The sequence below is a fragment of the Flavobacterium sp. FG19 genome, assembly GCF_057809475.1.
In genome coordinates this window covers 1-215,542 of the sequence record NZ_JBMDKA010000009.1, presented here as the reverse complement: position 1 = coordinate 215,542, position 215,542 = coordinate 1, and the positions used below count along the sequence as shown (strand labels likewise).

Annotated in this window: 218 protein-coding genes and 2 tRNA genes; 64 read left to right on the top strand and 156 right to left on the bottom strand. The window is 34.7% G+C overall.

Features of this window, described 5'->3' with window-relative positions; all coding sequences use genetic code 11:
* Window positions 1–129: 129 nt before the first annotated feature.
* The 5 genes from ACODST_RS11740 to idi all read right to left on the bottom strand — a co-directional run bounded on the left by ACODST_RS11740 (window position 130) and on the right by idi (window position 2,907).
* Window positions 130–396 carry a hypothetical protein gene (locus tag ACODST_RS11740; RefSeq protein WP_488932286.1) on the bottom strand — a complete coding sequence of 89 codons (267 nt, stop codon included), beginning with the start codon at window positions 394–396 and terminating at the stop codon, window positions 130–132.
* Between the two features lie 56 nt (window positions 397–452).
* Entirely contained in the window at window positions 453–1,421 is a 969-nt protein-coding gene (locus ACODST_RS11735) for a type I phosphomannose isomerase catalytic subunit (RefSeq protein ID WP_488932285.1), read from the bottom strand.
* A gap of 63 nt (window positions 1,422–1,484) precedes the next feature.
* Window positions 1,485–1,943 (bottom strand): peroxiredoxin, encoded by a 459-nt coding sequence (locus tag ACODST_RS11730; protein ID WP_488932284.1) that lies wholly within the window; start codon window positions 1,941–1,943, stop codon window positions 1,485–1,487.
* A gap of 3 nt (window positions 1,944–1,946) precedes the next feature.
* Window positions 1,947–2,357: a 6-carboxytetrahydropterin synthase gene (locus tag ACODST_RS11725; protein WP_488932283.1), complete on the bottom strand. Its 411-nt coding sequence runs from the start codon at window positions 2,355–2,357 to the stop codon at window positions 1,947–1,949.
* A gap of 22 nt (window positions 2,358–2,379) precedes the next feature.
* Entirely contained in the window at window positions 2,380–2,907 is a 528-nt protein-coding gene (gene idi, locus ACODST_RS11720; protein ID WP_488932282.1) for an isopentenyl-diphosphate Delta-isomerase, read from the bottom strand.
* A gap of 292 nt (window positions 2,908–3,199) precedes the next feature.
* Between idi and msrB the strand changes: the two genes are divergently transcribed.
* The gene (gene msrB / locus ACODST_RS11715) at window positions 3,200–3,754 is read left to right on the top strand and encodes a peptide-methionine (R)-S-oxide reductase MsrB (protein ID WP_488932281.1); all 555 of its coding nucleotides are present in this window, start codon (window positions 3,200–3,202) and stop codon (window positions 3,752–3,754) included.
* 8 nt (window positions 3,755–3,762) lie between these two features.
* On the top strand, window positions 3,763–4,371 hold the full coding sequence (gene msrA, locus ACODST_RS11710; protein ID WP_488932280.1) for a peptide-methionine (S)-S-oxide reductase MsrA: 609 nt from the start codon (window positions 3,763–3,765) through the stop codon (window positions 4,369–4,371).
* A gap of 66 nt (window positions 4,372–4,437) precedes the next feature.
* Here the strand turns inward: msrA and ACODST_RS11705 are convergent, their stop codons facing one another.
* The gene (locus tag ACODST_RS11705; RefSeq protein ID WP_488932279.1) at window positions 4,438–4,872 is read right to left on the bottom strand and encodes an META domain-containing protein; all 435 of its coding nucleotides are present in this window, start codon (window positions 4,870–4,872) and stop codon (window positions 4,438–4,440) included.
* A 259-nt stretch (window positions 4,873–5,131) separates the two neighbouring features.
* Here ACODST_RS11705 and ACODST_RS11700 point away from each other — a divergent pair, with 259 nt between their 5' ends.
* Complete coding sequence (locus ACODST_RS11700; protein WP_488932278.1) at window positions 5,132–6,535, top strand: aminopeptidase P N-terminal domain-containing protein; 1,404 nt, start codon at window positions 5,132–5,134, stop codon at window positions 6,533–6,535.
* 218 nt (window positions 6,536–6,753) lie between these two features.
* Entirely contained in the window at window positions 6,754–7,713 is a 960-nt protein-coding gene (locus tag ACODST_RS11695; protein WP_488932277.1) for a quinone oxidoreductase family protein, read from the top strand.
* A gap of 87 nt (window positions 7,714–7,800) precedes the next feature.
* On the opposite strand, the gene ACODST_RS11690 is transcribed toward ACODST_RS11695, so the two are convergent.
* The 3 genes from ACODST_RS11690 to ACODST_RS11680 all read right to left on the bottom strand — a co-directional run bounded on the left by ACODST_RS11690 (window position 7,801) and on the right by ACODST_RS11680 (window position 11,258).
* Window positions 7,801–8,886, bottom strand: a complete 1,086-nt coding sequence (locus tag ACODST_RS11690) for a DUF6630 family protein (RefSeq protein ID WP_488932276.1) — start codon at window positions 8,884–8,886, stop codon at window positions 7,801–7,803.
* 38 nt (window positions 8,887–8,924) lie between these two features.
* A complete protein-coding gene (locus ACODST_RS11685) occupies window positions 8,925–9,623 on the bottom strand; it encodes an SMI1/KNR4 family protein (protein WP_488932275.1) in 699 nt (232 codons plus the stop codon).
* Window positions 9,624–9,698: 75 nt separating this feature from the next.
* Window positions 9,699–11,258 (bottom strand): NAD(P)/FAD-dependent oxidoreductase, encoded by a 1,560-nt coding sequence (locus ACODST_RS11680; RefSeq protein WP_488932274.1) that lies wholly within the window; start codon window positions 11,256–11,258, stop codon window positions 9,699–9,701.
* Window positions 11,259–11,606: 348 nt separating this feature from the next.
* Between ACODST_RS11680 and ACODST_RS11675 the strand changes: the two genes are divergently transcribed.
* Window positions 11,607–11,846 carry a hypothetical protein gene (locus tag ACODST_RS11675; protein WP_488932273.1) on the top strand — a complete coding sequence of 80 codons (240 nt, stop codon included), beginning with the start codon at window positions 11,607–11,609 and terminating at the stop codon, window positions 11,844–11,846.
* A 58-nt stretch (window positions 11,847–11,904) separates the two neighbouring features.
* Here the strand turns inward: ACODST_RS11675 and recQ are convergent, their stop codons facing one another.
* A complete protein-coding gene (gene recQ / locus ACODST_RS11670; RefSeq protein ID WP_488932272.1) occupies window positions 11,905–14,100 on the bottom strand; it encodes a DNA helicase RecQ in 2,196 nt (731 codons plus the stop codon).
* Between the two features lie 88 nt (window positions 14,101–14,188).
* Between recQ and ACODST_RS11665 the strand changes: the two genes are divergently transcribed.
* The 4 genes from ACODST_RS11665 to lptB all read left to right on the top strand — a co-directional run bounded on the left by ACODST_RS11665 (window position 14,189) and on the right by lptB (window position 17,280).
* Entirely contained in the window at window positions 14,189–15,154 is a 966-nt protein-coding gene (locus ACODST_RS11665; RefSeq protein WP_488932271.1) for a KpsF/GutQ family sugar-phosphate isomerase, read from the top strand.
* A complete protein-coding gene (tatC, locus tag ACODST_RS11660; protein ID WP_488932270.1) occupies window positions 15,154–15,969 on the top strand; it encodes a twin-arginine translocase subunit TatC in 816 nt (271 codons plus the stop codon). Before ACODST_RS11665 ends, tatC begins: the two co-directional genes overlap by 1 nt.
* Window positions 15,962–16,312, top strand: a complete 351-nt coding sequence (locus tag ACODST_RS11655; protein ID WP_488932269.1) for a carboxymuconolactone decarboxylase family protein — start codon at window positions 15,962–15,964, stop codon at window positions 16,310–16,312. Before tatC ends, ACODST_RS11655 begins: the two co-directional genes overlap by 8 nt.
* A 227-nt stretch (window positions 16,313–16,539) precedes the next feature.
* Window positions 16,540–17,280 carry an LPS export ABC transporter ATP-binding protein gene (lptB, locus tag ACODST_RS11650; RefSeq protein WP_194140932.1) on the top strand — a complete coding sequence of 247 codons (741 nt, stop codon included), beginning with the start codon at window positions 16,540–16,542 and terminating at the stop codon, window positions 17,278–17,280.
* A gap of 187 nt (window positions 17,281–17,467) precedes the next feature.
* On the opposite strand, the gene ACODST_RS11645 is transcribed toward lptB, so the two are convergent.
* Together ACODST_RS11645 and ACODST_RS11640 are read right to left on the bottom strand one after the other, a co-directional pair.
* A complete protein-coding gene (locus tag ACODST_RS11645; protein ID WP_488932268.1) occupies window positions 17,468–18,307 on the bottom strand; it encodes a glycoside hydrolase family 25 protein in 840 nt (279 codons plus the stop codon).
* 4 nt (window positions 18,308–18,311) lie between these two features.
* A complete protein-coding gene (locus ACODST_RS11640; RefSeq protein WP_488932267.1) occupies window positions 18,312–19,034 on the bottom strand; it encodes a CDP-alcohol phosphatidyltransferase family protein in 723 nt (240 codons plus the stop codon).
* A gap of 238 nt (window positions 19,035–19,272) precedes the next feature.
* On the opposite strand from ACODST_RS11640, the gene ACODST_RS11635 reads away from it, so the two are divergent.
* Together ACODST_RS11635 and ACODST_RS11630 are read left to right on the top strand one after the other, a co-directional pair.
* Window positions 19,273–20,340 (top strand): putative type IX sorting system protein PorV2, encoded by a 1,068-nt coding sequence (locus ACODST_RS11635; RefSeq protein ID WP_488932266.1) that lies wholly within the window; start codon window positions 19,273–19,275, stop codon window positions 20,338–20,340.
* 34 nt (window positions 20,341–20,374) lie between these two features.
* A complete protein-coding gene (locus tag ACODST_RS11630; protein WP_488932265.1) occupies window positions 20,375–21,514 on the top strand; it encodes a lipoprotein N-acyltransferase Lnb domain-containing protein in 1,140 nt (379 codons plus the stop codon).
* A gap of 3 nt (window positions 21,515–21,517) precedes the next feature.
* Here the strand turns inward: ACODST_RS11630 and ACODST_RS11625 are convergent, their stop codons facing one another.
* The 66 genes from ACODST_RS11625 to ACODST_RS11300 form a co-directional block, all read right to left on the bottom strand.
* The gene (locus tag ACODST_RS11625; protein WP_488932264.1) at window positions 21,518–22,912 is read right to left on the bottom strand and encodes an exopolysaccharide biosynthesis polyprenyl glycosylphosphotransferase; all 1,395 of its coding nucleotides are present in this window, start codon (window positions 22,910–22,912) and stop codon (window positions 21,518–21,520) included.
* Between the two features lie 63 nt (window positions 22,913–22,975).
* Entirely contained in the window at window positions 22,976–24,319 is a 1,344-nt protein-coding gene (locus tag ACODST_RS11620; protein WP_488932263.1) for an O-antigen ligase family protein, read from the bottom strand.
* Between the two features lie 22 nt (window positions 24,320–24,341).
* Window positions 24,342–25,448 (bottom strand): glycosyltransferase, encoded by a 1,107-nt coding sequence (locus ACODST_RS11615; RefSeq protein WP_488932262.1) that lies wholly within the window; start codon window positions 25,446–25,448, stop codon window positions 24,342–24,344.
* A 28-nt stretch (window positions 25,449–25,476) separates the two neighbouring features.
* Complete coding sequence (locus tag ACODST_RS11610) at window positions 25,477–26,589, bottom strand: glycosyltransferase (RefSeq protein ID WP_488932261.1); 1,113 nt, start codon at window positions 26,587–26,589, stop codon at window positions 25,477–25,479.
* Window positions 26,589–26,936 (bottom strand): serine O-acetyltransferase, encoded by a 348-nt coding sequence (locus ACODST_RS11605; RefSeq protein ID WP_488932260.1) that lies wholly within the window; start codon window positions 26,934–26,936, stop codon window positions 26,589–26,591. The genes ACODST_RS11610 and ACODST_RS11605 overlap by 1 nt, the downstream gene beginning before the upstream one ends.
* Before the next feature lie 209 nt (window positions 26,937–27,145).
* The gene (locus ACODST_RS11600) at window positions 27,146–28,312 is read right to left on the bottom strand and encodes a glycosyltransferase family 4 protein (RefSeq protein ID WP_488932259.1); all 1,167 of its coding nucleotides are present in this window, start codon (window positions 28,310–28,312) and stop codon (window positions 27,146–27,148) included.
* On the bottom strand, window positions 28,294–29,706 hold the full coding sequence (locus ACODST_RS11595; RefSeq protein ID WP_488932258.1) for a hypothetical protein: 1,413 nt from the start codon (window positions 29,704–29,706) through the stop codon (window positions 28,294–28,296). The genes ACODST_RS11600 and ACODST_RS11595 overlap by 19 nt, the downstream gene beginning before the upstream one ends.
* Window positions 29,707–29,714: 8 nt before the next feature.
* The gene (locus tag ACODST_RS11590; RefSeq protein ID WP_488932257.1) at window positions 29,715–30,548 is read right to left on the bottom strand and encodes a GNAT family N-acetyltransferase; all 834 of its coding nucleotides are present in this window, start codon (window positions 30,546–30,548) and stop codon (window positions 29,715–29,717) included.
* Window positions 30,545–31,459, bottom strand: a complete 915-nt coding sequence (locus tag ACODST_RS11585; protein WP_488932256.1) for a polysaccharide deacetylase family protein — start codon at window positions 31,457–31,459, stop codon at window positions 30,545–30,547. The genes ACODST_RS11590 and ACODST_RS11585 overlap by 4 nt, the downstream gene beginning before the upstream one ends.
* A gap of 3 nt (window positions 31,460–31,462) precedes the next feature.
* Window positions 31,463–32,347: a hypothetical protein gene (locus ACODST_RS11580; protein WP_488932255.1), complete on the bottom strand. Its 885-nt coding sequence runs from the start codon at window positions 32,345–32,347 to the stop codon at window positions 31,463–31,465.
* Window positions 32,347–33,780: an MBOAT family O-acyltransferase gene (locus tag ACODST_RS11575; RefSeq protein WP_488932254.1), complete on the bottom strand. Its 1,434-nt coding sequence runs from the start codon at window positions 33,778–33,780 to the stop codon at window positions 32,347–32,349. Before ACODST_RS11575 ends, ACODST_RS11580 begins: the two co-directional genes overlap by 1 nt.
* 31 nt (window positions 33,781–33,811) lie before the next feature.
* Window positions 33,812–34,945: a UDP-N-acetylglucosamine 2-epimerase gene (neuC, locus tag ACODST_RS11570; protein WP_488932253.1), complete on the bottom strand. Its 1,134-nt coding sequence runs from the start codon at window positions 34,943–34,945 to the stop codon at window positions 33,812–33,814.
* Entirely contained in the window at window positions 34,938–35,978 is a 1,041-nt protein-coding gene (gene neuB, locus ACODST_RS11565) for an N-acetylneuraminate synthase (RefSeq protein ID WP_488932252.1), read from the bottom strand. The genes neuC and neuB overlap by 8 nt, the downstream gene beginning before the upstream one ends.
* A 20-nt stretch (window positions 35,979–35,998) precedes the next feature.
* A complete protein-coding gene (locus ACODST_RS11560) occupies window positions 35,999–36,661 on the bottom strand; it encodes an acylneuraminate cytidylyltransferase family protein (RefSeq protein WP_488932251.1) in 663 nt (220 codons plus the stop codon).
* A 1-nt stretch (window position 36,662) separates the two neighbouring features.
* Window positions 36,663–37,745 carry an acyltransferase family protein gene (locus ACODST_RS11555; RefSeq protein ID WP_488932250.1) on the bottom strand — a complete coding sequence of 361 codons (1,083 nt, stop codon included), beginning with the start codon at window positions 37,743–37,745 and terminating at the stop codon, window positions 36,663–36,665.
* Window positions 37,745–38,848, bottom strand: a complete 1,104-nt coding sequence (locus tag ACODST_RS11550) for a glycosyltransferase family 4 protein (RefSeq protein WP_488932249.1) — start codon at window positions 38,846–38,848, stop codon at window positions 37,745–37,747. Before ACODST_RS11550 ends, ACODST_RS11555 begins: the two co-directional genes overlap by 1 nt.
* On the bottom strand, window positions 38,841–39,875 hold the full coding sequence (locus ACODST_RS11545) for a glycosyltransferase family A protein (protein ID WP_488932248.1): 1,035 nt from the start codon (window positions 39,873–39,875) through the stop codon (window positions 38,841–38,843). The genes ACODST_RS11550 and ACODST_RS11545 overlap by 8 nt, the downstream gene beginning before the upstream one ends.
* Window positions 39,876–39,886: 11 nt before the next feature.
* A complete protein-coding gene (locus ACODST_RS11540) occupies window positions 39,887–40,783 on the bottom strand; it encodes a glycosyltransferase family 2 protein (RefSeq protein WP_488932247.1) in 897 nt (298 codons plus the stop codon).
* Between the two features lie 21 nt (window positions 40,784–40,804).
* A complete protein-coding gene (locus ACODST_RS11535; RefSeq protein WP_488932246.1) occupies window positions 40,805–41,728 on the bottom strand; it encodes a glycosyltransferase family 2 protein in 924 nt (307 codons plus the stop codon).
* Entirely contained in the window at window positions 41,728–42,798 is a 1,071-nt protein-coding gene (locus tag ACODST_RS11530; protein ID WP_488932245.1) for a glycosyltransferase, read from the bottom strand. The genes ACODST_RS11535 and ACODST_RS11530 overlap by 1 nt, the downstream gene beginning before the upstream one ends.
* 1 nt (window position 42,799) lies before the next feature.
* Entirely contained in the window at window positions 42,800–43,810 is a 1,011-nt protein-coding gene (locus ACODST_RS11525) for a glycosyltransferase family 2 protein (RefSeq protein ID WP_488932244.1), read from the bottom strand.
* Window positions 43,795–44,577 (bottom strand): glycosyltransferase, encoded by a 783-nt coding sequence (locus ACODST_RS11520; protein ID WP_488932243.1) that lies wholly within the window; start codon window positions 44,575–44,577, stop codon window positions 43,795–43,797. Before ACODST_RS11520 ends, ACODST_RS11525 begins: the two co-directional genes overlap by 16 nt.
* Window positions 44,574–45,509 carry a glycosyltransferase family 2 protein gene (locus ACODST_RS11515; protein WP_488932242.1) on the bottom strand — a complete coding sequence of 312 codons (936 nt, stop codon included), beginning with the start codon at window positions 45,507–45,509 and terminating at the stop codon, window positions 44,574–44,576. The genes ACODST_RS11520 and ACODST_RS11515 overlap by 4 nt, the downstream gene beginning before the upstream one ends.
* 60 nt (window positions 45,510–45,569) lie before the next feature.
* On the bottom strand, window positions 45,570–46,466 hold the full coding sequence (locus ACODST_RS11510; protein ID WP_488932241.1) for a glycosyltransferase family 2 protein: 897 nt from the start codon (window positions 46,464–46,466) through the stop codon (window positions 45,570–45,572).
* A gap of 8 nt (window positions 46,467–46,474) precedes the next feature.
* On the bottom strand, window positions 46,475–47,374 hold the full coding sequence (locus ACODST_RS11505) for a glycosyltransferase family 2 protein (RefSeq protein ID WP_488932240.1): 900 nt from the start codon (window positions 47,372–47,374) through the stop codon (window positions 46,475–46,477).
* Window positions 47,367–48,524, bottom strand: a complete 1,158-nt coding sequence (locus ACODST_RS11500; protein WP_488932239.1) for a TDP-N-acetylfucosamine:lipid II N-acetylfucosaminyltransferase family protein — start codon at window positions 48,522–48,524, stop codon at window positions 47,367–47,369. The genes ACODST_RS11505 and ACODST_RS11500 overlap by 8 nt, the downstream gene beginning before the upstream one ends.
* On the bottom strand, window positions 48,517–49,662 hold the full coding sequence (rffA, locus tag ACODST_RS11495; RefSeq protein WP_488932238.1) for a dTDP-4-amino-4,6-dideoxygalactose transaminase: 1,146 nt from the start codon (window positions 49,660–49,662) through the stop codon (window positions 48,517–48,519). The genes ACODST_RS11500 and rffA overlap by 8 nt, the downstream gene beginning before the upstream one ends.
* Window positions 49,662–50,291, bottom strand: coding sequence for an acetyltransferase (locus ACODST_RS11490; RefSeq protein ID WP_488932237.1), 630 nt, complete (start codon window positions 50,289–50,291; stop codon window positions 49,662–49,664). The genes rffA and ACODST_RS11490 overlap by 1 nt, the downstream gene beginning before the upstream one ends.
* 1 nt (window position 50,292) lies before the next feature.
* A complete protein-coding gene (locus ACODST_RS11485) occupies window positions 50,293–50,931 on the bottom strand; it encodes an HAD family hydrolase (protein WP_488932236.1) in 639 nt (212 codons plus the stop codon).
* On the bottom strand, window positions 50,931–51,908 hold the full coding sequence (locus ACODST_RS11480; RefSeq protein ID WP_488932235.1) for an ATP-grasp domain-containing protein: 978 nt from the start codon (window positions 51,906–51,908) through the stop codon (window positions 50,931–50,933). The genes ACODST_RS11485 and ACODST_RS11480 overlap by 1 nt, the downstream gene beginning before the upstream one ends.
* Complete coding sequence (locus tag ACODST_RS11475; RefSeq protein ID WP_488932234.1) at window positions 51,893–52,729, bottom strand: NAD-dependent epimerase/dehydratase family protein; 837 nt, start codon at window positions 52,727–52,729, stop codon at window positions 51,893–51,895. Before ACODST_RS11475 ends, ACODST_RS11480 begins: the two co-directional genes overlap by 16 nt.
* A complete protein-coding gene (locus tag ACODST_RS11470) occupies window positions 52,726–53,847 on the bottom strand; it encodes an acyltransferase family protein (protein WP_488932233.1) in 1,122 nt (373 codons plus the stop codon). The genes ACODST_RS11475 and ACODST_RS11470 overlap by 4 nt, the downstream gene beginning before the upstream one ends.
* Window positions 53,837–55,738, bottom strand: coding sequence for a DCC1-like thiol-disulfide oxidoreductase family protein (locus tag ACODST_RS11465; protein ID WP_488932232.1), 1,902 nt, complete (start codon window positions 55,736–55,738; stop codon window positions 53,837–53,839). Before ACODST_RS11465 ends, ACODST_RS11470 begins: the two co-directional genes overlap by 11 nt.
* Window positions 55,723–56,991 (bottom strand): ABC transporter ATP-binding protein, encoded by a 1,269-nt coding sequence (locus tag ACODST_RS11460; RefSeq protein ID WP_488932231.1) that lies wholly within the window; start codon window positions 56,989–56,991, stop codon window positions 55,723–55,725. Before ACODST_RS11460 ends, ACODST_RS11465 begins: the two co-directional genes overlap by 16 nt.
* A gap of 51 nt (window positions 56,992–57,042) precedes the next feature.
* A complete protein-coding gene (locus ACODST_RS11455) occupies window positions 57,043–57,906 on the bottom strand; it encodes an ABC transporter permease (RefSeq protein WP_488932230.1) in 864 nt (287 codons plus the stop codon).
* Between the two features lie 154 nt (window positions 57,907–58,060).
* Window positions 58,061–60,028 (bottom strand): polysaccharide biosynthesis protein, encoded by a 1,968-nt coding sequence (locus ACODST_RS11450; protein WP_488932229.1) that lies wholly within the window; start codon window positions 60,026–60,028, stop codon window positions 58,061–58,063.
* An 88-nt stretch (window positions 60,029–60,116) separates the two neighbouring features.
* The gene (rfbA, locus tag ACODST_RS11445; RefSeq protein WP_488932228.1) at window positions 60,117–61,001 is read right to left on the bottom strand and encodes a glucose-1-phosphate thymidylyltransferase RfbA; all 885 of its coding nucleotides are present in this window, start codon (window positions 60,999–61,001) and stop codon (window positions 60,117–60,119) included.
* A 63-nt stretch (window positions 61,002–61,064) separates the two neighbouring features.
* On the bottom strand, window positions 61,065–61,916 hold the full coding sequence (rfbD, locus tag ACODST_RS11440) for a dTDP-4-dehydrorhamnose reductase (protein ID WP_488932227.1): 852 nt from the start codon (window positions 61,914–61,916) through the stop codon (window positions 61,065–61,067).
* Window positions 61,916–62,464, bottom strand: a complete 549-nt coding sequence (gene rfbC, locus ACODST_RS11435; RefSeq protein WP_488932226.1) for a dTDP-4-dehydrorhamnose 3,5-epimerase — start codon at window positions 62,462–62,464, stop codon at window positions 61,916–61,918. The genes rfbD and rfbC overlap by 1 nt, the downstream gene beginning before the upstream one ends.
* A gap of 13 nt (window positions 62,465–62,477) precedes the next feature.
* The gene (locus ACODST_RS11430) at window positions 62,478–63,623 is read right to left on the bottom strand and encodes a DegT/DnrJ/EryC1/StrS family aminotransferase (RefSeq protein WP_488932290.1); all 1,146 of its coding nucleotides are present in this window, start codon (window positions 63,621–63,623) and stop codon (window positions 62,478–62,480) included.
* Window positions 63,616–64,041, bottom strand: a complete 426-nt coding sequence (locus ACODST_RS11425; RefSeq protein ID WP_488932225.1) for a WxcM-like domain-containing protein — start codon at window positions 64,039–64,041, stop codon at window positions 63,616–63,618. Before ACODST_RS11425 ends, ACODST_RS11430 begins: the two co-directional genes overlap by 8 nt.
* Before the next feature lie 5 nt (window positions 64,042–64,046).
* Window positions 64,047–64,964, bottom strand: coding sequence for an MraY family glycosyltransferase (locus tag ACODST_RS11420; RefSeq protein WP_488932224.1), 918 nt, complete (start codon window positions 64,962–64,964; stop codon window positions 64,047–64,049).
* Window positions 64,965–65,002: 38 nt separating this feature from the next.
* Window positions 65,003–65,902 (bottom strand): NAD-dependent epimerase/dehydratase family protein, encoded by a 900-nt coding sequence (locus ACODST_RS11415; RefSeq protein WP_488932223.1) that lies wholly within the window; start codon window positions 65,900–65,902, stop codon window positions 65,003–65,005.
* Entirely contained in the window at window positions 65,899–66,747 is an 849-nt protein-coding gene (locus ACODST_RS11410) for a glycosyltransferase (RefSeq protein WP_488932222.1), read from the bottom strand. Before ACODST_RS11410 ends, ACODST_RS11415 begins: the two co-directional genes overlap by 4 nt.
* The gene (locus tag ACODST_RS11405) at window positions 66,747–68,138 is read right to left on the bottom strand and encodes a right-handed parallel beta-helix repeat-containing protein (protein ID WP_488932221.1); all 1,392 of its coding nucleotides are present in this window, start codon (window positions 68,136–68,138) and stop codon (window positions 66,747–66,749) included. Before ACODST_RS11405 ends, ACODST_RS11410 begins: the two co-directional genes overlap by 1 nt.
* A gap of 192 nt (window positions 68,139–68,330) precedes the next feature.
* Window positions 68,331–69,197: a glycosyltransferase family 2 protein gene (locus tag ACODST_RS11400; protein WP_488932220.1), complete on the bottom strand. Its 867-nt coding sequence runs from the start codon at window positions 69,195–69,197 to the stop codon at window positions 68,331–68,333.
* 386 nt (window positions 69,198–69,583) lie between these two features.
* Complete coding sequence (locus tag ACODST_RS11395; RefSeq protein ID WP_488932219.1) at window positions 69,584–70,741, bottom strand: glycosyltransferase family 4 protein; 1,158 nt, start codon at window positions 70,739–70,741, stop codon at window positions 69,584–69,586.
* On the bottom strand, window positions 70,738–71,322 hold the full coding sequence (locus ACODST_RS11390; RefSeq protein ID WP_488932218.1) for a serine O-acetyltransferase: 585 nt from the start codon (window positions 71,320–71,322) through the stop codon (window positions 70,738–70,740). The genes ACODST_RS11395 and ACODST_RS11390 overlap by 4 nt, the downstream gene beginning before the upstream one ends.
* The gene (locus ACODST_RS11385; protein ID WP_488932217.1) at window positions 71,319–72,344 is read right to left on the bottom strand and encodes a polysaccharide pyruvyl transferase family protein; all 1,026 of its coding nucleotides are present in this window, start codon (window positions 72,342–72,344) and stop codon (window positions 71,319–71,321) included. Before ACODST_RS11385 ends, ACODST_RS11390 begins: the two co-directional genes overlap by 4 nt.
* On the bottom strand, window positions 72,344–72,919 hold the full coding sequence (locus ACODST_RS11380; RefSeq protein ID WP_488932216.1) for an acyltransferase: 576 nt from the start codon (window positions 72,917–72,919) through the stop codon (window positions 72,344–72,346). Before ACODST_RS11380 ends, ACODST_RS11385 begins: the two co-directional genes overlap by 1 nt.
* A complete protein-coding gene (locus ACODST_RS11375; protein WP_488932215.1) occupies window positions 72,894–74,201 on the bottom strand; it encodes a lipopolysaccharide biosynthesis protein in 1,308 nt (435 codons plus the stop codon). Before ACODST_RS11375 ends, ACODST_RS11380 begins: the two co-directional genes overlap by 26 nt.
* Window positions 74,202–74,205: 4 nt before the next feature.
* Window positions 74,206–75,207 carry an NAD-dependent epimerase gene (locus ACODST_RS11370; protein ID WP_488932214.1) on the bottom strand — a complete coding sequence of 334 codons (1,002 nt, stop codon included), beginning with the start codon at window positions 75,205–75,207 and terminating at the stop codon, window positions 74,206–74,208.
* Between the two features lie 376 nt (window positions 75,208–75,583).
* A complete protein-coding gene (locus tag ACODST_RS11365) occupies window positions 75,584–76,738 on the bottom strand; it encodes an O-antigen ligase family protein (protein ID WP_488932213.1) in 1,155 nt (384 codons plus the stop codon).
* 121 nt (window positions 76,739–76,859) lie between these two features.
* Window positions 76,860–77,924, bottom strand: coding sequence for a Wzz/FepE/Etk N-terminal domain-containing protein (locus ACODST_RS11360; RefSeq protein ID WP_488932212.1), 1,065 nt, complete (start codon window positions 77,922–77,924; stop codon window positions 76,860–76,862).
* A gap of 14 nt (window positions 77,925–77,938) precedes the next feature.
* Entirely contained in the window at window positions 77,939–80,347 is a 2,409-nt protein-coding gene (locus tag ACODST_RS11355) for an SLBB domain-containing protein (protein ID WP_488932211.1), read from the bottom strand.
* A 374-nt stretch (window positions 80,348–80,721) separates the two neighbouring features.
* Window positions 80,722–81,771: a dTDP-glucose 4,6-dehydratase gene (gene rfbB / locus ACODST_RS11350; RefSeq protein ID WP_488932210.1), complete on the bottom strand. Its 1,050-nt coding sequence runs from the start codon at window positions 81,769–81,771 to the stop codon at window positions 80,722–80,724.
* 13 nt (window positions 81,772–81,784) lie between these two features.
* Window positions 81,785–82,786, bottom strand: coding sequence for a mannose-1-phosphate guanylyltransferase (locus ACODST_RS11345; protein ID WP_488932209.1), 1,002 nt, complete (start codon window positions 82,784–82,786; stop codon window positions 81,785–81,787).
* A complete protein-coding gene (locus ACODST_RS11340; protein ID WP_488932208.1) occupies window positions 82,787–83,209 on the bottom strand; it encodes an adenylyltransferase/cytidyltransferase family protein in 423 nt (140 codons plus the stop codon).
* A gap of 15 nt (window positions 83,210–83,224) precedes the next feature.
* On the bottom strand, window positions 83,225–84,508 hold the full coding sequence (locus ACODST_RS11335) for a nucleotide sugar dehydrogenase (RefSeq protein ID WP_488932207.1): 1,284 nt from the start codon (window positions 84,506–84,508) through the stop codon (window positions 83,225–83,227).
* Window positions 84,509–84,781: 273 nt separating this feature from the next.
* The gene (locus ACODST_RS11330; RefSeq protein WP_488932206.1) at window positions 84,782–85,246 is read right to left on the bottom strand and encodes a UpxY family transcription antiterminator; all 465 of its coding nucleotides are present in this window, start codon (window positions 85,244–85,246) and stop codon (window positions 84,782–84,784) included.
* A 74-nt stretch (window positions 85,247–85,320) separates the two neighbouring features.
* Entirely contained in the window at window positions 85,321–86,712 is a 1,392-nt protein-coding gene (locus tag ACODST_RS11325; protein WP_488932205.1) for a UDP-glucose 6-dehydrogenase, read from the bottom strand.
* A 26-nt stretch (window positions 86,713–86,738) separates the two neighbouring features.
* Entirely contained in the window at window positions 86,739–87,728 is a 990-nt protein-coding gene (locus tag ACODST_RS11320) for an SDR family oxidoreductase (protein ID WP_488932204.1), read from the bottom strand.
* A gap of 9 nt (window positions 87,729–87,737) precedes the next feature.
* Window positions 87,738–90,188 (bottom strand): polysaccharide biosynthesis tyrosine autokinase, encoded by a 2,451-nt coding sequence (locus ACODST_RS11315; protein ID WP_488932203.1) that lies wholly within the window; start codon window positions 90,186–90,188, stop codon window positions 87,738–87,740.
* A 15-nt stretch (window positions 90,189–90,203) separates the two neighbouring features.
* Entirely contained in the window at window positions 90,204–90,998 is a 795-nt protein-coding gene (locus ACODST_RS11310; protein ID WP_488932202.1) for a polysaccharide biosynthesis/export family protein, read from the bottom strand.
* Between the two features lie 71 nt (window positions 90,999–91,069).
* The gene (gene recR / locus ACODST_RS11305; RefSeq protein WP_488932201.1) at window positions 91,070–91,690 is read right to left on the bottom strand and encodes a recombination mediator RecR; all 621 of its coding nucleotides are present in this window, start codon (window positions 91,688–91,690) and stop codon (window positions 91,070–91,072) included.
* A gap of 141 nt (window positions 91,691–91,831) precedes the next feature.
* Window positions 91,832–92,197, bottom strand: coding sequence for a CoA-binding protein (locus ACODST_RS11300; RefSeq protein WP_488932289.1), 366 nt, complete (start codon window positions 92,195–92,197; stop codon window positions 91,832–91,834).
* A 152-nt stretch (window positions 92,198–92,349) separates the two neighbouring features.
* Here ACODST_RS11300 and ACODST_RS11295 point away from each other — a divergent pair, with 152 nt between their 5' ends.
* On the top strand, window positions 92,350–92,979 hold the full coding sequence (locus ACODST_RS11295; protein ID WP_488932200.1) for a MarC family NAAT transporter: 630 nt from the start codon (window positions 92,350–92,352) through the stop codon (window positions 92,977–92,979).
* A gap of 71 nt (window positions 92,980–93,050) precedes the next feature.
* Here ACODST_RS11295 and ctlX read toward each other — a convergent pair whose 3' ends face one another.
* The 37 genes from ctlX to rpsL form a co-directional block, all read right to left on the bottom strand.
* Window positions 93,051–93,986 carry a citrulline utilization hydrolase CtlX gene (ctlX, locus tag ACODST_RS11290; protein ID WP_488932199.1) on the bottom strand — a complete coding sequence of 312 codons (936 nt, stop codon included), beginning with the start codon at window positions 93,984–93,986 and terminating at the stop codon, window positions 93,051–93,053.
* 67 nt (window positions 93,987–94,053) lie between these two features.
* Window positions 94,054–94,968, bottom strand: a complete 915-nt coding sequence (locus tag ACODST_RS11285) for a dimethylarginine dimethylaminohydrolase family protein (RefSeq protein ID WP_488932198.1) — start codon at window positions 94,966–94,968, stop codon at window positions 94,054–94,056.
* A 62-nt stretch (window positions 94,969–95,030) separates the two neighbouring features.
* Window positions 95,031–96,308: a citrate synthase gene (locus ACODST_RS11280; RefSeq protein ID WP_488932197.1), complete on the bottom strand. Its 1,278-nt coding sequence runs from the start codon at window positions 96,306–96,308 to the stop codon at window positions 95,031–95,033.
* Window positions 96,309–96,463: 155 nt separating this feature from the next.
* Complete coding sequence (gene eno, locus ACODST_RS11275; protein WP_278011141.1) at window positions 96,464–97,756, bottom strand: phosphopyruvate hydratase; 1,293 nt, start codon at window positions 97,754–97,756, stop codon at window positions 96,464–96,466.
* Between the two features lie 102 nt (window positions 97,757–97,858).
* The gene (gene carA / locus ACODST_RS11270) at window positions 97,859–98,977 is read right to left on the bottom strand and encodes a glutamine-hydrolyzing carbamoyl-phosphate synthase small subunit (protein ID WP_488932196.1); all 1,119 of its coding nucleotides are present in this window, start codon (window positions 98,975–98,977) and stop codon (window positions 97,859–97,861) included.
* Between the two features lie 241 nt (window positions 98,978–99,218).
* Window positions 99,219–99,710, bottom strand: coding sequence for a 50S ribosomal protein L17 (rplQ, locus tag ACODST_RS11265; RefSeq protein ID WP_488932195.1), 492 nt, complete (start codon window positions 99,708–99,710; stop codon window positions 99,219–99,221).
* 36 nt (window positions 99,711–99,746) lie between these two features.
* Window positions 99,747–100,739: a DNA-directed RNA polymerase subunit alpha gene (locus ACODST_RS11260; protein ID WP_008464329.1), complete on the bottom strand. Its 993-nt coding sequence runs from the start codon at window positions 100,737–100,739 to the stop codon at window positions 99,747–99,749.
* A 21-nt stretch (window positions 100,740–100,760) separates the two neighbouring features.
* The gene (gene rpsD / locus ACODST_RS11255; protein ID WP_008464326.1) at window positions 100,761–101,366 is read right to left on the bottom strand and encodes a 30S ribosomal protein S4; all 606 of its coding nucleotides are present in this window, start codon (window positions 101,364–101,366) and stop codon (window positions 100,761–100,763) included.
* A gap of 92 nt (window positions 101,367–101,458) precedes the next feature.
* Window positions 101,459–101,842, bottom strand: a complete 384-nt coding sequence (gene rpsK / locus ACODST_RS11250) for a 30S ribosomal protein S11 (protein ID WP_012022477.1) — start codon at window positions 101,840–101,842, stop codon at window positions 101,459–101,461.
* Between the two features lie 8 nt (window positions 101,843–101,850).
* Complete coding sequence (gene rpsM / locus ACODST_RS11245) at window positions 101,851–102,225, bottom strand: 30S ribosomal protein S13 (RefSeq protein ID WP_012022478.1); 375 nt, start codon at window positions 102,223–102,225, stop codon at window positions 101,851–101,853.
* A 2-nt stretch (window positions 102,226–102,227) separates the two neighbouring features.
* The gene (ykgO, locus tag ACODST_RS11240) at window positions 102,228–102,344 is read right to left on the bottom strand and encodes a type B 50S ribosomal protein L36 (RefSeq protein ID WP_002987490.1); all 117 of its coding nucleotides are present in this window, start codon (window positions 102,342–102,344) and stop codon (window positions 102,228–102,230) included.
* A gap of 12 nt (window positions 102,345–102,356) precedes the next feature.
* Window positions 102,357–102,572, bottom strand: coding sequence for a translation initiation factor IF-1 (infA, locus tag ACODST_RS11235; protein ID WP_007136545.1), 216 nt, complete (start codon window positions 102,570–102,572; stop codon window positions 102,357–102,359).
* A 7-nt stretch (window positions 102,573–102,579) separates the two neighbouring features.
* Window positions 102,580–103,926 (bottom strand): preprotein translocase subunit SecY, encoded by a 1,347-nt coding sequence (secY, locus tag ACODST_RS11230; RefSeq protein ID WP_012022479.1) that lies wholly within the window; start codon window positions 103,924–103,926, stop codon window positions 102,580–102,582.
* A 13-nt stretch (window positions 103,927–103,939) separates the two neighbouring features.
* Window positions 103,940–104,392, bottom strand: coding sequence for a 50S ribosomal protein L15 (gene rplO / locus ACODST_RS11225; protein ID WP_488932194.1), 453 nt, complete (start codon window positions 104,390–104,392; stop codon window positions 103,940–103,942).
* A gap of 11 nt (window positions 104,393–104,403) precedes the next feature.
* Window positions 104,404–104,586, bottom strand: a complete 183-nt coding sequence (rpmD, locus tag ACODST_RS11220; RefSeq protein ID WP_012022481.1) for a 50S ribosomal protein L30 — start codon at window positions 104,584–104,586, stop codon at window positions 104,404–104,406.
* Window positions 104,587–104,597: 11 nt separating this feature from the next.
* Window positions 104,598–105,122, bottom strand: coding sequence for a 30S ribosomal protein S5 (rpsE, locus tag ACODST_RS11215; RefSeq protein WP_085949269.1), 525 nt, complete (start codon window positions 105,120–105,122; stop codon window positions 104,598–104,600).
* 3 nt (window positions 105,123–105,125) lie between these two features.
* Window positions 105,126–105,476: a 50S ribosomal protein L18 gene (rplR, locus tag ACODST_RS11210; protein WP_008464310.1), complete on the bottom strand. Its 351-nt coding sequence runs from the start codon at window positions 105,474–105,476 to the stop codon at window positions 105,126–105,128.
* A gap of 11 nt (window positions 105,477–105,487) precedes the next feature.
* Window positions 105,488–106,030 (bottom strand): 50S ribosomal protein L6, encoded by a 543-nt coding sequence (gene rplF / locus ACODST_RS11205; protein WP_488932193.1) that lies wholly within the window; start codon window positions 106,028–106,030, stop codon window positions 105,488–105,490.
* Between the two features lie 18 nt (window positions 106,031–106,048).
* Entirely contained in the window at window positions 106,049–106,447 is a 399-nt protein-coding gene (gene rpsH / locus ACODST_RS11200; protein WP_008464306.1) for a 30S ribosomal protein S8, read from the bottom strand.
* 77 nt (window positions 106,448–106,524) lie between these two features.
* Window positions 106,525–106,794 carry a 30S ribosomal protein S14 gene (rpsN, locus tag ACODST_RS11195; protein WP_008464305.1) on the bottom strand — a complete coding sequence of 90 codons (270 nt, stop codon included), beginning with the start codon at window positions 106,792–106,794 and terminating at the stop codon, window positions 106,525–106,527.
* A 3-nt stretch (window positions 106,795–106,797) separates the two neighbouring features.
* Window positions 106,798–107,349 carry a 50S ribosomal protein L5 gene (gene rplE / locus ACODST_RS11190; RefSeq protein ID WP_488932192.1) on the bottom strand — a complete coding sequence of 184 codons (552 nt, stop codon included), beginning with the start codon at window positions 107,347–107,349 and terminating at the stop codon, window positions 106,798–106,800.
* A gap of 2 nt (window positions 107,350–107,351) precedes the next feature.
* Window positions 107,352–107,666 carry a 50S ribosomal protein L24 gene (rplX, locus tag ACODST_RS11185; RefSeq protein ID WP_008464300.1) on the bottom strand — a complete coding sequence of 105 codons (315 nt, stop codon included), beginning with the start codon at window positions 107,664–107,666 and terminating at the stop codon, window positions 107,352–107,354.
* A gap of 11 nt (window positions 107,667–107,677) precedes the next feature.
* Window positions 107,678–108,046, bottom strand: a complete 369-nt coding sequence (gene rplN / locus ACODST_RS11180) for a 50S ribosomal protein L14 (protein WP_007803649.1) — start codon at window positions 108,044–108,046, stop codon at window positions 107,678–107,680.
* 2 nt (window positions 108,047–108,048) lie between these two features.
* Window positions 108,049–108,309, bottom strand: coding sequence for a 30S ribosomal protein S17 (rpsQ, locus tag ACODST_RS11175; protein WP_008464298.1), 261 nt, complete (start codon window positions 108,307–108,309; stop codon window positions 108,049–108,051).
* A gap of 17 nt (window positions 108,310–108,326) precedes the next feature.
* A complete protein-coding gene (rpmC, locus tag ACODST_RS11170) occupies window positions 108,327–108,518 on the bottom strand; it encodes a 50S ribosomal protein L29 (protein ID WP_073418350.1) in 192 nt (63 codons plus the stop codon).
* Between the two features lie 12 nt (window positions 108,519–108,530).
* Window positions 108,531–108,956, bottom strand: coding sequence for a 50S ribosomal protein L16 (rplP, locus tag ACODST_RS11165; protein WP_008464295.1), 426 nt, complete (start codon window positions 108,954–108,956; stop codon window positions 108,531–108,533).
* 19 nt (window positions 108,957–108,975) lie between these two features.
* Window positions 108,976–109,737, bottom strand: a complete 762-nt coding sequence (rpsC, locus tag ACODST_RS11160; RefSeq protein ID WP_007803635.1) for a 30S ribosomal protein S3 — start codon at window positions 109,735–109,737, stop codon at window positions 108,976–108,978.
* Window positions 109,738–109,742: 5 nt separating this feature from the next.
* The gene (gene rplV / locus ACODST_RS11155) at window positions 109,743–110,156 is read right to left on the bottom strand and encodes a 50S ribosomal protein L22 (RefSeq protein ID WP_007803631.1); all 414 of its coding nucleotides are present in this window, start codon (window positions 110,154–110,156) and stop codon (window positions 109,743–109,745) included.
* Window positions 110,157–110,162: 6 nt separating this feature from the next.
* A complete protein-coding gene (gene rpsS, locus ACODST_RS11150) occupies window positions 110,163–110,441 on the bottom strand; it encodes a 30S ribosomal protein S19 (protein ID WP_012022488.1) in 279 nt (92 codons plus the stop codon).
* A 6-nt stretch (window positions 110,442–110,447) separates the two neighbouring features.
* A complete protein-coding gene (gene rplB, locus ACODST_RS11145) occupies window positions 110,448–111,272 on the bottom strand; it encodes a 50S ribosomal protein L2 (protein WP_091496650.1) in 825 nt (274 codons plus the stop codon).
* Window positions 111,273–111,281: 9 nt separating this feature from the next.
* Window positions 111,282–111,572: a 50S ribosomal protein L23 gene (gene rplW / locus ACODST_RS11140; protein WP_488932191.1), complete on the bottom strand. Its 291-nt coding sequence runs from the start codon at window positions 111,570–111,572 to the stop codon at window positions 111,282–111,284.
* Between the two features lie 7 nt (window positions 111,573–111,579).
* Window positions 111,580–112,209 (bottom strand): 50S ribosomal protein L4, encoded by a 630-nt coding sequence (gene rplD, locus ACODST_RS11135; protein WP_488932190.1) that lies wholly within the window; start codon window positions 112,207–112,209, stop codon window positions 111,580–111,582.
* On the bottom strand, window positions 112,209–112,826 hold the full coding sequence (rplC, locus tag ACODST_RS11130) for a 50S ribosomal protein L3 (RefSeq protein WP_012022491.1): 618 nt from the start codon (window positions 112,824–112,826) through the stop codon (window positions 112,209–112,211). The genes rplD and rplC overlap by 1 nt, the downstream gene beginning before the upstream one ends.
* 395 nt (window positions 112,827–113,221) lie before the next feature.
* Window positions 113,222–113,527 (bottom strand): 30S ribosomal protein S10, encoded by a 306-nt coding sequence (gene rpsJ / locus ACODST_RS11125; RefSeq protein WP_007803605.1) that lies wholly within the window; start codon window positions 113,525–113,527, stop codon window positions 113,222–113,224.
* An 11-nt stretch (window positions 113,528–113,538) separates the two neighbouring features.
* Window positions 113,539–115,695 (bottom strand): elongation factor G, encoded by a 2,157-nt coding sequence (gene fusA / locus ACODST_RS11120; RefSeq protein ID WP_488932189.1) that lies wholly within the window; start codon window positions 115,693–115,695, stop codon window positions 113,539–113,541.
* Window positions 115,696–115,706: 11 nt separating this feature from the next.
* Window positions 115,707–116,183, bottom strand: a complete 477-nt coding sequence (rpsG, locus tag ACODST_RS11115) for a 30S ribosomal protein S7 (protein WP_012022493.1) — start codon at window positions 116,181–116,183, stop codon at window positions 115,707–115,709.
* Between the two features lie 24 nt (window positions 116,184–116,207).
* On the bottom strand, window positions 116,208–116,591 hold the full coding sequence (rpsL, locus tag ACODST_RS11110) for a 30S ribosomal protein S12 (RefSeq protein ID WP_007136570.1): 384 nt from the start codon (window positions 116,589–116,591) through the stop codon (window positions 116,208–116,210).
* A 183-nt stretch (window positions 116,592–116,774) separates the two neighbouring features.
* Here rpsL and ACODST_RS11105 point away from each other — a divergent pair, with 183 nt between their 5' ends.
* From ACODST_RS11105 to ACODST_RS11085, 5 genes are all read left to right on the top strand, one after another.
* Entirely contained in the window at window positions 116,775–118,478 is a 1,704-nt protein-coding gene (locus tag ACODST_RS11105; protein WP_488932188.1) for a BamA/TamA family outer membrane protein, read from the top strand.
* A gap of 84 nt (window positions 118,479–118,562) precedes the next feature.
* Window positions 118,563–121,802, top strand: coding sequence for a SusC/RagA family TonB-linked outer membrane protein (locus tag ACODST_RS11100; RefSeq protein WP_488932187.1), 3,240 nt, complete (start codon window positions 118,563–118,565; stop codon window positions 121,800–121,802).
* Window position 121,803: 1 nt separating this feature from the next.
* Window positions 121,804–123,246 (top strand): SusD/RagB family nutrient-binding outer membrane lipoprotein, encoded by a 1,443-nt coding sequence (locus ACODST_RS11095; protein WP_488932186.1) that lies wholly within the window; start codon window positions 121,804–121,806, stop codon window positions 123,244–123,246.
* 85 nt (window positions 123,247–123,331) lie between these two features.
* The gene (gene rlmB / locus ACODST_RS11090; protein WP_488932185.1) at window positions 123,332–124,066 is read left to right on the top strand and encodes a 23S rRNA (guanosine(2251)-2'-O)-methyltransferase RlmB; all 735 of its coding nucleotides are present in this window, start codon (window positions 123,332–123,334) and stop codon (window positions 124,064–124,066) included.
* Between the two features lie 42 nt (window positions 124,067–124,108).
* Complete coding sequence (locus ACODST_RS11085) at window positions 124,109–124,909, top strand: DUF2490 domain-containing protein (RefSeq protein WP_488932184.1); 801 nt, start codon at window positions 124,109–124,111, stop codon at window positions 124,907–124,909.
* Between the two features lie 3 nt (window positions 124,910–124,912).
* Here the strand turns inward: ACODST_RS11085 and ACODST_RS11080 are convergent, their stop codons facing one another.
* Together ACODST_RS11080 and ACODST_RS11075 are read right to left on the bottom strand one after the other, a co-directional pair.
* On the bottom strand, window positions 124,913–125,413 hold the full coding sequence (locus tag ACODST_RS11080; RefSeq protein ID WP_488932183.1) for a hypothetical protein: 501 nt from the start codon (window positions 125,411–125,413) through the stop codon (window positions 124,913–124,915).
* Between the two features lie 69 nt (window positions 125,414–125,482).
* Complete coding sequence (locus ACODST_RS11075; protein WP_488932182.1) at window positions 125,483–126,244, bottom strand: rhomboid family intramembrane serine protease; 762 nt, start codon at window positions 126,242–126,244, stop codon at window positions 125,483–125,485.
* 162 nt (window positions 126,245–126,406) lie between these two features.
* Between ACODST_RS11075 and ACODST_RS11070 the strand changes: the two genes are divergently transcribed.
* The gene (locus ACODST_RS11070; protein WP_488932181.1) at window positions 126,407–127,684 is read left to right on the top strand and encodes a replication-associated recombination protein A; all 1,278 of its coding nucleotides are present in this window, start codon (window positions 126,407–126,409) and stop codon (window positions 127,682–127,684) included.
* A 15-nt stretch (window positions 127,685–127,699) separates the two neighbouring features.
* Here the strand turns inward: ACODST_RS11070 and ACODST_RS11065 are convergent, their stop codons facing one another.
* Genes ACODST_RS11065 through radC form a run of 3 tightly spaced genes read right to left on the bottom strand, consistent with a single transcriptional unit; the run spans window position 127,700 to window position 129,826 of the window.
* On the bottom strand, window positions 127,700–128,443 hold the full coding sequence (locus tag ACODST_RS11065; protein WP_488932180.1) for a hypothetical protein: 744 nt from the start codon (window positions 128,441–128,443) through the stop codon (window positions 127,700–127,702).
* Between the two features lie 3 nt (window positions 128,444–128,446).
* Window positions 128,447–129,133, bottom strand: coding sequence for a YjjG family noncanonical pyrimidine nucleotidase (locus tag ACODST_RS11060; RefSeq protein ID WP_488932179.1), 687 nt, complete (start codon window positions 129,131–129,133; stop codon window positions 128,447–128,449).
* Between the two features lie 3 nt (window positions 129,134–129,136).
* Window positions 129,137–129,826, bottom strand: a complete 690-nt coding sequence (gene radC, locus ACODST_RS11055) for a RadC family protein (RefSeq protein WP_488932178.1) — start codon at window positions 129,824–129,826, stop codon at window positions 129,137–129,139.
* A gap of 148 nt (window positions 129,827–129,974) precedes the next feature.
* Here radC and ACODST_RS11050 point away from each other — a divergent pair, with 148 nt between their 5' ends.
* Complete coding sequence (locus ACODST_RS11050; RefSeq protein ID WP_488932177.1) at window positions 129,975–130,601, top strand: DUF1287 domain-containing protein; 627 nt, start codon at window positions 129,975–129,977, stop codon at window positions 130,599–130,601.
* A gap of 106 nt (window positions 130,602–130,707) precedes the next feature.
* On the opposite strand, the gene ACODST_RS11045 is transcribed toward ACODST_RS11050, so the two are convergent.
* Together ACODST_RS11045 and ACODST_RS11040 are read right to left on the bottom strand one after the other, a co-directional pair.
* Window positions 130,708–132,063 (bottom strand): UDP-N-acetylmuramate--L-alanine ligase, encoded by a 1,356-nt coding sequence (locus tag ACODST_RS11045; RefSeq protein ID WP_488932176.1) that lies wholly within the window; start codon window positions 132,061–132,063, stop codon window positions 130,708–130,710.
* 14 nt (window positions 132,064–132,077) lie between these two features.
* Complete coding sequence (locus tag ACODST_RS11040; RefSeq protein ID WP_488932175.1) at window positions 132,078–132,764, bottom strand: tetratricopeptide repeat protein; 687 nt, start codon at window positions 132,762–132,764, stop codon at window positions 132,078–132,080.
* 130 nt (window positions 132,765–132,894) lie between these two features.
* On the opposite strand from ACODST_RS11040, the gene ACODST_RS11035 reads away from it, so the two are divergent.
* Both ACODST_RS11035 and ACODST_RS11030 read left to right on the top strand, forming a co-directional pair.
* On the top strand, window positions 132,895–139,431 hold the full coding sequence (locus ACODST_RS11035; RefSeq protein WP_488932174.1) for an alpha-2-macroglobulin family protein: 6,537 nt from the start codon (window positions 132,895–132,897) through the stop codon (window positions 139,429–139,431).
* Between the two features lie 269 nt (window positions 139,432–139,700).
* Window positions 139,701–146,036, top strand: a complete 6,336-nt coding sequence (locus tag ACODST_RS11030; RefSeq protein ID WP_488932173.1) for an alpha-2-macroglobulin family protein — start codon at window positions 139,701–139,703, stop codon at window positions 146,034–146,036.
* 201 nt (window positions 146,037–146,237) lie between these two features.
* Here ACODST_RS11030 and ACODST_RS11025 read toward each other — a convergent pair whose 3' ends face one another.
* From ACODST_RS11025 to hpt, 5 genes are all read right to left on the bottom strand, one after another.
* On the bottom strand, window positions 146,238–148,382 hold the full coding sequence (locus ACODST_RS11025) for a S46 family peptidase (RefSeq protein ID WP_488932172.1): 2,145 nt from the start codon (window positions 148,380–148,382) through the stop codon (window positions 146,238–146,240).
* Window positions 148,383–148,694: 312 nt separating this feature from the next.
* Window positions 148,695–149,696, bottom strand: a complete 1,002-nt coding sequence (gene obgE / locus ACODST_RS11020; RefSeq protein ID WP_488932171.1) for a GTPase ObgE — start codon at window positions 149,694–149,696, stop codon at window positions 148,695–148,697.
* A gap of 102 nt (window positions 149,697–149,798) precedes the next feature.
* Window positions 149,799–151,073: a hemolysin family protein gene (locus ACODST_RS11015; RefSeq protein WP_488932170.1), complete on the bottom strand. Its 1,275-nt coding sequence runs from the start codon at window positions 151,071–151,073 to the stop codon at window positions 149,799–149,801.
* 201 nt (window positions 151,074–151,274) lie between these two features.
* Entirely contained in the window at window positions 151,275–151,847 is a 573-nt protein-coding gene (locus ACODST_RS11010) for an adenylate kinase (RefSeq protein WP_488932169.1), read from the bottom strand.
* Window positions 151,848–151,913: 66 nt separating this feature from the next.
* The gene (hpt, locus tag ACODST_RS11005) at window positions 151,914–152,444 is read right to left on the bottom strand and encodes a hypoxanthine phosphoribosyltransferase (protein ID WP_488932168.1); all 531 of its coding nucleotides are present in this window, start codon (window positions 152,442–152,444) and stop codon (window positions 151,914–151,916) included.
* 187 nt (window positions 152,445–152,631) lie between these two features.
* Between hpt and ACODST_RS11000 the strand changes: the two genes are divergently transcribed.
* The 11 genes from ACODST_RS11000 to ACODST_RS10950 all read left to right on the top strand — a co-directional run bounded on the left by ACODST_RS11000 (window position 152,632) and on the right by ACODST_RS10950 (window position 163,033).
* Entirely contained in the window at window positions 152,632–153,912 is a 1,281-nt protein-coding gene (locus tag ACODST_RS11000; RefSeq protein WP_488932167.1) for a PQQ-dependent sugar dehydrogenase, read from the top strand.
* Between the two features lie 272 nt (window positions 153,913–154,184).
* Entirely contained in the window at window positions 154,185–156,287 is a 2,103-nt protein-coding gene (locus ACODST_RS10995) for a TonB-dependent receptor (protein ID WP_488932166.1), read from the top strand.
* Window positions 156,288–156,311: 24 nt separating this feature from the next.
* Entirely contained in the window at window positions 156,312–156,863 is a 552-nt protein-coding gene (locus tag ACODST_RS10990) for a hypothetical protein (RefSeq protein WP_488932165.1), read from the top strand.
* Window positions 156,864–157,097: 234 nt separating this feature from the next.
* Window positions 157,098–158,249, top strand: coding sequence for a 5-(carboxyamino)imidazole ribonucleotide synthase (locus ACODST_RS10985; RefSeq protein ID WP_488932164.1), 1,152 nt, complete (start codon window positions 157,098–157,100; stop codon window positions 158,247–158,249).
* Between the two features lie 119 nt (window positions 158,250–158,368).
* Window positions 158,369–158,854 (top strand): 5-(carboxyamino)imidazole ribonucleotide mutase, encoded by a 486-nt coding sequence (gene purE, locus ACODST_RS10980; RefSeq protein WP_488932163.1) that lies wholly within the window; start codon window positions 158,369–158,371, stop codon window positions 158,852–158,854.
* Window positions 158,855–159,013: 159 nt separating this feature from the next.
* Window positions 159,014–159,241: a hypothetical protein gene (locus tag ACODST_RS10975; RefSeq protein WP_488932162.1), complete on the top strand. Its 228-nt coding sequence runs from the start codon at window positions 159,014–159,016 to the stop codon at window positions 159,239–159,241.
* On the top strand, window positions 159,241–159,408 hold the full coding sequence (locus tag ACODST_RS10970) for a type II toxin-antitoxin system RelE/ParE family toxin (protein WP_488932161.1): 168 nt from the start codon (window positions 159,241–159,243) through the stop codon (window positions 159,406–159,408). Before ACODST_RS10975 ends, ACODST_RS10970 begins: the two co-directional genes overlap by 1 nt.
* Before the next feature lie 157 nt (window positions 159,409–159,565).
* Entirely contained in the window at window positions 159,566–161,593 is a 2,028-nt protein-coding gene (locus tag ACODST_RS10965; RefSeq protein ID WP_488932160.1) for a M3 family metallopeptidase, read from the top strand.
* Between the two features lie 30 nt (window positions 161,594–161,623).
* Window positions 161,624–162,211 carry an ATPase gene (locus tag ACODST_RS10960; protein WP_488932159.1) on the top strand — a complete coding sequence of 196 codons (588 nt, stop codon included), beginning with the start codon at window positions 161,624–161,626 and terminating at the stop codon, window positions 162,209–162,211.
* A complete protein-coding gene (locus ACODST_RS10955) occupies window positions 162,198–162,359 on the top strand; it encodes a DUF8506 family protein (RefSeq protein WP_289663271.1) in 162 nt (53 codons plus the stop codon). The genes ACODST_RS10960 and ACODST_RS10955 overlap by 14 nt, the downstream gene beginning before the upstream one ends.
* 14 nt (window positions 162,360–162,373) lie before the next feature.
* On the top strand, window positions 162,374–163,033 hold the full coding sequence (locus ACODST_RS10950) for a SanA/YdcF family protein (protein ID WP_488932158.1): 660 nt from the start codon (window positions 162,374–162,376) through the stop codon (window positions 163,031–163,033).
* Between the two features lie 188 nt (window positions 163,034–163,221).
* Here ACODST_RS10950 and ACODST_RS10945 read toward each other — a convergent pair whose 3' ends face one another.
* The 12 genes from ACODST_RS10945 to ACODST_RS10890 form a co-directional block, all read right to left on the bottom strand.
* On the bottom strand, window positions 163,222–164,484 hold the full coding sequence (locus ACODST_RS10945; RefSeq protein WP_488932157.1) for a cation:proton antiporter: 1,263 nt from the start codon (window positions 164,482–164,484) through the stop codon (window positions 163,222–163,224).
* A gap of 170 nt (window positions 164,485–164,654) precedes the next feature.
* A complete protein-coding gene (locus ACODST_RS10940) occupies window positions 164,655–165,842 on the bottom strand; it encodes a phenylacetate--CoA ligase family protein (RefSeq protein WP_488932156.1) in 1,188 nt (395 codons plus the stop codon).
* Window positions 165,843–165,860: 18 nt separating this feature from the next.
* Window positions 165,861–166,772: a glycosyltransferase family 2 protein gene (locus tag ACODST_RS10935; RefSeq protein ID WP_488932155.1), complete on the bottom strand. Its 912-nt coding sequence runs from the start codon at window positions 166,770–166,772 to the stop codon at window positions 165,861–165,863.
* A gap of 4 nt (window positions 166,773–166,776) precedes the next feature.
* The gene (locus ACODST_RS10930; RefSeq protein ID WP_488932154.1) at window positions 166,777–168,039 is read right to left on the bottom strand and encodes a hypothetical protein; all 1,263 of its coding nucleotides are present in this window, start codon (window positions 168,037–168,039) and stop codon (window positions 166,777–166,779) included.
* 15 nt (window positions 168,040–168,054) lie between these two features.
* On the bottom strand, window positions 168,055–168,867 hold the full coding sequence (locus tag ACODST_RS10925) for a hypothetical protein (protein WP_488932153.1): 813 nt from the start codon (window positions 168,865–168,867) through the stop codon (window positions 168,055–168,057).
* Window positions 168,868–169,152: 285 nt separating this feature from the next.
* Window positions 169,153–169,728: a hypothetical protein gene (locus tag ACODST_RS10920; RefSeq protein ID WP_488932152.1), complete on the bottom strand. Its 576-nt coding sequence runs from the start codon at window positions 169,726–169,728 to the stop codon at window positions 169,153–169,155.
* A gap of 1 nt (window position 169,729) precedes the next feature.
* Window positions 169,730–171,157: a radical SAM protein gene (locus ACODST_RS10915; protein ID WP_488932151.1), complete on the bottom strand. Its 1,428-nt coding sequence runs from the start codon at window positions 171,155–171,157 to the stop codon at window positions 169,730–169,732.
* A 73-nt stretch (window positions 171,158–171,230) separates the two neighbouring features.
* On the bottom strand, window positions 171,231–171,401 hold the full coding sequence (locus tag ACODST_RS10910; protein ID WP_488932150.1) for a DUF1843 domain-containing protein: 171 nt from the start codon (window positions 171,399–171,401) through the stop codon (window positions 171,231–171,233).
* Between the two features lie 97 nt (window positions 171,402–171,498).
* The gene (locus ACODST_RS10905; RefSeq protein ID WP_488932149.1) at window positions 171,499–171,675 is read right to left on the bottom strand and encodes a DUF1843 domain-containing protein; all 177 of its coding nucleotides are present in this window, start codon (window positions 171,673–171,675) and stop codon (window positions 171,499–171,501) included.
* A gap of 86 nt (window positions 171,676–171,761) precedes the next feature.
* The gene (locus tag ACODST_RS10900) at window positions 171,762–172,421 is read right to left on the bottom strand and encodes a hypothetical protein (RefSeq protein WP_488932148.1); all 660 of its coding nucleotides are present in this window, start codon (window positions 172,419–172,421) and stop codon (window positions 171,762–171,764) included.
* 640 nt (window positions 172,422–173,061) lie between these two features.
* Window positions 173,062–174,528 carry a hypothetical protein gene (locus ACODST_RS10895; RefSeq protein ID WP_488932147.1) on the bottom strand — a complete coding sequence of 489 codons (1,467 nt, stop codon included), beginning with the start codon at window positions 174,526–174,528 and terminating at the stop codon, window positions 173,062–173,064.
* A 145-nt stretch (window positions 174,529–174,673) separates the two neighbouring features.
* The gene (locus ACODST_RS10890; RefSeq protein WP_488932146.1) at window positions 174,674–175,087 is read right to left on the bottom strand and encodes a DUF1842 domain-containing protein; all 414 of its coding nucleotides are present in this window, start codon (window positions 175,085–175,087) and stop codon (window positions 174,674–174,676) included.
* Window positions 175,088–175,509: 422 nt separating this feature from the next.
* On the opposite strand from ACODST_RS10890, the gene ACODST_RS10885 reads away from it, so the two are divergent.
* From ACODST_RS10885 to ACODST_RS10840, 10 genes are all read left to right on the top strand, one after another.
* Entirely contained in the window at window positions 175,510–176,013 is a 504-nt protein-coding gene (locus ACODST_RS10885; protein WP_488932145.1) for a GbsR/MarR family transcriptional regulator, read from the top strand.
* A 67-nt stretch (window positions 176,014–176,080) separates the two neighbouring features.
* Window positions 176,081–176,416 (top strand): hypothetical protein, encoded by a 336-nt coding sequence (locus ACODST_RS10880; RefSeq protein ID WP_488932144.1) that lies wholly within the window; start codon window positions 176,081–176,083, stop codon window positions 176,414–176,416.
* On the top strand, window positions 176,413–177,144 hold the full coding sequence (locus ACODST_RS10875) for a YqjF family protein (RefSeq protein WP_488932143.1): 732 nt from the start codon (window positions 176,413–176,415) through the stop codon (window positions 177,142–177,144). The genes ACODST_RS10880 and ACODST_RS10875 overlap by 4 nt, the downstream gene beginning before the upstream one ends.
* Before the next feature lie 4 nt (window positions 177,145–177,148).
* The gene (locus tag ACODST_RS10870) at window positions 177,149–177,496 is read left to right on the top strand and encodes a hypothetical protein (RefSeq protein ID WP_488932142.1); all 348 of its coding nucleotides are present in this window, start codon (window positions 177,149–177,151) and stop codon (window positions 177,494–177,496) included.
* Window positions 177,486–177,845, top strand: coding sequence for a hypothetical protein (locus ACODST_RS10865; protein WP_488932141.1), 360 nt, complete (start codon window positions 177,486–177,488; stop codon window positions 177,843–177,845). Before ACODST_RS10870 ends, ACODST_RS10865 begins: the two co-directional genes overlap by 11 nt.
* A 5-nt stretch (window positions 177,846–177,850) precedes the next feature.
* Window positions 177,851–178,237, top strand: coding sequence for a hypothetical protein (locus ACODST_RS10860; protein ID WP_488932140.1), 387 nt, complete (start codon window positions 177,851–177,853; stop codon window positions 178,235–178,237).
* A 10-nt stretch (window positions 178,238–178,247) separates the two neighbouring features.
* Window positions 178,248–179,066 (top strand): thiol-disulfide oxidoreductase DCC family protein, encoded by an 819-nt coding sequence (locus ACODST_RS10855; protein WP_488932139.1) that lies wholly within the window; start codon window positions 178,248–178,250, stop codon window positions 179,064–179,066.
* A gap of 71 nt (window positions 179,067–179,137) precedes the next feature.
* Window positions 179,138–180,049: a TIGR01777 family oxidoreductase gene (locus tag ACODST_RS10850; RefSeq protein ID WP_488932138.1), complete on the top strand. Its 912-nt coding sequence runs from the start codon at window positions 179,138–179,140 to the stop codon at window positions 180,047–180,049.
* Window positions 180,046–180,447, top strand: a complete 402-nt coding sequence (locus tag ACODST_RS10845) for a hypothetical protein (RefSeq protein ID WP_488932137.1) — start codon at window positions 180,046–180,048, stop codon at window positions 180,445–180,447. The genes ACODST_RS10850 and ACODST_RS10845 overlap by 4 nt, the downstream gene beginning before the upstream one ends.
* A complete protein-coding gene (locus ACODST_RS10840) occupies window positions 180,444–180,920 on the top strand; it encodes an SRPBCC family protein (protein ID WP_488932136.1) in 477 nt (158 codons plus the stop codon). Before ACODST_RS10845 ends, ACODST_RS10840 begins: the two co-directional genes overlap by 4 nt.
* Before the next feature lie 55 nt (window positions 180,921–180,975).
* Here ACODST_RS10840 and ACODST_RS10835 read toward each other — a convergent pair whose 3' ends face one another.
* The 3 genes from ACODST_RS10835 to ACODST_RS10825 all read right to left on the bottom strand — a co-directional run bounded on the left by ACODST_RS10835 (window position 180,976) and on the right by ACODST_RS10825 (window position 182,967).
* On the bottom strand, window positions 180,976–181,521 hold the full coding sequence (locus tag ACODST_RS10835) for an inclusion body family protein (RefSeq protein ID WP_488932135.1): 546 nt from the start codon (window positions 181,519–181,521) through the stop codon (window positions 180,976–180,978).
* A gap of 158 nt (window positions 181,522–181,679) precedes the next feature.
* A complete protein-coding gene (locus ACODST_RS10830) occupies window positions 181,680–182,117 on the bottom strand; it encodes a hypothetical protein (protein ID WP_488932134.1) in 438 nt (145 codons plus the stop codon).
* 37 nt (window positions 182,118–182,154) lie between these two features.
* Window positions 182,155–182,967, bottom strand: a complete 813-nt coding sequence (locus ACODST_RS10825) for a UbiA prenyltransferase family protein (protein ID WP_488932133.1) — start codon at window positions 182,965–182,967, stop codon at window positions 182,155–182,157.
* Window positions 182,968–183,180: 213 nt separating this feature from the next.
* Here ACODST_RS10825 and gcvP point away from each other — a divergent pair, with 213 nt between their 5' ends.
* The 6 genes from gcvP (at window position 183,181) to ACODST_RS10795 (ending at window position 190,993) form a co-directional block, all read left to right on the top strand.
* Window positions 183,181–186,030, top strand: a complete 2,850-nt coding sequence (gene gcvP / locus ACODST_RS10820) for an aminomethyl-transferring glycine dehydrogenase (RefSeq protein WP_488932132.1) — start codon at window positions 183,181–183,183, stop codon at window positions 186,028–186,030.
* 553 nt (window positions 186,031–186,583) lie between these two features.
* Entirely contained in the window at window positions 186,584–187,642 is a 1,059-nt protein-coding gene (locus ACODST_RS10815; protein WP_488932131.1) for a 3-oxoacyl-ACP synthase III family protein, read from the top strand.
* A gap of 296 nt (window positions 187,643–187,938) precedes the next feature.
* Window positions 187,939–188,463: a methyltransferase gene (locus ACODST_RS10810; RefSeq protein ID WP_488932288.1), complete on the top strand. Its 525-nt coding sequence runs from the start codon at window positions 187,939–187,941 to the stop codon at window positions 188,461–188,463.
* Between the two features lie 94 nt (window positions 188,464–188,557).
* Window positions 188,558–189,406 (top strand): glycosyltransferase family 2 protein, encoded by an 849-nt coding sequence (locus ACODST_RS10805; RefSeq protein ID WP_488932130.1) that lies wholly within the window; start codon window positions 188,558–188,560, stop codon window positions 189,404–189,406.
* A gap of 79 nt (window positions 189,407–189,485) precedes the next feature.
* Complete coding sequence (locus ACODST_RS10800) at window positions 189,486–190,232, top strand: MlaE family ABC transporter permease (protein ID WP_179002120.1); 747 nt, start codon at window positions 189,486–189,488, stop codon at window positions 190,230–190,232.
* Complete coding sequence (locus ACODST_RS10795; protein WP_488932129.1) at window positions 190,232–190,993, top strand: ABC transporter ATP-binding protein; 762 nt, start codon at window positions 190,232–190,234, stop codon at window positions 190,991–190,993. The genes ACODST_RS10800 and ACODST_RS10795 overlap by 1 nt, the downstream gene beginning before the upstream one ends.
* A gap of 122 nt (window positions 190,994–191,115) precedes the next feature.
* Here the strand turns inward: ACODST_RS10795 and ACODST_RS10790 are convergent, their stop codons facing one another.
* The 6 genes from ACODST_RS10790 to ACODST_RS10765 form a co-directional block, all read right to left on the bottom strand.
* Entirely contained in the window at window positions 191,116–191,757 is a 642-nt protein-coding gene (locus ACODST_RS10790; protein ID WP_488932128.1) for a hypothetical protein, read from the bottom strand.
* A gap of 123 nt (window positions 191,758–191,880) precedes the next feature.
* The gene (locus ACODST_RS10785; protein ID WP_488932127.1) at window positions 191,881–192,477 is read right to left on the bottom strand and encodes a SprT-like domain-containing protein; all 597 of its coding nucleotides are present in this window, start codon (window positions 192,475–192,477) and stop codon (window positions 191,881–191,883) included.
* 109 nt (window positions 192,478–192,586) lie between these two features.
* A complete protein-coding gene (locus ACODST_RS10780) occupies window positions 192,587–192,859 on the bottom strand; it encodes a four helix bundle protein (protein WP_488932126.1) in 273 nt (90 codons plus the stop codon).
* A 27-nt stretch (window positions 192,860–192,886) separates the two neighbouring features.
* Window positions 192,887–193,564 (bottom strand): SDR family NAD(P)-dependent oxidoreductase, encoded by a 678-nt coding sequence (locus ACODST_RS10775; RefSeq protein WP_488932125.1) that lies wholly within the window; start codon window positions 193,562–193,564, stop codon window positions 192,887–192,889.
* A 35-nt stretch (window positions 193,565–193,599) separates the two neighbouring features.
* Window positions 193,600–194,577, bottom strand: coding sequence for a M20/M25/M40 family metallo-hydrolase (locus ACODST_RS10770; protein ID WP_488932124.1), 978 nt, complete (start codon window positions 194,575–194,577; stop codon window positions 193,600–193,602).
* 144 nt (window positions 194,578–194,721) lie between these two features.
* Window positions 194,722–195,864: an acyl-CoA dehydrogenase gene (locus ACODST_RS10765; protein ID WP_488932123.1), complete on the bottom strand. Its 1,143-nt coding sequence runs from the start codon at window positions 195,862–195,864 to the stop codon at window positions 194,722–194,724.
* Between the two features lie 476 nt (window positions 195,865–196,340).
* Between ACODST_RS10765 and ACODST_RS10760 the strand changes: the two genes are divergently transcribed.
* From ACODST_RS10760 to ACODST_RS10750, 3 genes are all read left to right on the top strand, one after another.
* Window positions 196,341–196,916 (top strand): chalcone isomerase family protein, encoded by a 576-nt coding sequence (locus ACODST_RS10760; protein WP_488932122.1) that lies wholly within the window; start codon window positions 196,341–196,343, stop codon window positions 196,914–196,916.
* A 151-nt stretch (window positions 196,917–197,067) separates the two neighbouring features.
* On the top strand, window positions 197,068–198,294 hold the full coding sequence (locus ACODST_RS10755) for a Glu/Leu/Phe/Val dehydrogenase dimerization domain-containing protein (RefSeq protein ID WP_488932121.1): 1,227 nt from the start codon (window positions 197,068–197,070) through the stop codon (window positions 198,292–198,294).
* Window positions 198,295–198,637: 343 nt separating this feature from the next.
* Window positions 198,638–199,501, top strand: coding sequence for an energy transducer TonB (locus ACODST_RS10750; protein ID WP_488932287.1), 864 nt, complete (start codon window positions 198,638–198,640; stop codon window positions 199,499–199,501).
* A gap of 297 nt (window positions 199,502–199,798) precedes the next feature.
* On the opposite strand, the gene ACODST_RS10745 is transcribed toward ACODST_RS10750, so the two are convergent.
* Complete coding sequence (locus tag ACODST_RS10745) at window positions 199,799–200,194, bottom strand: ExbD/TolR family protein (RefSeq protein WP_488932120.1); 396 nt, start codon at window positions 200,192–200,194, stop codon at window positions 199,799–199,801.
* 3 nt (window positions 200,195–200,197) lie between these two features.
* Window positions 200,198–200,893, bottom strand: coding sequence for a MotA/TolQ/ExbB proton channel family protein (locus ACODST_RS10740; RefSeq protein WP_488932119.1), 696 nt, complete (start codon window positions 200,891–200,893; stop codon window positions 200,198–200,200).
* Window positions 200,894–201,024: 131 nt separating this feature from the next.
* On the opposite strand from ACODST_RS10740, the gene ACODST_RS10735 reads away from it, so the two are divergent.
* The 9 genes from ACODST_RS10735 (at window position 201,025) to ACODST_RS10695 (ending at window position 207,110) form a co-directional block, all read left to right on the top strand.
* On the top strand, window positions 201,025–202,251 hold the full coding sequence (locus ACODST_RS10735) for a bifunctional folylpolyglutamate synthase/dihydrofolate synthase (RefSeq protein WP_488932118.1): 1,227 nt from the start codon (window positions 201,025–201,027) through the stop codon (window positions 202,249–202,251).
* Window positions 202,252–202,429: 178 nt separating this feature from the next.
* Window positions 202,430–202,507: transfer RNA gene (locus ACODST_RS10730), tRNA-Val, on the top strand.
* An 81-nt stretch (window positions 202,508–202,588) separates the two neighbouring features.
* A tRNA-Tyr gene (locus ACODST_RS10725) sits at window positions 202,589–202,669 on the top strand.
* A gap of 265 nt (window positions 202,670–202,934) precedes the next feature.
* Window positions 202,935–204,206: an MFS transporter gene (locus tag ACODST_RS10720; RefSeq protein ID WP_488932117.1), complete on the top strand. Its 1,272-nt coding sequence runs from the start codon at window positions 202,935–202,937 to the stop codon at window positions 204,204–204,206.
* Between the two features lie 141 nt (window positions 204,207–204,347).
* On the top strand, window positions 204,348–204,755 hold the full coding sequence (locus ACODST_RS10715; RefSeq protein WP_488932116.1) for a helix-turn-helix domain-containing protein: 408 nt from the start codon (window positions 204,348–204,350) through the stop codon (window positions 204,753–204,755).
* Between the two features lie 272 nt (window positions 204,756–205,027).
* Entirely contained in the window at window positions 205,028–205,762 is a 735-nt protein-coding gene (locus tag ACODST_RS10710) for a hypothetical protein (RefSeq protein WP_488932115.1), read from the top strand.
* A 109-nt stretch (window positions 205,763–205,871) separates the two neighbouring features.
* A complete protein-coding gene (locus ACODST_RS10705) occupies window positions 205,872–206,249 on the top strand; it encodes a hypothetical protein (RefSeq protein WP_488932114.1) in 378 nt (125 codons plus the stop codon).
* Window positions 206,224–206,355, top strand: coding sequence for a hypothetical protein (locus ACODST_RS10700; RefSeq protein WP_488932113.1), 132 nt, complete (start codon window positions 206,224–206,226; stop codon window positions 206,353–206,355). The genes ACODST_RS10705 and ACODST_RS10700 overlap by 26 nt, the downstream gene beginning before the upstream one ends.
* Before the next feature lie 56 nt (window positions 206,356–206,411).
* Window positions 206,412–207,110, top strand: a complete 699-nt coding sequence (locus tag ACODST_RS10695; RefSeq protein ID WP_488932112.1) for a hypothetical protein — start codon at window positions 206,412–206,414, stop codon at window positions 207,108–207,110.
* A gap of 74 nt (window positions 207,111–207,184) precedes the next feature.
* Here ACODST_RS10695 and ACODST_RS10690 read toward each other — a convergent pair whose 3' ends face one another.
* The 4 genes from ACODST_RS10690 to ACODST_RS10675 all read right to left on the bottom strand — a co-directional run bounded on the left by ACODST_RS10690 (window position 207,185) and on the right by ACODST_RS10675 (window position 210,514).
* Window positions 207,185–207,805: a hypothetical protein gene (locus ACODST_RS10690; protein ID WP_488932111.1), complete on the bottom strand. Its 621-nt coding sequence runs from the start codon at window positions 207,803–207,805 to the stop codon at window positions 207,185–207,187.
* A 57-nt stretch (window positions 207,806–207,862) separates the two neighbouring features.
* Window positions 207,863–208,648 (bottom strand): hypothetical protein, encoded by a 786-nt coding sequence (locus ACODST_RS10685; protein ID WP_488932110.1) that lies wholly within the window; start codon window positions 208,646–208,648, stop codon window positions 207,863–207,865.
* A gap of 265 nt (window positions 208,649–208,913) precedes the next feature.
* Window positions 208,914–209,915: a serine hydrolase domain-containing protein gene (locus ACODST_RS10680; protein WP_488932109.1), complete on the bottom strand. Its 1,002-nt coding sequence runs from the start codon at window positions 209,913–209,915 to the stop codon at window positions 208,914–208,916.
* A 254-nt stretch (window positions 209,916–210,169) separates the two neighbouring features.
* Window positions 210,170–210,514: a VOC family protein gene (locus tag ACODST_RS10675; protein ID WP_488932108.1), complete on the bottom strand. Its 345-nt coding sequence runs from the start codon at window positions 210,512–210,514 to the stop codon at window positions 210,170–210,172.
* Between the two features lie 180 nt (window positions 210,515–210,694).
* On the opposite strand from ACODST_RS10675, the gene ACODST_RS10670 reads away from it, so the two are divergent.
* From ACODST_RS10670 to ACODST_RS10660, 3 genes are all read left to right on the top strand, one after another.
* Window positions 210,695–211,600, top strand: a complete 906-nt coding sequence (locus ACODST_RS10670; protein ID WP_488932107.1) for a hypothetical protein — start codon at window positions 210,695–210,697, stop codon at window positions 211,598–211,600.
* A 25-nt stretch (window positions 211,601–211,625) separates the two neighbouring features.
* Entirely contained in the window at window positions 211,626–212,105 is a 480-nt protein-coding gene (locus tag ACODST_RS10665) for a hypothetical protein (protein WP_488932106.1), read from the top strand.
* A 149-nt stretch (window positions 212,106–212,254) separates the two neighbouring features.
* Window positions 212,255–212,818, top strand: coding sequence for an adenylate kinase family protein (locus tag ACODST_RS10660; RefSeq protein WP_488932105.1), 564 nt, complete (start codon window positions 212,255–212,257; stop codon window positions 212,816–212,818).
* 96 nt (window positions 212,819–212,914) lie between these two features.
* On the opposite strand, the gene ACODST_RS10655 is transcribed toward ACODST_RS10660, so the two are convergent.
* Complete coding sequence (locus ACODST_RS10655; RefSeq protein ID WP_488932104.1) at window positions 212,915–214,042, bottom strand: hypothetical protein; 1,128 nt, start codon at window positions 214,040–214,042, stop codon at window positions 212,915–212,917.
* A gap of 159 nt (window positions 214,043–214,201) precedes the next feature.
* Window positions 214,202–214,801: a hypothetical protein gene (locus tag ACODST_RS10650; RefSeq protein ID WP_488932103.1), complete on the bottom strand. Its 600-nt coding sequence runs from the start codon at window positions 214,799–214,801 to the stop codon at window positions 214,202–214,204.
* 212 nt (window positions 214,802–215,013) lie between these two features.
* Here ACODST_RS10650 and ACODST_RS10645 point away from each other — a divergent pair, with 212 nt between their 5' ends.
* Window positions 215,014–215,427: a helix-turn-helix domain-containing protein gene (locus tag ACODST_RS10645; RefSeq protein WP_488932102.1), complete on the top strand. Its 414-nt coding sequence runs from the start codon at window positions 215,014–215,016 to the stop codon at window positions 215,425–215,427.
* The last annotated feature ends 115 nt before the right edge of the window (window positions 215,428–215,542 follow it).

The following is a 215,542-nucleotide window of genomic DNA, read 5'->3' as shown; positions in this document are numbered from 1 at the left end:
CCACGACCTGCTGATTACAAATCAGCTGCTCTAGCCAGCTGAGCTACATCGGCGTCATTACGGGTGCAAATATAAAGCGGTTTTTCGTTTTCCCAAAATAAATTTGCACTTTTTTACACTTTTTTTTGCTTATAGTGCGTTGATTTTTTCAATCAATTGATTAGCAGTTTGTTCTAATTCAATATTGATTTGCTTAAAGTGTGCTTTTTTATTTTCAACGTTTTTAGCGTTCACTTTTGTAATCAAAGTATCAAATGCAGCGATAGCTTCATCGATTAAAGCATTCGTTTCCGGAGTAGGATTTCCTGATGTAGACATCTCAAACAAATAAACTGCCTCAATAATATCTCCTAATACGAAATTGATGTCTTTCTTTAAATTTTTAACGTTTGCCATTTTATTATAATTTTAATTTGCGTCTGCAAAAGTACAGATTATCTTTCGATTATGTGTTAAGAAATGTAAATTTCTAAAATTGAAGCATTTCCGTCCAGAATAAAATTATTTACACTTGCCGGAACCAAAACTGTATCTCCTTTCACATAAGTACCGCTAAACCCAGCATATTCGATTTCAAAACTTCCTTCGATACACATATAAACCGTAAAAGTTTCTCCAGATTTTGAAACCCCCACTTTATCTTCCAGCGGAATAAAATTGGTTGTAAAATAAGGACAGTTTACCACTACATTTGAAGTATTAGTTTTAGAATCATACTTTTTCTGAGTATCGACTTTATTGTAGTTTATAGCATCCAGCGCTAAATCTACGTGCAGTTCTCTTTTATTTCCCTGAGCATCTGTACGGTCAAAATCGTATAAGCGATAGGTAATATCCGATGTCTGCTGAATTTCGGCAACCACTAATCCGGCACCAATAGCATGAACTGTTCCGGTTTCTAAAAAGAAAACATCTCCGGCTTTTGCTTTTACATCGTCTAAAATAGAAACTAAGGTATTATCATTTAAATGTTTTACGTATTCCTCTTTACTTGAATCTTCTTTAAAACCTACAATAATTCTGGAATCAGTATCGGCCTGCATAACATACCACATTTCGGTTTTACCAAATGAATTATGACGTTCTTTTGCCAGTTTATCATTAGGATGCACCTGGATAGAAAGATCTTCACGGGCATCTAAATATTTAAAAAGCAATGGAAACTGTTTTCCAAAACGCTCATAAACTCTTGTTCCCAAAATTTCATCTGGCGTTTCATTAATAAGCTCCATTAATGATTTTCCTTTTAAGTCTCCGTTAGCAACAGTGCTTACATCTCCTTCAACGGTCGACAATTCCCAGCTTTCACCGGTAATTTTAGAAGTGATCGGTTTGTTTAATAATGTTTTTAATTTCTCGCCTCCCCAGATTCTTTCTTTAAGGATTGGCTCAAATTGTAAAGGGTACAAAGTTGGTTTCATATTTTAATTTTAAGGGCAAATATCTATATTAATTAAACAACGATCTAATACTATTTTTCAAATCTACAATACTAATTCTTTTATTATTTCGAGGGCTTTCGGAATATGTCTGGCAGCATTCATACTGTCAAAAATATAAATCACGACTCCGTTCCTGTCGATAATAAAAGTGACTCTTCCGGGTATAAGTCCAAACAAATTATTTTTCACACCAAAAAGATGCCTTAATCGTTTGTCTTCATCTGAAAGTAAAATAAAAGGCAGCTGATGTTTATTGGCAAATTTATGGTGCGATTTTACACTATCAGCACTAATACCAATTACTTCTGCTCCTAAATCTTTAAAATCTTCATATTGGTCCCTAAAGCTGCAGGCTTCTGTAGTACAGCCCGGAGTATTATCTTTAGGGTAAAAATAAATCACTAAAGGTTTGCGTCCTAAAACACTTTTGCTTTCAAAAACTTCTCCGTGACTATCTTTGGCAGTAAAATTCGGAACTATATCTCCTATTTTTAATGACATTTATTATCCTCCTTTATAAGTTACAAAATTGCGGTCTGTTTCATAAAGCACGACTTCTAAATCAAAATCGGGCTGAATTCTTTTTCTGATTTTATTCCATATCACAACGGCGATATTTTCGGCTGTTGGATTCAAATCCTGAAATTCCGGAACATCCAGATTCAGGTTTTTGTGATCAAACGGAATTTCTACTTCTTCCAGTATGATATCCGCTAATACTTTCACATCTAAAACAAAACCAGTTTCCGGGTCAATTTTTCCTGTAACACTTACTGTTAAACCATAATTATGACCATGAAAATTGGGATTGTTACACTTTCCAAAAACGGCATTGTTTTTTTCTAATGACCAGTCCTTCCTATGCAGTCGATGTGCAGCATTAAAATGTGCTTTTCTTGATATGGTTACTCTCATTTAGGTCTTTGGTTGGTTTGGTTTATAATTTATGGTCTTCGAGATAATGATCAAATTCGTCAAAAATGATCTTAAACCATACGGTGTAAATTTCGGGCTGTTTTTCAATATCTGCTTTTACGTCTTCAATACTCATCCATTTCCAGTTTTCTACCTCATCCGGGTTTATATTGGGCTCTTCATTATAATACCCAATCATTACATGATCGAGTTCATGCTCAGTTAAACCATTATCAAAAGGTGCTTTGTAAATAAAATGAAAAAGCTCTTTTAATTCGGCTTTAAACCCCATTTCCTCAAACAACCTGCGGCTTCCGGCTTCTATATTGGTCTCGCCTTCACGCTGGTGGCTGCAGCAGGTATTGGTCCAGAGTAAAGGAGAATGGTATTTATGATGCGCTCGCTGCTGAAGCATAATTTCATTCTTACTGTTTAAAATAAAAACCGAAAAAGCACGGTGCAAAAGCGCTTTTTCATGTGCTTCCAATTTTGGCATCAGACCAATTTGTTCATCGTTCTGATTAACTAATATTACGTTTTCTTCTGTCATAAGGCTTCTTAAGCAAACAAAAATACGAAAAAAGAAATGGCTTAAAAATGCTGTTACAAGTTTGTCAAAAGCTTAATCTGAACGCAATTCCTATTTTACTGATTTACAATATACTATTTCAAACTAAAATTAAAAGCCGTTAAAATTAAGACATAAAAACTACAATGCCTTGTTTTACGTAACTAATAAAAAGTTAAAACACACTTAAAAAAATCTCAATTCTCACCAAGAGCGTATTTTGAGCCTAAATCTCAGCGTATCTTTGAAGTACCTTTAAAGCATCCAAGAACATATGAAATCTAAAAACCTAATTTTCAGCCTTTGTTTCCTCATTCCGCTTTTTATACTGCAGGCCTGCGGACAAAATACCAAAAATAAATCTTCGGACTATGTTACGGTTAAAAACAAAATCAGTAAACCCGGAAATCCCTATTACTCCAATACCGACACCACAAAACTGAACGTAAGCAATGCCGAATGGAAAAAAGTACTTCCTGAGGATGTTTATGCGGTAATGCGTGAAGCCGATACCGAAAGGCCTTTTACCGGAAAATACTGGAATACCGATGAAAAAGGGACTTATTACTGTGCTTCCTGCGGGAACCTGCTTTTCAGATCGACCGCTAAATTTTCGAGCAGCTGCGGCTGGCCGAGTTTCTTTGAACAGGAAAACAAAAAAAGCATTGTTTTTAAAGAAGATAATTCACTGGGAATGGAAAGAATCGAAACACTATGCGGCCGCTGCGGCGGTCATTTAGGACATATATTTGACGACGGTCCCGAACCCACCGGAAAACGTTACTGCATGAACTCGATTGCCCTTGATTTTATTCCCGACTCTAAATAAATCTCCCAATGAAAAATATACTTTTAGTCTGTCTTTTTGCTTTGTCAATCAGCGGATTTTCTCAAAATAAAAAATCGGCCAATTTAGAAACCATTACACTTGGCGGCGGCTGTTACTGGTGTGTCGAAGCCGTTTATGAAAACCTTGACGGAGTCAAATCTGTAGTTTCGGGCTTTTCAGGAGGTAAAACTTCAAATCCGAGTTATGAAGAAGTCTGTACCGGAACAACAGGCCACGCCGAAGTAGTTCAGATTACATACGACAAAAACATAACAGATATTAACGAGATTTTTAAAGTCTTTTTTACCGTTCACGATCCTACCACTTTAAACCGCCAGGGCGCCGATGTCGGGACACAATACCGCTCTGTTATTTTCTATAAAAACGAAGAACAGAAAAAAGCAGCCCAAAGCATTATTGCCGAACTAAATAAAGCAAAAGTGTACAATAGTCCTATAGTAACCAAAGTCGAAGCTTTTAAAGTTTTTTACAAAGCCGAAGATTACCATCAGAATTATTATGCCAACAACAAAAACCAGCCGTACTGCAAAATGGTAATCCAGCCTAAATTGGAAAAATTTGAAAAAGTCTTCAAAGACAAACTCAAAAAGAAATAAAACCAAAAAAGGGAAATGAATCCAGACAGACTCATTTCCCTTTCTTTTTACTATAAATTTTAAAAATTATTTAGTGACTTTTTTAAATCGCATTACCGACACATCACCCTGGATTAAATTCAGCTTTCCGTCTTTATCAATAGCATAACTGGTAATTTTTTTCATCTGCTGTAAAAACTGCTGTTCACCTCCCCCTTCACAAAACATCATCGTAGCGGGTCCCGGCTCTCCAAAAGTTATTTTTTTACCGCTCAAGTTATAAGGCGCACTATAGCCGTTGCATCCATTATTGCCATACACTTTTGTTTCTTTCTGATCAAAAGTAATTTGCGGTTTCTTATTTGGATACAATCCCTCAAAAGCAATTCTGGGCCCGGAAATATATTCCAGTTCCCAGGTAGTATCATAAATGCCGGCTGTTGCTGCAGTATCTTTCGATGCTTTACAGGAAGCCAATAATACGGTTAAAACTGAAACGACTGCAATGGTATATTTTTTCATAAAACACACTTTTAAAAGATTAATACAATTTGTTTTTGAAAACTAAAAAAGCTTCCGGACTTCCGTTCTCAATATTCGTGCCCGAATACTGTATTTTCGCAATCAGAATTTATTTTAAAACAGAATTTTCCTATACTAAATTAATGAATTTTATTCAAAACACTAATAACCAACACTTTATTTAAAGTCTTATGATTGCATTTTTTTTGTACTTTGCAACGATCAAAAAACCAAAAGTCATTTATAAAAAATCAGAAAAATGAAACCGTTATTAGTACTATTTGCCTTTTTATTCAGTGTATGGCAGACACATTCACAGGAAAACCTTCCAACGGACTATTTAACAAAGGAGTTTCATAAAGGGCGTCGTGAGGCTTTTAGAAATTTAATGCCTGCTAATTCTGCAGCCATTGTTTTTTCGTATCCGGAAAGGGTATTCTCAAAAGACGTTAATTACCTCTATCACGCAAATCCTGATATGTATTATTTAACCGGTTATAAAGAACCAGACGCTGTTTTACTAATTTTTAAAGAACCGCAGGGAACCGAAAAATACAATGAGATTCTTTTTGTAAGAGAAAGAAATGCTAACAGGGAAATGTGGACAGGAAGACGTTTAGGCATTGAAGGTGCGAAATCGAAGTTAGGCTTTACAACAGTTTACAACGGCAAAGAGTTTAAAGATTTTGCTGTCGATTTTAAAAAATTTGACAAAATCATCTATGATAAAATCCCCACAGATGTTGAAATAAATAACAATCCGGACAATCTGTATTCGTTATTACAATCCTTTAAAGCAAAAGCCGGAATCACAAAAGAAGACGTAACTTCACTGGAATATTTCAGAACCATAACCAATTCACTCCGCGAGATCAAAACTCCCGAAGAATTAGTGTTAATGCGTAAAACTGTTAAACTTTCCTGTATTGCCCACAACGAGGTAATGAAAGCAGTGGGACCGGACATGAGCGAGAATGAAGCCGACGGAATCCATGCGTATGTTCACAGGCATTATGGTGCCGAAGGTGAAGGATATCCTCCCATTGTAGGCGCCGGAGCAAATGGCTGTATTTTACATTACAATGACAACAACGCCACTAAAATTGACAATCAATTACTATTAATGGATGTAGGGTCTGAATATCACGGCTATTCTGCCGATGTTACCCGAACCGTTCCGGCAGACGGAAAATTTACGGAAGAACAAAAAGCCATCTACCAGATTGTATACGAAGCACAGGAAGAAGTTTTTAAAATCTGCAAAGAAGGAACTCCTGTTCAGGATTTAAACAAAAAATCGAAAGAAGTTGTTGCCGCCGGATTAATAAAACTCGGAATCATTACAGATCCTCAGGATGTCCGCATTTATTATCCGCATGGCTGTTCACACTTTCTTGGTCTGGACGTTCATGATAAAGGGAATTATATGGGGAACTTAAAAGAAAATATGATCCTGACGGTTGAACCCGGCATTTATATCCCGGCCGGCAGTAAGTGTGATAAAAAATGGTGGAATATTGGGGTTCGTATTGAAGACGATATCCTGATCAAAAAAGATTCATATGAAAACCTTTCGGCAGAATCTCCAAGAAAATGGCAGGATATTGAAGCGCTGGCCAAACAAAAAAGTGGTTTTAATGACATGAAATTTCCTAAAATCTAATTTCAAAATTTTTCTTAACACATAGAAACATAGTTTTTTTTTATCTATAAAAGGATAAAATAAGAAGCTGGCTTCTACACATAGCTATGTGAATTTATGCAAGTGAAATGGCCTTTCACCACAAAGCTAAACTATGCTTCTATGTGTTAAAACCATAAATTCAGAACACAGCAACTACTAATTTTTCCCGTACTTTGTATTCCTAAACAAATTAAAAAATGAAAGCACTTACCTTCTCTTCTTTTGGGAATTCAGATGTTTTAGAATATATAGAAATTCCGGATCCCCAATTGCGAAACGACGAAATTTTAGTTGAAATGAAAGCCATCGGATTAAATTTTGCCGATGTTTACCGTCGAAAGGGAAATTACCATTTAAAAGGAAATCCGCCTTTTATTGCCGGTTACGAAGGCGCCGGAATCGTTGTCGACGCTAATAATCATCCGGAATACAAAGTCGGCGACCGTGTAGCCTTTGCTGATGTCCCTTTTGCGAATGCAGAATTGACTGCAGTTAATGTGAATCATGTTTTACCATTGCCTGAAAATATTTCGTTTGAAACCGCGGCAGCTGTTTTATTACAGGGATTAACAGCTCATTATCTGGCTGCAGACAGCCATAAAACAGTAGAAGGAGAAATTGTATTAATTCATGCCGTTGCCGGAGGAGTCGGCCAGATCTTAACACAGATCAGTAAACTTTTAGGTGCAGTAGTTATTGGTTTAACCTCATCTGCTGAAAAAGCAAAAATTGGTTTTGAACAGGGCGCGGATCATGTTTTTCTTTATAATGAGGACTGGAAAACTGAAGTTTTCAAAATTGCTCCAAAAGGCGTTGATGCTGTTTATGACAGCATTGGAAGTACCCTTATGGAAAGTTTTGAAGTTACCAAAGAATGCGGACAAGTTGTTTTCTTCGGAATGGCCGGCGGAGATCCTGCACCAGTCGATCCAAGAATGTTGATGGACGGTTCCAAAACGCTAACCGGAGGTGATTTATGGAGTTATCTAAATTCTAAAGAAGAAAGAATTAAAAGGTCCAGTCAGTTATTCAGCTGGATTACCGAAGGAAAAATCAAACTTTCTGAACCGACTTCTTTTAAATTATCAGAAGGAAAACTGGCACATGATTTTCTGGAAAGCCGAAAAAGCACCGGAAAAATCATTTTGATACCGTAAATTTTTCTGCCACGAATTCACGAATTTTATTTTTAAAATCTATGCGCAAATTTTTTAAATAAATTCGTGAATTCGTGGCTATTTCTCTTAAAGCTGGCTAACTTCAATCTTTGTCAATTCAGACAATTCTAAAATTCTTTCCACTTCGTTTTTATTGGCTATAAAAAACAGATAATTATCTCCAAAAGTTTCATACGTCAATAGTTCTAAATTAGACTTTCCTAATTCTGACTGGATATAAGGAAACAAATCGTGGCTGTAGGTTTCTTCAGGATAATCAAATTTGAAATCTTCACCAAGCATTTCAGAAATGAAATATTCGGCATCTTCAGGATCAAATTTCCAGTCGCTGTTCCAGGCATCAATACTTTCAAAAAAAGTAAAATGTTCTTCTGTACTTTCGTAATCTTCTTTAGTATCATCATTGAAATTTTCAAAAAGATTTTCAGCATAATTGTCCAGTTCCTTTTTTTCAATAGTATTTCTGGAAACCAATTTCACAAACTCTTTAAAATCTTCGATAGTTGCATTTTCATCCAACAATACACTTTCAGAAGAAGGAAGTTCTATCGTTTTTGGAATTTCTAGATTTAGATATTCGCAGATTCCCTGCAAAACCAATTTAAAATCTTTGATTCCAATTTCCTGGCTTTCATTTTTTGGATTGTTTATATCCAGATATTCTGCATCTAAAAGCCCTTTGGTATAATTTGTAAAATGAATATTAGAATGTACCATTCTGAAATCGTTTATTTCTAAACTATTCGTACAGCAGAAGAAAATAACAAAATTATTGATGACACGTTTGAAATGCTTTTTCATTTCAGGACCTGGCTGCGAATAAAACTGAATGTGGATAAAATCATATTCCTGGCCTTCCTGCATCATTTCTTCGGAAAGCCCGCCAACATTGATTTTTTTATACACCTCGTTTAAAACCTCATAGGCATTGGCAAATCCGGCTTTCTTAATTTCCGCTTTTCCCTCTTCATGATCCAGAGAATACGGAATTGAATATAAATTGACTAATACAGGATCATGAATTCCTTTCATTTTAAATTCAAGAGTATTGCATTCCTCATACAAATACCCGTAAATTGGATTTATAATATCAAATGAAACAATAGATTTCGGGTCATTATTTCTGCCAAATAAATTGGAAAAGAAGCTCATTATACAGGTTATTAAAAAATTAAACGAAAGTTTTATTACTATTCATTAGAATACGCAAAACTCTGATCCATTTTATCAAAAGGAATTATGTCACTGAGCAGTTTCTCAAGCTCCTGATCTGTCAGCAAACCTCTTGCAGGTTCCTTTCTTTTAGGATAAATAATTTCATAATCAATAATGTCCCGTTTCAGTATTTGCTCCAAAATCTGATTCTGCTCTTCTGTCAGATACTTTTTATGTGATTTAAAAACGGTTTCAATATCGTTCCGAAATTCTTCATCCGTTACTTCATTATAAATATCCTGATTCGCCATATCCGTCAGCAGCATTTTAAATATAAAATCCTGAAGGTTTTTGGCCAGATAATTTGCTTCATTACTATCATGCCATACAAAAACAACCGGAATATCACCGTTATTTTCTTCATTTAAGAAAAAACAATAATGATCGCCGCCGCCGCTTTTAGCAAAAGGAATAAATTTAAATTCCGGATTTATATTTCGATAATCTTCCGGATCCCTAAGTTCTTCGATTTCCTCAGCAACCGATTTTAAATTGAGAGATTCAAAATCATAAGAGTGCAAAAGTAAAGGCGGATTATCTTTTAAGGCAGGATAAACTTGTGTAAACCAATCTGGACCGTATTCTCCAACATCCAGCATACCATCGGCATCTAGTTGTTTGTATAAAAGCGGGAATTCGAATTCGTATTTTATTTCAATGTCTTTTATAGTCATCTTTCGGGCAATTTCTATTAGAATCAAACTACTAAGATAACAATCTCTTTATGAGATGAAAAATGTTGAGGTCAATTATTTCAAGGACTCCGCAATCATCAAGGCACATTTTTCGCCGTCAATAGCTGCTGAGATAATTCCTCCGGCATAACCAGCTCCTTCTCCACACGGATATAATCCTTTAATTTGTAAATGCTCTAAAGTCTGCGGATCTCTTGGAATTCTTACCGGAGATGAAGTTCGGCTTTCCGGTGCGTGCAAAATCGCTTCATTGGTCAAATACCCTCGCATCGATTTTCCAAATTCCTGAAATCCCTGACGCATAATCTGGGTTAAGAAGCCCGGAAAAACCTGTCCAAGCTCAACCGGTGTTGTTCCCGGAACATAAGAAGTTTTTGGGATATCGGCTGAAACTTTGCTCTGAGTAAAATCGATCATTCTCTGAGCAGGTGCTTTTTGAGTTCTTCCCGCCAGATGCCACGCTTTTTGTTCGATGCTTTTCTGAAATTCCATTCCGGCCAAAGCACCAAATTTAGCAAAAGGTTTAAAATCTTCTAATTTCAACTCAACTACAATTCCTGAATTGGCTGTAGCCTGATCACGTTTAGATGGCGACCAGCCATTGGTTACCACTTCTCCCGGACTTGTAGCACAAGGTGCAATTACCCCTCCCGGGCACATACAAAACGAATACATACCGCGTCCGTTTACCTGTTTCACGATCGAGTACGGTGCCGGTGGTAAATGTTCACCACGATAATCGCAGCTGTACTGAATACTGTCGATTAACTCCTGCGAATGTTCTGCACGAACTCCTAAAGCAAAAGGTTTTGCTTCAATTAAAATTTTCTTTTTATCCAGTAATTCAAAAATATCCCGTGCCGAATGTCCGGTTGCCAGAATCAATTTCCCAGCGTGGATTTTATCTCCGTTCTGGGTTACTATGCCTTCGATTTCGTTATTCTTTACCAAAATATCAGTAACGCGGGTATCAAATAAAACCTGACCGCCAAATTCAATGATTTTTTTACGTATATCTTCAATGATTTTTGGCAGTTTATTGGTCCCGATATGTGGATGTGCTTCGATCAATATATCTTCTGAAGCCCCAAAAGCTACCAAAAGTTCCAAAATTCGGGTTACATCGCCCCTTTTTTTAGATCGCGTATATAATTTACCGTCTGAATAAGTTCCGGCTCCGCCTTCACCAAAACAGTAATTAGAATCTTCGTTTACGATATGTTCGCGGTTGATTGCTTTTAAGTCACGTCGGCGGCCTTTTACATCTTTTCCCCGTTCGATCACTATGGGTTTTAATCCCAGTTCGATTAACTGCAATGCTGCAAAAAGTCCGGCCGGACCCGCGCCCACTACAATAACTTCCTGCGCATTTGAAACATCTTTATAATCCGGAAGAGCAATTTTTGTTTCCTGAAAAGGTTCTCCATTGAGATAAATAAGAACTTTCAAGTTGATTTTAATCGCTTTCTGACGTGCATCAATAGAGCGTTTTAAAATAGAAACATGCTGAATTTCTTTTGGAGAAACTTTAATCTGCTTAGACAAATGGTCTTTCAGCAATGATTCGTTTGCAGCAATTTCGGGTGTAACTTGAAGTAAAAGTTCTTTAGGCATTTTTTCGTTTTTATTCTATTAGCTTTTCTTTCTATGAAAAGAACATGCAAAAGTACTATTTTGAAATGAGATTTTATATTTACTGTAAAATTTGCACGCAGATTTAAGCAGGTTTCTATAATTATTTTTCTAATAAAATCTTTGCTTTTTTGCCACAGCTTGTTTGGACTAAAAGGATTTTACCAAAAAATCTGCATTGCAATCAGACGCAACGAATATCTGCAATAGGTTAGACGCACTGCGGTGCGTCTCAACAGAAAAAACTCAGAACCTAAGCATCTCAGAACCTTAGAACCTTTAAAAAAGACTTTGTACCTTTGTCACTTTAAACCTTTGCACCTTAAAAAAATGTCCAGAAAAATAAAACTAATTTGGGATTTCCGCGGACCGGCTTCTGCAAAAACAGCAGAGCATCACGAAATTCATTTAAAAGAATATATTGTAATCGAAAAATTACCTTTGAATATTACAGGATTCAAAATCGTAAACGACATGCATGCTACAGCTTTTATGGTCGTTACCGATGAAAATATGATTCCCGTAAGAGATGCTTTGAAACCGCATCGGGGAGAGCTTTACAGTGAATAGTCTCAGTTTTCAGTCTCAGTAAAAAACTGTAAACCATAAACTGAGACTGTAAACTTTTTTAATTAGCGACCTCGCTAATAAACTTAATACGCATTAAGCGCAGTTCATCGATATCGTAATCGCCGTCAAATTCTTTTAGGGCATCTTCGATTTTATCAGATTCTGATTCCATGAAGTAATCGTGGATTTCTTCCTGCTGATCGTCGTCTAAAATATCATCCAGCCAGTACTTAATATTTAATTTGGTTCCCGAATATACGATCTGTTCCATTTCTTTGATCAGAGCGTCCATCGTTAAACCTTTTGCCGAAGCAATATCGTTTAAAGGCAGCTTTCGGTCAATATTCTGGATAATGTATAATTTATTGGCAGAGTTTACTCCTGTAGATTTTACTACTAAATCATCCGGACGGATAATGTCATTGTCTTCCACGTAACGACTGATAAGGGCAGCAAACTCACTTCCATATTTTTTTGCTTTTCCTTCACCAACCCCATGAATATTATACAATTCCTGTATGGTTATAGGATATTTTAAAGCCATGTCTTCGAGAGAAGGATCCTGGAAAACCACAAATGGAGGCACTCCTAGTTTTTTGGCTACTTTTTTACGCAGTTCGCGCAGCATTCCGGTTAAAACCTCATCGGCAGTACCAGATGATTTCCCTCCTGCTACAATGGTTTCATCATCAGCTTCGGTGTATTCATGATCTTCAGACATCATAAAAGAAACCGGGTTTTTAATAAAATCCAAACCTTGCTGTGTGATTTTTATGACCCCGTACGTTTCGATATCTTTAGAAAGATAGCCCGAAACTAATACTTGTCGTAACAACGCCATCCAGTATTTTTCGTCATGGCCGGAACCTGATCCAAAATAAGACTGGGTATCGGTTTTATGTGCTTTAATAACAGCATTAATACGGCCAATTAAAGTAAATACAATTTCTTTTGATTTATAAATGTGTTTGGTATCCCGGACAATTTCCAGAAGTTTAACTACCTCTTCTTTGGCTTCTATTTTATGTTTTGGGTTGCGAACGTTATCGTCCATATCGGCACCTTCGCCTGTTTCGCTGTCAAATTCTTCTCCGAAATAATGCAGCAGGAACTTTCTTCTTGACATAGATGTTTCGGCATACGCTACCACTTCCTGTAAAAGGGCAAAGCCAATTTCCTGCTCGGCAACGGGTTTACCGGACATAAATTTCTCTAGTTTTTCTACATCTTTATAAGAGTAATAAGCCAGACAGTGTCCTTCGCCTCCATCACGTCCGGCACGTCCGGTTTCCTGATAGTAACTTTCTAATGACTTTGGAATATCATGATGAATTACAAAACGAACATCCGGCTTGTCGATTCCCATTCCAAAAGCGATTGTAGCGACTACCACATCTACATCTTCCATCAGAAACATATCCTGATGTTTGGCACGGGTTTTAGCATCAAGTCCTGCGTGGTAAGGCACAGCGCTTATTCCGTTTACCTGTAAAACTTCGGCGATCGATTCTACTTTTTTACGGCTCAGGCAGTAAATAATTCCTGACTTGCCTTTATGTTGTTTGATGAACCGGATAATATCTGATTCTATACTTTTTGTTTTAGTACGTACTTCGTAATATAAATTAGGCCTGTTGAAAGAGGCTTTAAAAGTACTGGCATTGGTCATGTCCAGGTTTTTAAGAATATCTTCCTGAACTTTTGGGGTTGCGGTTGCGGTAAGACCTATAATAGGCACTTTACCTAACTGTTTAATTATACTTCTCAGGTTTCTGTATTCCGGTCTGAAATCATGCCCCCATTCTGAAATACAGTGTGCTTCATCGATCGCGACAAAAGAAATAGGCACGCTTTGCAGAAAAACAACATACTCTTCTTTTGTTAAAGATTCGGGTGCAACATATAAAAGCTTCGTTACACCTGAAGTAATATCTTTTTTAACCTGTGCTATTTCAGTTTTGGTAAGAGAGGAATTCAACACATGTGCAATTCCGTTTTCGGAAGAAAGGCTTCGAATGGCATCCACCTGGTTTTTCATCAAAGCAATCAAAGGAGAAACAACGATGGCTGTTCCATCCTGAATTAAAGCGGGTAATTGATAACAAAGAGACTTCCCGCCGCCAGTAGGCATAATTACGAAAGTATTCTTTTTATCTAAAATACTCGTAATGACTTGCTCTTGCAAGCCCTTAAATTGGCTAAAGCCGAAATACTTCTTTAATTCCTTGTGTATTTCAATTTCGTTTGAATTCATTCTTTATTTAAATGGATATTTTTGTATAAATTTGCAACACATAAAGATACAACTTTCTTTTATACATACAAATTTTAAATATTCTGTTTTGATTACAAAAGAAAATATACTGGCAATAGCCAAAAAAACAATACTCTCTGAAAGTGAAGCAATTACAAAATTAATTGATTTTCTGGATGAAAATTTCTTCGAAGCGGTACAGCGTATTTATGAAACCAAAGGCCGGTTAATCGTTACTGGAATTGGAAAAAGTGCCATCATTGCCCAAAAAATGACTGCCACTTTCAACTCTACAGGAACTCCGTCTATGTTTCTTCATGCTGCAGAAGCTATTCACGGTGATTTAGGAATGATACAAAATGACGATATTATAATCTGCATTTCAAAAAGCGGCAACAGTCCCGAAATTAAAGCACTGGTGCCTTTGTTAAAACGTTTTGGAAATACTTTAATCGCCATTACCGGAAACATCACTTCCTCACTGGCAAAAGGTTCTGACTTTGTTTTAAATACAACTGTTGACACTGAAGCCTGCCCTATCAATTTAGCCCCTACAAACAGTACCACAGCACAGCTTGTTATGGGAGATGCCCTGGCAGTCTGCCTGATGGAAATGCGTGATTTTAAACCGGAAGATTTTGCGGTTTATCATCCGGGAGGTGCTTTAGGAAAAAAATTACTGCTCAAAGTAAAAGATATGATCGAACATTCTTTAAAACCAGCCGTAAGCCCGGATACTTCTATCAAAAAGGCAATTTTTGAAATATCCGAAAAAAGACTGGGCGTAACCGCCGTAATCGAAAATGATAAAATCGTAGGTATTATTACTGACGGAGACATCCGAAGAATGCTGAACGATCGTGATACTATTGCTGATCTAACAGCAAAAGACATTATGTCTAAAAATCCAAAAGTAGTTTCATCTGAAACAATGGCAGTTGATGCCTTAAATATTTTGGAAGATTTCTCTATAACGCAGCTGATTGTTGCAGACAACGGAGAATACAAAGGAGTTTTACATTTACATGACATTTTAAAAGAAGGAATCATATAATGGCAAAGAAAAATCTTGGCGAGATGTCATTTTTAGATCATCTTGAAGAATTAAGATGGTTATTAGTTAGAAGTACAATTGCAATATGCATTATGGCATTTGTGACTTATTTTGTTAGTGATTATTTATTTGATCAAATTATTTTAGGCCCCACAAGACCTGGTTTTTTTACTTACGTCTGGTTTTGTGATTTATCGCACCAATTAGGTTTTGCAGACAGCATTTGTATTACCGAACTTAATTTCATTATTCAAAATACAGAAATGGAGGGTCAGGTCAATATTTTTGTCTGGATGTGCCTTCTGGCTGGTTTCATTTTGAGTTTCCCTTATATTTTGTGGGAACTCTGGAAATTTATTAGTCCGGCTCTTTATGAAAAAGAAAGAAAACATGCTAAGATTTTCATCTTTACATCTTCTTTACTTTTCTTTTTAGGCGTAATATTTGGCTATTATGTAGTAATACCAATGTCTGTAAATTTCGTCGCTACTTTCTCTATCAGTGATATTGTTATAAATCAATTTACTTTAGATTCTTATATGGGAATGGTAAAAACGAGTGTTCTGGCAAGCGGACTGTTTTTTGAACTGCCTATCATCATTTATTTCTTAACTAAATTAGGGTTAGTAACTCCTGAATTCTTAAGGAAATATTGGAAATACGCTGTTGTAATCATCTTAATTGTTGCCGCAATCGTAACGCCTCCTGATGTTGTGAGCCAGACTATTGTAGCAATTCCAATGTTAATTATCTACGAAATCAGCATCTGGATCTCGAAGGTTGTGTATAAAAATAAACTAAAAGAAAATGTCTGATTTAATTCAAGAATTTAACGACTATCGTTCTAAAATGAACGAAAAATTATTAGCTGACAATAATAAAATTGTAAAGCGAATTTTTAATCTTGACACCAATGCTTACGCTCCGGGAGCTCTTGATGTAAAAACAAAAGAGCTTTTAGGTTTAGTGGCATCGGCTGTTTTGCGCTGTGACGACTGTGTAAAATATCATTTGGAAACAAGCTATAAAGAGGGGGTTTCTAAAGAAGAAATGATGGAAGCAATGGGAATCGCAACCCTTGTTGGAGGAACAATTGTAATTCCGCATTTAAGAAGAGCTTACGAATTCTGGGAAGCTCTGGAAGAAGCCGGGAAGTAATTAGAAAATGTGTCAATTTGATAATTAGACAATTTCCTGAAATGCTCTGATTATTTAATCCTGAAATACAAAATCTAAATTTTGAAAATGCAATAATTTGTTAATTGATTCATCCTATTGAATATTTTACATTTATTTTGCCTTTCAAATCAAATTATAAAATTGATTATGATTTAGTTTTAAAAAATTATCTCATTTTCAAATTATCTAATTTTCACATTAAACAAATGAAGCTAAGAGCCGATAATTTAATTAAAACATACAAAGGCCGAAGTGTCGTAAAAGGAATTTCTGTTGAAGTAAATCAGGGAGAAATCGTAGGACTTCTGGGTCCGAACGGAGCTGGAAAAACAACGTCTTTTTACATGATTGTGGGATTGGTAAAACCAAATCAGGGCAACATTTACCTGGATGATTTAAACATTACAGATTATCCAATGTACAAACGTGCACAGCAGGGAATTGGCTATCTGGCACAGGAAGCTTCTGTATTTAGAAAATTAAGCATTGAAGACAACATTTTAAGCGTGCTTCAGCTGACTAATCTTTCAAAAGAGGCACAGATTGCCAAAATGGAAAGTTTAATCGAAGAATTCAGCTTAGAACACATTCGTACCAACCGCGGGGATTTACTTTCGGGAGGTGAACGCCGTCGTACCGAAATTGCCCGTGCACTGGCAACTGATCCGAAATTTATCCTGCTGGATGAACCTTTTGCCGGAGTTGACCCGGTTGCAGTTGAAGATATCCAGAGAATTGTAGCACAGTTAAAAAATAAAAATATCGGAATCTTAATTACCGACCATAACGTTCAGGAAACTTTAGCCATTACTGATAAAACTTACCTGATGTTTGAAGGAGGAATCCTGAAAGCCGGAATTCCGGAAGAACTGGTAGAAGATGAAATGGTGCGCCGCGTTTATCTCGGACAGAACTTCGAACTTCGCAAAAAGAAACTGGAATTTTAGTATTCAGTGGTCAGTTTTTTAGTGATCAGTTATTTGAAAGTAATTTAGTGGTCAGTTTTTTAGTTTCAGTCAAAACTGAATACTAAAAAACTGATTTTTTTTTTGACCTAAAACTAAACACTAAAAATCTGACCACTGAATACTTTTTTTAAGACTGAACACTAAAAACCTGAACACTGAACACTATTTATTCTACAGTGATAAAATGCAGTTGCTCTAAATCGCCATTGTAGATATTAACATCCACACGATGTTTGATTCCGGGCAGAGAAGCTTTTTCTGTAAACTGCCAGAACAGCCAGTCATCTTCTATTTTTTCTCTATAAAAATTGTAGTTCGCAATCCAGAACAAATACTCTCCAAATTCTTCTTTCAGGAAATCAGAATAATATCTTTCTCCTGAATAAATAATCGGGCGAACCTGATAATGTTTCTCTACTTTTGTCAGCCAGCGCTTTAAACCTTTTTTCAGACTGTCTATGGACTGATTTTTAGGTAATTTTTCGATATCTAAAACCGGTGGCAGATCTCCTTTGTGCAGTTTTACGGTTTTAATAAAAAGATTGGCCTGTTCTATAGAATTTTCATTAGGGCGGTAATAATGGTAAGCCCCTCGTATAATTTTATTTTCTTTTGCCCCTTCCCAGTTACGTTTAAACTGGCCGTCCACATGATCATTACCGGCAGTTGCCCGAATAAAAACAAACTGCACCGGATATTTTTCATCGAGAATTTCTACCTCTTCCCAGTCTACTTTTCCCTGAAATTCAGACACATCAATTCCTACTACTTTTCCTTTATGATTTTCAAGAACACGAATATTCCGAACATCGGAAAGATGTTTATCAACGGCATCTTCATCTAAAACTTTGTTCGTTTTAAAGCCAAGGTAATAGGCCAGTCCGCTGCGATAATGGTAAATGGTAACAACGAAAACTACAGTCAGCGAAAAAAACACTATAAAGCGAATCAGTCTGCCAAAAAAAGAGGTTCCCTGTTTGGGTTTTCTGGTCGTTCTTCTTGCCATTGGTTTACTGCTTCTTTTTCAAAAAGATATTATTTACAACTGACAGCAATACATAGAAAATGATAATTAACGGAACAGCTGTAAAATGAAGTAATAAAAGCAGTACCAGCGAAATCCCTAAAAACACAATCTGTAACGCATTATCTTTAAAGGTGAATTTCTTTATTTTTAAAGCAAATAATGGAATTTCGGCATTCAAAATATAAGCACTGCATACTGTTATTCCCAATAAAACCCAATGATTGGTCAGAATTTCAAAAATCACTAATGAATCTGAAAACGCAATAACCAGCGGAAGGCTTAAAATAAAAAGTGAATTGGCTGGTGTTGGAAGTCCTATGAAGGAATCCGTCTGACGTGTATCAATATTAAAATTAGCAAGACGATAGCAAGACCCTAAAGTGATAATAAATCCTAAAAAGGGAATGTATACGGAGCCAATCACATCATGCGGATGAGCACTTTTTAAAAACAAAGTGTACATTACGTACCCTGGAGCAACACCGCTGGTAACCATATCAGCCAGAGAATCCAATTGTAACCCCAGCGGACTTGACACTTTGAATAAACGGGCAAAAAAACCATCAAAAAAATCAAAAAAGATTCCCAGACCAACCATATAAAAAGCCATTTCATAGTCACCTTTAGAAATAAAAACTATTGCAACGCAGCCACAAAAAAGATTTATGAGAGTAATTAAATTAGGAATGTGTTTTTTGATATTCATTTTTTTGATTTTTGATAAAATTGGAATGACAAATTTCGCATAAATAAGCGACATTTATGACGAATGCTAATAAAAAAAATTACCAAATCGACAACTCCTTACTTTAGCTGTTTTTAAAAGCTTCCCTATAAAAATGATTGTTTAGCAATATTTATAAAAAGGAAGAAATCAGATTAGGTAAAATATTCTATTTTTGATGAAAATTAAAAACAGGCCTCTGTCTGCAAAAAACTAACTTTTGAAAAAACTTTTTGCATTTTTATTGTTTGGAAGTTTTACTTCACACTATGCACAAACCGTTCGGAAATATTCGAATGAGTTTATGAATATTGGTGTCGATGCCGCTGCTTTAGGAATGTCAAGCGCTGTTACTGCTTCATCCAATGATGTAAATGCGGTTTACTGGAATCCGGCTGGTTTAACCCATCTCGAAGATCACCAGCTTTCTTTAATGCATGCCAGCTATTTTGCCAATATTGCGCAATATGACTTTATTGGTTATGCCAGTCCTATCGATGACCGGAGTGCCTGGGGAATTTCGATGATCCGTTTTGGAGTTGACGATATAATGGATACCACCCAGCTAATCGACAGCCAGGGAAATATTGATTATAACCGCATACGTTTATTCTCTACCGCAGATTACGGCTTTACTTTTTCGTATGCCCGAAAACTTCCTGTTGAAGGTTTTCAGTATGGAGTAAATGCCAAAGTAATTCGAAGAGTTATTGGAAAATTTGCCAATTCCTGGGGTTTTGGTTTTGATGTGGGTCTTCAGTTTGAACACAATGACTGGAAATTCGGACTGATGCTTCGCGATATTACGACAACGTACAATATCTGGAACATTGACGAAGAAGAGTACGAAAAAATTGCCAATGCAATTCCGGGAGAAAACAACGAACTGCCTGAAAGTACTGAGATTACTTTACCCAAAGCGCAGCTGGGTATTTCCAGAAAATTTGATTTTCATAATGATTACAGCCTTTTGGCTGCTGCTAACCTCAACATGCGTTTTGAACAGACTAATGATATTATTTCGTCTAAAATCGTGAGTATTGACCCTGCTGTTGGTTTTGAATTTGGTTATACCGATCTTGTTTTTTTAAGAGCGGGTGCCGGAAACTTTCAAAATGTAATGCAATTAGACAATTCCGAGAAGCTGAGCTTTCAGCCTAATATCGGACTGGGTTTTAAATACAAAGGCATTCAGATTGATTATGCTTTAACTGATTTGGGTAATCAGAGTGCGGCTTTGTATTCGAATATCTTTTCGATAAAAGTAGATCTGGGTATTTTTAGATAATGATAACGCTTAAACTTTTTTAAATTTTTAAAACATGAAAAAAGTTCTTTTACAAAAAATACTTTTCAGCTTATTGCTGTTATTAAGTTTTACAACGGGCTTTGGGCAGAGTCTGCCTTTATCCAGATATGCCAAAATAAGCGTGATTACCTGCGGATTAGGAAATGAAACCTATTCGTATTTTGGGCACACTGCGGTTCGTGTTGCAGATCCGCTCAACAATCTTGATGTCGTTTACAACTATGGGGCATTTGATTTCAGAACGCCAAATTTTGTTGCCAAATTTGCAAAAGGCGACCTGCAGTATTTTGTCGTGGCACATTCCTTTGCCGATTTTATAAATGATTATACGTATGAAAAGCGAAGTGTATTTGAACAGGAACTTCTTATTTCTCCGGAATTAAAACAAAAACTTTTCGATAAACTGAATACTGTTTTACTGTCGGATGAACGTTACTACACTTATAAGTTTATTGATAAAAACTGTACTTCGATGGTGGTTGACGTCATTAATTCGACCTTAAACGGAAACGTGATTGTAAAAAAACAGGACACTGACAAAACCTACCGTTCTGTTTTATTCCCTTATTTCAAAGGACATTTTTACGATCAGCTGGGAACAAGTATTATTTTCGGGACGAAAGTCGATCAGCCGGCAAACCGAATTTTTCTTCCCTTTGAACTAAAAAACAGTTTAGACGAAACAACTTTTCAGGGACATCTGTTAGCAGGCAAAAGCCAGACGCTTTTAAGTTTTGAAAAAGAAACTCCGGCTTCTTGGTGGAATAATATTTATACGTATCTTTTTATTTTAGGTTTCGTAGTTATAGTCCGCAATAAAACAGCAGATAAAATCTATCTTTTGATTTTATCTTTAATGGGAATCTTTTTTGTTTCGGTTGGATTTTATTCTTTCCACCAGGAACTGGCCATGAATTATAATGTATTCCTATTTAGTCCGCTATTATTGATTTTGCTTGTTCTTTCAATTGCTAAAAACAAAAAATGGACGTATCGATTTGCTGTTTTGCATTTGATCTTCTTAATTGCTTACAGTATTTTTATGATAAACAAAGCACACTTTTTAATTGTACTTCCCATGATAATTACAAGTGGTTTTGTTTTGGTAAGAATTGCGATACGAAACAAAAAACCTATCCCAATAATCATTTAATAATTATTGTCCGCGGTAGAATAAAACGGTAGTAATTGTTTTAAAAGTGATACTTAAATCAAGGAAGATACTGCGGTGTTTAATATAGTAAAGATCATACTGCAGCTTGACAAGGCTTTCTTCTATCGATTCGCCATAAGAGTAGTTAACCTGAGCCCAGCCTGTAAGTCCGGGTTTAATTACATGACGTGTTTCATAAAAAGGCATTACCTCTGCAATTTCCTGAACAAAAAACGGTCTTTCGGGTCTTGGGCCAATTACAGCCATATCACCTTTTAAAACATTATAAAACTGGGGTAGTTCGTCTATTCTGGATTTACGCATAAACTTACCAAAAGGTGTGACTCTTTTATCATTAGAGACTGCAAAAACAGCCCCATTTGTTTCAGAAGCTTCAATCATAGTCCTGAATTTATAGATCTTAAATACAGCTCCATTTTTTCCTACTCTGTCCTGTGTATAAAAAAGCTTCCCCTGATTTGCCAGAAGGTTCCCTATCAGAATAAAAGGAATAAAAACCATCGCTATCAGCAATCCTGTAAAAGAGAAAACAAGTTCTAAAAACCGGATTAAAAACAGATATAATTTATTGTTATTGCTTCGGCTGAAAGGAAAAAAACGATAAAAATCCCGTTCAATATAATGAACCGGAATACGTTGTGTTTTACTTTCATAAACCTGCGTATATTCTCTAATTATATTTCCCGATTCTAATAAATGCAATAGCTGCTGATAAAGATCAGGAGTTATTCCGTCTGTTTTTTGTGATGCAATAACAATTTCAGAAACACTGTTCTGAATTACAAAAGTTTCCAGGTTTTCTTTTTCAACTTCTTTTACATATTGAAAATGGGAATCCTGCTGAGACATAGCGTCTGAATTAACAAATCCAATTATTTTATAATGGGGATCAACATTTTCAAGACCTAACACTAATTCTTCCAGCTGATCCTTATCGCATATCAAAACTACATTTTGTGAGAACCGGTGTGAGGCTAAAAAAATCGCATAAAAAAATCGCCAAAGCAGCATTACAAACAATGTTGTAAAATAAAAAAAGAGGATAACCACACGCTGTTTTGGAAGTTCCGGAGACAAAACCGGAGTAAGAAGATATATTAAAACAGTAGTAGAAACAGAAAGGACAACGCTCTTAAGCACCTGAAACTGATTACTCGCCACCTGCAGATTGTACATTTCGAAAATGGTTCCAAAAGCATATAAATAGATTACAAGAATAAGGGGCCTGTAAATTGTCTGGCTCTCGAAAACAAAATAGTGGTATTGAAAAAACACATTTAAAAAATACAATGCGAACAAAACAAAAATAGCGTCAAAAACAAAAAGCAAAACTTTCCGTTCTGAAATTTCAAAATGCATTTTTTTATTGGAACGCATACTATATGTAGATTTTAGGGGGCTAATTTAAAAGCAAATGTATTATAAAAATCAGAATATAATCTACTGTTTTATTTGTTTTTCAGGAATTTTCACTGTAACCGAAAGCAGGCACAAAGCATACACAAAAGCCGGAGCTGCCGTGCGCATTGCCGCATGATTTATCGTAAGGAGCCAAAAAATAAAGAATGATAAAAAATAAAGATGCTGCCGATTATTAAAATAGAGTGCAAAAGGAACTATAAATAGTAAAAGAAGTCCGAGGATCCCAAACAATCCGTGCTCACTAAGCATTCTTGAAATTTCATTATGAGCGGCCACTTCCTCACCAAGTACATCTTTCCTCATTTCTTTTCCCATTCCTGCCCCTACGCCTATGACAGGATTATCAAGGAACAATTTAAAATCGGCATCTATAATGGCTTCTCTTCCTCCTAAACGATCCTTCTTTTCCCTTCCTTTTGCATCTTTATTAGCATATCTTTTTTCAATAAGTCCCCTTGTTTGTAATGTCGTATAAGTCCATACACCAAATGAAAGAAAAAACATAAAAATAAAAATCAATCCTATTTTACTTTTACCTGCCGAATTGGAAAAAAAATATAAAAGAATCAATAATCCAATAATCATCGCTGCCCCGGATATGACACCTCCTCTTGAAAAAGTAACAATTCCCCGGTAACTAATAAAGATCAGCATAATACCATTTAGAATGATTTCCTTTTTTGATTTTGAGAATAAGATTAATTGTGAAAAAAACACAAACATCCCCAGTCCCAAAATAGTAGAAACCTGATTAGGCCCAAAACCTCCTGAAGTTTCAAAATTAGACTGAGTTCCCGTAACTACGTCCTTCACACTCGGGTTATACAGGAAAAGATAAACTGTTGTAGACACAATAGGAAATCCCATTGCTAAAACAATATTTTGAAGATGGGAGAATAAAATCCTTCTGTTTATTGTATATACAGCGCAAACCGCGAGACATAATGGACCCGATAAATTAAAAACCAACGCTTTTTTTATGTCCACATCAGGTCCGGAAACATCAAAAGCAATAAGAATACCCGGGATTAGTAATACTAAAAACAAAACATAAACAAAAGCGGTCGTAGAAAAATTACTGTAAATCATCCCTAAGAACATAAAAAAGATTACACAGACTTTTATATATTCATTATTAAAATTACCTCCTGTCATCCTTAAAAACACTTCTACTCCTACCAAATAGGCCGCCACATAGAGCACTTCGTTGTTTATGTTTTTCCTTGTGATCACGATATAAAAACCGACTACGGGAATCAATAAAGCATAGATTTTAGACAAAAAAGGAAGTACAAAAACTGCTAATGCAATTATCGCATGAAGAAATAAAAGGGAAGTAAATTGCAGTCTGCCGTTTTTCATATTTACATTTTAAACTGTAAAATTAATTTAAAGAATTCAGCCACGAAATATATTTTTCAATGACTGCCGTTTTAGAAAAATGCAACTCTACTATTTTATTTAAAGCTGAACCTTTTTCCCTGCGTTCTGTCTTATTTTCTATCAGTTTTAAAATAGCATCCGAAAATTGTTCCAAATCGTTAGACGGAACCATTAATCCGCTGCTGTCAGAAGTGATAATTTTTGAGATTTCACCAACATTAGTTGCCACAATGGGTAATTTATAAAGACCATATTCCAGCAATGCAAGAGGAAGTCCCTCTGAAAGTGAGGATAAAACACCTATTTCACACTGTTTTAAAACGGATGGAATATTATTTACCGTTCCATAAAAAAATACCGTTTGTTCCAGCTGCTGCTCTTTAACTTTTCTTTTTAAAATATCGGAATGTAAATCTTCAAAATCCTTTCCAACTAAATGAAAAGTCCAGTCAGAATGTCTGGCCTTAATAATCTGGGCTGCCTTAATTAACAGTTCGTGATTTTTCTGGGGACGCAGATTAGCCACGCAGACTATTCTTTTACCTGCTATACCGTTTAGAAAAAAACCTTCTTTTGGAAGTACTGAATTATCTATAAAATTAGGCAGGTAAATTACAGTACGGCACCATAAATATTCCTGCGCCCAATCTTTTAAGGCTGAATTAACAGATACAATCCCGGAGAAATAAAGAGATCCTATTTTCAGGTTTTTATTTTTTCTGGACTTCAAGTTCTGAGAAGTCCCATAGTGATCATGCCAGATTATTTTCACTTTGGGATAAATGATTTTGGTAAGAACGGCAATAAAGAATGAGGAACTGTGAGCATGAATCCATTCTATTTCATTTTTTCTGATATAATTTCTTAAGCGAAAAACAGAACTTAAATCAATTCTTCTTTTCTTATCAAGAAATAAATACGGTACTTTTTCACCAATCTGCTCTAAAAGCGGTCCTTCTTTCCGGGTTGCCACTAATCCGGAAAATACAATATCTTCAGACAAGGCATTCGCATAATTAACCGCCATTCTTTCGGCACCACCTGCTTCAAGTGAATCTATAATCTGAATGATTCTCATTTCTTGTTTTCTTTCTTTTAGCGGACACATTATATCCCCGATCAGCATTAGTTTCGTACTACAGTATTTTTTTTATTTCATCTTCAAAGATGTCGGTTGTGTACTTTTGTGACCACTCTGCCGAAATGCGGCTCTTTAGTCTAAAGTGATTATCCTCTCTTAAAATCTGATTAATTTGAGAAAGATCTCTTTCCAGATCCATTTCTAGCAAAATCCCCCTGTTTCCATAGTCCAGCATAAAAGGGATACAGGAAACTTTTGTTGCGAGAGGTACACATCCCCAAAACATACCTTCGGCTATTGCTTTTGGCCAGCCTTCACTTTTGGAGGGTAAAATTACAAAATGGCTTTTTTTATAAGCCTGTTTTATTACTTCACTATTTTGATTTCCATGTAAAAAAACAAAATCCTTTAATTTGTTTTCTTGAATAAAACGCTCAATAAGCTCTCTTTGAATTCCGTTTCCGTACAAATGCAGAATTGCTTTTTTTCCGCTTTTAATTAACTTCTGAACTAACTGAACCGCATAAACCGGATTTTTATTTTCTGTTAAACTTCCGGCAAACATCAATTCTATTCCCAAATCAGTATCGCTTTTAAGAATTATTTCTTTTTCAGAATCTGAGTAGGTTGCGGTAAAAAAAGGCACTATATTTTTTGATTGATTTTTCCATTCTCCGTAAACAAGAACTTTCATCTTTCTTGTAATCAAAGTGTTACCAAGAATACTTTTTTGTAACCTGTATGACCAGGGCTGACTGCTTTCAGGATCCCAGTTTCCGGCATATTTTGCCGATTTTGTTTTATTGGGAAACAATATCTGGACAAAACTGCCTAATAAACCTATGTTTCCGGGACATCTCAGATGAATATGATCTGCCTCATACATAGCCCGAAAAATAATTCCTAAATTTAAAACAGCCGAAAAAAAGCTTTTTATAACATTACCAGCTCCCTTTAAATTAAAATCTATTAATGGGTAATGTTTCTTAAACTTAAACGGGATTTCGTCAATTAATAATCCGTTTGGATTTTTCCAGACCGGGCAGCAAAAAGAAATTTCATCGGCGTATTTCTGCCAGATAATTAGTTCTTTTACATAAGGACCGTATGCAAAACATTTACTTTCATTAAAAATAAATGGTGCCGTTGAAACGATTAATAATTTCATTAAATATACCCTTTAGATCCTTTTTTTGAAATAACTGCAGCAGGAACACCAGACATTACAGCATTTTCTTCAACGGAAACAGCAACCAGAGAACAGGCTCCTATTACAACACCATTTCCAATTGTAATATTACCGGAAACAACAGCATTGGCACCAATATAAACATCATTACCAATAACCGGTGTTCCTCTGTTTTCTTCTCTTCCCGAAACCCCTATTGTTACACCTTGTGAAATATTGCAATTATTTCCAATTACAGCATTGGCATTAATGATAATGCCGCCAAAATGACCAATATAAAAAGAGTGTCCGATTTTTGCGGATGCCGGAATTGATATCCCTGTCATTATTTCGATACACTTTTGATTTATAAGGGTCAGAAAAAGAAATAAGAACCTAAACGGCTGCCATTTTACTTTTGAAAAGATAAAATGAGCAAACCTGTATTGAAAAACAGCCCAAAAACCCTGTGTAAAAAATACGATTCCGAAAAAATTTCCTCCGTATTTTTTATACTTTCTGTAATCTGACCGTATAACCTGAAATAGATTCATGATTAATTAACTTTACTTTTTTGAGAACTAATTAAAGAGTCAAAAAAAACGATATTCTGATCTACTATATTATCCCGTTTATATTTTTGAAGTACCGCATTTCTGGCTTTTTTAGCTATATCTTCTCTTTTTTCTTTATTGGAGAGCAGCCAGATAATTTTTTCGGCTATATCTTCAGGACTATAAGGATCACATAATAATCCTGTTATATAATCTTCAATTGCTTCCGGCCCCGGGCCTAATTTTGTAAAGACCACTGCTTTTTCCATAGCCATAGCTTCAGGAGCTACCAATCCCTGTGTTTCCATATGAGACGGAAATACACATACTGAAGCTTCAGAATAGGCTTTTGGTATTTCAGTATAGGAAATACTTCCGTGAAAATGGATATCCTCTGCCGCTTTTCCTAATTGTGTCAGTTCTTTTTCTTTTAACATTTGAATATAAGAACCGCCATCTGCAAAAAACCAGTCTCTTCCATAAATTTCCAGGGCGGCATCCGGGAACTTGTTTTTCACAAGCGGAAAAGCCTGTATTAATTGTCGTATCCCTTTCTTCTCGCAGACAGTTCCGGCAAATACAAGTTTATTATTTACCTCATTCCCCGGCAGCGGCTTAAAAAGATCGGTATTAACAGCACTGCTAATATAGGCAATTGGCTTTTGATGATAACTTAAATATTTTTCGGTATGTTCTTTCACATAACGGGAAACAGCAACAAATGCATCGCTCTTTTTAAAGGATCTTTTTTCCTGAATCCCTTTCCATTTATTTATTTTTCTTTTTTCACTTTCTGCAAAAAAATGATGCCCGCCATGAAGACGGATAACATATTTGATCTCTTTTATTTTTGAGATGAAGGCTAAACCAAGTTCAGGCGATTCAATGATTTGTATAGACTCCTGTCTGTGAATTTCTCTAATTTTTTTGTTCACAGCTCTGGAATTAAAATACCAGGCAAAACCTTTGACGGTACTTCTTTTTAGTCTGTAAATATTTATACCTTCTACAGATTCCGTTTCATCATCTGCAGTATAATTAATTCCTACCACAGATACTTTGATCCCTTTTTCTGTTAATGCACTTGCCAGGGTTTTGACAAAACTGCCAATTCCTCCATGTGGGAAACCTTCCTTAGGAAATTCATTTGTTAGGAAACAGATGTGCATAAATACTGTATTTTTTCAGCTAGTTTTCTGCCGTTTTCCTCTAAAGGATACTGCACTATTTTTTCCATCCACACTTTTCTGTCTTTTCCCAGATTAGCAGGATCTTCAAGTCCGGGTACTATTTTAGCGGCAATCTCGGATTTTGTATTGATCCAGCCTACAGCATCGAGTCCTTCGAGACTTCTAAAATGTTGAAATTTATATACTTCTTTTACTTTATAAACAGATTCACTAACCGGATCATAGTTTAAATATAAACAGGGCTTATCATAAACGGCAAAATCATGAGCCATTGTACTTCCAAAATTAATCACTAAATCGCTATGTTTTACAGTATTGACTAATAACTGCAAATCATTATAGGAAGGATATATGGTTGTAAAGGCACTGGAATCATCGGCTCCCAGTCTCCAGTCTGGATCTACCGAAATGATGAAGGATTGGTACTTTTCTAAAACCGAATCAAATCGGTTACTTTTATCAACCGGACATCTTCTAAAGAGTATCTGTGGTCTTGTTTCTTCTTCAATACGGCTAATTTCTTCTGCCAGATCTTCTAAATAATCGGACTCGTATGGTGAGGTATTATCATTGGCAGAAAAACAAATCGTTTTTTTGTCCGGGTCTAAACCATACTCCCTGAAAAAAGCATCTTTTGTTTTGATAAACTTATCCTGAAAGTAAAACTCAAATTGGGGAGTTCCCGTTACTTCAATAGTATTACTGTCAATTTCAGGATACAACAGACTTACTTCTGATTTCATAAGATCTGACCATACAAAATAATAGTCATAACGTGAAATCAGTCTCGCTTTGGGCACATTGTCCCAGGAAAAAATAACGGTCGCGGTTTTAATTTCACGCCTTTTAGCCGCCGCAATAACGGGGGCGCTAATTGGGGCTCTCTGATGCAGGTTTACTATAAAATCAGGCTGAAAAAAATCCAAATCATGCTCGATTTCATTAACCACTTTGCCGGCTGTTATACTGTTTTCATATAAACCTTCAATTTTTAATATGGCCTTGTATGATCGTGCAAGGGCAGCACCTAATAATTCAGAAGCGATTAGAAGCAGTTTTTTTTTCAGTCCTGAAGTTTTATTGTTCCAGAAGTCCATAATAGTATCGTTCTGCATCACTTTTTTATTTCGAAGTAATCTTGCATATACGGCACTTTCTCTAAAAAGTCTGGATTTAGGTGCTTCTATAAAAACCGGAATCTGTTTAATCCGTTCAATATTTTTCTGTACTGATTTTATTTCGGCAACTGCTTTCTCAGATATCTGATGATATAGCATCACTTCAGCGCCCAGATTCTCTAATTCGTCAATAAAACTGGAATACAGATAATTTCTAACTCCTACTCCATCCGGAACTATTAATAAAACTTTCATTATACTATTTATAAGCTTCCGATCCTTCCGTGATCAGAAAATGATCTGTGAACAATAAAATCTTTGTCTAAAGGCTCTTCCGAAAGAAATGTTATATCACAGAAATAGTGTTCTTCAACGGGATTTAGTCTCCACGGAATTACACTTTTAAAATCTAAAACCCAGCCATTTTTCTCCAGGTCTTTTGTTTTTAAATCATTCCATGAGGTAATATAATCAATCCAGAGATACCCCAAGCTCCAGGCCTGCTCTTCAAGAATCTCAATATTTTCAATATCGACAATACGAAGACCTCCTGTATTTTCCTGACTTACTGCACGTGAACCGTCTTTTAATTTTATTCCTTTAATAGAAGGCTGCTGAAAATAATGTGTGTCTTTTACAATCAATTCATCTACCGAAACTTCTATTTTTTTACACAAAAACGTAAAGTTTTCCTCTTTAAAACTGGGATTAATTTTTACATATCTCACCAAATCATAATACCTGATCCAGCGCATGTTTTTGTACAGGCCTAAACCGGCTTCATTGGCAGCAGTAGCTGCCAGCGGATAATAACCTCTTGCGAGGCTGTATAATTTTCCTAAAACTCCTTTACCGCGGCATTCCTCATCCAGGTAAACATTAATTATCCAGGCGATTCCGCCCTGAAAATTCCCGCCTACATGCCCCACAATTTTCCCATCATCATTTAAACAAATAAAAGATCTTCCGCATTTTGGGTCTCCATACTGCCATTCCCAGAATTCCTTATTTTGTAAGGGATGATTTTCTCTGTAAATACGGGTAAAGAATTGGAACAATTTATCCCAATCGTCTATCGTTGCTTCTCTTGTTATCATATAGTGTTATTTTTTCCGCCTGGTAAATCATTACAATCAAATCTTTTTAACAAAAGATAGTTTTCATTCCCTTCGTTTATACCTCTTTTTGTCGTAAAACCTAAACGGTACCCAGCCTGTTTTGCCATTAAAGCTACCTCAGGAGTACATACCTCATCTGTTCCATAAGGATAGGATACCAGATCAACAATTGACCCCGAAACTTTTTCAAGATACGACTTGCTGTTTTCCAATTCAAATTTAATTGTATCCGGGTCAGTTAGTCCTAAAGGATAATGACTGTGTGTATGACTTCCTAAATATTTTTTTTTCCCTAATACCTGCAGATTTTTTTCGGTCATATAGAGTTCTTCTAAAATCTGAGTTTCCTCAAAAAAACTGTTAAACATTTTATTGACAATTAATTCCTGCTGCTGAAAAGAAAGCACGAAGTTTAGGATGTATTTTAATTCTGCATTTAAAGCTGTATCATACCGGTATACTAAATGTGCTTTGTTTTTATCTGATTCTGAAAAGTCGATTTTTACTTCTTCCTGTATCTTTTTTAATAATAATTCCGGTTCTACTACAGATCTTAACAGATGAATTTTATGAACCGTACTTACTTTTTTATTTTCAGCATTCAGAGAGTTTACAAAAAAAACAGCGGGTATATCTAATTCTTCTAAAACAGGAAGAGCGATATCAAACTGTTCTTTTAGCCCATCATCAAAAGTTACTAAAAGATGTTGATTTTTTGAAAACAGAATCTCGCTGGTATTATTAACCAAATCTGCCGGATGTAAATACTCGCCTTCGTTTTTCATTACCAGCAGCTGTTTTCTAAAAGCATCAGGCAGCACCCCAAAAATGCTGGGGTATCTGGATTGAAAACTTTCTCTTATGTAATGGTAATTGATAACGGTTAGCATCTGTTATTTTTTTTTGAAAAAGTCGTTCAAGATTCTGGCGGTAAATAATCTCGCTCCTGTATCGTTCATGTGCCCGCAGGAAGAAAAATACTGGTCTTCAGTTACAACATTTTCATAATTGTAAATTTCGGGATATATTTTTTTTACTTTTTGGAAATAATTCATTCCGGCCGTTTTCTCACACATTGGAGTCATCACCGGTATGAAATTAATATCGTGCTCTTTACATATCTTTCTAATCTCTTCGTAGTATTTATTACGATTTAGCGGATTTAAATTGACAATGTTATTTTTCATATTACCGTTTTTATGTTTTACCAGCGGGTAATATCCAAAATTGTCCAGAGCATTTGTTTTTTTATGAACTGTAATGAAAAAGATTTCCCGGAATCCGATTCTGCTGTCGTATTTAATATATCTGTAAAAAGGTACGTAATACAACTCCCTGAAATCTTCTTCATTTGAAAAATGATCTTTTATAATTTCTGAATTATGAATATAAGGTAAATATTTTGCCGAAATTCCTTCTGCCTGGCGATCATTGGAAAGATTCAAATCGGCTTCCAGAATGATGTTTTTAATCTCATATTTTCGTTCTATCATTAATTTCAGGAGCAGCGAGGCTTCAAATAAATGTCCGCCGCTCATTCCGTAATTGAATGTTTTGAGACCTTTATCTTCGAACATCTGTGCCACAAAATGATTGTTTGCTCTTGAAGAACCTAAAATAACCACATCATATTTTTGCGGTTTTGAATTAAAAACTTTTTCAATTTTCCCTCTGTTATCAGAATGCATAAAAACACAGGTATATATACCATCTAATAAAGATGCTGTCAGGACAGTTATCAAAACAACCTTAGCTGTATAAATTAAAAACTTCTTCATTAGAACTGAAAGTATATAAATTCTTTATAATCAGAGAAGGTTCCGAAAGCCATAATGGCCATAATGGCCAGAGCCGTTTTGATCGTGCTCCATTTTCCTGAAATAGGTTCTACTTTACTGCGATTAAACCACTCTACTAAAACAAATAATCCGATAAGTGCTATCAGCTCGTAACTGTATCGTTCATTATCAAGGTACTGAAAACTAAAATCTTTGCTGGTAATCATGCGTTTTAAATACGAAACAGCGTCTGTAATGGTTCTGGCCCTGAAAAAGATCCAGGCAATACAGGTTAATACAAAGGTGTACAAGATGCTTAAAAACACTTTTACAGAATCAAAATTAAATTTTAACCCGATAGTATCCATATTGTTACGGTTGCTATTTGACAAAAGCAAAGGCAGAAAATAAACCGCATTTATAAATCCCCATACGATATAGGTCCAGTTAGCGCCATGCCAGAAACCGCTTACCACAAAAATTATAAACGTATTTCTTATTTTCATCCAGATTCCGCCTTTACTTCCTCCCAGAGGTATGTACAAATAATCCCTGAACCAGGAAGAAAGTGAAATGTGCCATCTTCGCCAAAACTCGGCTATATCTCTTGAAAAATAGGGATAATTGAAATTTCGCAATAAATCTAACCCAAACAGTTTTGACACTCCTAAAGCAATATCTGAATATCCCGAAAAATCACCGTAGATCTGAAAAGCAAAATATACCGCTCCTAAAATCAGGGAGAAAGAATTCATGGAAGTATAGTTATCAAAAATGGCATTGGCGTAAGGAGCACAGGTATCTGCAATAACCACTTTTTTTACCAATCCCCAGATGATCTGATAAATTCCTTCTCTTGCCATTTGGTAATTAAATTCTCTTTTTACTTTTACCTGCGGCAGTAAGTGTGTCGCTCTTTCTATAGGACCAGCAACCAGGAGCGGAAAATAGCTTACAAACAAGGAATAATCTACAAAATTGTATTCTGCTTTTATCCTCTTAAAATAAATATCAATTACATATGAAAGTCCGTGAAAGGTGTAAAAGGAAATCCCAACAGGAAGAATCACACTGAGTAAAAGCGGACTGGCTTTTAATCCGACAGTATTTAACAGCTCTGAAAAGGAGACAGCAAAGAAGTTATAATATTTAAAAAGCCCTAAAAACCCCAAGTTAACCGAAATACTAAGCCAGAACCAAAATTTCCGGCTTTTTTCCGATTTCCCTTTCTCTATCTGAATTCCGGTATAATAGTCCAGAAAAGTTGAGAATACCAGCAGGAACAAAAACCTCCAGTCCCAGCAGGAATAGAAATAATAACTGGCAATGATTAATAAAGCATTCTGAGTCTTTTTGCTTTTATTAAAAACAAACCAATACAGAAAAAAAACGACTGGTAAAAAAATAGCGAATGCTATAGAATTAAAAAACATAAATACTTAAAGCGGTATTAGTAAAGACAAATTATATATCCCTGAATTGTTTTTGGTGATTCAGCTGCCAAATATCGTCTTTTCTCAGAGACTGTAAAAACAATTCGTTACTATTTCCTTCACCAAAATCATCAGTTGAAACAGACACTTTGTGAGAACCTATTTTAGAAAGAGCTTCTTCTATGCTTTCTTTTGAATAATCGGTATTTATAATATCGGCGTGAACAGCCCTGTTCTGCTGGCGGGTTCCTATATTAATGATTGGAATTCCATAATAAGGGGCTTCCCGAATTCCGGCACTGCTGTTGCCAATAATAAACTGACTGTTTCTTAATAATGTTAAAAAATATTCGAATCGAAGGGATGGGAAAACCCTAAATCTTTTTTGACCTTCGAGTCTTTTAAATTCATTAATAATATACTGGCTTCCTAAATCATTGTTTGGAAAAATAACCACATAATTGCGATTGTCCTGCAAAAGGCAGTCAACAAAAGTGACGGCATATTTTTTCATTGAGTCAAACTCTGTTGTAACGGGATGAAACATGACCAGCGCAAAATCATCAAACGGAATTTCATAATATTCCTTTACCGTTGGAAGAGCAGGTAAATTATTAGAAAACATAATATCAATATCCGGTGAGCCAATGGTAAAAATGGAGTCTTTGACCTCTCCCATCTGAAGCAGTCTTTTAGCCGCCTGTTTATTGGATACAAAATGCACATGACTGAGTTTACTGACACTATGACGAATTAACTCATCGACTGTTCCGGAAATTTCCCCTCCTTCAATATGGGAAACCAAAATATTGTTTAAAGATCCCACAATAGCTCCTGCGAGTGTTTCCACTCGGTCGCCATGTACCACAATCATATCCGGATTTATGGTTTTACAATAATTAGAAAGTCCTTCTATTGTTTTGGCCAAAGTTAAATCCATGGTGGTTTCATGGGTATGGTTTTCGAATGTAAACACATTTTTAAACTGACAGCGCTGAATCTCAATCAGGGTATAACCGTAGATTTCCTGCAGATGCATTCCGGTCACAAAAACAAAAACCTCAAAGTCCTGTTGTTCTTCAAGGGTTTCAATAAGTGATTTTATTTTACCGAAATCGGCACGTGTACCGGTAAGGAACAGTATTTTTTTAACTGCATTATTCAAAATCTGTAAAATCTAATTGCTCATCATTTTCAATATCCCTCGTGGCTGTTTTCCCCAATACATCATTAAAATGTTCTGCCAGGATCTTTCCGGTTCCAGGTCGTTTTACCCAAATATTTTCTTTAGACAAAACTTCTCCTTTTTTAACAGGCTTTATAGAACATACGGTCGCAAAAGCGAAATCAATAGTTACCTGTTCTTCCTGCGCCGGTTTTTTGGTTCCGCCTCTCATCTGTGCCATTTCGGCACTTGAAACAATCAATTCACCGCATGCTTTTTCATCCATACTGCAGACAATATCCGGACCTGTTCTCTGCATATGATCTGTAAAATGTCTTTCGAGAATACTGGCCCCAAGTGCTACGGCTCCCAGACAGGCATTATTATTCAGGGTATGATCACTTAATCCGAATACTTTATTCGGAAAAGCTTCGTGAAGTTCCATCATCGCACCAAAACGAACTAAGTGAATTGGTGTTGGGTATAAATTCGTGGTGTGCAGTAAAGCAACAGGAATATTATGTTTATCAAAAATGGCTGTGGCTTTCTGAACACTTTCTATAGTATTCATACCTGTACTTAAAATAACCGGTTTACCAAAAGAAGCAATATGTTCCAGAAGAGGATAATTGTTACACTCGCCTGAACCAATCTTATAGGCCGGAATATCAAATTTCTTCAGCCTGTCAGCCGCCGCTCTTGAAAAAGGTGTCGAAATAAAAATCATGCCTTTGCTTTCGACATAATTTTTAAGTTCAAGTTCTTCTGCCTCATTTAAAGAACATCTTTCCATAATTTCATAAATAGAAACATCGGCATTTCCCGGAATTACCTTTTTTGCAGCTCCCGACATTTCATCTTCTACAATATGAGTCTGGTGTTTTACAACCTCAACTCCTGCTCTGTGTGCTGCATCAACCATTTCTTTAGCTACTTGTAAAGAACCTTCGTGATTAATTCCGATTTCGGCAATAACTAAAGGTGGAAAATCCGGTCCTATTTTACGGCCTGCAATTTCTATGTATGGATTCATTATGTTTTGATTTTGGGGTTTTATTGTTTTTGGTAAAGATATTCCGCATACTCCCAATCTTCGGGAGTATCAATATCAACTTGTGCAAAAATATGATTTACTTCGAATGGAAAAGCATTTTCGGAAATAATAATATCAGTATGAATTAGTGATGCCTTAGTGATATACAAAAGTCCGTTTTCAAAAAAAAGCGGTTCCAGATCCTGGCTTCTCTGGCCTATTGTATAATTAAAGGGCTGGAATTTTTTATTTGTAATTTTTCCCAGTTTCTGATGGTTTCTGGAAACAGTAAACAAACTTTCTGCATTTTCACTTTTATATAGGTCAAAAGCTTCTCTTAACAGATTCTTCGGGCGCAGCGGATTGGTTGCCTGCAGTAACACAATATTTTCAATCTCCTCATCATTAAGAACTTCTAAAGCATTTTTTAGGGCCGAAACTGTCGGTTCTGAATCTCCGGAAAGAGAATCCGGCCTGTCGATAACTTTTGCTCCAAACTGCAGGGCCGTTTTTTTAATTCCGGCATCATCGGTTGAGACATACACCTCATCTATTACAGCACTGTTTTCTTTTGCATATTGAATGGAATGCGCCAATAAAGGCAGACCTCCCAAAAGTTTTATATTTTTTCCCGGCAGACGCTTGGAGCCTCCACGGGCAGGAATTATTGCAATGGTTTTCATACTATTCATTTTTTATCAAAGTTGATTTTGTTAAAAAACCAGCTCTGCCCCGCTGTCTTATTATTTTCTGTATTGGTTTTTCAATATAAACATAAAGCAGCGAGGACAGTATAATTAAAAAAATCAATCTTAGGAAAAAGACAATCGTGGGATCGCTTATCTGAGAATACTTATTGATCGTATAGGCGCTGAATAAGGAATAAACAGGATACTGCATTATATAGATTCCATAACTTATTTCACCTAAAAACACGAATCCTTTTTTCTGGAATAACTGGGTTAAAAATCCGTCATTTAAAGAGATTAAAATTAGTAACGGAATAAACAATACGGCAAGCAGACCATTATGAAAATTAAGCTGAAAAGGAAATTTTAAAGCCAGAATCACCAATGCGGCGAGCAGCAGAATCACAAAATCATAACTTCCTCTTTTATCTTTTAATTTCTGAATAAAATAAAGCCCAGCTAAATTACCTATTAAAAATTCGTTCAGATGCAAAAGAGGATTACTATACAAAATATCGTTTATGATTTCTATTTTCTTATGACCGTATAACGTATACAGTGTCTGAAATACCAACTGACTTATTATCCAAAATGAAATGATGTAAAAAGAAATCTTTTTGAATGATTTCTTTTTGTAAAAAAAATTGAACAGCAAAGGAAAAATAGCATAAAATACGAGTTCAACAGATAACGACCAGCCTGGTGAATTGTATGAAAGTACTTTGCCCGGAACCCAGGACTGAAGCATGAACAGATTTAAAAACAAACCTAAAAAATCAATACCTTCATTACGGGCTTTTAGAAGAACCATCCACAATAAGGCTAAAAAATACACGGGATAAATACGAGAAAACCTGTTTCTGTAATATTCTCCGGGTGCCAGAACCGATTTATCTTTATAAGCCACAATCATTAAAAATCCTGATAACATAAAGAAGTAGCTTACACATACATCTGCTCCCCGAAAAATAAAAGCAACGGTGTCGTGGTAAAGTATTGGACTTTTTCCTCCATAATGAAAAATAACAATTGAAACGGCGGCTAAAAATCTTGTAAATGTTAATTGTTCTATTCTCATTATTGTATGTTGTTGTTTTTTAATCTGGCTTTTGCATTTTCAATAATCGTATTCATTCCCTCGTTCCAATGTTCAAATGCATACAAATTATCAGGTACTTCTTCAGTTTCGTTTTTACCTTCCAAAAAATCATTAATAGCGTTTTCCCATTCTGAAACAAAATGCGGTCTTTCAATTAAACGGCCATATTTCCCATATTGGAGTACTTCAGGAACTCCTCCTAACGCTGAGGCAATACAATAATTTCCGCAATGGAGAGCTTCTATTAAACTTAATCCAAAACCTTCCTGGCATAGTGTTGGAAAAAGATAACAATCTGATACCTGATAATATTCCGGCAGTTTATCATTGTCTATTTTTCCTAAAAAAACCACTCCTTCTTTTTCTTCTTTTACAGTAGTCCCTATAACGAGCAGTTTTATATTTTTTTGAGGAGAATAAATATTCTGCCATGCCTCCAGGATTAAATGCAGTCCTTTCTTTGGCCTGTCCTGTGAACACCAGATAAATATTTTTTCATCATTAAATCCCAGCTGTTTTTTCAATTCAAGCTTTTTCTCGGAGGTGACTTTGCTAAATTTTTGGGTATCGATGCCATTATACAATATTGAACAATAACCGGGCATTGTACTTACTTGCTGCTTATGTGCTGTATAACTGTCATTAGTGAGTAAAACTATTTCGTCAATGTTTTCGTAGAAATCATTTTGGGTATACGGAGGATAACCATGATAAAAAAACTGTATGCAGCAGTTCTGATCAATTCCTTTATCGGCAAGATGCTTTTTAAGTGGTTTTACCATTCCAAAATCATCTATTAGTTGTATGATAAATTTTTCATTGGTATTAAGCAGTTTGTCAATCGCCTCCAGATACTCTGTTTTTCTTTTCTTTAAAAATTTACTTTGAAATTTATGCCATAACTTACGGGTAACAAAACTATATTTGATGTCGTTATATGGTTTTTCCGGTTTAGGACAAACGATACCATCTATTTTATGGTTTCCGGATAAATAATTTTTGTAAAGTGTAGTCCAGCTTCCAATTTTTGAAAATGGCAGAGGCGCCTGCGAAAGCAGAATGGTCTTTATTGAATTACTCATGGGTTGTTGTGTATTTAACCGCTTCCTCTTTAGAAAGTCCTTTCAGCCTGAGAAAGTAATTCCAGATTTTTTTTCTCGTTAAAAACTTTGGAAATATTTTGTTTTTAAAAAAATACCCCGCTTTTGAAGCTTTTACTGCAGACATCAAAACTGGTCCGGGAGGAAAAAAACTATTGGGTTCAATTTCTTCCAGTTTTTCTGTCATCCAGTCTTCTTCAACATTTCCCATATGACAGGTAAAATTATCTTCGGTAGAAAGCCTCCACATTCCTCTTTTTATTACCGGAATATCCAGTAGTTCAGCTTCACTATCGCCGCCCAGCATAAAATTAGAATGGGTCACTGTATTTTTTTCAAAAACCTCTTTCCGATACGTTGTCATAAAATGTCCGGCACCTGCAACGGCCCTGAAACCGGAATTGGTAACGGTTAAATATTTTTTTAAATTCACACTATTGTACATATCCGGATTTCCGACACTTACGGCAAATGCTTTTAAAGCGTCAGGGTTTTTAACGTTTGTAAATCTCAGTTTTTTGGAAAACAACAGTTCGAACCAAATATTAAAAGTATAATTTTTTAGAGATTTTGATGATGGCGTGGTACAAACTGCTCCAGTTTTAGGGAACTTCTCAAAAACAGTATAGGTTTCTTCCTGCCAATTATTTAAAAACAGTACATCGGCATCTGCAATAGTTATAAAAGGGAAATCGTGTCCTGTTATGCCTTTTAAAACCGAATTAAGTTTCCCAATATTGGAGGTATGGATCACTTCATGGACTTTTCTGGTTTCCAGAATTGAATTAAGATACTCTGCAATAGCTGCACTGCTTCCGTTATTAACAATGGTAATGTATGTTTTTGGGTGAACAGTCTTAAAAAGGGATTCGAGACAACACTGCAGTATTTTAAAACTATCTTTAAAATATCCTTCGGCCGAGGGTATATAAACCGGAACAACAATATGATGAAAATATTCCTGTTTAGATTTTACTTTATCTTTATGCGGGTTATAACCTACTCTCATTTAATGACAATTTAATTCTTTTTAAAGAATAGCAGATAGACAATCATTTTGATACTGTTTTTTCTTAAAAACCAGATTTTATCAATTCGGAATGCATTTTTTATCGTGGGCAGAAACTTATTTTTAACATGTCTCAGCTGCATATACACCAAACTTTCGCGCAATTTCTTTACTGTTTCGTTTGTAATAGTTCCCGTCTGAAACTCGTTCTTCAATGCTTTTTTCAGGTAAAGAGGCAAATCTACGTATTTATCGGTAGCATTCGATATATTTTGAGAGTGAACACGGTAATGTACCAGCGGTTCGTCGATATAATAGAACCTGGTATGAAAACTGCATCTGATCCAAAATTCGGCATCTTCTCCTGCGGGCGGCATTTCTTCATTAAAAAAACCTACTTTTTGAATCACTTCCTTTCGCACCATAGGCGTTGGAGTCATTAAAGTCCAATTTCCCATCATTCTTAAAGAAACATCACCATGTTTAACAAATGGATCTTTATGCCTGCCTATAGAAGCATTTAATAATACATTGTTTTCATCTATCAGGTCGCAATAACAGTGTACTAATCCGTAATCACTTTCTTTTTCAAGTATTTCAACCTGCTTTTGTAATTTATCGGCCAGCCAGATATCATCATCATCAACAAAGGCAATATATTGGCCTGATGCATTTTGTATTCCTATATTTCTGGGACGTGACGGGCTTCCTGAATTTTCTATCTTGAAATAGTGTACTTTTTCAAACTCCTGACATAACGTAAAATTATCATCTCCGGGCGTGCCGTCATCAACAACGATAATTTCAAAATCTTTGAATTCCTGATTCATAACACTTTCCAGTGTCATTCTCAAAAAATCAGTTCTTTTATAGGTAGGTATAATTACAGAAACTAACGGCGGCATCATTATTTTGAAATATAAAACGTATTATTTTTTTAAAATCTTTCTAACAGCAAACTTAAACAGCTTACAGAAGTAAATGAATACAAGATTTTTTGTACTTATAATTGATCTGATACTGGAAACATTTAAAAAATCTTTTTTATTGTTCCAGATATAATATCTGATGTAATGGTTTATAAATTGCTCGTACTGCTCTGTTCTTCCAAAATAGTTTAAGAATTTTGCTTTTTCATGATAAATCATTTCTAATTTGTTTTTACTTAACAAAGTGGTCGTTGATCCTTCATGTCTTCTAAAAAAATTTAAATTTTTATTTAAAAAAGCAAAGCTTTTATCCTGCAGCAAAAAGGACCAGAGAAAAATATCAGAACATTGTCTGTTTGTAAATATGGTGTCCGGAATTTTTGATTCGGGTTTTCTAAATACTGCCGAACTTCCATTGGTTATATAAGTGTTAAAAGGTAGCTGATCCAGAAAAATACTGGCGTCTATAATTTTATAGGCTTCTTTGTCTGTCTTTAAATCCTTCATTCTGTTTGCTGAATCGTATATTACCTCCTCATTTTCGACATATTTGCTTCCGCAAAAGGCTATCGCAGCTTCGTTGTGCCGGTCTAAAATTCCGACTAATTCTTCCAGAAACGTCAGCTCAGAATAATCGTCGGTTTCCGCAATCCAGATGTATTTTGTATCGGCAAGTGCTATTCCTTTCTGCCATGAATAGTATCCGCTTCCCGAATTTTCTGTATTTACAATAAATTGTTTTACTTTAAAATCAGGATTGTTTTTGAGAAATTCTTCAATAACGGCAACACTATTGTCTGTTGAGCAATCGTCTATGATTATGGCTTCCCAGTCTTTAAATGTTTGATTTAATATAGAGTTAAGTCTGTCCTGCAGAAAAACAGCATGATTATAACCCGGAATTATTACAGATACGACAGCCATTATTTTAAAATTGAATTCCAGGAATTAAGTATCGTATTTACTTCTTCACTCATACTATATTCTGAAAGGATAAAATCAGAAGCTTTTTTACCTTTGCTGATAAACAGCTGTTCCTCATTTTCATATTCGAGTGCAAGTCTCTCCAGTGTTTTGGCAAAATTAGTAACATCGCGGTCTTCTATCGGATAGCAGAAATCGTCTTTAAAAAACTCTTTCCCTCCTTTTCCGGTATATCCCACTACAATGCAGCCGCATGCCATGGCCTCTGCCGGCGGCATTCCAAATCCTTCCTTATGATTAAAACTTAAGAAAAAAGCAGATTCTTTTAAAGTTTGGGCCACTTCATTTTCATCCATTTTGTCAATAGCTTTATAGGTCCATCCTTTTAGTTTATCTCTAAAATGCAGAAGGTTTATAATTTGTACTGCATCTTCATTCAGCTTTCGGGGCATAAAGGCAATTTGTTTTTTCTTGGTCCCGGAATACGAAAAGACTTTTTCATCGATACCGTATTTAACACGGTAAAGAGGTACATCAGGAAATCCAAAACTCATATAATTTACAGCATCAACAGAAGCTACAATGATGGCTTTTATATTACTGTCTTTATAAGGATTGCTTTTATCTAAAAAATCAAAACCCCAGAAAGTATAATAACAGTTCTGATTGTAAATTACCTTTTTATTCTCTAAGAAAAACATATCGATTGCTTTACCATATACTTCGGGAAAAACAATTATATCTTCTTTATTTATAACCACTCCCTTATGCTGATAGCGGCTTATTAGATTTTTAATCTCTGAGAGGTGTTTTTTTACATTTAAAATACTTTTGAGTCCTCTTCTTTTTTTCTTCGCTTTGCTTAAAAATTGATCAATCTTATCCAATGATTGAAAATGATAGGCAACTTTCGTCTCATTTTTAAACCAGGTACATCTGAAACCTTCTTTTTTATGAAGAATAAAAGCCTCATACCCATTATGGTTTAAGATATCGACCTGACGGTACAGTTGTTTTATACCTCCTGCCGGTTCATTTAAATCCGGTGTAACAAAAAAGATTCTTCTCATATTATTTTCTGACTAATTTCTTTAGTCTTTTTATCGGGCTTATTACCTCTGTGATCTCTTTAACTGAAACTATTTTCAGAAGCTGAAAAATAGTACTGATGCGTTTTCTGTTTTTATCAAATAGAAAATTTCTTAAATAAAATATTCTTTTATTTTTTAAATACTGTCTGAATTTCTCCCGGTCAAATACTTCTGATGCATCGTTATTTTCTAATAATTTCCCGAATATCTCCAATGTTGTCTGAACATCTGAAAAAGAAATTTCAGATGAAAAATTCAAAGCTTTTTTTATTTGTGCCAACTCAAAAAATTTACTGATATTTAATTTATCCAGCATCAGCATCTGGCATTTAAAAATTAAAATCTCCTGTTCCTGTTTCCGGGCACTTGAGGTCTGATTTTCGTGAATTCTATAGTGAAGCAAAACCTCATCCAGATTAGCCAGCTTACCAAGAGTTACTAAACGGGTCCACAATTCATAATCTTCTGCCGGTTCATATCCCTGATCATAGTTATTTGCTGTCAGGACTTCTCTTCTCGCCATTACGGTAGGATGATAAAACGCTGCGTTAAAACATAATTGTATCTTTATCATTTCTGGCGCTGCAGGATATCTTGAGATGAAATTTTTGCCGATTATTTCAACAGCACTGCCGCATAAAATAATTTCCGGATTGTTTTCTAAAAATTGTATCTGGGTTTGAAATCGTTCCGGCATACTTATATCATCACCGTCCATTCTGGCAATGTATTCGCCTTTTGCCATTAAAACCCCTTGCCTTAAACTATTCGTCAGTCCGGTATTCTGCTCTTTTTCTACAATAATGATTCTGGGATCCTGATATGATTTTATAATCTCTAAAGTAGCATCTGAAGAGCAGTCATCGAGTATAATTAATTCAAAATCTGAAAAAGTCTGATTTAATATACTTTCAACAGCCTGTTTTATATACAATTCGCAATTGTAAACGGGCATTATAACGGAAATTTTAGGCGCTACGATTTCTTCCATAGGGATTGTTTCAATGACGAAAGAATTTTTCGAATATATTTTAAATTAACCTCACCGGACAAAAATTTACTAAAAATAATTTTCGCCCCTTTTACATACTCTCTGTTCCTTAAAAAATTAAATTCATTATGTACAACCCACGATCCTACCCATAAATGTACAGCATAACTTTCGGGTTTTATATATGTTTTATAATTAGCAACATCGTCGTTATTGAATGGCAGCGGATAAAAAAACTCTGGCGGATATACCGTAATCCCTTCGTATACTTGTATATCGACAGATTCTTTAAAATGATATTTCGCCCTAAAAAGATCGGTTATTAGTTTTGTAATAATAAAATCCCTCCAGTCAGTTTGAGGACCGGGAGTTATACTATTATATATAGAAAAACATTCTTTTATAAAGGGATGCTGTTTAACCGCGCCTATTATACCGCAGCTGATGATCTGAGCCTCTTCAGCCCCAAAAAAGCAGTCATGACTTAAAAAAACATCCAGAGGTTTTAAAAGCATCATATCCGTATCCAGATAAATTCCGCCATGTTCAGATAAAACTTTTAGTCTGACATAATCAGCTACAAAAGCCCATTTTTTTGCCTGGTATGCTTCCTGAACAAAAGGCGCACTTAAATCGGTATTTTTTTCATTCCATTCTATTATTGTAAAATCCGGACAATACTTTTTCCATGATTTTATACAATCTTTAATGAGTTTTGTTTTTCTCTTTTTCCCAAACCAGCAATAATGAATTGTCTGCGGTATCATTTACTTATAAGTTTTGAGATGATTTTATTGTATATAAAGGGCAGATATCGTTTATAAAAAGCGATTTTAAAAGTATACGGCAGTCCCGTATTATGGTTCTTCAGACTGAAATAGTTTCCATGATTTTTTAAAATCGAAATCCACAAATCAATAAGCCATTTGTAGTTAGAATCATATTTCAGTTTGATATTCAATTGTTTGTTAATATCCTTAATTACCCTGACATCTTCTTTAAACTTATTGATATTGACACCTTTGTTATTTTGTGTCACTGATTGGTTGTGTACCCGGATGATATTAAGCGGTTTTGCTATAAAAGCAACTTTTCCTGTTCTGAAAATATTTCCCCAAAACCACCAGTCGCCGCTGTATCTAAAATCTATGGGATAAAACTCGTCTCTTAAAATTTCTTTTTTAATTAGGGCTGAGCTGACATTGATCACCGGACATTTGTATCTTCCGTATTCTTTTAAAAGCTTAGATCCTTCTTCAATATAATCGGAATTCCATCTGTCACTTTCAAATGAATTCCACCATGCATTTAGTTGATACTGATCATTAATATAGAAGAAACTATTGGAATGTGCCATAACAGCATCCGAATTTTCCAAAACCGAAACGAGGTTTAAAAGAAAATCTTCATCTGCCCAATCGTCGCTTTCCGCAATCCAGATATATTTACCTGCCGCCATGTCAACGGCCTTTTTCCATAAACCAAAAGGAGTTCCGGAATTATTCGTATTCAGAAAAACATGAGCTGTTTTTTCGTGTCCTCTGTATTTCTCAATTATAGCTGTACTGGAATCTGCAGAACAATCGTCCAGTAAAATAAGTTCAAAATCCTGATAACTTTGCTTAAGAACACTTTCTATTCTTTGTTCGAGATAGGCTGCATGATTATAATTTGGAATAATCACCGTAACATTTTTCATTCTTTAACCTGCTTGTTTTTTTCTTATTTATGGTCAGTCATACATTAAAATGCTCTAAAATTATTTGTTTATAATTTTAAAGGATTTCAAAATGCTCCTGATTTTCTTTTCGATGCGATACCCGATACTGTTTCTTGAATTAATCATTCTATTATTTAAGTCATTTACCTTTTCGGTCAGATTCTCGCAGTCAGTCATTCTTTTACTGATATTGTAAAGAAGATACGATTTATAATCACTTTTAGGGACTATCTGATCTAAATATTCCAGCGCTTTGATGGTATTTCCCAGCATGAAATCAAAATCTTTTGTCATACTCGTATTGTGACTGCGATAATAGGCTAATATTTCGTCAATAAAAAATGCTGTATTGTCTTTTTGAAAAAAAGTAAGCCACATTACCCAGTCTTCCTTTGCTTTTAAATTTTCCGGAAAGCGAAAATCAGTAAAGAAAGCGGCGCTAAAAAAACCGCAGTGTATTGGTATATTGAACCTGAAATCCCATCCGTACAATATTTCATTATAATTTAAAACATTCTGGTTTAATGCGCCGTAAGAGGTTAATTCGTCATGAATGTCTTCTTTAAACATCTTAAAATGTGAGACTACAATATTCCACTTCGAGTGATCTTCTATTTTAAAAAGTGATTTTGTAAACTTATCCGGACTTATACAGTCATCAGCATCCAGAAACTGGATATAGTTTCCTGATGCTTTATTGAGTCCAAAATTCCGGGCAGAGCTTAACCCTCCGTTTTCTTTATAAAAATAGTGGAACCTTTTATCTTTTTCAATCCATTTCGCTGCTGTTTCTTCAGTTGCATCCTGACTGCCGTCATTAATTATAAGGCATTCCCAATTCTCATAGTTCTGATTGTAAACAGATTGTAAACATTCATCTAAATATTGGGCCTGATTATAACAGGGAACTATCACAGAAATTTGATTAGCAGACACGGATGACTTTATTTTAAAAATGATTTTATTTTATATTTCATTTTGTGAGAAGGGAAAGCAATAACTGACATTCCTAAAAAATAATATTTTTGACAGGCCTTCCCTGTTTTTTTTGCCCGTTCAAAACGGGAAAGATAATAATCAGACCTCATTGTTTTATACTGAACAGGAGTAAAATTATCGAGGGTTAACTGATTTTTTTTTCTTCGTTTATAGGCTTTAACCATGGCATAAAAATGCCAGTATTGTGCTTTGTATTTATTGTCATTGGCCGAAATGCTGTTTTGATGTATCCTGTATAAATACAGGTATTCATTCAAAAAGAAATGACTGCCATGCTCTTCCAATTTATAATACAAATCCTGATCTACAGCACGTTTCATTTTGGGATCAATGCCTTCTGATAAGATATATCTGTTTTTTTTAAAGGTAGCAAAGGCTGAAATAATCCCTGGTTTTGCTGTCAGATATGATTTCCCTGAAGGGATTGACTCTCCCTGTCTGCCATAATCGATAAAGTTTAACTCTAAATCTACTAGTTCATATTTGGAGGCAATCAGTGACGTTTCCGGTCTTTGCTGATGTTCCCTGATCATGATTTCCAGTGCATTTTTCTTTAATGTATCATCAGGATCTAAAAATCCTAATATTTCTCCTTCTGCCAGAAACGCACATTTATTTTTAGTATATCCACAGCCTGAATTTTTATCGTTTTTAAACAATTTAAATCTGGCATCATCAGCAATAAGCCCTTCGATCTGACTCAGGGAGTCATCAGTAGAGCAGTCATCGACAATAATGGCTTCCCAATTCTGATATTCCTGGTTCAGAATACTTTCATAACAGTCTTTAAAAAAATGGCCGTTATTGTAATTAGCGATTAAAATGGAAAATAAAGGATCAGGCATGGATTACAGCAATTTGTTCTTTTAATTCTTGTGCTAATTGTTTTTTATTTAAAAAGTTAAACAGCACCGTTCGGTTATGATGTATTTCTTCCAGTGACAAATATTGATTACAGCTTTCTTCGTTCAAATCTGTTTCATAACAGTAAACATGTATTCCTGTTCTTTTTAAAAAAGTATAAAAAGGGTTCAGCCTGCTCAGAAAAACTTTTGCTCCCATCCATAATAAAGCGATCACATTGCCCAAAGCCTGCTGTCGTTTGTTATTAAAAACTGCCGTTCCAACATCCTGAAGAATGGTATTATACTGTTCTAAAGGTATAAACTCTAATAAAGGCCGGAATTTTTCGGAAAAGCTCTTGTATCCTTCAGCTGTAATAGTATCGATATAGCCCGGTTCTCCATAATTTAAAGGAGTAACAATTTTTTCAGCTATCAGATTATAGTCTTTTATTTTTTCAAAAACGTCTAAATGATTTCCGGTAATACTTCCCGAATTTCCAATTAAAATGGTTGTTTTATCTTTTTTTACTTTTTGCGAAATATCTAATATCTGTTCTAACGGATAATACCAAAAAGCAAAAAACCGTTTTTTCTGTTTTATCAGTCTGCAGATTACCCTAAATTCGTCTTCAAAAGAACTGCCCAAATAGTCAATTCTTTTCATGACTTTATTTTTATACTCTATTGGGGATAAAGGCAGTTCCTTTTTTAATATTCGGTAATAAGGCCTTATAAATTCTTTCATCTTTTTTTTAGATGAAGCGGGTTTCAGCTGCCGGAATCGGGCTGTGGTAATTGAATCATATAAATGTCCGGGATTGTAATAAACCGAATCATTATATACCTCAAAACCAAAACATAACCAGACAACAGATGTTTCTTTTGGCAGTTCCAGAATAAAGTTATAAAAAGGGACCGCTAAACTATGCAGTATTACAATATCTGTTTTTTGAACCTGTCCTGCAGTCAAAATCAATTCCTTTTCAGTACATTTTTGAACAAATGGCTGAGGCTTCACATGCGTAAATTCAGCTTTAAGCTGAGCACTGACTACATAAAAAGTGTTTCTCTGGGGAAAACAAATTCCGAACTGTTCAATAGCTGAATTAATAAATTTTTCGTCTTCACAAATATGAATAATTCTAGACATTGTCTGCAAACTCTTTTATAACTTCAACAATCTTCTGCTGATCCTGATGCCCCAACTCATAGTAAAAAGGCAGGCGAAGCAGGTTTTCTGAATAATAATTACTAAACATTAAATCTCCTCCTCTGTGTTTATCACTGTAATAAGGACTTTTATGTAAGCTCAGATAATGAAATACAGAGTGAATTTGATTGTTTTTTAAAGCTTCGATACACTTTCCCCTTTTTTCTACAGATTCGAAAACCAAATAAAACATGTGAGCATTATTTGTGGCATAGTCCGGAATGACTGGCAGTGCAAAGACTCCATTTTTACTAACGTTCTCTAAACCGCTGTAATAGATATTCCAGATCTCTTTTCTTTTTTGCTGAATCTGATCGAGATGTTCTATTTGCGCCCAAAGAAAAGCCGCTATAACTTCTGATGGTAAAAAAGAGGATCCAATATCTACCCATCCGTATTTATCTATTTCGCCTCTGAAGAAAGCGGAACGATTGGTTCCTTTTTCCCAGATTATTTCGGCACGTTCAAAAAACTGGCTGTCGTTTACAGCAAGCATTCCTCCTTCTCCTGAAATTATATTTTTAGTTTCGTGAAAAGAAAAAGCGGCTAAATGCCCTATAGAGCCCAATGCCCTTTTTATACCATCCTTTCCGGTATAAAAACTGTCAACGGCCTGTGCGGCATCTTCTATTACAAACAAATTATGGCGTTGGGCTGTTTCCATAATTACGTCCATATCGCAGGCCATTCCTGCATAATGTACCGGTACTATGGCCTTCGTTTTTGGTGTAATTAAAGATTCCAGCTTACTTACATCCATATTGGGATTATCGGCACCAGAATCGGCAAAAACAATTTTTGCTCCCCGCAGTACAAACGCATTGGCAGTAGACACAAAAGTATACGACGGTATAATTACTTCATCGCCGGGTTCAATATTGATTAAAATGGCCGCCATCTCCAAAGCATCTGTACAGGATGTGGTAAGCAGACATTTTCCAAAGTGATAATGCTTCTCAAAAAAATTCTGGCACAGCTGTGTGTACTTACCATTTCCCGAAATTTTACCGGAAGCTACCGCATCTTCGATATACCTGGTTTCGTCGCCGGTTAAATAAGGCTTATTAAAATTTATCATTATCTTATAAATCGTATAGGACTACCTGCATATAATCCACTTTTTTCTATTGATTTTAATACTAAAGAACCAGCTCCCAGCTGAGTATTGTTAACAATCTGTACATTATCAATGATCGTAGAATTGATACCAATAAAGCATTGTTCTTCTACAGAAACAAATCCTGCCACAGCAGCTCTTGGCGATAAAAAAGAGTGGCTCCCTATACTGCTGTCGTGAGCAATAGTACAGGCCACATTTAAAATAGTGTTTTCTCTTATAATGGCTTTGGCATCAATTACACACCCCGGATATATCACACAGCCATTTTCTATAACTGCTGTCGGATCGATCCATGAAGTTGAATGTATCAGCTTTCCCATCGGAATTTTAGCTTTAAATTTTTCAAAGAGTTCTTTCTTTACTTTTAAATGTTTGTATCCTATTCCAATGATCAGTTCGTCAAACTGTTTTAACTGAAAAACACGTTCAACATCTGCTGTTTTTCCAAGTACAGCATTTCCAAGTATATTTTTCTCACTGCAAAAATCATCAAAAAACACTACTCTCCCGTAATGATGATCAGATATGGCATAGTGGGCAATTTGCTGACCGAGATCTCCTGCACCAATAATTCCTAAAGTTTTCATACTACAAGTGCATTATATTTTTAAGTTCTGAAAGCGAGGTTATTTTATAGGAAGTATTTAAATAAAAATTATCCCGGTCTATCAGATAAGAATTAAAACCTAACTCAAGTGACGGTATTATATCCAATTTTAAGGAATCACCAACATATAGAATATCTTCAGCATTTAAACCTATCGTATCTAATGCTTTTTGATAAAATTCAATCGATGGTTTGGCAGCTCCCATTTCTTCCGAAACAAAAAAATCAGAAAAGACAGATCCAAAATGTTCGTTTATTTTACTTCTAAGTGAGGAATTAAAATTAGAAATTATTCCCATAGGAATTTTAATTTCGTTCAGAATACTGGTGTCATCAAATTTTTCCCAGGGCAGATAAGAACACGACTGAAAAAGGTCAGCTGTTATTTGCTTTGTCGGAACAATCCCTAAAGAACACAGTAATTCTGAATTAAAATAGTCATAAAAACCGGCATCGGTTCTATCCGGAAAACGTATTGTTTCCGAGAGTAATTTATGGTTGTATTTTAGTTTATCCAAAGGAACTATAAATCCGTTACGATGTAAAGCGTCGGTTATCTTATCAAACAAATCCGGTTTATGCAGAAGTGTACCTGCTGCATCTAATAGCAAATATTTCATTAATATAGTATATGTGGGGATGTACTATTATTCAAATCTAATTCATTCTGTGCATTTGGATATATTACATCATACAGTAATCTTACAGCGATTCCGTCAATCGCATTTACTTCATCCGGTTCTTCATTTAAGAGATACTCCTGAATTGTGTATTTAACATCCTGAAATCCCAGATTATGTCTGATAGAATTTGTTCCCGATATTCTGCAGTTTACTTCAAAAGGAATTATTTCGCCCTGCTCTGTCACGATCGACTGCAGATTTATACTTCCCCTTAAACCTCCAGCTGCTATCATTTTTTCTATGATCTGTCGTAATTCAGCATCATATTTTTTTGTTGTCTGTGATTTTGAAGTGGCTCCATTTGTTAATTCACGCTGCATGGTGAACAATCCGTGCAGGCTGCCGTCTTTTTTCACATAAAAAGCAGTTGTAATTTCTATGCCTTTATGCAGCGGCTGAATCATAAATTCCACCGAAAAACCTTCCGGCTTTTCCGGATTAATAAAAATTCCTCTGGAACCTCTTCCTTCACGCGGTTTTACAATAATATCGTTTATTTCATTTTTAAATTCATGAGGAAGCCAGGATGGTGAAAACGGAATATTAAATGATTGGTGATGTAAATATGTTTTATACTTATCAAGATAAATTCCGGCTGTTTCCGCATCACTTGCTGCAACTTGTGCTTTTAAGTTCTTTTGGTTTAGTGCCAGATAATACACTTCGTAGTCCGTTGTGGGGATAATTAAATCCACATTTTCTTTTTCAATAATTTCTCTGATAACGGGAATGTACTCTTCAGAATAGGAATAAGGAACTTCATATGTAAAATCACAAAGATGATTTCCCGCAGTAAAGGAACTCACATCGGTTCCAATTATAGAAATATCCAAGCCGGCTGATTTTATATTTCTTAAAACCCCCTGCCCCACATTTCCTCCGGTTCCGGTTACTAAAACTACTTTTTTTTCCATTCCAGATAATCTTTCAAGCCCTTTTCAAGTTCTGTTTTCGGGCACCAATTTAATATATTTTGTGTCATTTCATTATTAAAATGAAAAGATATTGATGAGTCTTCTTTAACATAGTTAATCGCTGCACCGGTCAGATCAGAAATTATTCCGGCAACCTGGTCATTTGAATATTCTTTTGAGGCAGCACCCAGAACCGGAAAATTAATTTTTGGTTTATACTCTGCCGTTTTTTCAATCAAACTAACGGCATCAGTAATGTGAAGATAATTTTGAAACCGGCCTCCGTTACCCCACACTTCAATTGATTTCCGGTTCAAAGCCTGATTGCAATAGTTGGGTATTAAGGTATTCTCTTTCATCCCATTTCCGTATAATGATGAAAACCTGATAATGACAGCGTTTTCATTTTGTAACACGGCTTTTTCTCCCAATAATTTTGATTTGGCATAAGAAGTCTGAGGATTAACAGTTGTACTTTCTGAGATTATCTGTTCCGTATTTCCAAAAACAGATACAGAGGATGTATATATTGTTTTAACTTTCGGAAATTTTCTAACTAATGCTTTTGTAAATTCTACGTTACTTCCTGTCAGGCTTTCCTCATCAATAACGACATTTCCCGATGCTACCGCAGCATGGCACATGATAATTAAATCGGGAACTGTATCTATTAATTCCAGTTTATTGAAACAAGCTATTTTTGATTGAAAGACGACATTTTTTTCTGTATGATATAATCCAATAACCGTATGTTTTTCTGACATTCTTTCAGCCAGACAACTTCCTACAAATCCATATATTCCTGTAATAAGTACTATCATAAATGATCTCCTGATGCAATAACCGAAATTTTATTTTTCAATTTAAGAAAACGCTCCTCAATGTATCTATAGGAAAAACTGCTTAATAAAACGGTAACCCCGATGATTAAAGTGTAATATGCCAAATTTTTCGAGATTAATGATTCTATTTTCATTTGATCTACAACCGAAAAAGATACATACATAACTAAGGGATGGTACATATAAATTCCATAGGACCATTTTCCTAATTCTGAAAGCAACTTGTTTTTGACTTTATTTTCTATAAAAATTAAAATCAGTAATCCAAAACTTAAGCCTAAAGTAATATTAGAAATCTCATAATACAGATGCACTAATATTAAAAGTAAAACTGAAGCAATTACCCATTTAGCAATAATTATCTGCCGGATAAAGGGCTTATATTTTCTGTATGCTATCGCCGCCAAAGCTCCTATTGCCATGAAATCTACTTTAAAAGAGATAAAAAATGCATGAAGGAAAGGATATGATTTCAGGGTATCGATATTGTAATTTACAATAGATATACTTATAATTATCGTGAATAAAACAATCCATAGTTTAGTATAAAACCATTTTACGATCCAGGGCCATATAAAATAAAACTGCTCTTCAACACTTACACTCCAGGACTGCGCTGCACCGGCAACGCCTCCAAAAAATGATAAAGCAATATTGGATAAAAAGAATAAAAAAAGCAGCAGATTTTTGCCATATACAAGATTCCTGATCCTTTCATTGTAAAATACCTGAGCTTCAAAAAAGTCAGGGAAACTAAAATACATAAGTGGAATTAAGAAAAACCCAACCCCTAAAATAATAAAATAAAGAGGCCAGATTCTTAAAATCCTTCTCCCATAAAATTTTGAGACTGAAATTTTCCCTGTTTGTACTTTTTCCTCTAAAAGTAAATAGGTAATTAAGAAACCCGATAAAACAAAGAAAAGACAAACTCCGTTTTTGCCTAAACTTTGAATAAAATGATTTACTACCTTATAATCATATAAAGATACAATAGACAAATGGTGTTTGTATAATTCAACATGATGAAAAAGTACAGCAAAAGCGGCCAAAGCTCTTAACTCATTGAGCCCATTAAAAAAAACTTTATTTACCATGAGACTCTTTCTCTAAAATCTCGCCCATTTTGGAATTCCATGAAAAACTTAAAGAGTCATTCATTATTTTACATTTCCCCACTTTATTCCATGGTTTTGCTATTTGTTTAGCCAGAAAATCTTTTTCCCATTTACCTGGAATTTCAATCTCTTTAATATAAAATTCAAATTCGCCTTTTCCAATTTTATTTTCGTTTATATAATATTTTAAATAGGGCAAAATGCCTTTTTCAATTCTATTTTTCTCAATGTTTTTTGTAATAACGTTAAAAGAGATATTCCGCCATATTCCGCCTGCCGTATACTCCGCCGGCATACCATTATCGTCAATTATGGGTACTATCGTTTCTTTATGGTTATCCCAATAGGTAATTTTAACAATATGGTTAAATTCTCGAAAATGTTCATCTAAAAAAACGGTATGATGCGTTATTCCCAGATATTTTGTCAAGAACCATTTCGATTCCTGATAAGAGATACTGGCCATTTTATTTAATCGGTATTTCCAGGGAAAATGATTCTGGACTACAGGAGAAAACCAAATCATAAGGAGTTGTCCCAATACAAATAAAACAAAAACGCCTTTCCAGAAAAGCTGAGTCATCTTCATTCTGTTCCAGCCTTTCAACAAAAAATCCTGATCTTCAGCAGCAGGTATATTGTAAACAGGTGGTATAGAATTTTCAGGAGTCCATCTGGATGCAGAGCGGTTTCTTTTAAAATACTGATACAGTTTTTGTCCTAAAAACGAAATACCGGGCAGGCTGCCCAAAACAGCTAACGGATAAGTATATAATAAAGCTTTTAAAAGTTCAATATAGGCCCAATATCCTATTGTTATTTTTCCATTTTTGTTTACGGCATGAACATTGGCCAGTAAATCCTCCTTATTTAATTTTTTAAGAGCGTCTTCTGTAAAGTAATGATCCTGTACCGTTTTACATCTGGTTCTGTGAAATACATCAAAATGATCTATAATTATAACCATCTTATGACAAAGAGAACATTCGGCATCATAATAAAAGGTATAACTTTCCTTTTTAAATTTTACTTTCTCTGCTATACTTTTCCATACAGAAGAAGGAACCAGCAGCAAATAGAGAGCAATATAGGTTAATGCAAAATAGGGTATTGGATACGCTATTAAAATACCCAGATGAAAAAAAACACCTAAAATCAGTAAGGGCATTCTCCATTTTTTAAACCAGAATAAAAAAACGAATACAATTTCAAAACTTAGCACCAGATAACCTAAAAATTTAACCAGCCATTCCTGATTGAGTAAAACTGAAGTATTGTTCCAGGTTATCATAGGCAGACTCGAAGGCAGCCATACACCAAGTCCGTCGACCCATAATCTGCTTGAAAGTTTATGAAAAACAGAATCAATATAAACCAGACCTATTCCAACAAAAACCGGCATTAAATAATTTAGCTGTAAAATTTTAGTATCTGTTTTGTATCTCTTGTGATGCGTTGAAAATTTTAACTTCAACAATAAATTATCCAAAGAAAATACTCTGCTCACCGGCATAAACATCATTAAAAAATTGATCCCTACATAAACGTAATAAACATGATATTCAAATTTTGACGCTGAACTAAAAATAATAACTGAAAACAAATAGTTAACAATTGAGGCAAATCGGGTATACAAGCCTAAAAAAAGTAATAAAAGAACCGCAAACCAAAAATAGAAAAGTAACGAAACATCTATTTCACCAGGATACGAAAAAGGAATATGATCGTATATTATATTCCTAAACTTATACAATTGTATCAATTCTGCAGACAATACCAAAGTATACAGGATTCGGAACAAAGAAAGTCCGGCTGCTTCTGTTTTAGCATTAAAGACTTTAAACAGGTTCTTTTTTATTCTGTTTTCCATTCCAGCTGTGGTCTTATCATTCCGTTAATCTTACCCAGATAGCCTGAATCTCTTTTTACATCTTTGATTTCAAACGTCAATAGCTCCTCATCGTTAAATAATGGGCGCATTTCATTTGAATGAGAGTAAAAATGAATTTGATAAACATCATCATTTAAAAAATTGGCTGGAATCCTGCAGCTGACATCTGTGATCTCATTAATTCTGCAGTCAAATTTATTTCCTGAACCAAAAACAACATCCCCTTTAATTGTCCTGAGATCAAACCCCAGAGAAAGCTTTTCTTTATCTGTCTGATTAATAATTTTTAATCTAAAATCAATAGCCGAGGTTACATCCAGAATGTCATTTTTATTTTCAGAAGAAGCGTTTTCAACAGCGGCATACATTATTTTAATATTTTCATTCCCTTTAGCATCACCAATGGAATCAAAAGACAGTACCCGCTCTGAAAAAGAAGTGCTTTGTAAATACTCCGATATAACCTTTGTAGGATTACCATTTCCAAAAATACTCCCGTTATGCATACTGATAACTCTTGTACATAAAGTTTCTACAGCTGCCATATTATGGCTCACGAATAAAACGGTACGCCCTTCTCCTTTAGAAATATCCTGCATCTTGCCAATAGCTTTTTTCTGAAACTCAGCATCACCTACTGCCAGAACCTCATCTATAACCAGAACTTCCGGTTCAAGGAAAGCAGCGACAGCAAATGCTAAACGAACAGTCATTCCGCTGCTGTACCTTTTTACAGGGGTATCTATATAACGCTCACATCCTGAAAATTCTATGATTTCATCGAGTTTAGAGGCTATTTCTTTTTTGCTCATCCCCAGAATGGCACCATTTAAAAAGATATTTTCCCTTCCTGTCATTTCTCCATGAAAACCGGTACCCACTTCCAGTAATGAAGCTATTCTTCCTTTTGACTTTATACTTCCCGTTGTAGGTGCTGTTACTTTAGATAATATTTTCAGAAGCGTTGATTTTCCTGCCCCGTTTTTACCAATAATTCCCAGAACCTCTCCGCGTTCTACTTCAAAATTAATATCTTTAAGAGCCCACACATATTCAGAACTTCCTTTGGTAGAACGATCATTTGTTTCACCAATTTGTATATACGGGTTTTCTTTTCCCCGAATCTGATGCCACCATCTGTTTAAATCATGGCTTATGGTACCTGTTCCCACCTGCCCTAAACGATATTGTTTAGAGATGTTCTCTGCCTTTAAAATAATATCTTTTTCCAATTAATTAGATCGTAATTGTTCGTTATTTAAAATAAATTAAACCGTTTATGACTATACGGTATCGATAAAACTTTTCTCGGTTTTATTAAAAATTAAAAGGCCGGTAAAAAATACAACAATGGTAACTGCCAAAGTATAAGCCAGTCCCGGCAGTGAAATTTGTCCCACATCCAATAGCATATATCGCGCTGATTCGACAATATAGGCCAGCGGATTATATTCTACAATCCATCCATATCCCGGTAATTTTGCTTTAATAAGTTCCATTGGGTACATTACTGCCGATAAATACATGAGAAGCTGGATCCCAAATGTTACTAAATAACTAAAATCCCTGTATTTAGTTACCATTGACGAAATAAGCATTCCTAATCCTAAACCTAAAATTCCCATAACAGCGATTAAAAGCGGAAAAAAAAGCAGCATCCCATTTAAATTCAGGTCAGAACCTTTTACGTAATAAAAAATATAAAAAGCGATAAAAATCAGAAACTGAATTCCAAATTTGATAAGGTTTGAAATAACAACTGAAAGTGGTGTAATGATACGGGGAAAATACACTTTGCCAAATATGCCGGCATTAGCTTTAAAAGTATCGGAAGTTCCGTTTAAACAAGCGGTGAAATAGTTCCAGACCGTAATCCCTGCAAGATTAAACAAAAAAGGCGGAACCGGACCTGTATTAATACCAGCAACGTTATTAAATATTATGGTAAAAGTTACAGAAGTAAATAAAGGCTGTATTAAATACCATAACGGCCCTAATACCGTTTGTTTGTAAACCGTAATTACATCCCGCTTAACAAACAGAAATAATAAATCCCGGTATTGCCAGACTTCTTTTAAGTTTAATGAAAGGAATTTATTTTTGGGTGTTATTTCAAACAACCACTCTTCAGAATTATTAGTATTCATATACAATTTGGCTTAGCAGTATTAAAAATGGTTAATCTGCGAATCCTTAAATTAACCAGATTTTTAAGCTATTTATTAATATATAAAAAGCAAAAAGGCGTTTTTAAAAAAACACCTTTAACTTTTATTGAAAATTTTTATTTGACAAAGAATACTATTTATCCAGAACCTCGAAAGCAGAATTCATACTTTTAAACTCAGGAACAATTTTTTTCATTTTTGCTACGATATCAGAATTATCGTAAAAATCGGCAATTCCAATTAATTCATCAATATCACTGTGCAGATCAATGTATTCATCCTGAAGTTCCTGGGCAATCATAATTTTATTATGATAAGTTGGCAAGGTTTTAGAAGTATCATTTAGCAACTCCTCGTATAATTTCTCACCAGGTCTCAGTCCAACGATCTTTATTTTGATTTCTTTATCAGGAATAAATCCGGCAAGTTTAATCATCTTTTTAGCTAAATCAATAATTTTAACCGGTTTACCCATATCAAAAATATAGATTTCACCTCCATTTCCCATAGCTCCGGCTTCTAAAACCAACTGACAAGCCTCCGGAATGGTCATAAAATATCGAATAATGTCCTGATGTGTTATCGTTACGGGACCTCCTTCTGCAATTTGTTTGGTAAACAATGGCACAACAGAACCATTAGAACCTAAAACATTCCCAAAACGGGTGGTAATAAACTTGGTTACACCAGACTCGTTTTCTCTCTGATTCTTTAAAAACAAAGACTGTACATACTTTTCGGCTATTCGCTTACTGGCTCCCATAACATTGCTAGGATTCACCGCTTTATCTGTAGAAACCATTACGAATTTTCTAACATGGTATTTACATGACAAATCAGCAAGATTTTTTGTTCCTTTAATATTAGTTAAAATAGCCTGAGATGGGTTCTCTTCCATCAAAGGAACATGCTTGTAAGCAGCAGCATGAAAAACTACATGCGGGTTATAATTTTTGAATACTTTTTCTAATGCTTTTTTACTTTTCACATCCGCTATTACAGCCACTATTTTGGCAGCACTATTCATACTCATTGTTTCTAAGCATAAATTATGTAACGGCGTTTCGGCATGGTCTAAAATTATAACCGTTTTGGGATTAAAATTAAGAACCTGTCTTACGATCTCACTTCCAATAGAGCCGGCTGCTCCGGTAATAAGAATCGTTTTATCTTTTAACTGTTTCGATATTGATTTACTGTCCAGAACTATCGGTTTTCTTTCTAATAAATCCTCAATCTGTATATTTTTTACTTTTTGAGAAATTTCTTTCTGATTTTCCCAGTCTGAAATTAGCGGAACAGTATAAACTCTGTAATTAAACTCTAAGCACTGATCAACAATAATCAATTGTTCGTCTTTTGTTAAGCTTTTATCTGCTATAATAACTCCCTCTGCCGCTACAGAACGCATTAAAGCCGGTAGTTTTTTTCTTAAAATCAAAATAGGCAGGTCAAGCATTCGCTTAGAAGCATTCTGATTATTCTTATCTACAAAACCAACAATTTTAAATCTGGACGGAGTCTCAAATTTTAATGCATTGGCTACAGAAATTGCATTGGCATCTGTACCATAAATAACAGTTCTGATTAATTTCGAATTCGTTTTCTCCGAGAAATACAATTCAAAAGTCTGCTTTACAATTACACGATATAAAAACAGACCGAAAAAAGACAGTACTAAATTGATAAAAAGTGCTGTATTTAAGAATGCTTTATGCCCTGTATATAATTCAAAAACCAAATTGAAAAATAAAAAGAACACTAAAACCGACATTTGAGAAAACAGCAGCTTTATGGCGTCAATATAAGACGAGTGCCTGATAATTCCTGAATAAGTTCTGAAAAGCCAGAAGAAAAAAACATTTACTATTATCAAACTTGCAACAAAGTAAAAATCATGTGCAATAATAATATAGCCTAAAGCAGTACCTTCAAAAAGCATAAAGGTAAATGTAAATGAAAAGACGAGAACCATTACATCAATTGCAATAATAATCCATCTTGGCAAATAACTAAGATTATTAATATTTGCTCTTAAATTCCTTGGTGATAATGAATTATACAGCAAAGAAGATATTTTCGGTTGTTTATCTGTCTCCAATTTTGGTTTAGTTTATTTTTCTCAAACTTATAGTCTGTCTTACAAAAATACAAATTAAAGGTTTAAAATTTTATTTAATCAATTAAAATTAAATTTTAGTATTTTTTTTCTTTTGTTTTAAAAAATCAAGCAGATAGGTTCCATAACCTGATTTAACTAAAGGTAAGGCTAAATTTTCTAATTGTTCGTCATTAATAAATCCCTGTCTCCAGGCCACTTCTTCAATACAACCGACCTTTAAGCCCTGTCGTTCCTCCAGAACCTGAACAAATTGCCCTGCCTGCATTAAACTATTAAAAGTTCCTGTATCCAGCCAGGCTGTTCCTCTGCTTAAAATACCGACTTTCAGGATGTTTTTTTCCAGATATACTTTATTTACATCGGTTATTTCATATTCACCCCGCGCACTCGGTTTAATATTTTTAGCAATTTGCACAACAGAATTGTCATAAAAATACAACCCAGGTACAGCAAAATTAGATTTTGGCTCTTTTGGTTTTTCTTCGATTGAAACTGCGTTTAAATTCTCATCAAACTCAACTACACCATAACGTTCCGGATCTGACACATGATAAGCAAAAACAACACCTCCTTTGGGCTGTGTATTTGATTTTAATAGTTCCTGCATATTAGAGCCAAAAAAAATGTTATCCCCCAAAATTAAGGCTACGTCATCATTACCAATGAATTCTGCACCTATTACAAAAGCTTGAGCCAATCCATTTGGTATTTCTTGTTCGGCATAGCTGAATTTACATCCTAAACCGGAGCCATCGCCTAATAATTTTTGAAAGTTTGGTAAATCATGCGGAGTTGATATGATCAAGATTTCATTTATTCCGGACATCATTAAAGTAGACAATGGATAATAAATCATTGGCTTATCATAAACCGGCATCATTTGCTTGCTCATAGCAAGTGTTAATGGGTGTAAGCGTGTGCCGGAACCTCCGGCTAAAATAATTCCTTTCATAAATCTAAGTTCCAAAATAACAGATTTACCTTTAGATTCTAATCTAAAGTTTAAATCCTAAAATCAGTTTTTTACTAACATTTTCCTTAAGCTTTCCTTATAGTCAGGCACTTCTAAAAAATAAATTTCTTTAATTTTTTTCTTGTCTAACAATGAAAACTTTGGTCGTTTTGCAGGTGTTGGATATAATGAAGTTGTAATTCCTTCTACTCTACAATTATAAGCTCCAATTTCTTTAATAGCAAGTGCAAAATCATACCAGCTTATTTCACCTTCATTTGAATAATTATAAATTCCGGGTGTCCAATTTGGAGAGTTTAAAATCACAATCATTGCCTTAGCTAAATCTTGTGCATAAGTTGGAGAACCAATCTGATCATTTACTACCTTAATTTCTTCCTTCTCTTCCATCAGCCTTTGCATTGTTTTTACAAAATTGTTCCCAAATTTACTATAAACCCAAGAAGTCCGAATAATTATTGAATCCGGATTCTCAACTAAACATGCAGACTCACCAGCTAATTTACTCTCACCATACACATTTACAGGGTTAGTTGGTGCCCGCTCGTCTAAAGCCTCAGAAGATGTGCCATCAAATACATAATCGGTAGAGATATGAATTAGTCCTGCCTTATTTATTCTTGCATATTTTGCAATCACTTCTACAGCATCACGGTTAACAAGAAAGGCCATTTCTTTTTCCGCTTCAGCTTTATCAACTGCTGTATAAGCACCACAGTTTAAAATGATATCCGGCTTAATTGCAGTCAGTTGATTCTTCAGTAATTCCAAATTATCAAGAGTAATTTTGGTTCGGTCGGCAAATATCCATTGGTATTCTGAATATCTTTTTGATAATTCATTTAATTCAGAGCCTAACTGTCCATTTGCCCCAGTCACTAATATTTTACTCATCAAAATAAACTATTACATTCTTCAATAAAGGGCAGATGCTGATCCTTTACAGAAATAATTGCTTCTTCTAAATTTATTCCCCAATCAATATTTAAAGACGGGTCATCAAATTTAATTCCTCCTTCAGAGGCCTTATCATAGAATTCATCGCATTTATACATGACAGATGCTGTTTCACTAATAACTGAAAAACCATGTGCAAAACCTTTTGGTATTAAAAGCTGTTTCCTGTTTTTTGCCGATAATACAATACTAAAAATTTTACCATAGGTAGACGAATCCTTCCTTAAATCTACAGCAACATCTATAATTTCCCCATCCAAAACACGAACTAATTTTGTCTGTGCAAACGGAGGATTTTGATAATGAAGCCCTCTTAAGGTTCCTTTTTTTGAAAAAGACTGATTATCCTGAACAAAATCAATTGTAATACCTAAATCTTCAAATTTAGTTTTATTATAAGATTCAAAAAAAGAACCTCTTTCATCTCCATGAACTATAGGTTCAATAACAACTAAATCTTTTATGAATGTTTTCTCAATATTCATTCTTTATTATTATTTATGTAGTAGCAAAAAAATTTTTTACGACTTTTTCAATTCGTTTCTTGTCATCTAAATCAAGACCGGAACCAGAAGGAAGGCACAATCCGGTCTCAAACAATTGTTCCGAAATAGTATTCCCGTAATAGGGGAATTTTTCAAACACCGGCTGCATATGCATTGGTTTCCAAAGCGGTCTGCTTTCAATATTTTCTTTTTCCAATGCTAATCTTAACCCCTCTCTGTCTTTATTTTCTTTATTATTTGGTTTAACTAAAATTGCATTTAACCAGTAGTTTGAAGAATATTCTTTGTTTAAAACGTCAAAAAGTTCTACATCATCAATAGCACTAAATAGCTCTCTGTAAAAATCATGATTCTTTTTTCGGTCGATTAAATTCTGTTGAAGAATTTTCATCTGTCCAAGACCAATTCCTGCACAAATATTACTCATTCTGTAATTAAAACCTACCTCACTGTGCTGATAATGAACAGCCTTATCTTTTGATTGGGTTGCATAAAAGACCGCTTTATTTTTTAAAGAAATAGAATTTGAAATTAAAGCGCCTCCACCCGAAGTTGTAATAATTTTATTCCCATTGAATGATAAAATCCCAAAAAATCCAAAAGTACCGCACTTTTTCCCTTTGTAACAACTTCCCATTGCCTCAGCACTATCCTCTATGACAGGAATATTATAGCGATCCGCTATTGCATGAATTTCATCAACTTTATAGGGTACGCCATACAAATGAACTGCAATTATAGCTTTTGGTAATTTTCCTTTTTTTATTCTGTCTTTTATAGCAGTCTCCAGACTTTGAGGACACATATTCCAGGTTTCGGCCTCACTATCAATAAATATAGGCGTCGCTCCCTGATACAATATTGGATTTGCCGACGCCGAAAATGTCAGGCTTTGACAAATAACCTCATCACCTGCTTTAACTCCAAGCAAAACTAATGCTAAATGAATAGCAGCTGTTCCTGAATTTACTGCTGCAGCCAGAACTCCTTCTTCCAGGTAATTTTGAAGTTCCATTTCGAAAGATTCAACATTTGGTCCTCCAGAGGTAATCCAATTTGTTTCCAATGCGTTTAAAACATATTGCCGCTCAAAACCGCTTTGTCTGGCTAAGGATAAATAAATTCTTTTTTTACTCATTGATGATCCAATAATCTGAAGGATAACGAACATCATCTTCTTTTACTTTCTCCAGTGCCAGCGTAGAAAATGACATAAGTCTAGAATTACTTTCTAATGCCTGGATCGCATTTGCATAACCTGCAGGAATGTGAATCACTCTATTATCTTTATCCGAAACAATAACACTTTCAACAATAAGATCTTTTGAGGGTTTCTCCCAATTATCAATTTTAACAAAGTGTATTTTAAAAGTCCCGTTTAAGCAATAAAAGTTTTTAGCATCTAATTTATGTCCCTGCCAGGCACGAATAGGATTTTCATCAGAATTACTAATAATATAGAACCGCTCAATATCCTTAAAACTAAAATCATTTACATATGAAATTGTTCCCCGATGATCTGAAAAATTCCCGCCCTGGATTATTTTTGGCTCCATATACTTTATTGTAATTTCTTTTTATTGAGTAAATAAAATTTTGTCGAATAAATGATAAGTAAAGGGACTATTATTACGACGTAAAGAAAAATATCATTTATTTTTTTATAAAGAATTACCGTTAGAGCTGAAACCGCCAATTGTGCTAATGCATAATAGAGAGATACTAGTCTATGCTGAATTTTGTATTCATTACTTAAGATTTGATAAAAATGTAAACGGTGTGCTTCAAAAATATTTTGCTTTAAATACAATCTGTGTAAAATAGTACATATAGCATCAACACCGTAAACCGCTAAGAAAAGTAACCATATAAGCGAATTTGTTTGTAAAATAAGCTTCAAAACCAGGTAAATAATCCAAAAAGCTATTGCAATACTTCCTACATCACCTGCAAAACATTTGGCTTTTTTTCTATAATTAAAAAATAAAAAAACCAGACTCGCAATCATTCCGTATAGTATAAAGCTTTCCTCTGTAAAAAATACAAGTTTTGTATTCACATACCATAATGCTCCCATTACTGCTAATGTGTATAAACCTGTAATTCCATTAATACCGTCCATAAAGTTATAGGCATTAATTAACCCTATAGCTAAAATGTAAGCTGTGATACACCAAAAAACAGAAACCGTACTAAATATATTCAGGTTATAAAAAATTAAGGTTATCGCAAAGAAATGAACTGAAATCCTTATTTTATTTGATAAACTCCGAATATCATCCCAAAAACTGACCAGACTAACCAGCGTTATTCCGCTAAAAAAAAAGTAGTTGTCCTCTATATTCTGAATAAAGTAAAGTAATGCCGAAAACCAGAAAACAATTCCTCCTCCTCTCAGCGTAATTTCTGTATGAGAACTTCTTTCGTTGGGTTTATCAATAATATTAAAACGATCTGCAACTTTAAAATAAAGCAGCATTAAAATCGTTAAAAAAATTCCAAGTATGATGTATTGCATTATTTCTGTATAAAACTTTTTATTGTTTTTTCTAATCCTTCCTGAGCAGTATTGGGTAAATTATCAATCCCAATGGCAGACTTAATTTTTTTATTGGACACTCTGTAGTTTTCCGTTAATTTTTGAACCGTTTCAGAATTCAATGGAAATTTTATAAGATCCCCTATTTTAGCAAATCCGTTTATAAGACCTTTTGGTATAGAAATTAATCGTGTTTTTTTGTTTGAAACTGATCCAATAATTTCGATTAGCTGATTTGTAGATAAAACTTCATCATCTGAAAAATTATAAACTCCGGAAACAATATTTTTATTCACAAGAATTTCCTTAATCATAAAATTCAGATTATCAATTCCTAAAAATGATCTTTGATTTTGAAAAGCTGCCAATGGATATGGGATACCTTTTTTTACCACATTATAGAGTAAATTCAAATTTCCTTTATTTCCTGGACCGTGAATCATACAGGGTCTGATAATAAAAACTCTTTTCCCTTCCGGAATTTCTTTTGATAAGATGTATTCTTCAGCCTGCAGTTTTGATTGTCCGTATGGTGTTTTAGGGTTCGCATTTACATTTTCAGATAAAAGATCTAAAACTTCATCTGCAGCAGCTTTTACACTGCTAAAATAGATAAAATCCTTAATTCCACTTTCTAAAAAAACATCAAATAATTCTTTCGTTAAATCTGTATTTACTTTAAAATACTCAGAAGCATCACTTGTGTTTTTAGTATCATGTGCTTTACCGGCGAGGTGAATAATTGCTTCTCCCTGCAGATTATTCTTCCAATTTGAATTTCTTAATGAAACAGAATCTACAGCAAAAGAATGCTTTAAAAGGTATTGCGAAAGATTTTGTCCAACAAATCCGGAAGCTCCGGTAATGATGCTTTTCATAACTCTACTGTTCTGGTTATTTTTTTTCTTGGATCTAATCTGTTAGTTAACTTATGAAAGGTTTTTGCAAAAAATTTCGGCATAAGAGCTCTGATGACCGGTGAAAATACCCCTATATATGGAAAAAACCTTTTTACCTTAAGATCACGCAACCCATTATATCCCATAACCCCTTGCTCCCAGGCTACTTTTAGATTGTTTTTTTTATAATAATCGTCTGTGAATCTATAGTAAAGTAAGAACTCAGGAATGTTCGCAAATTTCAAGCCTTTCGCAGCGGCTCTCAGCCATAGGTCATAATCCTGTCTTCTTTTTATACCTGTGTTATATGAACCAATACCGATAATAGATTTTTTTTTAAAAGCAACTGTCGGGTGAGCCAGCGGACATGCCCAAATAACATTTAACAAATCTGCATGATTAACAGGAAAAATTCTTTCTCCTATAATCTTCCCATCATCATCAATATCCTTAACCCAACTCCCTAAAATATCAATATCTTTGTTGTTTTGCAAAAAAGTTACTTGTTTCTCAAATCTTTCGCTGTCACATATATCATCCGTATCCATACGCAGGACAATATCATTTGTACAGTTTTCCAATCCTAATTTTAAAGCGTTACCTAATCCTTTATTTTCATTAAGAGGTATACGTTTGATTGGCAATAGACCTGCATATTTATCTAATACATCATATAGTTCTTTAGAAAGCATACCGTCTTCAACAAATACTATTTCATTGGCTTGTAGTGTTTGATTTTTTAAACTTTCTAAAGCATAATCCAAATAGAGAGGAGAATCTTTATAATATGAGGATATTAAAACCGAGAACTTATAAACTTCCATTAGCGACGAATTACTTTTTTATTGTTTTTCTCAAATTCTTCTTTAGATATTTTCATGTTAGATTTTTTAATATCTATCGCTTCGTATTGATTATCAATTATTTTTCCTCCATTCAAATTCTGTAACATAATCTTATTAATTTTATTCTTTTCTAAAACAAAAGACTCCATTTTTACATCTTCATCTTTTGTTGTTGTAACTAAATTATCTCCTTCATTTCTCAAAATATCGATATTACTTCCCCCTTCAATCCAAAGAGAAATCCCTCTGTTTTTCTTAACTTTATTATCTATAATTTTTATATCCTGCAATTCTGTTTTTCTATTATCAGCTCTCTTATTATAAACAGATGTAGTTCTGATTCCATGATAATTATTATAACAATTGTTATTCTCTACTAAAATATTTTTTAATGGAGCCTGTAAATAAATCCCAGCTCCCGTTTTATTCTCTTCTACATTATTGTAAACTGAATTACCTCTGATTACATTATTTTGCCCTATATAATAATCATTTGACGTATTATTGTATAATTTATCATTATAACTGGCTAATTTTATTCCGCATTTTTTATTATTATAAACCTTATTATTTTCGATTACACTATTACTGCCTTGAAAATAAATACCGTGTTCTCCCGAAAAATTAATTACGTTATTATAGATATGTATATTATCAACATTTCTTTGCGCTAAAATACCGTCGTTACCTGATTTACCATTAACATCATTATGAGAAATAGTATTGTTATATATTTCAGAATTCTTTCCTGATGGCCTAACTAATATTCCTATGATGTTGTGACTAATAACAGAGTTCATTAATTTAAAACTGCCATTTACACACACACCTACTCTGCCATTTTTAAATACGCAATCATCAATTACATTATCTTTACCATCAACATCGGAAAAAGTAAGTAACCTGTCAGAATAAACTACTTTTTGTGACTTACTCTTAGCTTTTGTATCAAATGTTACCTTCGTTACTTTATTATTACTTCCATTCAGATTTAGCAGTTCCTGTACAAAATCAGCTTCAAAAAAAGATATTCCCTGGATGATATTGCCATCTCCATTGATTTTCAATAAAACTTTATGATTCGTATTATAAGACAATATCCTTCCTTCTCCAAAAATTTTCAAATTATTAAATGAAAACTCAAGTGGTGAAATTAGATAATCCCCTTTGGGTATATACAAAGGGAGAGACTTCTTAGCAGCTTGCTCAACAGCCTTTTTAAAAATATCCGTATTATCTGTACGCCCGTCACCTTTACCTCCCACATTACTTATATTTATTATATCCGAATTTTGTGCTCCTGCTTCATGCACTGTAAGCATAAAACTTAGTAACAAAAAAAGCACAATATTAGTAGTAAACTTTATCATAATATCAAATTTATAGATTCTTAAAGATAACGGATTTCAACAACATTTTATTCTATTTTACGCAACTAAGTTTACATAATATAAACAATTATTTTTTTATGCGACCATCAAAAAACAATCTGGCAGCTAAACCAAAAAATAGTGTAAATATGTCTTAAATTAAATTTCTAACTAATACTGAAATGATAATTATTAAACTCCAATAATAAAAAAAAGTGAACGCAAATTTGGATAACTGAGAAAACTCTTAAGACTATATTTAAAACAAGTCTTATAATCCTGCCCTCTGGCGCTTCTTGCTAAAGACAGGTATAATTTTGAAAACAATTTTCTTTTATGAAATAAATTCAACTGGGAAATATGTACCTTATATTTTTCTATTATATGATTAACAGCAATTTTCTTTTTTACCAAGGAACCAGTAACCTGATTAGAATAATTTTCAGCTATTGCATAATTAACGCTGTAACTTTTATCCAAGCCTACTAGTGTTATTTCACAAATTCTAATCCAGAGATCAAAATCCTGCAGGGCAGGCAGTTTTTCATCGAACATACCTGCAGACATAAATATTTCTTTTCTGATCGCAACGGAAGATGTTCCTCCGATGTAATTATTAAAGAAAATATCAGGATAAATATTACCCTCCTTATACCCTGTAATCTTACGAACTATTTTTCCATTACTATCAACAACATTTCTATTTGAATATACTAAGCCTATTGAAGAGTTGGTCTCAAAAACATCAAGCTGACTAGCTATCTTTTCTTTAACCCAACTATCATCGTCGTCTAAAAACATTAGAATATCACCAGTTGCATAACAAGCACCTATATTTCGCGCAACATTTCCTCCTTCACTACCTTTCGTATTCAGAATAATCAAACAATTGTTTTCCATAGCTCTTAGCCTGAGAGCTTCAATCGCCTTATTTTCGGAACCATCATTCACCACTATTACCTCATGAGGTAAAATGCTTTGATTAAAAACACTATCAACTGCATTAATCAAGGTTTTTTCTCTATTATATGTTGGAATAATTACAGATACCTTAAACATAATAAATTATAATTTTTAAATTATTTTTTTCAAAAGAAGCCTTAATACAAAAGACATACGAAGGATAAAAGAATGTAAGCAGTACTGAAATCGAATGATGTATTCCAACAGAAAAAAATCAAAAGAAAACCTAACATTATATCACCCTGATTATTATGAAGATTAAAACTTCAGAAGCTTTTTATATGCGCTAACAACATTCATAATGGGCTCCCTAAACGCTTAAAAATAAACACAATGTAAGTTTTACACTTCGCATTGAAACAAGTATAAAACACCTATTTTTATTATGTATGATGAAATTTTATCTTTAGAATAATTCATGAAACAAAAAATAGTGATAAATAGTCATTTTGAGATTTATCTTTGAGATTTATCTTTGAGATTTATCTTTGAGATTTATCTTTGTAAAGGTGAAAATATTTTTCAGCAACTCTTGGTAGAGAATATTTGTTTTGTGCTATCTCCCTTGGTCTAAACTCATCTTTCCTAAGCTCACCACCTGATACATGTTCGAGCATAGAAGCTAAAGAGTTAAAATTGCCTAACTCAAAGGTAGTTCCAATAGGATCAGTACATAATTGTTTATGAATTGGGATATCTGAGAGAATTACGGGAACATCAGAGGCTATTGCTTCGAGAACTACATTAGGCATTCCTTCTGAATATGAAGGCAAAATCAAAAAGTCTGATATGTTATAATAGTCTGATATGTTTTCAGAAAAATCTCTATATACAATGGATATTTTTTCTTTTTTTTCATTCAATTCAGCAATTCTTTTTTCAAAATCCGGCACATCGTATAATGGTCCTACCAATAAAAATAAAGTTTCTTGTCCAATTATTGCTAAATCTATAGCATTTAGTAAATCCTCAATTCCCTTACGCTTACTGATCGCTCCAACAAATAAAAAGATCTGGCACTCGTTAGAAACAGATATGGAGAGCTTTTCTCTAAGAAATTCTCTTTCAGAGTTGCTAACAGGTTTAAACCTCTCTGTATCCACTGAATTCGGTATACTCGAAACCTTACTCTCCGGGTAACCTATCTTTATTAAATCCAGAACAATACTATTGCTTATAGCAATTATTGTGTCCGCTTTTTTTAGAAAGGAATTTCTCAAATCCCTTAAAGCTCTTTGCAGTACGCTTCCCTTATCTGATGGCTTAACGTCATCTTGAGCAACTTTAACGATCAATTTTTTATTAAAAATCTTCGCAAAAATACTTGGCACAATTACTTCTGGCCCAGCTTTAACTACGTGAAAAACATCATGTTTTTTAAAATACCAACAGCACCTCAACAGGAAGAAAAGAGAAAACCAAAAAAAAATTATCTTCTCATACTTATAAGCATTCCGGGTTTTATTAAGCATACTCTTGACATATACCCCTAATTTTTCCTGCCCCCCATAAGCAGTAAGAATGGTTATCGACACTTCGTCATCAAGGGTCATAAGCTCCTTGTTTACTGTATGCAGCTGTTTTCCATAACCTGAAAATGAAGGCGGGTAAACAAAACATATTTGCAATACTTTTATCATGAATAGCTTTTAAGTACTTTTATTTCATCCTCCTTCAACCATAATCCTTCTGATGATTTTTCGGAAATAATTTTAGCAGGCACTCCTCCGATCGTACAATTTCCTTCAGGAAAACTCTTATTCACAACTGCATTTGCTCCAATAGCTATATTATCCCCAAGTACAACAGGACCGAATATTTTAACGCCAGGTCCTAAATAAAGATTGTCTCCAATCGTAGCTGCTGCTCCACTAACACCAGCTTTGGTACCAATATTTACACCAACATGCACTCTCGCATTAGCACCAATTTTAGCATTCTTATTTACAATTATTGGACCGAAGTGCGCAAGCGATAAACCAGGTCCAAAAACATTGATCCCAATATCAAAGCCTAATTTTATCCCTAGTCTATGACGCTTTACTTTATAATAAAATGCCAATAACTTGTTGGACACATTGTGATGATATTCTTCTTTTCTGAGCAGTATCTGGTATCTCCATATTTCATCACCAATAAATCTTGGATTTCTTCGTTTTTTATTTAAATAAATACGATCCTGTTCCAAATAATAATTTAAATCTTGCTTAGATTGTATCATTTTTTTTCTTTTATTTGGTTAATACCCTCATCGATAGTTTCTAATTTTTTATAAACAGCTTCTGAAATGATTATGTTATTGGCATTGAGACAGTAATTAAAATGATCTATTATAGCATTTTCACTCAAAGCTGAATTAAAACAATTACCTGAGAATCCTATTTCTTTATAAAATTGTTTTACCTTATCATGATATGGAAAAGAACATATTTTTTTCTCAAAAATTGCACCTAATATTCCCACATGCAGTTTAGAAGTTAATACAAACCTGAAAGAATCGATAGTATCAACCATTGCAAGATACCCACTATATGGAACCCATTTGTCATTTATTAGTTTTTCAATATCAGGATTAGTGCTTTTTACCCTTTCATATTCACCTGGATGATCCTCTATAAACCATACATCTTCATAAGTATTAGATTTCAATAAATGATTTATCAAATGCCTATTAAGCTCTGGTTGCTTAGAAGTTAAATGCAAAGCTATATTTCTTGTGTTTCTTGTTTCTTTGGGAATATATGTCTCTTTCAATTTAAGAGCATAATCAAAGGAAATTGAGATATCACGTTTCACTCCGATTTTTTTTAGCGTTTCATACGAATAGTTATCCCTTACCACTATTTTTTTTGCTCCATTACAAAACGTTCTAATTATAATTGAGGAAAGTCTTTTTTTAATAGGTCCGGCTCCAACACCTAAAATAACATATTTCTTTCCAAATAATCGTGCTAAAATTCCATAAACAAAAATCAACTTAAATCTCGAAAGTGCCCATTTAGTTTTATTTCCAGGCGGCTCAGAAAGATATCCTCCTCCAATAAAAAAAAGACAATCAGATTTAACAAAATCCATAAAACTTCCTTGCTTAACGTCAAGCTCATTAGCTACTTCTTTTCCAACATTAGGAAAAGTGACATCGATTTCAACATCTTCCAGTAATGGTTTAGTATAGAGATCAGCTAGTAAAATATCTCCAAAATTATCGGTCCAAAGTGCTCCAATTACAGAAACTTTTTTCATTATTTATTTTTTTTTAGTAAAAGAAATTTATTTTTTTTTAACAACTCTTCCGTATGAGATTCATTTCTCTTACCTACCACTCTTTGTCCAAAACCTACTACAATATCACCTGCCTGAACATCCTTTGAAACAATGGTCCCCATTCCTATCACTGCACCATCACCAATTGTTACTCCGGGAAGTATACAAGCGTTCATCCCTATCCAAACATACTTACCTATTGTTACCTTTTTTTTATTTTCAGTTTTATCATAAGGTAATAGATCTCCTTCTGTATTATGATTAACAGTATGTATTGTAACATTTCTAGATATATGTGTGTATGAACCTATCTCTACACCTCCTGCGGCTCTAATAAAAAAGTTTCTTCCAACAAAAACATGCTCGCCTATATTAATATTATCAACTTCATACAATCTGCCAAAACCTTCAAAAACGCAATGTTCTCCCCTTTTTTGAATTTTCTCCAAAAGGACTATGCCGAACATTCTTTCAAAAAACTGAAACACATACATTGCAGGTTTTACTACTATACGTAATAGAAGTACCTTAATTAACCTTTTTAATTCTTTCATTTTTCATCAAATTAAATAATCTCAGAACCACAAAAATATAGTGCAGCGATAAAAAGATTGAGTATATTAACAGAAAAGTTTCAATTTTAAAACCTAGAAGTTTAGAAATATAATAAATTACAAAAATAGAGAAAAGTCTAAATGTGTGTATAAAAATTGTCTTACTCTGTTTTTTTAATACTACCAGAACATTCATTAATGGTGATGCAATAAATTGCGTCACCAAGAAAAAAGACAAAATACTGCAGAATTCACCGGCGCTTTCCCACTGTTTACCAAAGCAAAAAATAAAAATAGGCCTAGCCAAGAACAAAACCACAAGAAAAGGTAAAATACTTAACATTAATAACTTTTTAGCTACTGATAGTGTGACATCAAAAAGTTCGCTAGTTTTATAATTTTTGATTGTTGAAATTTCTTTGTAATAAGCTTGTCCAACTGAATTTCCTATTAATGTAATTGGAAGTGCAATTACCGTTATAGCTAAACCAACTTGTCCAGTCATCGAAGTTCCATACAAGGATGCTACAATTATAGGTATTAATTGAGTTGACAAAATAAATAGGAAATAGGATGCTAATCTATACGCCGGAAAGTCCTTATAATAGCAAAACAAGAATTTAATTCGGCTTAATCTCAATTGGCTGCTATTTATTCTCCAATCTTTTTTATACTGCGAATACAATGCTAAAAGTCCTCCGGACCTGCCAAAAACAGCTCCCATCAATAATCCCAAAGGTTTAATTCCAAATAAACCTAAAATTATTTTTGTGGACTCACCTGTCAAGTTTTGAAGAGATTTGGTCTTCGCCATCAACTTATAATTGCCTTTTCGCAGGTTCCAGTTATAAAGTAGTTCGTATGAGTTTATAAAAAAAATGCTAATTCCTATTAACCACCAATACATTGTAATATTAGTTATTCCAAATATAGTGAACAACTGTATTCCAAAAAGCCAAAGTATAACAAATGTCAGAAAAGAGAATGTAGCATTTATCATAAAGCCAAGCACAGAAACATTTAACGCATATCCATCTGTTTTAGGTAAAATTATAGCATCGGAATATTTAAATGTTCCAAATGGCAGTAAAATCATTACAATCGAATTATAGATAGACAAAATACCTATATCTCCTGGTGAATAAATCCTCGTAATTAATGGTAAAGAAACTATTCCTATCAATTTCCCTACTCCTTCACCTGTAGCAAGAAGAATCATATTACTAAAAATAGTATTACTTTTTGTTCCTCCTATTTCTTTAAAAATCTTTTTGAAATTCACTTTATTAATATCTCTCAAACCATTCCACAAACTTCTCCACACCTATTTCAATAGAAGTTCTGCTTTTATACCCCAAAGCATTCAATCCATTAGTGTCCGCCCAAGTACGAGGCACATCTCCCGGCTGCATTGGCATCAGATTCTTCTTTGCTGTAATTCCTAAAGAAGTTTCCATACATTCAATAAATTTCATTAATGAGACAGGTGAACCATTTCCAATATTAAACAACTGATAACCTGAATGTTTTGCAGCTGGATTTTTTAAAGTAATAATTACACCTTCCACAATATCATCTATATAAGTAAAATCACGACTCATCTCGCCATTGTTGAATACTTTTATTTCCCGATTGTTTTTCATCGCATCGGCAAACAACATAGGCGCCATATCTGGTCTTCCCCATGGTCCATAAACCGTAAAAAAACGTAATCCAGAAGTAGGAAGCTTGTATAAATGACTGTAGGTATGTGCCATCAATTCATTTGCTTTCTTAGTTGCAGCATACAAACTTACCGGAAAATCTACCCTATCATCTTCTGAAAATGGAATCTTATCATTTTCTCCGTAAACAGATGAACTAGACGCATACACCAAATGCTTAATTTTATAATGACGACAGCACTCAAGTATATTAACGAATCCAACTACATTACTATCAACATAAGCCAATGGATTCTCTAAACTATAACGAACTCCAGCCTGAGCTGCTAAATTAATCACATAATCAAACTGAAATTGCTCAAATAATAGCGGTAAACCTTCACGATCTTCTAAATTTAAACGAATAAAACTAAAATTATTATATTGTTCTGAAGAACATACCTTATTCCAATTTTCCGCATTATCTTTTGCTATTCCAAGCTGTTTCAATCTATTATACTTAAGACTAACTTCATAATAATCATTGATATTGTCTAATCCTATTACTTCATAACCTAAATCAATTAATTTTTTTGACAGGTGATAGCCTATAAAACCTGCTGCTCCTGTAACTAGTATTTTCATAAAGTATTAATTTAAATTAATTTTAAACATTATTTTAAAGGACTTTCTTTTTACTCTAAAACTGAGATCTTAAAATCAAAAGTATTTATTATGTTCTAAAGCAATATTAATTCTAAAAAGCTCTTCCCACTGATCTAAATACAAAGCAATATTTTCTGTTTTTTTGTGGTTACCTATTTTTTCTTTGTTGTTAGCTCCCAAAAACATTTTAGTTGAACTGTAACACCATAAAAATATTGCCTCAACTGATTCTGTTAAACAATCATCTGCTGCAAATTCAAAAGTGAAATAGTCTGACTAAATATATTTACGATTCTATTTTTTAAATATAACAGATGATTCTGAAACGGACAAATAACTGAAACCTTCATCTACTCTAGTTTTGAAAAGATTCTGCTTTTAAAAACTTATAACTGTGTACTAGTGATAAAAATGCAAATAATGCATATCCAGATGACAAACCATATGAAACATTCCAAAAAAGAAACATTAACCAAAAGATAAAAATCATAATAAGCAAAGTTATATTTATATCATTGCTCTTCAAGATTTTAAGAGAATTAGAAAATGCTTTTACTATTAAAATAAAAAAAAACAAAATCCCAATGTAACCACTGTCTATACCAATTTCCAAAAAAATATTATGAGGGTAAAAACCTATAATATTTTGAGAAGATCCTAACCCGGTTCCAAATGGATTCTTAACAATAGAATGCATCGCTGGAATATACAGATCGTCTGTTCTTGAATCACTGTTACCAATTTCCATTTCAGAAAATTTATCTAACAAATAACCTGAAAGAAAATTATCAATTATCACTTGTATTACTATAAACAATACAAATAGAACTAACAAATACATGAAAACATCTTTGACTTTAAAATTCGCTAATCCCTTAAGAAAATTAAAAAATAAATAAGAAACAATTAACAAAGTTGGAAATAAAAGAGGTGATCTTCCAAATAATGATAGTAGTGCTATATAACCAATAAATATACCTGCAAGAAAGATTAACTTATAAAAAAAATTCTTTACATTAATCAATTTAAAAAAAGAAATAATTATCATTACAGCGATAGGAAGCCCCAAAGTCAAATAATGAAATTCCTCCGTAAAATGAATAGTAAAAAAAATTTTCTTTAGAGACAGGAATACCCCCCAAAGAAAGAGTAACATATAAGAAATATCTAGTGCCTTAAGTGTTACAGTATGAGGTAGAATAATTACTATTAAAAAAAGCATTACATACTTTACAAATTCTACTATGTCAGGAAATCCATAATAGAATATATATAAATAAACAAACAAAAGCAAAAAAAAAGAGAAAAGAGGTACTAATGAATTATTTATACCTTTAAAAACTTTATTTACACCTCCTTGCAGTACAATCACCGCTGAAGATAAAAAAAGTGGAATAAAGTTAAAAATACTGCTAGAATACAAAACCCCTTTTAAAGTAGGAGAAGCAACCAGAACAAAAATACTTAAAGCCGATAAAAAATTTATAACAAAGGTTTTTTTAAGAGTCATTAAATTTTGTTTATAATGGGGTTACAATCCATACATAATGTTCTAAGTTTACTTTCTTCAAAAACAATACTCTACTACCAATACCCCAGTTTAAAATCACATATAGTATTAAACCTACGAATTAACCAGTAATAGTATTAAATGTTTTTTTTATGATTAAATATAAAACAGTCAAAAAACCAAATAAGAAACCGCCAAGTAAAAAACAACTCACTTTTCCAGCTTTTTCTCTATCTAAAGGCAATATAGGCCTATCAATCACTTGAATTAAGGGAGTGTCTTTTCGTACTGCGACTTTTGCTAATTCAGTTTGTTTTACTAATTCCGTCAAAATAGCTGTATTAGCTTGTACATCCACCTGACGACGAGCAGAAGGAGCTCTCCGAACATTTAATGCCGGATTCAACATAAAAGTATTATCTGTAGCTACAGCAACTCCTGTTATAGCACTATTTAGTTCTCCACGGATAGAATCGGTTTGCCGATTCAAAATTTCCATATTCATCCGTGATTTTTTACTTTTACTATCTACATAAAACTTACTGACCTGTTTCGCCAAACCTTCACAAAAATAAAGAGAAAACAATTCATTAGTAGAAGAGACGTCCATTGAAATTATAGATGTTTTTTTCTCTTTTATATCAACCGATAAAGATTCATTAATCAATCTTTTATAAATTAATCCCAGAATACTATCGTGTTCTCTTGTCAAATATTTACGATTAGTGTTAGGCAAAAATTGTATATTTTTTAACTTAACTTCATCGTTCCATTTCTCTCGCCATTTGGTATTTTCAATATACATTTCAGCCAAAGAAATCACTTTATTATTAACATTAACTGGTGTTAATAACGTATTTTCAACCATTGTACGAGATTTAAACAGCTCTGTTAAGTTAGAACTAGAAAAAATACCACCGCCGCCGCCGCCAAGATCTAACCCTAGAGAACTTGTTAATGCTAAAGCACCTAATCCTCCTCCTTTGTCATCTTCAAGAGCAAAAGATAAAGAAGCTGTGTAAACTGGCTTCTTAACAAAAGAGTATACTAATCCTAAAGACGCTCCTATAATTCCCGCCAGTACAATTACTTTCCATTTTGTGAGCAAGTAATAATACCACTCTTTTGCTTTTTCTAAGATTTCTTTTAACGAAATCTCATCATTTATTTGAGGTTTATTATCCATAAAAAGTTATAATTTTATTTAAAAGCTGTTACAATCAACAAAGCAAGGCTTGTTATTACGCTGCCTAAGCCTACCCATTCAGTAGTACTCATTTTAGTTGTCTCAGGTTTTTCAGGTATTACAATCTGGGAATCAGGTAAAATTTTCGGGTATGATTTAAAAAATAAAAAGGATTTTATCACGCCCGCTTTTCCATTTGGATAAATAACGTATCCTTTCTTTTTCCACCCTTTACTATCAACACCTCCTACAGCATCCAGATAGTAATTAAAACTTTTACCTTTCTTAAATGGAATTTCGGAAATTAGTAATACATTTCCAACCACTTTTACACCCTCATTAAATTTAGCCACAACAATTTCATCACCAGGAAACAGCGTGACATTTGAATAATGATCATTGTCTTTTATAATTTTTTCCCAATTAACAGGTATCGTAGAAAACTTAATCTCATTTTTAAGTTTTCCGGCTAGATTCTCTTCAGCGTTAGTTGCGTTGATATTTACATTTTCAACATCTTCAATCTGATCTCTCTTTATTGGACGCATAATTTTTAATCCTTCAATATTTGCATCAGCTGTTAATCCGCCTGCCCGCATTACAACAGAATAAACAGATTCCTTTTTATTAGCAAGCACATACTTTCCAGGATAAGCAACAGATCCGCTTACCACTACTGTTGAAGGTTTTTCATAAATAGCCATTCTTCGAACATAAACAACGTCAAATGGTTGTAATGAAAAGTTTTTCATTTGTCCAGTATTTTCAGGAGTCAGCTCTATATTAAAAACCTCAACTCTCCTTAAATCCTTCACATCAATTGTCTCTGCCTTAATCATCCTGGCAATTTCTACTCTTTTCGAAGCAGACCCTGTAAATCCTCCTACCTGCAGAACCAAATCATTTAATGTAAGATTTTCGAAATAAGGGTATGTTCCTGGATTTTTCACCTCTCCCTCTATGGTTACTTTATACTCTTCTCTAAATTCCAAAATAGAATATACCGTCAAAACATCTTCTCTCTTTAACTCAATGTTAGCATTTAAATCACCACTCAAAGCAGCACCTAAATCAACATTTACAATTTCTGAAGTCAAATCAGATTTTAATCGAATTATCTTTGCTCTTTTGGTATATGCATCCTCTTTAAGTCCTTCCGCTCTGGTAATTAAATCGCTTATTCTCATTCCTTCAATAAAAGAATAGGTATCTGGTCTGAAAACTGCTCCTTCTACTCTAATTCTGTTTTCAAATCGATCTAAAATCCTGGAAACTTTAAAAACATCTCCAGAATTAGGCATATAACTGGAATATTTATCTTTATTAATATCAAGTACTTTAAATTCTTTATCTGTCTTTTGTTCTACACTTACTGAAGCTGTATAGGCAAATTCATTAAATCCCGAAGCAAATGACAATAAATCAGAAAATGTTTCTCCTGTTTTGATTTCAAAAATACCTGGACGCTTCACTTCACCAGATAAAGTCACCCTCTTGCTGTATGCAGGAATTCTAACCACATCATTGTCTCGTAAACCTATATTATCTGATTGATCTCCTTTTACCAAAAAACGATAAAGATCAATTTTCCTCAAAACTTTGTTGTCCCGAACTAATTCGATATCCCTAAAGCTCCCGTTTTTCCCAGGGCCGCCTGCTAACTGTAAAGCATGAAAAACCGTAGCTAATGAAGAAACCGAATAATTCCCTGGACGATTTCCACCAACCACAGTTACTTTAATGGTTCGTATTTTATTTAAACTTACACTAACTTGCGATTGTCCGGATTTTACGGTACTGTATACTTTAGCAATTGATCCTTTTATTTTTTGAGTTGCTGCCTCAATTGTCATTCCAGAAACTGAAATTTGTCCCACATATTGAATACTTATCTTTCCTTCTGGCGTAACTGTTACACTAGTATTAAATTCCTGAACACCATATACTGAGACTTGTAACTCATCGCCCGGTCCTAAAATATAATTAACGGGAGTAGCTAATTTTAAATCCTGAGCAAAATCAACACTTGAATTATCAAATAATTCAGAACCAAAAACTAATTCATCATCATTTTTTTTAACAGTATTGTATTGAACTGCACTTTGACTGCTTACAGCAGTTAAATCAGTTGCAGTTCCAGTACTTGATACTGTATTTGAATTAATAGTTAATGCTTCCAAACGTGCTTTCAATTTCGCGAATTCTGTAGGACTCATACCTTTAGATAACGCCATTGGTTCTGCCTGATCTATAGAGACTTGATTATTTAGTAATTGCGCTTTAATTTTGGAAATATCACCATCGGTAAGATTATCAACTTTAACATTACTTAAATCGCTACCTTTTAAAATATCCTGTGCCACTACATTACTAGTTTGTAAAAGAGCTATGAATACGATGATAACTACAACTATTTTTTTCATTGTAAAAACTTATTTAACTTAAAACGAATCGAAAATTTGATTCAAATTTATAATTTAACATTATATGACTTAAAACTATAATTTATTATTAATTACTTAGAAAAAACAAAAATTAATTTTCACAAAAAACTTTATGGCTTCGCCATAATGAGTCACATCATGACCGTTTTTTCTAAGAGTTTGCGAATTTACACTAAAAAATAGATTTATCATCATCTTTTTTTTTAAACAAACCAACACTTTACTTGTTAATTATAACAAAAAAACAAAACTATTCCTTCTCTACTTTTAGGATAGATTCTGTAGATTCCATAACTACTCCAGTCCTTCTTTCAATTAATACAACCACGAAATCATTGTAAGTAAAAACTCTCCTATAATGAGTATTGTCTCTCATAATAAGACGAATATGCCCCAGAAGTCACATTATTCAACCAATCTTGATTATTCAAATACCATTCAATCGTTTTTTCCAATCCTTCTTCAAAAGTTACAGATGGTTTCCAGCCTAATTCTTTACTAATTTTAGATGCATCAATTGCATAACGTAAATCATGACCCGGCCTATCCTTCACATACGTGATTAATTTTTCGGAAGTTCCTTTATTCCGTCCCAGCTTTCCATCCATAATCTGACATAATAACTTCACCAGATCAATATTTTTCCACTCATTAAATCCGCCTATGTTATACGTTTCATGATTTTTTCCTTCATGAAAAACTAAATCAATAGCAATCGCGTGATCTTCAACAAAAAGCCAATCACGTGTATAATTTCCATCACCATAAACAGGCAATGGTCTATTGTTGATAATATTATTTATAAAAAGAGGAATTAATTTTTCCGGAAAGTGATAAGGCCCATAATTATTAGAGCAGTTGGTAAGCACATAGGGCAGCCCGTAAGTTTCACCATAAGCTCTTACAAAATGATCGGAGCTCGCTTTGGATGCTGAATAAGGTGAATTAGGATCATAGGCAGTAGTTTCTGTAAAAAACCCTTCTGTACCTAAAGATCCATAAACTTCATCAGTACTTATATGATAAAATCGTTTACCTTCAGAATTATCTTTCCATTGATTTTTTACAGCATTCAACAAATTTATGGTCCCAACAACATTCGTTTTTACAAATGCCAAAGGATCTTCAATTGAACGGTCTACGTGAGACTCTGCTGCCAGATGCAAAACACCATCAAAATCATGTGTAGAAAAAAGTTCATTTATAAACACTTCGTCAACAATGTTTCCTTTTACAAAAGTGTAATTAGTTTTTTGTTCAATATCTTTAATATTCTCTAAATTACCCGCATAGGTCAAGGCATCTAAATTAAAAATATGATAATTTGGATATTTATTTACAAAGCGTCTCACTACATGAGAACCAATAAATCCGGCTCCGCCAGTTATAAGAATTTTTTTCATTAATAAATTTTAATTAATCTAATAATTCAGAGTTATTTTTCACTAAATCATTATAGACATCTTTTACATCTTGGGAACTTTCTTTTTGTAAAATTAAATTCGCTGAATCAGTATGAACAAAAATAGTATCTTTCAAACCTAAAAAGACCGTATGTTTATCAGATCCAATTACCATGTTTCCGTTTCTGTCTACTGGATGGCCTTTTGAAACTAAATACTCATATACTGATTCAAATGAGCCTAAATCAGACCATGAAAATGAAGCCGGCACTACTTTTATCTTTTTACTGCGTTCCATCACGGCATAATCGATACTTATTGATGGAATTTCTAACGATAAATCCAAATCTAAAAAACCATCACCATTTGCTTCCCAGGCTATTTTAGATTTTTCGTAGACATCAGGTTGAAATTGTTTTAATTCTTCCAATAAAACTCCCGCTTTAAAACAGAACATACCACTATTCCACAAAAAATTTCCTCTGGAAATAAATTCTTTTGCGGTAGTTTCATTTGGTTTTTCACGAAAAGATAGTACTCTGTCACCTTTCGACTCTATATAACCATAACCCGTTTCTGGTTTAGTTGGAATAACTCCAAATGTAACAATAAAACCATCCTTAGCTTTTGCAACTGCTTCATCAATTGCAGCATTATAATTTTCCATCATATCAATTATATGATCTGATGGTGTAACGATCAATATATCATCTGGATTAGATGCAAATGCTGCAAAAGCAATAGCGGCGGCAGTATTTCTGGGAGTTGCTTCAACAATATTCAAACACGAAGTCTTAGACTTCTCCATAACTTTACAACTAAGTTGATAATTATCAACATTCCCTACAACCATTACCTTATTTGCCAAATGACTGTTGCGATTTACGGTCATCTCAAACAACGATTTCCCTTCAAATATCTCCAAATATTGTTTTGGACGACTTTTACGAGAAAGGGGCCAAAGTCTGCTTCCTACTCCACCGGTTAAAATTACATGAATTATCGATGCGTTCATTTATACTCTTTTTAATTCTTTCTCAGCAACCTCTTTTCGAAGATTACTGCTTGAAAATCGATGATCCCTAACATTAAAATACAGCGTTATCCCCTTTTCTTCACAATAAGTGCGGCCTGTAAAATTTTTATCCTTATATTCATCTCCCAGGATACGAACATCAATTTTAAACGAACGTAAAATATCTTCCAAATCTTGTTCAGTTGCATATGGCACAATCTCGTCAACAAATTTACAGCCTTTTAACTGTATGTAACGTTCAACCACTGTTTGAGATGGTCTGTTTTTTTCCGGACGATCTAAGGTTGGATCTGTTTGTAAGCCAACGATTAAATAATCACACTCTCTTTTTGCTTCTTCTAACATTTTAATATGCCCAGCATGCAACAAATCAAAAGCACTAAAAGTTATTCCTACCTTCATAATTTAAATTTTCAATTAAAGTCTACTATCCGTTATAGTACCCAAAACTCCTTTTACATCGTATACTAAGCTATTCTCTTTTCGTAATTCAGAAAAATCTAATTTTAAAAATTCATCATGTGCCACCCCCAAAACAACAGCATCAAATTTTTCCTCAGGAACAGTATTAATCATAGACAATTTATACTCTTTCATCACTTCCTCTGCATTCGCCAGAGGATCATAAATAGTTACTAAAATTCCATACTCTGTCAAAGCTCTTACCACATCAACAATTTTAGTATTACGAACATCTGTACAGTTCTCTTTAAAAGTAATTCCTAACATTAACAGACTAGCTCCATTAACAGAAATTCCTTTTTTAATCATTAATTTGACCACTTGAGAGGCTATATACTCCCCCATACTATCATTCAAACGTCTTCCTGCCAGAATTATTTCAGGATGATATCCAAATTCCTGCGCTCTTTGTGCCAAATAGTAAGGATCTACACCAATACAGTGTCCGCCAACAAGACCTGGTTTAAACGGAAGGAAATTCCATTTTGTAGCGGCCGCATTTAAAACTTCCTGAGTATCAATATTCATTAAATTAAAAATCTTCGCCAGTTCATTGACAAATGCAATATTAATATCCCGTTGTGAATTTTCAATTACCTTAGCGGCTTCGGCTACTTTTATTGAAGGTGCCAGATGAGTCCCCGCTACAATAACTGACTTATAAAGTTCATCAACTTTTAATCCCGTTTCAGGAGTTGAGCCTGAGGTAACCTTTAATATTTTCTCAACTGTATGCTCTTTATCGCCAGGATTAATTCGTTCTGGAGAATATCCTACAAAAAAATCCTCATTGAACTTCAACTTCGAAATTTGCTCCAAAACTGGTACACATTGTTCTTCAGTAACACCCGGATACACTGTAGATTCATAAATCACCAAATCCCCCTTTTTTAATACTTTACCGACAGATTCACTTGATTTATAAAGAGGTGTTAGATCAGGACGATTATTTTTATCAACCGGAGTTGGAACCGTTATTATAAAATAATTGCAGTTTGAAATATCATCAAGAGAGCTGGTACAATACAGTCCTTTCTCATCACCGGGAATACTTACTAATACTTGTTTTAAACTGTCAGTAGTGACTTCCAGTGTACTGTCAATTCCTGAATTTAAACTTTTCACTCTTGATTCATTTATATCAAAACCAACAACTGAATATTTTGTAGCAAATAGTCTGGCCAGAGGTAAACCAACATACCCTAGACCAATAACCGCTATTTTCGTTTTTTTTTCCAATTTTACTTTCAATTTATTAGTTCTAATTATTTAGACTCACGGCTTCGCCCTTCTAAGTCACAAAAAACAACTCAGACCATCTTAAAAAACAAGTTCGGCAAATATAGCATATTCATTCTGTTTAATCAACAGGGTTTAGTTCATAAACCAAATAGAAATCGTGTTAATTTTTTGGTAAAAAACAATTCATTCTAACCAATACATATATTCACATAAAAAAGAGAGCTTAAAACACTGAAATGTTTAAGCTCTCTGATAAAGTTTACTAAAAAATCATTTGTACTTTATTTTCAAAATACATCCCAGACTTTCAAGAACTAAAATATAATGCGTTTTTGAAACCTCTCGCACGGTCACATCCTGATTACTAAAAGCTCCCGAATCTAATTTTATTTTATCTCCAACCTGAATTGACTCTACTGAAACATCACAAACACTGGAAGACTTAAGACTTGTCTTTATAATGTTTATTTCTTCATTTCTTACAATTGCAGGTTTTCCAAGCCAAAACAAATACCTGATTACACCCGGAATTTTAAAAACCGTATTTCGGTCTGTTTCATCAAGCTGAACAAATACATACGAATTAAAAAGAGGAATTTCTACCTTCTTTTTTCTATCCGACCATTGTTTGACCTGAGTTATTAGAGGACAATAACATTCAACCCCAATCTCATTCAGTTTTTCTGCTACTTTCTTTTCCCATTTAGGTTTTGTATATACTACATACCAATTCATATCTTTAATATTGAAACAATCCTGCTTTGTTTATCATATATACTTCCAATACTTCAATATTAAAAACTTTAAAATTACGAACCGATCCCTTTGTAAACAAAACCTATTTCTTCCAATTCTTTTGCATTTAAGATATTCCTACCATCAAAAACAAATGCCGGTTTATGCATTGAGTCGTATATTTTTTTCCAGTCATATGTTGAAAACTCATCCCATTCAGTAAGAATTGCAACAGCATGAGCATCTTTACAAGCCTCGTAAGCATTGTCAAAGGCCGTTAATGAGCTGTTATTCTGATCTGCTGATCTTGTTCCCAGATAATCCAAATCATTCAACATCTTATTTCTGGAAACTTTAGGGTCATAAACCGAGATTTTAGCCTGTTCATTAATCAAATCATCAGCTACATAAATTGCAGCGGACTCACGTGTATCATTCGTATCCTTTTTAAAAGCCCATCCTAAAAATGTTATTTTTTTATCGGCAACTGTATTATACAATGTTTGAACAATCTGACTTGAAAACCTTCTTTTCTGATGATCATTCATGATAATAACCTGTTCCCAGTAATCTGCAACTTCAGTTAATCCATATGATTTCGCAATGTAGACCAGATTTAAAATATCTTTTTGAAAACAGGAGCCCCCAAAACCAACAGAAGACTTTAAAAACTTAGGTCCAATTCTGCTGTCCATACCAATTGCCCTTGCCACTTCGTTTACATCTGCACCTGTTTTTTCACATAACTCGGACATGGCGTTTATGGAAGAGATTCTTTGTGCCAAAAATGCATTTGCTGTAAGTTTTGACAATTCTGAAGACCAGACATTAGTCGTCAAAATTTTATCCTTGTCTACCCAATTGGCATAAACGTCAACAAGAGCTTCTATGGCTGCTGCTCCCTCTGGAGTAGTATCACCTCCTATTAAAATTCTGTCCGGACTTAGTAAATCTGTAACCGCTGTTCCTTCAGCTAAAAATTCAGGATTTGATAAAATTTGAAACTGAACACCATTTCCGGTATTGTCTAAAATACTTTTTATGGCTTCTGCTGTTCTAACCGGCAGAGTTGACTTTTCAACAACTATTTTATTATCTTTTGCCACTTTTGCAATTTGTCTGGCACATAACTCAATATACTTTAAATCTGCTGCCATACCCTTTCCTTTACCATAGGTTTTGGTTGGAGTATTTACTGAAATAAAAATCACCTGAGCCTCGTCAATTGCCTTTTCAACAGCTGTTGAAAAAAACAGATTTCTGCCTCTTGCTTCTGCCACAACTTCTGACAATCCTGGCTCATAAATAGGAATATTATCGGTATTTGGATCATTCCAGTCTTTAATCCTTTGTTCATTCAAATCAACTACAGTAACTTGAATATGTGGACATTTTTGAGCAATTACTGCCATTGTCGGACCTCCGACATAACCTGCACCAATGCAACAAATTTTTGTAATCTTCATTTTAATTGATTTTTAATTATTTTAATTTATCTATTTTTCAAATTATTCCAGTACCAGTCAATCGCTTCTTTCAATCCTAGCTGCAAGGAATATTTGGGATTATACCCCAGTAATCTTTTTGCTTTTCCAATACTGGCTAGTGAATGTGGAATATCTCCTGCCCTATTATCCCCATAAGTTATTTCTACATCTGCAATTTTTGGGTCAAACTCGGATAAATATTTTTTTAAATATTTAACCAAATCATTCAACGTATTCCTATCTCCAAAGGCCGTGTTATAAACTGTATTAACCGCCTTTTTATTGTAAGTGGTCATAGCCAGTTCATTCATCTGAATCACATTATCAATATAAGTAAAATCACGCGAGTAATTACCGTCGCCATTAATAACCGGGCTTTCCAGATTCATTAATTGTTTTACAAACTTTGGAATCACAGCTGCATAAGCTCCTTCGGGATCCTGCTTTCTTCCAAAAACGTTAAAATATCTCAGTCCTATTGTTTCCAGTCCATATGTTCTACTAAAAATTTCGGCATATAACTCATTCACATATTTTGTAATAGCATAAGGAGATAAAGGTTTCCCAATAACCTCTTCTACTTTTGGCAGTCCGGCTGAGTCTCCATATGTAGAAGAACTTGCGGCATAAATAAAACGTTTTACTCCTGCATCCCGTGATGCCACAAGCATATTCAAAAAACCTGAAACATTTACCTCATTTGTTGTTATTGGATCGTTAATTGATCGTGGAACAGATCCTAATGCTGCCTGATGCAATACATAATCAACTCCTTCAACCGCTAAATTACAATCTTCTATATTTCGAATATCACCTTCAATTAATTTAAAATTTGGGTTACTTTCAAAATCTTTTAGGTTATGACGATGACCTGTAGAAAAATTATCTAAACAAATTACTTTATATCCTAATTCCAAAAAATACTCTGACAAATTCGAGCCTATAAATCCTGCTCCGCCAGTAATTAATATTGTATTTTGATTTAAATCATTCATTTGTCTGAACTATTTTTTTCTAAATTTATTATAAATCAAGTTCCATATTCCGCCTTTCTCCTCTTCCTCATGGTAGCCATTTGAATAAGCTCCGTAACCATAACCATATCCATAAGTTGAACCGTACTTCGCTTTATTTTCAAAACCGTTAAAAACAATACTTGCATTTGTTAGCTCACCTCTTTTTACTTTATTATTCAACAAAGTTATCATATCTTTTTTAGTATAATTTTGTCTTACTATATACAAAGTAACATCAGCGTACTGCACCAGTTCTGAAGCATCAGAAACCAAACCAACCGGAGGGGTATCCAAAATTATATAATCGTATTTTTTCTTCAGCTCCTCAATTAATTCTCTCATTGCATCACTCAAAATCAATTCTGACGGATTTGGAGGAATCGGTCCGGAAAGGATTACGTCCAGATTGGCAATTTGAGTTGAATTTGTAATTTCGTCTACCGTATTTTGTCTAATCAAATAATTAACAACTCCTAACTGATTATTGGTTATACAAAACTCGTCAGCTAATCTCGGTTTTCTTAAATCCAATCCAACAATAACCGTTTTCTTTTCACTTAAAGCAAAGACAGTCGCAATGTTAATAGAGCAGAATGTCTTTCCCTCACCACTAATAGAAGAGGTAATCATTAATGTTTTTGCTCCATTAAGCTGTTTCCTTTTGTACAAAAACTGTAGTGAAGAACGAATTCCTCTAAAAGCTTCGGACAAAGCCGATTTCGGTTTATCAAAAACAGCCAGATTCACAGAGTCTTTATTAACTCCAATAACCCCAATGATGGGTATATCTGTCAGTTTAGTAATATCATCTGTATTTTGAATAGAATTATTTAAAACAAAAATTACAATAACAAATACCAAAGGAATTAATATCCCTAAAAACAGAGCTAATATGTAATTTACAGAAGTTTTAGGACCTACTAATCCGTCTCCGATATCCTTAGCGGGGTCTATAAAATGAATATCAGATAAATTGGAAGCTTTTACAATTTCGGCCTCATTTCTTTTTTGAAGAAATTCAGTGTAAATATTATCATTTAAATCGTATTTCCTTTTAATTTTTAAAAGTTCCTGCTGTTCTTCCGGAAGTTTTTTAACTGTATTTTCTGCCTGGCCAATCTTTGCATTTACCAAGGACAAATCATACAATAAGGATGATTTTGCAGAAGTTATATTTTCCAGCAAAACATTTTTAACTGCTTCCATCTGATTGTCAAAATCTTTAAAGATTTTATCGCTTTTTACAGCATAAGCCATCTCTGATCTCTGTGTCGAGAGTGCTATAAGTCTGGAAATATTTGTAACAATGTTAGGATCATCTATACCGGCAACAGAAGGTGCGGGCAGTCTTGAATAATCAACGCTGTTGTTTAAATATGATTTTAAAGAGTTATAATAAGTGATTTTTCTGGTTACCTGATCTTTTTGAAGATCAAAACTCATGATCTTATCTGAAACTTTTTCTCCACCGCCTTCAATTTCATAAATATTTTTGTCTTTCCTGAAATTTTTGAGCTCGTTACCTGTTTCTTTAAGCTGCGATTCCATAGCAACAAGAGTACTATCAATAAAACTTATGGTATTAGTCGCAAATTGATTTTTACCATCCAGTTGAATTTTAATCAGCATTTTTACGGTCGAGTTCAAATATTTAACCATTCTGGCTTTATTGGTTCCCTGCATTCCCAAAGTCAATATAGAGCCGGCATTCTTGTCGCTGTCTACACTAATTCCTCTATAACGCGAAACGGTTCCGTCAAAATCATTAAATCTTACATAGTATTGTTTGCCTTTATAAAAACCGGGATTGTCTTTGATTTCCAGTTTCCAGTTTAAAAAAGGCAGAGAAACCTGTTCTCCAACTTTATATTTTTTGTCAAATAATGTCGGTTGTACCGAAGTAGTACTGTATGTATTAGTGGAATATGTAATTAAGGATACCGAATTATTTTCAAAGGGAATCTGAATCTTATATTCATTTTCACTCACAAACAATATACTGATCAGTGAATTAGCCAGCTGTCCTTTTGATTTATCGATATTAACATAAAAAGGAACGGCACCATAGGAATCTATTAAATTATACTTCCCCTGCTCAAGATAGTCAATATAATATTGTAATTTATCGACAACCAATTCATTATGAGATCTTGACTGTAATATTGTCGAAATACCGTTTACCTGATCTGAAATCCCTCCCCAGTTAAAAACTAAACTTGTATTAGATGTAAAAAACGGATTACTTTCTTCCTTAATAGAAATCAGGGTCTTCATCGCATAAATTTTTTCTTTACGAATATTGACCTGATAAGCAATTGTAAATGCAATGATCAAACTAACCAGAAACCATTTCCAATAGCTTAGGATTTTTAACAGAAATCCTTTAAAATCAAAATTTGAATGATTTTCAAAAATGGAAAAATCTTTTATATCTAACATCTCCCTTCTGAAGTTTTAATTCTTTATAATTAAATAAACTGTCGTAGCCAGCGACAATAGTGTTATAACAGTCCCAACAGACTGTATCCCTGTCTGACCAGTACCCCACGTTTTCTGTCTTAATGGCTTAACATATATATAATCATTAGGCTGCAGATAATAATACGGTGATTTCATTACATTAACATCAGTGAGATCAATGTCGTTCATTTGAACTCCGGTCGGGGTTTGACGAATGATCGTAACCGCTTTTCTGTCTCCAACTGTGGTAACATCGCCTGCATTCGCGATAGCCTCCATTATATTAACATTATCTTTAAACAAAGTTTTGCTACCCTTGATTCCTACCTCTCCGTTAATTGTATATCTGAATCCGGCTAGTTTTACCGTAACAAAAACATTTGCTTCACTTTTAAAATATTCTTCAAGCAGTCTTTTTTCAACCATTACGCGAACTTCTTCCAAAGTATAGCCAATAACATTAATTTCTCCCAGAATAGGCATTCTTATATTTCCATGATCATCAACAGTAAAACCATCAAAATACAAACTTGATTCTGATTGACTTGTAATATTATTAACACTTTCTGTTGTATTAAAAATAGACACTAGTTTAGGGTCAATGGCTTTGATATTAATTCGTAAAACATCATTTACCTGAAGTCTGTAAGGTTTAGACTCTACCACTGAAATATTATTTTGTTCTCCTGAATTATTTTTATTTTGTAAATACACAAGATCATTCAACGGAATACAGGATGTAAATAACATGCTGATCAGTAATAAAAAATAAAAGCTGTTTTTTGTCATTTTAAAAATTTTATGGCAAATATAGTTTTTCCTTTAGTCTTCAGGAAATCTATACAGGACTTAGAAACTATTTAATTGTTTTTAAAAGTCTTTTCGAAGGGAACACGATGTAAAATACTTCTTCCCAAAGTAACTTCATCGGCATATTCAAGTTCATCTCCTACTGAAATTCCCCGGGCAATGGTTGAAATTATTATTTCTGAATCCGCAATCTGTTTATAAATATAAAAATTGGTTGTATCTCCTTCCATTGTAGAGCTTAAAGCAAAAATAATTTCAGTAACTTTTCCTGACTTCACTTTTTCAACTAAACTTGAAATAGTAAGCTGTCCGGGTCCGACACCTTCAATAGGAGAAATTTTTCCTCCCAAAACATGATAAATCCCTTTGTATTGTCCGGTATTTTCAATTGCCATTACATCCCGAATATCTTCCACTACACAAATAGTCTGGTGATTTCTGGAATTATTGGCGCAGATTTCACAAACTTTTGTATCCGAAATATTATGGCAGTTTTCACAAAACTTAATATCCTCCCGCATTTTTAATAAAGCTTGTGTTAAAAAGCCGGTTTGCTCCTTGGGCTGTTTTAACAAATGAAGCACCAGCCTTAATGCCGTACGTTTACCTATTCCGGGTAATTGCGACATTTCATTAACTGCTTTTTCGATTAATTTTGATGAAAATTCCATAACAGCAAAAGTAATACTTTTAATGGTTTACCAGACTCTCACCAAATTAAATTCAACATTCTTTTTAATTTTAAAAAACAGTTAAATACAGGGGGATCAAAAAAAATGGAATCATTGAAAAACGCTAAATAGTATTTACGATCAATATTGATTTGTTGCCAGTAAAACTAAAGTACAGGCAACTTCTGCTTCGATATTATTCTGCTCCAACAATTGATACAATTCAGGATTTTCTGTTCCGGGATTAAAAACTACTCTTTTAGGCTTCGTTTCGATGATATAATTATAATACTCTCTTTGACGAGCCGGATTTAAATACAATGTTACAGTATCAATGTTTTTAACGGGAATCGCTTTTGTCTGAATTTTTACCCCGGCCACTTCTCCCGTTTGCTGGCCTATAGCAACAACTGCATGCCCTTTTTGGGTTAACATGTTTATTGCTTTAAAAGCATAACGATCTGGTTTGGTTGTCGCCCCAAGTAATAATGTTTTTTTGTTTTCCATCATTTTTAAAAATATATCACAAAAGTACTCAAAACGAACGATTCCAAATTATCTTATTGATTTATAATATTATCTCAAAAAACAATATCATAACTTTATTTTCCTTTTAAATATTAAAATTTATTTACTTTTACTTCACTAACCTACATTTTATGGACTTGTTTATTTATCTTTTTGCTGCACTATTTTCCGTATTAAACCCAATTGGAACCGTACCTATTTTTGTGGGACTTACACAACATGATTCACAAAAAGAGCGTTCAAGAATTTCTTTATGGACAGCAATTAATGTTGGGATCATTTTATTGGTTTCCTATTTCATTGGGCAGTATGTGCTTACTTTTTTCGGAATCAGTATTGATGCCCTTCGAATTGCAGGCGGAATAATAATTGTGAACTCCGGATTTTCTTTGCTCTCGGGCAAATTCAATAAAAAACGAGGTATCAATAAAAAAATTGAAAATGAAGTACAGCAGAGAAATGACATTGCTTTAACCCCGCTTGCCATTCCTATGCTTGCCGGCCCGGGATCGATTTCATTATTAATTGCATTTTATCAGGAACATCATGACATTGAAGAAATCCTTTTTTCCTGTTTGGCTATTATAGCAATTGCCGCTGTGATTTTTATAATTTTAAAAAGTGCCCATTATCTGGCCCGTATTTTAGGAGCCTCGGGAATTGTTGCTATTTCGAGGATTGTAGGTTTTATCGTAATCTCTATTGGAATCCAGTATATCGTAAGTTCTATCGTCAATATTATTAAAGGTAATTTAATGTAGTTCTTTATTTCAGATGCAAAAAAGGGATATAAACTAAGTTTATATCCCTTTTTTACTTTTTCGAGGTATATTTAATTTCTTGGCAAAAATACTTCAGCCATCATACATCTGGCACTTCCACCTCCACAGGCTTCTATAGTATCCAGACTTGAACTTAAGATTTCAGCATGTTTTTCTAATTGCCCGATTTGTTTTGAAGTAAGGCTTTGATGTGCAGAGGCACTCATTACAATGTATCTTTTATCATTTGTTCCTCTAAGTTCAAGCATATTTCCGGCAAAATTATTCACCTGATCTTCTGTAATCAGAATAATTTCTTTTTTATCCTCTTTTAGGTTATCCAGAACCATTTTGCGTTCCTTTTTATCATCAATACAATCAGCACAAATAACGGCAAAGGTCTCCCCTAAACACATCATAACATTCGTATGATAAATCAGTTTACGTTCTCCGTTTACTGTTTGGAAAGCTTCAAAAATCACCGGCGCATAATCAAAATCTTCACAGAATTCTATAAATAATTCTTCATCAGCGCGGGGAGATAAGGCACAATATGCTTTTCCATTCGCACGATCTAAAAGCAAACTTCCGGTTCCTTCCAAAAAATAACCATCTTCTTCTGCCGATGTGTAATCCATGATCTCAGAAATTTCAAATCCCTTTTCTTCCAAAGTATCCAAAATATCTTCACGGCGCTCCTGACGACGGTTTTCTGCAAACATTGGATAAAGCGCTACATCTCCGTTTTCATGAAACGAAACCCAGTTGTTTGGAAAAATACTGTCCGGAGTATCTGTTTCAAGGGTATCTTCAATTACCGTAACATCAACACCAACAGCTCTCAGTTTTTCAACAAAAGCGTCAAACTCCTGCTGCGCTTTTGCATTTACAGTACTTGGCAATAAACCGTCTAATACTTTTTGGTAATAATTATTTACGGCTGTCTGCTCGTTCATTCTGAAGGCAACAGGCCGAATCATTACGATTGCATTTGTTGTTTGTTTCATTTTATTTATTTTTTTGTGTCAGGTTTTAAGTTTCATGTTGCTGTAACGTGAAACCTGAAACTTTTTTTTAATCTCTAATTAATGGTAATGTCGAACATCTTAACAAACCTTCCTGTTTTGCAATTTCGGCATATGGAATTTCTTCTACAATAAAACCATTTGCCCTAAGCCAGTTATTTAAGCGGGTAAAGTTCTTTTCGGAAACTACTACGTTTTTATCTATCGAAAAAACATTCGAAAACATATTGTACATTTCGTTTCTTTCAATATGAAAAAGGTTTTCTTTTCCAAAAAGATTAACCAAGTACAAGTAATCGGCTTCTTCTCTAAAACCTCTTTTATAAATAATTCCTTTATCGTTTCCAACAGGCTGGAAACAGCAATCCAAATGAAGTGCATTGTCACGAGCTTCTAATTTAGATTTTACTAAATCAAATTCTTTGACAATTTTATTCGGAAATAATGCTTTAATATAATTCACACCATGCATATTGGTTCTGGCTGTGATATAATCTTTATAGTCACTCCCTTTGTAAGTTCCAATAAAAATATGATCATTCCAAAGCATAACATCACCGCCTTCAATATGAACTTCTTCAGGCGGACGTACCACTTTTAATGGATCAATTTGATCGATAACATATTGAATAGCATCTAACTCACGTTCACGATCTGGTAAAATATTCGATTTCACGAAAACGTCATCAATTACGAAACCAATGTCTCTTGCAAAAATCTGATTGTAATTTTCGATCATTTCAGGACGATAAACCGTCACATCATATTTTTGAAAAACAGCATTAAAAGCATCCATTTCAGCAACCATATCTTTCTCGATTGGATATGTCCCTGCTTTAATATGTTCCAACGATTTAGGATCATAGGCTTCGTCTATTGCAGGAGTCGGCCCATTATGAACGGCTGAACCCAAAACTACAGCCCGTAGTCTTGATGTTTCGTTCTTAACATTTAATTGCAACATAACTTTAGTGTATTTTGGACAAAGATAAAAAAAGCTTCACAGTTAAGTGAAGCTTTAGTTTTTTATTTATTAGACTTAAATTCCCTTAAAGGATGTCCTGTATAAATCTGTCTCGGCCTTCCAATTGGCTCTTTGTTTTCACGCATTTCTTTCCATTGTGCGATCCATCCGGGAAGTCTTCCTATTGCAAACATAACCGTAAACATATCTGTTGGAATTCCTAATGCTCTGTAAATAATTCCAGAGTAGAAATCAACGTTTGGATACAAGTTTCTTGACTTGAAGTATTCATCTTCAAGAGCCGCAGTTTCTAATTTTCTGGCGATGTCTAAAATCGGATCTTCAACACCTAAAGTTTCTAATACTTCTGTTGCTGCTTTTTTGATGATTTTTGCACGAGGATCAAAGTTTTTATAAACTCTGTGTCCGAATCCCATTAAACGGAAAGGATCGTTTTTATCTTTTGCTTTTGCTAAGAATTTATCCGTATCGCCTCCATCTTTATTAATTTCTTCTAACATTTCAAGTACAGCCTGATTTGCACCACCGTGAAGCGGTCCCCAAAGAGCAGAAACTCCTGAAGAAATAGAAGCAAATAAACCGGCATGTGATGAACCTACCATTCTTACTGTAGAAGTAGAACAGTTTTGTTCGTGATCTGCATGAAGAATAAATAATTTATCTAAAGCATCAACTACAACAGGATTTACGGTATAAGGTCCTGTAGGCAGTTTAAACATTAACTGCATAAAGTTTTCTACATAACCCGTAGTGTTGTCATAGTAATTTAATGGATAACCCATAGATTTTCTATAAGTCCAGGTTGCAATTACAAGGAATTTCCCCATTGTTTTGCAAATAGCCTCATACATTTCCTTTTCGTTGTCAACATTTACTGCTTTTGGATTAAATGCTGTTAAAGCACTTGTCAAAGCAGATAGCACTCCCATTGGATGAGCTGTTTTTGGGAAACCGTCAATGATATTTTTCATCTCTTCATTTACAAGAGTATGTTTTTTAATACCGTTTTCGAACTGCTCCAATTCTTTGGCTGTTGGTAGTTCTCCAAAAATCAAAAGATAAGAAACTTCCAGGAAACTTGCTTTTTCAGCTAAATCTTCGATCGAATATCCTCTGTAACGCAAAATTCCTAATTCTCCATCTAAAAAAGTAATTTCACTTTTACAAGATCCCGAATTTTTATATCCAGGGTCAAGAGTAATAATACCAGTTAAATCACGTAATTTGTTAATATCGATAGCAGATTCATTTTCACTCCCCGTAATTATCGGAAGTTCAATTTTCTTACCATCTACTTCTAATGTGGCTATTTTTGACATAATATAATCGGAAATAATTCTTTAAAATAATAATTTATCAAATCTAAGGAATTTAAGACTAATTAAAAAAAGAATCCTGCTATGAATTTGTTAAAAGTCCAAAAAAAAACCATTCGTTAGAAAACGAATGGTTTATCTTAATATAACTCTTATAATTATTTAATCTTAAAAGCGTTTAAACCCGGGAAATAAGCAGTACTTCCCAACTCTTCTTCGATTCTTAATAATTGATTGTATTTTGCCATACGATCAGAACGAGATGCTGAACCTGTTTTAATTTGTCCACAGTTTAAAGCTACAGCCAGATCAGCAATAGTATTATCTTCAGTTTCTCCTGAACGGTGAGACATTACAGACGTGTAACCAGCATTTTTAGCCATATTTACAGCAGCGATAGTCTCTGTCAGGGTACCAATTTGGTTAACTTTTACTAAGATTGAATTAGCAATCCCTTTTTCGATACCAGTTGATAAACGAGCCACGTTAGTAACGAATAAATCATCACCTACTAATTGTACTTTATTTCCAATTTTTTCTGTTAAAGCTTTCCATCCATCCCAGTCATCTTCATACATACCGTCTTCGATAGAGATAATTGGATATTTAGCAGCAAGTTCAGCTAAATACTCTGCCTGCTCTTCAGAAGTTCTGATTTTTCCTGTTTCTCCTTCGAATTTAGTATAATCGTATTTTCCGTTTACGTAAAACTCAGAAGCCGCACAGTCAAGAGCAATCATAATTTCGTCACCAAAAGTATATCCTGCTTTTTCAACTGCTAATTTGATAGTATCCAAAGCATCTTCTGTTCCACCTGCTAAGTTTGGAGCAAAACCTCCTTCGTCACCAACAGCTGTACTTAAACCTCTGTCATGTAAAACTTTTTTCAGGCTGTGGAAAATTTCAGTTCCCATTTGCATAGCATGTGTAAAAGAAGTAGCTTTTACAGGGAAAATCATAAATTCCTGGAATGCAATAGGCGCATCAGAGTGAGAACCACCATTGATGATGTTCATCATTGGCACAGGTAATGTATTAGCAGAAACACCGCCCACATATCTGTATAAAGGCAATCCTAATTCATTAGCAGCAGCTTTAGCAGCAGCTAAAGAAACTCCTAAAATTGCATTAGCTCCTAATTTAGATTTGTTTGGAGTTCCGTCTAAATCAATCATTAATTGATCAATTGTATTTTGTTCGAAAACAGAAGTACCAACTAATTCTTCAGCAATAACAGTATTTACATTGTTCACTGCATTCAAAACTCCTTTTCCAAGATAAGCTTTACCTCCATCACGTAATTCAACAGCTTCATGTTCTCCAGTTGATGCTCCAGACGGAACAGCTGCTCTACCTAAAACTCCGTTTTCAGTTACTACATCAACCTCAATAGTTGGATTACCTCTGGAATCCAGAATTTGTCTTGCGTGAACTTTAATTATAATACTCATTATTTTTGTTTTTTATTAATAGATTATAGATTTTTTTTCGAAATTATAAAAATATTTAATACTAAAAATGGTTTTTCTCTATTAAACACCTTTATTTATTAACTACATCGTTTTAGACACAGCTAGTTTTATATTCTCAACAAATTGATCGAACAGATAAGAAGAATCATGAGGTCCCGGACTTGCTTCAGGATGGTACTGAACGGAAAAGCAATTCTTATTTTTCATTCTCATACCAGCTACTGTACCGTCATTTAAATGCACATGGGTAATCTCTAATTCCGGGTGATTTTCTAATTGTTCTTTTTTAACCGCAAAACCATGATTTTGAGAAGTAATCTCCCCTTTACCCGTGATTATATTTTTTACCGGATGGTTAATTCCGCGATGTCCGTTGAACATTTTATAGGTTTGAACACCATTTGCTAAACCAATTACCTGATGCCCTAAGCAAATTCCGAACAAAGGTTTGTCTTCAGCTAAAATCTTTTTAGCAACTTCAATAGCTCCAAACAACGGATCCGGATCCCCAGGACCGTTTGAAAGGAAAAATCCATCCGGATTAAATGAATTTAAATCTTCATAGCTGGAGTTGTAAGGAAACACTTTAATGTAACAATCTCTTTTAGCAAGATTTCTTAAGATATTCTTTTTGATTCCCAGATCAAGAGCCGAAATTTTATAAGTTGCATTTTCGTCACCCACAAAATAAGGTTCTTTTGTTGATACTTTTGAAGCCAGTTCCAAACCTTCCATGTTAGGAACGTCTGCCAGTTCTTTTTTCAAATCCTCGATTGGAGTTCCGTCAGTACAAATTACGGCATTCATTGCTCCGTTGTCACGAATATAGCTCACAAGAGCTCTCGTATCTACATCAGAAATACAAATTAAATTCTGCTTTTCAAAGTACTCCTCAAGACTTCCTGAAGCTCCCGCTCTTGAATAATTAAAGCTAAAGTTTTTACAAACCAGACCGGCAATTTTGATACTGTCTGATTCAACTTCCAAATCATTAACACCGTAATTACCAATATGTGTATTTGTAGCTACCATAATCTGCCCGAAATAAGAAGGATCCGTAAAGATTTCCTGATATCCGGTCATTCCGGTATTAAAACAAACCTCACCGAAAGTTTTACCGCTGATCCCGATAGATTTACCATGAAAAATAGTTCCATCGCTTAGTAATAAAATGGCGCTTTGTCGTGTTGTATATTTCATTCTTTAATTTGTATTGTTTTAAATCGTCTTCTGAAACTTTTAAGGTTTCAACTGTAATTAGATATTTTGCAAATTTACTTCATTAAAAGAGTGCTGACAAGATTTTTTAAAAATTTCATTCATAAAAATAAAACCCTGACAACCAAATAAGTTAAATTTCACTCTTTTAAAAAAATCAAAAAAAAAGGATAAACTAAAAATTAGCTTATCCTTGATTTCTATAGAATCATTACTTTCATAATTATTCAGAAGCTTCAGTAGTCGTTTCTGATTCAGCAGCAGGAGCTTCTGGAGCAGCAGCTTCGGCTTTTTTAGCTTTACCACCACGACGGCTTTTTGCTTTTTTAACTTCTTTTTTACCTCCGTTGTAAAGTTCATTGAAATCTACAAGTTCGATCATTGCCATATCAGCGTTATCTCCCAAACGATTTCCAACTTTAATGATACGAGTGTATCCTCCTGGACGGTCTCCAACTTTAGCAGCTACATCTCTGAACAAATCTGTTACAGCATATTTGCTACGTAAGTATGCAAAAACAACACGACGGTTATGAGTCGTATCTTCTTTTGATTTTGTGATTAAAGGCTCAACGAATTGTTTAAGCGCTTTAGCTTTAGCAACAGTAGTGTTAATACGTTTGTGCTCGATAAGAGAACAAGCCATATTAGCTAACATAGCTTTTCTATGTCCAGTCTGTCTGCTTAAGTGATTGATTTTTTTTCCGTGTCTCATTGCTATTTTAAATTTAACCCGCCGAAGCGGATTGAATTATTCTTTATCTAGTTTGTATTTAGCTAAATCCATTCCGAAAGTTAAATTCTTAACTGCAACAAGTTCATCAAGTTCAGTTAAAGATTTTTTACCGAAATTACGGAATTTCATTAGGTCATTTTTATTGAACGATACTAAATCACCAAGTGTATCAACTTCAGCCGCTTTCAAGCAATTTAATGCTCTTACAGATAAATCCATATCAACAAGCTTAGTTTTAAGCAATTGTCTCATATGCAATGACTCTTCATCATACGATTCTGTTTGTGCAATTTCGTCAGCCTCAAGTGTAATTCTTTCGTCAGAAAACAACATGAAATGATGAATTAAAACTTTAGCAGCTTCAGTAAGAGCGTCTTTTGGATTAATAGATCCGTCAGTTTTAATTTCAAAAACTAACTTTTCGTAATCTGTTTTTTGCTCTACACGGAAATTTTCGATTGCATATTTTACATTTTTTACCGGAGTAAAAATAGAATCTGTAAAAATCGTTCCAATTGCAGCATTCTGTTTTTTGTTCTCTTCAGCAGGAACGTATCCTCTACCTTTTTCGATTGTTAAATCGAAATTCAATTTGATTTTAGAATCTAAATTACAGATAACAAGATCTGGGTTCAGAACTTGAAAACCTGAAATAAACTTCTGAAAATCACCAGCTGTCAATTGATCTTTACCAGAAACAGAAATAGTAACTGATTCATTATCGATATCTTCGATTTGACGTTTGAAACGTACTTGTTTCAGATTAAGGATAATTTCGGTAACATCTTCAACAACACCTGAAATAGTAGAAAACTCATGATCTACACCTTCGATACGAACAGATGTAATTGCATAACCTTCTAACGCTGAAAGCAAAACTCTTCTAAGTGCATTACCAACTGTCAATCCGTAACCAGGTTCCAAAGGTCTGAATTCAAACTTACCTTCAAAATCGGTTGAATCGATCATGATAACTTTATCGGGCTTTTGAAAATTAAATATTGCCATAAATTTCGACTAAGTCAATTATTATTTGTTGTACAACTCTACGATTAATTGTTCTTTAATGTTTTCTGGAATTTGAAGTCTCGCAGGTACAGAAACAAAAGTTCCTTCTTTAAGATCATTGTTCCAGGTAATCCATTCATAAACATGACTTGAATTTGATAAAGAACGCTCGATAGCTTCTAAAGATTTAGATTTTTCACGAACTGCAACTTTATCACCAGGCTTAAGGTGGTAAGACGGAATGTTAACAACTTCTCCATTTACAGTAATGTGTCTGTGAGATACAATTTGACGTGCACCTCTTCTAGATGGAGCAATTCCCATTCTAAAAACAACATTATCTAATCTTGCTTCACATAGTTGTAATAAGACCTCACCAGTTACACCTTTAGTAGCTGATGCTTTTTCGAATAAATTTCTGAATTGTTTTTCTAAAATTCCATAAGAATATTTAGCTTTTTGCTTTTCCATTAACTGAACAGCATACTCAGATTTTTTTCCTCTTTTCTTAGCCATCCCGTGTTGTCCAGGTGGGTAATTTCTTTTTTCGAAAGATTTATCATCTCCGAAGATTGCTTCGCCAAACTTACGGGCGATTTTGGTTTTAGGACCAGTATATCTTGCCATTTTAAAAAAAATTTAAGGTAGAAATTATGAATTCAGGTCTAATCCTTCGATAATCTTTGTTCTACCTTGTTTATACTATAAAAATAAAAAAATTAAACTCTACGTCTTTTTGGAGGACGACATCCGTTGTGAGGCATTGGAGTAACGTCGATAATTTCAGTAACTTCAATTCCTCCGTTATGAATAGAACGGATAGCAGACTCACGTCCGTTACCTGGTCCTTTTACATAAACTTTCACTTTTTTAAGTCCAGCCTCAAGAGCTACTTTGCTGCAATCTTCTGCTGCCATCTGAGCTGCATACGGAGTGTTCTTTTTAGAACCTCTGAAACCCATTTTACCTGCTGAAGACCAAGCAATAACTTCACCTTTCTTATTTGTCAAAGAAATGATAATATTGTTGAAAGTCGAAGAAATATGAGCCTCACCCGTTGATTCAACGATAACTTTACGTTTTTTTGCAGTTGCTTTAGCCATATTACTTATTATTTAGTTGCTTTTTTCTTGTTAGCAACAGTTTTTCTTTTTCCTTTTCTTGTTCTAGAGTTGTTTTTAGTTCTTTGACCTCTCAATGGAAGACCAGATCTGTGACGAATTCCTCTATAACAACCAATATCCATTAAACGTTTGATGTTCAAAGAAACTTCAGAACGTAGTTCTCCTTCAATCTTGTAGAATGAAACAGCATCACGAATCGCTCCGATCTCGTCATCATTCCAATCTTGAACTTTTTTATCCTGGCTAACTTGAGCTTTCTCTAAAATCTCAATAGCTCTACTTTTTCCTAATCCGAAGATGTAGGTAAGTGCAATAACACCTCTTTTGTTTTTTGGGATATCTACCCCTGCTATTCTTGCCATAATTATCCTTGTCTTTGTTTAAATCTAGGATTCTTTTTGTTTATCACGTACAATCTTCCTTTTCTACGCACGATAATGCACTCGGCACTTCTCTTTTTTACTGATGCTCTAACTTTCATACTGAATATCTTTTAATATCGATAAGTAATTCTTGCTTTTGACAAATCGTAAGGGCTCATTTCCAATTTCACTTTATCACCAGGTAATAATTTGATGTAATGCATTCGCATTTTTCCAGAAATATGAGCAATTACAATATGTCCATTTTCTAACTCCACACGGAACATCGCATTTGATAATGCTTCGATGATTGATCCGTCTTGTTCTATTGCTGATTGTTTTGCCATAAATATATTAAGCTACTGCTTTTCTATTTTTACCAGTCTTCATTAAACCATCATAATGTTTGTTTAACAAGTATGAATTGATTTGTTGAATAGTATCTATTGCAACTCCAACCATAATTATTAATGAGGTACCTCCAAAAAACATTGCCCAAGATTGTTGTACATCCATAATACTTACAACAATAGCTGGGAACACAGCAATCAAAGCAAGGAATAAAGATCCTGGGAAAGTTATTAAAGACATCACTTTATCTAAGAAGTCTGAAGTTTCAGCTCCCGGACGAACACCCGGAATAAAACCACCGCTTCTTTTTAAATCATCAGCCATTTTGTTAGTAGGTACAGTGATCGCAGTATAAAAGAATGTAAATACAATAATTAAAGTTGCAAAAACAAAATTATACCAGAAACCAAACATATTACTAAATGCCCCAACAATAGATTGTGATGTATCTGACTTAGAAAGTCCGGCTACAGCTGCAGGGATAAACATAATTGCCTGAGCAAAAATGATTGGCATAACTCCTGAAGCATTAAGCTTAAGAGGAATCCATTGTCTATTACCACCTGCTAAATCCTGCTCATAGTCACCAGTTGTTGTACGACGGGCGTACTGAACCGGTATTCTACGCACTGCCATAGTAAGCAGTACACAAGAAATGATTACTAATAACCACACAATAATTTCAATAACTAACAACATTGGACCTCCATTGTTATTGGTAACTCTCGTTGTAAACTCCTGAATAAAAGCCTGAGGTAAACGAGCAAGGATACCAACCATAATTAATAATGAAATTCCATTTCCAATACCTTTATCCGTAATCTTTTCTCCAAGCCACATAGCAAAAATTGTACCTGTAACTAAGATGATAACAGACGAGAACAAAAATTCAGGTGAATTAAAGCCTAGTAGAAAAGCACTACCAGGCAATGTTCTGTATAAATTATAGATATAAGTTGGACCTTGAACCAGTGTAATAGCTATAGTCAACCAACGAGTGATTTGATTAATCTTTTTTCTACCACTTTCTCCATCGTTTTGAAGTTTTTGTAAATAAGGAATCGCAATTCCCATTAACTGAACAACAATAGATGCAGAAATATAAGGCATGATACCTAAAGCAAAAACTGAAGCTTTAGAGAAAGCACCCCCAGTAAACATGTCTAGGATTGACCCTAAACCATTTTTAGTTTGTCCCGCTAAACCTGTTAACTGAGTTGCATCAATTCCAGGAAGCGTAACATGTGCACCAAAACGATATACTAAAAGCAATCCTAATGTAATTAAGATTCTGTTTTTCAGTTCTTCGATTTTCCAAACATTACTTAGTGATTCAATAAATTTCTTCATCTTAATAGATAAGTTATATAGTTACAGCTTCACCACCAGCAGCCTCGATAGCCGCTTTTGCAGTAGCAGTAAATTTGTGGGCAGTTACTTTTAATTTTGCTTTCAATTCACCTCTACCTAAAATCTTAACGATTTCATTTTTTGAAGCCAGACGGTTTGCTACGAAATCTGTCATAGAAACAGAATCAGTAATTAAACCATTATCTACTAATAATTGAAGCGTATCTAAATTAACACCTTCGTATTCTTTACGATTGATGTTTTTGAAACCAAACTTAGGAACACGTCTTTGAAGTGGCATTTGTCCACCCTCAAAACCAATCTTTTTAGAATAACCAGAACGAGATTTAGCTCCCTTGTGTCCACGTGCAGCAGTACCACCTTTTCCAGAACCTTCTCCTCTACCTACTCTTTTATTTTGATTGTGCGTTGATCCTTCAGCAGGCTGTAAGTTACTTAAATTCATAACAGTATTTGTTATTTAGCTTCTTCAACAGAAACTAAGTGTTTAACTTTGTTTATCATCCCAAGGATAGCAGGATTTGACTCATGCTCCACAACTTGTCCTAATTTACGTAGACCTAAAGCTTCTAAACCTCTCTTTTGAGAAAGAGGACAGTTGATCTTGCTTCTTACTTGTTTTACTAATAATTTAGCCATAATTTCCTTGATTAACCTTTAAAAACTTTTTCTAGAGAAACTCCTCTTTGTTTTGCAACAGTATGAGCGCTTCTCATTTGTAATAAAGCATCAAAAGTTGCTTTAACTACGTTATGAGGATTTGATGATCCCTGAGATTTTGATAATACATCGTGAATACCTACTGACTCAAGAACTGAACGAACAGCTCCACCAGCAATAACTCCAGTACCATGAGAAGCTGGAATTAAGAATACACGTGCACCACCAAATTTACCTTTTTGTTCGTGAGGAACAGACTGACCATTTAAAGGAATTCTCACTAGGTTTTTCTTAGCATCTTCTACTGCTTTCGCAATTGCTTCAGAAACGTCTTTTGATTTTCCTAATCCATGACCCACTACTCCATTTTCATCACCTACCACTACAATAGCAGAAAAACCAAAAGCTCTACCTCCTTTTGTAACTTTAGTAACACGATTTACACTAACCAGACGGTCTTTAAGTTCAAGACCACTAGGTTTTACCAATTCTACATTTTTGTATTTAGACATAATATATTAGAATTTAAGTCCAGCGGCTCTTGCGCCTTCTGCTAATGATTTAATACGACCGTGATATAAATAACCACCTCTGTCGAAAGTGATAGTATCAATCCCGGCTTTTAACGCTTTCTCTGCAACTAATTTTCCAACAGCAGCAGCTACTTCAACGTTAGTACCTTTTCCTATTTCTTTTTCTCTTGAAGATGCAGCTAATATAGTAACTCCATTTACATCATCAATAATTTGAGCGTAAATTTCTTTATTACTTCTAAAAACAGAAAGTCTAGGTCTTGCAGCAGTACCACTAACCGATTTTCTAATTCTGAATTTAATTCTCTGTCTTCTTTCAGATTTTGTTAATGACATAATCTTATATTTTAAGCTGATTTACCTGCTTTTCTTCTTAATACTTCACCCACAAATTTAACACCTTTTCCTTTGTACGGCTCTGGCTTACGGAAACCTCTGATTTTCGCAGCAACTTGTCCTAAAAGTTGTTTATCAAATGATGTTAACTTCACGATTGGGTTCTTACCTTTTTCAGATATTGTTTCTAGAGATACTTCAGGAGCAATTTCTAAAACAATATTGTGAGAATATCCAAGAGCTAAATCTAATTTTTGACCTTGGTTTGAAGCTCTGTAACCAACTCCAACTAATTCTAGTTCTTTTGTGAAACCTTCAGAAACACCCACTACCATATTACTGATCAAAGATCTGAATAATCCGTGTTTTGCTCTGTGGTCTTTATGATCAGATGATCTTTCAACTAAAACCTGATCACCTTCAACGGTTACATTTACGTCCGAAAACTCCTGAACCAGTTGACCTCTTTTTCCTTTTACCGTAATAATACCGTCTTTAACTTCTACAGTTACACCAGCAGGGATTACAATTGGGCTTTTACCTATTCTTGACATCTTATCTAGTGTTTAAAATTAGTATACGTAACAAATTACTTCACCACCTACATTTAACTGCTTAGCTTGTTTCCCAGTCATCAAACCTTTTGATGTAGAAACAATAGCAATTCCTAATCCGTTAAGGATTCTTGGTAATTTGGCAGCACCTGCGTACTTACGTAAACCAGGTTTACTAATTCTTTGGATATCTTTGATTACAGGCTCTTTAGTATCTTTATCATACTTTAAAGCAATTTTGATAGAACCTTGAACTGTGTTCTGCTCAAATTTGTAACTTAAGATATAACCTTGATCAAATAAGATCTTAGTTATTTCTTTTTTAAGATTAGAAGCTGGAATTTCAACAACTTTGTGGTTTGCAGCCACAGCGTTACGAACTCTAGTCAAATAATCTGCAATAGGATCTGTATACATATGTATTTGATTGCGATTATGGTTTTCAGGAAGCACCCGCTTCCTGAACCTTTAATCAATTTATAAACTTTTTTAAATTACCAGCTTGCTTTTTTCACACCTGGAATTAATCCATTGTTAGCCATTTCACGGAAAGTTACACGTGAAATACCGAATTGACGGATATAACCTCTTGGTCTTCCAGTCAATTTACAACGGTTGTGCAAACGAACAGGTGAAGCGTTTTTTGGTAATCTTTGTAAACCTTCATAGTCTCCAGCTTCTAATAAAGCTTTTCTCTTTTCAGCATACTTAGCTACCGTTTTTTCTCTTTTCACCTCGCGGGCTTTCATTGATTCTTTAGCCATGTCTTAATTCTTTTTAAAAGGTAATCCTAATTCAGCCAATAATGACTTTGCTTCCTTGTCTGTTTTTGCAGTAGTAACAAATGTAATATCCATTCCTGAAATTTTGTTTACTTTGTCAATATCAATTTCAGGGAAAATGATTTGTTCTAAAACTCCAAGATTGTAGTTACCTCTTCCGTCGAAACCAGTAGCTTTAATACCACCAAAATCTCTAACACGTGGCAAAGCAGAAGTTATAAGTCTATCTAAAAACTCATACATTCTTTCTCCACGTAAAGTAACTTTTGCTCCAATAGGCATCCCTTTTCTTAATTTGAAAGACGCAACGTCTTTCTTAGAAATTGTAGATACTGCTTTTTGTCCAGTGATCTTTGTTAACTCATCAACAGCATAGTCGATAAGTTTTTTATCAGATACAGCTGCACCAACTCCACGGCTCAAAACGATTTTTTCAAGTTTAGGAACTTGCATTACGTTTGTATATCCGAATTCTTCTCTAAGAGCAGCAATTACTCTGCTCTTATATTCTTCTTTTAGTCTAGGTGTATATGCCATTACTATAGTACTTGATTAGATTTTTTTGAAAATCTTACTTTCTTATCTCCTTCTACTCTGATACCTACTCTTGTCGTTTCCTTAGTTTTAGGATCGATTAAAGCAATGTTAGAAATTTGAATAGAAGCTTCTTTCTTAACGATACCACCTTGAGGGTTTTTAGCACTTGGTTTAGTGTGTTTTGAAACCAGGTTTACACCTTCAACTATCGCTTTGTTTTTCTCACGGTAAACACGTAAAACTTTACCTTCAGCACCTTTATGGTCTCCGGCAATAACTCTTACGATATCTCCTGATTTTATTTTTAGCTTTATCATCTTAAAACGAATTAAAGCACTTCTGGTGCTAATGATACAATTTTCATGAATTGTTTTTCACGAAGTTCTCTTGCTACCGGACCAAAAACACGAGTTCCTCTCATTTCCCCTGCAGCGTTCAAAAGAACACATGCATTGTCATCGAAACGGATATAAGAACCATCAGCTCTTCTCACTTCTTTTTTAGTACGTACAACAACTGCAGTTGAAACAGCTCCTTTTTTCACGTTTCCGTTTGGAGTTGCATCTTTGATAGAAACTACAATTTTGTCACCAACAGAGGCATATCTTCTTTTAGTACCTCCTAAAACACGAATAGTTAAAACTTCTTTAGCTCCCGTGTTATCTGCTACTTTTAGTCTTGATTCTTGTTGTACCATAATTATTTCGCTCTTTCTAAGATTTCAACTAATCTCCAACATTTTGTTTTACTTAAAGGACGCGTTTCGCTGATTCTTACAGTATCACCAATGTTACAGTCGTTTTTTTCGTCGTGTGCAACATATTTTTTTGTTTTTAACACGAACTTACCGTATAATGGGTGTTTTACTTTTCTTACTTCAGAAATAACGATAGATTTATCCATCTTATTTGAAGTAACAACACCTATTCTTTCTTTTCTTAAATTTCTTTTTTCTTCCATCTTTCAGCAGAATACAATTATTGTAACTCTCTTTTAGTTAACTCTGTAGCTAATCTTGCAACTGTTCTTCTAACGCTTCTGATTTGAAGTGGGTTAGCAATTGGAGAAATAGCGTGAGCCATTTTTAGGTCAGCATATACTTTCTTAGTTTGACTAAGCTTTTCTTGCAACTCCGCTGCAGAAAGATTCTTTATTTCTGATTGTTTCATAATAAATATAAATTATGCTTCGAAATCTCTAGCAACGACGAACTTAGTTTTTACTGGAAGTTTTTGAGCTGCAAGACGTAAAGCCTCTTTTGCAACTGACAATGGAACCCCTCCAACTTCAAACATAATTCTTCCTGGTTTAACAACAGCAGCCCAATACTCAACTGCTCCTTTACCTTTACCCATACGTACTTCAAGAGGTTTCTTAGTAATAGGTTTGTCTGGGAAAATTTTGATCCATAATTGTCCTTCTCTCTTCATGTAACGAGTTGCAGCGATACGCGCAGCTTCGATTTGACGAGAGGTTAAGAACATTCCATCTTCATGTACAGATTTAATTCCAAACATTCCATTTGAAAGTTCATGCCCTCTTTGAGAGTTACCTTTCATTCTACCTTTTTGTACCTTACGGTATTTTGTTCTTTTAGGCTGTAACATTTTTCTTTAGTTTAAAAATTTACTTTCTTTTACGAGCGTCTGGTTTACCACCTTTATTAAAAGGCTTTCTATCTCCTCTCGGAGAATCTCCACCTTTACCACCACCAGTTCCAGATTGTTTTTTATCCATTCCTGCAAGTGGAGAAAGATCTCTCTTTCCATAAACTTCACCTTTCATGATCCATACTTTGATACCCATTCTACCGTAAGTAGTGTGAGCTTCAGCCAAAGCATAATCAATATCAGCTCTGAAAGTTGATAGAGGAATTCTACCTTCTTTGAAACCTTCAGAACGTGCCATCTCAGCTCCATTCAAACGACCAGAAATCAAAACTTTGATACCTTCAGCGTTCATACGCATAGAAGCAGCAATAGCCATTTTGATTGCACGTCTGTAAGAAATACGGCTTTCGATTTGACGAGCGATGCTTGTCGCCACAAGATAAGCATCTAACTCAGGTCTTTTAATTTCAAAGATGTTAATTTGAACCTCTTTATCAGTAACTTTCTTAAGTTCCTCTTTTAACTTGTCTACCTCTTGTCCGCCTTTTCCGATAATGATACCAGGTCTTGCAGTAGTGATAGTAACGGTTACAAGCTTTAAAGTTCTCTCGATGATTACTTTAGATACACTAGCTTTTGATAAACGAGCATGGATATACTTTCTGATTTTGTGATCTTCAGCTAATTTATCGCCGTAATCATTTCCACCATACCAGTTTGAGTCCCATCCTCTGATGATACCAAGTCTATTTCCAATTGGATTTGTCTTTTGTCCCATGCTGCTTAAGAATTGCTTTGTGTGTTATTGATAGCTCCAAGCACGATTGTTACGTGATTAGAACGTTTTCTTATTCTGTGTGCACGACCTTGTGGAGCTGGACGAAGTCTTTTTAACATCATTCCACCATCTACTCTGATCTCTTTAACAAATAATCCAGCTTCTTCTAAATTACCTTCACTATTTTTCTGTTCCCAGTTGTTGATTGCAGATAATAATAGTTTTTCTAATTTTCTTGAAGCTTCTTTAGAACTGAATCTTAAAATGTTAAGTGCTCTTTCTACCTTCTGACCTCTTACCAAGTCCGCTACTAAGCGCATTTTTCTAGGTGAAGTAGGGCAGTTATTCAATTTTGCGAAAGCGATAGACTTATTAGCCTCTTTTCTCGCATCTGCTGTTTCTCTTTTACGAACTCCCATTGCTTCTTATTTTTTACCTTTATTTTTTGCTCCAGCATGACCTCTAAAAGATCTAGTTGGCGAAAATTCTCCTAATTTGTGACCTACCATGTTTTCTGTTACGTAAACTGGTACAAATTGACGACCGTTATGAACTGCGATAGTTTGTCCAACGAAATCCGGAGTAATCATTGAAGCTCTAGACCAAGTCTTAACAACTGAATTTTTACCACTTTCTACGTTTTCCTGAACTTTCTTGTCTAATTTATAATGAACGAAAGGTCCTTTTTTTAATGAACGTGCCATATCTTATTATTTCTTTCTACGTTCTACGATATACTTGTTACTCGGGTTTTTCTTAGAACGAGTTCTGTAACCTTTAGCTGGCAATCCTTTTCTTGAACGTGGGTGCCCTCCAGAAGAACGTCCTTCACCACCTCCCATAGGGTGATCAACTGGGTTCATCGCTACTGGTCTAGTTCTAGGTCTTCTTCCTAACCATCTTGTTCTACCTGCTTTTCCAGATACAACTAATTGGTGATCAGAATTAGATACAGCTCCAATTGTAGCCGAACAGGTTAACAAGATTAATCTTGTTTCTCCAGAAGGCATTTTAATTGTAGCGTATTTTCCGTCTCTTGCCATTAACTGAGCAAAAGTTCCAGCTGAACGAGCAATAACTGCTCCTTGTCCTGGACGTAACTCAATACAAGATATAACAGTTCCAAGAGGAATTCTGCTTAAAGGTAATGTATTACCAATCTCTGGTTGAGACTCTGGTCCAGAAACTAATTTCTGACCAACTTTCAATCCGTTTTGAGCGATAATATAAGTTTTCTCTCCATCAGCATAAGCTAATAAAGCGATAAATGCAGTACGATTTGGATCGTATTCGATTGATTTCACTGTAGCTGGAATTCCATCTTTAGTTCTTTTGAAATCAATAATACGATATCTCTGCTTGTGACCACCACCCGTATAACGCATGGTCATCTTTCCTTGACTATTTCTACCTCCTGAGTTTTTTATCGGTGCTATCAAAGAGCGTTCCGGCTTATCAGTTGTAATAGCGTCATAACCATTCACAACTCTAAATCGCTGACCCGGGGTAATAGGTTTTAATTTTCTTACTGACATTTTTCTATCTTAGATATTGTTGTAAAAATCAATTGTTTCTCCTTCTTGTACTTGAACAATTGCTTTTTTGTAAGCATTGGTCTTTCCACTGATTAAACCACTTTTAGTGTATTTTACAGATCTATCCGGTCTTACATTCATTGTATTAACCGCAACAATAGTTACTCCGTAAGCAGCCTCAACAGCTTTCTTAATCTGAACTTTGTTTGCTTTTCTGTCAACAACGAACCCAAAGCGGTTTAGAACTTCACTTTCTTTGGTTACTTTTTCTGTTACTATAGGTCTAATTATGATACTCATACTCCTATTATTTACTTAAATTTTCTTCAATTAATTCTAAAGAACCTTCTAAAAGCACTAAATTATTAGTGTTTAAAATAGCGTAAGTACTTAATTCTGAGGTAGTTACAACATTAGAAGCCTTTAAATTGCGTGACGACAAATATACATTTTTATTTGACTCTCCCAACACAAATAGAGATTTTTTGTTTTCTAACCCTAAAGCTTTCAAAACGTTAATGAAATTTTTAGTGTTTGGCGCTTCAAAATTAAAGTCTTCAAGAACGATAATATTTGACTCTTTTGCTTTGATTGAGAAAGCTGATTTTCTTGCCAATCTTTTAAGTCCCTTATTCAATTTAAATGAATAACTTCTTGGTCTTGGCCCGAAAACTGTTCCTCCACCTTTAAACAAAGGATTTTTAACACTTCCCGCACGAGCAGTACCCGTACCTTTTTGTTTTTTAATCTTACGCGTACTACCAGTTACTTCAGCTCTTTCTTTAGCTTTGTGAGTACCTTGTCTTTGATTAGCAAGATATTGCTTAACATCAAGATATACAGCGTGATTGTTTGGTTCAATTGCGAATACTGACTCAGAAAGCTGCACTTTTCTACCAGTATCTTTTCCGTTGAAATCTAATACTTTTACTTCCATTACTTCTGAATGATTACGTAAGAGTTTTTGTGCCCAGGAATACATCCTTTAACAACTAGCAGGTTCTTTTCAGCCACTACTTTTAAAACTCTAAGGTTTTGAACTTTTACATTATCTCCTCCCATTCTTCCAGCCATACGCATTCCTTTGAATACTCTGGATGGATAAGAAGAAGCTCCCACAGAACCTGGCGCTCTTAAACGGTTATGCTGACCATGAGTAGCTTGTCCAACACCACCAAAACCGTGACGTTTAACAACACCCTGGAAACCTTTACCTTTAGACACACCTTGTACATCTACAAATTCTCCTTCTTCAAAAATAGAAACATCAATAAGATCTCCTAATTTTTGTTCAGTTGCAAAATCCTGGAATTCAACGACTTTTTTCTTAGCAACAGTTCCAGCTTTCTTAAAGTGACCTAAAGCCGCTTTAGTGGAATGTTTCTCGTTTTTGTCATCGAAACCAAGTTGCAACGCTTCATACCCGTCAACCTCGTTGGTTCTGACTTGGGTAACAACGCATGGTCCAGCTTCGATTACTGTACAAGGAATGTTTTTCCCGTTCTCGTCGAAGATACTAGTCATGCCGATTTTCTTACCAATTAACCCAGACATAAATATTAATTATTAATTACTAAAACTCCCTTCAATTTGAAAATAACAGAAATTTCCAAACAGGGAGTGCAAAAGTAGATATTAAAATTGAATAAACCAAACGGTTACAAAAATTAAATCGCTCATTATCAAAATCCAAGCACTAAACTAACAACAAAAGAAGCCTTATACATCCTGAAAATCATTTTTCACATTTCCCGTAAAACCAATCAAAGACTTAACAATTACACAAACATTCCACAACAAAAACCTTTCGCACCTCCCTAAAACAAAGGCTTTTAAAAAACAACAACACCAAATCAAATCTTAAAAACAACTCACTAAAACCACTGTATACAAACAAAAAAAGCGAGACATTTCTGTCTCGCTTTTATATATAAAAAATATAAAAAAAATTATACTTTTATCTCTACTTCAACACCACTTGGCAATTCAAGTTTCATTAAAGCATCAATAGTTTTAGACGAAGATGAATAAATATCAATCAATCTCTTGTATGACATTACTTCAAATTGCTCTCTCGCTTTTTTATTAACGTGCGGAGAACGCAATACAGTGAAAAGTTTTTTGTGAGTTGGCAACGGGATTGGACCTGTTACTACTGCACCAGTAGTTTTTACTGTTTTTACGATCTTTTCAGCAGATTTATCCACCAACATGTGATCGTAAGATTTTAGTTTTATTCTGATTTTTTGACTCATTTTCCTTAAAATTAAGCGTTACCTTTTGCTTTTTTGATTACCTCTTCTGAAATATTAGAAGGTGTTTCTGCATAATGAGAAAACTCCATTGTAGATGTTGCTCTACCAGATGACAATGTTCTTAATGTAGTAACATATCCAAACATCTCAGCTAACGGCACATCTGCCTTAATAGTTTTCGCTCCGTTTCTATCACCCATATCATTAACCTGACCTCTACGACGGTTTAAGTCACCTACGATATCACCCATATTTTCCTCTGGAGTAATAACTTCGATTTTCATGATCGGTTCTAAGATAACAGCTCCAGCAGCTTTACCAGATTCTTTATACCCCATTCTTGCCGCTAATTCAAAAGAAAGAGCATCAGAATCCACAGGGTGGAAAGATCCATCCAATAAAGTAACTTTCAAACTATCCACAGCATATCCAGCCAAAGGTCCGGTCTTCATAGCTTCACGGAAACCTTTTTCAACAGCAGGAATATATTCCTTAGGAACATTACCCCCTTTTACTTCATTCACAAACTGTAATCCAACAGGAACTTTACCATCAACTTCATCAGCAGGCTCAATTCTAAATACGATATCACCGAATTTACCACGACCTCCAGATTGTTTCTTGTAAGTTTCTCTGTGCTGTGCAGATCTCGTAAACGCTTCTTTATATTCAACCTGAGGCTCACCTTGATTAACCTCTACCTTAAACTCACGTTTCATACGATCAACTAAGATATCCAAGTGAAGCTCACCCATACCAGAGATGATAGTCTGACCAGAAGCCTCATCTGTTCTAACTGTAAATGTTGGATCCTCTTCAGCCAATTTAGCTAAAGCCATACCCATTTTATCAACGTCAGCTTTAGTTTTTGGCTCAATAGCGATACCAATTACAGGATCAGGGAATTTCATAGACTCCAAGATAATTGGATGTTTCTCATCAGAAAGAGTATCCCCTGTTTTAATATCTTTAAATCCTACAGCAGCTCCAATATCTCCAGCCTCAATAAATTCGATTGGATTTTGTTTATTAGCGTGCATTTGATAAATACGAGAAATTCTTTCTTTGTTACCAGAACGAGTATTTAAAACATAAGAACCAGCATCTAAACGCCCGGAATAAGCACGGAAGAAAGCTAAACGACCTACGAACGGGTCAGTAGCAATTTTAAATGCCAAAGCCGCGAATGGCTCCTTAACATCTGGCTTACGTAAGATTTTAGTCTGATCCTCTTCTAATAAATCAGCATCATCAGGATGAATACCTTCAATACCTTCTTTATCTAATGGAGATGGTAAATATTTACAAACAGCATCCAACATAAATTGAACCCCTTTGTTTTTGAAAGAAGAACCAGCAAGCATAGGAATGATCGCCATATCAATTGTAGCCGCTCTCAATGCATTGTTGATTTCCTCCTCTGTAATAGAGTTCTCATCTTCCATGTATTTATCTAAAAGATTCTCATCATAAGTTGCAATCTCTTCGATAAGAATAGAACGATAGTGTTTCACATCATCAACCATATCAGCCGGGATATCAACGATATCAAAAGTAGCTCCCTGAGTTTCATCATGCCATACAATAGCCTGATTTTTCACTAAGTCAACAATACCTTTAAAATCAGCCTCGTCACCAATAGGTAAAGTAATTGCAACCGCATTCGATTTCAACATATCTTTAACCTGTCCGCATACAGCTAAAAAGTTAGCCCCCTGACGGTCCATTTTATTTACGAATCCCATACGAGGAACTCTATATTGATCAGCAAGTCTCCAGTTAGTTTCTGATTGAGGCTCAACACCATCAACAGCACTAAACAAGAAAACTAAACCATCAAGTACACGCAAAGAACGATTTACCTCTACAGTAAAGTCAACGTGTCCAGGAGTATCAATAATATTAAAGTGATAAGGCAATGATTGAGGAATAACTTTTCCCTGCTCAGTTGGAAAGTTCCAGGTACAAGTTGTAGCAGCAGAAGTAATTGTAATACCTCTTTCCTGCTCTTGCGCCATCCAGTCCATTGTTGCAGCACCATCGTGCACCTCACCAATTTTATGTGATTTACCAGTATAAAAAAGAATACGCTCAGTTGTTGTTGTTTTACCAGCATCAATGTGAGCTGCAATCCCGATATTTCTTGTATATTTTAAATCTCTAGCCATTTCTTTACGAATTAAAATCTAAAGTGAGAGAATGCTTTGTTAGCCTCTGCCATTTTGTGAGTATCCATTCTTTTCTTAACCGCAGCACCTTCTTCTTTAGCAGCAGCTAAACATTCTGAAGCTAAACGCTGCGCCATAGATTTTTCATTTCTTCTTCTAGCATAAAGTATCAACCACTTCATAGCCATAGAAATTTTTCTGTCCGGACGAATTTGCATTGGGATCTGGAATGTAGCTCCACCAACTCTACGGCTGCGTACTTCTACGTGAGGCATAACATTAGTTAATGCATCTTTCCAAATTTCTAATGAAGTTTTCTCATCATTTTGCTTTTTAGTTTCAATGATATCAATTGCATCATAAAATACTTTAAAAGCTGTAGATTTCTTACCATCCCACATTAAGTTGTTTACAAAACGCGTAACCAGCTGATCGTTAAATCTTGGATCCGGTAAAAGTGGTCTTTTCTTTGCCGCTCTTTTTCTCATGTCTTTTTCTTAAAAGTTTTTAAATTACTTTTTTGCTTCTTTTGGGCGTTTAGCACCGTACTTAGATCTTCTTTGCGTTCTTCCTGCAACACCTGACGTATCAAGCGCTCCACGAACGATGTGATATCTAACACCTGGTAAATCTTTTACCCTTCCGCCTCTAACTAATACTATCGAGTGCTCTTGCAGATTGTGTCCTTCTCCAGGGATGTAAGCATTCACCTCATTACCATTTGTCAAACGCACACGCGCAACTTTACGCATTGCAGAGTTTGGTTTTTTTGGTGTAGTAGTGTAAACACGCGTACAAACCCCTCTTCTTTGAGGACAAGAATCTAAAGCAACCGATTTACTCTTCTTAGTTATCTGAGTTCTTCCTGTTCTTACTAATTGTTGAATTGTTGGCATAATTAATACTAAAAATTAATATGATATTAAATTCCCGCTTTTTACGGGGTTGCAAATGTATAAAATAAATTTCACTATACAAACGTTAATCTATTAATTTTCAACAACATTATTTAATTGTATGTTTTTACAAACAAACGATAGATATTTGCATTACGCTTAATTACACAAAACCGATATCATTTGAAACCCCTTATTCAAACATTTTTTTTTCTACTAATAAGCTTTTCAGCTTATACCCAGAATTTTTACCTAAAAATAAACGGTTCAGATATCAATCAAACCAGAATCATCGATTCATTAAAATACAACTCAATTCACCCCAATACAAAATCACTTCTGAACGAAATTGAAAACACTTCAAAAAAACTTTCAAAAGAAGGATACATCGACAACAAAACACTGGAAATCAAACAAATAAACGACAGCTCTTATACCACTACCCTCCACTTAAACAAGAAAACAAAATACATACATATATATATAGGTATAAATCGTTTTTTTTTCGAATCAGAAAAAACAAAAAATGACACTATAATTATACCCTACAATCAAATTGAGAATTATTTAAACACAAAAATAGTTCAGGCCGAAAAAGCAGGATTTGCCTTAAGCAAAATCAAACTTGAAAACATCCAAAGAAAGAATTCGATAATTTATGCCGACTTAAATTTTAAATCCGAAAAAAAACGAAGTGTAAATTCCATTATTATAAATTACACAAATTCTGGTAAAGACATTTTTTTTCCAAAAAGCCACCTCAAACAACTCAACAAAAAATACTTAAAAAAAACCTTTAACCAGGACATCACCAAAGAGCTGTATAACGACCTGAACAATTATGAATTTATTTCCCAGACTAAATATCCGGAAATATTATTCACAAATGATTCCACCAAAATATATACCTACATAGAAAAAAGAAAAGCAAACACTTTTGACGGCTTCATAGGATTCTCAAACGATGAAAACAAAAAAGTAACTCTCAATGGTTATTTAGATGTTTCGCTTGTCAACACACTTCATGCAGGAGAACAATTCTCTCTTTATTGGAAAAGTGACGGAAACCAGCAAAAAACTTTCAACGCCAAACTAGAAATACCCTACATTTTTAATTCACCTCTTGGAATAAAAGCCCAGCTAAACATCTTTAAACAGGACAGCACTTTTCAAAACACCAAAACCTCTGTTGATTTAGGATATTATCTAAACTATAATTCAAAAATCTATCTCGGCTATCAGTCAACTGAATCAAGCGATATTCAAAACACCAATAACGCAACATTAAGTGACTTCAACAATTCTTATCTGACAGCAGCTTATGAATATAAAAAATCAGACACCGACAATAGTTTAATGCCGAAAAAAGCTTTTATAAATTCCACAACAGGAATAGGAAAAAGAAGCACCAACAATGATGAAGAAACAGCCGGATCAAGTAATCAATTTTACATAAACGTAATGGCGGGGTATAATTTTAAGCTTAACGACAAAAATTATATTAACATAAATTCACAAAATTTTTATTTGCAAAGTAAAAACTACATTTCTAATGAACTATTTCGATTTGGAGGAATGAAATCAATTCGGGGATTTTTAGAAAACAGTCTTCAGGCAAATTTTACAAGCAGCGTTCTTACAGAATACCGATACATTGTCTCCTCCAATCTTTATATAAATTCTATTCTCGATTATGGCTTATACCAAGACAAAACAAGCCTTCCCGACCCGGACAGAATAAAAAAATTAATAGGAATCGGAATTGGAACAACCATTCAGACGCCAAATGGAATAATCAATATTAATCTTACTAACGGAGCAAATAAAACTCAGGAATTACAATTATATAACACTATCATAAACATATGTTATAATGTTAAATTTTGACCTTTAACGAAAAAAAAAAATATTTTACTAGGAAAGTTAACAAATTATTAAGAGTTTTGCGATACTAATTCAAAATATTTAAAAATGAAACTAAAGTTCAATGGATTCTTAGTACTTTTATTAGTACTAGTTGCGCAACTTTCTTTTGCGCAAGAAAGAGCTGTTTCAGGAACAGTTTCTGACAATGCAGGAATGCCTTTACCAGGTGTTAGTGTATTAGTTAAAGGAACAAAATCTGGAACGCAAACCGATTTTGATGGTAAGTTCACTATCAAAGCATCAACAAGCCAAGTTTTGGTATTTAGCTACATTGGGATGAAAACTCAGGAAGTAGCTGCAAGTTCATCTGTAGTTAACGTAAAACTATCAGGTGATGCTCAGGAACTAGAAGCAGTTGTAGTAACAACCGCTTTAGGTATTAAAAGAGAGAAAAAATCTTTAGGTTATTCATCACAAAAATTGGATGAAAAAACAGTTAACTCAACACCAACAAACAACTTCCTAAACAACTTATCAGGAAAAGTTGCCGGTTTAGAGGTTAAAACAAACTCTAACTTTGGTGGTTCTACAAACATTGTATTACGTGGATCTAAAAGTTTAACTGGAAACAACCAGGCTTTAATGGTTGTTGATGGTGTTGCTATTAGTAATGACAACTTAAACTCTGCATCAGCAAAGAACGGAAGACAAGGTTTTGACTTTGGTAACTCAGCTTCAGATATTGATCCAAACAACATTGAGTCAATTACTGTACTTAAAGGAGCTGCTGCAACTGCATTATATGGTAGCCAGGCTGCGAATGGTGCGATCATGATTACTACTAAAAAAGGTAAGAAAAACAGCGCACTAGGTGTAAGTTTCAGCTCAACAACTTCTATGGGAAGTTATGACAAAGATACTTTTATCAAATACCAAAAAGGATACGGAGCTAATGGTTATACAGGAGCAAATGACAGTTTTTACACTGCAGATGCTAATGGAGACGGAATCCCTGATCAGGTTGTAGATATGACTGCCGATTCATCTTATGGTAATGCTTTTGACCCTAGTTTAAATGTATTTCAATGGAATGCTTTCGCTCCAGGAAATGCTAACTACGGTAAAGCTACTCCATGGGTTGCAGCTGCTAATGATCCTGGAAGATTCTTCCAGAAATCTTTCAGCACTGTAAACAACATTGGTTTAAGCGGTGGAGATGAAAAAGGATCTTACAACTTCAGCTACACTAACAATAATGAATCTGGTATTCTTCCTAACAGTAGATTAAACAGAAACATCCTTAATGGTAGCTTTACAAGAAATTTATCTGATAAATTAAGAACAACAGCGTTCTTTACTTTCTCTGACCAAAGTACAGTAGGTAGAAACAGTACTGGTTATGGAGACAACATTTTAACAGGTTTCAGACAATGGTGGCAGACTAACGTTGACATCAACGAATTAAAACAAGAATACAACAGAAATCACCAAAACATCACCTGGAACATGAACAGTCCATTAGAAGGTGATTACTCTCCTGCCTACTGGAACAACCCATACTTCGATCGTTACAAAAACTACTCTTCTGACGACAGAACAAGATTATTGGCAGGTGCCAACCTATCTTATGATGTAACTAAAGATTTCAATCTTTTAGGACGTGTTACTATAGACACCTCTAACGACAGACAAGAACTAAGAAAAGAAAAAGGAAGCCACGCTGAAGAGTTTGGTTTACAAGCACTGGATGAAACTTCAGGATACGAATTATACACAAGAAGTTTCTTGCAGACAACTTACGATTTCATTGCTACTTACGATCTAAAAATATCTGAAAAAGTTTCAGCAAAAGTTTTAGCCGGATCAACTTTTATCAAAGCTCATACAGATTCATTTAATGGATCTACAACTGGAGGTTTAGTAGCTCCTGGATTGTTTACATTAGCGAATTCAATGTCATTTGTTGCTCCACTAGAGCAAGAAATCAATTACAACAAATTAGGTCTTTATACTCAGGGTTCTATCGACTATAACAGAATCGTTTTTGTTGAAGGTTCATACAGAAGAGATCAGTCTACTGCTTTACCACAAAGCAACAATAAATATGATTATTGGTCACTTGGAACTAGTTTTATCGCATCTGAATTGTTAAAACAAGACTGGTTAAACAACTTAAAACTTAGAGCTAACTACGCAGTTGTAGGTAACGACCCTGCTGCTGGTTTACTTGGATGGAAAATCAACAACGGGTTAATTGACGGAAACTTAATGTTCTCTAACAACTCTACTTTTGTAAGTTTTAAAGATTTACGATCTGAAAAATTAAAAAGCTGGGAGTTTGGTATTGAAGCAGCTATGTTCAAAAACAGATTAAGTTTTGATGTATCTGTTTACCAATCTAACACTACAGATCAAATTTTCAACGTACCACAATCAACATCTACAGGTTTTGCCACTTCACAAATTAATGCTGGAGAAATGCAAAACAATGGTGTAGAGGTATCTTTATTTGGATCACCGGTTAAAACTCAGGACTTTGAGTGGCAAGTTGGTGTAAACTGGTCTAAAAACAGAAACAAAGTTGTTTCTTTGAACCAGGGAAGAGATAACTTACAACTTGCATCTTGGCAGGGTGGTGTATCTTTAAATGCAACTGTAGGTCAGCCATACGGTACTATGAGAGGTACAGATTATGTATATGATGCTAACGGAAACAAAACAGTTGACGAAAATGGTTACTACTTAATGGCTAGTGATAAAGTTATTGGAAACATTCAGGCTGACTGGATTGGAGGTATATCAAACAGACTTACTTACAAAGACTTCTCTTTGAACTTCTTAATCGACATGAAAAAAGGAGGAAGTGTTTACTCTCTGGATCAGGCCTATGGACAATATACAGGTCTTTACCCAGAAACTGCTGGTCTTAACGACTTAGGAAACCCTATAAGAAACCCTTTAACTACCGGAGCTAACAGTGGAGGTATTATCCTTGACGGAGTTTATGCAGATGGGACTCCAAACCAATCAAGAATTGCAGCTGATTATGTAGGAGCTGGTTTTGGTGTGGAAGTTGAACCAAACAAAAAATTCATCTACGACGCATCTTACGTAAAACTAAGAGAAGTTGGTTTCACCTACAATGTACCATCTAAACTTTTAGACAAAACTATGGCTAAATCATTATCATTTAGTTTATTAGGAAATAATCTTTGGATTATTCACAAAAATTTACCGTATGCTGACCCTGAAGCTGGACAATCATCTGGAAACGTACAAGGTTTCCAATCAGGTGTGATGCCAACAACAAAAGTATACTCATTTAATATTAAAGCTACTTTCTAAGATGAAAAAATTAATCCTCTCAATAACCTTTTTGTCATTATTTATGACAAGCTGTGTAAGTGATGATCCAACATATAATGATGATAAGGATAAATCATACGACGTGCCTTCTGAGACGCTATTTACAAATGCTCAAAAAGCGTTAACAGATCAATTGGTTACCCCAAGTGTGAACCAAAGTATGCTTAGATATGCATCTCAATACTGGGCTGCTACTCAATACAATACCGAAGCAAGATTTAACATCGTAACTAGAAGAATTGGAGACAATCACTGGAATGCTTTGTACAGAACTACTTTAGGTAATCTCCAAACTTCTAAAGAAGTACTTCAGACAGAAGGTGGTGATGCTAAAGTGGTTAAAAACAAAACTGCTGTAATCGAGATCCTTCAGGTATATACTTTTCAAATTTTAGTTGACTCTTTTGGTGATGTTCCTTACACTGATGCTTTAAAAGTGAAAGAAGTAATTTTACCTAAATACGAAGATGATGCTGCGATTTATCCAAAATTAATCACGAGATTAGATGCTGCTATCGCTGCATTAGACACTAGCGCTGGTTCATTTGGTTCTGCAGATTTCATTTATGGTGGTGATGTTGCAAAATGGAAAATTTTCGCAAACACTATTAAACTTAAAATCGGTTTAAACTTAGCTGATGTTAATGCTGCATTAGCTAAAAGTACAGTTGAAAGCGCTTACGCTGCAGGAGTTATTTTAAACAATACTCAAAATGCATCTTTCGACTATCCTGGAGCTGCTCCAATGTACAACCCTATTTATGCTAACTTAGTAGCTAGTAACCGTAACGATTTCGTTGCTTCTGAAACTATCGTTAACGACATGAATACATTAGCTGATCCAAGAAGAGCGGTATACTTTACTCCAATGGCAGATGGTACTTATAAAGGAGGTCTTAACGGACCAACTAACTTATATGCAAACTTCTCTCATATTGGTGATAAATTAGTAGCTGCTGATTTCCCTGCTTTACTTGCTGAAGCAACAGAAGCTAACTTCTACTTAGCAGAAGCTGCTGCAAGAGGATTTGCTGTTGGAAACACTGCTGCATACTACTATAACCGTGCAATCACAGCTTCTTTCGAAAACTGGGGAATTGCAAGTGAAGCTACTGCTTACTTAGCTAAAACAGATGTAGCTTATGCTACTGCTCCTGGAGCAACTTATAAAGAAAAAATTGGTAGACAAGCCTGGATTGCTTTCTTTAACAGACCAATGGAATCTTGGAACTCTTACAGAAGATTAGATTTCCCTGCTTTAGTAGCTCCTGCAAATGCTGTTGCGGCTGCTGAAGGCGAAATTCCAAAACGTTACACTTACCCAATCAATGAGCAAACAGTAAACAACGCAAACTGGGTTGCTGCTTCAGCTGCCATTGGTGGAAACAAATTAAAAGTTCACGTATTCTGGGATGTAAACTAATATCATCCTAAAATAAAACCTAAAAGCCATCCCGTTCATTCGGGGTGGTTTTTTTTTATAACAACATTATAACTATATTTGTTTCATGGAAAAAGAACATCAAATATTTGGCATAAGAGCCATCATAGAAGCAATTCAGGCTGGTCAGGAAGTTGACAAAGTCTTTATACAAAAAGACATTTCGGGAGAATTAATGAAAGACCTGATGAAGGTAATGAAACGTGCCAACATTAACTTTTCTTATGTTCCGGTAGAAAAACTAAACCGTCTTACTCCAAATAATCATCAGGGTGCGGTTGCTACTATTTCTCCTATTGGTTTTATTGATTTGGAACATCTTGTGGAATCAACAATCGCTTCCGGTTCCAAACCTTTATTTTTGATTTTGGATCAAATCTCAGATGCCCGAAATTTTGGTGCCATAATCAGAACTGCAGAATGTACAGGAGTAAACGGAATAATTGTTCAAAAAGCAGGTTCTGCTCCCGTAAATGGCGATACAGTAAAAACATCTGCCGGGGCTGTATTTAATGTGCCTATCTGTAAAGTAGAGCATATCAAAGATGCCCTATTCTATCTTCAGGGATCAGGAATAAAAACAATTGCTGCAACCGAAAAAACAGACCAGAACATTTATGATTTAAATTTAAATGAGCCGCTGGCAATTATAATGGGGTCAGAAGACAGGGGAATCAATCCGTCTGTGCTTAAAATTGTAGACGAGAAAGCCAAACTGCCCATGTTTGGATCAATAGGATCTTTAAACGTATCAGTAGCCTGCGGGGCATTTTTATACGAAACTGTTCGCCAGAGAAATTAAATAGTATTGCGAATTAGGAATGACAAATAAATACTCCATTTTATGTCTTTTAAACCTAATCATAACTTACTAATTAAAAAGATAAACCCATTACTTGTAACATTGCTGCTTACAAGTATGGGCTATGGACAGACCATACACTACAATCAATTCTGGGGAGAAGTTCAGTTTAACAGAACCATAAACGAAAAATGGTCTGCGGAGCTCAATATCGGGACAAGTTACAGCAGTACCGAATCGTCTCCTAACCTCTTTGAACAAAACACTCAGAGATCTTTTAGAGCCTGGGGACATTATTATGCCTCACCCCGCTGGAAACTTTCCTCATTTCTTGCTTATTTTAACAATAAAGACGTACCCGAAATTGGTCAGTTTGAATCTCCCGAATGGCGGTTTGCACTTCAGGGAATTTATTATTTTCATAAAACCGGCTACACGCTCAGTACCCGAATGAGAGCCGAGCTTCGCCATATGAAAAACGAAGACGACACCTATGAAAACGTAATCCGCTATCGCCAGCAGATTAAATATCTAAAACCTTTAAACAGTAAAGTACTTCGGTCGGGAGTGGTCTATGCAGTAGTATCTGACGAACTCTTTTTTAAGTCAGGAACAAAAGTTACCGGACTGAGTTTCTTTGACCGAAACCGATTTAATATTGGAGCCGGCTATCTATTTACTGACGATATTCAAATTGAAGTAACTTACGCCAATGAATATCTTCCCAGAGATAATCAGAATCAGGTTGTTAATGCTGCCTCTTTGACACTTAATTTTAATAATCTTTTCAGGAACCTAAACAAAAAACTGCTTCACAAAAATGAAAGCATCACTGATGACTAGTGGTTATTTCTCCTCTTTTTTTAAAAAACAGGCTAACTGTTTTATGATAGCATCTTTGTGCAGTTTAAAATTGTAATCACGCATAAATTCCGTTCCTTTCATGTTAATTTTTGCAACAACAGCTTCAAATTGAGAGAAGTCTTCTATATTTTTTTTATCAATTAAATATAAAACCTGCATAACAGAATCATTTTGTAAATACTGGGTATCATAATGCTCCAGCTTATACTCCGTATTATTACTTAGCCGAATGACCAGATCATCTGTGATTTTTTTTCCGGTTTTCTTTTCAGGAAATGGTGTAGGCTGAAGCGCAACAAAATAATTTTCTTTATCGGTTACAATATTAATTTTTAAAGATTTCGATTTTGTGGTATAGAAAACAGCAGGGTCAAAATAATATACCATAGAACCATCTCCAAGCACTCTGTTCTTTACATCGCACTGAGCATAAGACTCAATACCTATTAAAACTAAAAAAACGGTCAAAAGAATCTTTTTCATGATTTAAACTGATCGAATTAAATGTTCATTAACAAAATTACGCATTTTAATCAAAAGCCAGCGGCTGCATTACTCTTTATCTTCTGATTCTGACTTAGTTATAATGTAATTCACTACAATATTTGAATTAAAATAAGGTTCTGTTTCCTCCTCCTCTATACTAATCTCAGAATTCACAAAATTGCCATTCTCATCAAAATGTTTCATAAAAGGATCCTCCTGAGGATTAAAATCAGGTCTCTGCCAATCATACACAATTGGCTTAACATATTCGGGCGTTTTATAATACAATGACAGCCCAAACCCGGTAATAAACCCTCCCAGATGGCCTTCCCAGGAAATAGAAGGATCTGCTTCGGGAAAAACATACCAGATCATTCCACCGTAAATTAATACGACAGAAAGAGAAAGAGCTACCAAACGATAATACCGGGTCTGTATTCCTTTAAAAAATATAAAACTGACCAAAACATAAATAAGCCCGCTGGCTCCAATATGAAAATTCTCCCTGCCAATAACCCAGGTTATTAATCCCGAGAACAATATTCCAAACCCTATAACTGCTGCGGTCTGTTTAGAATAAAAATACTGAAGTGCCGCCAGTAAAACCAAAAGCGGAATTGAGTTATTATATAAGTGTTCTAAATTTTCATGAATAAAGGGACTAAACAAAACACCCTGCAGACCCGAAAAATCCCTTGGATAAATTCCGTTACGGTAAAAATCAAAATCAAAGCGTATCTGCATCCAGTAAACAATCCATAATAGGAGAACAAAAAATACAGGAAGTCCAATTACCGCATTCGAAAATTTGAAGTCATTATCATTCATAAAATGTATCGTTTTATTGGATCATGAAACATCAAAAAACTATCCAAACCATTTATACTGATAATTTGTCAGCTGCAGCATTATATGTTAAATATTTAAATGCACCGGTCATATCTTATTCTGATATTGAAAACTTAATTCTGAAAATAGTAATTTTACAAAATGGAAGCACCTTTAGCCGAGCGTATTCGCCCACAGAAATTAGAAGATTATGTAAGTCAAAGCCACTTAGTAGGTCCAAACGGTTCTCTGACACAACAAATTTCAAGAGGAATAATTCCTTCGTTAATTTTTTGGGGACCGCCGGGAACCGGAAAAACAACTTTGGCCCAGATAATTGCTCAGGAATCCAAACGTCCTTTTTATGAGTTAAGTGCTATAAATTCAGGAGTTAAAGATATTAGGGACGTTATTGAAAAAGCCAAACAAAGCGGAGGGCTTTTTACCGCTAAAAACCCAATCCTGTTTATCGACGAGATTCATCGTTTCAGTAAATCACAGCAAGACTCTCTTTTGGCTGCTGTCGAAAAAGGATGGATTACACTTGTTGGGGCAACAACTGAAAACCCAAGTTTTGAAGTCATTCCCGCATTATTATCAAGATGTCAGGTATATGTATTAAATGCCTTTACAAAAGATGATCTCGAAGCTCTGCTATACAGGGCAATGAAAATTGATGTAGAATTATCATCCAAAAACATAACCTTAAAGGAAACAGAAGCCTTATTAAGACTTTCTGGCGGAGACGGCAGAAAATTACTCAACATCTTTGAACTGGTCGTTAATGCTTCTCCAAACGACCAGATAATCATAACCAATGATCGTGTTTTGGAGCTTGTACAGCAAAACACCGTTCTCTATGATAAAACCGGAGAACAACATTATGACATTGTTTCCGCTTTCATAAAATCGATTAGAGGAAGCGATCCTAATGGGGCTGTTTACTGGCTTGCCCGAATGATCGAAGGCGGTGAAGATGTAAAATTTATTGCCAGAAGAATGCTCATTTTATCCAGTGAAGATATAGGAAATGCCAATCCAACTGCTTTTATTATGGCTAATAATACTTTTCAGGCTGTATCGACTATAGGATATCCCGAAAGCCGGATCATTTTGAGCCAATGTGCCATTTACCTCGCAACCTCTCCAAAAAGCAATGCCTCCTATATGGCTATAGGAAATGCACAGCAATTAGTAAAACAAACCGGTGATCTTCCGGTACCGATTCATTTACGGAACGCCCCTACCAAACTTATGAAGGAATTGGGTTATGGAGAAGATTATAAATATTCCCACAATTACGCCAATAATTTTGCCGAGCAGGAATTTTTACCAGATGCCATAAAAGAAACGGTTCTTTACAATCCGGGAAGCAATTCAAGAGAGAACAGCAACCGCGAATTTTTAAAGAACCGCTGGAAAGATAAATACGGTTATTAAACCGTATTTGTTATTTTAGAATTTCACAGAAACTTTTTCAGAAATTAATTTATCGTTTTGGTAATACTCAAAGTACCACTGATTGTCTTTTGCATTCAGTGAGCCCTGAATACCATCTTTAATTGCTATGAAAGAATCCGGTCTTGATGTTTTTAACAACTTCATTACCACTTTTGGTGTTTTATCAATTAACTGGAAACCGTTTTCTGTTGGCTGCGCATATAATAAATTCGGATCCGAAACATCAACTGTTGTTACCGCCTGTACAGGTGCTGCAACTGCTGCTGTGGCTGCTGTTGGCGCACTTACCGGTGCTGCTTTAGAAGACGCAGCTGTTTTTCCGTTATATTTATAGTGCTGGGCAATAACCGAGGTAAAAGCATTATCAAGACTCTCTTTATAAGCTGTTTCGTATTCTTTCTCACGGCTCTTTCCTGTTTCTGAGGTATAGATCACTTTTCCATAACAATCCTTAAACTCAGCAAAAAGTTTAGTTACTAAAAAAGCATTATCTCTTTTAACATCGATATACAAAAGATCGCACCGGTCAAATCCTGAAGGTATTTCTTCATTTGTATAATAGGCCTGAAACCCCGCTTTCAGCAAATTAGATTTGGTTAAGGTTGCTAAACGATATTGATTTTCAGACTTCATAAATTCATATTTCAACGGAATTATAACCGCTTTATAATCGTTAATAGATTGCGAAAATGCAACAGCCGAACAAAATAGTAAAGCCAGTAAAGTTTTTATTTTCATGATTTATAAATAGTTTTTAAGTTCTAATAAATGATTAATTTGTTTATAATTTTGGGATATCTCAATATTTTTTGCATTAAAAAAAATAGCATCTAACCCCGCGTTCAGTGCTCCGTTTATATCGGCATCAAGATCATCGCCAATCATAATACTGCTTTCTTTTGAGGCCTGAGCCAAATTGACCGCATAATCAAAGATAATACTATTTGGTTTCTTAACACCAGCCGACTCTGAATTTGTGACGGTACTAAAATAACCTTCAAGTGAGGCATTAGTAATTTTTCTGGTCTGCACATTCGCAAAACCGTTTGTAATAATATGCAGTCTGTACTTAGGTTTCAGATATTCCAGAACTTCAATCGCCCCGTCAAAAAGATAATTGTTATCGGTAAGAAATTCGATATAATCATTTGCAATCTGATTAATATTTTCATCCGAAATAACATAATTCAATGCGTCGAATGAAAACTTTAATCGGTTGTAACGCAATTCCTGATGTGTAATGAGATCATTTTGATACAATCTCCAGCATTCCTGATTAATAGGAATATATTTTTCTATAAAATCATCAATTTTAACTTCCTGATATTTTGTTTTAAAGATTCGGTCAAATGCCATTTCTGAATTTTTATCGAAGTCCCAAAGCGTGTGGTCCAAATCAAAAAAAATGTCTGTGATATTAGTATTCATACATTAAAAAATTCCTTCATCTACAAAACTATAATATTTTGATTCAGTTATAATCAAATGGTCTAAAACTTTAACATCTAAGCTTTCTCCCGCTGCCTTCAGCTTTCTTGTAATCTGCTTGTCAGCATCACTGGGTTTCAATCCTCCGGAAGGGTGATTGTGGCACAAAATCAAACCGGTAGCACCATTTTCAAACGCTAATTTAAAAACCAGCCTGACATCTACCACGGTTCCGGCAATTCCTCCTTTACTTAATTGGGACTTAGAAACGATAACATTAGAATTATTAAGAAAAAGCACCCAAAATTCTTCATGAGACAATTCTCCGATAATAGGCTGCATCACTTCATATACCATTTTACTGGAAGTGATTATCTCCTTCTCATTCACTTTTTCCGACCTGCGTCTCCGGGATAGCTCAAGCGCCGCAACAATTGAAACTGCTTTAGCCTCTCCTATCCCCTTAAATTGCTTTAATTGTGTAACTGATAATTTTGCCAGAGAATTCAGGGTCCCCGCGCTGGCCAGAATTCGCTTGCTTAAATCAACAGCCGACTCTTTTCGACTGCCGGAGCCAATCAATATAGCAATCAATTCGGCATTACTGAGAGCTTCTTTACCTTTGCTGATTAATTTTTCACGGGGTCTGTCATCCTGAGCCCATTTACTGATAGCTACGTATTGGTTTTCCATTTAAAATAAATTATTTGTTATGAAGAAGCTGCTTCAGATATTTCTCCGAAACGAATATATAAAATTATAAGAAAAAACGCTCAATAAATATATGTCATTTTAAAATTTTTTAGTTTTAAATACGTTTATCTCTAAAACAAACCTTACAATGAAACCAATCTTAACTGTATTTCTTTTTATTTTTTTATCCTCCTGTTATCAAAAAACAGCTGATTCTCCCTCTACGGAAAGTTTCGCAGAAGACACCCTTTCTTTTGAATCCAGATTATCCGAAGCGGCAATCTCGATCATTGATCCTTCAATAGATTATGATCCGTCATATTTTAAGATTGACTATCCAAATGGTGATGTCCCAAAAAACAAAGGAGTTTGTACAGACGTTGTAATCCGTTCCTATCGAAAATTAAACATTGATTTACAAAAAGAAGTTCATGAAGATATGGTTGAAAATCTTTCCCTTTATCCGAATCTGAAAAAATGGGGAATGACAAAGACCGATACCAACATCGATCATAGAAGAGTTCCTAATCTGGAAGTATTTTTCGAAAGAAAAGGTATAAAACTTCCTGTAACACAAAATCCACAAGATTACAAAACGGGAGAATTGGTTACCTGGATGATTAACGATAAATTACCGCATATTGGAATCGTAACCAGTAAAAAATCAAGAGACGGAAAACGAAATCTCATTGTCCATAATGTTGGCGGAGGACAGGTTTTAGAAGATTGCTTGTTTGCATACAGAATTGTCGGACATTACAAATATTCCAAATGAAATTCCAATCCCGAAGCCTCGGCAGAAACTCCAAATTCCAATCAAAAAAAAAGCCGACTGTGTAAAACAATCGGCCAATTATCTAATTTTCAAATTGACTCATTATCTAATGAATCAATCCTTTTACATCATCAAAATTCAAACCTCCATAATTCCCTGAACTCATTAATAAAAGTGCCGAATTATCTAAATTTAAGTTGAATAGATATTCTTTAAATTCAGCTGGATTGGTATAAATAATTAAATCTTTTCTGTTGAATGCAGTCGCAATCTGCTCATAAGTTACTTCTTCCAACTGTTTAATTTTCACAGCATCCGGCGAATAAAACACAACTGCTACATCAGCATTATCCAGAGCTCCTTCGTATTCTTTCAAAAATGCGGCATTTAAACTGCTGTATGTATGCAGTTCTAAACATGCTACCAAAGTTCTGTTTGGATATTGTTCTTTTACCGCTTTTGTCGTTGCGGCCACTTTACTTGGCGAATGCGCAAAATCTTTATACGCTACTTTTCCTTTTCCTTCAGCAATTTTTTCTAAACGTTTAGAAGCGCCTTTAAAACTTGCAATTGCTTCGTAAAAATCGGCTTCATCAACTCCCATATTTTGACAGATCCATTTTGCTCCGGCCAAATTATTTAAATTATGGGCTCCAAAAACTTCAATTGGCATATCGCCTTCCGGAGTTTTTAATAAAGTTACACCATCACTTACAGCGTATTCCGGTGTTGAATACCCAATTTTTCGAATTGGATTTGCTGCTGCTTCAGAAACACGTTTTACTTCCGGATCGTTTTCATTATATACTAAAATACCGCCGTTAGTAATTTTTTGGATGAAAATTTCAAACTGTTCGACATAGTTTTCATACGTTGGAAACACATTAATATGATCCCAGGCAATACCGGAGATTAAGGCAATATTGGGCTGATACAAATGAAATTTCGGACGACGGTCAATTGGAGACGACAAATATTCATCACCTTCCAAAACCATAAAATCATTTTCTTCAGTTAAGTGAACCATCGTATCGAAACCTTCCAATTGCGCGCCAACCATGTAATCAACTGCAATATTATGGTAATGCATCACGTGCAAAATCATCGAAGTAATAGTTGTTTTTCCGTGAGAACCGCCAATTACAACACGAGTTTTATTTTTAGACTGCTCGTATAAAAATTCAGGATACGAATAAATTTTCAATCCTAATTCCTGCGCTTTCAACAATTCCGGATTATCTGCTTTGGCGTGCATTCCCAAAATAATGGCATCAATATCTGAAGTGATTTTTTCCGGAAACCAGCCCAGTTCAGCAGGAAGAATTCCCTTTTTCTCTAATCTTGATTTTGATGGTTCAAAAATAGCATCATCGCTTCCTGTAACCTGATATCCTTTGTTATGTAGTGCTAATGCTAAGTTGTGCATGGCACTTCCGCCAATGGCAATGAAATGTGTTTTCATTTAGAATCTTTATTTTATGCTTCGAATTCTCGTTTTAAATCCTGTGCTTTTTTTGTGTCTTTTAGTTTGTTCAAATATAAATTATATAATTTTTGAAATGTGACTTTTGAATTGCCAATTTCATGCGCTTTCTTATATTTTTTTTCAGCAAGATCATATCTTTTAAAATATTCTTCAATTCTTCCTCTTGACAAATATCCGTCAACTGGAGAAAAGTGCGCTAATTCATTAGAATATACAATTGCTTTCGATTCGCTTCCCCCTAAAATTCCGGGCAATTGCAAATAGATTTCAATCAGTGCCCAACGTGCCTGAACATGTTTTGGATTAAGCTCGATGGCTTTTTCAAAAGATTCTTTCATATCACCCACCATCGAAAACGCTTTAATTTTATTCACTTCTAAAGCATGCATCGCCAGACAGCCTCCGTATTTAAAAAAATAATCAGCAACTGTGGGTTTCAATTCTTTTAGTCTTTTAAAATATACAGCTCCTTTTACCCAGGATTTTTGATGTGCTTCTATTTCGCCAAGATATTCAAGTACCTTACTATCTGTTGGACTGGTTTTAAGAATTCCTTCAAATAAGAGTCGTGCTTCATCATATTTCTTAGCCCGAAATAACTTCTCTCCTTTTTCAAAATTAGATTGCCCCCAAGAATACATTGGAACAATTAAAAAGAAAATCAGTAACTTTTTCATATTTCAAAAATAGGTAAATATAAAATGTGTTATTTGCTTTTACTGATAAATTAGTACTTTGTATGGAAAATATTTTTAATCGCAACCAACCTTTTCCAAAAAACAATCCTCTATACTAGAAAACCGATTTATGAAAAATATATTATTTGTATTCTTATTTCTTTCTGCAACAATTTTTGCACAGCAAAATGATAAAAAATGGAGCAAAATTATTGCTCTTGAAAAAGAAGGAAAAATTAAATCTGCCAGCGAAATTGTGACTGACATTTACAAAAACGCAAAAGCCAGGAAAGACGAAGAACAAATAATAAAATGCTTTTTCTATCAATCAAAATACATGCAAATTCTTGAAGAAGATGCACAAACTAAAATTATAAGAAACCTAAAATCAACAATAAATCAGGTCTCGATTCCGTCGAAAGCAATCCTGAATATGGTTTATGCCAAATGCCTGAATGCTTATTTTACTAAAAACAGCTATCAAATCAGACAGCGAACAAACCTTGAAATAGTTGATGCTGACTTCCTGACGTGGACAGAAAAGAATTTCAACAATCAAATAAATACCGCACTAAAAGAAACATTGCAAAATGAAAATTTGCTAAAGAACACACCACTGAGCAAATACGAATCTATATTTGATTATACATCACCAGAAAAGTTCAAAACTGAAAATTTGTATACTTATGTTTTGAACGAAAACATCACTTTTTATACTCAAAAATTACATGCCTGGGAATTTTCGAACAGTGTTTTTATACCTTATAAAAAAGATTTCTTTGGAGATTCTGCTGCATTTACAAAATTGAATTTAGATTTTGTAAAAAATGAAAATCTTCATTTGGTTATTTCGTTATATCAAAAAAAAGAAAGCAATAATCCGACCACAGAAGATGAATTCGAGCGTTTTATTTTTTGCAGAAATTTCTTATTTCAGGCCGATGAAGATTATTTAACTGCACTTAACAAACTTCAAAAAAAAGCCAGCGGCAAAATATTGATTCAAAAAATTCAATTAGAAAAAACAGAATATCTTATTCCATTTGCATCAAAATACCTTCACCCTGATTTCAATAGTAAAGCCCTTGCCGTTTTAGATAGTATTATACAAATCAACAATAGATCAAATGCACAAAAACAAGCTTTACAAAAGAAACAAAGGCTGCTTTCAAAATCACTGACGGTTCATCTTGAAAAATATGTTTACAATGAGGAAAACACACGTGCTTTTATTCGATACAAAAATGTAGAAAACTTAAAAATTTCATTTTATAAAATCAATCAAAAACAAGTTGCTAACTTTATTTGGCCCCGATATTCAAAAGACGGTGTCGCCGAGGAAATCGTAAGAAACAAACAGCCAGAAATTACAAAAACGTACACGCTAAAAAACAAAAATGACTGTTTTGAATATTCTACAGAAGTATTACTCCCAAATTTAAAAACGGGATCCTATCTTGTTTATTTTGAAACTGAAAAAGGCACAACAGGCGAAAAAGCAACTGCATATGAAACGCTGACGGCAACCAATTTTACAATAGCATTTTCGCAAAAAAACCGAATTGAAAACTATCAGATTTTAGATCGAAGATATGGAAATCCTCTTAAAAATGTAAAAGTCAGTTCGCCAAGATTTACCTCCATGACGGACAAAAATGGCAAAGTTACTTATCAAAGAACAACGAATAGCCCAGATTACGAAACGCTACAAGTTTCATCTGAAAAAGACACTATCACGATTCTTAACAACTATATTTCGCGTGATCGCTTTTATCAGTCCAACATTCCGGAAAACTTAATCGCTAAAGTTGAATTTTATTTAGACCGCGCAATTTATCGTCCTGGTCAGACTGTCTATTTTAAAGGAATTGCATTTCAAAAAAGCAATGACAAAACAGCTGTGACTCCCAATACAGCTTTCCGAATTTTAATTCAGGATCCCAACTATACTAATGTAAAAGAGTTCAATGTCACAACAAATGAATTTGGCTCTTTTTCCGGAGAATTTACTTTGCCAAAAACTGGATTGACAGGCAATTACATCATTACTGCACAAAAACCTGCCGATTTTGATAAAGAAAATGAGAAATATCCGTTTTGGAAAAAGGCAGACTTCAACTATTCTCAAAGCAATTTTAGAGTTGAAGAATACAAACGCCCAAAATTTGAGGTTACGTTTGATCCTAAAAAAGAAACTTTTCAAATCAATCAATTAGTAAAGGTAAAAGGTCAGGCAAAAGCTTTTGCCGGAAGCAATCTTTCAGATGCCGCAGTAAACTATACTGTTACCCGTTATACCAGTTATATCAATAATTATTTTGGCCAGGAAGATGAAGAAGAAATTACCGAAGGCGAAATAAAAACAGATGCTTCCGGCAAATTTACAATTGAGTTTCCAGCATTGCCTGATGAAGATACAGAGAAAAAAGAATTACCCATTTTCAGTTACGAAATTGAAGTTTCGGTTACTGATATTAATGGCGAAACACATGATGCTAAAACAACTGTAAAAGTGGGTTATCATGATTTGGTTTTAGAAGCGGGAATGCCAAATAAAATTGAGACTAAAGACAAAAACGACGTTTTCCTTAGAAGTACTAACCTCAATGGTCAATTTAAAGCAGTAAAAGGCGAAGTGAAAATCTATTATGTTCGTCCGTTTTTAAATAAATTCAAACCTAGAAGTTCAGAAAAACCAGAAATTGAAATCATTTCAGATCAGGATTTTGAAAAATTATTTCCATTTGAAATTACCGGGAAAGAATTTTTAAATGAACCGAAAGAAATCTTAGTCTATTCAAAAAAAGTTGATACAGAAAAAGACAAAAAACTTCTTCTTGATTTTATCTCAAATTACAAATCTGGAAGCTATAAACTTGTTTTTAGTGCAAATGACAGCTTTGGCAATCTAATTGAAGCAAAATCAAATTTTGATCTGACACAAAGCAAAGACAAGTGTAACACCAGCAAATTGTTTACCGCACAGCAAATTAACGAAGACCCAAAAAAAGATGGTTTTGTCGAGTTTAAACTAACTTCACCAATCTCAGAATTATATATTAATACAAAAGGAAATTATAAAAACGAGGTGTTTTTTGAAGAAACACATCACCTTCAAAACAACCAGGTGGTTGTTAAAATTCCATTCAAACCAGAATTTGAAAAAATCCTGAATATTACTTTCCAAAGTGTTTTTGAAAATGACGTTTTTAGTGACGAAATAAGCGTTACGCTAAAAACGAAAATTCCGAAATTAGAATGGAAAGCAGAAAGTTTTAGAAGCAAAATAGAACCTGGAAGCAATGAAAATTGGTCTTTTCAGTTAAAAACAGAAAACACTAAAAAAGAGGCCGAAGTTTTAGCCTCGATGTATGACAGTTCCTTAGATAAATTCACAATTAGAAATTGGTCTACACTGGAATTATATGAATACAATAGTAATTCAGGAAACAGAAACACGATACTAGGTTTTGGCAAAATATACAAAACAATCGAAAATCTAAACAGTTACCTTCCAAAAATAGAGTTTTCAACCGAGTCGACTAATTTAATTTGGTTTGGTTTTGATTTTAATAATCCAAATGCCGTTTATCAGCAAATCCAATATTTAAAACAACTCACCAAAAAAGTGAGAAAGCCGGCAAGCGCAAAACTGATTTCGGGAATTATTACAGACCCTAACGGATTAGAACTTCCCGGAGTTTCAATAACGGTAAAAGGCACTCAAAGAAACACAACTTCAGATTTTGACGGTTATTATGAAATCGAAGCTGCTGCCGGCGAAGAACTGGTTTTCTCCTATATTGGCACAAAAGCAATTTCAGTTAAAGTAAGCGACGCTAAAGTTATAGATCAAATTTTAGAAGACGATTCTAGTCAGCTAAAAGAAGTCGTTGTTGTTGGTTATGGTACTCAAAAGAAGCAATCTGTAACTGGTTCTATAACAAAAATAGAGGAAATGGAAGTCAGCAATGATAGCTCATTTAATATAAAAGCAACAGTTTCTGGGCGTGTTGCCGGAGTACAAGTTGTTTCAGCCGACGAAAATAATCCTGAATACTATTTCCGAACCAATAAAGTAAAGTTTATTCCCGGTCAAAAAATTACAAGTGGCTTAACATCAATGGTAATAAAAAGTGGAACATTGTATATTATTGATGGCGAAATTTCGTCTGAAGAAAATTTCAAAAAAATAAATCCGGAAGAGCTGCTTGACATCGACTTTTTAGACCAAGACAAAGCGGTAAAACTTTATGGAAGCAAAGGCTCAGAAGGCGCAGTACTTATTACAACCAAAAAATCTTTGGAAGCGTTAACTCAGGTAAAAGCACGAAAAAACCTTTCTGAAACCGCTTTTTTTCTGCCTCATTTAAAAACAGACGATAAAGGGAATATAAGTTTCAATTTTACTTCGCCGGAAGCATTGACAGCCTGGAAACTTCGCTTATTAGCACATAATAAAGATGCCGTTTCCGGTTATTTAGAAAAAAGCATTATTACGCAGAAAGAATTGATGGTTTTGCCAAATTTCCCAAGATTCTTCAGAGAAAAAGATACTATTGTAATCAGTGCTAAAATTTCGAATGTTACCGACGAAACAAAAACCGGAATCGCAAGTCTGCAATTTTTCGACGCCGCAACTATGCAGCCAATCGATGCCAAAATGTTAAATGCACAAAATATCAAAAACTTTACAATTCCACCTTTTGGAAACACAACCGCAAATTGGACCATTACCATTCCGGAAGGTCTGCAAGGTGTTCAATACAAAATCGTAGCAAAAGCAGGCAATTTCTCTGATGGAGAAGAAAACATTATTCCTGTCCTGACGAATAATATGCTGGTTACCGAAAGTATTCCGCTTTGGGTTCGCGAAAATTCAACCAAAGAATACACTTTTGAAAACTTAAAAAACAACAATTCAACAACTTTAAGAAATCATCAGTTTACCTTAGAATATACATCAAACCCAACATGGATTGCGATTCAGTCGCTTCCTTATTTAATGGAATATGAACACGAATGCGCCGAACAGACTTTCGCCAGATTTTATGCCAATGCCTTAGCATCCGAAATTATTTCGAGCAATCCTAAAATTGCTTCGATTTTTGAAACTTGGAGAAAAAACGAAAAACTGCATTCAAAACTAGAAGAAAACGAAGAATTAAAATCAATTATTCTCGCTGAAACACCTTGGCTGAACGACGCTCAAAATGAAGATGAAAAGAAGAAAAACCTGGCGCTTTTGTTTGATTTAGAAAAAATGAAAACCTCTCAGGAAGCTACTTTCGAAAAACTAAAAAAGAAACAAAAAGCATCTGGCGGATTTGCATGGTTTGACGGCTACGAAGAAAACGAATATATTACTAGACATATTCTTGCTGGTCTTGGGCATTTGTACAAACTGAGCCAATCTAAAGATATTCGAGAAAAAACAGATCAAATTGCAAAAACTGGAATTACATTTTTAGACAACAAATTTCTAGAATATTACAGAAGCAGAACCCAAAACTTAAGCCCAACAGATAAATTAATCTGGATAAATCCGTATTCTGACTTGCATTATTTGTATACCAGAAGTTTTTATTTAGAGAAATATCCTTTGTCTGATGAATTGAAAAAGGCTTCAAAATTATACTTAGAAACGGCTAAAAGAGATTGGCTCCAATATTCTATTTACGAAAAAGGTTTAGCCGCTTTGACTCTAAATCGTTTTGGAGAAAAAGAAACAGCCAAAACAATTCTGGAAAGTCTAAAAGAAACGGCATCAAACAACGAAGACTGGGGAATGTACTGGATTGCCAACAAAGCGGGCTGGTATTGGTATCAGGCTCCAATAGAAACCCAGGCTTTATTAATTGAGGCTTTCGCCGAAGTGACAAACGATACCAAATCGGTTGATGCCATGAAAGTCTGGTTATTAAAAAACAAACAAACCAAAAACTGGCCCACAACAAAATCTACAACCGAAGCTATTTATGCCTTATTAATGCAGGGGACCGACTGGCTTTCGGTAAAAGACAATACAGTTCTCAAATTGGGAGATGAAAAAATCATGACCAAAAAATTAGCAGAAAATGAAAAAGAAGCCGAAACAGGTTACATCAAACTAAACTGGAAAGCAGATGAAGTCAAAAAAGAAATGGCTTCGATCAAAATCGAAAACAAATCTAAAGTTCCGGGTTTTGGAGGTGTTTATTGGCAATACTTTGAAGATTTGGATAAAATCAAAAATAATTCAGGCGCAGTTTTGTCTGTTTCAAAAGAATTATATTTAAAGAAAAACACCTCGAAAGGTGAAGAATTACAAAAAATCACAACCAAGAATTCTTTACAAATAGGCGATTTAGTAACTGTTCGTTTAATTATCATTTCGAAAGAAGATACAGAATATGTTCATTTAAAAGATATGCGTGCTTCTTGTTTTGAACCTGTAAACGTTCTTTCAGAATATCAGTATAGAGATCGATTAGGATATTATATGAGCACAAAAGACGCGGCTACACATTTCTTTTTCAACCAAATAAACAAAGGGACTTATGTTTTAGAATATGATATAAGAGTAAACAACATTGGTGAATTCTCAAACGGAATAACCACAATCCAAAGTATGTACGCTCCGGAATTTGCGAGTCATACAAAAGGAATTCGGGTGAAAGTGAATTAGAATTCCCAATTTTTATCCCGAAGCCCCAGGACCAAATTCCAAAAAAAAATCCGCTACTAATTCATTAATTTTTATTTTCAAAGATTGTCAAAAAATAGTTCGTGAATTCGTGGCGGAAAAAAAATCCCCCCTAACAGCATCTTATCATTTCAAAAATCAAGGAAATAAAAATACTATTTACTTTTAATTAGTAATTTGTACGAAATTTATTTTTAATTAAAACCAACCTTTACGCCACTAAAACACTATCTGATATAAAAAGCTATTTTATGAAAAAGATTTTACTGTTATTTTTATTGATTTCGACCACCGTTTTCGCACAGCAGTTTGACAAAGAATGGGAAAAAGTCATGGCACTTGAAAACGTTGGCAAAATTAAATCTGCCAATAGAGCCGTAAATCGCATTTACAAAAAAGCAGTAATTCAAAAGGATGAAGTACAAATGATAAAATGCTTTTTTCATACCTCAAAATACCTTTATACTTTAGACGAAAATGCTAAAACCAAAACTTTAACCAATCTAAAAAGGGATATAAACCGAGTTTCTGTTCCGTCAAAAGCACTTTTAAATCTGGTTTATGCGAAATTCTTGATTCATTACCGCGATTATGGCGATACCGAAATAATGGCAGATAGTGCCGCTGCAGTGGTAGATTACGAAACTACTTCAGTAGACACGACTGCTTCTGCTTTAGATACGTCGACAGAAGATTCAGACTCTACAGAAGTTGATTTTTATTCAGAAGATGCAATTACGGAACTTTATAAAAAAACGCTGGAAAATGCTTCTATTCTAAAAAATACGCCTTTAAGCAATTATGAAACCTTATTTTACTTTCATAAAAATTCAAAGTTTAAAAATCAGAGTCTGTTTGACTATTTATTAGATGAAAATATTGCTCATTTTTCCTCTAAAATAGAACGATGGAACATTTCAGAAAATGAACTTGTCCCTTACACTGAAGAGTTTTTTGGAGATTCTGAAACTTTTACAAAACTTAATCTCGATTTTATAACTGAAACAAATCTAAAAAACACTCTTTTATTATATCAGCAGAAAGAAATTAATGATGCTTCTTTGGAAAATCAGTTTGAACGAGCTAAATTCTGTCAGCAAACATTTTTAAACTTAGATGATCGTTTCGATACTTACCTTGACCTGATTGAAAAGAAAACCGAAGAAAAACCGCTTATTCAGAAAATTAAATTGGAACAGGTTTCAATCCTTGTGAAAAAGGCATCCAAAACAACTTATCGGGAAAACAACATTAAAGCACTCAATCTGATTGATGAAATTGTAAAAATCAATGAAAACTCCTATCCTGCCAGCGATGCTTTGGAAAAAAAAGCAGAGATTCTCTCCAAATCATTATCATTAGAACTTGAAGAATATATTTATCCAAATAAAAATACCAGGGCCCTAATACATTACCAAAATGTAGAACGTTTCAAAATCTCTTTCTTTAAAATTAATCTCGCGGAATTAAAGGAATTTAAAGGAGGCGAAAGACAAGACAGCTTATTTAAATTAATTACGACCAAAAGAACTCCTGTTGTTTCGCAAAATTATAATCTCCCAAACAAAAAAGACTATTTTACTTATACAACAGAAGTTTTACTTCCAAAACTAACTCTTGGACATTATTTGATTTATGTAGAAAGCGATTCAGATTCAAAAGATAATAAAGCCAATGGAGGCGATATCATTTCTGTTTCGAATTTCATGGCGCTTGCTTCCAGACAAAATAGTACAGAAAGTTATCAGGTTCTCGACCGAAAAACTGGCAAACCTATAGAAAAAACTATTGTAAAACTTAAAGATGATACAGTTGAGACAAATGCAAAAGGTATTGCAGCTTTTAAATACGTTCAAAGTGATTATGATTATTCATTTGTTGAATTTTCAAAAGACGGCGACACATTAATGATCCGGAGAGATCATTACATGCAACATGTATTTGAATATAATCCTGACAACAGAACAGATGGCAAAATAGAATTTTATTTAGACCGTGCTATTTACAGACCTGGTCAAACTGTTTATTTTAAAGGTATTGCTTTTCAGAAAAACAAAAACAAGAGTAGTGTTGTGCCCAATGCAAGGTTTGAAATCTCTGTTTATGACGCCAATAATCAAGTCATAAAAAAAATGGACGTTACTGCCAACGAGTTTGGTTCGTTTTCGGGAGAATTTATACTTCCCAAAAATGGGCTGACTGGAAATTTCAGTATTTCCGCGCAAAAAGTTCACATTTCTTCAAACGAAGAGTCCAAACTCCTGCCATGGTATAAGGTAGATTTTTATAACCCGAGAACTTCTTTTAGAGTAGAGGAATACAAACGTCCAAAATTTGAGGTTACTTTTGAACCTAAAAAAGAGTCTTTTAAACTCAATCAGATAGTTAAAATTAAAGGAAATGCAAAGGCATTTGCCGGAAGCTCCATTTCTGATGCTGTAGTAAAATACAATGTAACCCGATATACCAGTTATTATCGAAATTATTATGGTCACGAAGAGAAAGAAACTCTTGCTGTTGGAGAAACAAAAACAGATGCCTCAGGAAAATTTTCAATTGACTTTACGGCTCTTCCTTCAAAAAACAATAGAAAAGAGGAACTGCCGGTTTTCAATTATCAAATAGAAGCAACGGTTACAGACTTAAACGGAGAAACACATAATACGCAGACAATTGTAAAAGTTGGTTATCATGATTTGATTCTTAATGCTTCTGTTCCTCAAAACATTGAAACTAAAGATAAAAACGAAATAACATTATCGAGCACGAATCTCAACGGAGAATTTTTAGCGGCGAAAGGCGAAGTCAAATTGTATTTCGTACGTGCGTTTCCTAATAAATTTAAACGCAGAATTTTTGAACAGCCGGAAATAAAAGGTATTTCAGATGAAGATTTTGAAAAACTATTTCCTCATGAAATCAATAAAGAGGAAGACGAGAGTAAAATCGCAGAAATTTTAGTATTCTCCAAAAAGATAGACACACAAAAAGACAAAAAAATTGTCTTAGATTTCATTTCCAACTATAAGTCGGGGACTTATAAAATGGTCTTTTCTGCCAAAGACAGTTTCAATAATCCTATCGAAACTTCGTCTATATTTCAAATTAAACAAAGTGCCGAAAAATTTTATGCTGGCAGTTTGCTAACAGTAAAAAAAGTCAATGATGACCCAAGGAAAGATGGTTTTATACTCGTAAAAGTTACTTCTCCTGCATCAGATCTTTATATTGTTACAAACAGCTACTATCAAAGTCGCATTTTCTTTGAAGATATTTTTCATTTAGAAAATAATGAAACTGTGATCAAAATTCCGTTAAAGGATGAATTTGAAAACCAAATAAAATTAGGTTTTCAAAGTGTTTATGAAAATTCCAGTTACACACAGACACTTGATGTAGTACTTAAAGATCCAGACGCAAAATTAGAATGGACCGTTGAAAGTTTTAGAAGTAAAATAGAGCCGGGAAGTCCGCAAAACTGGTCATTTAAATTAAATGGTGTTAATACAAAAACCGAAGCCGAGGTTTTAGCTTCTATGTATGACAGTTCTTTAGACCAATTCAGCATCAAAAATTGGCAGAACCTGAATATTTACCGGGACACTTACAGCAGCATTAATTTTAAAACTGATTTAGGTTTAGCCAAAACCCATATGGAAGTAAATAATCTAAATGAATATGTTGGCCCAAGTTATTTTGAGGATGAAGAAACACAATTAAACTGGTTTGGCTTTAATTTCAATAATAGTTATTTTGGCGATCTTGGTATGACTATAGTAGAAATTAAAGACAAAAAAGTAGGAGCCGTAACTATTAAAGGTGATCCTGATGCGGTTCTCACTGTTGATGAACCTGTGGGTCGCGGGCCAGTGAATTCGATAGTTCAAGAAGATAGTGCTCCAAACTATATGAAAGCAGACCAAGTCCGTTTTGTTAAACCAGTACTTTATAAAAAAAGTGATTCATCGAATACTCCTGAATATTATTTTCAAACCGATAAAATAAAATTTATTCCGGGCAAAAAAATCGTAAGCGGTCTAACCTCAATGGTCGTAAATACATCGACATTATATATTATTGATGGAGAAATCTCATCAGAAAGCGATTTCAACAAAATAAATTCTGAAGATATTTTATCTATAGATTTCTTAACTGCTGATCAAGCAAAACCTCTATATGGAAGTAAAGGAGCAAACGGTATCATTATTATCACCACAAAAAAAGCAATGGAACTGTTAACACAGGTAAAAACCAGAAAAAACCTTTCTGAAACGGCATTCTTTTTTCCACATTTAAAAACAGATTCTACTGGAAATATAAGTTTCAATTTTACATCACCTGAAGCTTTAACGGCTTGGAAACTTCGTTTACAGGCACATAACAAAGAGGCGGTTTCTGGTTATTTAGAGAAAACCATTATTACTCAAAGGGAATTAATGGTTTTACCGAATTTCCCTAGATTCTTTAGAGAAAAAGATGCAATTGTAATCAGTGCCAAAATCTCGAATCTTACCGCTGAAGCAAAAACCGGAATCGCTAGTTTACAGTTTTTTGACGCTGTGACTATGGAACCAATTGATACCAAAATGCTGAACGCAAAAAACATCAAGAACTTTACAATTCCAGCTTACGGAAATACAACGGCAGACTGGACCATTACAATTCCAGAAGGTTTACAAGGTGTTCAATATAAAATCGTAGCAAAAGCAGGTAATTTTTCGGATGGAGAAGAAAATATTATTCCTGTTTTGACCAATAATATGCTGGTAACTGAAAGTATTCCGATTTGGGTTCGTGAGAATTCAACTAAAGAATATACGTTTGAGAATTTAAAAAACAGTACATCTACATCATTAAAAAATCATCAGTTTACACTAGAATATACTTCTAACCCAACCTGGCTTGCGATTCAGTCAATTCCTTATTTAATGGAATATGAACATGAATGTGCTGAACAGACTTTTGCACGTTATTATGCCAATGCTTTGGCTAGGGAAATCATTGCAAGCAATCCGAAAATTGCCAGCATTTTTGAAGAATGGAGAAAGAATCAAAAACCAAATTCGAAACTGGACGATAATGAAGAATTAAAATCACTCATTTTGGCTGAAACGCCATGGCTTAATGATTCGCAAAACGAAAACGAAAAGAAAAGAAATCTCGCGCTTTTATTCGATTTAGAAAAAATGAAAATGTCTGAGCAGGCCGCTTTTCAGAAATTAAAACAAAAACAGCTGCCTTCTGGTGCTTTTTCATGGTTTGGAGGAAACTACGCAAATGAATACATCACGAGACATATTCTGGCAGGTCTCGGACATTTGGAAAAGCTTCAAAAAAACAACAATACAACGCAATTAGAGCAGATTACAGCTACCGCTATTCCGTTTATTGATTCTAAATTTTTAGAGTACTATAAAAGCACCACCAAAAATCTAAAAAAGAGCGATAAATTAATTTGGTCCATTCCCTATTCTGACCTGCATTATCTTTATACCAGAAGTTTTTACTTAGAGAAATATCCTTTATCTGATACTTTGAAAAAAGCCTCAAAACTATATCTGGAAACAGCTAAAAAAAGCTGGTTAAACTATTCTCTTTACGAGAAAGGACTTGCGGCCTTGACACTAAGCCGTTTTGGAGAAAAAGCAACAGCCAAAACAATTCTGGAAAGTCTGAAAGAAACTTCATCAAACAACGAAGACTGGGGAATGTACTGGATTGCCAACAAATCAGGATGGTATTGGTATCAGGCTCCAATAGAAACTCAGGCTTTATTGATTGAGGCTTTCGCCGAAGTGACAAACGACACCAAATCGGTGGATGCGATGAAAGTCTGGTTATTAAAAAACAAACAAACCAAAAACTGGCCCACAACAAAATCGACAACTGAAGCCATTTATGCTTTATTAATGCAGGGAACAGACTGGCTTTCGGTAAAAGACAATACAGTCATCAAGTTGGGAGATGAAAAAATCATGACCAAAAAATTATCCGAAAATGAAAAAGAAGCCGAAACAGGCTACATCAAACTAAACTGGAAAGCAGAGGAAGTGAAAAAAGAAATGGCTTCGATCAAAATCGAAAACAAATCTAAAGTTCCAGCTTTTGGTGGTGTTTATTGGCAATACTTTGAAGATTTGGACAAAATCAAAAACAATTCAGGTGCTGTTTTATCCGTTTCGAAAGAATTATATCTAAAGAAAAGCACTCTCAAAGGAAATCAATTAGAAAAAATCACAGCAAAAAATCCATTAAAAATTGGAGATTTGGTTACGGTTCGACTTATCATCACCTCAAGAGAAGATACCGAGTATGTTCATTTAAAAGATATGAGAGCTTCTTGTTTTGAACCTGTCAATGTCCTTTCTGAATATCAATATAAAAATGGATTAGGTTATTACATGAGTACAAAAGATGCAGCCACACATTTGTTCTTTGACCAAATCAAAAAAGGAACTTATGTTTTAGAATATGATATTCGGGTAAATAACAGTGGTGAATTCTCCAACGGAATTACGACAATCCAAAGTATGTATGCACCAGAATTTGCAAGTCATACAAAAGGAATTCGGGTGAAAGTGAATTAACTCAAATTCCAAATTTTAAATTGCTTCGCCAGTTCACTAACGCTCGTGTCCAAATTCCAAGGAAATGCGATAAAAAAAACCTAACAGCTTTAATTCTGTTAGGTTTTGAATTTTTATTTTACATCGAACCATATAATCCCAATAATTTCATTTTTTTGAGAAATTGGAATTTGGGATTATAAATTGGAATTTAAAATCAGATTATTTAGCAATCGTCAATTCGTCGATGATGTTTTTCGCTCCGGCGTATTTATCGATAAGCCAAAGTACATAGCGGATATCTACGTTGATTGTTCTTTGTAAATTAGAATCAAAAATAACGTCACCAGCCATTGCTTCGATGTTTCCGTCAAAAGCAATTCCGATTAATTCTCCTTTTCCGTTAAGAACCGGTGAACCAGAATTACCTCCAGTAATATCGTTATCTGTCAAGAAGTTTACTGGCATATATCCTGCTTTATCAGCATATTGTCCAAAATCTTTTTTCTTGTTTAATTCTAAAAGACGAGCTGGCAAGTCAAATTCCTGATCTCCTGCTTTGTATTTTTTCACCATACTTTCCATTGTAGTATAGTTGTTGATTTTTGCATCATTACGAGGATCTGCAGGTAAAGCACGAACTTTTCCGTAAGTCAGTCTCAAAGTAGAGTTTGCATCCGGATATTTAATCGCATTTAATTTAGATTCTCTTAAACCTTCAACCAATTTACGGAAAGCCGTTGCAAATCCATCATCCGCTTTTGCCTGATCGTCAGTTTTAGAACGGTACTTCGTCAACAAATCATTAGAAATAATATACAGCGGATCGTATGTAAGTGCCACTGGTTTCGGATCTGCCATAAAGGCTTGTATTTTTTCTTTTGTAGTAAAATAACTCTGTTCTGCTGCTTTGGCAACATCGGCAGTAAAGTCACCATTATTGACTTTCTTCATTTTTGCTACTTCCGGAGCAAGTCCGTACTCATCAGCTTTAGAAGCGTATAAATTCAATTGTGCCGTTAAAATATCTTTTTCTAACGGAGCATAAAAGTCTCCATAAATACTTTCAATCATAGCATTTATTTTAGGAAGCATTTCTGCTTTCTTCGCATCATTTTCTTTGTAGTAAGCAATTAATGCATTTCCTAAATTAGCAGGACCTGTAGCATAGCTGGAAGTACGCAAAAGCTGCGTCAAATAATTATCGTGACGTGCTTTTAAGTTTGTTTCTCTGTAGTAATCGTTGATCGTCGGAATTACATTCTCGTACTTTTCTTTATTAGCAGGTTTGCTTGCCCATTCATAAAATTTATCTTCTTGTTCCGCCTTAGTATCAACCGTTCCTGCTTTTGTTAAAGCATCGATCATACCCTGACGGTTTTTCCAGTAGTTTGCAGTCGAAGCATATTTAGAAGCGTACTGTAAACGAACAGTGGCATCTTTATCCATATACTTTTTCATTACATCCATTCCGGTTTTTGCACCTTCAACCCAGGCAGGATAAGCATATTTAATGTTTTGCTCGATTCCTCCGGCTGGCATCCAGCGGTTTGTTCTTCCTGGATAACCTAAGATCATGGCAAAATCATTTTCTTTTACACCTTTTAAACTAACTGGTAAATAATGTTTTGGTTTTAAAGGCACATTGTCTTTTGAGTAAGCCGCAGGATTTCCGTCTTTATCTGCATACACTCTAAACATAGAGAAATCTCCCGTTTGACGAGGCCATTCCCAGTTGTCTGTATCGCCGCCAAATTTACCAACGCTTTCTGGTGGTGTTCCCACTAGACGAACGTCTGTGTAATCCTGGTAAACAAAATAGTAATATTCATTTCCCTGAAAGAAAGGACGAACAGAAACCGTATACTTTCCGTTTTCGCTGTTTTCTTTTTCGATCAGACTGATTTCCTGCTGAATCGCTTTGTTTCTTTCCGTCTCCGTCATTTGATCGTTTACTTTAGATAAGATTCTTTTGGAAACATCATCCATACGAACGAAGAAACGAACAAACAAAGACTTTGGTTTCAATTCTTCAGAACGGCTTTTGGCCCAAAAACCATCTTTTAAATGATTCTGTTCTGCAGTTGAAAGTTCTGCAATCGCACCGTATCCACAGTGGTGATTGGTCAATACCAAACCAGTATTGGAAACGATTTCAGCAGTACATCCGCCATTGAATTGTACAATCGCATCTTTTAAACTGTGATTGTTGATACTGTAAATTTCTTCGGCTGTCAATTGCAAGCCCATTTTTTCCATATCTCTATGGTTCAATCTTTCGATAAACATCAAAAACCACATTCCTTCATCGGCTCTCATAGGGAAAGTCATAAGGCACATGGTCAAGAATAAAATTACTTTTTTCATGTTATTTTGTTTAAGTGATGCGAATATAGCGCATATTTATAATTATTCCACTCCAAACAAATCTAAAATTGCATATGTTTTCGCTTTTTTAGTCTTTTACTAAGAATTTAACACAAAAGCAGGACACAAATGAAACAGATTCGCTATCGCGAAGACGCCGATTTGAACAGATTTTTTTTAATCCGTGTTTATCCACGACTTTACGAAGTAAATCCGTTTCATACGCGTTCTTACTGTCATTATGTATCACATGCAAAAAAGGATATTCTGTTTTCCAGAATATCCTTTTTTAAAATTGTATAAAAATCTAATTTACTCGTTAAGCATTTTCCAAAGCCTGTCTTTCAAATCGGTCAAACCTTGTTGCGCCACAGACGAAATAAACATATAAGGAACCTCTTTGAAAGTCACATCTAATTCTGCTTTCAATTCTGCTTTAAGTTCGTCATCCAGCATATCGCATTTCGAAATCACTACCAGACGTTCTTTGTCCAGCATTTCAGGATTGTATTTTGTTAATTCGTTAACCAAAATGTCATATTCTGCTCTAATATCCGGTGCATCAACCGGAACTAAAAACAGCAGCGTTGAGTTACGTTCAATATGACGCAGGAAATAATGTCCTAAACCTTTTCCTTCTGCAGCGCCTTCAATAATTCCGGGAATATCAGCAATTACAAAAGATTGAAAATCTCTGTAGGCTACGATTCCTAAATTTGGTTTTAAAGTCGTAAAAGGATAATCGGCAATTTTTGGTTTTGCTGAAGTTAAAACAGATAATAAAGTAGATTTTCCTGCATTTGGGAAACCAACTAAACCAACATCTGCCAAAACTTTCAATTCTAAAATCACATCCATTTCGATTCCCAGTAAACCTGGCTGTGCATAACGAGGCGTTTGGTTGGTTGAACTTCTAAAATGCCAGTTTCCTAAACCTCCCTTTCCTCCTTTTGCAAGAATCTTTTTTTCGCCGTCTTCCGTAATTTCAAAAAGTGTTTCACCGGTTTCTTTGTCTTTTACAACAGTTCCCAGCGGCACTTCGATGATCTTGTCTTCTCCGTCTGCACCTGTACTTCGGTCAGAACCTCCGTCTCCACCGTGCCCCGCTTTAACGTGACGTGCAAATTTTAAATGAAATAATGTCCAGAGTCCTTTATTCCCAACTAAATACACATGTCCGCCTCGACCTCCATCTCCTCCGTCGGGACCACCTTTTTCAATAAATTTCTCTCTATGTAAATGCGTAGATCCTTTCCCTCCTTTTCCGGAAGAAACATATATCTTAACGTAATCTACAAAATTTCCTTCTGTCATTGTTTTTGTTTATGTAAAAGTTTCAGGTTTCAAGTTTCAGATTTCAGGTTATGCGTTACGCAACTTGAAACTTGAAACCTGAAACTTGAAACAAAATTCTCTTTACTCTTTAAGCGCTCTTACAAGCACTTTATCAATCTTAACTCCGTCCATGTCAATTACTTCAAGGACGAATTTCTGCCAGACTAATTTTTCTCCTTCTTTTGGAATATGAGAAAGCTCCGTCATGATCATTCCGCTAACGGTGTTTACTTCGTAATCGTTGGTTAATTCGTCTAACTCGAAATACGTTAAGAAATCGTGTAACGAATAATGTCCGTCTACCAGCCACGAACCATCTTCTCTTTCTATAAGCTGGAATTCATCTTTGTAAAATTCTGCAGCATCTCCAACTAAAGCTTCTAAAATGTCATTTAAAGTAATCAAACCCTGAAAAACACCATATTCATCTGAAACCAGAGCATAATGAACACCTGTCTTTTTGAAATTTTCTAAAGCCTTATACGCCGTCGTTTGTTCCATCAAATAAGGCGCTTCAGACATAATAGCGGCTAAATCAAAATTATCTTTCTCAATATTTGCGAAGATATTTTTAAGCGTTACTACACCAACAATATCATCATAATTATCATTATAAACAGGATAAACTGCATGAAGATCCTGAACTACCAGTTCCTTAATCTTCTCTTTGTCCGCTTTTAATGGCAGCATATCAACCGACTTGCGGTGCGTCATTAAAGAATTAACTTTTCTATCTCCAATATGGAAAACACGCTCCACAATATCTTGCTCAATTTCCTGAACTTCTCCAACTTCGGTTCCTTCTTTAATGATGGCTTTAATTTCTTCTTCGGTCACTTTTCCGTCAGCGGTTGGTTTGATCTGTAAAACATTCAGCAGGAAATCTGTTGAAGAAGTTAACAGCCAGATAAAAGGCGCGGTAATAATCGAAATGACTTTCATTGGCATGGCTACCATTTTAGCAATAGCTTCCGGATAATTTAATCCAATACGTTTTGGAAGCAATTCTCCTAAAACCAATGAGAAGAATGTTAAAATGACAACCACAATTCCAACTGCGATGGAATGTGCGTAAGGTTTTAAAACTGCAAAGCCTGACACAAAAACCTCAACATCGGCAGTGATTTTATCTCCGGAATAAATACCGGTCAAAATCCCAATTAAGGTAATTCCGATTTGAACGGTAGATAAAAATTTGTTTGGAGAGTTGGCTAAATCGAGTGCCGTTTTGGCACTTTTGTTTCCTTTTTTCGCTGATGTTTCAAGCCTGTTCTTTCGGGCCGAAATCAAAGCGATTTCAGACATGGAGAAAACTCCGTTTAGTAGAATTAGAAAAAATATAATTAGTATTTCCAATTGATAGGGGATTCGTTATAAAATAGTCTCGTTATTGTAATTCGTAATCGTAATCTAAATAGCCCAGATGGAAGTGAAGAGCCCGGAGCTAAAAAAACTAATTTTTCCTGCCAGAAAACAGCGACCGGAGGAAGCTCGTTTTATGGTTTGGAAAAATAGTTTTTTTAGCGAGGACTAGTAACGTACAGCTGGAAAAAGCTTCTACAAATTATCTATAACTGACGTTAAGCGCTCTGTAATATCTTTTATTTCTCCGATACCGTTTACAGCGTGAAATTTATTCTGTGCTTTATAGTAATCGATTAACGGAGCTGTTTTTTCATTGTATTCCTGATATCTCACACGAATTTTTTCTTCGTCCTGGTCATCTGCTCTTCCGCTTGTTTTTCCTCTTTCTAATAGACGTGCTACTAAAATTTCGTCATCAGCTTCTAAAGCGATTGTTGCTGTTACGCTGGAACCAATTGTTGGCAAAAATTTATCTAAAGCTTCTGCCTGATTGATTGTTCTTGGGTAACCGTCGAACAAAAATCCTGCTGTATCAGGGTGTTTTTTTACCTCATCGATTAACATTGCAGTTGTTACTTCACATGGAACTAATTCTCCATTGTCCATAAAAACTCTTGCTTGTTTTCCTAGTTCAGTATCATTTTTTAAATTGAAACGAAAAATATCTCCTGTTGAAAGGTGTGTTAAATTGTATTTTTCTTTTAAAAATTCTGCCTGAGTTCCTTTTCCTGCACCAGGCTTTCCAAATAAAACGATGTTAATCATAATTGAAATGAGTGTTGTTACTTCTGTCTTTCAGAAGTTTTAAAATGAATATTTAGTTGTGTTTTGTTATTCTGCTAATTTGTAAACTTCGGTCAAGTTTCGTCCTAAACCATCGTAGTCTAAACCGTAACCCACAATAAATTTATTTGGAATACGAATTCCGATGTAATCTATTTTGATGTCTTTTTTATATGCTTCCGGTTTAAAGAACAATGTTGCAATTTTAAAATGCTTTACATTTTGCGCTTTAAACAAATGCTTCAATTCTTCGATTGTGTTTCCGGTATCGATAATATCTTCGATGATAATTACGGTTCTTCCAGACAAATCCTGATTGATTCCGATTAATTCTTTAACCGAATTTGTTGTTTCAGTTCCTTCATACGATGCCATTTTGATAAATGAAACTTCGCATGGTTTTTTATATTTTTTTAGAAAATCTGATACGACCATAAAGGCACCATTTAAAACTCCAATAAAAATTGGTGTATCATCTCCAAAATCGTCTTCCACCTGAGCCACTAATTTGGTTAAAGCAAAATCAATTTCTTTAGCCGAAATAAACGGAACAAATTGTTTATCGTGAAGTTGTATCATTATTTTTCTTTTTAAAATAATGGACAAAGATACAGAATTAGAACTTAACAGCTTATATCAAAATAGACTGTACCCCCATTATTTTTTACGAATGTTAAATATCAGTTAATATTTACAAACCAGTCTTTTAGTCTATTTTAAATTTCAGTAAATTGTTATGATATAATTATTTAACTCCAAAAAACCAATGAAAAAATCGTTACTCCTGTTCTCAATTCCGTTATTAGCTTTAATGACTTCCTGCAACGGACAAGTAAAAAAAGAAGAAAAAGAAGCACTTGCCAAACAACCGGGAAATATTGTAAAAACGGCTATTGGAGACATTACGCTTCCTCCTCCCTATGCAACCGAATCAAAAACAAAGAACAGTAAAGTCATAGGCTGGCCGGAAGGCAAAACACCAAAAGCACCGGAAGGTTTTACGGTAACCAAATTTGCTGACGGATTTAGTAATCCACGTTGGTCTTATATAGGACCAAACAATGATATTTTTGTTGTGGAAAGCGGTACCAGAACAAGCAAAAACCAAATTATAGTTTTGCGTGACAAGGATAAAGACGGAGAATATGAAACCCGAGAAGTTTTTATTTCTGGTTTAAACAGACCTTTGGGAATGCTCATTCTTAAAGACTTTTTTTATATTGCCAATACCGACGGACTTTACCGTTATCCTTATAAAAATGCTCCTTTAAAATTAGAAACTCAGGGAACTAAAATCATAGAACTTCCTGCGGGCGGATATAACAATCACTGGACAAGAAGTTTACTTGCCAATCCTGAAGGAACAAAAATTTATATTGGTGTTGGTTCAGGAAGCAATGTTGGAGAAAACGGAATGGATAAAGAAATTCGCCGTGCTGCAATTTTAGAAATCAACCCTGACGGAACCGGTGAAAAAATTTATGCTGAAGGACTTAGAAATCCTATGGGAATGGATTGGAATCCTGCCGACAAAAAAGAACTTTGGACAGCGGTAAACGAAAGAGATGAACTAGGCGATGATTTGGTTCCGGATTATATTACGAGTGTAAAAAGAGGCGGGTTTTATGGATGGCCTTATTCGTATTTTGGAAGTATTCCTGACCCAAGATGGAAAGGAAAAGGCGAACGAAAAGATTTGATAGAAAGAGCTATTGTTCCCGATGTTCCGGTTGGCGCTCACACTGCTTCTTTGGGATTGGCTTTTTACACTAAAGATGCTTTTCCAGCAAAATACAAAAATGGCGCTTTCGTAGGTCAACATGGTTCCTGGAACCGATCTGTAATTTCAGGTTACAAAGTTTTATTTGTTCCTTTTAAAGATGGAAAACCTTCGGGTAAACCAGAAGATTTTTTAACTGGTTTTATTTCTGACAATGATAAAGCGGAAGTTTATGGACGTCCGGTTGCGGTTACTGTTATGAATGATGGATCGCTTTTGGTAAATGATGACAGCGGAAATACTATTTGGAAAGTTACTGCTAAATAAAATTCCAAATTTTTAAATTCCAAATTCCAATTCTCTTAGATACTGGAACGAAGCTATAAAAGTTTTTAAACACATAGAGACATAGATTTTTGTTTTAAAAAGATGTTACTAAGAAAACTCGTTTTCACACATAGCTTTTCTATGTGGCTTTTGATAAGTAAAACGCCTTTTTTGCCTCAATCAATGACTATGTTTCTATGTGTTAAAAATAAATCCCAATATTAATCTGTTCAGATAAAATTCCAAATCCCAGGAATTGACACATAAAATATATGTTTTTAAAAAAATACGGCTTTCTAATTATTGTGTTTTCGATTTTACAAAACTTAACTGCACAAGAAAAAGAAGTCCAAAATATTGATTCTACCAAAACTCAAAGATTAAACGAAGTTTTAATAAGTCCGCTTTATATTAATCGGGATTTACAAAATAGTCCTGCTTCGATTGGCGTTTTATCTGAAAAAGAATTACTTCGAAATAATACCACAGACATAAGTAATGTCATTAATACAATTCCAGGTGTTTTTATGCAATCGTCGAATATTACGACAACCCGAATTTCGATTCGCGGAATTGGCGCCAGAACTCCGTATGGAACTAATAAAATCAGAGCTTTTTATGGAAATATCCCGCTGACTTCTGGAAACAGCGAAACCGTAATTGACGATATTGATCTTCAAAACATCAATCAAGTTGAAGTAATCAAAGGTCCGCTTTCAAGTATTTACGGTGCTGGTTTGGGTGGAGCAATTTTGATTTCTCCTGAAACATTTAATAAATCCAAGTATCAGACTGAAATCAGTTCTGTTTTTGGCTCTTTTGGATTATTGAAAAACAGAGTTGGTTTTAATTGGAATGAAAAAAGCGCTTCTTTAAATCTGAGTTATCACAATTTAAAAACCGACGGCTGGCGCGAAAACAGCGCTTACGATCGGGAAGGAATTACGCTCGGCGGAGAATTGTTCCGAAAGAAAAACAGCAAGCTGACGTACTTTTCTAATTACACTTATTTAAAAGCATACATTCCAAGTTCAATCAACAAAAACACTTTCGAAAATAATCCACAAGCGGGCGCGCCGACTTGGGTGGCTTCAAAAGGTTTTAAAGAATACAAATCGACTTTGGCAGGATTGGCTTATGATTTTAAATTAAACGATCATCTTCAAAATTCGACTTCTGTTTTTATCAATTATAAAGACAGCAACGAACCGCGTCCTTTTGATATTTTTCGTCAATATACTTTTGCCTCAGGTGTGAGAACACAGTTTTCAGGAGATTTTAATATCGGAAAAATCAAAAATCAATTTATTGCCGGACTGGAATATTTCAGAGATAATTACAGCGGAAATACTTTTCAGAATTTATATCTGCAGAATAATGGGAACGGAAGTTTACAAGGAAATCAACTTACAGCAACCAATCAAAAAAGAGATTTTTACAATATTTTTTCGCAAGTCAGAACTTTGCTTTCGGAACATTTTGAGATTCAGGCGGGTTTGAATTACAACAAAACCAAATTTGAATTGCAGAATGATTTTCCTGCTTATGCGAATAATCCGAAGGAAAAATATAGTTATGACGGGATTTTTTCGCCACAGCTTTCTTTTTTATTTAAGCCGAATGAAGTTCGAACCTTTTACTTTTCTCTAAGCCGTGGATTTTCTCTTCCTGCAACCGAAGAAACTTTAACGGCAACAGGAAACATCAATTCTGACATTAAACCCGAAACAGGTTATAATTTTGAATTGGGCGGAAAACTGCATTTTTTCAATAAAAAACTCTATACCCAAATTGCTATTTACCGAATGGAAATTAAAGATTTATTGGTTGCCAAAAGAATCGGAGACGATCAATACGAAGGCGTCAATGCCGGCAAAACTTTTCATGAAGGAATTGAGATTTCCTTAAATCATAATTGGCCGATTAATCGAATTTTTACTTTAAACTCTTATGTCGGAACTTCTATCGGAAATTATGAATTCAAAGAATTTGTCGATAACGGAAATGATTATTCTGGAAACAAATTAACAGGAGTTCCAGCCAATACCGCAAGCGCTGGTTTTACTTTAAACCTGAATTCCGGATTTTACTTTTCTGCCGATTTCCAGTTTACCGATAAAATCCCAATGAACGATTCTAATGCCGATTATTCCGATTCTTATTCACTTCTGAATTTAAAAGCCGGTTATCAATTTGAAATTCTATCGGGTTTAAAAGCTCACTTTGACGCAGGAATCAATAATGTCATGAACGAAAAATACGCTTCCATGATTTTGACCAATGCCACCGCCGTTGGGAATGCTCAACCAAGATTTTATTATCCAGGCTTACCTATAAACTACTACGGAATTATCGCATTAAATTATGTATTTTAGCATAGCTTTTTAATACTTAAATGAATGTTGTCTGAACTGCAAAAGAAACTGGATTATGTCAATGCTTATAGAGAAAATCGTCTCAAAACGGCACAGGACGTTTTAGAAAACCCTTCACTTTTTAGTGAATTGGTATCGATTTGCTTTTCGCCCGAAGACAAAAACAATCATAAAGCCTGTTGGATTTTAGAATTTGTTTCGTACGAAGAATTGCACTGGCTCCAGCCTCATCTTGATTTTTTCTGTTCGAATCTGAAAGTTTTAAAAGACGAAAGTTCTATGCGTCCGATTGCAAAAGTGGTTCAGCTTTTAGTAAAATCACATTACAAGAAAAACGAAAACGGGATTCAGCTTTCTGAAGAAAATCTACAAGACTGTATAGAAGCATCTTTCGACTGGCTGATTAACGATACCAAAGTCGCCACAAAAGCTTATTCCATCAGAACCTTATATGTTCTAGGAAACTATTACGATTGGATACATCCCGAACTAAAAGTAATTATTGATAAAGATTTCGGAGACCATTCACCCGCTTACAAAGCCGTCGCCAAAGAAGTTTTGAAGAAAATAAAATAGCTTTTTTGTTAGCCACGAATTCACGAATTATTTTTTCGCCACAGATTAAAAGGATTAAAATGATTTTTTAATTACTTCAAAAAATAATCTGTGGAAATCTGTGAAATCTGTGGCAAAATATTTTAAGCCAAAAATTGATTTCTATAAATTTAAAATTCGTGAATTCGTGGCTATAAAAACTAAATTTTGGCTAAAAAAAGATTAAAAAGTATCTTTGCAAAAACACAACTCAAAATGAATTATTTTTCTTCTGATTTTAAATTAGGAATATTAGGCGGCGGACAATTAGGCAAAATGCTTTTGTTCGACACCCGAAAATTTGACATACAAACTTACGTTCTGGATCCAAGCGACGAAGCGCCGAGTAAAATTGCCTGCAACAAGTTTTTTCAAGGCGATTTAATGGATTATGATACCGTTTACAACTTCGGAAAACAAGTCGATGTTTTGACCTTCGAAATCGAATTGGTAAACCTTGAAGCTTTAACGCAACTGGAAAACGAAGGTTTAAAAATATATCCTTCTCCAAAAACCTTAAAAGGAATTCAGAATAAAGGCGTTCAAAAAGAATTTTACGCTAAAAACAATATCCCAACTGCACCATTCGAAAGATTTGAAAATTTAGAAAATCTAAAATCTAAAATCAACGATCTAAAATTACCATTCGTCTGGAAATGCACCGAGTTTGGTTACGACGGAAACGGCGTAAAAGTAATTCGCCAGATTTCTGACATGGATGATTTACCAAACGTAGAATGCATTGCCGAAACTATGGTTCCGTTCAAAAATGAATTGGCGGTAATTGTAGTAAGAAATCCATCAGGAGAAATTAAAACCTATCCGGTTGTAGAAATGGAATTTCATCCGGAAGCAAACCAGGTTGAATACGTAATCTGCCCGGCAAGAATCGACGATAAAGTAGCCGAAAAAGCCAGAGCGATTGCTTTGCAGGTTTCAGAAAACTTCAATCACGTTGGACTTTTAGCAGTTGAAATGTTCCAGACTCAGGACGACGAAATTTTGGTAAACGAAGTTGCACCTCGCCCACACAATTCTGGACATTATTCTATCGAAGCAAGTTATACTTCACAATTCGAAAACCATTTACGTGCCATTTTAGATCTTCCGTTAGGAAACACAGATAGCAAAGTGGCCGGAATTATGGTCAATTTAGTTGGTGCCGAAGGTCATTCCGGAAATGTAGTTTATGAAAACATCGAAACGATTTTAGGATGGAATGGCGTTACCCCACATATTTACGGAAAAAAACAAACGCGTCCTTTCAGAAAAATGGGTCACGTTACGATCGTAAATGAAGATATGGCTGAGGCGAGAAGAATTGCACAGGAAGTGAAGAACACTATTAGAGTGATCAGTGGTCAGTAAATTTTAGTATTCAGTCGCAGTTTTCAGTAACAGTTCACAACTTAAAACAAAATAAACGGTTTTCAGTCTCAACAAAAACTTGAAACTTTAAACCTGAAACAAAACAAACAAAAAAACTCATGAGCAAAGTAGCTATAATAATGGGAAGCATCTCCGACATGCCAGTTATGCAGGATGCAATCGACATATTAAAACAATTTAATATAGAAGTTGAAGTAGATATCGTTTCGGCACACAGAACGCCGGAGAAATTATTCGATTTCAGCAAAAATGCACACAATCGCGGAATTTCGGTAATTATTGCCGGTGCGGGCGGTGCGGCACATTTACCAGGAATGGTTGCTTCAATGTCTCCGCTACCAGTAATTGGAGTTCCGGTAAAATCAAGCAATTCTATCGATGGCTGGGATTCTGTATTATCAATTTTACAAATGCCGGGTGGCGTTCCTGTAGCAACGGTAGCCTTAAACGGAGCAAAAAATGCCGGAATCTTAGCGGCACAAATCATCGGAAGCCACGACAAAAAAGTTTTAGATACTATTATTTCTTATAAAGAAGAATTGAAGGCAGCGGTTAATAAAGCTGCTGACGGTTTAAAAAAGTAATTTCACAGAGATACTCAAAGAAGACACAGAGAAACACAAAATTTTGTGAATCTCTGTGTTTTTTTCTTGGTGAATCTTTGCGAAATCAGCCACTCCAAGAATTAACTAATCCTTATAAAAATTTCTAAAAGAAAAACTTAACTTTGAGAAAAAAGCAAAATGAACATTCAAACTTCTAAAATAGAGCTCGCTAAAATAGTTTTAGACATTGAAAATCCTGATCTAATTCAGGAAATTGTCGAGTTCATTCAATCTAAAGAAATTCTTTCAGAAGAACAAAAAAGCAAAATAGATGAGGCTATTTATTCTTTAGACAATAATGAAGGAATTTCACATGATGTTGTTATGGAAGAAAGCAAAAATCGTTATTCAAAATACTTTAAATAATGAATGTAATTTGGGCTCCACAAGCTAAACAAGACTTTTCGAACAACATCGATTATTTGGAAGCTGAATGGTCTGAGAAAGCTGCTCAAAATTTCATTGAAAAAGTAAATACCACAATTGCACTTTTAAAAAATGACAATGTTTTTATTTCTCAAAACAAATTATAAAAATGTTTACAAAATTGTCATTACAAAACACATTTCACTTTATTACCGTATCGAAAACACTAATTTAGAATTGCTTCGTTTTTGGAATACTTTTCAGGATACGAAGAAATTCAAATTATGATTTCCTAATTTTATATTTTTAAACAGCATAAATAATATGAGCGTATTAACACAATATTTCAACACCAAACATAACACAGCACCTTTTTCGCAGATAAAAATCGAAGATTACGTTCCTGCTTTTCAGGAAGGAATTGCTTTGGCGAAAGCCGAAATTGATGCGATTGTAAATAATCCCGAAGCACCAACTTTTGAAAATACCATTGTAGCGATGGATTATTCGGGCGATATCTTAGATCGTCTTTCGAGTGTTTTCTTCAATTTGAATTCGGCTGAAACGAATGACGAAATGCAGAAAATTGCTCAGGAAGTTTCGCCTTGGCTTTCAGAATTCGGAAACGACATTCGTTTGAATGCGGATTTGTTTGCGAAAGTAAAAGCGGTTTATGACCAAAAAGAAAGTTTGAACCTCAACCCAGAACAAACGACTTTATTAGATAAAAAATACAAAAGCTTTTCAAGAAACGGAGCCAATCTTCCAGAAGAAAAGAAAAATCAATTAAGAGAAATCGACAAAGAATTATCGAAATTGAGTTTGCAGTTTGGCGAAAATGTTTTGACAGAAACCAACAACTTCGAACTGCATTTAACTGATGAGAAAGATTTATCTGGCTTACCAGAAGGAACGATCGAAGCTGCAAGATTATTAGCAAAAAATCAGGAAAAAGAAGGTTGGATTTTTACTTTAGATCATCCAAGTTATATTCCGTTTTTGACTTATGCTGACAATCGCGAACTGCGTAAAAAAATGGCAATCGCTTTTGGTGCAAAAGGTTTCCAAAAAAACGAATTCAACAATGAAGAAAATGTTCTAAAAATTGCCAAACTTCGTCATGAAAGAGCTAATTTGTTAGGTTACAAAACACACGCTCATTTTGTTCTAGAAGAAAGAATGGCCGAAAGTCCAGAGAAAGTATTCTCTTTTTTGAATGATTTATTAGCTAAAGCAAAACCTGCGGCGCAAAAAGAATTTGCTGAATTGACTGCTTTCGCAAAAGAATTGGACGGAATTGAACAATTAGAAAAATGGGACGGCGCTTATTATTCTGAAAAATTAAAACAACAGCTTTTTAATTTAGATGATGAAAAACTGAAACCTTACTTTCAATTAGAAAAAGTTTTAGATGGTGCTTTTACCGTTGCCAAAAAATTATACGGTTTAACTTTTACCGAAGTTTTTGATATCGATAAATACCACGAAGAAGTTACGACTTATGAAGTAAGAGATACTGAAAACAATTTAGTTTCGATTTTCTACGCTGATTTCTTCCCAAGAAAAGGAAAAAGAAACGGTGCATGGATGACTTCATTCAAATCGCAATATGTAAAAGACGGCATAAACGAAAGACCACATATTTCGAACGTTTGTAATTTTACAAAACCAACTGAAACAAAACCTTCATTATTGACTTTTAATGAAGTGACTACTTTATTCCACGAATTCGGTCACGGATTACACGGAATGCTGGCTGATACGGTTTATCCAAGTTTATCTGGAACTTCGGTTTATTGGGATTTCGTAGAATTACCAAGTCAGATTATGGAAAACTGGTGTTACGAACCAGAAGCTTTGGCTTTATTTGCAAATCACTACGAAACGGGAGAAATCATTCCGATTGAGTATGTTCAGAAAATTAAAGAAAGTGCGAGTTTTCAAGAAGGTTTGGCAACTTTACGCCAATTAAGTTTTGGACTTTTAGATATGGCTTGGCACGGACAAGATCCAACTTCTATCACAGATTTAAAAGCTTTCGAAACAGAACAATTTGCCAACACACAATTGTATCCAGATGTAAAAGAAAATGCAATGAGTACAGCATTCTCTCATATTTTCCAGGGCGGATATTCTTCTGGATATTACAGCTACAAATGGGCTGAAGTTCTGGATGCAGACGCTTTTGAATATTTCCAAGAAAATGGAATCTTTAATGAAGAAATTGCGAAGAAATTCAAAGACAATGTACTTTCAAAAGGAGGAACGGAACATCCGATGACTTTATACAAACGGTTTAGAGGTCAAGAACCTAAACCGGAAGCTTTGTTGAAGAGAGCAGGATTACTTTAATATTTATATATTTGTTTATTATTTAAACTATTGAAAGAGAAAAATCTATATATTATTGCAGGTTGTAATGGAGCTGGAAAAACAACAGCTTCATATACAATTCTGCCTGAAATATTAGATTGTAAAGAATTCGTAAATGCTGATGAAATCGCCAAAGGCTTATCTCCTTTTCAGCCAGAAAAAGTAAGCTTTGAAGCTGGAAGAATAATGCTAAACCGAATTGATGAGCTACTTCAAAAAGAAGTAGATTTTGCTTTTGAAACCACTCTATCTGCAAAAAGTTATCTTTCAATTATAAAAAAAGCTAGAAATGAAGGTTATTTTGTAACCCTAATTTTCTTTTGGTTAAACTCTGTTGAATTAGCAAAGCAAAGAGTGAAAGTCAGAGTAAGTGAAGGAGGTCATAATATCCCTGAAGATGTTATTGAGCGAAGATACATCCGAGGAATTCAAAATTTCTTTGATATCTATCTGAACAATTGTGACAATGTAATGTTATTTGATAATTCAAATAAATTACCAATACTTATCGCTGAAAAAGAAATTAACGAAAAGATTCAAATTATAGATGAAAGCTTATTCAATGAAATAAATAATTTAAGATATGACAAAAGATAAGGTCAAAGAATTACAGCATAAAATTGTTGAAGGTCTAAAAGTATCTTCAAAAAAAATGATTGAAAACAAAAAGAAAATCAATGGGAAGATTGTAGTTTATGCTGATGGGAAAATTCAAACTATAAACGCAGTTGATATTAAAGACTAATGTATAAATCAAAATTGAAAAAATATTTCAAAATAGCCTTGTATCTTGCCATTATAGGATTGGTTTCGATTGTTTCTGTAAATTATTATGTAAAATCATCCACTAAAACTAAGATTTATTATTCCATTAAAAAATTCCCGAAGAACGATGTTGGAATTATTTTTGGTGCGGGCATTAACGGAAACCAGCCAAGCAAATATTTAAAAGATCGTCTAGATGCGGGAATTATGCTTTGGAAAGCAAAACGAATCAATAAAATTCTGCTTTCTGGAGATAATGGTCGTGATGAATATGATGAATTAACGGTGATGAAAAACTATTGTTATAATCATGGTGTTGACACAACCAAAATATTTATTGATTATGCCGGTTTTGATACTTACTCAACAATGTATCGCGCCAAACATATTTTCAATATCAAAAGGGCTACTTTAATATCTCAAAAATATCATTTAAACCGGGCCATTTATATTGGCCAGGAACTCGGAATTAAATCTTCTGGTTATTCTGCTAATAATGGAGAATATTTAGGATACAATTATGTTTGTTTTAGAGAATATGGTTCTGTCTTTAAAGCTTTTTTTGATGTTTTAAGAAACAGGGAACCTCGTTTTTTAGGAACTCAAATCGACATAAATGGCCCTTCAAATTTTTCCAAAGAAGATAAACGATAAAAATTATTGAAAAAACATTTCGCTCCGCTGGAGCTTTTTGATACTTGAAAACTGAATTTGCTATAAATATTATACTCCGCTGGAGCATTCTAATAAAAATGGGCTGTCTCAAAAAGTGAGTCAGCCCATTTTTAATTTGATAATTTGAAGTCTTAAAAACAAAATCTTTTTTCTATTCTCTATTCTCTTTATTCTTTCTCCAAAACTCTGTTAGCCAATTTCCCAACCGTCAAGCCTTGCACTACAATAGAGAATAAAACAACAATGTAAGTTACTTCTAACAGCAGGTTTTTGTATTCGCTTTCCGGCATAGAAAGTACTAACGCAATAGAAACTCCGCCACGAATTCCGCCCCAAACTAAAACCATCAATGAACCTTTATTGTAAGCCGATTTGATTCCGAAAAACTTGAAGATATCGAAGAATTTCCACGGTAAAACTATTGATGTTAATCTTGAAAAAAGGACAATAAAAATCGCTACAAAACCTGTCAGCAATTGTTTGTTCAAATCTGGAAGCAATAATAATTCGAAACCGATGAATAAGAACAAAACAGCATTTAAAATCTCATCGATAAGTTCCCAGAATTTACCTAGATAATCTTTGGTCACTTCACTCATGGCTACTTTTTTACCATAATTTCCAATAATTAATCCGGCAACAACCATGGCAAGCGGACTGGAAACATGTAACGCCTGAGCCACTAAAAATCCCCCTGTTACAATAGAAAGTGTAATTAAGACCGAAACTTTATAATCATCAATTTTCTTCATGACCTTCGAAGCGGTAAATCCGAAAACGGCTCCTAATAAAAGTCCGCCAATTCCTTCCTTAATAAACAACCAGGATATTGAACCAAAAGTTGCTTCAAATGTTGGATCGGTTGCCATTTTTAGAACTACGGCAAACATTACTACTGCAACTCCGTCATTAAATAATGATTCACCAACAATTTTGGTTTCGATTCTCTTTGGGACTTTAGCTTCTTTCAAAACTCCCAAAACCACGATGGGATCGGTTGGTGAAATTAAAGTCCCAAAAACTAAACAAAATACATAAGGGATATTGATTCCTAAAAGCGGTGCGATGTAATAAAGCAGAATCGAAATAATTAAAGCTGATAAAACGACACTAACTGTCGAATAAATCATAATGGGCACTTTTTGTTCTTTAAGATCGAACATGTTTACGTGTAAAGCTCCTGCAAATAAGAGAAAGTTCAACATGGCTCCCATCAGGATTTCGTTGAAATCAAATTGTTTTATTAAATCAAAAAAGTGTTTTGTGGTTGAAGGAAAATAAGAGTCTCCCAAAAGACGAATTCCCACTGAAACCAACATCGCAATAATCATGATTCCGATGGTTCCCGGAAGTTTTAAAAATCTTAAGTTTAAATAGGCGAAGAAAGATGCTAGTACAATCAGCACCGAAAATGTGTAGTATAATTCCATAAAATGTGATTTTTACAAAAATATCTTTCTGATTATTTAATCAAAAATTTCACACTTTGAATTAACATAACTTTATAATTCGTTAATGCCTTTTACGATTTTTACTTCAGCAGAAATGTCAAAAGTGTAAAGATTATACAACTTTATCTTTATTTTTTCACAGGAAGTCATTACCTTAAATCTAATAACTGAGGTGTTTTGGTGGTATTGGGATCTGTATAAAGATCGGCTGCTGTAACCAGTAAAACTTCTACTTCCATAAATTTTTCATTATAGCCAAGACGTTCTTTTACCGCTTTAGTCTTTTTCAGGATGAAATCTGTTTTTTGGTCATTCGAAATATTTTGTACGATCAGCATTTTAACGACTTCTTTAAAATTTTTACTGGATAACTGAATCTGGACAGCGGCAGCTTCGCCTGCAAGAGAAACAAACTCAGCTGCATCGTAATGCTGTTCACAAAGTATAAAAGATTTGGTTTCTCTCGATTTTAATTCCAGAAAAGGCTTTCCTTCTACTTCAACCCATCGTCCTAAATCGCCAATAGCATATCGAAAAACCGGAAATCTTTTTCGGAATGTATTGGTCACGGCAATCGTACCATACCCTTCTTCATCAGGATTTATTATTTCGATCAACATTCCTTTTATTACAGCAAATAAAGAGGGATTTTTAGAGGCATCCGACCAGGCCCAGATTCCGGTTTCGGCAGAACCATACATCGAATAAATCTGCTGGAAGCCCAATGTTTTTTGTAAAAGTTTTTGTATTTCAGGTCTTAAAAACTCGCCTGCATACAGCACATTTTGTATTTGCAGTTTTTGATTGTTTTCCTGCAGATATTGTGCAAAACATAATAATTTGGAAGGCGTGCCCATTATAAAATCCGGTTTAAAATACAGGGCTGCCTGTTCCATATCTTTATAATCTGCATGAGCACTAAGAGCTAGTGTGGTCGCCTGGCATTTTTCTAAAATATCATCCATTATCGCCGCTGTACGGTACATATCGGAATAACCAAAAATATTAAGAGCAATGGTTGCAGAAGTAAAAAAGTTATTCTGAGTCAGTTCCTCGGCCATAGCAAAACGCTGATTGTGATTTTCCTGTATATCTACCGGAAAGACCAAAGGTTTTTGAGTACTTCCTCCCGAACGAACCAAATATACTCCTGTTTTTTCGTCCTGAAGATGAAACTTAGTATTTAAAATTGGCATTAATTCATGTTTGGTCAACACCGGGGCTTCGGCTGCACAATCGTATCCTTTATAAAATTCTGTATACAGGGAATTCTGTTTCGCCCATTCAAAATAAGCCTGCAATTCAGAATGGTTGGTTTTTACGGTATTTGAATTCATAAAATCTATTTAAATTAATCAGGCTCTTTTGTAGAAATAATACTTGTTTTTAATCAGACATCTGGAATGATTCAGCAGGAATAAAGCTTTTTGCTGCCATGAAGGAAGCCGTTCCATGGCATGTTCCAGCCAGCGCTGGGACAGCATTCCCATCAAATACCGATCATAGGGATTATTACTTTTTTGATAGCGTTTTATAACCACAGGAATATCCAGTTCTTTCCAGCTGTTATAGCTGATCCTTGATAAACTGCCTTCGACTTCTCTTACTTCAATACAGATTTTATTTAGTAGTCCCGCCCGAAAACCAGCTGGTATGTTTTTCAGTACCCGATACCAGAAATCGATTCCTTCATTTAAAGAAACATTTGTTTCATACCGAATATTCTCCAGATGTTTTTTTCTGATAACGACATTACTGCCAACTCCCATAATAAAATCCGGTGAACTGATACTGCGCAGTATATCAGGTATCAAAAAAAGTTCCTCTGACAAGGGAGTCAGTTCTTTTTTGAAAGACTGAATATTGGGCAGGTAATAACGGGAAGGCACCAGTAAAACCCCAAGCACCAGAACGTCAATATTTTCCTGTTCCATAATTAAATCGGCCTCTTTTAAACAAGCAGGAGTATAACAATCGTCTGCATCCAAAAAACTGATAAGATCTCCTGCTGCTTTTTCCATTCCGATATTTCTGGCGTATCCGGGCCCTTTATTTTCCTTTAATTCGATAACCTCAACGGCTGTCTCCAGAAAATGAGTTTTAAAAAAAGACAGTGCCTGATACAAACAGTCCAAGCTTTTATCGGTACTGCAGTCATCTACAATAACAATCTGGAATGCCTTTTTCTCCTGAAAAGCCAGTGATCTTATTGTATCGTAGATATAGGCCTCTTTGTTGTAAAGAGGAATAACAACGGTATGTTTCATGATTTTACTCTGCTATAGGATAAATTAAAGCCCGGCCCTGATGCACATTCACTACCGATTCGTCTGAACCTCTGAATAAACCGGGACCATATGTTTTGTCGTCCCTGCACAACAGCATGCCTACCAGATGAATCTGACGGTTGTTTTCGATATCGTTAAATTCTTTTTGGTCCACAAAATGCTGTATTACATATTTGCTCCAGTTTTCCCTGATAATCGTTTCCCATTCCCGGGCTGTACAATCACTTTTTACATAAGCTCCAATTCCTCTTCCTCCGCTGTTTAATTTTAGTATTAAATTCTGTTTACCTGAAATGAAATCATCGCAGCCGGAAGGTTCGGTAATAACGTAACTCGGAATCAGGTATTTTCTTAAAAAGTTATAATCCTCTGCGGTCATATAATCATTCATTATTTCGGAATCGTACATTACGGCCAGGACCCTTTTATCATGAATTAAAATTAAAGTCCTGATATCATTAAAATAGGAATTTTGCTCAATGAGCTTGTTCATTACCTCCGATTCTATTTTTTTTAATTCTTCCCGGTCCATTTCTAATATAAACTGCGAAACAGGTATTTCGTTTACACAAACAGCATCATTTGAAATTTTCAGATCTTGCGGACGTACTGAAATTAATTCAACTCCGAGTTTTGCCAGTTCTTCCTGAAGATAAAAAATCTCTGTGCCTTTTTCATCATCGTGAACAAAAGCCGCTTTTTTATCAGGGGTAAAATGATAATACAAATCGTCAATCAGTTTTTTTAAATCAGTTTCGTCAAGGTCTACATGATCTTTGAGTGTCTGTACTTCATGGCTGATTCGTTTTAGATAATAACTAATCATCCAGCCGTTTAAAGGATAGCGTGCCCCAATCTCACATATTTTAGGCTGATTACTGGTATCATATAAAAAATCAGGGCGGTAAAAACCCTGATTATATACTTTGTGGCTGCATTTTTTCAATAACGCTTCAAGTTCATTATCGAGCTGATAATAGTTTCGAATTCTGTCATCGTTAAAATAGTTTTGTACAATGGCTTTGCAGGCAAGGTTTAAAACCGAACACAAACGTTCCATTTCCCTATTGTATTCCGGTGACAATACTATCGAAGAATTAGCGAAAAAATGACCTTCCAGTCCTGCTCCTTTCTGAAAATATTCCGGAAACGACTCTTTCCATATTTTCAGTTTTTCCGGCTGATTCTGCCTGAGAATAATGGTATCAGAAACAGCCAATTCTGTTTCTTGCTCTGTATGAATCATCTGCAGGAACATAACTTATATACTAACTTCTTCTATTTCCATTACATCTTCCATTACGGCCGATTTTTTATCAAGATAGTCTTTGATAATCGGTTCCAGATCATATTCTTCCAGATTAACATTCATAGCTTTGGCATAATGGAAGATAGCGCTGACAGCAAAGAAGAAATGATTTTTTTCCGTAGGTCCACAGTGAACACTTATCCAGGCCAGTGTTTTGTCACGATCTTCTTCAGAAAAACCATAATCTTTAGTAAGCCAGGATTCAAATTTTGGAAGGATATATTCTACTTCGCCATGTGTATAAATCTCATGAATTAAAGTAGTTAGCAGGGCGATCATGATGTCTTTATTTCGAAGTGAGTTCTGATCTTTCCAGGCTTTAAAATTGTAAGCACTCTCGTTTAAGTATTTACGGGAAAGCCAGTCATCATCTGTACAAATATTAGTAGCCATGGTGTAAAACAATTGTGAATGCAGCACTCTTCCTACTACTGCCAGATCTTCATCTACAATTCTGTTTAGACTTGTGATCGATTGCAAAAGCGCTTTCTCGTCGGCAATTGGCTGATTTTTATGAACCAGCATCGTCATACGGTTGCTGATTCCGGCAACAGTCATAGCACTGTTGTTGGTCTGGCTCCAGCTATGGAAAAAACGCTGCAGTCTTTCTTTATCCTGCACTTTTGAAGTAAGCTGGACAAAGCTTTTTTCGATTTTTGAAAAGGCTTCTGTCTGATTTGGCAGGAACTTTAACAATTGGTCTTTTAAATACGATTCTTCCATATCTCTAAGAACCGGAAGAATAATTGAAGGTAAATTGCTCATGATTTTGGGTTTTTAATTGTTTGTTTTTGGGTAACTGTAATTCTAAATCGTATTTTGTTTTTGGTGTTTTTTATCTAAAATTTCCAGAAGGCGATTACGGATGTTCTTTTTCAGGTAAACCTATTCTTTAATTTTCCATAAAATCTTTAAAATGTCACGGGCACACTAATATGAAGCATGAAATAGGTAATATTTGTAATAAGAACTTCAAGGCAGACGAGATTCACTGTTATCATTAGCGGATACTGCAGTTCTTAAAAGCTCAAAAGGACTGCTGCGAAAACACTAGAAAGATTGTGAACGATAGTACTTTATTTTTCTGACCACATCAATATCTTTAAAATGGTATTGTTTGAGCCAGCCGGCCTGGTCAAAAAAATTGCATCTGGATTCGGCTATTACCGTAATCGTTTTTTGTAATGAAATTTTATACAGTTTATCCAGCAGTTCTCCGTATTGAAAATCATAAAGCGGATTGTACAGATAAAAAACATTTCCATCTGAAATATCCGTTTTCAGAATATCATCATAAATGGCTGTACAGTTCGTTATCTGTTCTTTTTCGATTAATCCGGCACAGACTTCGTGACGTTCTTTAAGAATTTCAATGCCTGTAAACTTTGCTTCGGGATATTTTACCGCTCCGTATAAAATGATGTTTCCGTAACCGGATCCGAGATCATAAAATACAGTTTCAGGACTGATCTCAACAGGATCAAACAGATCTGATAAAAAACTGGAAGAACCATACCGATAGGAGTTGAGACCGTATTTAATCGTAATTTCAGAAAGGCTTAAAGACTCTTCTATATGATTGGAATACTTATCAATTTCTGACTGGATTTTTTCTAGCAGTTCCATATTATTTCATCATTAATAATTCTAATTTCTCCAGAGATCTTTTGGCTTTTTCCATTTTAAGAGCATATTCATCGTTTACTTTCTGAATATCGGCATTACAGAAAGTACAGGACGTTTCTTCTTCATAAACATAATGATCACAGCCGTTACAAAGTTTAAGAGCTTTAGGTATTCGGGGAACTCTTTCTGTAAAATCAGATACCGGAATTTCGGGAGCATTATAAGGTGACTGTACCTCTACTATTTCTCCTTTTTCATTTTCGACTATAATTTCAAACAAACCAATATCAAAAGACTGCCCCGGAGCTTCCTGTATTTTTCGGATACGTTCCTGAAGCCCTTTCTTTTTCAGTTCCAGAGCACGGTGGTGGCAGAACGGATTGTTTCCTCTTTTTCCAAAAAGGACAGAACTGGTCCAGGTACATCCGGCCAGACAGGAAGATTCATAATAACAGCCTTTGCAGCCTCCCCATAATTCTTCTTTATTTCGGTATCGCGAAAAGACCATTTCTTCACTGTATTTCCAGATGTCTTCCAGTTTCATGTCTTTAACATTTCCGCCTGTATAACCGTTTGTAGGCAGCGACGGACAGCCTTTTATTTTACCATCGGCCTCAATACCAATTCCGGTATGACCGGCAGAACATCCGGTATAATATTTTTCATTGCCCTGTCTCCAGATATGTTCGTAAGGTCCGAAATAGCCAATATTATTTCCGGCCTGTATCAGCACATTGTGAGCCAGTGCTTTTCTGTATATTACAATAAGTTCTTCATAAAAATCAATCAGTTCATAAGGCTGCAGGATCAGTTCATCTGAATGGTCTACGGCATTTCCCATAGCCACGGCCAGTTGTATCTGCCAGTTTCTGACATTATTTTCGATCAGGATATCCAGCAGTTCACTGAGTTCGTTCTTGTTCAGTTTGGTGATCACGGTATTCACACTTGAAGGCAGATTGTAGGTTCTCAGCAATTGCAGACAATTGATAACATGGTCAAACGAATCTCTCCGGCCCCGTATTTTATTATGAGTTTCCGGCAGACCGTCTAATGAAACCCCTATATTTCGTATTCCGGCCTTTTTAGCACTGCTGATTCGTTCTTCGTTTAAGTTATAAGCACCGGACTGCATAGAACATTCGATTCCGCTTTGATTGATTTTTTCAATTATTTCGAGCCAGTCTTTTCGTAAAAAAGCTTCTCCGCCAATAATGGTGATTTCTCTTGTTCCTAAACGTCTAAGGCTGTCAATAACCTCAAAACACTGTTCGGTAGTGAGTTCTCCGGGTCTCACCTTTCCGGCTCTGGATCCGCAGTGGGAACATTTTAAATTACAGGCAAGCGTTATTTCCCATACCACATGAACCGGGGTCGCTGTTCTGTAATCATCTCTTACTCTGTATCGTATAGAAGTCTTGTCCATCATAATTTATTTATAGTTAGTTTTTTATTAAAAAACGGTTTAAAAAGTAAACCTTCATAAACCGTTTTTCTTCACATTACTTTTTAAGGCCTTCAATTGCCTCAAGCAGTTCTAACAATGCAGCACTCAGGTCTCCCTGTTCTCTTACTGTTTGTTTAGCCTGTTCGGCTACTGCTCTCATTTTTTCTAAATCATTTGAAGCTATCGCCTCTCTGATTCCGGCTGCGTAAAGCATTACTACTCCCATAACATTTTTTGTTTTTAGTTGTTCCTACTCTTAAGGTTTTTCGGATTCCCCCTTGTTAGTCTGAGCAGAACTTTTAGTTCTGTCAGGTTAAAATCTTTTATTTTTTATTTTTAAGTTCTTCGATTGCTTCCAGCAGTTCCAGTAAAGCAGCGCTCAGGTCTCCCTGATCTTTTATTGTCTGCTTAGCCTGTTCTGCAACAGCTTCCATTTTAGCCAGATCGTTTGAAGCTATCGCTTCTCTGACGGCAGCACCGTAAGGCATCATGATTCCCATAACTTTCTTTTTTTAATGATTAGTTTTGTTTCGAAAAGTTCTTTCATAAAGAGAAACCGTATCTCTTTATGAAAGAATTCTTTTTATTACTCAACAGGTCCAAGCTGATGTAAAAAAATAGCCGGATCATTTGGATTCAGGCAGGTCAGGTTCCCGATCGAAACAGTTCTTCCTTCTTTGTTTTTTCCACTGATCATGATATTTCTTAATCCTGTTGTTAAGGTTCCCACACGATTACCGCCTGTTACCTCAACCCCCATTTCATGAGGCGTACCGGTTCTGGTTGCAATAATATTTCCGGATCCGTTTTCGATTAGCAGTATTTCACCAATTGCCGGAGGAGGAAAGGACTGGGTAACTGTAATATCAGTAAGAGGTCCCAGTGTAATGTACTCTGGCAGAACTTGCGTGTTTACAGCATCTAACTCTGGTTTAAGAAGACGGATGGTTCTTCCAAACTCCGGATTATCACCTGCATTGGTACAAAACATCCATGGGGTTGTAAAAGAAGTCCCATCTTCTGTTTCTCCTATTGCTACATAACGCTGATGTACTTTAAGGGGTGTTATCTGGGTTACTGATGTAAGATCAAGATTGTAAAACACAGAAGTAATCAGTGTTCCAACGGCGTAGGTTCCGCTGGCTCCTTCTATCACCGGAAGAATAACAGGACCAACGCCTCCGCCTTTCCAGTCTATATAAGGATAGACATTTACATTTTTGACTTTTTGTGGTATAGGTTGCATAATAGTTAAATTTTGGGTCTTACTCATGAGGCTTTTCGGGTTCCGCCTTCGCTTTTTCCTGTGCGAAACAGTTCGTTTTTTCAGTGGGGTCTGCTCCACTATTTCTATATTTTTGTTTTTGGGTAACTCCAAAAAAGATTCTTATTCTGCCTGTAAAAATTGCTGTCAATAAAAATCAAACTGGAATACCTGATAAAATAAATGCTGCCGGCTGTTTTTATTTTACAAATTAAAATTACACTTGATAAACAGATATTTACATCAAAAATGTTACTAAAAGACTAATCTCTGTCATGAAACAGAAAAAACAAGTCATAAGATTATTCTTAAATAAAAACTTAACACTAAATAAGTTTTTATTTACAATTTAAAAATGCTATTTAAAAAGATCAGTACTCTTTTTCCTGCTTTTACTGTCATTAGCTGGTATTCCTAAGTTTCCAACAACAGCTGCACAAAACAGGCGGCGGATAATCCAAATGCGGCGTGAACAGAAGTACTAAAAAACAAAGCCTCTATCATAACTCATTTGTTACAATAGAGGACTTCATTAAAAAAATTAAAATAGTACTTAGTGCTTTATATTTGAAGGCAAAAAATTCACTGTCGAAACTGCTTAAAAAGAATCTTTGGTTAGATACTACTGGTTCTTTTGAATAAACCTTTTAAACTGTTCGAATTTTTTGGCTTCGATATCGTCAATGCGTTTTTCTTTTGAAGCATTAGCATTTTTAGCCGCAGCCGTTGGTTTGGTAAGCAGTAAATAATCTCCAAAAAGGTGGCTTAAAAACAGCGGGGATTTCCCCGGTCTTGTACTGTCAAAATTTTCAGACTGATGACAGTCAAAACAATTTACCAGATTTGTATTGTTGATTTTATGGATATCGTCTACAAAAGTCTGGGTATAGGTTTCCATGGTAATATTGGCCAGATTGGCTGAACCTCTTGCCAATGAATCAGGAAGTACGCTTGAAATATCTCTTTTTACAATCGCCTTGGCCTGATCTTCCGGAGAAACTCCGTCAAAATCTAACCAGATTGATCCATTGTAAAAATAGTTTTTGAAAACATCTTTCAGTTTAGAAGCGACACATTTATTAATATTTTTGATGTTGTCAATATTAGCCGGTTCCGCCTGACTTGTTTTTGTAAATTCTCCCGTTCCCAGATCAGTTGGAACGCCATATTCATACAATATAAATGCCTTATTAGGAAGCACAGGTTCCGTGGCATTTTTTACCCACTTAATGCCTTTTATACCTGAAGTAGTTCCTTTTTCATACAACAGCATTTCTTTGTCTGATGTTACTGAATTTGTCTTTTTATCATAAACAGGTGCCATATCTTTATGCTCAAAAGTAGCCCAGATAAACTCCGGATGATTTTTTACCACACCTACTACGTGCATACCAAGCAGTGCCACCGTTTTTTCAACATATTGTTTTTTACTGTTTTGTACAGCGGCTTTGGTCGTAAAATAATCGGCCTGCTGTTCTTTAGGGATTGCGTCTATACTAATCCAGGAAACTTTTAATTCCAGCGCTCCAACAGGAAATGTCTCTAAATTTGAAACAGGCAGTTTACCGCTGTTAATCAGAGAAGCCATTGTAATTGCTTTATCTCTCAGCAGTTTATTAACATGTATAGAATAATACACTGTATCGGCAGTATTGTTAAACTTTGGATTAGCTCTCAATACGCTTCTGAAACCTGCCTGGTTAATAGAACTCAGGGTTAGTTTGATCCCTAACTGTGGCACAACACTTTCCATTTGCGGACTTACTAAATCTAATGAATCCAGGAAAAACGGATTACCGGTTGGAAGCGGTTTGGTCACCCATAAAAATTTCTGCCACGACCATTGATGAAAATCGCAGTTGGTTGTGCTCTTACTGTCAAACGGACTTCCGTCGCCTTCTGCAGGAGCAGGTGTCTGATCATGCGGGAACCAGCTGTCTTCACAGTCACAGGATGCAGCTGCCGAAGCAGTGTATCCTGATGATACCCCCATCTTTTCCATCATTTTTTCTTTATTCAGAAAAAACAATGCAATGGCTGCTATAATAAAAACAGCCAGTAAAGTGATAATAATAGGTTTTCTTTTCATTTTCTTGTGATTTATTTTTTTTTGGTAATAAAAAAAGGTCGTCTTTAGCAGACGACCCTTTAAATCAAAACTGTAACCAAATCAGGAACCAAATTAAATCCCGATTGTTTCATGCTTCGAGTGGTTTAAATTTGGGGTCTTTTTTTTAAGCCAACTCTGCTTGTAAAGCCGGAATCGCCTTTACAGGTACATTTTCAATATCGTTCTGGTAGTATGAGAAACCTCCCGTTCCGTTCCAGGCACCATCGATTGCTAAATGAGCATCGAAATTAGCTAAGAAAGCTCCAATTGCCGGAGGAGGGAAAGTGTGTACATACTGTCCTTGTAAGCTTACTACCTGAGTAAACTGTCCAAATCCTGTTGCATAGATTTTTCCTGTTACCGGAACTACAATATTCCCGTCAGGACCACTAATCGCCTGAGTAATTACTACTGTACCGGAAACTGAGTTCTGTGATGGTACAACCACTAAACTAAATGTTGCTATTGGAGCACCCGGAGTTCCTACATTTCCTATTGTGCCTTTTGCTAAATAAGCACCAGCTAATAAATCTGACATAATTTCTTGTTTTTGGATTTTCCTACTCGTATGGCTTTTCGGTACCGCCTCGTTTTTTCTAGTGGGTTCTGCTCCACTTATTTGATTTGCTGTTAAGTATTTAATTGTTTTTAACCAACGATTTAAATAACTTTTACGGGTTTATTTCTATATCAAAACTATATCAGATAAGTAGACCTAATTAAAAAAATGATATGAAGCCGTCATTCTTTGACATGAACTGAACAAAAAACAGCATAAAGAAAAACCATGCGTAAAAACACCTGTTCCATAAAAACCAAGAATACTTTTCAGCCTCTTAATAATCATAAAACACTGAAATACAACACAAAAACTAAACCCTGCCAAAAAAAGCAAAAAGACTTTATAATAAAGTTTCAATTATTTTTGAAAGTTTAAAAACTTTTACATACATTTGACACATGGAATTCAGAGAAGCAAAAAATAAATTCGTTCAGACCTGGGGAGCTTTAGGCTCACAATGGGGCATTAATAAAACCATGGCGCAGATCCATGCTTTATTGATGGTTTCAAACGAAGCTGTTTCGATGGAGGATATTATGGAAGAATTACAAATTTCCCGCGGCAATGCCAGTATGAACTTAAGAGGTTTAATGGATTGGGGGATTGTATATAAAGAACATAAAGCCGGCGAAAGAAAAGAGTATTTTACAGCTGAAAAAGACTTAGACGAACTGGCAGCAAAAATCTCCCGTGAAAGAAGCAAAAGAGAAATTAAACCGGCACTTAAAATCCTAAAAGAAGTTTCGACTATTGAAGCTAATGATTCGGCAGAAGAAAAGCACTTCGTGGATCAAACCTCCAAACTGTACGATTTTGTTTTAAAAGCCGATAATATGCTGGATAAAATGACCGAATTTAACGAAAACTGGTTAGGAAAGCTGATTATAAAAATGATGAAGTAAAATTCAAACTAAAAAAATTTAATCAAAACTTTCATTTTTTTCTGAAAGTTTAAAACAATCAATAACTATGAAAAATATTAATTATCTCAATTATTTCTTTGTTGGAGTTCCCGCTGTAATGTTTTTACTGGCTTTTTTGAAAATCATAGACCTGACCATAATCGCTTTATTGTTTAGTATACTAACTGGTTTATTTCAAGTCACAATTGGTGGATGTATGCTGCTTGATGAGCCTCGAAACAAATACATTCAGATATACATCATCGGAGTTTTTCTATACTTTGCTATACTTTGCATTAATCCTTTTTCATCTCACGATTTCAAATTTTATTTTTCAGTTGGAATACCTGCAATACTGGCATTTTATCTTTCAATAGTAATCTATAAAAAAGCATACCAATGAACTTCTTAAAAGCAGAATGGAAAAATCTGGCACTTTTCAATTTTGAAGCAGATGCTGAAATGCTCGAAAAATACCTTCCGGCAGGAACCGAAATAGACATTTGGAACAACAAATGTTATGTAAGCCTTGTAGGTTTTATGTTTAAAAACACCAAAGTTTTGGGATTGAAAATTCCTTTTCATATTGATTTTGAAGAAGTGAATCTGAGATTTTACGTAAAACGTTTTGAAAACGGTGAATGGAAACGAGGTGTTGTTTTTATTAAAGAAATTGTTCCTAAAAAAGCCATCACTTTTATTGCCAATACTTTATACCAGGAACATTATGAAACCCGAAAAATGAAACATCGAATCCTTAAAAAAGAGCATACTAATATTTTCATCTATCAATGGAAAAATAATAAAAACTGGAATACCATTCAGCTGGAGACTAAAAAAGATGCCGTAAAAATCGAACCCGGTTCTGAAGCAGAATTTATTACCGAACATTATTTCGGTTACACCAAAATCGATGAAGAAACCACTTTTGAATATGAAGTAACGCATCCGAGATGGGAACAATTAGAGGTTACAGATCACAATCTTGATATTAATTTCGGACAAACCTACGGACCTGATTTTGAATTTCTTCAAAACATACAACCAAGCTCTGTATTTCTGGCAGAAGGATCTGAAATCGGGGTAAAAAACAAATGCAGAATAAAAAAAGTCGAAATCTTAGAAGTATAAAACCATGAAAATTATAAAACTAATAAACACATTTGCGCTTTTACTGCCGTTTCTGGTTTTGTTGAGCTATCCCATTTACAAAGAAGGCGCACTTGTCTATAGTGTTCTTTCTGTTGCCGGAACCGGTTTTTTACAATGCTGTATCGGCACATACTTGTTCATTCAGAACTCCCGTGACATCAAAATTCAGATTTATATCGTTGGTGTTATTCTGTTTTTTTGTTTATGGGGTATCAGTTACCTGATTCATTACAGCAGTATTGTACTGATAATCATTTTAATTCCAATGCCATTTGTGCTGGCACTCTATCTTTCGGTAGTAGTTTATACCTTAAAAAATTATGAACCTTAATATCATTGCATATCTGATCTACCTAGGAATTACAACTTTGATCATTTTAAAAGTTGGAAAAATCTGCTACAAAAACGGAAATGTATATGTTGCCGAATTAATTCCGGATCATGCGGACCTCTGCCAGAAAATAAATCAGGTTTTGCTTTTGGCCTATTATCTTCTCAATATTGGATATTGTGCGATGACTTTAATTTCGTGGCAGAAAATTATTTCAACAATCCAGTTAATTGAAATCATTTGTATAAAAACTGCTGTCATTGTTTTTATTATTTCAATACTGCATTACTTCAATATTTTAATTATAACAAAATACGTTCAAAAACTAATTAACAACAACAAAAACTAAATATCATGGAAACAACAAAAATTTTAATCGGTTACTGCATTTATTTACCCGTTGCTTTATTTTTAACGTATTACGTTTCTAAAACACTTTTTAAAAACGGCAAAATTTTTATGCTGGACATCTTTAAAGGCCGTGAAGATATTGCACAGGCAACCAACAAACTTTTTGAAACCGGTTTTTATCTTTTAAACATTGGTTTTGCACTCATGATTCTGGAATTACAGTTAAGCCGTGACAGCTATCAGGAATTAATAGAGAATTTAAGTTATAAAATTGGAGGTTTTTCTATTTACCTGGGCATTATGCTGTTCTTTAATTTATACTTCTTTTTTAGAGGAAAAAGAAAAGCAAAAGAAACCCAGCAGGAAGAACGTATCGTTTTTAAAGCGTAAACTCAGGACCATGAAAACACTCGAAAACCAAACCCTGCTTTATGATGAAGACTGCCCGCTTTGCAGTTTGTATACCACCGGATTTGTAAAAAGCGGTATGTTAGATCAGAACGGAAGAAAATCATATTGTCAATTAACAGAAGAAGAACAGCATTTTATAGATTTAAAACGGGCTCCAAACGAAATTGCTTTAATTGACAATAAAACAAAAACAGCTATTTATGGAATTGATAGTTTAATAAAAGTCCTTGGGCATTCTTTTCCATTAATTGAAAAACTTGCAGCGATTAAACCAGTGCATTTCATTCTGAAAAAAATGTATTCTTTTGTTTCTTATAACCGAAAAGTAATTATTCCGGGAAATATAAGAGAAGAAAACAAACTACAATGCACCCCCGATTTCAATTATAAATACCGATTTCTGTTTATCGGATTTGCCGTAACCGTAACGACTTTTATTCTTTTTGGTTACTCTAATCTGATTCCGGGTTTACCAAAAAGCAGTATTGCAAGAGAAGTTATGCTGGCATTGGGACAAATTGTTTTTCAAAGTTTGTTTCTTTTGAAATTTGATAAACAAACCATCCTTAATTATGCCGGAAATATAATGACGGTTTCTTTGATGGGAAGTTTAATTTTAAGTCCAATTTTGATTCTTAGTAAATTTATTCAGCTTCCGGAAATGATAGTTTTAGGCTGGTTTGGAGTAACCGTTTTCATCATGTTTCTGGAACATTTCAGAAGAGTCAAAATTTTAAAACTCCCTTTTTACTTATCTTACACCTGGATTCTGTATCGAATTCTTGCTTTGGTTTTAATTTTAAATTAGTATTAGCCACGAATTCACGAATTATTTTATTATTTAATTCGTGAATTCGTGGCGAAAAAAAAATCGCTACAATGAACAAACTCGTAATCGCAGCCGGAACTGGATTTCTGGGACAGGTTTTAGTCAGTCATTTCAAAAATAAATTTGAAGAGATTGTAATTCTGACCCGGGGAAAAGCACAGACAATTGACAAAATAAAATATGTAAACTGGAATGCCCGTACTTTTACCGGCTGGGAAAAAGAACTGGAAAATGCAGCTGTTTTAATTAATCTCGCCGGAAAATCAGTTGACTGCCGGTATACCCAAAAGAACAAAAAAGAAATTCTCTGGTCCCGAATCGAAAGTACAAAAATCCTGAACAAAGCCGTTTTAAACTGTAAAAACCCGCCAAAACATTGGCTTAATTCCTCAACAGCAACTATTTACAGATTTTCTCTCGACAAACAAATGGATGAAACTGAGGGCGAAATCGGAAATGACTTTTCTATAAATGTCGCTTTATCCTGGGAAAAAGCATTTTTTAAAACCGAAACGCCGCAGACTTTAAAAACTGCTTTACGAACTTCGATTGTTTTAGGAAAAAACGGAGGTGCATTGATTCCGCTAAAAACTTTGGCTAAAATTGGTTTTGGAGGAAAACAGGGAAACGGCAATCAGTTTGTTAGCTGGATTCATGAAGACGATTTTGCCCGCGCAGTCGATTTTATAATTGAAAAAGAAATGACCGGTTTCATCAATATTGTTGCTCCTGAACCCGTCCGAAATACTGATTTTATGCAAAAACTTAGAAGAGCAGTTGGTTTTCCATTTGGAATTCCGCTGAATAAATTCTTTCTGGAAACAGGATCTTTTATAATTCGAACCGAAACCGAATTGGTTTTAAAAAGCAGGAATGTAATTCCGAAACGGCTTTTAGAAAATGGATTTCAGTTTAAATTTGGAAATATTGACAGCACTCTTAAAAATGTAATACGTCGATGAAAACACAAAATACCAACTGGGGTTATTTGTTTAAACACTGGATTTTTACTTTACTGGCAGCTCCTCTGCTTTCTCAGATCATTGCCTTTATACCTGTTTTTCACCCCAGTCCGGCGGTTGGTTTATTTGGGATGTTTCCGGTAGTATTCATCGCAAGTTTTATTTTCTCAATACCAACCTATATCCTGTATGCTTGTGTTTACAACTATTTTGCTAAAAACAATATGCCAGTAGTATATTCGAAAACGGTTCTTATTTTAATAACCGTTTTTGGAATTTATGCAACTACCGCATTTATAGGCGGGACTTTATGGCATTTTATAGCCTGCTCGTATTCTGTTACCTCAATTATTATGGGACTGATCTTTGATCTTAATTTTACAGATGAGGAAGAATGAAAACAATAATTTATCTTACCACAACAATAAAAGCTCCTAAACAAATCGTTTTTGATGCATCCAGAAATATCGATATCCATCAGCAATCTGCAAGCCCTTCTAAAGAAAAAGCCATTGCCGGTATAACTTCCGGTTTAATCCATTTTGGAGAAACGGTAACCTGGCGGGGAAAACATTTCGGTTTTTATCTCACGCATAAAAGCCGGATCACCGCCATGAATTTTTATGACTATTTTGTGGATGAAATGGAAAAAGGCCATTTCAAATCTTTTAAACATGAACATTTTTTTGAAGAGGAAAATGGAATTACAATCATGAAAGATAAACTACAGTACGAAACTCCCTTTGGAATTTTTGGAAGATTATTTAATGTTTTCTTTCTGAAAAATCATCTTATTCATTTTCTTCTGGAACGAAATAAAGTTTTAAAAGAGGTTTCCCAACTTAAATCTGGCTCTTCAAAACAGCATTAAAACAAAAAACACGAACCGGATCAGATCGTGTTTTTAAAAAAGAGTTCTTATTTATTTACGATATAGTGATCTGTCCCTCCCAGGCATAATAGCCATAAAACTCCTGTTTAATGCCATCCTTACAGGTATAAAGAGCAAAACAAACTAAAAACTTCTCTGTTCCTGTTTTCGCTATTTGTACATCAAAAGACAAAAAGGGCAGCTTCATCAAAAGAGGAGGAAGTCCGTCAGGTCTGCCATCATTAACTTGTACTGCCTGATCTCGAATTACAGGATACCATATAAAATCACGTAAGATCCTTTCTGTCGATGTGTGTTCGAATTTGTAAAGAATTACAGCATCATCAGCATTTTGCTGAATGGATGTTCCTCGAAAATTAACCCAGTCACCCTGCCTTACATTAAAATTTAAACTGGCGCTGCCCTGTCCTGAAATAACTCCTCTCGGATTATAACCTATCATACCTGACTGACTTTCCTGATTTATTAGTAAAGGATTGCTGCGATCTTCATTTCGGGGATAATTCCGCTTAATATATTCGGTATCGATTACAACAAGAATATCAATAATTTCACTCGATGCTTTTAAATTTTCCTTCATAGTATATAGTGATTTAATTACAGTAAAACTACAGGAACAGCAAAAAGCACCGACAGCAAATGGCATGGAAACAAGATTCTCTGTCACAAAACCCCTAAAACGGGCTACAAAATGTATTCAAAAAAATTCAGTGCAAAACCTAATCTTTTTTTTATCACTTAAAATGTTTCTTCTTGTTCAAACGTAATAATTTCATTTGCTGCCCCTTTACCCTCTTTTTTAATAAACAGGGTGTAAATTAAAAAGACCGAAAAAATATTAACCAGCAGATGGGCCATATAAGTATAGAAATTCATTGGCGTAAGAAGACTGTAAAGCAGTGTCGTCACGATCGTTCCAATAACAAACATGAAATTCTGGTAAATTCGAAGAAGCGATTCATTTACAAAAAATATTATCGCAAGCAAAAATCCAATCAGTCTGTTGAACAAACCTACCAGAACAAAAGAAAGACAGCATACAATAATGGACATAAAAACAGGCGACCCTATGATCTGCGGCCAGATAAATCCCAGAAAAAACATCCAGACAATAAAAAATAATATAAACTTAGACTTTGTAAACTGGAATCCAAAAAAGGTAATTTCTCTATTCATGAATTTTGTTTTAGCCTCAAATGTAAAATAATTTAGCTTACAAAAACACAATCATCAGCCACCAAAGAACCGGAACACTTTCGACCCAGAAAGAAGTATAATATTTAGAACGATTAGGGTTGGCGAAAAGAATAAAAAGCATCAGCATAATAACCATGATCAGATTGATGACTGCATCATGAAAATTGAAAGTCGAAATAAAAATCTCCAAAACCCAAAACGGAACCAGAAGTGAAAGTCCTAAAACCTTCGTCCGTTTTACACCAATAGTCTGCGGAACGGTTTGCAAATGTGGATCGTCATTCGCTAAATCAATGATTTCGAAAACCAATATCAATACAAAAACCAGTACAAAACGCTGAATACATTTGATAAAAAAATCTGTCGTAAACGGAATTTCGGCATTTATCAAAGGCAGAACCAAAGTTGCACCCACCCAGCAAAGTGCTACAATGTAAATTTTTACACCGGCCCAGTTTCGGGCATTTCTTCGGTTTGGAAAAAAGGGTAAAGTATAAAGAGCGGTTATCAAAAAAATGACAACGGAAACAATTTGAGTAATCCGCTTTAAATGAAAAAAATAATAGCCGACCAAAAGGAGCGAAATGAAACTCAAAACGGCGATAATTTTTAACTGAATTCCGATTGGATTTTTCTTTACGCGAACCAGTGCGTCATATTTTACGAAATTATATCCTACAATTGTTCCGAAAAAAACAAACAATGCCATGGGCTCATCATACTGAATATGAAACACATGAAACGTAATCCGCACCAAAGCATAACACGACAAAGCCACGTGAATACTGCTGTTTAAATAAAAATCGAAAATTTGTTTTAGAAGTTTCATGTCTCAAATCTAATCAATTGGTAACAAATCAACTCTTTAGTTAGAAAATTGATAAAAATTGAAGTTAAAAATACCTATTAAATTATTAATAATACTTAATTTTGCGCCACAAAAAAACAACACATTTACTCTATTATGTAATAAACCCTGTGTAAGCTTAATTTAAGAATACCCATTGCGAATTACATTGCCTAAAAAATTATACTGCTACAAATGAAAACAGATGCTTTTGCTTTAAGACACATTGGTCCAAGAGAAACTGATCTTCAGCACATGCTGAAAACTATTGGAGTTGATTCGATTGAACAACTTGTTTACGAAACTCTTCCGGACGATATTCGTTTAAAAGCGCCTTTGAATTTAGATCCCGCAATGACAGAATTCGAATTTGCAAATCATATTCGCGAATTAGGAAAGAAAAACAAAACATTTAAATCATACATTGGTTTAGGGTATCACCCCACTATCGTTCCGGCTCCAATTCAGAGAAATATCTTCGAAAACCCGGGATGGTATACCGCTTACACACCTTACCAGGCAGAAATTGCTCAGGGTCGTCTGGAAGCTATTTTAAATTTCCAGACTACTGTTATCGAATTAACAGGAATGGAAATTGCCAATGCCTCTTTATTGGATGAAGGAACTGCAGCTGCAGAAGCTATGGCATTATTATTTGATGTTCGTACAAGAGATCAAAAGAAAAACAATACACACAAATTCTTCGTTTCTGAAGAAATTTTACCGCAGACTTTATCGGTTTTACAGACACGTTCAACTCCAATTGGAATTGAATTAGTCGTTGGAAACCACGAAACATTTGATTTTTCAAATGAGTTTTTCGGAGCGATTTTACAATATCCAGGGAAATACGGTCAGGTAAACGATTACAGTGCTTTTGTTGTTAAAGCAAAAGAAAACGAAATCAAAGTTGCCTTTGCTGCCGATATTTTATCATTAGCAACTTTAACTTCTCCTGGAGAAATGGGAGCTGCAGTTGTTGTTGGAACAACACAACGTTTTGGTGTACCAATGGGTTACGGTGGTCCTCACGCTGCATACTTTGCTACTAAAGATGAGTACAAACGTTCAATGCCAGGCCGTATCATTGGAGTTTCTGTTGATGCAAACGGAAACCGTGCTTTACGTATGGCTTTAGGAACTCGCGAACAGCACATTAAACGTGAAAAAGCAACTTCAAATATCTGTACTGCTCAAGTTTTATTGGCAGTTATGGCTGGAATGTACGCGGTTTACCACGGACCAGAAGGATTAAAATATATTGCAAACAAAGTTCACGCCTCTGCCGTTACTACTGCTGAAACTTTAAATAAATTAGGAGTTTACCAAACCAACACTGCTTACTTTGATACTATTTTAGTAAAAGCGGATGCTCAAAAAGTAAAAGCAGCTGCTGAGAAAAACAAAGTAAACTTCTTCTATCCTGATGCTGATTCGGTTTCGATTTCATTAAACGAAACAACTTCTGTTGCAGACATCAACCAAATCGCTGCGATTTTTGCTGAAGCATTAGGAAAAGAAACGGTTTCGGTTTCTGAATTAACTGCTGCAAGTCAATTACCGGCTTCATTAGAAAGAACTTCATCTTTCCTGACTCATGATGTATTCAACAATCATCATTCAGAAAGCCAGTTGATGCGTTACATCAAAAAATTAGAGCGTAAAGATTTATCATTGAATCACTCAATGATTTCATTAGGTTCTTGTACAATGAAATTAAACGCCGCTTCTGAAATGTTGCCTCTTTCAATGCCAAACTGGAACAGTATTCACCCGTTTGCACCAGTTGACCAAGTTGAAGGCTACCTTACAATGCTAAAAAAATTAGAGCAGCAATTAAATGTAATTACTGGATTTGCTGGAACAACTTTACAGCCAAACTCAGGAGCTCAGGGAGAATATGCCGGATTAATGGCAATTCGTGCTTATCACATGTCAAGAAACGAAGGTCATCGTAATGTATGTTTGATTCCTTCATCGGCTCACGGAACAAATCCTGCTTCTGCTGCGATGGCCGGAATGAAAATCATTGTTACAAAAACAACTCCTGAAGGAAATATTGACGTAGAAGATTTAAGAGAAAAAGCAATTGAGCACAAAGATGATTTATCTTGCTTAATGGTAACGTATCCTTCGACTCACGGAGTTTTCGAATCTTCAATTATCGAAATCACAAAATTAATCCACGAAAACGGCGGATTAGTATATATGGATGGTGCAAACATGAACGCACAAGTTGGATTAACAAATCCTGCTACAATTGGTGCTGACGTTTGTCACTTAAACTTACACAAAACATTTGCTATTCCTCACGGCGGCGGTGGGCCTGGAGTTGGCCCAATCTGTGTTAACGAAAAATTAGTTCCGTTCTTGCCAACAAACCCAATCTTAAATGTTGGTGGTGAGCAGGCAATTACGGCTATTTCATCTGCACCTTACGGATCTGCTTTAGTTTGTTTAATTTCTTACGGTTACATCACCATGATGGGTGCTGAAGGATTAAAAAGCGCTACAGAGCATGCTATCTTGAACGCAAACTACATGAAAGCACGTTTTGAAGGACACTACCCAATTCTTTATACTGGAGAATGCGGAAGAGCTGCTCACGAAATGATCTTAGATTGCCGTGCATTTAAAGAAAACGGAATCGAAGTGGGTGATATCGCCAAACGTTTAATGGATTACGGTTTCCACGCTCCTACGGTTTCTTTCCCGGTTGCCGGAACTTTAATGATTGAACCAACAGAATCTGAAGATTTAGCAGAGTTAGACCGTTTCTGTGATGCCCTTATTTCAATCAGAAAAGAAATCGAAGCGGCTACTGCTGATGATAAAAACAACGTATTGAAAAATGCACCTCATACATTAGCAATGTTAACTTCTGATAACTGGGATTTCCCTTATACAAGAGAAAAAGCTGCTTATCCATTAGATTACATCGCTGACAATAAATTCTGGCCATCGGTTCGTCGTGTAGATGACGCTTATGGTGACAGAAACTTAGTTTGCAGCTGTGCTCCAATTGAAGCTTACATGGAAAACTAAAATTTAGTTTTTTATACCTATTCAAACCCGACAGGTTTTAAAAACCTGTCGGGTTTCTTTTTGGTTTCAAGTTTCAGGTTTTCTTCAGAACCTGAAACTTGAAACTTAAAACAAATCTAAAATCTAAACTCAGAAATCTAAAATTAATCTGGGCGTGCCCCCGTTAAGATAAGAGGGCAAAATTTCTTTGCGCTTATTCGCCCTCTTATCTTAACAGGGTCGGGCTATCCGGTCCGCGGTGGCGGATTCCTCCTATCCCTCACGCGGTCAGGTTATAAAAGAACGAATTGCACCTAAAGAAACTTAACTTTTCAGCGATGTTTTGTGAAATTGTTTCGATAAATTAAAAATTGTCATGAAAAAAAATTACTTACCAACTTCGTTTCAATCGTTTGAAATCTCGGTAAATCGAAAAAAACATTAAAAAATAAACAATTTATCTTTTAAAAAATCGTTATTTCACAATTATATGCATGCATAGTATTTTTTATGATAGTTATCATTTTTTTATTTATACTTTAGCATGAAATTTATCGGATAATTAAGGGAAATAATGAAAATAAAAATTATTGGTATTGGGAGCTACATTCCTAATTTAGAAGTAAAAAATACAGACTTTGACAAACATATTTTTTTAAATGAGGATGGAACTCCTTTTGGTTATCCGAACGAAGTCGTTATAAAAAAATTCAAAGGCATTACCGGAATCGAGAACCGTCGTTATGCCGAGAAAGATCAAACGGCATCTGATCTGGCTTTTTTTGCGGCACAAAAAGCAATTGCCAATGCAGGAATAGATGCTGAAACGATAGATTATATCATCATCGCCCATAATTTTGGTGATGTAAAAACAGGCACAACACAATCTGATATTTTACCAAGTTTAGCCACTCGTGTTAAAAACAAATTAGGCATCAAGAATCCTAAATGTGTGGCTTACGATATTATTTTTGGATGTCCGGGATGGATTGAAGGTGTTTTACAAGCGAATGCTTTCATCAAATCAGGAATGGCAAAAAGAGTAATGGTAATTGGTGCCGAAACCTTATCCAGAGTGGTAGACGATCACGACCGCGACTCAATGATTTATTCTGATGGAGCCGGTGCATCCATTTTAGAAGCTTCAACAGACGAAACAGGGCTCTTAGCTTACGAAAGTGCTACTTACGCTGTTGACGAAGCGGGTTTCCTTTTCTTTGGAAAATCATACAACCAGGACTTAGATCCGGATACCAAATACATTAAAATGTACGGCCGTAAAATTTACGAGTTTGCTTTAAGCAATGTGCCCTGCGCAATGAAAAGCTGTTTGGATAAAAGTGGTATCGGAATTGACGAAGTCAAAAAAATCCTGATTCATCAGGCCAACGAAAAAATGGACGAGGCCATTATCGAACGCTTCTACAAATTATACGGGCAGACTCCTCCTAAGGACATTATGCCAATGAGCATTCATGATTTAGGAAACAGCAGTGTGGCAACAGTTCCTACTTTATACGATTTAATTCTGCAGGGAAAAGTGGAAGGTCATGAAATCAACAAAGGTGATGTTCTTATTTTTGCTTCAGTTGGAGCCGGAATGAATATCAATGCTTTTGTTTACAGATATTAAAACTAGAATAAATTAAGTTTTTATTTTAACCGCGAGTAACTTAATCTCGCAAAGACGCGAAGTCGCAAAGTTTCTTTTTTGCCACAGATTGGAAGGATTAAAATGATTTTCAAAAATCTGCTTAAATCTGCATAATCTGCGTGAAATTAAAAACTTTGCGACTTCGCGTCTTTGCGAGAAATTCATTTACAACTTACCACCACAACTGATCACTAAAAACTGAACACTGAATACTTTTTTAGTATATTTGCGACCTAATTAACAATTCATGAACGAGAGATTCGTTCGCAATGACTATGTACGAAAAAACGTTTCCGAATAAAAGATTCAGGCTTACCTTAGAGTTTTTAAAAAAGCACGTCAACACCTCTGAAACCATTTTTGATTTTGGTGTTCCAAATCCGTTCTCCAAAATAATGACTGAAAACGGATATACGGTAAAAAACACTAAAGGTGAAGATTTAGACAACGATCAGACCGCTTTACAAACAGAAGACTATACTGTTTTTACTGCATTTGAAATTTTCGAACATTTACTGAATCCGTACACCATTTTACAAAACGTAAAATGTGACAAGTTATTAATTTCAATTCCGTTACGTTTATGGTTTTCACCGGCCTATCGTTCTAAAACGGATATGTGGGACAGACATTACCACGAATTTGAAGACTGGCAGTTAGACTGGCTTTTGGAAAAAACGGGATGGAAAATAACCGATCGTCTGCAATTTACGCATCCGGTAAAGAAACTTGGGCTAAGACCTTTATTACGATATTTCACTCCGAGATATTATATTGTTGTGGCAGAAAAGATTAAATAAATTCCAATACTAAAATTCCAAATTCCAATTTTAACTATGTCGTTAAGATTGGAATTTGGAATTTTAAAAAGTTGGGATTTTAAATTGAAAATTTATGAAATATTACATCGTCATTCCTGCGCACAATGAAGAGAATTTAATTGGCTTAACCTTACAGTCTTTGGTTACGCAAACCGTTCTGCCTTCAAAAATTGTGGTTGTTAACGATAATTCAACTGATAAAACGGAAGAAGTTGTATTGGGATTTGCAAAAGAAAATCCATACATCTCTGTTGTTAACAAAACTTCAGATGCGATTCATTTGCCGGGAAGCAAAGTAATTCAGGCGTTTCAGAAAGGTTTTGAAACTTTAGATTCAGATTATGATATTGTCGTAAAGATAGACGGTGATTTAATTTTTCCTCCAAACTATTTCGAAACCATAATCAAACATTTCGAATCTGATCCTAAAATCGGAATGGCTGGCGGATTTTGTTACATAGATAAAAACGGCGAATGGGTTTTAGAAAACCTAACCGATAAAGATCATATTCGCGGCGCTTTAAAGGCTTACAGAAAAGAAACGTTTCAGCAAATTGGCGGTTTAAAACCTGCAATGGGCTGGGATACTGTTGATGAATTATTATGTAAGTATTATGGCTGGAAAATAGTTACAGACCAGTCTTTACATGTAAAACATCTAAAACCAACAGGTGCTAATTACAACAAAACAGCCCGTTACAAACAGGGAGAGGCTTTTTATACTTTAGGATATGGTTTTTGGATCACTGCGATTGCTTCGGCAAAACTGGCCATGATGAAGAAAAAACCATTTCTGTTTTTAGATTACATTAAAGGATTCATGAAAGCAAAAAGCGCCAAAACTCCTTTATTGGTAACTCCCGAACAAGCTGAGTTTATTAGGAATTATCGTTTACAGAAAATAAAACAAAAGCTTTTTTAATCTTAAAAAAAATTAAAAAACTGCAAACTGAAACTGTAAACTGTAAACTAATCCTTAATTTAGCCAATATTTAAAACTTATGATGCTAATTCGTTATTTATCCCAAATAGGGAAATATTTTTTAATGCTGAAAGAAATTTTCAATAAACAGACCAAATGGCCTGTTATGAAAAGTCTGATTCTAAAAGAAATCGACGATCTTATTATTGATTCACTTGGAATTGTCTGCTTCATTTCTTTTTTCATCGGAGGGGTTGTTGCCATTCAGACAGCGTTAAACTTAACTAATCCATTAATCCCAAAATATTTAATTGGTTTTGCAACCCGTCAATCTGTAATTTTAGAGTTTGCTCCTACTTTTATCTCGGTAATTATGGCCGGAAAAATGGGTTCTTATATTACTTCAAGTATCGGAACGATGCGCGTTACAGAACAAATTGATGCTTTAGAAGTTATGGGGGTTAATTCCTTAAACTATCTTGTTTTTCCCAAAATTATAGCTTTACTAATGTATCCTTTTGTAATTGGAATCAGTATGTTTTTAGGAATTTTTGGCGGATGGATGGCTTGCGCTTACGGAGGATTTTCAACCGGTGCCGATTTTATTATGGGAGCTCAGAAAGATTTCATACCCTTTCATATTACATATGCCTTTATCAAAACTTTAATCTTTGCCATGTTATTGGCAACAATTCCATCTTTTCATGGCTATTATATGAAAGGCGGCGCATTAGAGGTTGGTAAGGCAAGTACAATATCGTTCGTATGGACATCTGTTACTATTATTCTTCTAAATTATATATTAACTCAATTATTATTAGGATAATGATAGAAGTAAAAAACATAGAAAAATCATTTGGTGACAGCAAAGTTTTAAAAGGCGTTTCGACGGTATTTGAAACTGGAAAAACCAACCTGATTATTGGACAAAGTGGATCCGGAAAAACAGTTTTATTAAAAACATTATTAGGAATCCACACACCAGACTCAGGAACCATTGAATTTGACGGACGAGTTTATTCTGACTTAGATAAAGATGAAAAACGTGAATTAAGAACTGAAATTGGAATGGTATTTCAGGGTTCTGCCTTGTTTGATTCGATGACCGTCGAAGAAAATGTTGCCTTTCCGTTAAAAATGTTTACCAATAACAATAAAGCACAAATTAAAGAACGTGTTGATTTTGTTTTAGAAAGAGTAAATCTGGTAGATGCCCATAAAAAATTACCATCGGAGATTTCGGGAGGTATGCAGAAGCGTGTGGCGATTGCCCGAGCCATTGTAAACAATCCGAAGTATTTATTTTGTGACGAACCAAACTCTGGTCTGGATCCAAATACTTCAACTTTGATCGATAACTTAATTCAGGAAATTACGCGAGAATACAATATTACAACCGTGATTAATACTCACGATATGAACTCTGTAATGGAAATTGGAGAAAACATCGTTTTCCTGAAAAAAGGATTAAAAGCCTGGCAGGGAACTAAAGAAGAAATTTTCAGAACAGACAATAAAGATATCGTGAAGTTTGTTTACTCATCGAACTTGTTTAAGAAAGTCAGAGAAGCTTATCTGAAAGGCTGAAAGATTTTAAATTCCAATTAAAAAAATCCCAAATTCCAAAATGGGAATTTTCAAAAATATAAATCCCAAATTCCAATTGATTAAACTCTGGAATTTGGGATTTTTTAATTTTATAGTATTTACTAATATTCCCTGCTTAACCCAAAACCAATAGAAAGACCTACCCCGGCATAAGTATACTTAGAAATATTTCCAAAAACCTTTAATCCAATACTTGGAATCAAAGCATTATAAATTAATCTGGATTTATTTTTAGGATAAAACCACTTAAAATTAGCCTCGAAAGGTACTCCGTAAAAGGTTTCGTAATTGGAATTATAAGTGTATTTATATGTTTGCCCCTCTTCATTATAAGTCTCAACATAAATCCTTCTTCTCGTATCCATATTATTACAGCTTATTCCGGCAGAAATACTAAAAGAACGATGATGATTCATCCATCTTCTTCCATATAGAAATGCATATTCAAGATCATCATCCGCTACATAGACAGGTGGAAAAAGAAATGCTCTTTTATATTCTTCTTCAATATACCCAACTACATTGGTATATCTAAAACTAAAAAGACTTTTTTTGTATTGATAATTCAATTCAAAACCACCACCCAAACCAGCCTGATCCATAACTATACCGCCGCCAAACATCTCAGCAAAAATAATCGGATTCGTTCTCTTTTGCTCCGCTTCATCTGTCTGTTGTGCGTTTACTTTATTAAGGGACATCAAAAAAATCAAGCTAATCAGTAAGTGTATTCTTAATTGCATTTATCTCTAATTTTTGGGTTAAAACAAAAACTAACTAATTTTAAAAAAGGATTTCATTTTATAAAAAAGTAAATCCCAAACTCCATACTGTTAACCAACATTGGAATTTGGGATTTGCTTTTTTTAATTTATTAACTCTACTTCAGCATTTGGATTAAAAAGATACGTTTTTCCAGAGCTTATTTCAATACATTCAAAACGCTTGGTACGAACGGCCAGTTTTTTGAAAACTTTACCATTCTGTATCCTGAAAACACTTCCAAACGGAATTTCAAAAACATAATTTTTATCATTATCCTTGTCATATTCCTTTAATGCCAGCGATAAAGTGGTATCGGTATCGCTGCTTGCCGAAGGATTTTTGAAATGTCTCGCCAGCAGCGGCAGAATATGATTGGGAAATATCTCCGGTCTGATAAATGGAACCATCAAACGCTGAAAAGTAAATTTCCATTCGTTTCCGTGTGGTTTTATATTTCTCCCAAACTTTTCAAAAGCAACCAAATGTGCAATTTCATGAATTAATGTGATTAAAAACCGGTATTTGTTCAAACTGGCATTTACCGTAATTTCATGTTTCCCGCTTGGCCCGCGTCTATAATCGCCGTGACGGGTCTGACGTTCGTTTACAATTTTCAAGTGCACCTGATTGGTCACTATCAAATCGAAAACGGGTTTTACCGCATGTTCGGGAATATATTTAGCTAAAGTTTCGCTCAATTTAATTATGAATTATGAGTTTTTAGTTATGAGTTTTTTCTTTGACGTTATTATTATACTTTTTATAATTTTCAGCACCTCTTCACATTGATTGTAAATTGATTCAAATTCAAGTATTAGTAATATAATTTGTCGCCCTTAATATTTCTAACCAGTACATGGATTCATCACATTCCTTTTGAGAAATTGACAATTTATGAATAAAATCAGCTTTGCTTTGGGCATTCACTGCTTCCCGAACATTGGCACCGACAGAAGTAACCGATCGTAAAAACTGCTTACTCATTATAAACTCTTTTTGTTCAGAAATGAGCCATTTATAAAAATTAACTCCTCTTACAGCTAACTCAAAACTTTTAATCTTCACAATACTTCCCTCCATAATTCATAACTCATAATTCATAACTTTTTAAGGATTCGTTGAAGAAACTTCAAGCACTTTTCCGTTAAAATATTTATTTCCGTTAAGGGTAAAATCATAAATGTATTCCGCCATTCCTTCAGCAGAAATAGGTGCCTGATAACCCGGAAAAGCTTCATTCAGCATTTCAGTCTGAACAGATCCCAAAGCCAGGACATTAAAGGAAATTCCTTTTTCTTTATATTCTTCTGCTAATAATTCGGTCAAAGTAATTACAGCACCTTTGCTTGAACTGTAAGCGGCTAATCCTGCAAATTTAAGACTTCCTCTTACACCGCCAATAGAGCTGATCGTTACAACATGACTTCCTTTTTGTAAATACGGAAGACAGATTCTAGTAAGATTGGCTACAGCAAAAACATTTACTTTATAAATACTTTCAAAATCTGCCTGAGTAGTTTCTGCAAAAGGTTTTAAAAGCAAAGCTCCTGCATTATGAACCACGGCATCAACTTTTTTCCATGTCGAAGAAAGAAAACTTTCTACTTCTGTCAAAGCCGTTTCATCTGCCAGATCAACAGACAGGCAAGTCACATTTTGATGTTCTAAAAGTGTTTTAGGTATTTTTCTTGAAATGGCTAACACCTGATTTCCTGCATTGGCAAACTGTAAAGCCAGTTCGTATCCAATTCCCCTGCTTGTTCCGGTAACAATAATATTTTTCATGCAGCAAAAATAAACAAATCAAAAATAAGGAACTGTTATTTATTCATGGTAATTTCCTGTGTCGGTGTATCGCTGATACGGGTTACCGCCGGAAGTAATTCCTGTATAAAAGCCGTGATATGCGGAATGTCCATCACTTTAAATTCATCTGACACATGATGATAAAAATCAAAATTTTCAAAATCAAAAGTACTCAGTGACTGGCATGGCTTTTTGAAAACGTCGTAAAAAGAATAATTATCCGATCTGTAGAACAATTGGTATTCTGCTTCTTTTGGTAAAAAACCAATGGTCTTTTTCCCGGTATACTCGTTTATTTTTTCTGCCATATTCGATTTATCAAAACCGGTAATATAAGACAGATAATCACGTTTCATAGGAACCCCAATCATTTCGATATTGAGCTGGGTGTATAAATTAAAGTTTTGGGCTTTTAGTTTCTGCACCATACTTTTAGAACCTAAAAGACCTTTTTCCTCTCCGGCAAAAAACACAAAAAGAATACTGCGTTTATTGGATTTGGTTTTACTGAAGTATTTCGCCATCTGAGCCACGGCAGTTACTCCCGAAGCATCATCATTGGCACCATTATAAATCTGGTCCGGCTGCTGCTTTTTTTCAATTCCGATATGGTCGTAATGCGCACTCAAAACCACATATTCTTTTTTAAGCTCCGGGTCTGTTCCTTCTAAAACACCGACAATATTATAGGCCGGCAGTTTAAAATTCGTCAGTGTATCACGATAGGTTTTAAAATAGGGCTTAACGTTGTTCTTTTTAAAAAAATCCTCCAGAAAAACCGCTGCTTTTTCGATTCCTTTTGTTCCGGTGTCGCGCCCTTCCATTTCGTCTGAAGAAAGGTATTTTAGAAAATCAGATACCTCAGACTCCTCTACTTTATAGCTGATCTCTGCAGGTTTTGAAACTGATAAGGATTCTTTTTCTTTTACAACAGTTGTACCTGATTTACAGGCAAGAAGAACAAATGGCAGAAGAAAGTATAATTTTTTCATAAACTGGTTTTGAAGTAATTGTTAGTTAAGTGGTTGGTTTAAAAGAATAAACTTTCGGTAAAGTAACAAAAAAATATTAAAAAACCCTTTCGAAGCTTAAAAAGCGGAAAGGGTTTCTGTTTTTATAATAATAAGGAACTGAATTTATCCGGCGATAACCGCTCTTGAAATTACAATTTTCTGAATTTCTGAAGTTCCTTCGTAAATCTGGGTAATTTTAGCATCACGCATTAAACGCTCTACATGGTATTCTTTTACATAACCGTTTCCGCCGTGAATCTGAACCGCTTCAACGGCAGTATCCATAGCCACCTGCGAAGCAAATAATTTTGCCATAGCACCACTTACATCATAATTTTTATGGTTGTCTTTATCCCAGGCTGCTTTCATACATAAATGACGCGCTGCTTCAATATTTACCGCCATATCAGCCAATTTAAAAGCAATTGCCTGATGATTGCAGATTTCAGTACCAAAAGCTTTACGCTCTTTTGAATATTTCAGTGCCAGCTCGTAAGCACCGGAAGCAATTCCTAATGCCTGAGACGCAATTCCGATTCTTCCTCCGGCAAGCGTTTTCATCGCAAATTTGAATCCGAAACCGTCTTCTCCAATTCTGTTTTCTTTTGGAACTTTTACATCCGTAAACATCAAAGAATGCGTATCTGATCCTCTGATTCCCATTTTTTGTTCTTTTGGTCCAACAGAAAATCCCGGCATGTCTTTCGTCATGATGAGGGCATTGATTCCTTTATGTTTCAATTCAGGATGTGTTTGTGCAATTACTAAATATACTGAAGCCGTATTTCCGTTCGTAATCCAGTTTTTAGTTCCGTTTACCAGATAATGGTCGCCCATATCAATTGCGGTTGTTTTTTGAGAAGTAGCATCACTTCCTGCTTCTGGCTCACTTAAACAAAAAGCCCCATGAATTTCTCCCGAAGCCAGACCTGGTAAATATTTTTGTTTTTGTTCTTCCGTTCCGTATTCCTGTAATCCCCAGCAGACTAATGAATTGTTTACCGACATTACTACAGAAGCCGAAGCATCAATCTTAGAAATTTCTTCCATTGCCAGTACGTAAGAAACAGCATCGAGTCCGCTTCCTCCGTATTTTGGATCAACCATCATTCCCATAAATCCAAGCTCACCCATTTTTTTGATCTGCTCAGTTGGAAAAGTCTGATGTTCGTCGCGTTCAATAACTCCCGGTAATAATTCATTTTGAGCAAAATCCCTTGCAGCCTGCTGAATCATTAAATGTTCTTCGGTAAGATTAAAATCCATAGTTTCTTATTTTATTGTTTTGTTCAAAACCAAATCTGTCCGATTTGATTCTGGTGGTTTTGTTTTTTGTTTTTTTGAATACCTTTTTACTATAAGAAAGGCTTTCAAAGATAATTTTTAAATGTTTAATTTACAATGCATGCATACAAAATTAATAGATCGACAACAATAACGATAACGTTTTCGTAATTCTGTATCTTTTTGCCTAAAACTGATCCTAATCTTGCAGCTTTTTTTCAAAAACACAAGAGCTGAAAAACAGTTTCAAATTTTAATTTCTCAGACAATTCTTATGAGCCAAAGATTAAACAATTCCCAAAACAGGTAAATGCACGTAAAACAAGTCTTACTAATTTGATTATTAAACAAATAGAATAAAAAAAATAAAAAAAAGTCCAAAAAAAACTTGTTCAGGATGGCTTCAATATTGATAAATTAACATTATTTTTGCCCAAAAATTAAATAATTGACAGAGCATGAGAAAGATTTTACTAGTACTTACACTCCTTCTGGGGCTGCAGTTTTCTGTAGTTTCTGCGCAGACTCATTTAGAAGTTAATGGCGTTACCGTTCCGCGAAAAATAGAATTTCAAAACAAACCTTTACAACTTAACGGCGCTGGCGGAAGATCAAAAATGTGGTTAGAAGTATATGTTCAGGCATTGTACTTATCCCAATTGAGCCAGGATCCGCAGTTTATTATCGACAGTGATACCGAGATGGCTATCCGAATCGAAATTACTTCTTCGATGGTTTCATCAAACAAACTGACTAAAGCAATGAATACCGGTTTTGAAAAATCGGCAGGAAGCAATCTGGGAGAATTACGTCCAAGGATCGAACAGCTTAAAAGTTATTTAAGTGATGCCATTACAGAAAAAGATGTTTTTATCCTGGCTTACAACCCGCTGGATCAGAGTATGTACATTTCCAAAAACGAAGTACTGAAAGGAAAAATCCAGGGATTTGATTTCAAAAAAGCATTATTCGGAATCTGGCTTTCAGACAAACCAGTTGACGAAACTCTTAAAAAACATTTATTAGGAATATAACTGCTGTAATTCTTAATTTTTTAAATATTCGAAAAGCCGAAAACCTAATAGTTTTTGGCTTTTCTTTTTTGTTTGATAAATTTGATGCAAAATACATTATTCGCATTATTCTATTTTATACATTTACGCAAAATAAACATATCACAACAAAATGAAAGATTTATTACAACAATTTGAAAACAAGGCACCTGAAATTGTTTTCAATTGGAAAGATTCAGAAACAGAAGCCGAAGGGTGGACTGTTATTAATTCACTTCGCGGAGGAGCTGCTGGTGGAGGAACAAGAATGAGAAAAGGCTTAGACATGAATGAGGTTTTGTCTTTGGCCAAAACAATGGAAGTTAAATTCTCTGTTTCAGGCCCTGCCATTGGCGGAGCTAAATCTGGAATAAATTTTGATCCGAACGACCCTCGCAAAAAAGGTGTTTTACAACGCTGGTATAAAGCTGTATCTCCTTTATTAAAAAGTTACTACGGAACCGGGGGAGATTTAAATGTTGATGAGATTCACGAAGTAATTCCAATGACCGAAGAATGTGGTGTATGGCATCCGCAGGAAGGTGTTTTTAACGGGCATTTCAGACCAACTGAAGCCGATAAAATCAACCGAATTGGCCAATTACGCCAGGGTGTTATTAAAGTAATCGAAAACCCGAAATTCTCACCAGACGTTACCCGAAAATATACCGTTGCCGATATGATTACCGGTTTTGGTGTTGCTGAAGCAGTTCGTCATTTCTATGCCACTTACGGCGGCGATATAAAAGGTAAAAAAGCCATTATACAGGGATTTGGAAATGTGGGTTCTGCAGCCGCTTTTTATTTAGCTGAAATGGGTGCAAAAGTAATCGGAATTATTGACCGTGACGGAGGTTTAATTAAAGAAGATGGTTTCTCATTTGAAGAAATCAGAACTTTATTCTTAAACAAAGACGGAAATAAACTGGTTGCGGACAATATGATTCCGTTTGAAGAAATCAATTCTAAAATCTGGACCATCGGCGCTGAAATTTTCACGCCTTGTGCCGCTTCAAGACTGGTGACTCAGGCGCAGATTGAAAGCTTAATCGCAAACGGATTAGAAGTTATTTCCTGCGGTGCTAATGTTCCTTTTGCAGACAAAGAAATTTTCTTTGGTTCTATTATGGAAGAAGTTGACAGCAAAGTAAGTTTGATTCCTGACTTTATATCGAATTGTGGTATGGCAAGGGTTTTTGCATATTTCATGGAGAAAAAAGTTCAGATGACGGATGAAGCGATCTTTAACGACACTTCTGAAACAATAAAAAATGCGATTGTAAGAGCTCATGCTTTAAGCGCATCCAAAACCAATATCAGTGCAACCGCCTTTGAAATTGCATTAAAACAATTAGTGTAATTTTTTATTATACTTTAACATTGAAAGGATCAAATATAATGTTTGATCCTTTTTTATTTCCCGCAGATTTTACAGATTGAGCAGATTTAATTTAAATGTACGATAAAAGAATTTCAATGATCTGTTACATCTGCGTGCTAAAAACATTATCGACAAAGTAATAGAACCACTTTCATTCTAAACAATTTTTAGTACTTTTAAACGTTTAAAAACAAATATTAAATTAGAGAATATAATGAGCTCTGCATCAAGAATTACCAGCCGTCTTACATACATTTTCTTTGGATTTCTTTTTGGCTTTATCTTAAATTCTTCTCTTTCCGATAAGAAGAAGTCTTTGATAATGTCCAGTATTATATGCGGTTTGCTCATTTTACTGATGTTTTTTATTCGTTTCTGGCCTCCTTATAATCCGCAGAACAATGTTGCCCTTGCCGATGGCGGAGGCGGCGGAGGAGGAGTTACGGTAAATTTTGGCGACAGTGATTTAGGTTCAGGTGCCAATTATAAAAGCGAAGTTCTGGATGTAAAAAACAATGTAAAGCAAATTGCCGCAAAAGCAGCACCTGAAGAAGCCACTATAACCCAGGAAAATACAGCTGCTGATGAAACAGATGTGGTAATTCCGACAAAAGAAAAACCTAAAAAACCAGTTCCTGTCACAAAACCGGAAACCAAACCGGTTCCTGAAAAACCGAAAGTTTCAAACTCTACCAACGACGCCTTATCGAGCATTTTAAAGGGTTCTAATAAAGGCGGAGACGGAGACGACAAAGCAGCTGGAAATAAAGGAAAAGCAAACGGAAGTCTAAATTCCAGCGGTTATTACGGATCAGGCGGTTCGGGCGGAGGAACCGGAGGCGGTAACGGAACCGGAAACGGCATTGGTACCGGAAGCGGTTACGGAGCCGGAAGCGGCGGAGGCTCGGGCGGAGGAAACGGATATTCTTTAAACGGACGAAAAGCATTGTCCAAACCAGCTCCTAAATATACCTGCAACGAAGAGGGAACTGTTGTGGTGGAAGTTACGGTCGATCAAAATGGCAAAACCATAAGTGCAACCGCCGGAGTTAAAGGAACAACCAATAAAGCAGGCTGTTTATTAGAACAGGCAAAAATAGCGGCCCTGAATACGAAATGGTCTGCTGATGATAACGCTGCACCAAAACAAGTGGGAAGAATTATTTACAATTTCAACCTGAACTAAAACACAAATTACACAGATTTTCACGAATCTGTTTCATATAAAAAAGGCTTTCAGAATCTTATCTGAAAGCCTTTTTTGTCCTTTATCATTTAAACCTGTATAACCCGTGGTTTCATCTGCGGGAAACGTATTCCTATATTGTGTCTTCGTGGTTGAAACCACGAGCTGTATTTTGATATTTGTAAATGGAATATCTTTGTGCTTCCGAAAGCTTTAGCGACCACCATAAAAAACGGGCTGATCAGCATACTGTTGATTCGCCCGTTTTCTTATTGTGGTCACGCCCTAATCTTAAACCTACTTAGGACTTGTTGCTATTACAAACTTTAAATTGTTCCTTACTCCTATCTGTAAAACATCAACCAGGTCCTGAACCTGTAAGTTAAACGGAATTCGAACTACAACCGTCTGCGCTTTGTCGGCTCCTATTTTATTCATCAAAGTAGTTTCCAGTTCTTCAAAAGGAACCTGTTGTTTGTCGATATAAAACTGTTTGTCTTCTGTAACCGATAAACTAATTAACTGTTTGTTTGTTTTTTCATTTGATTTTGCTTTTGGCAGCGTCATCTTAATAACATTCGGGTTCGCCAGCGTTGAGATGATCAGGAAAAACAACAACAGGAAAAACATAATGTCACTTAATGATGAAGTGGCAACCTCAGCGTGAAATCTTCTTTTTCTCTTAATGGACATACCTTATGATCTTTGAATGATGTTTACAAATTCTAATATTTGTTTCTGAATTTTTAAAGCAAAATCATCAATTTTCCCGTTTAACAAATGATAAGCACTGTAAGCAATAATACCCACGATAAGCCCGGAACCGGAACTGATCATTTTCTCATACAAACCGCCTGAAATATTTCCGATACTGATATTTTCGGTAATCGAGATACTGTAGAAAATTTTAATTACTCCCGAAATAGTCCCGATAAAACCAAGTGTTGGCGCAATACCGGCAATAAGTCCCAGATGGCCTAAACGTCGTTCCATTTCTCCAATCTCAATATCAGCTGCACGGTCCATGTTGGATTCTATTTCGGCAATGGGTCTTCCAATTACCAAAACTCCTTCTCTTAAAATATTTCCAACAGCCGTATCGTTTCTTTCCACAATAGTCCGGGCCAGTTCGATATTTCCGGCATGCAGTTTATCGCCTACATCCTGCATTAATCTGGAGTCTATTCGCGATGCTTTTTTGATATATAAGTAACGTTCAAAAATCACATAAATCGTATAAAACAATAAAAGCGCAATTGGAATCAGGAACACCCCTCCTTTTAAGATAAATCCTAAAACTGAGATTTCGTTATTAGGAGCCGCAACTTTTTCGATCACTACGTTAGAGGCATTGGCAAGAGTATCAGCTTGTAGTTGAATGTAGCTAAACATATTTTAATTCTGGTTTTTAATAATTAATTCTAAAAAATATTTCAATTTTGCAATAAAGATAATTTTCATTGTAATATTAAACTAAAAAAAACGAAAATTATTTCAATTACCAACTATTTTATCCCAACAAAATGAACTATCAGGAAACAACAAACTGGATGTTTAATCGATTACCCATGTATCAGCTTCAGGGTGCTTCGGCCTATAAAGAAGACCTGACTAACATCAAGTTACTGGCAGCGCATCTTGGTAATCCGGAAAAAAAATTACAGACTATTCATGTGGCGGGAACCAACGGAAAAGGTTCTACTTCGCATATGCTGGCTTCGGTTTTACAGGAAGCCGGTTATAAAGTAGGTTTATATACCTCACCTCATCTCAAAGATTTCAGGGAAAGAATCAAAATAAACGGCAGGGAAATAACAGAAGAATTTGTATGCGAATTTGTTGCCAGCCATAAAGATTTCTTTGAAGCCCATGACATGAGTTTCTTCGAAATGTCGGTTGGTCTTGCCTTTGCTTATTTTGCTGCCGAAAAAACAGACATTGCGATTATTGAAGTGGGTCTTGGCGGAAGACTCGATGCCACGAATATTATAACACCACTGGTTTCGGTAATTACCAATATTGGTTTAGACCATACCCAGTTTTTAGGAAATACACTGGCAGCCATTGCGGGTGAAAAAGCCGGAATTATCAAGCCAGATGTTCCCGTGGTAATTGGCGAATATACAAATGAAACCAAACCTGTATTTCTAGCTAAAGCCGAAGATAATAAGGCTCCGCTTTACTTTGCTTCTGATTTGATTTCAGAAGTTTTTCCATCAGATCTAATTGGTGATTATCAGTTTCATAATAAAAAAACGGTTCAGCAGACTTTTAAAATTTTAAATGAAACAACTGATTTTACCATTTCTGAAGAAACACTGAAGTCAGGTTTATTAAACACCATTAAAAACACTGGTTTACAGGGCAGATGGCAGCAGCTGGGCGAAAACCCGAAGATAATCTGCGACACGGCACACAACAAACACGGATTAGAAGTTGTAATGAAGCAGCTTAAAAATGAGAAATACGACAACCTGCATATTGTTTTAGGCGTTGTAAATGATAAAGACCTGGATGCCATTTTACCTTTGTTCCCAAAAGAAGCTCACTATTATTTCTGTCATCCCAATTCATCACGGGCTTTGCCGGCCGAAACATTACAAAAGGCCTCTCAAAAATTTGGTTTGACTGGCGAAAAATACGATTCGGTCGAAAGTGCTTTTGCAAAAGCCAGAGAAAATGCGGGAGAAAACGATTTTATTTACGCTGGCGGAAGTACTTTCGTGGTAGCCGAATTGCCTTTAGGATAATTTCAGCCTCATTTCAGAAAAAAACTTCAAAAAAACCGATTTAATAACAAATTCATAAACAAGGAGATAGAATTCATTTTAAAAAAAGTTTTATTTTTTCTCCAGAATTCTTTGCAGAACTCAAAAACTAGCGTATATTTGCACTCGCAATCACAAACGATAGCAGCCTAGTAAAATAGGGCGATTAGCTCAGCTGGTTCAGAGCACCTCGTTTACACCGAGGGGGTCGGGGGTTCGAACCCCTCATCGCCCACCAAAAAACTCCTTAAGAAATTAGGGAGTTTTTTTTACGCTTTTCTGAGTATCCATGATTATTATACATCCGGATTCAGATTTTGGGGAGATACTCAAGCGGCCAACGAGGGCAGACTGTAAATCTGCTGTGAAAACTTCGCAGGTTCGAATCCTGCTCTCCCCACAAAAAACAAAACCTGTAATTCATAGAATTTACAGGTTTTTTCTTTTATATGCATTTATGTTTTCTCCTGTTTAAAAAATTCAACAATTCATTACGAACAAAGTTGGGATAAAGTTCAAAAGTTGGGGAATTACGCAAAAAGACTGGATAATCTGCGCCTTAACTAATTTATCGAATCACACATTACAAATAAGTAACATGAAAAAACAATTCTTTCCTGTTACATTTGAATTCGTATATTCGGCCTTTATTTTGAAAAAAGAGAATGATTGCAAAATTGAATGAAAAAAAATCCTATCCATGGATTGTTGCCGGCTTACTATGGTTTGTTGCCTTATTGAATTATTTAGACCGACAAATGCTCTCCACTATGAAATCGGCAATGATGGAAGACATTCCTGAATTGGCCAAAGCTGAAAATTTTGGTCTTTTGATGGCTATTTTCCTTTGGATATATGCGCTTATGAGCCCCGTTTCCGGAATTATAGCCGATCGGTTTAATCGAAAAACAATAATTATAGGAAGTCTTTTTATCTGGTCAGGAGTGACAATGGCGATGGGTTATGCCACCACTTTCAATCAAATTTATATCCTGCGCGGCATTATGGGTTTTAGTGAAGCTTTTTATATTCCGGCTGCTTTATCCTTAATTGCAGATTACCATCAGGAAAGAACACGTTCTTTTGCAATTGCAATTCATACTACCGGAATTTATTTAGGACAGGCACTGGGAGGTTTTGGAGCCACTATTTCGAAACATTTTTCCTGGCATTTCAGCTTTCATTCCGTAGGCTTACTTGGTGTGGTTTATAGTTTGCTGCTTATATTTTTTTTACGCGAAAAGAAAGCTCACTTTTTTAATCCTTCAAAAAAGTCATCTGCCAGCTATGAATTCAGGCAAATGTTTAAAGGATTGGGAATATTATTTGGCAATATCTCTTTTTGGGTTTTACTCTTTTATTTCGCCGCACCAAGTTTACCGGGCTGGGCGGCCAAAAACTGGTTACCGACCTTATTTACCGAAACTTTACATTTAGACATGTCGCTTGCAGGACCAATTGCAACGATAACCATTTCAATGTCTTCTTTTTTTGGTGTTTTAATTGGTGGTGCCATTTCAGACAGATGGGTGATGAAACATCTGAAAGGACGAATTTACACCAGTGCAATTGGATTATTTCTTACCATTCCGGCATTGTTTTTATTTGGTTACTGCTGCAATACAGAGGCTATTATTTTTGGCGCTATCCTTTTTGGACTTGGATTTGGAATATACGACACGAACAATATGCCGATTCTTTGCCAGTTTGTTGCACCCCGTTACAGAGCTACCGGATATGGAATTATGAATTTTGCAGGTATTTCGGCCGGAGCTGTTATCACCGAGTTTTTAGGAAAGGCAGCTGATAATGGAGGAATGAGACAAGTTTTTGTGCTACTCTTATTGGTAGTGGTTACTGCAATCGTTTTACAACTGGCAAGTCTGCATCCCAAAACTATAGATATGACTGAGGGTAATGAAGTTACGGAGAATTGAAACCATTGAAGAAAAGCAGAGAAACCATACTATTCGGATTTGGATATAATATCTGACAAAAAGGATATTTTATGAGATGTTTTTTTATCTTTGAAATTCAGATAATTTTATCTTTGAAACTTCAGAAATTAATACTCATTTATGGAACAGAAAATTCATCAGGGGAGAAACGTTAAACGTTTCAGAGAAATGCTTGGCATCAAACAGGAAGCACTGGCTTATGATCTGGGAGAAGATTGGAACCAGAAGAAAATTTCTATGCTGGAACAGAAAGAAATTATTGAAGACAGTGTATTGAAACAAATTTCCACTTTTTTGAGAATTCCTGTTGAAGCTTTTCAGAATTTTGATGAGGAACAGGCTATAAATATTATTTCTAATACTTTTAATGACCAGTCTAATGGTTATAATTATTACCCTACTTTTAATGTGAATCCTGTAGAGAAATGGATCGAAGCTTTAGAAGAAATTAAAAGATTAAATTCAGAGCTTTTAAAAACTAAAGATGAACATATTAAGTCTTTGGAAAAGCTTTTAAATAATAAATAAGCTTTTATAATAACATCTTAATTCGAGTAAAAGAGAAACTTTCTCGGTCACTTTTCTATTTGTCCGTTATGGTTAATTTACTTTATATAAAGCCGCTCCTCCGGAGCTTTATATCATAAACGTTTATTCTTTTTCTATAAATACTGTGACTTCTCCGAAGCTTCTCAGAAAAGGAAACATTCTTTAATGACTACCCTTTTTATCCTTTATTTTTTCATAACTTTTGAAACTGATTCAAAAACTAATGTCTCATCAAAACTTAGACTTAACCTATGAAAACAACAATAGCGGTCTTATGTATCTTTTTGCTTTTTTCTGCGTGCAGAGAAACAAGCAAAAGTAACAGCGAATATAATGAAGACAGAGAACTGGTTCCAAATCCTGAAAAAAATCAGAAAGATGTATTTGTGCAGAATGATCATTGTAATTGTGCAAAAAATGATTTTACCGGAACAAAATCCGACACCGTTTACAAATTATCTAATGGTAAAAAAATTGCATTGTGCGGCTATAGAAACACAGATAGTAATCCAGTAAATTTTTCTGAATTTGTACTTTCTGTCTGCGGCGAAAATAAAATAATTGATTTTTGGGGTGCCGTTCAAAATTGTAATTTAAGGGTAAACAAAGACACTCTATTTGTTGAAGAGCTTATTAATTTACCAACAAAAAAAGACCGGAGTTATGAAACTAATATTTGGGGAATTGACAAAATATACTTCGAGAACCATAAGGTCATCAAAAAACATGTCATAAACAAAAACATTAAAAAATATTCCCAAAAAGAAATTACAGAGACCTTAACAGAATATGAAAATGCCAATGAGCAGTTAGACGATGAAAAAATGCAATTATTAAACCGACTTTTCATTGCCTGTATTTCAGAAAACAAAAAAGCACTGCTCTATTTTAATGAATTCAGTACAAAATATAAACTTGACGGAGCATTTGGCGAAGAATATAACGATTTAAAAGCGATGCTTGAAATGTGGAAACCGGAACAGTAACTACTATTAAATTAACCAGCTTTGAAATAATACTCTATACGTAATTTTTCAAATTCAAAACGATTCATTTGTTGTTATGTACAAAGTAAACCTCCCGAAAATCAAACAAATGAAAACATTTTTTAAATATGGCTGGCTGGTGTGTATTTTAATTTCTTGTAATAAAGATGAAAAAAGAACAGAAAATAAAGTCCCAGATACTAAAACAGAAAAGAATAGTTTGATTGAATTCACCCCGCATTTTATAACCAGACTGGATTTATCAGATACAGACAGTATCGTGCTCGAAGATTATTATAAGAATGAAAAAATGAATACAAAGTGGGTTCACTTTAGATATAAAATTAAACCTGATACAGCTTATACTTTGTTTAAAACTGCTAAATTTAATTTTCAGCTAAAAGAAAGTTTTATTCAGAAACATGATTATAAGTTACTATTCAAAATTCAGAATAAAAATTATGAGTATTTTTTTTCAAAAAATTGATTATGACTCGACAAGAAACGGACAAACCAAAATTTTCCTTACCAAATCATACTTTTTAAACGGAAAAAAGTATGAAGGATATGATGCTGTATATTATTTAGAATGAGATGAAGCGATCTTTGCTGGTACAAATTCTCCTTGCTTATATAAATTACTATTTTCATGAATGACCTTAAACTAAAATTGCAGAACTTCGTTTTTAATTTCAAAAAATGGCTCTCTGAAAATTATTCTCAACACCATATCGAAGAGCTTTTATTTGATGATGCTGGTTATCCGGACTGGTCTGAAATTGAGGATTTTTATTCGGAATTATTAGAAAAAGACCTGCTGCAAAATTTAGATAACGAAGACCAGGAGAATTTACTTTATCTAATTTCACGCAATTGGGATCGCGGCAGAATGATAGCCTGGCTTTCAACCGGAACACAATTATCTAATCTTGGACCTCTTAAAGAAAATGATTTTATAAAGCTTAGCAGAACGCTTTCTAAAATCGGCACTATTGAATTCGACGATGCCAAATCTCAATTTGTTTCTTCGTTTAAAAAATTCAGTTCTTTAACCCCGGAAATTGAAGAAATACTGCTGGTATTTTACCATCAGGAAAATGAGTATACCAAAAGATCAGCCCTAATGTCACTTGGAAAACTGGGTTATCCGGACATAAAAAAGTTAATTAAAATGTCATGGGAAACTATTGATGACGAACATCATAAAATGGGATGTTTACATGTTATTCACGAATTTTTAAACGACAAAGTGCTATTAAACCATTACATATCTCTGGCGCAAAAGGAGAAGGGAGAAAATTTGAAATATTTCATTTCTGAAATATCGAAATCAAAAAAAGATCATTAACAGCCGTTTTGTACAATAGATAGGAAAAAGGATTTAACTGATATTATTAATTACTGCCCGTCGAGCTCCAATTATCATTCTTCAACATAAGGCGAATTGACTTTGTCATCAATTATAAATCCATTATCAATGGCCTCTGCCAGTATTTCAGAGGGTACGCCAAACTGGGCTGTCGCTGCCTGTATTACAGATTCGATGGTATTTCCTTCGGTAGCCCAGCATTCGATAATTTCAGTTGCACCGCTATCAGAACAATACACAATCTTTTCGGATCCCAAAAACTTAGCCAGTGCTTTACTGTAATTAAATAGGAATTTCCTGTTGGCTTTGTAACGTAAATTGGCGTATTTGCATTCCGGTAAGTATAAAACTTCAATAGTATGCCTGTTGAAATACACTAGTCCAAAATAAGTTAACAGCGAATGTGAGATAAAACCATACTCCCCCACTAAATGCGGTGTTTCGTTATTTGTCCAGGAATCCAGTAAATCTTTTTCGGTAATGTTTTCCCAGTACCTTTCTTTATCCAAATTGTCTAATACCTGTTCAACCGACATCCCGTAGTCTATTTTGCTCTCAATTTCTTTAAGATAAGCTTCTTTAAGTTCATTATTTCTGCCCAGCAAAGCAGGAAATTCCATAATTTCTTCAGAGGTCAGGTTATGCCTCATGATCACTCTTACATCAACTCCCATCCCATTTTATTTAACATATTGCATTTAATTTATACCCTAATTTAGTATCTCTGTTGACTACAAAATGGGATCATATTCTATTTTTTTGAAAATAAAATTTTCGATTTTCAGTCTAAAACCATAATCATTTTGAAGATAATCATGTAATATAATTTCGGTTTCTAAATGATCATTTCTGTCAATGCTGATATAAAAATCAGAAATCCATAAACCATCAAACCAGTCTGTTGAAACATTTGGAAGTTTATCTCTAAAATCAGCTCCGTTGTAAAAAATAAGCAGTTCCTCTTTTGCCTGTCCCAGCCATTTTACATATTCTATTAATAGTAATAAACAATAGTCATCCGGCTTTTTCTCTGAAAAAATAAAACAAGCCTCATCATCCCAAACCGGTTCATTGGGCACATTTTTATTTAAAACCACTATGTTTTTAATTTTTTCGGAAATTTTAATATCATAACTTCCGCCATTAGTTTGAGAAATAATGAGATCTTCGATCACTAACCGGGTAGGATCCTTTTGTATTTTAGCATCCCGCAGATCTCTGTAAATTTTAGTATTCCAAACATCCCGATTTTCTATCTTTGACTGCAGCTCCTCTAGTTTTAAAGTCTGAACAGAATTACTTGTTTTAAAATTTTTATCAATAATTCTGGAAGCCTCTATGTTCCTGCCTACAATATCATAAATTTCAGCCAGTATGTATTCTTCATCAAAAGTTGGTTCTTTTAAATCCTTTAAAAAATAAAGGATATCATATAGTTTTTCAACACTTCTTTCGGAACCATTTGAGCTTAAAAAGGCAGCTTTAGCCTCACTAAACTCCTGAGCTGTATTTTTCATTATTGTTTTTTTATAAAAACGAATATAGAGAGATTTTTTTCAGGATCACTTATTTTAAGATTCTTTTCAGAGCCTTTTCAGATTTTGCAAAAAAATTTCTAAAACAGGTTCGTATGATCCATAAAATTACAAAACGGTAAAGTCATTTAATTTTGAAGTTTTTCCTTTTATACGATTCGGAGTACTCCAGTTAAAAACTGAAAGCAAACTTCCATCATTTACTAAAATATCTTAAAAATTAAAATCACTTTTACAGTAAAGGTTCTCAGGAATTACCCAGATAAAACCTTGCAATATTTTCAACTATTTCTTCGGGAAAAACACCTGAAAGATTGGTAAAAAGAATGATGGTAAGATTATCTTTCGGGTAAATAATAAAAGCCGCACGGCCGCCTCCAAGAGCACCAACGGCCGAATGCTTTTGCCTGCTGATTACGGGCCAGCCCAAAGCGTATGCATTTAATACTCCTCCAAAACCATCATAGGAGCCGTTGTTTAGTTTGACAGGTTCCCAAATAACATTACGATCTTCCTCTTTTTTAAGGAGTTTACCAGATTGCAGTCCAATTATCCATTTTGACATTTCTTCAGCTGTTGTAAAGGCACCCGCATCAGCGATCATTTTTGACGGGAACTCTTCGTAAGTTTCTTTCAGTTTGGTACCTTTTATATATTCGCCCCTTGCTTGGTCCTGACGGTAAAAGGTATATGTAGGACATTTATTTTTAATTACATCATAGGAATTCCCATAGTATATCTCTTTCATCCCTACTCTGTCAAACTGATTTTTGCGAACAAATTCTTCAAATTTTACGGCACTGCATTTTTCAATAATACGCTGCAGAATATAATAGTTCGTGGCATTATAATTGAACTTTTCTCCGGCTGTCGCTTGCAATGGCAGTTTCTTAACCATTAGCCATGCTGAATCCTGCCCTTTACCTCCAATAAGGCCTTTCTCATCCTCAATATCAGGAAGCCCGGATGTATGGCTCATTAATTGCCTGATGGTTATTTTTTTCCAATTTTCGGGAATAGAATCTATATAACGAACAATAGAGTCATTAATATTGAGTTTATTTTGTTCCTGCAGCTGCATTATGGCAACGGAGGTAAAAACTTTTGAGATAGAATTTATTGAAAAGATCGTATTTGGTTTCACCGGTATTGAAAAGGGCTCAACCGCAATTCCTAATGCCTCTGATAATACAATTTTATTGTCCCTGAGAATAACCAGCTGACAGCCCGGAATTTTCTTTTCCTTCATCTCTTTTTTGAGACATGTTAGTATTTCCTTCTTTTTATCCTGAGAAAAAACAGAAGCACTCCAAAAAAACAGTATCGCTGAAATAAAAACTGTAATTCTCATTATATTATTAAGTTTCTCAAAGTTATACATTTTAATTTATGCGAGTGGTGACTACTCATTAAATCCAAAAACCTCTGATTATTATTCCGTAGAATAGCAGACCGAACAAGAAAGAGACTTTGAAAGTCTCTTTCTTGTTCGGTCTGGTTAAATTATTTTTTATACAGTTCAATTTTTCTTCCATCAGGATCTGAAACAACGGTCAAAAAGCCAAAATCTGTCTGCAGTGGTTCTGAAACCGTTATACCATTGTTATGCAGTAAATGCAGGGTTTCCTTAAAATTATCAATTGCAAAACCTAATCTCATATTTATATCGGGTTCAGTTTGATTTTTTGCCAATGGATAAATTTCCAAAACCATAGTTCCAATTTCTGCTGAATAATGCATGGGTGAGTTACCGTGTTTATGATAATCAAATTTTAACCCCAGCAAATTATAAAAGCCGGCAAGGCGTTTTTGATCATTTGTTCTTATAACGAGAAGTCTAATCTCCATTTGTTGGTTTCATTTTAGTTTTTAATACTAATCATAAAGCTTGTATAAAAATAATAATTCAAATAGAAAAGCAGCTCTTGCGGTCTCTTTTTTATCAAAATAACGCAGTGTGTCTAAATTTATAATAAGTTTGCTGTTACCAATCTTATAAAATTACAGTCGCAGCTAAAAAAAACCAAAATGAATATCTTCAAAAAAATGTTTAAAAATAACGATACTATAAAAGAGCCGGAATTTAAAAAGCAATATTTAGCCGGATGGGAAGTAACCTTAGATGGAAAAGAGCATTGTCAAAGTTTTATCGAAACTCAAATAACAAATCAGGAAACTGCTGAGAATTTTTATTGTCATATTATTTTGACTTACAACGAAAATAATTTTTTAGAATCTGCTGAATCAAAGGATCAGGATGGGAATGTGGAAGATCTGATTATTAAAAATGATCACATTGAATACAAAGAGTTAAGAGTTAACAAATTATTCAACTTTGAAAAAAACGAAAATGGAGAAAACTGGATGGGAGGAAGTCCTTCTTCCAACTTTTTAATACCTGAAAACGACTGTCCGGGTTCATTTCAATATTTAGGTCTGCTCAGCCATAAAAGTGAAGCTTTTACATGGCTTCCTTTTGACCTGAATTTAATTTGTCCCATTTATTTGGACATGGAACAAGTATGGTTAGATTACTCCGAACCAAATTCTCCCAGTATATTGAATATAGAAGAAGTGAATTCCCTATCAACTGCTTATGATGATTTAAAAACAGATTCTTTTATAGAATATGAGCAGGTTCGTTTCACTACTAAAGAAGATACTGAAATCAGTCACGAAATCGGGTTTTCGGGCATCCCCAACTGGATTCAGTATTCTAACATACCCAGATGTCCCAAAACTCAAAAAACAATGCGGTTTCTATGTCAGCTCGAAAGCATCGATGAAATTAAGACGAAACGAACCAATATTGCACCTGCCAATGAATGGTATAAACAATACTTTGAAACTATGAATTTCTGGGGCGACGGAGACTTGTATGTTTTCTTTGAACCAGAATCAAAAATTGCTTGTTATATGATTCAAAACACATAAAACAGAAAACAAATTTAATCTATTTATGAAAGAATACAGTATTAAAGAAAACAGCGATAAAGAAATTATCCTGACCTTTTTATTGGATAAAACAACTTTGATTTTTTCTGCTTTGTTTTCAATAGTGCTTTTAGGAATAATATTTTTTAACATTGAAGCCGAAACATTTTACAGAATATGGTTTGCTGTAATTCTCCTATTTTGTGTTTTATTCTATTTAACCTTTAATCACTATTTGGAGTGGAGAAAAAACAAATACAGTAAACTCTCTATTGATGACGAAGACCTGTTTATAAATGACAAATTTTATTCTAAAATACAACAGATAAAATCGGTTAACGTGGTGTATTGTACCAATAAATATGAATTAGGCTGGACGGTCTATATTAAAAAACATCGTGAAGCCGAAAATTATATCCTAAAAAAGCGTCTAAAAAAGGAAGACGCCCTGCTTATTGCTGATAAAATAGGTGTTTTTCTGGATCGGAATACCATTATTGATTAGCATTTTTTGATCAAAATCTGAAAGGCTTCTTCATTTTATTCCCTTAAAACAACATCTTTTTCTCGTAAATTTGTGCAGCCCTGCCAAAGTCTGTCAAAACAATTCATACTTTTCAGGCCCTGAAGAAAATAACAACACTTTATATACAAATGGAAATATTAATAATAACCGGCCCTCCGTATTCCGGAAAAGGCACACAATGCGAAATTTTAAAAGAAGAACTTCAATTTGCGCATATTTCAACCGGAGACCGCTGCCGTTTAGAGAAACAGAATGAAACGGAAATTGGAAAAATAATGTCTGAATATGAAGAAAAAGGAGATTTAGTGCCTGATTCTATCATGAAAGATCTTTTTAGTAAAATTCTGGATGAAAACGCCCAGGGTAAAGGAATCATTTTAGACGGATATCCAAGAACCGAACCGCAGGTAAATGATTTGATGGAGCTTGTTACTTCTAAAAAAATGGAAATTGGAAAAGTAATTAATATCGACGTTCCAAAAGAAGAACTTTTAAAAAGAGCCCAAAAAAGAGCCGAAACTTCCAATCGAAAAGACGATAAAGATGCCGCCATTCACCTTAAAAGAATCGAGGTTTTTGAAAATTCAACCCGCCCGGCAATCGAATATATGAAGTCTAAAATTAAAGTTTTAACTTTTGACGGACTGGGCACTATTGATGAAATCACAAAACGAATAAAAGATAGTTTGTAATTGATTCGACAGCGTTATTGCTATAAAATTAAAAAACCTCCTCAATTTCTTAAGGAGGTTTTTCATTTTCAACAAATCCGATTTGTTTTTTTCTGCTCAGTTTTTGTGCAGTTCTGTTTCAGTAAACAGTACTTTGTAATTGGGATTTTTCAAATAATTTTGCTGTTTTGCTTCATAGATTTCGCCTTCATCCTTTATCCAGGAAATCTGACTTTCCTTAATATATTCGCGCTTTTCCTCTTCGGTGTTTTCTTCTTCTCCGTATCTTTTTAAATATACCTCCGGTGTAAGGTTTTCGCAACATTCGCATTCATCCAGATAAACCGCTTTATAACCGCAGATATCGCAAAAATCTACATTTTCAAAATGGGTTATGTAACTGTGTCTCGATCTGTTGAAGTTTTTGGAAAGATAATCGAGAAAAGCCCCAAAGCCTATCGCATTTTTTGAAATAGATAATTTGCCATAAATCATTTCTTCACTTTGAATAGTATCGTCAAATTCAATTACTACCGCTCTGTATTTTCCATAAAAATCTAAATCTTCAAAATACCTGCTTTTGATTGTCTCCCACGGATAGTAGAAATTCTCATAACGAAATCCCTCCTCTTCAATGGCAATTTTCCTTCTCTTCTCTAAATAATGTTTTCTGCAGTCCACATAATCCCAGCCCGCGTAGTTTCTGATTTCTCCCTTTTCACCGCAGGTTTCACAAACTTCCATTGCAGCATATCTGTAACCACTGATAATTTTTTGAATATTAGCATCATCCTCATGATCGGCATAAAATTCCAAAGCGGCATATTTGGATTTAATACAATAAACCCGTTTGTTCCAGCCATTGTCGTGTAATTCCTTTATCAGTCTGATCGTTAACGGATACCATGCTTCTGAAATCTGCAGGTCAATACCATTTAAATCGGCCAGTTTTCTTAAATCAAATGAATTGATCTCTTCATTAATTATAAAATCTTCTAAATTTCTGCACTCCCTATTTACAAAGACTACCCCTTTATAAAAGTCTTCTTTTTGAATTTTTCCCGCATACCGAATTTCGGTTGTAGAATAATTTACCCAGGGTACATCACTCTCAACCAGCGGATAAAAATCGGCAGTATCATTTTGGTCTTCCTCACTTTCATGATTTTGGGACATTTGTTTACTCACCGCTGCAGCCATGAATATAAAACTTACCAGCAGTACCAGTATTAGTATTGTGTACATTACCATATTTTGGTTTCTTTTTAGCCGCGAACAATCCTGTCCGATCTCAAAATATCCTGAGACATTTTTTTATGATAATTATTATTCAGGCGAATATAAGAAATGTTTTTACCTCGTAACTTTTAAATTTCAACTTCTATATCAACTATATTCACGATTTTACCCGATATTTATTTCAGATAAAGGATAGAAATCAAAACTATCGTTATCAAAATCAGATAATATTTTCTTCCCGATTTCATTACAGTAGTGAGTATTTAACATTTTTAAACCATCAATCTTAAAAATCAACGGATATTTTATATCATCTTTATAAGAACCGTTTTTATAATCATATACTTCAGTATTATTAACACTGATTTTAGACGACAGCTTATCATCAATACAACTAAATGTATCCCTTAAATAAAAAGCCACAAACTCATGATTTACCTGTTCTGCATTTTTTTTATTAAATATCTGAACTGGATAAACTTCAATCTCGGCCTCTACACTCTGCTTAATGATTTTCAGAAAATTCTTGCTCACAACAGGAATTTGAAAATCACTTTTTAGCCAATGTAAGCCGGAAAGGTTTTGAAAAGTAATTTTACTAGTCTCAAATTCTAATTTTTCTGGCAGCGATAATTTTTGTTTCTGGTTTATCTGAGATAAAATTAATCTCCAGTCATAGTCATCAGTACCATCAAGTTTATAATGAATATGTTCTTCATTGTATTTTAATGTTCCTTTTCTAACCCGAATCTGATATATATTCATCTATTTAATTTTGAGATCAATTTATAAAAAAAGGCTGAAAAGAAATTATTTTTTTTCAAATCCTATCATCTATTCAAGGTTTTAGATTCTGCGTTTATTCTTATCAGAAAAATTGTATTTTTGTTAAACGCTCCCAATGAACAGCCGTAGCATACAATTACAATCTGTTTTTTACCCTTTTGGTTTATTTACTTAATTATTATCTTTGAATTATGAGCACACTTACAAAACAAAATCATATTGGCCGAAAAATAAGCCGCATTCGTGAACTTCGTGATATGAAACAGGAAGCTCTGGCACAGGCTTTGGGAACAAACCAGCAAGCTGTTTCGGCTATTGAAAACAGCGAAAATATAGATGATACTAAACTGGCTCAAATTGCGAAAGCACTTGGTGTAACGGTTGAAGCTATTAAAAATTTTTCGGAAGAAGCGGCCATTAATTATTTCAATAGTTTTAATGAAGCTGTAAATAATAGTCATTTTGGAAATAATAATCAGTGCACATTCAATCCGTTAGATAAATTAATAGAAACGGTAGAAAAAAATGAAAAGCTCTACGAACGTCTGCTTCAGGCCGAAAAAGATAAAATTGATTATCTCGAAAAAATATTAAAAGGGAAATAACCTTTTTTTCAAAAACAAAAACGGAGCTGTCCAAAAAAAAACAGCTCCGTTTTTTTGTAAGCTTCGGAGATTCTGTGTTGATTTACAAGTTAAAATTGAAATTTTAATTATTTTT

Bases quoted from the DNA above. Each gene is read 5' to 3' on its own strand.
- ACODST_RS11740 (WP_488932286.1), bottom strand. From the start codon at position 396: ATGGCAAACGTTAAAAATTTAAAGAAAGACATCAATTTCGTATTAGGA.
- ACODST_RS11735 (WP_488932285.1), bottom strand. From the start codon at position 1,421: ATGAAACCAACTTTGTACCCTTTACAATTTGAGCCAATCCTTAAAGAA.
- ACODST_RS11730 (WP_488932284.1), bottom strand. From the start codon at position 1,943: ATGTCATTAAAAATAGGAGATATAGTTCCGAATTTTACTGCCAAAGAT.
- ACODST_RS11725 (WP_488932283.1), bottom strand. From the start codon at position 2,357: ATGAGAGTAACCATATCAAGAAAAGCACATTTTAATGCTGCACATCGA.
- idi (WP_488932282.1), bottom strand. From the start codon at position 2,907: ATGACAGAAGAAAACGTAATATTAGTTAATCAGAACGATGAACAAATT.
- msrB (WP_488932281.1), top strand. From the start codon at position 3,200: ATGAAATCTAAAAACCTAATTTTCAGCCTTTGTTTCCTCATTCCGCTT.
- msrA (WP_488932280.1), top strand. From the start codon at position 3,763: ATGAAAAATATACTTTTAGTCTGTCTTTTTGCTTTGTCAATCAGCGGA.
- ACODST_RS11705 (WP_488932279.1), bottom strand. From the start codon at position 4,872: ATGAAAAAATATACCATTGCAGTCGTTTCAGTTTTAACCGTATTATTG.
- ACODST_RS11700 (WP_488932278.1), top strand. From the start codon at position 5,132: ATGAAACCGTTATTAGTACTATTTGCCTTTTTATTCAGTGTATGGCAG.
- ACODST_RS11695 (WP_488932277.1), top strand. From the start codon at position 6,754: ATGAAAGCACTTACCTTCTCTTCTTTTGGGAATTCAGATGTTTTAGAA.
- ACODST_RS11690 (WP_488932276.1), bottom strand. From the start codon at position 8,886: ATGAGCTTCTTTTCCAATTTATTTGGCAGAAATAATGACCCGAAATCT.
- ACODST_RS11685 (WP_488932275.1), bottom strand. From the start codon at position 9,623: ATGACTATAAAAGACATTGAAATAAAATACGAATTCGAATTCCCGCTT.
- ACODST_RS11680 (WP_488932274.1), bottom strand. From the start codon at position 11,258: ATGCCTAAAGAACTTTTACTTCAAGTTACACCCGAAATTGCTGCAAAC.
- ACODST_RS11675 (WP_488932273.1), top strand. From the start codon at position 11,607: ATGTCCAGAAAAATAAAACTAATTTGGGATTTCCGCGGACCGGCTTCT.
- recQ (WP_488932272.1), bottom strand. From the start codon at position 14,100: ATGAATTCAAACGAAATTGAAATACACAAGGAATTAAAGAAGTATTTC.
- tatC (WP_488932270.1), top strand. From the start codon at position 15,154: ATGGCAAAGAAAAATCTTGGCGAGATGTCATTTTTAGATCATCTTGAA.
- ACODST_RS11655 (WP_488932269.1), top strand. From the start codon at position 15,962: ATGTCTGATTTAATTCAAGAATTTAACGACTATCGTTCTAAAATGAAC.
- lptB (WP_194140932.1), top strand. From the start codon at position 16,540: ATGAAGCTAAGAGCCGATAATTTAATTAAAACATACAAAGGCCGAAGT.
- ACODST_RS11645 (WP_488932268.1), bottom strand. From the start codon at position 18,307: ATGGCAAGAAGAACGACCAGAAAACCCAAACAGGGAACCTCTTTTTTT.
- ACODST_RS11640 (WP_488932267.1), bottom strand. From the start codon at position 19,034: ATGAATATCAAAAAACACATTCCTAATTTAATTACTCTCATAAATCTT.
- ACODST_RS11630 (WP_488932265.1), top strand. From the start codon at position 20,375: ATGAAAAAAGTTCTTTTACAAAAAATACTTTTCAGCTTATTGCTGTTA.
- ACODST_RS11625 (WP_488932264.1), bottom strand. From the start codon at position 22,912: ATGCGTTCCAATAAAAAAATGCATTTTGAAATTTCAGAACGGAAAGTT.
- ACODST_RS11620 (WP_488932263.1), bottom strand. From the start codon at position 24,319: ATGAAAAACGGCAGACTGCAATTTACTTCCCTTTTATTTCTTCATGCG.
- ACODST_RS11615 (WP_488932262.1), bottom strand. From the start codon at position 25,448: ATGTGTCCGCTAAAAGAAAGAAAACAAGAAATGAGAATCATTCAGATT.
- ACODST_RS11610 (WP_488932261.1), bottom strand. From the start codon at position 26,589: ATGAAATTATTAATCGTTTCAACGGCACCATTTATTTTTAATGAAAGT.
- ACODST_RS11605 (WP_488932260.1), bottom strand. From the start codon at position 26,936: ATGACAGGGATATCAATTCCGGCATCCGCAAAAATCGGACACTCTTTT.
- ACODST_RS11600 (WP_488932259.1), bottom strand. From the start codon at position 28,312: ATGCACATCTGTTTCCTAACAAATGAATTTCCTAAGGAAGGTTTCCCA.
- ACODST_RS11595 (WP_488932258.1), bottom strand. From the start codon at position 29,706: ATGAAAGTTTTATTAATAGTTCCGGATGGAGTAGGAGTTAGAAATTAT.
- ACODST_RS11590 (WP_488932257.1), bottom strand. From the start codon at position 30,548: ATGATAACAAGAGAAGCAACGATAGACGATTGGGATAAATTGTTCCAA.
- ACODST_RS11585 (WP_488932256.1), bottom strand. From the start codon at position 31,459: ATGCTAACCGTTATCAATTACCATTACATAAGAGAAAGTTTTCAATCC.
- ACODST_RS11580 (WP_488932255.1), bottom strand. From the start codon at position 32,347: ATGAAGAAGTTTTTAATTTATACAGCTAAGGTTGTTTTGATAACTGTC.
- ACODST_RS11575 (WP_488932254.1), bottom strand. From the start codon at position 33,780: ATGTTTTTTAATTCTATAGCATTCGCTATTTTTTTACCAGTCGTTTTT.
- neuB (WP_488932252.1), bottom strand. From the start codon at position 35,978: ATGAATCCATACATAGAAATTGCAGGCCGTAAAATAGGACCGGATTTT.
- ACODST_RS11560 (WP_488932251.1), bottom strand. From the start codon at position 36,661: ATGAAAACCATTGCAATAATTCCTGCCCGTGGAGGCTCCAAGCGTCTG.
- ACODST_RS11555 (WP_488932250.1), bottom strand. From the start codon at position 37,745: ATGAGAATAGAACAATTAACATTTACAAGATTTTTAGCCGCCGTTTCA.
- ACODST_RS11550 (WP_488932249.1), bottom strand. From the start codon at position 38,848: ATGAGTAATTCAATAAAGACCATTCTGCTTTCGCAGGCGCCTCTGCCA.
- ACODST_RS11545 (WP_488932248.1), bottom strand. From the start codon at position 39,875: ATGAGAGTAGGTTATAACCCGCATAAAGATAAAGTAAAATCTAAACAG.
- ACODST_RS11540 (WP_488932247.1), bottom strand. From the start codon at position 40,783: ATGATGCCGCCGTTAGTTTCTGTAATTATACCTACCTATAAAAGAACT.
- ACODST_RS11535 (WP_488932246.1), bottom strand. From the start codon at position 41,728: ATGGCTGTCGTATCTGTAATAATTCCGGGTTATAATCATGCTGTTTTT.
- ACODST_RS11530 (WP_488932245.1), bottom strand. From the start codon at position 42,798: ATGAGAAGAATCTTTTTTGTTACACCGGATTTAAATGAACCGGCAGGA.
- ACODST_RS11525 (WP_488932244.1), bottom strand. From the start codon at position 43,810: ATGGAAGAAATCGTAGCGCCTAAAATTTCCGTTATAATGCCCGTTTAC.
- ACODST_RS11520 (WP_488932243.1), bottom strand. From the start codon at position 44,577: ATGATACCGCAGACAATTCATTATTGCTGGTTTGGGAAAAAGAGAAAA.
- ACODST_RS11515 (WP_488932242.1), bottom strand. From the start codon at position 45,509: ATGAAAAATGTTACGGTGATTATTCCAAATTATAATCATGCAGCCTAT.
- ACODST_RS11505 (WP_488932240.1), bottom strand. From the start codon at position 47,374: ATGCCTGATCCTTTATTTTCCATTTTAATCGCTAATTACAATAACGGC.
- ACODST_RS11500 (WP_488932239.1), bottom strand. From the start codon at position 48,524: ATGTCTAGAATTATTCATATTTGTGAAGACGAAAAATTTATTAATTCA.
- rffA (WP_488932238.1), bottom strand. From the start codon at position 49,662: ATGATAAATTTTAATAAGCCTTATTTAACCGGCGACGAAACCAGGTAT.
- ACODST_RS11490 (WP_488932237.1), bottom strand. From the start codon at position 50,291: ATGAAAACTTTAGGAATTATTGGTGCAGGAGATCTCGGTCAGCAAATT.
- ACODST_RS11485 (WP_488932236.1), bottom strand. From the start codon at position 50,931: ATGAAATATTTGCTATTAGATGCAGCAGGTACACTTCTGCATAAACCG.
- ACODST_RS11480 (WP_488932235.1), bottom strand. From the start codon at position 51,908: ATGGAAAAAAAAGTAGTTTTAGTAACCGGAACCGGAGGAAATGTGGGG.
- ACODST_RS11475 (WP_488932234.1), bottom strand. From the start codon at position 52,729: ATGATAGTACTTATTACAGGAATATATGGATTTGTAGGAAGTTGTCTG.
- ACODST_RS11470 (WP_488932233.1), bottom strand. From the start codon at position 53,847: ATGGTAAATAAAGTTTTTTTTAATGGGCTCAATGAGTTAAGAGCTTTG.
- ACODST_RS11465 (WP_488932232.1), bottom strand. From the start codon at position 55,738: ATGGAAAACAGAATAAAAAAGAACCTGTTTAAAGTCTTTAATGCTAAA.
- ACODST_RS11455 (WP_488932230.1), bottom strand. From the start codon at position 57,906: ATGAATACTAATAATTCTGAAGAGTGGTTGTTTGAAATAACACCCAAA.
- rfbA (WP_488932228.1), bottom strand. From the start codon at position 61,001: ATGAAAGGAATTATTTTAGCCGGAGGTTCCGGCACACGCTTACACCCA.
- rfbD (WP_488932227.1), bottom strand. From the start codon at position 61,916: ATGAGTAAAATATTAGTGACTGGGGCAAATGGACAGTTAGGCTCTGAA.
- rfbC (WP_488932226.1), bottom strand. From the start codon at position 62,464: ATGAATATTGAGAAAACATTCATAAAAGATTTAGTTGTTATTGAACCT.
- ACODST_RS11430 (WP_488932290.1), bottom strand. From the start codon at position 63,623: ATGAGTAAAAAAAGAATTTATTTATCCTTAGCCAGACAAAGCGGTTTT.
- ACODST_RS11425 (WP_488932225.1), bottom strand. From the start codon at position 64,041: ATGGAGCCAAAAATAATCCAGGGCGGGAATTTTTCAGATCATCGGGGA.
- ACODST_RS11420 (WP_488932224.1), bottom strand. From the start codon at position 64,964: ATGCTGCTTTATTTTAAAGTTGCAGATCGTTTTAATATTATTGATAAA.
- ACODST_RS11415 (WP_488932223.1), bottom strand. From the start codon at position 65,902: ATGAAAAGCATCATTACCGGAGCTTCCGGATTTGTTGGACAAAATCTT.
- ACODST_RS11410 (WP_488932222.1), bottom strand. From the start codon at position 66,747: ATGGAAGTTTATAAGTTCTCGGTTTTAATATCCTCATATTATAAAGAT.
- ACODST_RS11405 (WP_488932221.1), bottom strand. From the start codon at position 68,138: ATGATAAAGTTTACTACTAATATTGTGCTTTTTTTGTTACTAAGTTTT.
- ACODST_RS11400 (WP_488932220.1), bottom strand. From the start codon at position 69,197: ATGTTTAAGGTATCTGTAATTATTCCAACATATAATAGAGAAAAAACC.
- ACODST_RS11395 (WP_488932219.1), bottom strand. From the start codon at position 70,741: ATGATAAAAGTATTGCAAATATGTTTTGTTTACCCGCCTTCATTTTCA.
- ACODST_RS11390 (WP_488932218.1), bottom strand. From the start codon at position 71,322: ATGATACAATCTAAGCAAGATTTAAATTATTATTTGGAACAGGATCGT.
- ACODST_RS11385 (WP_488932217.1), bottom strand. From the start codon at position 72,344: ATGAAAAAAGTTTCTGTAATTGGAGCACTTTGGACCGATAATTTTGGA.
- ACODST_RS11380 (WP_488932216.1), bottom strand. From the start codon at position 72,919: ATGAAAGAATTAAAAAGGTTAATTAAGGTACTTCTATTACGTATAGTA.
- ACODST_RS11370 (WP_488932214.1), bottom strand. From the start codon at position 75,207: ATGAAAATACTAGTTACAGGAGCAGCAGGTTTTATAGGCTATCACCTG.
- ACODST_RS11365 (WP_488932213.1), bottom strand. From the start codon at position 76,738: ATGACTCTTAAAAAAACCTTTGTTATAAATTTTTTATCGGCTTTAAGT.
- ACODST_RS11360 (WP_488932212.1), bottom strand. From the start codon at position 77,924: ATGGATAATAAACCTCAAATAAATGATGAGATTTCGTTAAAAGAAATC.
- ACODST_RS11355 (WP_488932211.1), bottom strand. From the start codon at position 80,347: ATGAAAAAAATAGTTGTAGTTATCATCGTATTCATAGCTCTTTTACAA.
- rfbB (WP_488932210.1), bottom strand. From the start codon at position 81,771: ATGAAAAAAATTCTTATAACTGGCGGAGCCGGATTTATTGGTTCTCAT.
- ACODST_RS11345 (WP_488932209.1), bottom strand. From the start codon at position 82,786: ATGAACGCATCGATAATTCATGTAATTTTAACCGGTGGAGTAGGAAGC.
- ACODST_RS11340 (WP_488932208.1), bottom strand. From the start codon at position 83,209: ATGAAGGTAGGAATAACTTTTAGTGCTTTTGATTTGTTGCATGCTGGG.
- ACODST_RS11330 (WP_488932206.1), bottom strand. From the start codon at position 85,246: ATGAATTGGTATGTAGTATATACAAAACCTAAATGGGAAAAGAAAGTA.
- ACODST_RS11325 (WP_488932205.1), bottom strand. From the start codon at position 86,712: ATGAAGATTACAAAAATTTGTTGCATTGGTGCAGGTTATGTCGGAGGT.
- ACODST_RS11320 (WP_488932204.1), bottom strand. From the start codon at position 87,728: ATGAATGATTTAAATCAAAATACAATATTAATTACTGGCGGAGCAGGA.
- ACODST_RS11315 (WP_488932203.1), bottom strand. From the start codon at position 90,188: ATGTTAGATATAAAAGATTTTTCCATTTTTGAAAATCATTCAAATTTT.
- ACODST_RS11310 (WP_488932202.1), bottom strand. From the start codon at position 90,998: ATGACAAAAAACAGCTTTTATTTTTTATTACTGATCAGCATGTTATTT.
- recR (WP_488932201.1), bottom strand. From the start codon at position 91,690: ATGGAATTTTCATCAAAATTAATCGAAAAAGCAGTTAATGAAATGTCG.
- ACODST_RS11300 (WP_488932289.1), bottom strand. From the start codon at position 92,197: ATGGAAAACAAAAAAACATTATTACTTGGGGCGACAACCAAACCAGAT.
- ACODST_RS11295 (WP_488932200.1), top strand. From the start codon at position 92,350: ATGGACTTGTTTATTTATCTTTTTGCTGCACTATTTTCCGTATTAAAC.
- ctlX (WP_488932199.1), bottom strand. From the start codon at position 93,986: ATGAAACAAACAACAAATGCAATCGTAATGATTCGGCCTGTTGCCTTC.
- ACODST_RS11285 (WP_488932198.1), bottom strand. From the start codon at position 94,968: ATGTTGCAATTAAATGTTAAGAACGAAACATCAAGACTACGGGCTGTA.
- ACODST_RS11280 (WP_488932197.1), bottom strand. From the start codon at position 96,308: ATGTCAAAAATAGCCACATTAGAAGTAGATGGTAAGAAAATTGAACTT.
- eno (WP_278011141.1), bottom strand. From the start codon at position 97,756: ATGAGTATTATAATTAAAGTTCACGCAAGACAAATTCTGGATTCCAGA.
- carA (WP_488932196.1), bottom strand. From the start codon at position 98,977: ATGAAATATACAACACGACAAAGCGCCATTTTATTACTAAGCGATGGA.
- rplQ (WP_488932195.1), bottom strand. From the start codon at position 99,710: ATGAGACACGGAAAAAAAATCAATCACTTAAGCAGACAGACTGGACAT.
- ACODST_RS11260 (WP_008464329.1), bottom strand. From the start codon at position 100,739: ATGGCAATATTTAATTTTCAAAAGCCCGATAAAGTTATCATGATCGAT.
- rpsD (WP_008464326.1), bottom strand. From the start codon at position 101,366: ATGGCAAGATATACTGGTCCTAAAACCAAAATCGCCCGTAAGTTTGGC.
- rpsK (WP_012022477.1), bottom strand. From the start codon at position 101,842: ATGGCTAAAGCAACTGCAAAAAAACGTAAAGTTATCGTTGAATCAACG.
- rpsM (WP_012022478.1), bottom strand. From the start codon at position 102,225: ATGGCAAGAATAGCAGGGGTAGATATCCCAAAAAACAAAAGAGGTGTT.
- ykgO (WP_002987490.1), bottom strand. From the start codon at position 102,344: ATGAAAGTTAGAGCATCAGTAAAAAAGAGAAGTGCCGAGTGCATTATC.
- infA (WP_007136545.1), bottom strand. From the start codon at position 102,572: ATGGCAAAACAATCAGCAATAGAACAAGACGGATCAATCATCGAAGCA.
- secY (WP_012022479.1), bottom strand. From the start codon at position 103,926: ATGAAGAAATTTATTGAATCACTAAGTAATGTTTGGAAAATCGAAGAA.
- rplO (WP_488932194.1), bottom strand. From the start codon at position 104,392: ATGAATTTAAGTAACTTACAGCCTGCTGAAGGATCAACGCACAATCAA.
- rpmD (WP_012022481.1), bottom strand. From the start codon at position 104,586: ATGGCTAAATTATTAGTAAAACAAGTAAGAAGCAAGATCAACTGTCCT.
- rplR (WP_008464310.1), bottom strand. From the start codon at position 105,476: ATGTCATTAACAAAATCTGAAAGAAGACAGAGAATTAAATTCAGAATT.
- rplF (WP_488932193.1), bottom strand. From the start codon at position 106,030: ATGTCAAGAATAGGTAAAAGCCCAATTGTAATCCCTGCTGGTGTAACT.
- rpsH (WP_008464306.1), bottom strand. From the start codon at position 106,447: ATGTATACAGATCCTATTGCAGATTATTTGACTAGAGTTCGTAACGCT.
- rpsN (WP_008464305.1), bottom strand. From the start codon at position 106,794: ATGGCTAAAGAATCAATGAAAGCCCGCGAGGTGAAAAGAGAAAAAACG.
- rplE (WP_488932192.1), bottom strand. From the start codon at position 107,349: ATGGCATATACACCTAGACTAAAAGAAGAATATAAGAGCAGAGTAATT.
- rplX (WP_008464300.1), bottom strand. From the start codon at position 107,666: ATGATAAAGCTAAAAATAAAATCAGGAGATATCGTAAGAGTTATTGCC.
- rplN (WP_007803649.1), bottom strand. From the start codon at position 108,046: ATGGTACAACAAGAATCAAGACTAAAAGTAGCAGATAACACGGGAGCT.
- rpsQ (WP_008464298.1), bottom strand. From the start codon at position 108,309: ATGGAAGAAAAAAGAAATTTAAGAAAAGAAAGAATAGGTGTTGTTACT.
- rpmC (WP_073418350.1), bottom strand. From the start codon at position 108,518: ATGAAACAATCAGAAATAAAGAATCTTTCTGCAGCGGAGTTGCAAGAA.
- rplP (WP_008464295.1), bottom strand. From the start codon at position 108,956: ATGTTACAGCCTAAAAGAACAAAATACCGTAAGGTACAAAAAGGTAGA.
- rpsC (WP_007803635.1), bottom strand. From the start codon at position 109,737: ATGGGACAAAAGACAAATCCAATTGGAAATAGACTTGGTATCATCAGA.
- rplV (WP_007803631.1), bottom strand. From the start codon at position 110,156: ATGGGAGTTCGTAAAAGAGAAACAGCAGATGCGAGAAAAGAGGCTAAT.
- rpsS (WP_012022488.1), bottom strand. From the start codon at position 110,441: ATGGCACGTTCATTAAAAAAAGGACCTTTCGTTCATTATAAATTAGAC.
- rplB (WP_091496650.1), bottom strand. From the start codon at position 111,272: ATGTCAGTAAGAAAATTAAAACCTATTACCCCGGGTCAGCGATTTAGA.
- rplW (WP_488932191.1), bottom strand. From the start codon at position 111,572: ATGAGTATCATAATTAGACCTATAGTAACAGAAAAAGTAACCAAAGAA.
- rplD (WP_488932190.1), bottom strand. From the start codon at position 112,209: ATGGAAGTAAAAGTATTAGATTTCAACGGAAAAGATACTGGTAGAAAA.
- rplC (WP_012022491.1), bottom strand. From the start codon at position 112,826: ATGTCTGGGTTAATTGGTAAGAAAATCGGCATGACTAGTATCTTCGAC.
- rpsJ (WP_007803605.1), bottom strand. From the start codon at position 113,527: ATGAGTCAAAAAATCAGAATAAAACTAAAATCTTACGATCACATGTTG.
- fusA (WP_488932189.1), bottom strand. From the start codon at position 115,695: ATGGCTAGAGATTTAAAATATACAAGAAATATCGGGATTGCAGCTCAC.
- rpsG (WP_012022493.1), bottom strand. From the start codon at position 116,183: ATGAGAAAAAGAGCGGCAAAGAAAAGACCACTTTTACCGGATCCAAGA.
- rpsL (WP_007136570.1), bottom strand. From the start codon at position 116,591: ATGCCAACAATTCAACAATTAGTAAGAACAGGAAGAACTCAGATAACT.
- ACODST_RS11100 (WP_488932187.1), top strand. From the start codon at position 118,563: ATGAAACTAAAGTTCAATGGATTCTTAGTACTTTTATTAGTACTAGTT.
- ACODST_RS11095 (WP_488932186.1), top strand. From the start codon at position 121,804: ATGAAAAAATTAATCCTCTCAATAACCTTTTTGTCATTATTTATGACA.
- rlmB (WP_488932185.1), top strand. From the start codon at position 123,332: ATGGAAAAAGAACATCAAATATTTGGCATAAGAGCCATCATAGAAGCA.
- ACODST_RS11085 (WP_488932184.1), top strand. From the start codon at position 124,109: ATGTCTTTTAAACCTAATCATAACTTACTAATTAAAAAGATAAACCCA.
- ACODST_RS11080 (WP_488932183.1), bottom strand. From the start codon at position 125,413: ATGAAAAAGATTCTTTTGACCGTTTTTTTAGTTTTAATAGGTATTGAG.
- ACODST_RS11075 (WP_488932182.1), bottom strand. From the start codon at position 126,244: ATGAATGATAATGACTTCAAATTTTCGAATGCGGTAATTGGACTTCCT.
- ACODST_RS11070 (WP_488932181.1), top strand. From the start codon at position 126,407: ATGGAAGCACCTTTAGCCGAGCGTATTCGCCCACAGAAATTAGAAGAT.
- ACODST_RS11065 (WP_488932180.1), bottom strand. From the start codon at position 128,443: ATGAAAATAAAAACTTTACTGGCTTTACTATTTTGTTCGGCTGTTGCA.
- ACODST_RS11060 (WP_488932179.1), bottom strand. From the start codon at position 129,133: ATGAATACTAATATCACAGACATTTTTTTTGATTTGGACCACACGCTT.
- radC (WP_488932178.1), bottom strand. From the start codon at position 129,826: ATGGAAAACCAATACGTAGCTATCAGTAAATGGGCTCAGGATGACAGA.
- ACODST_RS11050 (WP_488932177.1), top strand. From the start codon at position 129,975: ATGAAACCAATCTTAACTGTATTTCTTTTTATTTTTTTATCCTCCTGT.
- ACODST_RS11045 (WP_488932176.1), bottom strand. From the start codon at position 132,063: ATGAAAACACATTTCATTGCCATTGGCGGAAGTGCCATGCACAACTTA.
- ACODST_RS11040 (WP_488932175.1), bottom strand. From the start codon at position 132,764: ATGAAAAAGTTACTGATTTTCTTTTTAATTGTTCCAATGTATTCTTGG.
- ACODST_RS11035 (WP_488932174.1), top strand. From the start codon at position 132,895: ATGAAAAATATATTATTTGTATTCTTATTTCTTTCTGCAACAATTTTT.
- ACODST_RS11030 (WP_488932173.1), top strand. From the start codon at position 139,701: ATGAAAAAGATTTTACTGTTATTTTTATTGATTTCGACCACCGTTTTC.
- ACODST_RS11025 (WP_488932172.1), bottom strand. From the start codon at position 148,382: ATGAAAAAAGTAATTTTATTCTTGACCATGTGCCTTATGACTTTCCCT.
- obgE (WP_488932171.1), bottom strand. From the start codon at position 149,696: ATGACAGAAGGAAATTTTGTAGATTACGTTAAGATATATGTTTCTTCC.
- ACODST_RS11010 (WP_488932169.1), bottom strand. From the start codon at position 151,847: ATGATTAACATCGTTTTATTTGGAAAGCCTGGTGCAGGAAAAGGAACT.
- hpt (WP_488932168.1), bottom strand. From the start codon at position 152,444: ATGATACAACTTCACGATAAACAATTTGTTCCGTTTATTTCGGCTAAA.
- ACODST_RS11000 (WP_488932167.1), top strand. From the start codon at position 152,632: ATGAAAAAATCGTTACTCCTGTTCTCAATTCCGTTATTAGCTTTAATG.
- ACODST_RS10995 (WP_488932166.1), top strand. From the start codon at position 154,185: ATGTTTTTAAAAAAATACGGCTTTCTAATTATTGTGTTTTCGATTTTA.
- ACODST_RS10990 (WP_488932165.1), top strand. From the start codon at position 156,312: ATGTTGTCTGAACTGCAAAAGAAACTGGATTATGTCAATGCTTATAGA.
- ACODST_RS10985 (WP_488932164.1), top strand. From the start codon at position 157,098: ATGAATTATTTTTCTTCTGATTTTAAATTAGGAATATTAGGCGGCGGA.
- purE (WP_488932163.1), top strand. From the start codon at position 158,369: ATGAGCAAAGTAGCTATAATAATGGGAAGCATCTCCGACATGCCAGTT.
- ACODST_RS10975 (WP_488932162.1), top strand. From the start codon at position 159,014: ATGAACATTCAAACTTCTAAAATAGAGCTCGCTAAAATAGTTTTAGAC.
- ACODST_RS10970 (WP_488932161.1), top strand. From the start codon at position 159,241: ATGAATGTAATTTGGGCTCCACAAGCTAAACAAGACTTTTCGAACAAC.
- ACODST_RS10965 (WP_488932160.1), top strand. From the start codon at position 159,566: ATGAGCGTATTAACACAATATTTCAACACCAAACATAACACAGCACCT.
- ACODST_RS10955 (WP_289663271.1), top strand. From the start codon at position 162,198: ATGACAAAAGATAAGGTCAAAGAATTACAGCATAAAATTGTTGAAGGT.
- ACODST_RS10945 (WP_488932157.1), bottom strand. From the start codon at position 164,484: ATGGAATTATACTACACATTTTCGGTGCTGATTGTACTAGCATCTTTC.
- ACODST_RS10940 (WP_488932156.1), bottom strand. From the start codon at position 165,842: ATGAATTCAAATACCGTAAAAACCAACCATTCTGAATTGCAGGCTTAT.
- ACODST_RS10935 (WP_488932155.1), bottom strand. From the start codon at position 166,772: ATGAAACATACCGTTGTTATTCCTCTTTACAACAAAGAGGCCTATATC.
- ACODST_RS10930 (WP_488932154.1), bottom strand. From the start codon at position 168,039: ATGATTCATACAGAGCAAGAAACAGAATTGGCTGTTTCTGATACCATT.
- ACODST_RS10925 (WP_488932153.1), bottom strand. From the start codon at position 168,867: ATGAGCAATTTACCTTCAATTATTCTTCCGGTTCTTAGAGATATGGAA.
- ACODST_RS10920 (WP_488932152.1), bottom strand. From the start codon at position 169,728: ATGGAACTGCTAGAAAAAATCCAGTCAGAAATTGATAAGTATTCCAAT.
- ACODST_RS10915 (WP_488932151.1), bottom strand. From the start codon at position 171,157: ATGATGGACAAGACTTCTATACGATACAGAGTAAGAGATGATTACAGA.
- ACODST_RS10910 (WP_488932150.1), bottom strand. From the start codon at position 171,401: ATGGGAGTAGTAATGCTTTACGCAGCCGGAATCAGAGAGGCGATAGCT.
- ACODST_RS10905 (WP_488932149.1), bottom strand. From the start codon at position 171,675: ATGGGAATCATGATGCCTTACGGTGCTGCCGTCAGAGAAGCGATAGCT.
- ACODST_RS10900 (WP_488932148.1), bottom strand. From the start codon at position 172,421: ATGCAACCTATACCACAAAAAGTCAAAAATGTAAATGTCTATCCTTAT.
- ACODST_RS10895 (WP_488932147.1), bottom strand. From the start codon at position 174,528: ATGAAAAGAAAACCTATTATTATCACTTTACTGGCTGTTTTTATTATA.
- ACODST_RS10890 (WP_488932146.1), bottom strand. From the start codon at position 175,087: ATGTCAGATTTATTAGCTGGTGCTTATTTAGCAAAAGGCACAATAGGA.
- ACODST_RS10885 (WP_488932145.1), top strand. From the start codon at position 175,510: ATGGAATTCAGAGAAGCAAAAAATAAATTCGTTCAGACCTGGGGAGCT.
- ACODST_RS10880 (WP_488932144.1), top strand. From the start codon at position 176,081: ATGAAAAATATTAATTATCTCAATTATTTCTTTGTTGGAGTTCCCGCT.
- ACODST_RS10875 (WP_488932143.1), top strand. From the start codon at position 176,413: ATGAACTTCTTAAAAGCAGAATGGAAAAATCTGGCACTTTTCAATTTT.
- ACODST_RS10870 (WP_488932142.1), top strand. From the start codon at position 177,149: ATGAAAATTATAAAACTAATAAACACATTTGCGCTTTTACTGCCGTTT.
- ACODST_RS10865 (WP_488932141.1), top strand. From the start codon at position 177,486: ATGAACCTTAATATCATTGCATATCTGATCTACCTAGGAATTACAACT.
- ACODST_RS10860 (WP_488932140.1), top strand. From the start codon at position 177,851: ATGGAAACAACAAAAATTTTAATCGGTTACTGCATTTATTTACCCGTT.
- ACODST_RS10855 (WP_488932139.1), top strand. From the start codon at position 178,248: ATGAAAACACTCGAAAACCAAACCCTGCTTTATGATGAAGACTGCCCG.
- ACODST_RS10850 (WP_488932138.1), top strand. From the start codon at position 179,138: ATGAACAAACTCGTAATCGCAGCCGGAACTGGATTTCTGGGACAGGTT.
- ACODST_RS10845 (WP_488932137.1), top strand. From the start codon at position 180,046: ATGAAAACACAAAATACCAACTGGGGTTATTTGTTTAAACACTGGATT.
- ACODST_RS10840 (WP_488932136.1), top strand. From the start codon at position 180,444: ATGAAAACAATAATTTATCTTACCACAACAATAAAAGCTCCTAAACAA.
- ACODST_RS10835 (WP_488932135.1), bottom strand. From the start codon at position 181,521: ATGAAGGAAAATTTAAAAGCATCGAGTGAAATTATTGATATTCTTGTT.
- ACODST_RS10830 (WP_488932134.1), bottom strand. From the start codon at position 182,117: ATGAATAGAGAAATTACCTTTTTTGGATTCCAGTTTACAAAGTCTAAG.
- ACODST_RS10825 (WP_488932133.1), bottom strand. From the start codon at position 182,967: ATGAAACTTCTAAAACAAATTTTCGATTTTTATTTAAACAGCAGTATT.
- gcvP (WP_488932132.1), top strand. From the start codon at position 183,181: ATGAAAACAGATGCTTTTGCTTTAAGACACATTGGTCCAAGAGAAACT.
- ACODST_RS10815 (WP_488932131.1), top strand. From the start codon at position 186,584: ATGAAAATAAAAATTATTGGTATTGGGAGCTACATTCCTAATTTAGAA.
- ACODST_RS10810 (WP_488932288.1), top strand. From the start codon at position 187,939: ATGTACGAAAAAACGTTTCCGAATAAAAGATTCAGGCTTACCTTAGAG.
- ACODST_RS10805 (WP_488932130.1), top strand. From the start codon at position 188,558: ATGAAATATTACATCGTCATTCCTGCGCACAATGAAGAGAATTTAATT.
- ACODST_RS10800 (WP_179002120.1), top strand. From the start codon at position 189,486: ATGATGCTAATTCGTTATTTATCCCAAATAGGGAAATATTTTTTAATG.
- ACODST_RS10795 (WP_488932129.1), top strand. From the start codon at position 190,232: ATGATAGAAGTAAAAAACATAGAAAAATCATTTGGTGACAGCAAAGTT.
- ACODST_RS10790 (WP_488932128.1), bottom strand. From the start codon at position 191,757: ATGCAATTAAGAATACACTTACTGATTAGCTTGATTTTTTTGATGTCC.
- ACODST_RS10780 (WP_488932126.1), bottom strand. From the start codon at position 192,859: ATGGAGGGAAGTATTGTGAAGATTAAAAGTTTTGAGTTAGCTGTAAGA.
- ACODST_RS10775 (WP_488932125.1), bottom strand. From the start codon at position 193,564: ATGAAAAATATTATTGTTACCGGAACAAGCAGGGGAATTGGATACGAA.
- ACODST_RS10770 (WP_488932124.1), bottom strand. From the start codon at position 194,577: ATGAAAAAATTATACTTTCTTCTGCCATTTGTTCTTCTTGCCTGTAAA.
- ACODST_RS10765 (WP_488932123.1), bottom strand. From the start codon at position 195,864: ATGGATTTTAATCTTACCGAAGAACATTTAATGATTCAGCAGGCTGCA.
- ACODST_RS10760 (WP_488932122.1), top strand. From the start codon at position 196,341: ATGAGAAAGATTTTACTAGTACTTACACTCCTTCTGGGGCTGCAGTTT.
- ACODST_RS10755 (WP_488932121.1), top strand. From the start codon at position 197,068: ATGAAAGATTTATTACAACAATTTGAAAACAAGGCACCTGAAATTGTT.
- ACODST_RS10750 (WP_488932287.1), top strand. From the start codon at position 198,638: ATGTCCAGTATTATATGCGGTTTGCTCATTTTACTGATGTTTTTTATT.
- ACODST_RS10745 (WP_488932120.1), bottom strand. From the start codon at position 200,194: ATGTCCATTAAGAGAAAAAGAAGATTTCACGCTGAGGTTGCCACTTCA.
- ACODST_RS10740 (WP_488932119.1), bottom strand. From the start codon at position 200,893: ATGTTTAGCTACATTCAACTACAAGCTGATACTCTTGCCAATGCCTCT.
- ACODST_RS10735 (WP_488932118.1), top strand. From the start codon at position 201,025: ATGAACTATCAGGAAACAACAAACTGGATGTTTAATCGATTACCCATG.
- ACODST_RS10720 (WP_488932117.1), top strand. From the start codon at position 202,935: ATGATTGCAAAATTGAATGAAAAAAAATCCTATCCATGGATTGTTGCC.
- ACODST_RS10715 (WP_488932116.1), top strand. From the start codon at position 204,348: ATGGAACAGAAAATTCATCAGGGGAGAAACGTTAAACGTTTCAGAGAA.
- ACODST_RS10710 (WP_488932115.1), top strand. From the start codon at position 205,028: ATGAAAACAACAATAGCGGTCTTATGTATCTTTTTGCTTTTTTCTGCG.
- ACODST_RS10705 (WP_488932114.1), top strand. From the start codon at position 205,872: ATGAAAACATTTTTTAAATATGGCTGGCTGGTGTGTATTTTAATTTCT.
- ACODST_RS10700 (WP_488932113.1), top strand. From the start codon at position 206,224: ATGAGTATTTTTTTTCAAAAAATTGATTATGACTCGACAAGAAACGGA.
- ACODST_RS10695 (WP_488932112.1), top strand. From the start codon at position 206,412: ATGAATGACCTTAAACTAAAATTGCAGAACTTCGTTTTTAATTTCAAA.
- ACODST_RS10690 (WP_488932111.1), bottom strand. From the start codon at position 207,805: ATGGGAGTTGATGTAAGAGTGATCATGAGGCATAACCTGACCTCTGAA.
- ACODST_RS10685 (WP_488932110.1), bottom strand. From the start codon at position 208,648: ATGAAAAATACAGCTCAGGAGTTTAGTGAGGCTAAAGCTGCCTTTTTA.
- ACODST_RS10680 (WP_488932109.1), bottom strand. From the start codon at position 209,915: ATGAAGGAAAAGAAAATTCCGGGCTGTCAGCTGGTTATTCTCAGGGAC.
- ACODST_RS10675 (WP_488932108.1), bottom strand. From the start codon at position 210,514: ATGGAGATTAGACTTCTCGTTATAAGAACAAATGATCAAAAACGCCTT.
- ACODST_RS10670 (WP_488932107.1), top strand. From the start codon at position 210,695: ATGAATATCTTCAAAAAAATGTTTAAAAATAACGATACTATAAAAGAG.
- ACODST_RS10665 (WP_488932106.1), top strand. From the start codon at position 211,626: ATGAAAGAATACAGTATTAAAGAAAACAGCGATAAAGAAATTATCCTG.
- ACODST_RS10660 (WP_488932105.1), top strand. From the start codon at position 212,255: ATGGAAATATTAATAATAACCGGCCCTCCGTATTCCGGAAAAGGCACA.
- ACODST_RS10655 (WP_488932104.1), bottom strand. From the start codon at position 214,042: ATGTACACAATACTAATACTGGTACTGCTGGTAAGTTTTATATTCATG.
- ACODST_RS10650 (WP_488932103.1), bottom strand. From the start codon at position 214,801: ATGAATATATATCAGATTCGGGTTAGAAAAGGAACATTAAAATACAAT.
- ACODST_RS10645 (WP_488932102.1), top strand. From the start codon at position 215,014: ATGAGCACACTTACAAAACAAAATCATATTGGCCGAAAAATAAGCCGC.